Genomic DNA, 230,686 nt, shown 5'->3' on the forward strand with positions numbered 1-230,686 from the left:
GGCACCGTGGGACCCGGCGGTGCGGGTCGAGGTGGGCGCCAAGTTCGCGAGCATGCCCAATAGGACATCGGTTCACACGCGCACTGTCAACTCGATACCCGGTATGTGGGACATTGTTTCACCTCATCCGGTTCATCTGTCAGGTGAAAGGTTTGTTCACTGGGATGCCGGGACACATGGGGCACATCCGAGCGCGCGAGCCCCACGGAACGCGATCGAACACGGGGGCGTCTTTCTCCGTACAGAGATCTGTACGGGGTCCGGCCGCCCCCAGGGGCCCCGTTTGCGTGTCAAGGTTTATGGCGATTTAAACACTTTCCGCACGGCCTTGGTTCCGCAGAGTGAATAACGGGCCCAATAGCAGATCTCGGCTTGACTCGCCCGGAGCAGCACACTTGTAATTTCACTCGTGTCGTTCAGCCGGCATCCGTAACGGCTACGCACGGGGACGCGAAAGACAGACGAGGGGCGCACATGACCGAGCTGGTGCAGCAACTGCTGGTCGACGACGCGGACGAGGAACTCGGCTGGCAGGAGCGCGCGCTGTGCGCCCAGACCGACCCCGAGTCCTTCTTCCCTGAGAAGGGCGGCTCCACCAGAGAGGCGAAGAAGGTCTGCCTCGCCTGCGAGGTCCGCTCCGAGTGCCTCGAGTACGCCCTCGCCAACGACGAGCGCTTCGGCATCTGGGGCGGTCTGTCCGAGCGCGAACGCCGCAGGCTCAAGAAGGCCGCCATCTGAACGGACGGCAGCCCGCGCCCACGCACCAAAACGTCACGAACGGCCCGTCGCCGGTGGGTTATCCACAGGCGGCGGGCCGTCGTCGTGGGCAGCCGATAGTGTGGTCGCTCGTCCGAGACGCCGCGCTGTCCCCTCCCCGACCGAGGAGGCACGGGCGTCCACCGCAGTCCATCGAACCGGGGCCCGTACCTCGATGTCCGTGCACAGCCACACGGCAGCCCAACGCGACGCTGCCACTGCCGGGTTTGACCCGTCCCGCCCGCCCGAGTTCCCGCGTCACGTGGTGACCGCGGTCCTCGTCTCCCACGACGGTGCCCGCTGGCTGCCCGACGCGCTCGCCGGGCTGCTCGGCCAGGAGCGCCCCGTCCAGTACGCGGTGGCCGCCGACACCGGCAGCGCGGACGACTCCGCCCCGCTGCTCACCGAGGCACTCGGCGACGGCAACGTCCTGCACCTCGCCCGCCGCACCGGCTTCGGCCAGGCCGTGGAGGAGGCGAGCCGCACCGCCCCGCTGCTCACCCCGGACGAGCTGCCGTACCTCAAGCGCCCCAGCGGCTGGGACCCCGTCACGCGCAGCTGGCGCGACGACGCCTACGACCTGCCCGAACTGCCGTACGGCGAGCCCGTCCAATGGCTGTGGCTGCTGCACGACGACTGCGCCCCCGAACCCGACGCCCTGGCCCAGATGCTCCGGGTCGTCGACAACGAACTCGAACTCGGCCGCGACGACGTCGCCGTCGTCGGCCCCAAGCTGCGCGGCTGGTACGACCGACGGCAGCTGCTGGAGGTCGGCGTCTCCATCGCCGACTCCGGCCGCCGCTGGACCGGCCTGGACCGCCGCGAACAGGACCAGGGCCAGCACGACCACGTCCGGACCGTGCTGTCCGTCTCCACCGCCGGCATGCTCGTCCGCCGCGACGTCTTCGAGCAGCTCGGCGGCTTCGACCGCCGGCTGCCCCTGATGCGCGACGACGTCGATCTGTGCTGGCGCGCCCACACGGCCGGCCACCGCGTCCTGGTCGCCCCCGACGCCGTCGTCCGGCACGCCGAGGCCGCCTCCCGCGAGCGCCGTACGGTCGACTGTGCGGGCCGCACCACCGCCTCACCGCACAAGGTCGACAAGGCGGGCGCCGTCTACACCCTGCTCGCCAACACCCGCACGGCCGCCCTGCCCTGGGTGCTGCTGCGGCTCGTCCTCGGCACCCTCGTCCGGACCGTCGCCTACCTCGTCGGCAAGGTCCCCGGCCAGGCCGTCGACGAGATCCGCGGTCTGTTGAGCGCCCTGCTGCGGCCCGAACGGATCATCGCCGCGCGGCGCCGCCGCGGCCCCTCGCAGATCGACAAGACCGAACTGCGCCGGCTCTTCCCACCGCCCGGCGCCACCGTCCGGGCCACCGTGGAACAGATCGCGGGCAACTTCAGCAGCGGCTCCGACACCGACACCTCCGCCGGCCGGCACGGCGGCGCCGTGGAGTCCGGGCCCGGCGGCGACGACGCCGAGTTCCTGGAGATCGAGCAGTTCGCCCGGCTCAAGCGGATCGCCCGCAAGCCGGGACCGGTCCTCTTCCTCGCCCTGCTGCTGGTCTCCCTGGTCGCCTGCCGCGGCCTGCTCGGCGGCGGCGCGCTCGCGGGCGGCGCCCTGCTGCCCGCCCCCGCCGACGCCGGCGACCTGTGGTCCCGCTTCCTGGACGCCTGGCACCCGGTCGGCGCCGGCGGCACCCCCTCCGCGCCGCCCTACCTGGCGATCGTGGCGTCCCTCGCCTCCCTCCTCCTCGGCTCCACCGGGCTCGCGGTCACCGTGCTGCTGGTCGGCTCGGTGCCGCTCGCCGGGTTCACCGCCTACTTCGCCTCCCGGCCCCTCGTCACCTCCCGGCTGCTGCGCGCCTGGGTGGCCATCGCCTACGCCTTCCTGCCCGCCACCACCGGCGCTCTCGCCGGCGGCCGGATCGGCACCGCCGTACTCGCCGTCCTGCTCCCGCTGATCGCGCGCGCGGGCGTCGCCGCGAGCGGCCTCGCGAGCCGCACCGGCGCCCGCGGCAGCTGGCGCGCCACCTGGGCGTACGCACTGCTGCTGACCATCGCCACCGCCTTCACGCCGATCGTCTGGCCCCTCGCGCTGATCCTCGGCCTCGGCGTGCTGGTGCTGCGCCGCGGCGACCTCGTCGCCCACGGCCTGCGCTTCCTGGCCCAGCTCGGCACGCCGCTGCTGGTCCTCGCCCCGTGGTCGCTGACCCTGCTGCCCACCGGGTTCTTCCAGGAAGCGGGCCTGGAGTACGGCCCCTCGGCCGCCTCCGCGTCCGACCTGCTCGGCTCCAGCCCCGGCGGCCCCGGCACCGTGCACGGCCTGATGCTCATCGGCATCGTGTGCGCCGCCCTGGCCGCCCTGCTGCGCTCCGAACGGCAGCGGGCCGTCCGCACCGCCTGGGCCGTCGCCCTGCTCGGCCTGGTCCTGGCCGTCCTGTCCAACCACTCCACGTGGGCCGGACCGGCCACGCTCGTCTACGGCATCGCCCTGCTGGCGGCCGCCGCCCTCGGCGCCGACGGCGCACGCGCCCGCGTGGCCGAGCAGAACTTCGGCTGGCGCCAGCCCGTCGCCGCCCTGATCGCCTTCGCCTCCGCCGCCGGACCGCTGCTCGTCGCCGCGGGCTGGATGATCCGCGGAGCCGACGGCCCCCTGGAGCGCCGCGACCCGGCCCAGGTGCCCGCGTTCGTCGCCGAGGACTCCAGCGGCGGCGACCAGGCCCGCACCCTCGTCCTGGACAGCGACTCCACCGCGCGCGTGCGCTACACGCTGGTCCGCGGCTCCGGCGCCCGCCTGGGCGACGCCGAACTGGCGGCCGGTGGCGGCGAGAACGCCCGCCTGGACAAGGTCGTCGCCAACCTGGTCGCCGGCTCCGGCGCCGACCAGACCGACGAACTCGGCGGCTTCGCCGTGCGCTACGTCCTCGTCCACAAGGGCGCGCCCCGCGAGATCACCCGCGTCCTCGACGCCACCCCCGGCCTGGGCCGGCTCAGCCAGCAGGACGGCAGCGCCCTGTGGCGGGTGGACCAGGAGGTCTCCCGCGCCACCATCGCGCCCGCCGGCGGCTCGGGCAAGGCCCAGCCGGTCACCGCGGGACCGGTGGAGATCCACGCGACGATCCCGTCCGGTTCGGACGGCCGCGTTCTGCGCCTCGCCGACACCGCCTCCGACGGCTGGACCGCGACCCTCGACGGCAAGCCGCTCACCCGCACCACCGTCGACGGCTGGGCCCAGGGCTTCCGGCTGCCCGCCGCGGGCGGCAGGCTGGACGTCGTCCACGACGACCCGGTCGGCCACACCGCCTGGCTGTGGGCGCAGGGCGCCCTCGCCGTCGTCCTGATCGTCCTCGCCCTGCCCGGCCGCCGCCGCGACGTCGACGACGACCTCCCCGAGGAGCAGCCCCTGCCCGCCCAGGCGACCGCCGGTGAGGGCCGCCGCGCCCGCCGTCTGCGCGCCCAGGCCGAGGAAGCGGCCACCGAGGAGCAGCCGGACACCCCGCCGCCGCCCGCGCAGCCCCCGGCCGCCGTACCGCACCAGCAGTCGTACGACATGGGGGCGGCCCCGGACGAGCCGGGCCAGGACTGGCAGAACGACCCGTCCACCTACCAGAACGCCGGCTACGGCGGCTACGGGAGCGACCCGTACCAGGACGCCGGGCAGTACCAGTCCGCCGGCTACGACCAGCAGGGCTACCCGGCCGACCCGTACCAGGCGGCGCCGTACGACCCCTACGCCTACGGCGGCCCCGCCGACGGGACGCCCTACGACCCGACGGCCTACCAGCAGGGCTACGACCCGGCGTACGACCCCGCCCAGCAGGGCTACGACCCGGCCCAGCACCCCCACGGCACCGGCAACGAGCGCCCCGACGGGAGCCAGCAGTGAACCGCACGACCCTGTCCCTGATCGCCGGTACCACCGCGCTGGCCGCCGTCACCGCGTTCGCCGCGTTCGACAGCCCGTCCGCGTCCGGCGCGTCCGCCCCCGGGGCGGCCGCCCAACTGCCCGTCGAACGCACCAGCCTGCTGTGCCCCGCGCCGAGCAACTCGGAGATCGCGGAGACGTCGTACACGTCGTTCACGCCCGTGACCCGGGGGACCGCGAGCGGCGGCAGGGCCGAACTCGCGGTGGCCACCGCACAGTCGGCGGACGGCTCCGCGAAGGGCGGCAAGGGCGACGCCGGCAAGAAGAAGGCGGACAAGCCGGTGCTCACGCCGAAGGCGCCCGGCACGCCGGTCACCGCGGACGTCTCCGGCTCCGACGCGCCCGCGCTGATCGGCACGGCCGAGGGAAAGTTCGCGCCCGGCTGGACCGTCCAGGAGACCACCGAGGTCGCCGCCGGCACCGGCCGCGGCCTCCAGGGGGTCAACTGCACCGCCCCGGACACCGAGTTCTGGTTCCCGGGCGCCGCCACGGCCACCGGCCGCACCGACTATGTGCACCTGACCAACCCCGACGACTCGGCGGCCGTGGTCGACATCGAGCTGTACGGCAAGGACGGCGCGCTCAAGTCGCCGCTGGGGGAGAACCTCACCGTCAAGCCGCACACCAGCGAGCCGTTCCTGCTCTCCACGCTCACCGACGAGCGGCAGAGCGACCTGACCGTCCACGTCAGCGTGCGCAGCGGACGGGTCGGCGCCGCCGTGCAGGCACTGGACGACAAGGCGGGCGGCGACTGGCTGGCCGCGGCCGCCGACCCGGCCGGCAGCCTGGTCCTGCCCGGCATCCCCAAGGACGCCACCGACGTCCGGCTGATCGCCTTCACCCCCGGTGACGACGACGCCGACCTCAAGATCCGCCTGGCCTCGCCCGAGGGCCTGATCACCCCGGCCGGGCACGAGACGGTACACGTCAAGTCCGGCATGACCACCGGCGTCGACCTCGGCGACATCACCCGCGGCGAAGCCGGCTCCCTGGTCCTCACCCCCTCCGACCGGACGGTCCCGGTCGTCGCGGCCCTCCGGGTCGTACGCGGCAAGGCCGGCCGGCAGGAGACGGCCTACATCCCGGCCACGGCACCCGTCGGCACGCGCGCGACGTCCGCCGACAACAGCGCCAAGGGCACCACACTCGCCCTGACCGCACCCACCGCCGCCGCCAGGGTGAAGGTCACGGCCTCGGCGGGCAGCGAGGGCGGCAGCGCGGCGACGAAGACCTACACGGTCAAGGCCGGCACCACCCAGGACATCGACGCGCCGGCGTCCGGCCCGAAGGGCACCTACGCCCTGACGGTGGAGACCGTCTCCGGCGGCCCGGTCTACGCCGCGCGCACCCTGGCGGCCAGGGAAGGGGGCGTCCCGGCCTTCACCGTGCAGACCCTCCCGAACGACCGGGGAATGGTGGCGGTGCCGCACACCGACGAGGACCTGTCGGTCCTCCAGAGGTGACGGCGGCACGCAGCTCCGAGAGCGCACGCACCCCAAGCAGCCACGCACCCCGAACAGGCGACCGGAGACGGCGGCGGACCTAGTCCTCCCCGTACCGCGGGTCCACCGTCTCCGGCGTGAGCCCCAGCAGCTCCGCCACCTGCTCCACGACCACCTCGTGCACCAGCGCGGCCCGCTCGTCCCGCCCCTTGGTCCGGATCTCCACCGGCCGCCGGTACACGACCACCCGCGCCCGCCGCCCGTCACGCGCGGGGATGATTCCGCCGAGCGGCACGGCCTCGTCGCTCCACTCGGCCTGATCGCCCTTGCCGTCCAGCCGGGGCACCTCCAGCACGAGGAAATCGATGTCCCCCAGCTGCGGCCACCGCCGCTCCAGCCGCTCCACGGAGTCCTGCACCAGATCCGCGAACACCTCGGCACGGCTCGCCGCCAGCGGCACCTGCGGAGGTGCGATCGGCCCTCGCATGCCCCGCCCGTGGCGGTCACGGCGACGAGGCCCGGGGCCTGCGGCACGGGGCGGTACACGGTTGTCCATCACCGGTGAAGCCTAGTCCCCGTGCGCTGCGGCCGCCCGGCCCCACGCGGCAACCGTCCACCGGCGACCCCCTGTCGCAGGATGACCGTTCAGGCCAAGGTCTGGCTCGTTTCCGTAACCCTCCAAGACCGCCGAACTCAAGGCAATTGACGTTGTTTATGCCGACTCGTGACCGGATGCAGTAGCGCCCCGGGCCCGCCGCACCCTTGTCCGCGCAGGTCAGCGACGTCCGCCTAACACGGCGTGTGGGGTGTTTCACAGCACGACACGGTGGAGTGACCTGGGGGAGAGTCGTCGCGGCCCGCTCAAGAGTGCGGTACCGTCCAACGTCGTGAGCCCTGTACGTCGCTGTTCGCGCACCGCCTGCGGCCGACCCGCCGTCGCGACGCTGACGTACGTCTACGCCGACTCGACCGCGGTCCTCGGCCCGCTCGCCACCTACGCCGAACCCCACTGCTACGACCTGTGCGCCGAGCACTCCGAGCGCCTCACCGCCCCGCGCGGCTGGGAGGTCGTCCGCCTCCTCGACGGCTCCGCTCCCGCCCGGCCCAGCGGCGACGACCTCGAAGCACTCGCCAACGCGGTGCGCGAGGCGGCCCGCCCCCAGGAGCGCGCGGCCGAGGCCGGCGGCGGAGCCCGCACGGCGGACCCCATGGAGGTCGCCCGCCGAGGTCACCTGCGGGTCCTGCGCTCCCCGGACAACTGAGCCGACACCCCGCCTGCGGCCCGTCCCGGGGCCGCCACCGCGCCACTTCTCGCCCCGCCGTCCGTCACGGCGAGGGAACCACCTGGTGTCCGCACGGTGTCCGCACACCTCGCTCCCACCCCGGCCGGGTAGTTTGTGGGCACCCATAGGACTTTCAGGAGGGTTGGCCGTGACTGCTGATCTGTCGCAGATCGTGAAGGCGTACGACGTGCGCGGAGTGGTCCCGGACCAGTGGGACGAGTCACTGGCCCGGCTCTTCGGCGCCGCCTTCGCGGAGGTGACGGGTGCGGCGGCGATCGTCGTCGGCCACGACATGCGGCCCTCGTCCCCCGGCCTGTCCCGCGCGTTCGCCCACGGCGCCGCCGACCGCGGAGTGGACGTCACCGAGATCGGCCTGTGCTCCACGGACCAGCTGTACTACGCCTCCGGCGCGCTGAACCTGCCCGGCGCGATGTTCACCGCCTCGCACAACCCGGCCCAGTACAACGGGATCAAGCTGTGCCGCGCGGGCGCCGCCCCGGTCGGCCAGGACACCGGCCTCGCCCAGATCCGCGAACTGGTCGAGGGCTGGCTGGAGTCGGGCGCACCGCGGCCCGCCGCCGAGCGGGGAGCCCTCACCGCCCGCGAGACGCTGGACGACTACGCGGCGTACCTGCGCTCCCTCGTCGACCTGACCTCCATCCGTCCCCTGAAGGTCGTCGTGGACGCGGGCAACGGCATGGGCGGCCACACGGTCCCCAACGTCTTCGCCGGCCTTCCCCTGAGCCTCGTCCCGATGTACTTCGAACTGGACGGCACCTTCCCCAACCACGAGGCCAACCCGCTCGACCCGGCCAACCTCGTGGACCTGCAGAAGCGGGTCCCGGCGGAGGGCGCCGACCTCGGCATCGCCTTCGACGGCGACGCCGACCGCTGCTTCGTCGTGGACGAGAACGGCGACCCGGTCTCCCCGTCCGCGATCACCGCGCTGGTCGCCGCCCGCGAACTGGCCCGCAACGGCGGCACGGGCACCGTCATCCACAACCTGATCACCTCCCGCACCGTCCCCGAGGTGGTGCGGGAGAACGGCGGCACACCGGAACGCACCCGTGTCGGCCACTCCTTCATCAAGGCCGAGATGGCCCGCACCGGCGCGATCTTCGGCGGCGAGCACTCCGCCCACTACTACTTCAAGGACTTCTGGAACGCCGACACGGGCATGCTGGCCGCCCTGCACGTCCTCGCCGCCCTCGGCGGGCAGCGGGACCCGCTGTCCTCCCTCGTCGCCCAGTACGACCGCTACACCGGCTCCGGCGAGATCAACTCCACGGTCGCCGACCAGAACGCCCGTCTCGCCGCCGTCCGCGCCGCCTACGAGGGCCGCCCCGACGTCACCCTCGACGACCTCGACGGCCTCACGGTCGCCGCGCCCGGCTGGTGGTTCAACGTCCGCCCCTCGAACACCGAGCCGCTGCTCCGCCTGAACGCGGAAGCCGAGGACGAGGCGACGATGACCCGGATCCGGGACGAGGTCCTGTCCCTCATCAGGGCCTGACCCTCGGCCGCAGGCCGCCGCCGGAAGTCGCCCGGACCCTCCGGCGCGGCCCCTTCGGCGGTACGCTGACCAGCACATCCACAGAGCCGTACCCGCCTCAGAAGGGACACCCCATGCCGCTCGAAGCCGGCCTCCTGGAGATCCTCGCCTGCCCCGCGTGCCACGCCCCCCTGAAGGAGCAGGACACCGAGCTGATCTGCACGAGCCAGGACTGCGGCCTCGCCTACCCCGTCCGTGACGGCATCCCGGTCCTGCTCGTGGACGAGGCCCGCCGCCCCGCGTGACGACACCCTTCACCTCGTAAGCGACGAGGGGCCCGCGCACGGGTGAGGCACCGTCCCCGCGCCGGTGACCGTCCGCCCGCGGCCGACGCGGCCCCTCGCGCCCACCTCCCGCACAGGACCCCGGCGATCGGAAGAGGCTGCCGCCCATGCTGGACGAATCGCTGCTCGACACCCCGGAGGGCCTCGCCGAGGCCGACCGCCTAGGCCTGCTGCGCGGCGCGGCGGAGGCCGGCGCCCGCGTCCGCACCGCCGCCCGGCACGCCGCGGAGGCCGGCATCGGAGACCTCAAGCCCGACGGCCGCCCCCGCGCGGTCCTGATCGCCGGCCCCGGAGCCGCCGCCACCCACACCGCCGACCTCCTCGGCACCCTCGCCGGCGCCGGCAGCCCCGTCGTCCGCCTCGCCCCCACCGGTGTCGCCCCGGCCGCGGGCGCCCTGCGCTGGGAACTCCCGGGCTGGGCCGGGTCGGTGGACCTGCTGCTGATCGCCACCCCCGACGGCACCGAACCGAGCCTCTCCCTCCTGACCGACCAGGCCTACCGCCGCGGCTGCTCGGTCGTCGCCGTCGCCCCCGCGGGCACCCCGCTCGCCGAGGCGGTCGCCGGCGCCCACGGCATGTTCCTGCCGATGGCGACGGCACCGTACGACCACGAGGAACCGATCGCCGCGTCCTCCCCGGGCGTCTTCTGGGCCCTGCTGACCCCGCTCCTGGCGCTCCTGGACCGCATCGGCCTGCTCGGCGCCCCGCAGGACGCCCTGGAGAAGATCGCCGACCGCCTGGACGACATCGCGGAGCGCTGCGGGCCGGCCATCGCCACCTACAGCAACCCCGCGAAGACCCTCGCCGCGGAACTCGCCGACTCGCTGCCCGTGGTGTGGACGGAAGGCAACTCGGCGGGCCCGGCCGGCCGCCGGTTCGCCGCCGCCCTGGCCGACCTCGCCGGCCGCCCCGCGGTCGTCGCCGAACTGCCCGAGGCCCTCGCCGCGCACAACGCCCTGCTGGCCGGCCCGCTCGCCGCGAGCGCCGACCCGGAGGACTTCTTCCGCGACCGCGTCGAAGAACCCCCCGCGCTGCACGCGCGCGTGGTGCTGCTGCGCGACCGCCCGATCGGCGGTCTCACCGCCGCCCCCGGCGCCCGCGACATCGCTCTGAGCCACGACACCCCGATCAGCGAACTCGAACCGGACGAGGGCGACGAACTGGAGACCCTCGCGGAACTGATCGCCGTCACGGATTTCGCCGCCGTTTACCTGGCGCTCGCTTCCAGGGCCTGATCTTGTCGCGGGCCGGACGACTCGCGCCCACCGCCGGCCGACGGTCCTGCGCGCAGCCCGGCACGACGACCGGCGCAGCGACCGGGACCGGCACCGACACCGGCCGAGCAGCGTAAGCACGGAGACAGAGAAGACACATGGACCGCCTCGACAACACCGTCCGCCCCTACGCCTGGGGTTCCGCCACCGCCATCCCGCACCTCCTCGGCGTCGAACCGACCGGGGAGCCGCAGGCGGAGATGTGGATGGGCGCGCACCCGGGCGCGCCCTCGCGCACCGGGCGCGGCACCCTCGTCGAGGTCATCGACGCCGACCCCGAACAGGAGCTCGGCGCGGCGGCGGTCGCGAAGTTCGGGCCGACACTGCCGTTCCTGCTGAAAATCCTCGCCGCCGGCGCGCCCCTCTCCCTCCAGGTCCACCCCGACCTGCGGCAGGCCGAGGAGGGGTACGCCGACGAGGAGCGCCGCGGCATCCCGATCGACGCCCCGCACCGCAACTACAAGGACGCCAACCACAAGCCCGAACTCATCTGCGCGCTCACCGAGTTCGACGGCCTCTGCGGCTTCCGCGACCCCCTCGCGACCGCGGACCTGCTCGACGGCCTCGGCGTCGACTCCCTCAAGCCGTACGTCGACCTGCTGCACGCCCACCCCGCGGAAGCGGCCCTGCGCGAGGTCCTCACCGCCGTCCTCAGCGCCGACCCGGCGGAGATGGCCCACACCGTCGCCGAGGCCACCGCCGCCTGCACCCGCCTCGGCGGCGACTACGCCCCCTACGCCGACATCGCCCACCACTACCCGGGCGACCCCGGCGTCATCGCGGCCATGCTCCTCAATCACGTCCGCCTGCAGCCCGGCGAGGCCCTGTTCCTCGGCGCCGGCATCCCGCACGCCTACCTGAACGGGCTCGGCGTCGAGATCATGGCCAACTCCGACAACGTCCTGCGCTGCGGCCTGACCCCCAAGCACGTCGACGTCCCCGAACTCCTGCGCATCGTCCGCTTCGAGCCCAGCGACGCCGGTGTCCTGCGCCCCGAGGCCTCCCCGGACGACGAGGAGGTGTACGAGACGCCGATCGACGAGTTCCGGCTCTCCCGCTTCGTCCTGCCCGAGGGCGGCACCACCCACGACGTCACCCGCGACACCCCGCAGATCCTGCTCTGCACGGCCGGCTCCGTCCGGGCCGGGGAACACGAGCTGACCCCCGGCCGGTCGGTGTTCGTACCGGCCGGCGAGAAGGCGGAGCTCTCGGGTGCGGGCACCGTGTTCCGCGCCACCGTGATCGTATGACCGGGGTCGTGGACACCTGAGGAACCGGTGCCCGGCCGGGCTGCAAGAATGGCCCACCGGCAAAGGCCGGGCAAAGCCGGGTACACGCCGGGACGGCGTGGACGTACGAGGGCCACACAGGCGAAGGGACAACGCGGACACATGAGCGCGTCAGGCGGAACCAGGGCGATCGTGGCGGCACTCGGCGCCAACCTCGCCATCGCGGCATCGAAGTTCGTGGCGTTCGCGTTCAGCGGCTCCTCCTCGATGCTCGCCGAGGGCGTCCACTCGCTCGCCGACTCCGGGAACCAGTTCCTGCTGCTCCTCGGCGGCAAGCGCGCCCAGCGCGAGGCCACCCCGCAGCACCCGTTCGGGTTCGGCCGCGAGCGCTACATCTACGCGTTCCTCGTGTCGATCGTGCTCTTCTCCATCGGCGGCATGTTCGCCATCTACGAGGGCTACGAGAAGGTCGTCCACCCGCACGAGCTGGAGAACTGGTACTGGCCGGTGGGCGTCCTGGTCTTCGCGATCATCGCCGAGGGCTTCTCCTTCCGCACGGCCATCAAGGAGTCCAACGAGCTGCGCGGCAAGCTCTCCTGGGCCCAGTTCATCCGCCGGGCGAAGGCCCCCGAGCTGCCCGTCGTCCTCCTGGAGGACTTCGGCGCGCTCATCGGCCTGGTCCTCGCCCTCGGCGGCGTCGGCCTCGCCCTGCTCACCGGCGACGGCGTCTGGGACGGCATCGGCACCGTCTGCATCGGTGTCCTGCTCGTCTCCATCGCCCTCGTCCTGGCCGCCGAGACCAAGTCACTGCTGCTCGGCGAGGCCGCCGGCCTCGAGGACGTCCAGAAGATCGAGGCCGCGATCGTCGACGGTGACACCGTCACCCGCGTCATCCACATGCGCACCCTGCACCTGGGCCCCGAGGAACTGCTGATCGCCGCCAAGATCGCCGTGCAGCACGACGACACGGCCGACAAGGTCGCCGAGGCCATCGACGCCGCCGAGGCCCGCATCCGCGCCGCCGTCCCCATCGCCCGTGTCATCTACCTGGAGCCGGACATCTACAGCGAGGCCGAGGCCGCCAAGGGCCCGGACCCGAAGGCGACCCCGGGCGGCCCGAACCCGCACGCGGCCGGCCACTGAGGCCGGACGGTACGCCCCTCAGCCCTGCGCCGGTCCCACCGGCCAGGGCACCGGCGGCACCGGCGACGACTTCCGCCGCCGTACGACCAGGGCACCGATCCCCAGGCCGATACCGGTGAGGACCAGCACCACACCGACGAGCAGGGCCGTCCCCACCAGGGCCAGGCCCGCCCGGTCCCCGGTCAGCCGCCCCTGCACGGCACCCACCGGAAGAGTGCCGTCGTGTTCCGCGACGAAGAAACGCGAGTCCATCGAGTTCGACCGGTGGTCGCCCAGCAGGAACAACCGGCCCCGTGGCACCTTCACGTCGTACGGGTGGTGCACACCGTCGGCCTCGCCCTGAAACAGATACGGCTCCTCGACCGGCTTCCCGTTCAGGGTGACCCGCTCCCTGCCGCCCACGAGCGTGCAGCACGCCACCCGGTCGCCGCCCACCCCGATCACCCGCTGGACGTGAACCCCGACACCCGGATAGCGGTCCGGCGCCGAGAACGCCACGACATCACCGCGCCGCACCTCGTCGCCGTCCACCCGCTCCCACACGATCCGGTCACCCGGCTCGTACGTCGGCGTCATGTTCCCGCTCCGCACGGTCCCCAGGCCGTACGCGCCGCGCCCGTAGGTGAACGAGCCAATTCCCAGCAGCAGCCCCAGCAGCCCTGTCACCAGCGCCGCGACCGTCAGACCCCGTCCCCGCCCCGTGCCCGCCATGTCCCGTCCTCCCTACGCGGACCATCCGCGGCGCGGAGGATATCGGCCGGCTGCGAACACTCCGTGCGGACCCGGTGCGAAGCCTGCGAGAGGCCCCGCCGGGGCCCCGCCCCGGCTGGAAACAGCCCCCCGTACGACCCGAACCGTGCGCAGACGGACTGGGGGCGACCGGGTTCAGCGGTGTAGCTTGGGACGGAGCCAGACGTCGCTGCTGATGGCGGTCGGGCGGTCCCTCCGCGGACCGGCCGAGGGAGAGAGGGCCTCCGACGGACTGCGCTGCGCGCACGCGGGCATGCCTGTGTCCTCTTCTCGGGCACTCCTGTGTCCGCCGCCGCGCAGACCAGCCCTACCCACCTCGCCCCAACCCCGAGGAGCAGCTCGCAATGACGACTGTCGACAACCGACAGGACTTCAAGGTCGCCGATCTCTCGCTGGCCGAGTTCGGCCGCAAGGAGATCACCCTCGCCGAGCACGAGATGCCCGGTCTGATGTCGATCCGCAAGGAGTACGCCGAGGCGCAGCCGCTGGCCGGTGCCCGGATCACCGGTTCGCTGCACATGACGGTGCAGACCGCGGTACTCATCGAGACGCTGGCCGCGCTGGGCGCCCAGGTCCGCTGGGCCTCCTGCAACATCTTCTCCACCCAGGACCACGCGGCCGCCGCCATCGCCGTCGGCCCGAACGGCACGCCCGACAACCCCCAGGGCATCCCGGTCTTCGCATGGAAGGGCGAGACGCTGGAGGAGTACTGGTGGTGCACCGAGCAGGCGCTGACCTGGCCGGACAGCCCCACCGGCGGCCCGAACATGATCCTGGACGACGGTGGTGACGCCACCCTCCTCGTCCACAAGGGCGTCGAGTACGAGAAGGACGGCAAGGTCCCCTCCGTCGACACCGCCGAGTCCGACGAGCACCGCGTCATCCTCGAGCTCCTGCACCGCACCATCACCGACGGCTCGCAGAAGTGGACTCAGCTCGCCTCGGAGATCCGCGGTGTCACCGAGGAGACCACCACCGGTGTCCACCGTCTGTACGAGATGCACCGTGACGGCACCCTGCTGTTCCCGGCGATCAACGTGAACGACGCGGTGACGAAGTCGAAGTTCGACAACAAGTACGGCTGCCGGCACTCGCTGGTGGACGGCATCAACCGCGCCACCGACGTCCTCATCGGCGGCAAGACCGCCGTCGTCTGCGGCTACGGCGACGTCGGCAAGGGCTGCGCCGAGTCCCTGCGCGGCCAGGGCGCCCGGGTGATCATCACCGAGATCGACCCGATCTGCGCGCTGCAGGCGGCGATGGACGGCTACCAGGTCACGACCCTCGACGAGGTCGTCGACAAGGCCGACATCTTCGTCACCACGACCGGCAACAAGGACATCATCATGGCCGCCGACATGGTCAAGATGAAGCACCAGGCCATCGTGGGCAACATCGGTCACTTCGACAACGAGATCGACATGGCCGGCCTGGCGAAGATCCCCGGCATCGTCAAGGACGAGGTCAAGCCGCAGGTCCACACGTGGACGTTCCCCGACGGCAAGGTGATCATCGTGCTGTCGGAGGGGCGCCTGCTGAACCTGGGCAACGCCACCGGCCACCCGTCGTTCGTGATGTCCAACTCCTTCGCGGACCAGACCCTGGCCCAGATCGAGCTGTTCACCAAGCCCGACGAGTACCCGACCGACGTGTACGTGCTGCCCAAGCACCTCGACGAGAAGGTCGCCCGTCTCCACCTGGACGCGCTCGGCGTGAAGCTCACGACGCTGCGTCCGGAGCAGGCGGCGTACATCGGCGTCGAGGTCGACGGCCCGTACAAGTCCGACCACTACCGCTACTGAGCAACCCGGCGCGGCCCGTGGCGAGCGCGTCACCGCGCTGACGCGCTCCTCCGCGGCAGTACCTCCGAGGCAGGCCCCCGCACCCCCGTGCCGGGGGCCTGCCCCGTTGGCCGCCGCGGTCTCACAACTCCGCCCGCCGCGGTCACGCCGGCCGGCCCGTCACGACCCAGGACCCCCATGCCCCGCGGCCGCTATTCGCTCCACGATCCGCACGATCACACCCCCCTCGCGGAAGAACACTTCCAGTGCGCCCCCGGCCCCTCCGGTTGGCGCTACGTCTCCCGGCTGACGACCCCCGCCGGCGACCACCTCGGCTCGGTCGACCTCGCCCTCGACGAACTCGGCCGCCCCATCCGCCTCGAACTCCACGCGGGAGGCTGGCAGGTGCGCGGTGCGGCCCTCGACGGCGTCACCTGGGTCCGGACCGACCCCACCGGCGCCCATGCCACCGAAGGCAATGTGCGCGCCCACGCCTTCACCGGCACGTCCCCCGCGTTCCTCGTCGCCACCGCCCGTCTCCTGCGTCTCACCCCCTCCTCCGCCGCGACCCGCGTACGCCTGGTCGCCTTCACGGATCCGGTCCTCGCCCCCCGCACCGTGGACCAGTCCTGGGCCTTGGTGAAGAGCGAAACACACGCCACTGACAACGGCCCACTGACGGTGGACGAATACCAGGTCACAGCCCTGGACACCGGTGAACAGCACGCGATCCACATCGCCGGGGACGTCGTTCTGGCGGCACCCGGGATCGAGCTGGAGGACCTCCAGTCACCACCGTCGCGGTTCGACTGAGCTCCAGGGACAGCACGGCTGCCCCGGGACGCCGCCCCTAGGCCGGAGGCGCGAACCCGGTCGCCGGCCGCTCGGCCGGCGACTCGTCCCGTGGCGGCACCGGTGTCGAGGAGAGCGGTGAACGCGGGGGCGTCGCAGGAGCCAGGGGCAGGGAGGACGTCTGCGGCTCCCCGGCCCACGGCTGCGCCTGCACGGGCCTACCCGCCCCCGCCTCCACCGGAGTCCGATGAGCGGCCGGCGGGGCGAAGCGTGCGGCGGCGAACGCCTGCCGGGCCTCCCGCGACTGCCGCTCGTGCACCACGGCCGCGAGGAACGCGGCCGGCGGGATCCCCTGCGGCGCCGGAGAACCGGTGCGCGCCGCGAGATCGTCCGCGAGCCGCCGCGCCATGTGCAGGGACACCTGCGGATCGAGCTGCTGCATACGGGACAGGTACTGCCGGACGGCCAGCCACAGCCCGTCCGGAACCGCCGACAGATCCAGCCCGCCGAACCGGCCGGCCAGCCACGGAGGGGGAGGCGGAACGAAGCCGCCACGTCCGGCGGGTATCCGCTCACGCACCACGAGGGTGCCCGCGAACACGTCCCCGAGCCGCCGCCCGCGCGCCGACACCAGCGAGGCGATGCAGGCCACCACCCCGAACGTCAGCAGAATCTCGACGACACCGATGGCACCCCGCACGAGGGCGTGCCGGAAGCGGATCGGCCCGCCGTCGTCCCGCACCACGCGCAGCCCGAACGCGAGCTTCCCCAGCGAACGCCCGTGCGTGAGCGTCTCCACCGCGATGGGGCCGCCGATCAGTACCAGCAGGAACGTCGCGATCGCCAGCGCCGTCTGCGCCGCCTCGTCCAAGGAAGCCGTCGTCGCCACCACCAGTACGGTCACGAGGATGTACGCGATCATGGCCGCCACCAGATCGAGCAGCACCGCCAACGCCCTGCTCGGCAGCTTCGCAGGGCGTAGCTCCAGGGCCACCGCCTCGCCCGTCACCAGCTCAGTCACGCCCGCCGTCCTTCCCTGGTCCACCGCGTGAACCGCAAGTCTGCCAAGCTGTGGGCGCATCGCGCCCCAGTACGACAAGCTGACAGCAATCGATAGCCTCCACGACGATCAGTCGCTGAGCAGCCGAGGAGCAGGCAGACCCGATGGACCTGGACGTCTTCGTCTCCGTACACCGTGCCGAATGGGACCGCCTCGACGCCCTCCTCCGCCGCCGGCGCCGTCTCGACGGAGCCGAAGCCGACGAACTCGTCTCTCTCTACCAGCGCGCAGCGACCCATCTGTCTCTCCTCCAGTCAAGCGCTCCCGACCCACAGCTGACGGGACGGCTGAGCCAGCTCGTCGCCCGCGCGCGCAGCGCGGTCACCGGAACGCGCCGCGCCTCCTGGAGAGACGTCACGCGTTTCCTCGGTCAGGGCTTCCCCGCCGCCGTCTACCGCGCGCGCCACTGGTGGGTGCCCACGGCGCTCGTCTCCACCGCCGTCGCGATCCTCCTGGGCTGGTGGATCGGCACCCACCCCGACGTGCAGTCCTCCATAGCCGCGCCCAGCCAGCTGCGTGAGCTGACCCGGCCGGGCGGCGAGTACGAGACCTACTACTCCAGCCACCCCGCGACCTCGTTCGCCGCCCAGGTGTGGACGAACAACGCCCAGGCAGCCGCGATGTGTCTGGTCCTGGGTGTCTTCCTGGGGTTGCCGGTGCTCTTCATCCTGTTCGAGAACATGCTCAACCTGGCCGTGGGCTTCGGCCTCATGTCCTCGGCCGGCCGTCTCGACACGTTCCTGGGCCTGGTCCTCCCTCACGGTCTGCTGGAACTCACCGCGGTCTTCGTCGCCGCCGGTACGGGCCTGCGCCTGGGCTGGACGCTGATCGACCCCGGTCCGCGCACCCGCCGCACGGCTCTCGCGGAGGAGGGGCGGTCGGCGATCGCGATGGCCATCGGCCTCGCCCTGGTCCTGTTCGTCTCCGGCGCCATCGAAGGCTTCGTCACCCCGTCCGGACTGCCCACCTGGGCGCGCATCGGCATCGGAGTCCTGGCCGAGCTGGCATTCCTCGCGTACGTCTACGTCGTCGGCGGTCGAGCCGCCCGGGCCGGCGAGACGGGTGATCTCGAAGCAGCGGAGCGGAGCGCGGCCGTGCCGACCGCCGCCTGATGTGCATCCGGCCCCTGTGAGCTGCTAGTCTCCTCTTCGCCCCGCAAAAGCTGTTGACACGGCAGGCGCGGGGAGGTAGATTCAAACAGTTGCCTAGAACTGGACAAGTCCGGTGGCGGCCGTTAGGCTCTATCTCGCTTCTGAGAAGTCGCTACCGACATACGAAGAAGCATTCTCCCGATTCTCAGAAATGAGCGGCTGGTCAAACCGGCCAAGAACTTCTGATAAAGTCGGAACCGCCGGAAAGGGAAACGCGAAAGCGGGAACCTGGAAAGCACCGAGGAAATCGGATCGGAAAGATCTGATAGAGTCGGAAACACCGAAGGGAAGCCCGGAGGAAAGCCCGAGAGGGTGAGTACAAAGGAAGCGACCGTTCCTTGAGAACTCAACAGCGTGCCAAAAATCAACGCCAGATTAGTTGATACCCCGTCTCCGGTCATCACGATCGGGACGAGGTTCCTTTGAAAAAACACAGCGAGGACGCTGTGAACCATCGGACTATTCCTCCGGTGGTTCCGCTCTCGTGATGTGTGCACCGGATTACCGGTAAACATTCACGGAGAGTTTGATCCTGGCTCAGGACGAACGCTGGCGGCGTGCTTAACACATGCAAGTCGAACGATGAACCACTTCGGTGGGGATTAGTGGCGAACGGGTGAGTAACACGTGGGCAATCTGCCCTTCACTCTGGGACAAGCCCTGGAAACGGGGTCTAATACCGGATATCACTCCTGCAGGCATCTGCGGGGGTCGAAAGCTCCGGCGGTGAAGGATGAGCCCGCGGCCTATCAGCTTGTTGGTGAGGTAGTGGCTCACCAAGGCGACGACGGGTAGCCGGCCTGAGAGGGCGACCGGCCACACTGGGACTGAGACACGGCCCAGACTCCTACGGGAGGCAGCAGTGGGGAATATTGCACAATGGGCGAAAGCCTGATGCAGCGACGCCGCGTGAGGGATGACGGCCTTCGGGTTGTAAACCTCTTTCAGCAGGGAAGAAGCGAAAGTGACGGTACCTGCAGAAGAAGCGCCGGCTAACTACGTGCCAGCAGCCGCGGTAATACGTAGGGCGCAAGCGTTGTCCGGAATTATTGGGCGTAAAGAGCTCGTAGGCGGCTTGTCACGTCGGGTGTGAAAGCCCGGGGCTTAACCCCGGGTCTGCATTCGATACGGGCAGGCTAGAGTGTGGTAGGGGAGATCGGAATTCCTGGTGTAGCGGTGAAATGCGCAGATATCAGGAGGAACACCGGTGGCGAAGGCGGATCTCTGGGCCATTACTGACGCTGAGGAGCGAAAGCGTGGGGAGCGAACAGGATTAGATACCCTGGTAGTCCACGCCGTAAACGGTGGGAACTAGGTGTTGGCGACATTCCACGTCGTCGGTGCCGCAGCTAACGCATTAAGTTCCCCGCCTGGGGAGTACGGCCGCAAGGCTAAAACTCAAAGGAATTGACGGGGGCCCGCACAAGCAGCGGAGCATGTGGCTTAATTCGACGCAACGCGAAGAACCTTACCAAGGCTTGACATACACCGGAAACGTCTGGAGACAGGCGCCCCCTTGTGGTCGGTGTACAGGTGGTGCATGGCTGTCGTCAGCTCGTGTCGTGAGATGTTGGGTTAAGTCCCGCAACGAGCGCAACCCTTGTCCTGTGTTGCCAGCATGCCCTTCGGGGTGATGGGGACTCACAGGAGACCGCCGGGGTCAACTCGGAGGAAGGTGGGGACGACGTCAAGTCATCATGCCCCTTATGTCTTGGGCTGCACACGTGCTACAATGGCCGGTACAATGAGCTGCGATACCGTGAGGTGGAGCGAATCTCAAAAAGCCGGTCTCAGTTCGGATTGGGGTCTGCAACTCGACCCCATGAAGTCGGAGTTGCTAGTAATCGCAGATCAGCATTGCTGCGGTGAATACGTTCCCGGGCCTTGTACACACCGCCCGTCACGTCACGAAAGTTGGTAACACCCGAAGCCGGTGGCCCAACCCCTTGTGGGAGGGAGCTGTCGAAGGTGGGACTAGCGATTGGGACGAAGTCGTAACAAGGTAGCCGTACCGGAAGGTGCGGCTGGATCACCTCCTTTCTAAGGAGCACTTCTTACCGGGCTTGCCCGGTCAGAGGCCAGTACATCGGCGAATGTCCGGTGCTGGTTGCTCATGGGTGGAACGTTGATTATTCGGCCGGATGTCACGGGTCGGAGGCTGCAAGTACTGCTCGCAAGAGCGTGGAAAGCATGATCTTCGGACGGGATCGGGTCGGGCACGCTGTTGGGTGTCTGAGGGAATGTTCTTCCTTCAGTCGCCGGCCCCAGTGAACTCGAGCCTGTTGGTTCGGGGTGATGGGTGGCTGGTCGTTGTTTGAGAACTGCACAGTGAACGCGAGCATCTGTGGCCAAGTTTTTAAGGGCGCACGGTGGATGCCTTGGCACCAGGAACCGATGAAGGACGTGGGAGGCCACGATAGTCCCCGGGGAGTCGTCAACCAGGCTTTGATCCGGGGGTTTCCGAATGGGGAAACCCGGCAGTCGTCATGGGCTGTCACCCGCTGCTGAACACATAGGCAGTGTGGAGGGAACGAGGGGAAGTGAAACATCTCAGTACCCTCAGGAAGAGAAAACAACCGTGATTCCGGGAGTAGTGGCGAGCGAAACCGGATGAGGCCAAACCGTATGCGTGTGAGACCCGGCAGGGGTTGCGCATGCGGGGTTGTGGGATCTCTCTTCTGCGGTCTGCCGGCCGTAGGACGAGTCAGAAACCGTTGATGTAGGCGAAGGACATGCGAAAGGTCCGGCGTAGAGGGTAAGACCCCCGTAGTCGAAACGTCAACGGCTCGTTTGAGAGACACCCAAGTAGCACGGGGCCCGAGAAATCCCGTGTGAATCTGGCGGGACCACCCGCTAAGCCTAAATATTCCCTGGTGACCGATAGCGGATAGTACCGTGAGGGAATGGTGAAAAGTACCGCGGGAGCGGAGTGAAATAGTACCTGAAACCGTGTGCCTACAAGCCGTGGGAGCGTCGGATGCAGCTTGCTGTATCTCGTGACTGCGTGCCTTTTGAAGAATGAGCCTGCGAGTTTGCGGTGTGTTGCGAGGTTAACCCGGGTGGGGAAGCCGTAGCGAAAGCGAGTCCGAACAGGGCGATTCAGTAGCACGCTCAAGACCCGAAGCGGAGTGATCTAGCCATGGGCAGGTTGAAGCGGAGGTAAGACTTCGTGGAGGACCGAACCCACCAGGGTTGAAAACCTGGGGGATGACCTGTGGTTAGGGGTGAAAGGCCAATCAAACTCCGTGATAGCTGGTTCTCCCCGAAATGCATTTAGGTGCAGCGTCGTGTGTTTCTTGCCGGAGGTAGAGCACTGGATAGGCGATGGGCCCTACCGGGTTACTGACCTTAGCCAAACTCCGAATGCCGGTAAGTGAGAGCGCGGCAGTGAGACTGTGGGGGATAAGCTCCATGGTCGAGAGGGAAACAGCCCAGAGCATCGACTAAGGCCCCTAAGCGTACGCTAAGTGGGAAAGGATGTGGAGTCGCACAGACAACCAGGAGGTTGGCTTAGAAGCAGCCACCCTTGAAAGAGTGCGTAATAGCTCACTGGTCTAGTGATTCCGCGCCGACAATGTAGCGGGGCTCAAGCGTACCGCCGAAGTCGTGTCATTGCAGCAATAAGCCCCAACGGGTGCTGTGATGGGTAGGGGAGCGTCGTCTGCCGGGTGAAGCAGCACCGGAAGGTAGTTGTGGACGGTTGACGAGTGAGAATGCAGGCATGAGTAGCGATACAAACGTGAGAAACGTTTGCGCCGATTGACTAAGGGTTCCTGGGTCAAGCTGATCTGCCCAGGGTAAGTCGGGACCTAAGGCGAGGCCGACAGGCGTAGTCGATGGATAACCGGTTGATATTCCGGTACCCGCTGTGAAGCGTCAAACATCGAGCATCGTGATGCTAAGGCCGTGAAGCCGCCCTGATCTCTTCGGAGTTGAGGGGAGTGGTGGAGCCGCCGAACCAAGCGGTTAGTAGGTGAGTGATGGGGTGACGCAGGAAGGTAGTCCATCCCGGGCGGTGGTTGTCCCGGGGTAAGGGTGTAGGACGCAAGGTAGGCAAATCCGCCTTGCACATAGTCTGAGACCTGATGCCGAGCCGATTGTGGTGAAGTGGATGATCCTATGCTGTCGAGAAAAGCCTCTAGCGAGTTTCATGGCGGCCCGTACCCTAAACCGACTCAGGTGGTCAGGTAGAGAATACCGAGGCGTTCGGGTGAACTATGGTTAAGGAACTCGGCAAAATGCCCCCGTAACTTCGGGAGAAGGGGGGCCACGCTCGGTGATCCGATTTACTCGGTGAGCTGGGGGTGGCCGCAGAGACCAGCGAGAAGCGACTGTTTACTAAAAACACAGGTCCGTGCGAAGCCGTAAGGCGATGTATACGGACTGACGCCTGCCCGGTGCTGGAACGTTAAGGGGACCGGTTAGCTCCATTTCGGTGGGGCGAAGCTGAGAACTTAAGCGCCAGTAAACGGCGGTGGTAACTATAACCATCCTAAGGTAGCGAAATTCCTTGTCGGGTAAGTTCCGACCTGCACGAATGGCGTAACGACTTCTCGACTGTCTCAACCATAGGCCCGGTGAAATTGCACTACGAGTAAAGATGCTCGTTTCGCGCAGCAGGACGGAAAGACCCCGGGACCTTTACTACAGTTTGATATTGGTGTTCGGTTCGGCTTGTGTAGGATAGCTGGGAGACTTTGAAGCAGCCACGCCAGTGGTTGTGGAGTCGTCGTTGAAATACCAGTCTGGTCGTGCTGGATGTCTAACCTGGGTCCGTGATCCGGATCAGGGACAGTGTCTGATGGGTAGTTTAACTGGGGCGGTTGCCTCCCAAAGGGTAACGGAGGCGCCCAAAGGTTCCCTCAGCCTGGTTGGCAATCAGGTGTTGAGTGTAAGTGCACAAGGGAGCTTGACTGTGAGACCGACGGGTCGAGCAGGGACGAAAGTCGGGACTAGTGATCCGGCGGTGGCTTGTGGAAGCGCCGTCGCTCAACGGATAAAAGGTACCCCGGGGATAACAGGCTGATCTTCCCCAAGAGTCCATATCGACGGGATGGTTTGGCACCTCGATGTCGGCTCGTCGCATCCTGGGGCTGGAGTCGGTCCCAAGGGTTGGGCTGTTCGCCCATTAAAGCGGTACGCGAGCTGGGTTTAGAACGTCGTGAGACAGTTCGGTCCCTATCCGCTGTGCGCGTAGGAATATTGAGAAGGGCTGTCCCTAGTACGAGAGGACCGGGACGGACGAACCTCTGGTGTGCCAGTTGTCCTGCCAAGGGCATGGCTGGTTGGCTACGTTCGGGAGGGATAACCGCTGAAAGCATCTAAGCGGGAAGCCTGCTTCGAGATGAGTATTCCCACCTCCTTGAGAGGGTAAGGCTCCCAGTAGACGACTGGGTTGATAGGCCAGATATGGAAGCCGGGCAACCGGTGGAGTTGACTGGTACTAATAGGCCGAGGGCTTGTCCATTGATGCTCGCGTTCACTGTGTTGGTTCTGAAACCACGACCAGGTCGCCCCCGTGTGTGGGCGTTTCGGTTGAGAGTTTCATAGTGTTTCGGTGGTCATAGCGTGAGGGAAACGCCCGGTTACATTCCGAACCCGGAAGCTAAGCCTCACAGCGCCGATGGTACTGCAGGGGGGACCCTGTGGGAGAGTAGGACGCCGCCGAACAATCTTTGGGAAAACCCCCGCATCCACGGATGCGGGGGTTTTCTGCGTTCAGGACCCTTTGAGGAAATGCCGGCCCTCGAAAGGGCCGTGCCGGGAACGACTCAAAGCCGGCCCGCCGCCTTGAGGGCCAGGTAGGCGTCCGCCAGTGCCGGCGCCAAGGTCTCCGGAGTCGCGTCCACCACCGTCACGCCGTGCCGAAGGAGTTGTTCCGCCGTGCGCTGACGCTCGCTCTGTGCCTGGGCCGCCGCCGCGGCCTCGTACACCGCCTCCGCGTCGCCCCTTGCCTTCGCCATGGTCGCGATGTGCGGGTCGGCCACCGCGGCGACCAGAACGGTGTGCCGCTGCGTGAGTTGCGGGAGGACAGGGAGCAGACCCTGCTCGACCGGTGCCGCGTCGAGCGTCGTGAGCAGCACGATCAGCGAGCGGCGCGGTGCCGTGCGCAGGGCCATGGCGGTCAGGCCGCGGGCATCGGTCTCGACGAGTTCCGGTTCGACCGTGGCCATCGCGTTGACCAGGGAAGGAAGCATGTCACCCGCCGAGCGGCCCTGTACCAGGGCCCGTACCCGGCGGTCGTAGGCCAGCAGATCCACGCGGTCGCCGGCGCGCGAGGCGAGCGCGGCGAGGAGCAGGGCCGCGTCCATGGACGCGTCCAGGCGCGGGGCGTCGCCCACGCGGCCGGCCGAGGTGCGGCCGGTGTCCAGGACCAGCAGGATGTGGCGGTCCCGTTCCGGACGCCAGGTGCGGACGGCCACGGAGGACTGCCGTGCCGTGGCCCGCCAGTCGATCGAGCGGGTGTCGTCCCCGGGGACGTACTCGCGGAGGCTGTCGAACTCCGTTCCCTCACCGCGCGTCAGCACGCTGGTGCGGCCGTCGAGTTCGCGCAGCCGCGCGAGCTTCGACGGGAGATGCTTGCGGCTGGTGAACGGCGGCAGGACACGCACCGTCCAGGGCACCTGGTGGGATCCCTGGCGGGAGAAGAGCCCGAGAGGGCCGTAGGAGCGGACGGTCACGCGGTCGGCCTGGCGGTCGCCGCGACGCGTGGGACGCAGTCGGGTCGTCACACGGCGGCGTTCCCCCGGGGGCACCGTCAGGCGGTGGCGGGAGGACTCGACCTCGGTGCCGGGCTGCCAGCTGCTGGGCGGCCAGGCGTCCCGCAGATGGGCCCGCAGGGGGCGGCGGGACGGGTTGGTGATCGTGAGGGTGACGTCGGCCGTCTCACCGAGACGCGCGGAAGTGTCGCCGGAGCGGCTCAGGCGCAGCCGGCGCACGGGCGCGGCGAGCGCGTAGTCGCACGCGCAGGCCAGGGCCAGGGACCCGTTGACCGCGAGGATCCCCGTCCAGCCGGGCTCCAGGACGCCGACCGGGATCGAGCCGAGGGCCGCGAGGAGCGCGGCGCGTCCGGTGAGGGCCATCAGCGCGGGACCGGGACGTGGGCCAGGATGGCGTTGATGACCGAGTCGGCCGTCACACCTTCCATCTCGGCCTCGGGGCGGAGCTGCACACGGTGGCGCAGGGTGGGCAGGGCGAGGGCCTTCACGTCGTCGGGGATGACGTAGTCACGGCCCGTCAGCCAGGCCCAGGCGCGCGAGGTGGCGAGGAGAGCGGTGGCACCGCGCGGGGAGACGCCCAGGGTGAGGGACGGCGACTCGCGGGTGGCGCGGCAGATGTCCACGACGTAGGCGGTGATCTCGGGGGAGACCGTCGTCTTGGCGACAGCCGCGCGGGCCGCTTCCAGGTCGGCGGCGCCGGCGACCGGGCGTACGCCGGCGGCGCGCAGGTCGCGCGGGTTGAAACCGGAGGCATGGCGGGTGAGGACGTCGATCTCGTCCTGCCGGGACGGCAGAGGGACCGTCAGCTTCACCAGGAAACGGTCCAGTTGTGCCTCGGGCAGCGGGTAGGTGCCCTCGTACTCGACCGGGTTCTGGGTCGCGGCGACCAGGAACGGCTCCGGCAGCGGACGTGGCGTGCCGTCGACCGTGACCTGGCGTTCCTCCATGGCCTCCAGCAGGGAGGACTGGGTCTTGGGCGGGGTCCGGTTGATCTCGTCCGCGAGGAGGAGGTTGGTGAAGACGGGGCCGGGCTGGAAGGAGAACTCGGCGGTCCGGGTGTCGTAGACGAGGGAGCCCGTGACGTCGCTCGGCATCAGGTCGGGAGTGAACTGGACCCGCTTGGTGTCGAGTTCGAGTGCGGCCGCGAGTGTGCGGACGAGCAACGTTTTGGCGACCCCGGGGACTCCTTCCAGTAGAACGTGTCCACGGCAGAGGAGGGCGACGACGAGACCGGTCACGGCGGGGTCCTGGCCGACCACGGCTTTCGCGATCTCGGCGCGCAGGGCCTCCAGGGAGGCACGGGCATCGCCCGCGTCCCCGGTGCGCCCGGCGTTGTCAGTGGTCGGGTCCGTCATGAACGGCGTACCTCTCTTTCGAGGGCGTCGAGTTGGTCGGTCAGTGCGACGAGCGCCGCGTCGTCACCGGGCGGCGGCCCGAAGAGGAGCGGGTGCAGGGTCTGTCCGTCGCCGGAGAGGCGGGCGGACAGAGCGGGGAGCAGGGCCTCGGGCGCGTGCGCCTGGGTGACGGGGACGCCGACCAGGGGGGCGAGGCGGGTGCGGGTGGTGGAGCGAAGAGCGGCGGACGCGCGGCCGCGGGCGTTGGCTTTGCGGTAGAGGCGGGCGCGGCCTTCGGCGGTCTCGGAGGCGCGGATCGCCACGGGGAGCCGTTCGGGCACGAGCCGGCCGAAGCGGCGTCCGCGCCAGAACGCCGCGAGGACCGCTGCGACGAAGAGCTGCAGGGTGCCCCAGAGCCAGCCGGACGGGAGCAGGTCGAGGAAGCTCTTCTGCTCGTCGCCGCCGGTGGCGGCGGAGTCGGAGAGCGAGGGGAGGTACCAGACGAGATGGGGTCGGGAGCCGAGGAGTTGCAGGGCGAGGGAGGCGTTGCCCTGCTCGTCGAGGCGGTCGTTGTAGAGGATGTCGGGTGCGCCGAGGACGACGGTGTCGCCGTGCCCGGAGGCCGCCGGGACCCGCAGCAGGGTGGCGAGTCGCTCGCTGGGGTAGCAGGAGTCGGCGTCGAGATGGGTGGTGGTGTAGCGGATGCCTCCGGTGTCGGCGCTGCCCGCGCGCCGGGCCTCGGGCAGGCTGCAGTCGGGGGCGAGGGTGGTGTGGGAGCTGTTCAGGGGGTCCGCGGTGACGCCGGGGGCGAGTCGTTCCACGGACGGGCTGCCCGCCGCGACGAGTACGGTGCGTCCGCCGGAGCTCGCGGTCGCCTCGTGCAGCCGGGTCTGCTGACGGCTGGTCAGCAGGTCCGGTACGGCGACGAGGACGGTGGTGTCGGGGCCGGCGGCCGTGCGTGCCTCGCCGAGCGTGGTGACCACGCGCGTGGACACGCCGCGGTCGGCGAGGAGTTGGGCGACGGCGCGGCTGCCGTAGGGGTCGGCGGAGCGCGGGTCCAGGGAGCCGTGCCGGTCGGTGGAGCGTACGGCGGCCATGGCCACGGCCGCGACGAGCAGCAGGACGGCGGCGAGGGTGATGCCCCGCGCGCGGGTCCACACCTGGCGGGTGGTGGGCGCGGTGGAGGTGGTCGGCAGGGTGGCCTCGCTGGTCACTCGGCGGCTCCCGGGCGGTTGCCGGCGGTGGTGCTGTCGGCGAGGGCGGGCCTGGTGCGTTCCAGGTCGCGGTCGAGTTCGGCGAGGCGGTGGTACGCCTGCTCGCCGGCCCTGCGTCCGCCGTATGTGACGTCGTCGAACTGCCGGGCGGCGGCACGCAGGCGGTCCGTGTGCGCGGGGAGGGAACGGCCGGCCTCGGCGGCCGCCTCGTCGGCGGTGCGTCCGGGCCGGACGTCGAGCAGGGCCCGTTCCTCCAGGGAGCGGACGATGGCCCGCATGCGTTCCTGCACGGCCTGGTTCCAGTGGCCCTGGGCGGCGTGTGCCTCGCTGGCGGCGCGGTGCTCGGCGGCGCTGCGGGGGCTGTCGTCGAACAGGACGGCGGCGGAGGCGGTTCGGCGGCGGGGGGTGCCCAGGCGCCACCACAGGGCGCCCAGCACGGCGACGACGAACAGGACGACGACGAACAGGCCGACACCGCCGCCGGGAGTCGCCGAGGCGGCCGTGCCGAACAACTTGCCGAGCCAGTCCCAGAAGGCGTCCAGGGCGCGCTGGATCAGGCCGGGGTCGTTCTCGTGGTACATCCGCTTGGACAGCTCGCGTCGGGCCGCCTCCCGCGCGGAGTCGCGCGAGATGGTCACGGGCGGCTCGTCCCCCGAGCCGCCGGCGGCCAGGACCACCGTGTCGGCCGCGCGCAGCAGGCCGCGCACGGCCGTACTCACGGCGCCGGGCGGGGCCGCCGCCGTGAGTGCTCCCCCCGTGAGGCTCACCGCATCAGCTCCCCGGGACGCGGCGGGCGGCGTCGCCGGGGACACCGGCGGCGCGGGCCAGTTCGATGTCGAGGGCCTCGCGGCGGATGCGCTGGTCGATGTAGAGGAGCACGGTGACGCCCGCGCTGATCGGGAGGGTGAGCGTGGTGCCGATCAGCGAGCCGATCCCGCGGATGATCAGGAACGTCCAGCCGACGTGTCCGCCGCCGGTGCCGAACAGGTCGCCCAGGCTGTCACCGCTCACGGCGGCCCCGAGGATCGCGAAGGGGATCGCGACGAGCGAGGCGACGATGTTGGTGATGAGCCCGGTGAGCAGCACGATGCCGAAGACACGCCACCAGGAGCCGCGCACCAGCTTCGTCGAGCGGCTCAAGGCCTTGGTGATGCCCTGCCGCTCCAGCATCAGGGCGGGGGTCGCCAGGTAGAAGCGGATCATCAGCCAGCCGGCGACGACGAAGGCCGCGAGGACGCCGATGGCCAGCAGTGCCGCACCGGCGCCGCTGCCGCCGTCGGCGAGCAGGACGAGGAACCCGGGCAGCATGCCGGCGGCGAAGACGCCGATGAAGATCAGGCCGAGCAGCAGGAGCAGGCCGAACAGCCGGGGGATCTGCGGGCGGGCCTCGCGCCAGGCTTCGCCGGTGCTGACCGGCCGGCCGAGGACGGCACGGCTGGTGATGGTCGTCAGCAGGGCGGTCGCGACGATGATGGCGATCGTGGAGATCACGGCGACGATGCCGGTGCCGATCATCGTCTCGCGCAGGGCGCGCAGGACGTCGTCAGGCGTGGCGGTCCCGTTGTCGAGCGAGGTCTGTGCGGTGCTGCCGTTCATGACGAAGCCCTGGACGGCGACGAGCGTGGTGTCGACGAGCAGAGCGACCGCCAGCGAGATGCCGAGCACCGTGCGCCAGTAGGTGCGCATGGTGGAGACGGCGCCGTCGAGGATCTCGCCGATACCGAGCGGGCGAAGCGGGATGACACCGGGCTTGGCCGCGGGCGGGGGGCCGCCCCAGCCGCCGCCCCAGGCCGGGTAGCCGCCGGGGCCCGGGGGAGGGCCGCCGTAGCCGCCTTGGCCCGGGCCGCCGGGCTGGTGGCCACCCCAGCCCTGGGCGGGCGGCGGGGGCGGCGGAGGCGGGGCCTGGTTCGGGTCGGGGGCACCGGTGGGCGCGGACCACAGGCCGGCCGGCGGCTGCTCCTTGGACCACTTCACGCCGGGGCCCTGCGGGTCCGCGCCGGGCTGCGGTGCGGTGCCCTCGGGGCCGGGGCGGTCGGAGGGTTCGGCGGGGCCGGACGCACCGGGTTCCCGCCCCTCGGACGACGGGGCGGTTCCGGGCGAGGCCCAGCCCGGAGTGTCTGTCATCGAAGCTCCTTCTCGGTGCCCTTCCGCGGTCGCGGCGGCGAGTTGGCAGCCATCGTGCCATGTCATGGTCAACAGGGGACCGGTCGCGGTAGGGGCCGGCCACCTTCAATTGTCCGCCGGTTCCGGGGCAGACTGACCGCATGGCTGATCAGCAGGCGCAAACCGGCGGGGAGAAGCGGCCGAGCGACATACCGGCGATCCGATGGGAGGAACCACCCGAGGGTCCCGTACTGGTCCTTCTCGATCAGACGAGAGTTCCGGCAGAAGAGGTCGAGTTGGTGTGCACGGACGCGTCGGCGCTGGTGGAGGCGATCTGTTCGCTCGCCGTGCGCGGGGCGCCGTTGCTCGGGATCGCGGGGGCGTACGGGGTGGCGCTGGCCGCCGCGCGCGGCTTCGACGTGGTCGAGGCCGCGCGGGCGCTGGAGAGTGCCCGGCCGACCGCGGTGAACCTGTCCGTGGGGGTGCGCCGGGCCGAGGCGGCGCACGGGGCCGCGCTGGCCAGGACCGGCGACCCGACGGCGGCGGCCGAGGCTGCACTGGCCGCGGCGCGGGCACTGCACCAGGAGGACGCGGAGGCCAGTGCGCGGATGGCGGTGCACGGGCTGGCTCTGCTGGACGAGTTGCTGCCGGGCGGCGGGCACCGGATCCTCACCCACTGCAACACCGGGGCACTGGTGTCGGGCGGCGAGGGCACGGCGTTCGCGGTGGCGCTCGCCGCGCACCGCGAAGGACGGCTGCGGCGGCTGTGGGTGGACGAGACCCGCCCGCTGCTGCAGGGCGCCCGTCTGACGGCGTACGAAGCGGCCCGCAGCGGTATGGCCTACACCTTGCTCACCGACAACGCGGCGGGGTCCCTGTTCGCGGCGGGCGAGGTCGACGCCGTGCTGATCGGGGCGGACCGGATCGCGGCCGACGGGTCGGTGGCGAACAAGGTGGGGAGCTATCCGCTCGCCGTGCTCGCGCGCTACCACCATGTGCCGTTCATCGTGGTGGCGCCGCTGACCACCCTCGATCCGGACACTCCCGACGGCGCGTCCATCGAGGTCGAGCAGCGCCCGGGCTTCGAGGTGACGGAGATCAGCGCCCCGCAGGTGCCGGTGGCGGGACCCGGGGGCGGGGTGCAGGTGGCACCGCTGGGCACCCAGGCGTACAACCCGGCGTTCGACGTGACCCCGCCCGAGCTGGTGACGGCCCTCGTCACCGAGGAGGGTGCCGTGTCCCCGGTGACGGCCGCGGCGCTCGCCGAGCTGTGCGCGAGGGCCCGCCGGGTGCCGGTGGACGGCTGACCGGTCGACGGGAACGGCCCCTTCGCCCCGCGACGGGCGGGCGGAGGGGCCGTGGCGTGCGCGGCGGCACCGAGATCATCTTGCAGGGGCAGACAGTGACGGCTCGGTACGACTATCGTCACGGGCCAGTGACCTCCCTCACCTGCACCTCTGCCGTCGTTACGAGAATGGGATGATGTCGTTTATGAAGGGACGAGTCCTTGTCGTCGACGACGACACCGCACTGGCCGAGATGCTCGGCATTGTGCTGCGTGGTGAAGGTTTTGAGCCGTCTTTCGTAGCAGACGGCGACAAGGCGCTTGCCGCTTTCCGTGAGGCCAAGCCCGATCTGGTGCTGCTCGACCTGATGCTTCCCGGCCGGGACGGCATCGAGGTGTGCCGCCTGATCCGGGCGGAGTCGGGCGTGCCGATCGTGATGCTCACGGCGAAGAGCGACACCGTCGATGTCGTCGTGGGCCTGGAGTCCGGCGCCGACGACTACATCGTGAAGCCGTTCAAGCCCAAGGAGCTGGTGGCCCGCATCCGTGCGCGGCTGCGCAGGTCCGAGGAGCCGGCGCCGGAGCAGCTGACCATCGGTGACCTGGTCATCGACGTGGCCGGACACTCGGTGAAGCGGGAGGGGCAGTCCATCGCGCTGACCCCCCTGGAGTTCGACCTGCTGGTCGCGCTCGCCCGCAAGCCGTGGCAGGTGTTCACGCGCGAGGTGCTCCTCGAGCAGGTGTGGGGTTATCGCCACGCCGCCGACACCCGCCTCGTCAACGTGCACGTCCAGCGGCTGCGCTCCAAGGTCGAGAAGGACCCGGAGCGGCCGGAGATCGTGGTGACCGTCCGTGGTGTCGGTTACAAGGCAGGACCGAGCTGACATGCCCGGGGACAGCGCCGCTTCGGCTCCCGGCGGGTCCGGGGCACGCCCGGGGCGGCCTGTCGGCCGGGCGGGAGTGAACACGCGTTTCAGACGCCTCTTCGAGGGCGGGCTGCTGCGGGGCGGCGTCCAGGGCAGCCCGGTCCTCAGGCTGTTCCTGCGCTGGGTGCGCCGGCCTCTGCTGCCGGTCATGCGGCTGTGGCGGCGCAACATCCAGCTCAGGGTCGTCGCCACGACCCTGCTGATGTCGCTGGGCGTCGTCCTGCTGCTCGGCTTCGTCGTGATCGGTCAGGTGCGCAACGGCCTGCTCGACGCCAAGGTGAGGGCGTCGCAGAGCCAGGCCACGGGCGGTTTCGCGGTCGCCAAGCAGAAGGCGGACGACACGATGGCGAGCGGGACCGGTGCGGGCACCGGTGCCGGCACGGCCGACGGAGGCGCGAGCCCGGACGGGCGGCAGTCGCAGAACGTCATCCAGTGGATGAGCGACCTCGTGGACTCGCTGGCCAGCGGCGGAGCGGGTGCCTTCGACGTGGCGACGCTGCCCGTGGGCGACGACAGCGGCGGCGGGCGCAGCCCGCGCGGCTCCGGGAACGTCAACCCGACCTTGAGCGTCCCCGCTGATCTGCGTGAGCGCGTCAACAGCGGTACGACGGCGGCGCAGAGCTACACGAAGATCGTCTACTCCGGGGACAAGGAGTCGCAGCCGGCGCTGGTCATCGGCAAGCAGGTCAACGACCCGAACGGGCGCCCGTACGAGCTGTACTACCTCTTCCCGCTGACGCAGGAGGAGAAGTCGCTGAGCCTGGTCAAGGGCACTCTGGCGACCGCCGGGCTGTTCGTCGTCGTCCTGCTCGGCGCCATCGCCTGGCTGGTGGTGCGGCAGGTCGTCACACCGGTCCGGATGGCGGCCGGAATCGCGGAGCGGTTGTCCGCCGGGCGGCTGCAGGAGCGGATGAAGGTCACCGGCGAGGACGACATCGCGCGCCTCGGCGAGGCGTTCAACAAGATGGCGCAGAACCTCCAGCTGAAGATCCAGCAGCTGGAGGACCTGTCGCGGATGCAGCGCCGGTTCGTGTCGGACGTCTCGCACGAGCTGCGCACCCCGCTGACGACCGTCCGTATGGCGGCGGACGTCATCCACGAGGCGCGCGAGGACTTCGACCCGGTGACCGCGCGGTCGGCGGAGCTGCTCGCCGATCAGCTGGACCGGTTCGAGTCGCTGCTGGCGGACCTGCTGGAGATCAGCCGCTTCGACGCCGGCGCGGCGGCCCTGGAGGCCGAGCCGATAGACCTCAGGGAGGTCGTCCGGCGCGTGGTCAGCGGCGCCGAGCCGCTCGCCGAGCGCAAGGGCACGCACATACGCGTGGTCGGCGACCAGCAGCCCGTCGTCGCCGAGGCCGACGCCCGCCGTCTGGAGCGTGTGCTGCGCAATCTGGTCGTCAACGCGGTGGAGCACGGCGAGGGCAAGGACGTCGTCGTCAAGCTCGCCTCGGCCGGCGGTGCGGTCGCCGTCGCGGTGCGCGACTACGGCGTCGGACTCAAGCCGGGTGAGGCGACCAGGGTCTTCAGCCGCTTCTGGCGGGCGGACCCGGCACGCGCGCGTACCACCGGCGGTACGGGCCTCGGGCTGTCGATCGCCCTGGAGGACGCACGACTGCACGGCGGCTGGCTGCAGGCCTGGGGCGAGCCGGGCGGCGGCTCGCAGTTCCGGCTGACGCTGCCCAGGACCGCCGACGAGCCGCTGCGGGGCTCGCCGATACCGCTGGAGCCGAAGGACTCGCGCCGCAATCGGGGTCTCGACGACGCCGGTCTGCCCCGCGGGGGCGAGGAGAAGCGGGCGACCGTACCGGTGCAGCAGGGTGGCGGGCAGGCGCCCGCGTTCCCGCCGCGCGGCTCGATCACGCCCCGCCTGGCCACGGTCACGCCCGCGGCCGACCCGACCGCGATGCCCGGCAAAGGCAACGGCGCGCGCGTGGTGCCCAGGCCCTCGGGCGGCGCACGGCGTGCGGACGACGGCGGCGCCGAGCCTCCGGCGCCCGGCGCGAGCCCGGCCCGCCCGGACGCGGTCGAACAGGGGGACCCCACCGAGCACACCGAGCCAGGGGAGGCATTTCGTGGGCGCTGACCGCAGGGGGGGCGCCCACGGGCGTCCGGGTCGCGCGGTGGCGTACGCCGCAGTGGGGGTCGTTCTGCTGACCGGGTGCGCCTCGATGCCCGACAGCGGGGACCTGCGCAACGTGGAGTCCACGCCACGGCAGGAGACGGGGGTGCGGGTGTTCCCCGTGCCGCCGGCCGACGGCGCCGGTCCGGGCGAGATCATGCAGGGCTTCCTCGAGGCGCTCACCAGCGACGACCCGGAGTACGACACCGCTCGCAAGTACCTGACGGCCGACGCGGCGCGTGCCTGGCGGCCCGAGCACTCGACCACGGTGCTCACGAACGGGCCGAGCATGGAGACCGACTGCCAGGTGAGCGGACGGGAGGAGGCGGGCAGCGTCACCTGCGTCCTGGCCGGCAGTCAGGTCGCCACGGTCGACGCGCAGCAGGCGTACAAGCCCGCCGACGGGCCGTACCGCAAGAAACTGCACCTCAGCAAGGACGGCAAGAGCGGGCAGTGGCGCATCGACGGGCTGCCCGACGGTGTCGTCATGGGCAAGTCGGACTTCCAGCGGAACTACACCTCCGTCGACAAGTACTACTTCGCCTCCAACACGGCGGTCGGGACGACCGGAGAGCCGGTGTCGGTGGCCGACCCGGTGTTCGTGCGCAGCAAGGTGGACACGATGACCGAGATGGTCCGCTCGCTGCTGCGCGGGCCCACCAGATGGCTGGGGCCGGTGGTCAGGTCCAGCTTCCCCACGGGCACGGCGCTGCGGAAGGACGTGTCCGGGCTGACACCGGACGACCAGAACAAGCTGACCGTGCCGTTGAACCTCAAGGCGTCGCAGGTCGCGGCGAGCAAGTGCTCCGAGATGGCGACCCAGGTGCTGTTCACCCTGCGGAACCTCGCCCCGACGCTGGAGTCCGTCGAGCTGACGGGACTCGGGGGCGGGCCGCTGTGCGAGCTGGACGAGGAGCACGCCGAGTCCACCGCCTGGCACGGGTCGGACCGGCGCCCGGAGTTCCTGTACTACCTCGACGGCAAGCACAGGCTGGTGCGGATGTCGACCGGCAGCCCCGGCGCGGGGGGCGTCCCGGTGCCGGGTCCGCTGGGTGAGGGCAACAAGGGACTGCAGTCGGTGGCGGTCTCGCGGGACGAGCACAACGCGGCCGGGGTGGGTGACAACGGCAGGTCGCTGTACGTGGTGCCGCTGTCGGCGTCCGGCTCGCTCGGGGACCCGCTGGTGACCAGCAACGGCCCGAGCCCCGAGGACCGGCTCACCACGCCCAGCTGGGACGCGCGCGGGGATCTGTGGGTCGCCGACCGCGACCCGGACCACACGCGGCTGAAGGTCCTGCAGCAGGGCGTCGCGGAACCGGAGGACGTCGCCGTCCCCGGCCTGCCCGGCAAGATCAAGGACGTGCGGGTGGCCGCCGACGGTACCCGGATCGCGCTGGTCGTGGAGAAGAAGGGCGGCAAGCAGTCGCTGCTCATCGGCCGGATCCAGCGTGACAACGGCACCGGGCAGGGCATCCTGGTGGACGACCTCAGGTCCGCGGCCCCCGATCTGGAGCAGGTCAGCGCCATCTCCTGGGCCGGGGACAGCAGGCTGCTCGCGGTCGGCCGGGAGCAGGGCGGTGTGCAGCAGATGCGGTACGTCGAGGTCGACGGCTCCACGCTGAACACCCCGGCGCCCGGCGCGCTGCCGGGTGTGAAGGCCGTCGCGGCGTCCGAGGACGAGCAGGTACCCCTGGTGGCCTATTCGGACGACGGGATCGTCCGGCTGCCGTCCGGTGCGCAGTGGCAGAAGGTGGACAAGGACGGAACGGCGCCGGTGTACCCGGGCTGAGCGGGCTCGTTCAGGGCCCGTGCGCGGTGCGGGCCCGGCCGTGGCGTGATGTCCGGCTGTGACGTGGTGCGGCGCTCGTCCGTGGCGAGGCGCCCGTCCGTGTGCGGCTCCCGTCCGTGATGAGGCGCCACGGGCCGCGCGCTGTCCGGGGCGTCGGGGTCCGCCCGTGGGGCGCTGTCGCCGGTGCGCGTCTCGCCTTCGCGGGTTGTCCACAGGGTGTTGTCCACAGGGGTGGCCGGTCCGCTCCGGCGTTGGCACAGTGGTGGCCATGCGCGGGTGGTGGCGGGACCTCACCGACCTGGTGCTTCCGGCCGAGTGCGCGGGCTGCGGGGCGCCTCGTACCGCGCTCTGCCCGGGGTGCCGGGCAGCGCTGGGCGCAGGCCGTCCTCGGCGGGTCCGGCCGGTGCCGGAGCCGGACGGGCTGCCGGTGGTGCATGCCGCGGCTCCCTACGCGGACCGGGTACGGGCACTGCTCCTGGCCCACAAGGAGCGGGGCGCGCTGACCCTCGCCGGGGCACTGGGCGCCGCACTGGCAGGAGTCGTGCGAGAGGGGCTCGCGGGGAGCGACGCGGGGGCCGGTTCCGGTGGTGGGCCGGTGGTGCTGGTGCCTGTGCCGTCCGCCCGGTGGGCCGTGCGGGCGCGCGGACACGATCCGGTACGGCGGATGGCGCTCGCGGCGGCCGGTGAGCTGCGGCGCACCGGGACACCGGCCCGGGTGGCGGCCGTACTGCGGCAGCGGCGGGCCGTGGCGGACCAGGCCGGGCTGGACGCGCGCCGGCGCCGGGTGAACCTCGCGGGCGCACTGGAGGTGACGCCGGGCGGCGGCCGGCTGCTCGGCGCGGGGCGGCTCGTGCTCGTCGACGACCTCGTCACCACGGGCGCCAGCCTCACGGAGGCCGCGCGTGCCCTGCGGGACTCGGCCGGATGGCAGGGCGGGATTCCGAACGGAGGGGGAAGCGGAGTGAGCAGAGTCGTGTACTCGGCCGTAAGTCGGGAAGGTAGGGAGGAACGACGAAGAGCAGCGTGGCAGGAGAGGGGGAAGTGGGTGCATGGTGCACCGGAAAAGGCGATGGTGAACGTCCTCGGACCGACTCTCCGGGCAGCGGTGATCGCCGCTCCTCGGGATTCTTTGGAAATAAACAGGAACTGAGACCCGACTTGCATCGTTGCAGGTAGCGGGAGGGGTAATTCACCTGAACGGAGGTACGCCGCAGTAGAGGGTGACGACATCCGTCCGGGCGAGATATGTTCAGTTGTGAGGAAAGGCGCGGGCCGTCCCTCGCCATATCCGAATGCCTTGCCGTGGGTTTTGCGCAATCACCCGCGGCGGTGGGGTGGAGATCTCGCCCACGGGGGAGGAGGAGGTGGAAGTCACCGAGTCCGAGGCCCTGGTGACCACCGGGCCTGGTGCAAAAGGGAGATGCTCCGCCCATGCAGCGGAGCGATCCGGGAACGGAGTTCTGCGTGGACATCGTCGTCAAAGGCCGCAAGACCGAGGTGCCCGAGCGGTTCCGCAAGCACGTGGCCGAGAAGCTGAAGCTGGAGAAGATCCAGCGGCTCGATGCCAAGGTGATCAGCCTCGACGTCGAGGTGTCCAAGGAGCCGAACCCCCGACAGGCCGACCGCTGTGACCGAGTGGAGATCACCCTCCGCTCCCGCGGTCCGGTGATCCGGGCGGAGGCAGCGGCCAGCGACCCGTACGCGGCACTCGACCTGGCGGCGGAGAAACTGGATGCCCGACTGCGCAAGCAGCATGACAAGCGGTTCTCGCGCCGGGGAGCGCGCCGGATCTCTGCGGCAGAGGTCCCCGACCACGTCCCGGGCGCAGCCACGCTCAACGGCAACGGCCTCCCCGTCCACGAGGAGGAGACGGACGGAGTGCCGACCAAGAAGATCGGTTCGCTGGAGGTCAAGGGTGAAGGTCCCCTCATCGTCCGCGAGAAGACCCACGTCGCCTCCCCGATGACGCTCGACCAGGCCCTCTACGAGATGGAACTGGTCGGCCACGACTTCTACTTGTTCGTCGACTCCGAGACGAAGGAGCCGAGTGTCGTCTACCGGCGACACGCCTACGACTACGGCGTGATCCACCTCAGCACGGACCCGATGGTCGCAGAGGGGCAGCCTCCCGCGGCCGGTGGCACGCTGGGCGGCTGACGTACCCGGCAGAAGCTGAGCAGGTGCCCCTGGAGCGCGTGTGCGCCCCCAGGGGCACCTGTGTGCGACCACTTCGCGCCCCGCAGGTCACCTCTGTGACGCCCGGACATGGAATCATGGCCGCACAGGCCCAACCGGTGGGCCGCTGCCTTGGGTTGGCGATGGCACAGGACCGCAGGCCACAGCCTTCAGGGGGAGGAACGATGGCGGACACCTTCGGACCGATGCGGAACGAGGATGCCGACGACGATGTCATCGGCATGAACCCGGACACGGGCTCTTCACGCGCGGAGCCGATCAGAGTCCTGGTCGTCGACGACCACGCCCTGTTCCGGCGCGGCCTGGAGATCGTGCTCGCGGCCGAGGAGGACATCCAGGTCGTCGGTGAGGCGGGCGACGGCGCCGAGGCGGTCGACAAGGCCGCCGACCTGCTGCCCGACATCGTGCTGATGGACGTCCGCATGCCCAAGCGCGGCGGGATCGAGGCCTGTACCTCCATCAAGGAGGTGGCCCCCAGCGCGAAGATCATCATGCTGACGATCAGCGACGAGGAGGCCGACCTCTACGAGGCGATCAAGGCCGGTGCGACCGGATACCTCCTCAAGGAGATCTCCACGGACGAGGTGGCCACCGCCATCCGCGCTGTGGCGGACGGGCAGTCGCAGATCAGCCCGTCCATGGCCTCGAAGCTCCTGACCGAGTTCAAGTCGATGATCCAGCGCACCGACGAGCGCCGGCTGGTGCCGGCGCCGCGGCTCACCGACCGCGAACTGGAAGTCCTCAAGCTCGTCGCCACGGGCATGAACAACAGGGACATCGCCAAGGAGTTGTTCATCTCCGAGAACACCGTGAAGAACCACGTCCGCAACATCCTGGAGAAGCTGCAGCTGCACTCCAGGATGGAGGCCGTGGTCTACGCGATGCGGGAGAAGATCCTGGAGATCCGCTAGCGGATCCGGCGGCGTCAGGCGAGGACGCGCGCGAGCTCCCTCACCAGGGGCTCGCGCAGGCCGGGCGCCTCCACCCGCTCCACGCGGACGTCCGTGCAGTTCACCCAGGTCGCCGCCTCGATCAGGGCCTGGGCGACGGCCGGGACCGCCTTCGCGTCGTCCAGGGTGACCTGCTTGGCCACCAGCGTGGCGCCCTCGCGGGCCGGATCGACACGCCCGACCAGCCGGCCACCCGCGAGCACCGGCATCGCGAAGTAGCCGTACACCCGTTTGGGCTTGGGGACGTAGGCCTCCAGGCGGTGGGTGAAGCCGAAGATCCGCTCCGTGCGCGCCCGCTCCCAGATCAGCGAGTCGAACGGCGACAGCAGCGTGGTGCGGTGCCGGCCGCGGGGCGGTGTCGCCAGGGCCACGGGATCGGCCCAGGCGGGCTTGCCCCAGCCCTCGACCTCGACCGGGACCAGGCCCGAGTCGGCGATCACCGCGTCGACCTGCTCGCCCTTGAGCCGGTGGTAGTCGGCGATGTCCGCGCGCGTGCCGACACCGAGGGACTCACCGGCCAGCCGGACCAGCCGGCGCAGGCACTCGGCGTCGTCCAGCTCGTCGTGCAGCAGCGCCTGCGGGACCGCGCGCTCGGCCAGGTCGTACAACCGCTTCCAGCCGCGCCGCTCGACGCAGACCACCTCGCCGTACATCAGCGCCCGCTCCACGGCGACCTTGGTGCCCGACCAGTCCCACCAGTCGCTGGTCTTCTTCGCGCCGCCCAGCTCCGTGGCGGTCAGCGGGCCCTCCGCGCGCAACTGCTTGACGACCTGGTCGTAGGCGCCGTCGGGCAGTTCGTGGTTCCAGTGCGGGCGGTTGCGGTAGGCGCGGCGGCGGAAGGCGAAGTGCGGCCACTCCTCGATGGGCAGGATGCACGCCGCGTGGGACCAGTACTCGAAGGCGTGCGCGTCCTTCCAGTACGCGGACTCGACCGTCTTGCGGGCGACCGCGCCGAGCCGGGCGTACGGCACCAGTTCGTGGGACCGGGCGAGCACCGAGATCGTGTCGAGCTGGACCGCGCCGAGGTGGCGCAGCACCCCGCGGACACCCGCCCGCCGGTCGGGGGCGCCGAGGAAACCCTGGGCGCGCAGGACGATACGTCGGGCGTCGTCCGCGGTGAGGCTGGTGGTGGGGCGCGGCAGGGTCGTCATGCCTCGGACGATAGAGGCTGCCTCTGACAGTCCGCGGTGAGCTGGGCTTTCACCCGGCGCCGGCCCGCGGTCGGGGATGGGCGGGCAGGTACGGAGCCGTCGACGGCAGGCCCAGGTCCGAGGGGAGCAGGGAGCCGACCCAGCAGTCGCGGCGTACCCCTTTGTTGTTGATGCCGGAGCGCAGGGTGCCCTCGACGGTGAAGCCCGAGCGTTCGGCCACCGCGCGGGAGGCGTGGTTGCCGACCTCGGCGCGCCACTCGACGCGGTCGACGCCGACCGCGGTGAAGATCCAGCGGCAGGCGGCGAGGGTGGCCTCGGTGACATAGCCGCGGCCGCGGTGTTCGCGGGCCGCCCAGAAACCGAGCTCGGCCGTGCCCAGCGAGTGCATCGTGAGGCCGAGCATGCCGGCCAGTTCTCCGCCGGGCAGGAAGACGCCGAAGGTGAGGGCCGAGCCCTGCGACCAGCCGTCGGGGACCAACTGCTCGGTGAAACTCCGGGCGTGCTCCCGCAGATAGGGCGAGGGGATCGTCGTCCAGCGCTGGATGTCGGGGTCCTGCGCGGCCCGGTGCACCGCCTCGGTGTCGTCCGGTCCGACGGTGCGCAGCAGGAGGCGGTCGGTGGTGAGGATGACGGGTTCCATCGGCCGATTCTGCGCGGGGTGCCCACGCGGGACCATCGGTTTTCGCGATCCGTGAGGGGGCGGTCACAGTTCGTGCAATTCCTCGGGCGGATGCGGCACTATCCGCCGCGCCCGCCCGTTGTCCTGGGTGAAGCAGCCGTCGGGCCGCCAGGCCTCCCGACGCAGCCGGGTCCTCGCATACGATGGCGGTTGCTCAGTACGTCAAGGAAAACCGACCGTCCCAGGCCCGACCGGCAAGGAGACCAGCCCCCGTGTCCGTCCTCTCGAAGATCATGCGTGCAGGCGAAGGCAAGATCCTGCGCAAGCTGCACCGCATCGCGGACCAGGTCAACTCCATCGAAGAGGACTTCGTAGGCCTCTCCGACGCCGAGCTGCGAGCCCTCACCGAGGAGTACAAGCAGCGCTACGCCGACGGCGAGACCCTGGACGACCTGCTCCCCGAGGCGTTCGCCACCGTCCGCGAGGCCGCCAAGCGCGTCCTCGGCCAGCGTCACTACGACGTGCAGCTGATGGGCGGCGCCGCGCTCCACCTCGGATACGTCGCGGAGATGAAGACCGGTGAGGGCAAGACCCTCGTCGGCACGCTGCCCGCTTACCTGAACGCCCTGTCCGGAGACGGCGTCCACCTCATCACGGTCAACGACTACCTGGCCGAGCGCGACTCCGAGATGATGGGCCGGGTCCACAAGTTCCTGGGCCTCGACGTCGGCTGCATCCTCGCCAACATGACGCCGGCTCAGCGCCGCGAGCAGTACGCGTGCGACATCACGTACGGCACGAACAACGAGTTCGGCTTCGACTACCTGCGCGACAACATGGCGTGGTCGCAGGACGAGCTGGTGCAGCGCGGCCACAACTTCGCCATCGTCGACGAGGTCGACTCCATCCTCATCGACGAGGCGCGTACGCCGCTCATCATCTCCGGCCCCGCCGACCAGGCCACCAAGTGGTACGGCGACTTCGCCAAGCTGGTCGTCCGCCTCAAGCGCGGCGAGGCGGGCAACCCGCTCAAGGGCCTCGAGGAGACCGGCGACTACGACGTCGACGAGAAGAAGCGCACGGTCGCCATCCACGAGTCCGGTGTCGGCAAGGTCGAGGACTGGCTGGGCATCGACAACCTCTACGAGTCGGTGAACACCCCGCTCGTGGGTTACCTGAACAACGCCATCAAGGCCAAGGAACTCTTCAAGAAGGACAAGGACTACGTCGTCATCGACGGCGAGGTCATGATCGTCGACGAGCACACCGGCCGTATCCTCGCCGGCCGCCGCTACAACGAGGGCATGCACCAGGCGATCGAGGCGAAGGAAGGGGTGGACATCAAGGATGAGAACCAGACGCTCGCCACGATCACCCTGCAGAACTTCTTCCGCCTCTACTCGAAGCTCTCCGGCATGACCGGTACGGCGATGACCGAGGCCGCCGAGTTCCACCAGATCTACAAGCTCGGTGTGGTCCCGATCCCGACGAACAAGCCGATGGTCCGCAAGGACCAGTCGGACCTGATCTACCGCACCGAGGTGGCCAAGTTCGAGGCGGTCGTCGACGACATCGCCGAGAAGCACGAGAAGGGCCAGCCGATCCTGGTCGGCACGACCTCCGTCGAGAAGTCGGAGTACCTCTCGCAGCAGCTCAGCAAGCGCGGCATCCAGCACGAGGTGCTCAACGCCAAGCAGCACGAGCGCGAGGCCTCGATCGTCGCCCAGGCCGGCCGCAAGGGCGCCGTGACCGTCGCCACCAACATGGCCGGCCGCGGTACGGACATCAAGCTCGGCGGCAACCCCGAGGACCTCGCCGAGGCGGAGCTGCGCCAGCGCGGCCTCGACCCCGAGGAGCACATCGAGGAGTGGGCCGCGGCGCTGCCCGCCGCGATGGACAAGGCCGAGCAGGCGGTCAAGGCCGAGAAGGACGAGGTCGAGGACCTCGGCGGGCTCTACGTGCTGGGCACCGAGCGGCACGAGTCGCGGCGCATCGACAACCAGCTGCGCGGTCGTTCGGGCCGTCAGGGCGACCCGGGCGAGTCCCGCTTCTACCTCTCCCTCGGTGACGACCTGATGCGTCTGTTCAAGGCGCAGATGGTCGAGCGCGTGATGTCGATGGCGAACGTGCCGGACGACGTGCCGATCGAGAACAAGATGGTCACCCGCGCGATCGCGTCCGCGCAGTCGCAGGTCGAGACGCAGAACTTCGAGACCCGCAAGAACGTCCTGAAGTACGACGAGGTCCTCAACCGCCAGCGTGAGGTCATCTACGGCGAGCGCCGCCGCGTCCTGGAGGGCGAGGACCTGCAGGAGCAGATCCATCACTTCATGGACGACACGATCGACGCGTACATCGACGCGGAGACCGCCGAGGGCTTCTCCGAGGACTGGGACCTGGACCGGCTGTGGGGCGCCTTCAGGCAGCTGTACCCGGTGAAGGTCACCATCGAGGAGCTGGAGGAGGCGGCCGGTGACCGTGCCGGCCTGACCGCCGAGTTCATCTCCGAGTCCATCAAGGAAGACATCCACGAGCAGTACGAGGCCCGTGAGGGTCAGCTCGGCTCCGAGATCATGCGTGAGCTGGAGCGCCGGGTCGTGCTGTCGGTCCTGGACCGCAAGTGGCGTGAGCACCTCTACGAGATGGACTACCTCCAGGAGGGCATCGGCCTGCGCGCGATGGCGCAGAAGGACCCGCTGGTCGAGTACCAGCGCGAGGGCTTCGACATGTTCACCGCCATGATGGACGGCATCAAGGAGGAGTCCGTCGGCTACCTGTTCAACCTGGAGGTCCAGGTCGAGCAGCAGGTCGAGGAGGTCCCGGTCGAGGAGGCCGAGGCGGTCGGCGAGGGCCTTCAGGACGCGGTGCCGGCGCAGGCGGGCGCGCGTCCCGAGATCCGGGCCAAGGGGCTGGACGTGCCGCAGCGGCGCGACCTGCACTTCTCGGCGCCGACGGTGGACGGCGAGGGTGGCATCGTCGAGCGTGACCTGGAGGACGACGAGCCGGTGCGGTCCGAGTCGGACGGGCTCACGCGCGCGGAGCGCCGTCGCCAGGCCAAGGGCGGCCGCCGCCGCAAGAAGTAGGGGCCGGGGAAGCAGCGGCAGCCCGCGGCGTTTCAGCCATTGAGCAGGGCCGGGTCTCCTTCGGGGGCCCGGCCCTGCTGCTCGTCCGCTCCGCCGCCGGGGGCGACCGCCCGCGGCTAGGCGGGCCTCGGGCCCGTCTCCACCGCCGTGCAGCGCCAGCGGAGGTCCTTGCCCTGTTCCAGGCGGAAGGCCAGGGCGCGCAGACGCCCGCCGGCGGCGATACGGGCGAAGGCCTCGATGGCGCCGGTGCGCGGGACGAAGTAGCCGATGTCGTGGACGACGGGCCGCCCGCCGCGGGTGCGCAGCGGGCCGAGCGCGGCGAGGCGGGCCAGGTCGTCGTAGGCGTGGCCCGCGGTGTGCCGGAGCATCCAGTGGACGGGGCGCTGACCGCTCAGGACGGCCAGCAGGCGCTCCGCGAAGAGGTCCGTGGGACGTGGCTGCCGTACGGCGGCCGCGGGCGGCGTGGGAGCCGTGTCCGGACGCGCGGCCGTACGCGTCGTGCTCCTGGCGGGCGAGCGGGGCGGGGAGCCGGCGGGACGGCGGGTGTCGTGCCGGGTCGGCGGGCGGTGACGCGGGCGGGGCCGGGCGGCGGTGCGGCTCATGACCTTGTTCATGGGGGTCCCCGTTCGGCGGGCCCGGTCCATACCGGGCGGTAACAAGCTGTCGGGGGATCTTGTACGGGGGTGGGGGAGTGGTCGGCAAAAAAGTCTGTGCGGGGCGCGGGAGCCTGGAAGGTTCACCTATCCGAGTGGCCGGGCGGCCCGGCGGGCCCGTGTCCTGGCGGCGGCACCGGGTGAAGGGGGAGGCATGGGGTGGACGCCGTCCGGAGGGTGGGGACGGGCTCGAAAGGGGACGGACGCACGTATCCTGAAGGCCCTCCGGGAGGCGTGCCAGCCGGGTCCCCGGGGCCTCAGCGAAGCCTTCAGGAAAGAGCTGCCAGCCATGCGCGTCTACGTCCCCCTGACCCTCCCCGGTCTCGCCGAGGCGCACAGGACGGGTGAGCTGGGGAGCGGCCCCTTCGCCGCGTACGCCGTCACCCCCGCGCTGCGCGAGTGGTACTCCTCCGAGGACACCGAGGAACTGGAGTACGCGGCGCTCGGCAGGGCGGCGCTGGCCTCGCTGCGGCTGCTCGCGGCCGAGCCGGGCGCGGTGCGACGCCGGGTCGTGGTCGCGGTGGACGTGCCCGACGGCGCCGTCACCGCCGGCCCGGACCGCAGTGCCGATCCGGCCGCGCTCGGCGAGGTCACCGTGACGCCGACGGTGCCACTCGCCAAGGCGGCCGCGGTGCACGTGGACGCGGACGACGCGGAGACGGACGTCGCCGCGGCGGCGGAGGCGCTGGAGGCGGCCGAGGGCGGCGACGACGACGCGCAGCCCGCTGTGGACGGCGCGGACGACCACGAGCTGCTCTGGTACGCCACGCAGGAGATCCCCAGCCTGGTCCGACCGGCCTGACCTGGGAGGCCGCACCGCCTGTCGGTGCCGGCGGGTACGGTCTTGGACATGGGGATGCAGGCAAGCGCGCACATCGTCTGGGACTGGAACGGCACCCTGTTCCACGACAACGACGCGATCATCGGCGCGACCAACGCGGCCTTTGCGGAGCTGGGGCTCCCGCCGATCACGCTGGAGCAGTACCGCTCGCTGTACTGCGTGCCGGTGCCGAAGTTCTACGAGCGGTTGCTCGGCCGGCTGCCGACCGACGCCGAGTGGGAGCTGATGGACGGCGTGTTCCACCGGTACTACGCCGAGCACCGGGTGCGCTGCGGGCTCACGGCGGGGGCGGCCGAGCTGCTCGCGGGGTGGCGGTCGTCGGGGCGCAGCCAGTCGCTGCTGAGCATGTACGGTCACGCCGAGTTGGTGCCGCTGGTGCGGGGCTTCGGGATCGAGGCGCATTTCCTGCGGGTCGACGGGCGGACGGGGCCGTCGGGCGGGAGCAAGTCCGAGCACATGGTGCGGCATCTCGAGGCGCTGACCGGTGTGGCGGACCCGGCGCGCACGGTGGTGATCGGGGACGCGGCGGACGACGCCGTCGCGGCGAGGCACGTGGGGGCGCGGGCGGTGCTGTACACCGGGGGGTCGCACAGCCGGGCGAGCCTGGAGTCGGTCGGCGTGCCGGTCGTGGACACGCTGGAGGAAGCGGTGGCGGAGGCTCAGCGGATCGCGTAGGCCTGCCGGCGGGTGCGGGAGGTCCGTACACGGCCTGTGCCGCTCGGCGGGATGGTTGCTGCGCCTGAGCCCGTCGTGGCGGGGCTGCTCGGTGCCCGGTGCCTGTCCCCGGGCGGGTGACGGTTCGCCTGCGCTGTGGCTGGGCGAGGGACGGTTCGCTTGCCCGCGCTCGCGGGGTGCCGCTGCGCCCACCCGTGCCGCCCCGAGCGGCACGACTGCCCGCAGCGGCGGCACGCCGGCCGCCGGGTGGGCGCCGGCCCAGCGGCACGACTGCCCGCGGCCAGGTCAGGCGGAGGCCTGCGGGTGGGCGCCGAGCCCAGGGGTGCGACGGCCCGCCCCGCCGGTCGCCGCCCGCTCAGTTCGCCGGGGCCTTGGCGCGGAGTACTGTCAGGAACTCTCGCATCCAGGCCGGGTGGTCCGGCCAGGCACGGGCGGAGACGAGGGTGCCGTCGACGACCGCCTCGGCGTCCTGGAAGCCCGCGCCGGCCGCCTGCATGTCGAGTTCCAGGGCGGGGTAGGCCGTGACCCGGCGCCCGCGCAGGCTGTCGATCGCGGCGGTGAGCAGCGGCCCGTGGCAGATCTGGGCGACCGGCTTGTCGGAGTCGAAGAACGCCTTGAGGATCTTGCGCAGTTCGGGGTCGTTGCGGAGGTACTCGGGAGCCCGGCCGCCCGGGATGACGAGGGCCGCGTACTCGCCGGGGTCGACCTCGGAGAAGGCGAGGTCGGCGGGCCAGGTGTAGCCGGGTTTCTCGGTGTAGGTGTCGAAACCGGGCTCGAAGTCGTGCACGACGAAGCGGAGGGTCTTGCGGGTGGGGGCCGCGATGTGGACCTCGTAGCCCTCCTCGCGCAGGCGCTGGTAGGGGTAGAGGACTTCCAGGGACTCCGCTGCGTCTCCGGTGACGATGAGGATCTTCGCGGGCATGTCGGCTCCTCCGAGGCAGACTCCGGGACGGCCGCACCGTCCGCGCCGCCCTGGGCAACGTGCCTCCGCCGGGCTTGCTTGCCAAGGGGGCCCGTCGTTTTCAGGGTGCGGCTGTGGATAGCGGAACGCGACCGGTCGGGCGACTCCGGCCGACCGGATACGCCAAGGGTCCCCGTCCCGGCGCTGTGCAGAACGTCAAAGTTCCCCCCTCGGTTTTGTACACATACGGCTCATGACGGGTCCGGGGTGAGGAGCGATAGCCTTATGGCGTGATCAGCGCGATATCTCGCGGGGACCTCCGTGTCCCTGCCCTGCGCCCGGGTTGCACGGAACACCTCCGTGACCGGGCGGCGGTCGCTGGTCTTCGCGGGCGGGACGGAGGCATGGACGCCTCCCGGAAGCCGAGGACACCCCTGGACACGGCGGCGCCACGACAGGCGTCTCAGCCGTCGGATCTGTCGAGAATGGCCGAATACCCCCCGCTCCTCTCACCTCGCGGCATAGCGTCGGAACCGACCGGACACCCCGGGACGTGGCGTCGTGTCGCAGGGAAAGAGACCGTACTTCCTTCTACGTCACGCAACGGCGCGCGACAGGAGTCAGAGGACAATGCAGACCAAGCTGGACGAAGCCAAGGCCGAGCTGCTCGAGAGGGCCGCCCGGGTAGCTGAGAACAGCCCGGTCGGGGGGCACCTACCGACCGGGACGACGAACGAGGGCGCTCCCGGCACCCCGGACAGCGAATCCGTGCTCACGTTCCTCCAGCGCTACTACCTGCACACCGCGCCGGAAGACCTCGCCGACCGCGACCCGGTCGACGCCTTCGGCGCAGCGCTCTCGCACTACCGGCTCGCCGAGAACCGCCCGCAGGGCACCGCGAACGTCCGGGTGCACACCCCGACCGTCGAGGAGAACGGGTGGACCTGCAGCCACACCGTGGTGGAGGTCGTCACCGACGACATGCCCTTCCTCGTCGACTCGGTCACCAATGAGCTGACCCGGCAGGGGCGCGGCATCCACGTCGTGATCCACCCGCAGTTCGTCGTCCGGCGCGACGTCACCGGCAAGTTGATCGAGGTCCTGCCGACCCCGGCCACCGGTGACCTCCCGCACGACGCGCACGTCGAGTCCTGGATCCACGTCGAGATCGACCGGGAGACCGACCGCGCCGACCTGAAGCAGATCTCCCTCGACCTGCTGCGCGTCCTGTCCGACGTCCGTGAGGCCGTCGAGGACTGGGAGAAGATGCGGGACACGGCGATCCGGATCGCCGACGGCCTGGAGGGCGAGCCCGCCCCCGGCGACCTGGCGAAGCCCGAGATCGAAGAAGCCCGCGAGCTGCTGCGCTGGCTGTCCGACGACCACTTCACGTTCCTCGGCTACCGCGAGTACCAGCTGCGCGAGGACGACACGCTCGCCGCCGTGGCCGGCACCGGTCTCGGCATACTGCGTTCGGACCCGCACCACGCCGAGGACGAGCAGCACCCGGTCAGCCCCTCCTTCGAGCGGCTGCCCGCCGACGCCCGGGCCAAGGCCCGCGAGCACAAACTGCTGGTGCTGACCAAGGCCAACAGCCGCGCCACCGTGCACCGGCCGTCGTACCTGGACTACATCGGCGTCAAGAAGTTCGACGCGGACGGCAACGTCGTCGGCGAGCGCCGCTTCCTCGGCCTGTTCTCCTCCGCCGCGTACACCGAGTCCGTGCGCCGGGTCCCGGTGATCCGCCGCAAGGTCGACGAGGTGCTGGCGCGCGCCGGGTTCTCGCCCCACAGCCACGACGGCCGCGACCTGCTCCAGATCCTGGAGACCTACCCGCGCGACGAGCTGTTCCAGACTCCGGCCGCGGAGCTCCAGGCCATCGCGACGAGCGTCCTCTACCTCCAGGAGCGCCGCCGGCTGCGGCTGTACCTGCGCCAGGACGAGTACGGCCGCTACTACTCGGCCCTCGTCTACCTGCCGCGCGACCGCTACACCACGGGTGTCCGCCTGCGGATCATCGACATCCTGAAGGAGGAGCTCGGCGGCATCAGCGTCGACTTCACGGCCTGGAACACCGAGTCGATCCTGTCCCGGCTGCACTTCGTCGTCCGCGTCCCGCAGGGCACCGAGCTGCCCCAGCTGTCCGACGCCGACAAGGAGCGCATCGAGACCCGCCTGGTGGAGGCGGCCCGCTCCTGGACCGACGCGTTCGCCGAGGCGCTGACCGCCGAGTGCGGCGAGGAGCACGCGGCCGAGGTGCTGCGCCGCTACAACCACTCCTTCCCCGAGGGGTACAAGGCCGACCACTCGCCGCGCGCCGCGGTGGCCGACCTCGTCCACCTGGAGCAGCTGAGCGAGGACAAGACCTTCTCGCTGAGCCTGTACGAGCCGGTGGGTGCCGCGCCCGACGAGCGCCGTTTCAAGATCTACCAGAAGGGCGGCACGGTCTCCCTCTCCAAGGTCCTGCCGGTGCTCAGCATGCTGGGTGTCGAGGTGACCGACGAGCGGCCGTACGAGCTGCGCTGCGCGGACCGCACCACCGCCTGGATCTACGACTTCGGTCTGCGCATGCCGAAGTCGCTCGGCGGCGGCAACGGCGACTACCTCGGCGACGACGGCCGTGAGCGGTTCCAGGAGGCGTTCGCCGCGACCTGGACCGGCAAGGCGGAGAACGACGGCTTCAACGCCCTGGTGCTGAGCGCCGGTCTGACCTGGCGGCAGGCGATGGTGCTGCGTGCCTACGCCAAGTACCTGCGGCAGGCCGGTTCGACGTTCTCGCAGGACTACATGGAGGACACCCTCCGCGACAACGTCCACACCACACGGCTCCTCGTCTCCCTGTTCGAGGCGCGGATGTCCCCGGAGCGGCAGAAGGCCGGCCTGGAGCTGATCGACGCCCTCCTCGAAGAGGTCGACGCGGCCCTGGACCAGGTGGCGAGCCTGGACGAGGACCGCATCCTGCGGTCCTTCCTGACCGTCATCAAGGCGACCCTGCGCACGAACTTCTTCCAGGAGACGCTCGGCGCCAAGCCGCACGACTACGTCTCCATGAAGTTCGACCCGCAGGCCATCCCGGACCTGCCGGCCCCGCGCCCGGCGTACGAGATCTGGGTGTACTCGCCGCGCGTCGAAGGCGTGCACCTGCGCTTCGGCAAGGTCGCCCGAGGCGGTCTGCGCTGGTCCGACCGGCGCGAGGACTTCCGCACGGAGATCCTCGGCCTGGTCAAGGCGCAGATGGTGAAGAACACGGTCATCGTGCCGGTCGGCGCCAAGGGCGGCTTCGTCGCCAAGCAGCTGCCGGACCCGGCCGTGGACCGCGACGCCTGGCTGGCCGAGGGCATCGCCAGCTACAAGACGTTCATCTCGGCGCTGCTCGACATCACCGACAACATGGTGGCCGGCGAGGTCGTGCCGCCGCAGGACGTGGTCCGGCACGACGGCGACGACACCTACCTGGTGGTCGCCGCCGACAAGGGCACCGCGACCTTCTCGGACATCGCCAACGGCGTCGCCGAGAAGTACAACTTCTGGCTCGGTGACGCCTTCGCCTCCGGCGGCTCGGCCGGTTACGACCACAAGGGCATGGGCATCACCGCGCGCGGCGCCTGGGAGTCCGTGAAGCGGCACTTCCGCGAGCTGGGCGTGGACACGCAGAGCGAGGACTTCACGGTCGTCGGCATCGGCGACATGTCCGGTGACGTGTTCGGCAACGGCATGCTGCTCTCGGAGCACATCCGCCTGGTCGCCGCCTTCGACCACCGGCACATCTTCATCGACCCGAACCCGGACGCGGCCACCTCCTACGCCGAGCGTCGCCGCCTGTTCGAGCTGCCCCGCTCCAGCTGGGCCGACTACGACACGGCGCTGCTGTCGGCGGGCGGCGGGATCTTCCCGCGCAGTGCCAAGGCGATCACGCTGAACGCGCACATCCGGGATGCTCTGGGCATCGAGGAGAAGATCTCCAAGATGACCCCGGCCGACCTGATGAAGGCGATCCTCGAGGCGCCGGTCGACCTCCTGTGGAACGGCGGCATCGGCACGTACGTGAAGTCCTCGACGGAGTCGAACGCGGACGTCGGCGACAAGGCCAACGACGCCATCCGCGTCGACGGCGCCGACCTGCGCGTCAAGGTCGTCGGCGAGGGCGGCAACCTGGGCCTGACCCAGCTCGGCCGCATCGAGTTCGCGACGCACGGCGGGAAGATCAACACCGACGCCATCGACAACAGCGCCGGCGTGGACACCTCCGACCACGAGGTGAACATCAAGATCCTGCTGAACGGCCTCGTCGCCGAGGGCGACATGACCGTGAAGCAGCGCAACAAGCTGCTCGCCGAGATGACCGACGAGGTCGGCGCGCTGGTCCTGCGCAACAACTACGCGCAGAACACCGCCCTCGCCAACGCGCTCCTGCAGGCCAAGGACATGCTCCACGCCCAGCAGCGGTTCATCCGCCACCTGGTGCGCGAGGGCCACCTGGACCGGGCGCTGGAGTTCCTGCCGAGCGACCGGCAGATCCGCGAGCGCCTCGGCCAGGGCCACGGCCTGACCGGCCCCGAGACGGCCGTCGTGCTGGCGTACACGAAGATCACGGTCGCCGAGGAACTGCTGCACACCTCCCTGCCGGACGACCCGTACCTGCGCACCCTGCTGCACGCGTACTTCCCGACCGCGCTGCGCGAGCGGTTCGCCGAGGCCATCGACAACCACCCGCTGCGCCGTGAGATCACCACGACCGTGCTGGTCAACGACACGGTCAACACGGGCGGTACGACATACCTGCACCGTCTGCGCGAGGAGACAGGCGCCTCGCTGGAGGAGATCGTCCGCGCCCAGACCGTGGCCCGCACGATCTTCTGCTCCGCACCGGTGTGGGACGCGGTGGAGGCTCTGGACAACACGGTCGACGCGGCCGTCCAGACCCGCATCCGGCTGCACTCGCGCCGGCTGGTCGAGCGCGGCACCCGCTGGCTGCTCAACAACCGGCCGCAGCCGCTGCAGCTCGCCGAGACGGTCGAGTTCTTCGCGGAGCGGGTCCAGCAGGTCTGGCAGCAGCTGCCGAAGCTGCTGAAGGGCGCGGACCTGGAGTGGTACCAGCACGTGTACGACGAGCTGTCCGCGGCCGGCGTGCCGGACGAGGTGGCCACCCGGGTGGCCGGGTTCTCCTCCGCCTTCCCGGCGCTCGACATCGTCTCGGTGGCCGACCGCATGGGCAAGGAGCCGCTCGACGTCGCGGAGATCTACTACGACCTCGCCGACCGGCTGCACATCACCCAGCTGATGGACCGCATCATCGAGCTGCCCCGTGCCGACCGCTGGCAGTCCATGGCCCGCGCCTCCATCCGTGAGGACCTGTACGCGGCCCACGCGGCGCTCACTGCGGACGTCTTCGCCGTCGGCAACGGCGCCTCGTCGCCCGAGCAGCGGTTCACGGCGTGGGAGCAGAAGAACACGGCCATCCTGGGCCGGGCGCGCACGACCCTGGACGAGATCCGCGGTTCGGACTCGTTCGACCTCGCCAACCTGTCGGTGGCGATGCGCACGATGCGGACGCTGCTGCGCACGCACTCGTAGCCGTACGGCACGCAGGCGCCCCGGGCACATCGCGGCCCGGGGCGCCTTCTTTCTTGCCCGCTCCTCGCCGGCTCCTTGCCGGGGACGGGCGGTGAATTTACCGTTTCCTGCTGGTGGGTCCGATTCGGATAGGGTCTGCGGTGTGACACCGAACCCCGTCGAGACATGCCCGCAGGATGCGTCCCGCGCCGTCTGACCTGGAGCCGGTGAGCCGGACAGCGCCCGCGAACGGCACCGCGCGGGCCGGCCGGTCACTGCCTCAGGTCGCCGCCGCGCTCGTCCTGGTGCTGCTGCTCCTGGTGATCGTCCGCCTGCCGTGGGCGGGCGACCTCGGCATGCACGCGGCCACGGTCCAGCGGCTGCGGCACAGTCTCCTGGACCCCGGCAACCCGCTGGTCGACGCCGACACACCGAGTCCGTACTACTCGCCGTGGATGCTGGTGCTCGGCGCTCTGGCCAGGCTCACGGGTCTGTCGGTGTTCGTCGTGCTGCGCATCGGCGCGCTCGTCGGACTCGGGCTGCTGGTCACGGGTGTCCTGCGGTACGTCCGCACCCTGAGTTCCCACCGGGCCGCGCCCCCGCTGGCGTTGCTGAGCCTGCTCCTCCTGTGGGGCCCGCTGCTGTTCGAATGGAGCGGCTTCCTCGGCCTGAACTCCCTGGCGCTGACGGTGTCGTACCCGAGTGTCCTCGCGCTGGGGCTCGGGTTCCACTTCTGGGCGTGGCTGACGCGCGCGGTGCGCGGGACGGCGGCGTGGGGGACCTGGGTGGCGCTCGGTGTGCTGTGGGCCCTGATCCTGCTGTGCCACCAGTTCACCGGCGTCGTGGCGTCGCTGGGCGCGGCGGCCGTGGTGCTCGCGGCGCGGCCCGCGCGGGCGGTGCTGCCGGGCCTGGGAGCCGCGCTCGCCTCGGGGCTGGTCGTGCTGTGGCTGTGGCCCTGTTACGACTTCTTCGCCCTGTTCTCCGCCGGGGCGGACCTGGAGGCGATCCACCGGCCGCTGTACCAGCACCTGGCCGCGCGGTTCGGGCTGGTGCTGCTCGGCGTGGTGGCCCTGGCGTGCCGCGCGCGCCGCGACCGCCGGGATCCCCTGGTGCTGTTCTTCGCGCTCGGTGTGCTGGTGTTCGCCGCGGGCGGGCTGACCGGCCACTACTCGTGGGGCCGTGCCCTGCCCGCGGCACTGATCCCGGCCCAGCTGGCGGCCGCGCTGGAGACGGTGTCGGCCGGGCGGCGGGCGGTGCGGGCCGGGTGGGCGTGCGTGCTGGGCGCGGCGCTGGCGGTCGGGGCGTGGACGCAGGCCGGGACGCTCGGGTACGTCGTCCCGCGGGACCGGCTGCCCGCCGCGGTCGCCGCGAAGTACCGGACGCCGTGGGCCGGTTACCAGTGGATCATGCGGGCGGGCGTGCGGTACGGGGACGTGGTGATGGCGCGCACGTTCCCGGCGCGGCAGATCCCCGCGTACGGGCCGTACACGGTGGCGCCCGGCTATCCGGACGTGTTCCTCGCGGACGCGGACCGGAGGGCGGCGGCGGTCTCCCGGTACTTCGGCGGGTCCCCCGCGGAACGGCGCGGGATCGCACGGGAGTACGGGGTGCGGTGGGTGGTGGGACCGGAGAGCCTCGCCGGGCCCGGCCTGCGGAAGGTCACCGCGGGCCCGGGCGGCCAGGTCCTGTACCGCGTGGTGCCCTGAGCGGTCCGCGAACGCGGGGGTGTCCGCTCACCGGCACCGGGCTCGCCGCCGCGGGACCGGGCCCCTCACCGCAGCAGGCTGGACAGCAGCTTCGCCGCCTTGCGTACCTTCGGGCGGGCCAGGCGGCGGACCACCGGGCGGACCACGTGGGCCGTCACTCCCACCGGCCGCCAGCGCAGTTGCAGCCGGCCGGGGCTGCGGCCCTCCGGTTCGGCCGTGACCTCGTGCGGGATCGTGCCGGAGCGGTAGTCGACGCGGGCGGTGCGCGCGGGGAAGTCGAGGGGGGCCAGCAGCAGACCCGTGTGGGACAGCCCCTGCTGTTGCAGGCGGACCATCGGGTGGCGCACGCCCTCGAAGCCCTGCAGGGGGATCGGGGCGGCGGCGAGGTCCAGGCGGACGGTGCCCTCGAAGACTCCGGGACGCACCGGGTCCAGCCGGAAGGGGACCGTCATCCGGCGCCCGCCGGGAGCCAGCAGCAGGCCGGCACGCTGCGGGCCGACGGGCAGACGGAGCCCGGGGTCGTACGTACGGACGGCGAGGGTGAGGGACGCGCCCGTGCCCGGGGTCAGCTCGGTGATCTCGTGCCGGAACTGCGCGCTGGGGAACGGGCGGGTGTCCAGCTCCAGGTCGGACAGGTCCAGTTCACGCCGCGCCTCGGCCGAGTCGGGCACCCGGTCGCCCCAGTACGGGACACCGGAGTCGTCGGAGGTGGTGTGGCGGGGCGCCACCCCGTGCCCGAGGCCCCGGGCCGCGAGCCGGGCGTCGTCGGTGCGGCCGTCCCGCAGCAGTCGCAGCACCACCCGTTCCGGGCGGGGCAGCCGGGCGTACGCGCCGGGGGCCAGGGTGTCCAGGTAGGGGTTCATGATCCCGGTGAAGGAGTCCAGCCACTCATCGTCCCGGAAGGGCAGGTCGCCCGCGTACATCCGGAAGTCGTGCTTGAGGAACTTGTAGTCCTTGTCCTCCCGCAGCCCCGCGTGCCCGCTGCCGACGAGGAAGTCGTCGATCAGGCGCTGGACGTGGACGCGGTCGCGGACGTTGGAGATCTTGTGCCGCTGGTTGGAGATGGACGCGGAGTCCGCCGCCGCGAACGGCTCGATGTACCAGGTGTACACCGGGTCCGGGATGATCGTGAACGCTTCGGCCAGACAGTACGCCTGCGCCGAGAACAGCTGGTCCTCGTAGTGGATGCCCTCGGGGAAGCGCAGCTCGTGGCGGTCCAGGAAGGCCCGGGCGTACATCTTGCTCGTGGACAGGTGCTCGAAGAAGAGCCGCGGGTCGGCGTCGATGCCCTCCACGGTGCGGCGCTCGGCGACCACGTGCGGCATCCACGTGGAGCGGCGCCCGTTGTCCACCCGGACCCGCCGCACCGCGCCCATGGTGAAGTCCACCTCGCGCTCGCGGTGCGCGGCCAGCAGCAACTCGATCGCGCGGGGCGGGAGTTCGTCGTCGCTGTCGAGGAACATCAAGTACGGAGCCCGGGCGATCTCGATGGCCCGGTTGCGCGGGGCGCTGCAGCCGCCGCTGTTCTCCGGCAGGCGCAGGTAGCGGATGCGGTGGTCCTGCGCCGCCAGCTCCCGTGCCACGGCGGGCGTGTCGTCGGTGGAGTGGTCGTCGCTGATGACGATCTCGATGTCGGTGTGCGTCTGCGCCCGCAGGGAGGCGACCGCGCGGGGGAGGCGGGCCGCGTCGTTGTAGACGATGACCGTGACGGTGACGTCGGGGCTCGTCATGCCGTGGCCTCCTCGGGGGTCGGGGCGGGCGTTCGTTCCTCCAGCGGGAGCACCGGGGGCAGCGCCTCCTCGGGTTCGCCGAGGAACACCCGCCGTACGACCCGCTCGGCGGCGCGGCCGTCGTCGTACTCGCAGAACCGGCGCCGGAACGTCGCCCGTGCCTTCGCCGCGCTCTCGTCGCGCCAGGCGCCGGAGGCGAAGATCTCCGTCAGTTCCTCCTGGCTGCGGGCCACCTGGCCGGGGTGTTCGGCCATCAGGTCGAAGTAGACGCCGCGGGTGGTGCGGTAGGTCTCCCAGTCGTCGGCGTGGATGACGATCGGGCGGTCCAGGTTGGCGTAGTCGAACATGATCGACGAGTAGTCCGTGACCAGCGCGTCGGCGGCCAGGCACAGTTCCTCGACCGGGTCGTAGGAGGAGACGTCGATGATCCGGCCGGACCGGCGCAGTCCGGTCAGCGGGGAGGCCGCGCCGCCGTAGAAGTAGTGGGCGCGGACGAGGAGGACGGTGTTCTCGCCGAGGCGGTCCGCGAGGGCGGCGAGGTCGAGGCGCGGGGTGAACCCGGCCTCGTAGTCGCGGTGGGTGGGCGCGTAGAGGACGGCCGTCCTGCCCGGGGCGATGCCGAGGCGGGCGCGGGCGGCGCGGACGTCGGCGGCCGTGGCCGTGTAGAAGACGTCGTTGCGCGGGTAGCCGTGGTCGAGGGAGGTGTACCGGGCCGGGTAGGCGCGCTCCCACATCCGGGTCGAGTGGCTGTTGGCGCTGACGCTGTAGTCCCACTTGTCGATGCGGCCGAGCAGGGCCGCGAAGTCCAGGCCCTTGGCGGCGGCCGGGTGGTCCATCTGGTCCAGGCCCATGCGCTTGAGCGGGGTGCCGTGGTGGGTCTGGAGGTGGATCGCGTCGGGGCGTTTGACCACCGCGCCCGGGAAGTTGACGTTGTTCGTCAGGTACTTGGCGCTCGCCATGGTCTCCCAGTAGCGCCGGGTGCCCGGGACGACGTGGTCCGTGCCGGGCGGCAGCAGGGCCGCGTTGTCCTTGCTCACCACCCACACCCGGCGGATGTGCGGCGCCAGTTCGGCGAGCTCGGCGGCGATCGCGGCCGGGTTGCAGGCCACCCCGCGGTCCCAGTAGGCGGCGAACACGGCCAGTTCGGGGTCGACGGGCCGGCTCAGGGCGCGGCGGTACCGGTGGTCGCGGACCTTGGTGCCCACCCGGCGCTTGCGGGAGCGGACGGCCGTGCGGGCGGCGCGGCGGGCGCGGTTGCCGGCCTGGAACGCGCGGTACCTGGTGTAGGCGCCCTCCTCCAGCAGGGCGTGCCGCACGCCTTCGAGGCCCGGTGGGCGCTGGTGGCCCTCGGGGCGCCAGCGGACCGCGGCCAGGGAGGCGCGGCGGAAGAACTCCCGGGCCACCGGCTCGGGCAGGTCCTCGCGGGCGAAGGTGCGCACCAGGTCCCGCACCATCAGGTCGTACAGCACCGCGTGGACGGTACGGCGGTTTCTGGCGAGCGGCAGCAGGGACTCGTAGCGGTCGATGAGCGCGAGCCGGTGCGCGGGGGCGCGCGGCGGCAGGCTCTCGGGGCGCAGCACGCGGTTCTCGTACGCCACCTGGTTCAGGCAGGCGATCCGGTCGGCGAGCAGCAGGACCGTGTGGGCGGCGAGCGGTTCGTCGTCGGTGGTGAACCGCGCTTCGTTCGCCCGCCAGAAGTCGGCGCGCAGAACGCGGTTGCCGAGCAGCGGGGCGAGGCGCATCAGGTCGGCGCGTCCGTCCAGGGTGCGGCTCTCGCGGCCGACGGCGGCGAGGTGGCGGCCGTCGCGGGAGGGCGTGGCGGCGGTCTGCCAGGTGGTGGTGACGTGGTCGAAGAGGAGCACGTCGACCGGGGCGGCGGGGGCGTCAGCGGTCCCGGACGTCTCGGGGCCCGCCGCGGCGTCGAGTTCGGCGGCCCGCTCGGCGATCAGACGGGGCGCGCCGGCCGGCAGGCCGTCCTTGGCGTGCACGAAGTGCAGCCAGCGGCCGGACGCGCGGGCCGCGCCGGCCGCCCGGGCCGCCGCGTCGCCGGTGCCCTCCGGCAGCGGCACGACGAGCGTCTCGGGGGCGTGGCGTCCGGCCGTCTCCTGCGCCCAGTCGCCGACCGCGGCGACGATCACCTCGGCGTCGGGGAGCGGGTGGGCCTCCAGTGAGTCGAGCAGTTCGGTCAGATGCCCCTGTGCGTTCGGTCCGTAGACGATCACGCTGAGACGGGGCATCACTGGGGCTCCTTCGGCTCGTCGGCTCCGGACTCCCTTCACAACATACCGTCATTAAGCGTATGAAAGGGAAAACAAGGCCCCAAGTGTGGGCCGTGCGTGTGAACCGGACTCAGGAAGGAAGAGAGACTTTCGGCGCGCCCGGTTGCGGGACCCCCGTCTCGGCGGTGTCCGCCTTCGGCGCGGGCTTCTTGGCGGCCGGCTTCTTCGGGGCGGGCTTCTTGTCGCCGGTGAAGGCCTCGTACTCCTTCATGACGTCCTCCGTCGGCCCGTCCATGCGCAGCTCGCCGCGCTCCAGCCACAGGACCCGCTCGCAGGTGTCACGGATCGACTTGTTGTTGTGGCTGACCAGGAAGACCGTGCCCGCGTGCCGGCGCAGTTCGCGGATCCGCGCCTCGGAGCGCTTCTGGAAGGACCGGTCGCCGGTGGCGAGGGCCTCGTCGATCAGCAGGACGTCGTGGTCCTTGGCGGCGGCGATGGAGAACCGCAGCCGGGCCGCCATGCCGGAGGAGTAGGTGCGCATCGGCAGGGTGATGAAGTCGCCCTTCTCATTGATCCCGGAGAAGTCGACGATGTCCTGGTAGCGCTCCTTGATCTGCTCCCGGGACATGCCCATCGCGAGACCGCCGAGGTGGACGTTGCGCTCGCCCGTGAGGTCGTTCATCAGGGCGGCGTTGACGCCGAGCAGGGAGGGCTGGCCGTCGGTGTAGATGTGGCCGTTCTCCACCGGGAGCAGTCCGGCGACCGCCTTGAGCAGGGTGGACTTGCCGGAACCGTTGGTGCCGATGAGCCCGACGGCCTCGCCCTTGTAGGCGGCGAACGACACCTTCTTCACCGCGTGCACCCGGCGGACGCCGGACGCCTTCTCGGTCTGCTTGCGGCGCAGCATGCGGTTGAGGGCGGCGGTGGCGGTGCCGCGGCCCGCGCCGGTGCCGTTGACCCGGTAGACGATGTCGACGTCGTGGGCGACGACGGTGGGGATCTTCTCGGTGTGCTCAGCCACGGCCGTACGTCTCCTCAGCCTTCCAGAAGTAGATGAAGCCGCCGACGCCCGCGAGCAGGGACCAGCCCGTGGCCGCCGCCCACACGTGCGGGGGCAGCTGGTGGGCGTGGAAGCTGTCGATCAGGGCGAACCGCATCAGGTCGATGTAGACGGCGGCCGGGTTGAGCTGGAGCAGGATGGTGACCACGTGGGGCAGCTCGTCGCCCTTGGTGATCTTGTCGATGCTCCACATCACCCCGGACACGTACATCCAGGTGCGCAGCACGAAGGGCATCAGCTGGGCGATGTCCGGGGTCCTGGCGCCCATGCGCGCCATGATCATGGACACGCCGGCGTTGAACGTGAACTGCAGGACGAGCACCGGGAGCGCCAGCACCCAGGAGGCGGCGACCGGCACGCCGAAGCAGAGCAGGATGACGACCAGTGCCGCCATCGAGAACAGCAGCTGCTGGAGCTGCTGGAGCGCGAAGGAGATCGGCAGCGCTGCGCGCGGGAAGTGCAGGGCGCGGACCAGGCCGAGGTTGCCGGCGATCGCGCGGGTGCCCGCCATGATCGAGCTCTGCGTGAACGTCCAGATGAACACGCCGGTGACCAGGAACGGCACGTAGTCCGGCACGTTGTGCTTGGTGTTGAGCAGCACGCCGAAGATGAAGTAGTAGACCGCCGCGTTCAGCAGCGGGGTCATGACCTGCCAGACCTGGCCGAGCTTGGCCTGGCTGTACTGCGCGGTGAGCTTGGCGGTGGAGAACGCGGCGATGAAGTGGCGCCGGGCCCACAGCTGGCGGACGTACTCCGGCAGGGTCGGGCGGGCGCCGCTGACCGACAGTCCATGCCGGAGCGCGAGCGCCGTGAGGTCGTCGTCGGCGGGGGCCCGGGTGGGGGGCGGTGTGTGGAGTACCTGGCTCACATCCGCTGCTTTCGCTCGGGGGAGGGGGTGCTGCGCCCGGCCGTCTCCGGGGCTGCCGTGTCCGTGCCCGTCGTCCGGCGTTTCCTTACGGTTCTCTTCATGTTCTCTTACGTCGGGACGGGACCGTATCGTCGTGACGCGAGCGTAGGCCCAATGAACGTCGGAACGCAACCGTTTCGTCGTAACGCCCTATGCTGTTCGGTATGACGACGAACGCCGACGAGCCGCCGACGCGTCCACGCCGCCGGGCGCCCGCCGGGGCCGCCGTGCTCCGGGAGGACGTGACCGAGGCCATCCGGGCCGCGGTCTTCGAGGAACTCGCGGCCGTCGGCTACGCGCGCATGTCCATCGAGGGCATCGCCCGCCGGGCGGGCGTGGGCAAGACGGCGGTGTACCGGCGCTGGCGTTCGAAGCTGCATCTGGTGCTGGACGTCGTCTCGGCGATGGCGGTCCTCGGCTTCCCGGTCCCCGACACGGGCTCCCTGGAAGGCGATCTGCGCCTGCTCTACGAGGTCACGTCCCGCGCCCTGCGCCATCCCGTGGCCTCGCAGATCATCCCCGACCTCCAGGCCGAGGCGGCCCGCAACCCCGAGATCGCCGAGGCCTTCCAGAAGGCCCTGAGGGACGGCCAGGAGGGCGTGGCCAGCAAGATCGTGGCGGCGGCGGTGGAGCGGGGCGAGGTCCGCGAGGGCATCGACGCCGACCTGACGCTGGACCTGATCTCCGGCCCCCTGTACTGGCGCTCGGTGGTGACCCGCGCCCCGAAACTCCCCAAGGGGTACCTGGAGCGGCTGGCCCGCGCCACGGCGGGCGCGCTCAAGGCGCTGTGACGGTCGCGGCGCCGGGCCGGCGCCGCCGAGCAGCGCGGTCCCCCGGCGCCCGGCCCGTCGCCCCGGAGCGGTCCTAGGAGCGCGCTCCTACGAGCGCGCCGCCTCCGGGTGGTGCCGCACCCAGCCCTCCCAGGCCGACGCGATCATGTCCTGGACGTCGTACTTGGCCTGCCAGCCCAGTTCCGTCGCGATCCGGTCGGCGGAGGCGACGACGCGGGCGGGGTCGCCGGGGCGGCGCGGGGTGACGGTCGGGGGACGGTCGTAGCCGGTGACCGCGTTGATGCGGTCGATCATCTCCCGCACGGAGACGCCCTCCCCGCGGCCGATGTTCAGGGTCAGGCCGGTGCCGGGGGCGGACCCCAGCGCACGGGCGACGGCGACATGAGCCTCCGCCAGGTCCACCACATGGATGTAGTCGCGCACGCAGGTGCCGTCCGGCGTCGGGTAGTCGTCGCCGAAGATCCGCGGCGGCGCGCCCTCGGTGAGCTTCTCGAAGACCATCGGGATCAGGTTGAACACGCCGGTGTCGGCGAGGTCGGGGGCCGCCGCGCCCGCCACGTTGAAGTAGCGCAGCGACGCGGTGGCCAGGCCCGTAGCCCGGCCCGTGGCGCGGACCAGCCATTCGCCGGCCAGCTTCGTCTCGCCGTAGGGCGACATCGGGTGGCAGGGGGTCTCCTCCGTCACCAGGTCCACGTCCGGCATGCCGTAGACGGCCGCCGAGGAGGAGAAGAGGAAGGACGGCACCTCCGCCGCCGTCACCGCCTCCAGCAGCACCCGCAGGCCCTCGACGTTCTCGCGGTAGTAGTGCAGCGGAAGGTCCACCGACTCGCCGACCTGCTTCTTCGCCGCCAGGTGGACCACCCCGGTGATCCGGTGCTCGGCGAGCGTGCGGGCCACGAGCCCCGCGTCCAGGGTCGAACCCTCGACCAGGGGCACCTCGGCCGGTACGCGCGCGGCTACGCCCGTGGACAGGTCGTCGTACACGACCGTGCGCTCACCCGCCTCGGCCATCGCCCGAACGACGTGCGCCCCGATGTAGCCGGCGCCGCCGGTGATCAGCCAGGTCATTGCGGCCGTCCCCTCGTCCTGGTCCCGGTCGTCCCGGTCCCGGTCGTCTCGGTCCCCGGTGTCGGACAGGCAGCCGGGGTCTCTCAGTGAAGCAGGCGGCGCAGCCGGCCGCGGACCACCTCGGCGACTCCGCGCGGTCCCGCGGCCACGCGCAGGGACAGCGCGCCGGAGTGGGTCGCGTACGGCTGCACCAGGAGCACCCCGTGCCGGGCGTTCGGGACGGCGCGCCGGCGCAGCCGGCCGGCGCCCGCGAGAGCGTGCGCCGTGACCTCCCGCCGCCCGCCGTCCGCGAACCGGAGGGTCAGCCGCAGGTCCCAGACGCCCGCGCCGAGCCCGGCCAGGTCGACCGGCACCACCGCCGACCAGGTGCCGGCGCCGGCCGGCGCGAGAGCCGCCGTCGTCCGCCCGGCCGTCCGGTCGTCCTCCCGGGACTGCCAGCGCACGTCCACCTCCCGCGGGCCCGCCCCGGCCACCCTCCCGTACAGCTCGTGCAGCCGCAGACGCAGGAGCGAGGCACGTGCACGAGGGCGCAGTTCCGCGTCCACCGCCAGCGGCAGCAGACGAACCGGACGGGTGAGCAGGGGGGTCAGGGTGACCTCGGAGAGGTCCGCGGACCAGACGGGGATGCCGTCGGCGTCGCGGGCGCAGGGCGGGAGCAGCCGCGCCGGACGGGCGGCGAGTTCGCGCAGCCGGGCCAGGTCGCGCGGCTCGGGCGACGCCAGGACGACCCGGGCCAGCAGCGGGCCGGGAGCGGCGGGGTTCCGCTCCCAGTCGTCGGCGTCGTAGCGCGCGAGGTACTCACGGGTGTGCGTCCACCACGCGCGCCGGTAGTCCGCGTCGCGCAACCCCAGTTCGCGCACGTACATGCGCACGTCGTGGTCGAGGAACTTGGCCCGCGCCGCCCGCGCCAGCTCCTTCTGCCCGGCGCCCAGCAGGACGTCGTACGCCAGCGCGCAGGCCTCGACGCGCGCCTTCCAGTTGTCGATGTGCTCCCGGTCCAGGGAGAGCGACAGCCGCTCGGCCGACCGGCGCACGTGCCACACGTACACCGGGTCCGGTACGAGCGCGACGCGTGGGCCGGCGGCCAGGACGCGCGCGGTGAAGACGAAGTCCTCGTACAGGAAACGGCCCTCGGGGAAGCGGATGCCGTGCCCGCGCAGGAAGTCGGTGCGGTACAGCTTGTTGACGCACAGCGTGTCGTGGACCAGGCGCGGGCGCTGGGAGGGGCGCGCGAGGACGGCGGGCGCCGTGTAGAGCGACGGCTGCCACGGCTGTTCGCGGCCCGACGGCAGCTCCCGGCGCACGCACAGGCCGCTCGCCACCTCGGCCTTCGCCGCGGCCGCCGCGGCCAGCAGCGCGCCCACCGCGCCCGGCGGCAGGACGTCGTCGCTGTCCAGGAACATGACGTACGGCGCCGTCACCGCGTCGATCCCGGTGTTGCGGGGGCTGCCGCAGCCGCCGCTGTTCACCTCCCGGCGCACCACCCGCACCCGGGGCTCGCCGGCGGCCAGCCGGCCGAGCAGCTCGGCGCTGCCGTCGGTGGAGCGGTCGTCCACGGCGATCACCTCGGCGACCGCGCTGCCCTGGTCGAGGGCCGAACGCACCGCATCGCCCACGTGGGCACGGTCGTTGTAGCCGATGACGACGACGGCGACCTGCGGCGCCGGGTGCTGGTCTGACGAGTTTGAATGCATGAGGTCCACGGGCCGGGAGCGTAGAAATGTTCAGTAATACCCGGTTAAGAGACAGTTAGTGCTCGGTCCGGAAGACGGTCGGAACCGGGCCGGGGTTCCATCAGCGGCAGGTTCTTCACGGCCGGCGGTCTCGCGGCACGCCACAGCCGCACGAAGGACAGCACCGCTGCGGCCGCCAGCAGCACGTTGCGGGCCAGCATCAGCAGACAACCGGTCCAGGTGCCGTCGACCACGTCCTGGTAGCACATCGGGAACGCCACCGTGCTCAGCGCCGACGCCGCGAGGATCAGCACCGCCGCCGGGCGCTGGCTGGTGTGCCGCGAGGTCAGGCACACGGCCGCGAGCCCGAGCAGCCAGATCATGTACTGCGGGCTGATGACCCGGCTGGTGACGGTGAACAGCAGCACCGCGCTCAGCGCGGCGTCGAACGGTGTCGCCTCGGTCCAGCGGCGCGCCCGCACCCGCCACAGCACCAGCAGCCCGAAGGCGGCCGCCGTGAGCGCGAGGGAGGCGGCCGCGACGGCGGCCACGTGCGGGCCGATCAGCTCGACCGCGCCGTACTGGTAGCGGTGCCGGCCGGGCCAGCCGGCGTGCCGCGCGAGGTTGAGCGCGGTCCCGCCGAGCGACTCGATCTGCACCCCGCGGCCGCCCTGCTCCCGCACGAAGGAGAACGGGTCGTTGAACGACAGGGCCAGCAGTCCGAGGGCGGCGGTCCCGGCCGTCGCCGCCCACGTCCACGCCGTGCGGGTCACCCGTCCGGGGGGCGTGCCGAGCAGCGCGAGCGCCGGCCACACCTTCACCAGCCCGCCCAGCGCCCCGAACACCCCGCCCGCGCGCGGGGAGCGCGCGACCGTCAGCAGGCAGAGCACGGCGAGGGCGGTGACCTCGATGTCGTACCGGGCGAGCGGGACGTGCAGCAGCAGCGGCAGACCGCCCGCCCACAGGGCGGCGCCGCGCAGGCTGCGCCCGGGCCGGGTGCCCGCGCGGAGCAGGGCCGCCGCGATCAGCGCGTCCGCGGCCAGGGTCAGCGTCACGAAGGCCTGGAAGTACGTCAGCCCTGGGAGCAGGCCCGGCGCCAGCAGGACCGGTCCGGCGCCCGGCGGGTACTGCCACAGCGTGTCGTGCGCCGGGAAGGAACCGTGCGCGAGGACGCCGTACCAGTGGAAGTACAGCCGCCGCACCTCGCGGGCCACCGAACCGCCGCCGAGCAGCGGGGAGCTGTCGTGGACGAGCAGCCACAGCATCAGCGCGCGGCCGGCGAGCCAGAGGGAGGTGAGGGCGAGGACCGGGCCGGGGGTGACACGGAGACGGTTCATCACATGGGAGCCTAAGCGGTACGGATGGTGTATCCATGCCGATACGCCGTCAATGCGCGGCAAAGGTTGGCTAATCGCAAAAGATCGGGCCGTGGTGAACCTCGGGCTTCCTGTGAAACAGCAGTCACGCCGGGCGGCTGGAGCGACGGCTGCCGCCCTTATGGGTGCAACGACGCAGCCGCCGATCGGTACTCCGGACCCGGCCTCGGCGTACGTGTCGTGCCGGGTGCCCGGCGCGCGGGCCCGCCGCGCGCTGTCCGTGGGTGTGCCCGCGCTGGTGATACTGGCGATCGGGCTGTGGGGGCTCGACCGGGGCGGCATGTGGCGCGACGAGGCGGTCACCTTCCAGGTCGGGCGCCGGACGGTGCCGCAGATCTGGCGGCTGCTGCACGACGTGGACGCGGTGCACGGCCTGTACTACCTCGTGATGCACGCCGTCCTCGCCGTCCATCCCGGCGAGGTCGTGCTGCGGCTCCCGTCGGTGTGCGCGGCGGCGGTGACGGCCGCTCTGGTGTCCGCGCTCGGCACCCGGCTGGTCCGGCCGCGCGTCGGACTGTGGGCCGGACTGCTCTACGCCGTCGCCCCGATGGCCGGTCACTACGCGCAGGAGGGCCGCTCGTACGCCCTGGTCGCGGCCGGCGCCACCGGGGCGACCCTGCTCTTCGTCCGGGCCGCCCGCGCGGGCTCGTGGTGCGCGTACGGCACCGTCCTCGGCGTCACCTGCTGGCTGCACGAGTTCGCGGTGCTGCTGCTGCTCGCCCACGCGGTGTCGCTGGCGCTCGCCCGGGCCGGGAGGGACGTGTGGCGGGGCTGGGGGCGGGCGGCGGTCGCGGTCGCCTTGTCGCTGCTGCCGATGGTCCTCGTGTCCCGCGGGCAGGCGGCACAGGTCGCCTGGCTGCGCAGGCCGACGGCGGACACGGCGGAGGGGCTGCTGCGGTTGTTCCTGGGACCGGCGGACGGGGTGTACCGGGTGTGCCTGGGGCTGGCCCTGCTCGGGCTCGCGGGGCTGGTGCGGCGGCGGGGCGAGATCACCTGTGCGGGGGTGGCGCTGCCGTTGGCGGTGGTGCCGCCGGGGGTGCTGATGCTGCTGTCCCAGATCTCCCCGCTGTACGTCGACCGCTACGTGCTGTACGCCCTCGGCGGCGCCCCCCTGCTGGTGGCGTGCGGAGCGGAGCGGGTGGCCGGGGCCGCGGGACGGCTGTGGGCCGAGCGGCGCCCGACGCCGCCGTTCGTCCCGGGGGATCGGCCCGGCCTGGTGTCGCTTCCCGGTTCGGTGCCCTCGACCGGCTCGGCGGCGCGGTTCGACCTGGTGCCCCCGCCGGACCCGGCGCCGCACAGTGACCTGGTGCCGGTGCCGGCTGCCTCGCGGGGGCGGGCCCCGGTGGGGGCCGTCGCCGGGGTGGTGGCGGTCGCCGTCGTGCTGCTCCAGCAGCTCCCTCTTCTCCAGGCCGACCGCAGTCCCGGCCGGCGTCCGGACGACCTCGCGGCCGTCTCCCGGGCGGCCGCCCGGGCGGTGGGGCCCGGGGATCCGGTGCTGTTCCTGCCGGTGCAGACGCGCAACGTGGCCCTCACCTACCCGGGGGCGTTCCGCGGCATGCGGGACGTGGCCCTGGTGGAGGGCGCCGCCGCGTCCGGGACCCTGTACGGCCGTGAGGCCGGACCCGATGAGCTGCGCCGCAGGCTGTCCCGGCTGGACCGGGTCCGGGTCGTCGCCGACCAGGCGCTGCTCGCCGGCGGCTGGACCCCGCGCAACCCCGCCGAACGCGTCAAACTCGCCGTTCTGCGGACGGAGTTCGTGCCCGGCGAGGAGACCGTCCGGGACGGGGTGACCGTACGGCTCTACGTCCGCCGCGCTAGCGGGCCTCCGCCGCTTCCGCCGACGCCGCCGCGTCGAGCGCGAGGGTGAGCCGGTCGAGGCGTTCGCGCAGCTCGCCGATCTCCGCCAGGTCGAAGCCGGTCGCCGCCGCGATCCGCCGCGGCACCTCCAGGGCCCGCTCGCGCAGCGCCCCGCCCTCCTCGGTGAGACGCACCTGCACGGACCGCTCGTCCCGCGCGCTGCGCTCGCGGCGTACGAGACCGGCCCCCTCCAGCCGCTTGACCAGCGGGGACAGCGTGCCGGAGTCGAGCCGCAGATGTTCACCGAGCTTCTTCACGGGCAGGTCGCCGTGTTCCCAGAGGACCAGCATCACGAGGTACTGGGGGTAGGTGAGGCCGAGGTCCTTGAGGATCACGCGGTAGACGCCGTTGAAGGCGCGGGAGGCGGCGTGCAGGGAGAAACAGATCTGGCGGTCCAGGCGGAGCCAGTCGCTGCCGGCGGCGGCGGGGGTCTGCGGGGTGGGCGAGGCGGTCATGCCTCCAGGGTAGCTCTTGCGACCTATTTAGTTGTGCGCAACTTAATTGTGTGCTCTACTCGTACTCGCGACGGACCGCCAACGGCTCGACGCACTTCACACCGAGAGGGATGGTCTTCCATGGACGCGCTCTACACCGCTGTCGCCACCGCCACCCACGGCCGCGAGGGCCGTGCCGTCTCCTCCGACGGCAAGATCGACCTCAAGCTGGCCCCGCCGGCGGAGCTGGGCGGCAACGGCGAGGGCACCAACCCGGAGCAGCTCTTCGCCGCCGGCTACGCCGCCTGCTTCGGCAGCGCCCTCGGTCTCGTCGGCCGCCAGGCGAAGGTGGACGTCAGCGACGCCGCGGTGACCGCCGAGGTCGGCATCGGCAAGCAGGGCGAGGGCTTCGGACTGAAGGTGACCCTGCGCATCGAGCTGCCCGAATCCGTGGACGAGGCGACCGGCCGCAAGCTGGTCGAGACCGCCCACCAGGTCTGCCCCTACTCCAACGCCACCCGCGGCAACATCGAGGTCGACCTCGTCATCGAGTAGGACCGCACGCTCGACCCTCGCACGGCCACGGCCGGCCGGCGCTCCCGCCGGCCGGCCCGTCGGGGCTCGCCCTCCCCGCTCACGCCGAGGTCAGGGCGTCCCGGCCGGTGGCCTGGCCCGGCAGCCGGAGCGAGGTCTCCGGCACGCTCTCGCCCAGCAGCAGGGTCCGTACCACCCGCTCGGCGGCCCGGCCGTCGTCGTACTCGCAGAACCGGGTCCGGAACTCCGTCCGCAGCCGCGTCGACTCCTCGTCGCGCCACGCGCCGGAGGCGAACAGCCAGACCAGCTCCCTGAAGGAGCCCGAGACATGGCCGGGCGCCTCGGCGGTGATGTCGAAGTACGCGCCCCGGCTCGCACGGTAGGCGGGCCAGTCGTCGGCGTGCACCACGATCGGCCGGTCCAGGTGCGCGTAGTCGAACATCACGGCCGAGTAGTCGGTGACCAGCACGTCCGCCGCCGACATGACGTCCTCGACCCGGGGCTCGTCGGTCGCGTCGATCAGAATCCCGCGCCGGGCCGGCTCCGACAGCCCCATGCCCCGCGCCGGACCGCTCGCCAGCGACGGGTGCAGCCGGACCACGAGGGTGTACCCGTCGCCGAGTTCGGCCGCGAACCCGGCCGGGTCGAACCGGTCCACATGCCCGCCGCGCTGGTAGTCCCGGCGGGTCGGCGCGTACAGCACGACCGTGTGGTCCGCCGGAATGCCGTGCCGCTGCCGGAAGTCACCGCTCCCCCCGTTCACCAGCACGTCGTTGCGCGGGCTGCCGGTGCGCACGGAGGTGAAGTGGCAGGGGTAGGCGCGCTCCCAGACCAGCTCGGAGTGGCGGTTGGCGACCAGGCTGTAGTCCCAGCGGTCGGCCCGCCGCAGCATCTGCGGCACGTCGAAGCCCAGCCGCGCGCCCGGCTTGTCCAGCAGGTCGGCGCCCATGTACTTGAGCGGGGTGCCCTGGTGGGTGTGGATGTGCACGCTGCCGGGCCGCTTGCCCAGGGTGCCGGGCCAGTTGACATCGTTGACGAAGAACTTCGCCCGCGCGGTGACCTCCAGATAGCGCCGGGAGCCCACGATCACGTGCTCCACACCGGGCGGCAGCTGTGCGGCGGCGTCCGCGTCCCGCACCACCCACACCCCGCGCAGCTGCGGGGCGATCTCCCGGGCCTTGTCGTAGACGGCCGCGGGGTCGCCGAGCACGCCCCGGTGCGAGGACGCCGAGTAGACCACCAGGTTCTCGTCCAGCGGGCGGCGCGCGTGCAGTGACGCCCAGCCCGTGCGGGCCCGCGCGGCGGCCGCCCGGCGGACCGGAGCCGCCCGCCGTGCCGTCTCCCGCCCGGCCCGCGACGCCTGCCGCCGGAGCCGGTACGCCGTCCAGGAGCCCTCCAGGACGGCCACCTCGCCGTTCACCCGGGCGCCCTCGGGCCGGTGGGCGTGGAACATCCGCGCCGTGCGCCGGAAGAATTCGGCCTTGTCGGCGGGCGGCAGCCGGTCCGGCTTGGCCAGGATGTCCAGGCAGTGCTCGCCCATCTTGCGGTGCAGGTACGGCAGCCAGCGCGCCAGCTCCGGGTGGTCGGCGACGAAGGCGAAGACCCGCTCGTACTGGTCGTGGATGTCGAAGTGCTTGCGGCTGGTGGTGGACAGGATGTTGCCCTGCCGGCGCTGCCGGTAGTTCACGCAGATCCGGTCCAGCGCGGCGATCCGCCCGGCGCTGAGCATCACCGGGAAGGTCCAGGGGGTGTCCTCGTAGTAGCCCGGCGGGAACGCGAAGCCGTTCCGTTCGACGAACTCCCGCCGGTAGACCTTGTTCCACACCACCATCAGCAGGTCGAGGATCTGCGGGTACCGCGCCACGTCGAACGTGTCCGCGCCCGCCTCGGTGAGGACGTGCGCGAGCACGTTGCGCCGGGTGCCGCCCCACCAGTAGGTGCGCGCGTAGTCGAAGACGAGCACGTCCGGATCGGCGGCCTCCGCCAGCCGGTCGGCGGCGGCTCGCAGCGCGCCCGGGGTGAGGGTGTCGTCGCTGTCGAGGAAGAACAGGTAGTCACCGGTGGCGTGGGGCATCCCGGCGTTGCGGGCCCGGCCGAGGCCCACGTTCTCCGGCAGGTGCAGCACCTTCACGCGCGGGTCCCGCCCGGCGTACTCGTCGAGGATCGCGCCGCAGCCGTCGGGGGAGCAGTCGTCCACGGCGATCAGCTCGAAGTCGCCGAAGGACTGCGTCAGCACCGAGTCCAGGCACTCGCGCAGGAAGCCCTGCACCTTGAAACAGGGCACGATCAGACTGAAGCGGGGCACGGGGGTCAGCTCCTCACGAGGGTCGCGGCGGCGGGCGCGGGGACGCGTTCCGCGAGCGGGATCACGGCGGGGAGCGCCTCGGGCGGCTCGCCGAGCAGCACCCGCCTGACGACCCGCTCCGCGGCGCGCCCGTCGTCGAACTCGCAGAACCGCTCCCGGAACGCGGCCCGCAGAGCCGTGGACTCCGGGCCCGCGTACGCACCGTCACGGAAGACGGCGGCCAGCTCCCCGGGTGTGCGGGCGACCGGTCCCGGCGGCTCGGCCATCAGGTCGAAGTAGACGCCCCGGGTCTCCCGGTAGACGTCCCAGTCCTCGGCGTACACGACGATCGGCCGGTCCAGGTTGGCGTAGTCGAACATGATCGACGAGTAGTCGGTGACCAGCGCGTCGGCGGCCAGGCACACGTCCTCCGAGGAGCGGTGCGCGGTGACGTCGATGATCCGGTCCGAGTTCCGGGGGCGGCCGCCGTCGTAGAAGTAGTGGGCGCGCAGCAGCACCACCACGTCCTCGCCGGCCGCCTCGCAGAACGCCTCCAGGTCCAGCCCGGTCTCGAAACCGGTGTGGTGGTCGCGGTGGGTCGGCGCGTACAGCACCGCCGTCCTGCCCTCCGGGATCCCCAGTTCCTTCCGGATCCGGATCACGTCCTCGGCGGTCGCCGTGCAGTACACGTCGTTGCGCGGGTAGCCGTACTCCAGCTGCTCGTAGCCGCCGGGGAAGGCGCGCTCCCACATCCGGGTGGAGTGCCGGTTGGACGACAGGTTGAAGTCCCAGCGGTCGACCCGGCCGAGCAGCTTGGTGAAACTGCCGGACTGCGCGGCCACCACCGGGTATGTCGACTGGTCCACGCCCATCTTCTTCAGCGGGGTGCCGTGCTGCGTCTGCAGATGCACGCTGCCGGGCCGCTTGACGACCCCCTCGGCGAAGTTGGCGTTGTTGACCAAGTACTTCGCCCGGGCCAGCACCTCCCAGGAGCGGTGGGAGCCGATCACCGCATACTCGACGTCCTTCGGTACGGCGTGCTCCTGACCCGCCTCGACCAGGAACACCGAGCGGATGTGCGGGGCGAGTTCGCGGGCCTTGGCGTGGATGGCGGCCGGATTGCAGGCGTAGCCGCGGCCCCAGTAGGCGCAGTACACGGCGAGGCAGGGGTCCAGCGGGCGGCGCAGCTCGCGGGCGTAGCGCAGCCGGGTGCGCAGCATGCGCGGGCGGGGCAGGCGTTCGGCCGAGCGGGCGGCCGTCCGGTTGGCGCCGCGCAGGGCGCTGAAGGCGGTGTAGGCGCCCGTCGCCAGCAGCCGGTGCTGGACGCCCAGGCTGCCGCCCGGCGCGCGGTAACCGGCCGGCCGGTGCCGCCGGTAGAGGCGGCCCGCCCGGCGGAAGAACGCCCGGTGCCCGGAGGTCAGCCGCTCCGGACGGGACGCCGTCTTCAGCACCACCGCGAACAGCTGCTCGAACAGCGGCCCGGTCCGCTCGGCGGGCAGGGCGCGTTCGGCCGCCCGCGTCAGCACCAGGTCCACCTGGTCGAGCAGGGCGTGCTGGTGCGGTCCGGGCAGATTGAGCCGGCTGCCCTGCCGGCGCAGCCGGTGCCGTACGACGACCCGGCGCAGCACCGCGATCCGTCCGGCGGCGACCGTGGTCAGGCCGCCCCAGCCGAGATCGGTGAAGTGACTCTCGGGGAAGACGAGTTCGTGCGCGGTGAGGAAGCCGCGACGGTGGACGGCGCTCCACGCCGGCAGCTGGACGCCGGTCAGCCCGGGCAGCTCGGCGGGGGCGAAGGCGCCCTTCGGGGCCTTCGCGAGCAGCGGGGCGGCCGGGTTCGTCGGTTCGCCCTCCCACCACGGGGTCCGCTCGTGCTCGACGTACAGCACGTCCACCCCGCCGGCCTCGGTCAGACGCGCGTCGACGGCCTCCAGCGCGCCCGGCAGCAGCAGGTCGTCACCGTCGAGGAACAGCACGTAGGCGCCGGTGGCCGCACGCATCCCCGCGTTGCGCGCCCCGCTCAGGCCGGCGGACGGCGGCGAGTGCACCAGGGTCACCCGGGAGTCCCGGCCGGCGTACTCGGCGGCCACCTCCGCGGCGGGGGCGTCGGGCGCGTCGCAGACCGGGATCAGCTGGAGGTCGCCGAAGGACTGGCCGAGAACCGAGTCCAGCGCCTCGGACAGCCGGCCGGCGACCCCGTGGGACGGGACGATGATGCTGAAGCGGGGCATTCTGTTCTTTCTGTCGTCTTGCGGACGCGGCCGGGCCGTCCCGCCGGACGCCAGCTGGACGGCCGGCTCGGCCGGGGCCGTGTCGAGCCGAGGGGCATGGGAACTCCCGGAAGGACCAACGGTGTTCAGTGGCTCTCGGTGACGGGAACGGGAGCGGAAGGTTGCGGCACGGTGGCCAGGGGGCTGCGTGCGCAGGCCGACGGCGCCGGCTTCCGCTCCGCGAGCGGAATCACCGGTGGCAGCTCCGTCTCGCCCAGCACCACCCGCCGGACGACCCGCTCGGCGGCGCGTCCGTCGTCGTACGGGCAGAAGCGCTCCCGGAACGCCGCCCGCAGCTGGGCCGAGCGCGAACCGCGCCAGTGGCCGGTCGCGAAGATGTCGATCAGCTCGTCCTCGGTGCGCGCCACCGCGCCGGGCGGGCACGCGTGCAGGTCGAAGTAGGTGCCGCGGACGGCCTCGTACGCCTCCAGGTCCGCGGTGTGCACCACGATCGGCCGGTCCAGGTTGGCGTAGTCGAACATGATCGACGAGTAGTCGGTCAGCAGCGCGTCCGAGGCGAGGCACAGGGACGCCACGTCCGGGTGGCCGCCGACGTCGATGATCCGGCTGCCCGTGCCGAGGGAGCCGCCGTGCGCCGGATGGGGGCGGGCGAGGACCACGAAGCGCGGGCCCAGTCGGCGCAGGATCCGCTCCAGGTCCAGGGGCGGGCGCTGGGTGCGGTGGTGGTCGCGGAACGTCGGCGCGTACAGGATCGCGACCGCCCCCTCGGGGATGCCGAGCGACTCGCGCAGCCGGGTCACGTCCGCCGTCGTGGCCCGCTGAAGGACGTCGTTGCGCGGGGCGCCGTGCTCCAGGGTGGTGTAGCGGCCCGGGAAGACCCGCTCCCAGGTCAGGGTGGAGTGCCGGTTGCCGGACAGGACGTGGTCCCACCGGTCGACCTCCCGCAGCAGGTCCCGGAAGTCGGTGTCGCGGGCCGCCGCCGGGCGCTCCCGCAGGTCCAGGCCCATGTGCTTGAGGGGGGTGCCTCGCCGGGTCTGGACGACGACCTGGCCGCGGCGCTTGCGCAGCCCGCGGTCGAGACCGGTGTCGTGCACCAGGTACTTGGAGCGGGCCAGCGCCGTCCAGCAGGCCGCCGAGCCCGGGCGCAGCCGGCGCGGCCCCGGCGGCACCGCCTGCTGCTGCTCCGGATGGCCGATCCACGCCGTGCGGACGTGCGGCGCGTACGTCCGGAACGCCTCCTCCAGCGCACCGGGGTCACCGAGCCCGAAGGCCGCGGTGAACACCGCCCGGTCGGCGCGCAGCGGCAGCCGCAGCTGGACGCGGTAGTGCAGCCGCAGCGCGCGGCCCCGCAGGGCGCGGGCCTGTTTCACGGCCGCCTTCCCCGCACGGCGGCGGACCGCCGCGGCCAGCCGGAGCACACGGAACGTGCGGTGCAGGCCATGGCGGACGAGGGTGTGCCGCAGCCCGCCCCGCGGGCCCGGCACCCGGTAGCGGAGGTAGTGGGCGCGGGCCCGGCGCAGGAAGTCGCCGTGGCTGCCACGCGGCAGCCTGCCCCGCTTGGTGAACACCACGGCGTAGTGGTCGACCATCCGGCGGAACAACTCGGGCCGCCAGCGGGCGAGCTCGGGACGCTCGGCGACGAACGCGAACACCCGGTCGTACTGCTCGAAGAGGTCGAAGTGCTTGCGGCTGGTGGTGCCGAGGATGTTGCCCTGTCTGCGCTGCCGGTAGTGCACGCACACCCGGTCCAGGGTGGCGATCGACTCCGCCGTCATCAGCACCGGGAAGGTCCAGGGGGTGTCCTCGTAGTAGCCCGGCGGGAACGCGAAGCCGTGCGCCTCGACGAACTCCCGCCGGTAGGCCTTGTTCCAGGCCACCATCAGCACCCGGAGCAGCCCCGGCCGGTCCTCCAGGCGGAACGGCGCCGGGCCCTCCTCGGTGAGCTGCGCGGACAGCTGGTTGCGGACCGTCCGGCCGTCCCAGTACGTGCGCGCGTAGTCGTAGACCAGGAGGTCCGGCTCCCCGGTCTCCTTGATCCGGTCGGCCACCGCCCGCAGCGCGTCCGGAGTGAGCGTGTCGTCGCTGTCCAGGAAGACCAGGTAGTCGCCGCTCGCCTCGGCCATGCCCGCGTTCCGGGCGCGGCCGAGGCCCTGGTTCTCGGCGAGGTGCACCGGCTTCACCCGCGTGTCCCGGGCCGCGTACTCGTCGATGATCGCGCCGCAGGCGTCGGGCGAGCAGTCGTCCACGGCGATCACTTCGAGATCCGGATACGACTGCGAGAGCACCGAGTCCAGGCACTCGGACAGGTACGCCTGGACCTTGTACGCGGGGACGATGACACTGAACCTGGGCACTGGACATCCATGGGTCGGTCGGCGCGGGCGTTCTGCCCGGGAACGGCCGATGGAGTGAATTGGTTACGGCCCGTACGGCATGTGGGCTACATCAGGTGAACGCGAAGGGGCGGGCGCCCGAAGTCCCGCCCCTCGCCGGACGGCCGTTGCGTGACCCCTCGGGCGGCCCCGGCGCGGCTACTTGACCGCGCCCGCCATCACGCCCGACACGAACTGCCGCTGGAACGCGAAGAACACGGCCAGCGGGATGACCATCGAGATGAAGGCGCCGGGCGCCAGCACGTCGATGTTGTTGCCGAACTGCCGTACCTGCGTCTGCAGGGCGACCGTGATCGGCTGTGTGCCCGACTTGGTGAACACCAGCGCGACCAGCATGTCGTTCCACACCCACAGGAACTGGAAGATGCCGAGACTCGCGATCGCCGGCCCGCCCAGCGGCATCACCACCCTTGCGAACAGCCGCAGTTCACCGGCGCCGTCCAGCCGGGCCGCCTCCAGCAGCTCCCGCGGGATCTCCGCGAAGAAGTTCCGCAGCAGGAACACCGCGAACGGCAGACCGAAGCCGACGTGGAACAGGATCACCCCGAGGATCGTCCCGAACAGGCCGATCTTCCCGAACAGTTCGGCGATCGGGATCAACGCCACCTGCACGGGCACCACCAGCAGGCTGACCACGCCGAGGAACCACCAGTCCCGGCCCGGGAACTCCATCCACGCGAACGCGTAGCCCGCGAGGGAGCCGATCACGACGACCAGGACGGTCGCCGGCACGGTGATCAGCACGGTGTTGACCAGGGAGCCGGTGATGTCGCCGTTCTCCAGCAGCTTCTGGTAGCTGTCCACGGTGAGCTGGGACGGCTCGGAGAACACCTTCCACCAGCCGCTCGCGCTCATGTCCTCCGGTGAGCGCAGCGAGGAGACCAGCAGACCGATGGTCGGCACCAGCCAGAACAGGCCCACGAGGATCAGGAACACCCGGACGACCCCGCCGCTCAGCCTCCCGGCGATCCGCGCCCCGAGCGACTGCCTGCCCTTCACCGCCGTGTCCGCCCGCGACACCTTTCCCACGCTCCCGGCGGTCGCCGTCATCGCCTGACCTCCCGCCGCAGCCGACGAATGTTGCTGTGCCGTCCCGGGGGACGACCCCCGGACCCCCGGCCGCCCTGGGGCGCGCGCCGGTTCATCGCCTGACCTCCCGCCGCAGCCGACGGATGTTGAACAGCATCACCGGGATCACCAGCAGCAGCAGGAACACCGCGATCGCGCTCGCGATGCCCGGCTGGCCCTCCGCGAAGCCCTTGCGGTACAGCTCCAGGGCCAGCACGTTCGCGTCGTCCTGGGAGGAGCCCGGCGCGATGATGTAGACGAGGTCGAACACCTTGAGCACGTTGATCATCAGCGTGACGACCACCACCGCCAGGACCGGTGCGAGCAGCGGCACGGTGACCTTGCGGAACACCTGCCACTCGTTGGCGCCGTCCACGCGCGCGGCCTCCAGCAACTCCCGGGGCACACCCGCGAGCCCGGCCGCGATCAGCACCATCGCGAAGCCCGCCCACATCCACACGTACGACCCGATGACGGCCGGGGTGACCAGGGCCGGGCCGAGCCAGTCGACACCGTTGTACGGCTCCCTGAAGTTGCTCGCCGGGAGCCTCAGCAGCGCCCCGTCGGCCTTCGCGGGCAGCGTGAACGTGCCGTCGTCGGCCGCTTCGGCGGTGGCCACGACCTCGCCGTCCTTCACGGCCTCGATCCGCATGCCGGCGTAGCCCAGCTCGGACGGGTCGGGGGCGCCCGGCTTCCCCACGCCCTTGCCGCGCGTGAAGTCCTGCCAGGTGGTCCCGGTGATCCTCGCCGGATCGGGCCGGGCGGCCACCGCCTTCTTCGCGTCGTCGGGCATCTGGTCGGGGGCGACGCCGACCAGCGGAAGCGTGACCGGCCGGCCCGTGTGCACGGGGGCCGTGGTGACGAAGCCGCCCTGGTCGGGCTTCAGCGGCGACTCGCGGCCCGGGTGCGCCCTGGGGAACGCCGACGACTGGGCGAAGGTGTCGTGGACCCCCACCCACACCGCGTTCGCGACCCCCTTGTCCGGGTCCTGGTCGTACACCAGCCGGAAGATGATCCCGGCCGCCAGCATGGAGATCGCCATCGGCATGAAGACGACCAGCTTGAACGCCGTTCCCCAGCGCACCCGTTCGGTCAGCACCGCGAAGACCAGACCGAGCGCGGTGGAGACGGCAGGCGCGAACACCACCCAGATGATGTTGTTCTTCAGCGCCGTACGGATGCCGTCGTCCGTGAACAGCGCCTTGTAGTTGTCGACCCCGGCGAAGCCGTCGCCCGAGGCGTTGTAGAAGCTGCGGACGACCGAGTACCCGATCGGGTAGACCACGAGCGCGCCGAGCAGCACCAGGGCCGGCAGCAGGAAGAGGGCTGCCACCGTCCTGCGGGTGCCGGTCACGCTCTTGCGGCTCTTGGGTGCGGCGGGGCCCGGTGGGGCCCCGGCCGCCGCTGCCGACGTCATCGGCGGGTCAGCTCCCGTTCCCGTAGGCCGCCGCCGCGTCCTTCTCCAGCTTCGCCTGCGTGCCCGCCACGTCCTTCGGGTTCTTCAGGAAGTCCTGCAGGTCCTTCCACTCGCCCTTGCCCGGGGTGCCGCCGAACGCCTGCGGAGCCTGGTCGGACATGTCGAAGCGGAAGTCGTCACCGGACGCGATCAGCGCCTTGGCGATCGTCTGCTGCACCGGGTTCGGGTACGCCGAGTCCGGCACGTTCTTGTTCGGCGAGAGGTAGCCGCCCAGCTTGGCCTGGATGGTCGCCGCGTCCGGGGAGGCCAGGAAGGTGGCCAGTGCCTGCGCCGCCTTGGAGTCCTTCAGGATCACCGCCGCGTCACCGCCGGAGACCACCGGCGCGGACGAGCCCACCGCCGGGAACGGGAACACCTTCGCGTCCGTGCCCACCTTCGCCTTGGTGTCACCGATGTTGACCTGCGCGAAGTCGCCCTCGTAGACCATCGCGGCCTTCGGCTGGTCGCCGCCGGTGAAGGTCTGCGTCACGGACGCCGGGAACTCGGTCTGCAGCGCGCCGTCGGCACCGCCCGCCACGAAGTCCTTCTTGCCCCAGATCTGGGCGAGCGTGGTCAGGGCCTGCTTCACCGAGGGATCGGTCCACTTGATCTTGTGCTGGGCGAGCTGGTCGTACTTCTCCGGCCCGGCCTGGGAGAGGTAGACGTTCTCGAACCAGTCCGTCAGCGTCCAGCCGTCGGCACCGCCCACCGAGAACGGGGTGACACCGGAGTCGTACACCGCCTGCGCGGCCGTCAGCAGGTCCTGCCAGGTCTTCGGCTCCTTGGCGCCCGCGTTGTCGAAGGCCTTGGCGTTGTACCAGATCAGCGACTTGTTCGCGGCCTTGAAGTAGACGCCGTACTGCTTGCCGTCGACCTTGCCGATGTCCTGCCAGCCCTGTGAGTAGTTCTTCTGCAACTCCTTGAGCGCGTCCGCCCCGAGGGGCTTGGCCCATTTCTTCTCCACGGCCTGCTTGATCGCGCCGGGCTGCGGGAGCATCGCCACGTCCGGCGGCTGACCGCCCGCGATCTTCGAACCGAGGAAGTTGATGATCGGGTCCTGCGCGGGCACGAACGTGACCTTCGCGCCGGTGCGTTTCTCGAACTCCGCGAGGACCTTCTTGAAGTTCGCCTGTTCGGTACCGGTCCAGACGGCGGCGACCTCCAGGTTCGCGCCGTCCAGCTTCGGCAGGGTGACGGTGGAGCCGGTGGCCCCGCCGCTCTCGCCGCCGTCGTCCTTCTTCTTGTCGTCACCGCCGGAGCAGGCGGTGAGCGCCAGCGCTCCCGCGAGCAGAGCGGCGAGCGCGGTGGCGGCCCGGTGTGTCCGGATGGAGCTGCTCTTGCTGTGCATCACTTCCCCGTTCGTCGTTCTCCGTTGAACGTCGTTCGAAGTCGCTGAACATCAGAACTCTGTCCCGTGCGCTCCGGTGTACGCCGCGCCGCTGAAGGCGGGCAAGAGCGCCTGCGGTGTCGAGCACGGCATCGTGACCGGCTCGTGACCGGGGGTGTATGCGTGCCCCCGTACCGGCCGTCCATGCGTGCCGGTTTCCGGCCGGCATCGGCCGCCGCGGGGGAGGGGGCTACAGCAGCGAGGGCATCTCCACCGCCAAGACCTCCCGGGCCGCGCGCTCCACCGCGCTCGCCAGCAGGGCCAGGTCGGTAGGGCCGTTGCCCAGCTCCCGCACGGGCCGGCGGGTCGGCGGGTCCCCCATGCGCTGCCAGTCCAGCGGGACGACCGTGGGCCGCTGGGTCGCCGTACGCGGGATACGGCCCGTCACCCGGCCACCCTGGAAGTCGGTGGACCGCCCGTCCGGGTACGCCAGTCGGCCACGTCCCGGCGCCGGCTCGTCCGGCCCCGGTTTCACCGCGGCCAGCGTGACCCGCAGCGTGGCCCGGCGGGCCGGATCCGTCTCGGCCGTGCGGCCGCCGGTCGCGGTCGCCGCGACCAGGTGCACCCCGAGCCGCTCGCCCTCGCGGGCCACCGCCTCCAGCGCCCGCATCACCGAACCGGCGGCGGGCCGGCCCGGCGAGCCGAGCGGCGGGGTGACCAGCGCGTCCAGATCGTCGACGACGACCACGAGCCGGGGCAACGGCGGTGCGGCCTCCGCGCGTTGCCGTGCCGCCGCGCCCGGGCGCAGCCGCAGGGTGGAACTGGGCGGGCTTTCTATGTCACCGCCGGCGGACGTGCGCTGGGCGACGATCCGGCCCGACACCTCGCGCCCGGCGTGCCACTCCGCGAAGCCGGTCCGGCCGAGCAGTTCGGACCGCCGCTTCAGCTCGGCGCTCAGCGACTGCGCGAACTCCCGCATCCGTACCGGGTCGTTGGCGGCGAGGTGGGTGGTGACGTGCGGTATGTCGGTGCAGATCCGCAGTCCTTCGTCGCGCCCGGTGCCCGAGCCGACGCCGTCCCGGCCGTCGATCAGCACCACGCCCAGCCGGTCGGGCCGTTCGGCGGCGGCCAGCGAGGCGACCACGGTCCGCAGCAGCTCGGTACGGCCGCTGCCGGCCGGCCCCTCGATCAGCAGATGCGGTCCGTCGGCCACCAGGTCCGCGGTGAGCGGGCCGCGCGGACCGGCGCCGAGCACCGCCCGGGCCCGTCCGCCCAGCGCCTCGGTGTCGTCCGCCGCGTCCGCCCAGCGGGCCATCAGCGAGGCCGGGGTGGCCCGGGCCAGCCCGAGTTCGTCCAGCAGCCGCGCGGACCGCGGCAGCGGCGTGGCCACGCGCGCGTGGTGCTCGCCGGCCGGGCCGTCGGGGCGCAGCGGTGCGAGCGCCCGGGCGAACCGCTCCGCCCAGGCGGCGGAGACGGCATCCACGGCGCCTGTCGTGCCTGCGCCCACGGGGCCGCTCGGCGCCACCCGCATCAGATGCAGCGCGGACGCGACGTCCCCGCTGAGCAGTGCCACGGCACCGCAGTGCCGGAACGTCGGTGTCACCGCGCACGCGGCCTCGTACGTGCTCGTCACGGGGGAGGCGGGTGAGGCCGGGGCGGTCTCGGCGAGGCACACCACGTGGATCCCGGCCCGTGGTCCGGCCACGGCCAGCCGCGCGAGATCGTCCCGCAGCGCGGAGCCGCCGGGATCGCCGTCCACGACGACGACCGTGTACGGCCCCGGGAAGCCGGCACCGCCGGCGCCGGCCTCGGCGTCGTCCCTGGCCCAGGAGGGCCGCCGCCCGGCCCCGGCGGCGGGCCGCGCCGCCCGGTGCGCGAAGTCCTGTGCCCCGCCGCCGGGGAGGGGCGTGGACGGGCCGTCCGTCGAGGCGCCGGGTGCCGAGGGGACGGTGCCGGGCGCCGGGCTCGCGGACGCCGCCGCGCCGGTACGCGCAGGCAGCGTGCCGGTCCCGTCAGTACCGGCGGGGGACCCGGACGCACGGTCACCGGGGTCGCCCGCGTACGTGCCGTGCGGGAAGGAACCGGGCCCGCCGAGCGCCGGGTGGGCGGGCAGGGTCCCGGCCGGGGCCTCGCCCGCGTCCGGCCGGGCCGGGCCGGGCCGGGCCGCGCTTCGGCCCGTCGCCGCGTGGTCGTCGACGCGGCGCAGCAGTTCCTCCGTGCGGGCCGCCGCCTGCTCGCGGTCGTAGGCCAGCAGCAGGCGGCAGTCCTGGCCGTGGTTCGGCCGGACGTGCGGGAGCCAGCCCAGCCAGGACCACTCGGCCGTGCGCTCCTCCACAGGACGTGAGCGGTCCGCGCTGATCAGCACGATCTCCAGCAGGTCCGGGGAGTGCAGCGTGGCGATCTGGGCCAGCGCCGCGCGGGCCAGCCCGGACAGCCGGGGGCGCGGACCGGCCAGGCCCAGTGCGCCCGCCTCGCGCAGCGCCGCCGTCACCGGCACGGCGGGCAGCAGGCCCGAACCGTCCGGGGCGTTCCGGTCGGCCGTCCCGAGCCGTACGGTCAGCGTCTCCGGATGACCCGCTCCCCGTTCCCACAGCCGGGGCCCCGGGCCCAGCGCGGTCAGCAGCAGGGCGGCCGGGTCGGGCCAGGTCTCCGGCTGCGGCGGCCCACCGGCCGCCGGTTCGTCCACGGCCGGGACCGCCGGACGGCCGTCCGCCTCCGGGGCCGCCTGCTGCTCCGCCCGCCCGCCGGCGAGCCGCCGCGCCCACGCGCCGAGCCCGCGCCGCCGCGCTCCGTCGCCGTTTCCGGGAGGGGGCACGGCCGGCCCGGGGACGCCGAAACGCCCCGCATGCGTGTCCCCACCGGAACCCGTGACGGGGGTGCGCCGCTCGATGCTCGGCGCGCCGGCCTGCCCCGGCACCACCGGGGGCTCCCCGCGCCGATGCTCCCGGGCTCCCGCACCGGCACCGGAGGCGTCGCGGCCCACGGAACCGCGGGCGTGCCCGCCGGCGACGCCACCCGCGCCCGCCGCGGGGTCCCGCGAGGGCGGCGAGCCGGCGGACCCGGCCGGAAGCCGGCCTCCCGCGGACGCCCCCGCACCGGTGGGCGCACCCGGACCCGCATCGGTGCCGCCCGCCGGGGTGACCCGTACGCACCCGTCGCCGTCGGCCACCGTGCCGACCCGCGCCCCCGGCCCCCCGGACGGAGTGACCCGCAGCGCGGACTCACCGATCTTCAGCAGCGCTCCGGCGGGGAAAGGAACCGGCCGGCCGGTCACGCGGGTGCCGTCCAGGACCGTGCCGTTCGTGGAGTCCAGGTCGGCCACCGACACGCGGCCGTCGGCGCCGACGGTGACCGCGCAGTGCAGCCGGGAGACGTCGGGATCGTCGAGCGGGACGTCGGCCTCGGCGGAGCGGCCGACGGTGATCCGGCCGCCGTGCAGCAGATGGACCCCGCCCGCGTCCGGGCCGGCGACCACGTGCAGCTGGGTCGGCGCGTCGTCGAGCTCGGGGTGCGGCTCGGCCGCCGCGGGTCCGCCGAGGGCCAGCACGGCGCCGTCGACCAGCGGAGGCTCGCCGAGGGTGCAGCGGCGCGGGTCGAGGCGCTCGGTGCCGGCGTAGAGGACGACGGGGGAGCCGGAGGTGTCACGGCCGGTGCCGCCCTCGCCGGTGACCGCCGCGGCCAGTGCCGACGCGACCGCGGCCAGGTCCGTGCCCGTGGGCGCCGTGACCAGCACGTCGCGGCTCGCGGCGCGGCCCCGCTGCGGGGTGGGGCCCAGCGGGTCTACGACGGTCAGCCGGATCTGCATCGGCGTCAGCGGTCCCTTCTGCGCGGGTCTGCGCGGGCGCGGACTTCCCCCCACCCCACACGAGCACGTCGGCCAGTACTGGGAGGCATCCTCGCACCTGCCACCGACAACGCGCCCGGCACCCGGTGACAAGTGATCTTGATTGGTCGGCTCTGCCCCCAAAAGTGCCTGACCAGTGACGCACGCGCGATCAGTTGAGATCGGTCACGTTCACCACCCGGCAACCAGGAGACCAGGAGGAGCGTCTTTCCTTCGAACATGCTCGGGAACGCATACGTAGTGCCCTGAGGTGCGGCACTACAGTGGGTCGGAACACCGGAATGCAGGAAAGCAAGCATCAGCAAGCAGCAGGGAGCGCGTGACGTGCGGCCAGTCGGCAGCAAGTACCTGCTTGAGGAGCCGCTCGGACGCGGCGCCACAGGCACCGTCTGGCGTGCCCGCCAGCGCGAGACCGCGGGCGCCGAGGCGGCCGTGGCGGGCCAGCCCGGGGAAACGGTCGCGATCAAGGTCCTCAAGGAGGAGCTGGCGAGCGACCCGGACATCGTGATGCGCTTCCTGCGTGAGCGCTCCGTCCTGCTCCGCCTCACCCACCCGAACATCGTCCGGGTCCGTGACCTGGTCGTCGAGGGTGATCTGCTGGCGCTGGTCATGGACCTCGTCGACGGCCCCGACCTGCACCGCTACCTGCGCGAGAACGGCCCCTTCACGCCGGTCGCCGCCGCGCTGATGACCGCCCAGATCGCCGACGCGCTCGCCGCGAGCCATGCCGACGGCGTGGTCCACCGCGACCTGAAGCCGGCCAACGTGCTGCTCCAGCAGGTGCAGGGCCAGATGCACCCGATGCTGACCGACTTCGGCATCGCCCGCCTCGCCGACTCCCCGGGCCTGACCCGCACCCACGAGTTCGTCGGCACGCCCGCGTACGTCGCCCCGGAGTCCGCCGAGGGCCGCCCGCAGACCTCCGCCGTCGACGTCTACGGCGCCGGCATCCTGCTGTACGAGCTGGTCACCGGCCGTCCGCCGTTCTCCGGCGGCAGCGCGCTCGAAGTCCTGCACCAGCACCTGAGCGCCGAGCCGCGCCGTCCGTCCACCGTCCCGGACCCGCTGTGGACGGTCATAGAGCGCTGCCTGCGCAAGAGCCCCGAGGAGCGGCCGAGCGCCGAGAACCTCGCGCGCGGTCTGCGGGTCGTCGCCGAGGGCATCGGCGTGCACGCCAACGCCGCCCAGATCGCCGCCGCAGAGGGCGTCGGCGCCCTGCTCGCCCCCGACCCGTCCCCGGCCGCCGTCCCCGGGGTGCCCGGTGCCGCCGACCCCACCCAGGTGCTGCCCACCAACGCACCGCAGGGGGCGTACGACCCCAACGGCGCGACCAGCGTCCTGCCGCACACCGGCGGCCCGGCCGGCGCCGCCGACCCCACCGCCGTCCTGCCGAACACCGGCGCGGCGGACCCGACGGCCGTCCTGCCGCCCATGCCGCAGGGCGCGCCCGGCGGGCAGCCGGACCAGCCGCACCCGTGGCAGACCCAGCTGCGTGCCGCCCGCGACCGCAACGAGCAGACCCAGATCCAGTACCTCGACCCGAACGAGGACCCGCTGCGCCGCCGCCCCCAGCGGCAGGTCGCGCGGCCCCAGCAGCAGCCCCGGCAGGCCCCGCAGGGCCGCCCGCAGCAGCCCCAGCCGCGCGGCCGGCAGCAGCCGCACGCCGGGTACGGCTACCCCCAGCAGCCCCAGCAGTACGCCCCGCCGCAGCAGCCGCAGCGGTACGCGCCGCCCGCCCCGGAGCCGCAGCGGCCCGCGCGCGAGCCGCGGGCACCCCGGCAGCGCAGCGCCAACCCGACGAAGATCCCCGGGCTCGGCTGTCTCAAGGGATGCCTGTTCACGATCGTCATCCTGATCGTGGCGAGCTGGCTGGTCTGGGAGCTGACCCCGCTTCAGGACTGGATCGGCACCGGCAAGGGCTACTGGGACCAGCTGAGCGACTGGGCCGGCAAGGTGGGCCACTGGGCCAAGGAGCTGGGCAAGTCCGTCGGCGGCGGAAACTGACCGGGCGAAGCACCGGAAAACGATCGCTGGTTTAGGGATTTGTCGACATCTGGCGGGTGATTTCCGTCTCCGCGGTGAAGGTTGGCTCGTCCGACGCGTAGTTTTATCGGCAACACGCGTCGGTAGGAGCAGTCTTGGCACGGAAGATCGGCAGCCGGTACACCGCGAACCAGATCCTGGGGCGGGGCAGCGCCGGCACGGTGTGGCTGGGCGAGGGGCCGGAGGGTCCCGTCGCGGTCAAGCTGCTGCGTGAGGACCTCGCCTCCGACCAGGAGCTCGTCGGACGCTTCGTACAGGAACGCACCGCGCTGCTCGGTCTCGAGCACCCGCACATCGTCACCGTGCGGGACCTGGTGGTCGACGGCAACGATCTGGCGCTCGTCATGGACCTGGTCCGGGGCACCGACCTGCGCACCCGTCTCGAACGCGAGCGGCGCCTCGCCCCCGAGGCGGCCGTGGCGATCGTCGCCGACGTCGCCGACGCGCTGGCGGCCGCCCACGCGGCCGGCGTCGTCCACCGGGACGTCAAGCCGGAGAACGTGCTGCTGGACATGCAGGGCCCGCTCGGCCCCGGCGGCGCCCACCCGGCACTGCTCACCGACTTCGGTGTCGCCAAGCTGATCGACTCGCCGAAGCGGACGCGGGCCACGAAGATCATCGGCACCCCGGACTACCTGGCCCCGGAGATCGTCGAGGGCCTGCCGCCGCGGGCCGCCGTGGACATCTACGCGCTGGCCACCGTCCTGTACGAGCTGCTGGCCGGCTTCACGCCCTTCGGCGGCGGTCACCCCGGAGCGGTCCTGCGCCGGCACGTCACCGAGACCGTCGTACCGCTGCCCGGCATCCCCGAGGAGCTGTGGCAGCTGCTCGTGCAGTGCCTGGCCAAGGCGCCCGCCTCCCGGCTGCGCGCCTCGGAGCTGGCGGCGCGGCTGCGGGAGCAGCTGCCGATACTGGCCGGGATGCCGCCGCTGGACGTCGACGAGCCCGACCTGTCGGAGGACCCGGAGGAGGAGCCCGCGCCGGCGTCGCCCGCCGGGGAGGCGCCGGTACGGCGGCGGGGCGCGGTGTCGCTCGTGCCCGGGGCCAGGCCGGACTCCAACCGGGACACGCACACGTCGATGCGGGTGCCCGCCCCGGACGAGCTGGCGGGGGGCGCCCACGGCACCGCCCGCGCTCCGCGGGCCGCCGGTGCGCCCCGGCCGGGCTCGGCCCGGCACAAGGCCGCGGTACGGCGGCGCCGGATCACCCTGGGCGTGGCCGGAGCGGTCCTGGCGGCCGCCGTGGGCGTGGGCGCGTGGTGGGCCTCCGCCGACGGGGACGACGGGGCACCGCGGCCCGCCCACAGCACCTCGGCGCCCTGAGCCGCCAAGGGCTCCGGGCCCGCGGACCGCGCCCGCGGGCGGCCGTCCGCCCCGGTTGTGCCGAGCGGCGGGCCGGGACGCTTGCCGCAGCCGTTACGCTGGAGGCGTGGCAGTCGTCGATGTATCCGAAGAGCTGAAGTCCCTCTCCTCGACCATGGAGTCGATCGAGGCCGTCCTGGACCTCGACCGGCTGAGGGCAGACATCGCCGTGCTCGAGGAGCAGGCGGCCGCGCCGTCCCTGTGGGACAACCCGGAGGAGGCGCAGAAGGTCACCAGCAAGCTCTCCCACCTCCAGGCCGAGGTCAGGAAGGCGGAGACGCTGCGCGGCCGGATCGACGACCTCTCGGTCCTCTTCGAGATGGCCGAGGAGGAGGACGACCCGGACACCCGCGCCGAGGCCGAGTCCGAGCTGGTGTCGGTGCGCAGGGCGCTGGACGAGATGGAGGTCCGGACGCTGCTGAGCGGTGAGTACGACTCCCGCGAGGCACTCGTCAACATCCGCGCCGAGGCCGGTGGCGTCGACGCCGCCGACTTCGCCGAGAAGCTCCAGCGCATGTACCTGCGCTGGGCCGAGCAGCGCGGCTACAAGACCGAGCTCATCGAGACGTCGTACGCGGAAGAGGCCGGCATCAAGTCGACCACCTTCTCCGTGCAGGCTCCGTACGCCTACGGCACCCTCTCCGTCGAGCAGGGCACGCACCGTCTCGTGCGCATCTCGCCCTTCGACAACCAGGGCCGCCGCCAGACCTCGTTCGCGGGTGTGGAAGTGCTTCCCGTCGTCGAGCAGTCCGACCACGTCGAGATCGACGAGTCCGACCTGCGCATCGACGTCTACCGGTCCTCCGGTCCGGGCGGCCAGGGCGTCAACACGACCGACTCCGCGGTCCGCATCACGCACCTCCCGACCGGCATCGTGGTCTCCTGCCAGAACGAGCGGTCGCAGATCCAGAACAAGGCCACCGCGATGAACGTCCTCCAGGCCAAGCTGCTGGAGCGGCGCCGGCAGGAGGAGCAGGCCAAGATGGACGCCCTCAAGGGCGACGGCGGCAACTCCTGGGGCAACCAGATGCGTTCGTACGTGCTGCACCCCTACCAGATGGTCAAGGACCTGCGCACCGAGCACGAGGTGGGCAACCCGGAGGCCGTCTTCAACGGCGAGATCGACGGGTTCCTGGAGGCCGGCATTCGCTGGCGCAAGCAGCAGGAGAAGTAACTTTATCGACAAGACAACTGCCGCCCCAGGGGCGGCAGTTGTCTTATGTCTGGGTTTTACATCACACTCACAGGCTTCAACTCCCGGCAAACGCCCTCCCACTGGACATTGCGCGCGCAACGGCCTTGACGTTGCTTTGAAAAATCGGAAGGGTGAAGCGCGGCATGCGTACTTGAGGGGCGCATGTGAACCGGGGGATCGAGTTGACGCGCACGTCGTCACCCAGCTGCCTCCGTCGATCACGGCAAGCCCCACACGCCGCCTCATTGACGATCAGCTACTGGGGGTAGCAACCATATGACGAAGAAGACGCGGATCCGGGTCGCGCGGATAGCCGCCGGCGCCGTGATCGCGGCCGGTGCGTCGCTCACTGCGGCGGGCGCGGCTTCCGCCCTGGACCTCGATGTCCAGGCGGGCCCCATCCAGATCGGTGTGAGCACCGAAGGCGATGCCGACGGTGGAACGAGCGACGGCGGCACCACCGACGGTGGCACGACCGACGGTGGCAGCATCGTCGGCGTGACCGAGGGTGGCGTCGGCGGCAGCACCACCACCGACGGTGGCACGACCGACGGTGGCACCACGACGGACGGCGGCACGACCACCGACGGTGGCACGACGACCGACGGCGGCACCACGACGGACGGTGGCACCACGACGGACGGTGGTACCACCACCGACGGCGGCACCACGACGGACGGTGGCACCACGACGGACGGTGGCACCACGACGGACGGTGGTACCACCACCGACGGCGGCACCACCACCGACGGCGGCACCACGACCGGTGGTGACGACGGCGGCAACGGCAACTCCGGTGGCAACGGCAACTCGGGCGGCAACGGCAACTCCGGCGGGACCACCGGCTCCACCGGCGGTGGCGACACCACCGGCGGCGAGGAGCCCCAGGGCGGCGGCAACGACAGCGTGCCGCAGGAGGAGGGTTCCTCGACCCTCACCGACACCGGTTCCGACACCACGGCCCAGGGCGGCGACAAGCAGCTCGCCGAGACCGGTGCCGGTCAGACCGCGTTCCTGCTCATCGGCGCCGCGACGATGATCGCCGGGGGCATCGGCTTCCGCTTCCTGCCGCGACTGGCCGGCGGCCGGGGCGGCGCTGCGGCCTGACCGTAGCCGTACGGTCACGCACCGCACGCACACAGCAGAAGGAAGGGCCCGGAGCGCGACGCTCCGGGCCCTTCCGCCGTCTGCGGCTCTCGCGCTACACGGTCTGGTGCGCCAGCAGCGCCACCGCGGCGATCAGCACCGCCAGCAGCGCGATCAGCGCCATCGGGTTCAGACCCGAGGAGAAGCCCTCGTGCTGCAGTCGCTCGCGGTTGGCACGGCACACCGGGCACCGGCCCTCGCTCACGGGCGCCGCGCAATTCGCGCACACCAACCGGTCGTACGTCATGCGCTCGCCCTCCTTGCACCGGCCATCACACACAGAACGTCCACGGGAACGAGAACGTTCCCCCTCCACTGTGCCAGGTTCCCGCGGAGCTCGCGCGGGTCGCCCGCAGAGGAAGCGGTCACACTCGCGGCGCCCGGTACAAAAAGTACAAGTCTTGCCCAACCTCGGCCCGCGACTGCACTTGCACACCTGGTTCGCGTATGGTCACGCTCATCTACCCCCGGCGACCCGTGGTGCATCCGTGATCCGATTCGACAACGTCTCCAAGGTCTACCCCAAGCAGACCCGCCCAGCCCTCCGGGATGTCTCCCTCGAGGTGGAGAAGGGCGAGTTCGTCTTTCTCGTGGGCTCCTCCGGCTCCGGAAAGTCCACCTTCCTGCGGCTCGTCCTCCGCGAGGAGCGGTGCAGCCACGGCCAGGTGCACGTGCTGGGCAAGGACCTCGCGCGGCTGTCCAACTGGAAGGTGCCGCAGATGCGCCGCCAGCTGGGCACGGTCTTCCAGGACTTCCGCCTCCTGCCGAACAAGACGGTCGCCGAGAACGTGGCCTTCGCGCAGGAGGTGATCGGCAAGTCCCGCGGCGAGATCCGCAAGTCCGTGCCGCAGGTGCTCGACCTCGTCGGGCTCGGCGGCAAGGAGGACCGGATGCCGGGCGAGCTGTCCGGTGGTGAGCAGCAGCGCGTGGCGATCGCGCGCGCCTTCGTCAACCGGCCCAAGCTGCTCATCGCCGACGAGCCCACCGGCAACCTCGACCCCCAGACCTCCGTCGGCATCATGAAGCTGCTCGACCGGATCAACCGGACGGGCACCACCGTCATCATGGCGACGCACGACCAGAACATCGTGGACCAGATGCGCAAACGCGTCATCGAGCTGGAGAAGGGCCGCCTCGTCCGTGACCAGGCCCGCGGCGTCTACGGCTACCAGCACTAAGCAAGTTCACGACGGAAAGGCTTGACCAGACGCCATGCGCGCCCAGTTCGTCCTGTCGGAGATCGGTGTGGGTCTCCGCCGCAACCTGACGATGACCTTCGCCGTCATCGTCTCCGTAGCCCTCTCCCTGGCGCTCTTCGGCGGCTCGCTGCTGATGAGCGATCAGGTCAGCACCATGAAGGGCTACTGGTACGACAAGGTCAACGTCTCGATCTTCCTGTGCAACAAGCACGACGCGGAGTCGGACGTCAACTGTGCCAAGGGTGCGGTCACCGCGGACCAGAAGAAGCAGATCCTCGCCGACCTGGACAAGATGCCGGTCGTCGACAAGGTCAACTACGAGTCCCAGGACCAGGCTTACAAGCACTACAAGGAGCAGTTCGGGAACTCCCCGCTGGCCGGCACGCTCACGCCGGACCAGATGCAGGAGTCGTACCGGATCAAGCTCAAGGACCCGCAGAAGTACCAGGTGATCGCGTCCGCGTTCAACGGGCGTGACGGCGTGCAGTCGGTGCAGGACCAGAAGGGCATCCTGGACAACCTCTTCCAGCTGCTGAACCTGATGAACCGGGCGGCGCTCGGCGTGATGGCGCTGATGCTGCTCGTCGCGTTGCTGCTGATCGTCAACACCGTGCGCGTCTCGGCGTTCAGCCGCCGGCGTGAGACCGGGATCATGCGCCTGGTCGGCGCCTCGGGCTTCTACATCCAGGCGCCGTTCATCGCCGAGGCGGCCGTCGCCGGTCTCATCGGCGGCAGCCTCGCCTGCGTCTTCCTGGTGGCCGGCCGGTACTTCACGATCGACCACGGCATGGCCCTGTCCACCAAGCTCACCCTCATCAACTTCGTGGGCTGGGACTCGGTGTTGACCAAGCTGCCGCTGATCCTCGCCACGAGTGTGCTGATGCCGTCGCTGGCGGCGTTCTTCGCGCTGCGCAAGTACCTCAAGGTGTGACGCATCCCAAGAGGGCCGTACGCGCATCGGCGCGTACGGCCCTTCGCGTTGTCCTAGACTCACCGCCATGTCAGGTCGTGACCTGTTCTGTCAGCCCCGTCGCACCCGCCGCGGGGCCGCCCTGACATTGGTCTTCGCCGGCGTGCTGGTCGCCGGCGCCGCCACCGGCTCCTTCCCGGAGTCCGGGCACCCCGCGCCCAAGGCCGCCCCGGGCCCGGTGGGGGACGCCACCCGGCACGAGACCGTGCGGCGGGCCGCCGCCGAGGCGATGGCCGACGGAAAGTCCCCGACGGAGGCCGCCGAGCGGGCCGTCAGCCGCAGCGGGGACCGGTGGGGCGCGGTCTATTCCGAGGGCGAGTACCAGGAGTTCCAGGAGGCCCTCGACGGCCGGTACACCGGCGTCGGCCTGTGGGCCCGGCGCGAGCGGGACGGCCGGATCGAGGTGACGAGGGTGCAGCCCGGCTCGCCCGCGGCCGCCGCCGGCGTCCGCGGGGGCGACCGGCTGCGCAGCGTCGACGGCCGCCGGGTCGACGGCCGGCCGGTCACCGAGGTGCTCTCCTTACTCCGCGGCGACGCGAAGGACGCCGCGGCCGGCACGGCGGTCACCCTCGGTCTGGCGCGCGGCACGCGCGCGTGGACCGAGACGCTGCACCGGGCACGGCTGTCCACCGACTCCGTGACCGAGCGCAGACTGCCCGGCGGGGTCACCGTGGTCCGGATCGCCGCCTTCACCAAGGGAGCCGCCGGGGCCGTCCGCGCGGCCCTGCGCGACGCCCCGGCGGACGCGGGCGTCGTCCTCGACCTGCGCGGCAACTCCGGCGGCCTGGTCACCGAGGCCGTGCACACCGCCTCCGCCTTCCTCGACGGCGGCCTGGTGGCCACCTACGACGTCGACGGCGCCCAGCGCGCCCTGCACGCCGACGCCGGCGGCGACACCGACCGGCCCCTGGTCGCCCTCGTGGACGGCGGCACCATGAGCGCGGCCGAACTGCTCACCGGCGCCCTCCAGGACCGGGGCCGCGCGGTGGTGATCGGCTCCCGCACCTTCGGCAAGGGCTCGGTCCAGATGCCGACGACCCTCCCCGACGGCTCGGTGGCCGAGCTGACCGTCGGCCACTACCGCACCCCGTCCGGGCGCTCGGTCGACGGCCGGGGCATCACCCCCGACCTGGAGGCGGGCCCCGAGGCGCTGCGGCGGGCCGAGACGGTCCTCACCGGCCTGGGCGATCCCTCGTAGCCGCCGTTAATGCACTTCCCCCGCACCCCCTCCGTGGTGCGAAAATGGGCCGCACTATGAGCAAGGGAATGTACGTACCCAAGGAGTCCCAGCCCAAGCAGGGCGGAGGGGCCGCGAAGGCGGCCAAGGACGGCAAGCGCAAGATCGTCGCGCAGAACAAGAAGGCCCGGCACGACTACGCGATCATCGACACGTACGAGGCCGGGATCGTGCTGACCGGTACCGAGGTGAAGTCGCTGCGCCAGGGACGCGCCTCGCTGACCGACGGCTTCGTGCAGATCGACGGGAACGAGGCATGGCTGCACAACGCCCACATCCCGGAGTACAGCCAGGGCACCTGGACCAACCACTCCGTGCGCCGCAAGCGCAAGCTGCTCCTGCACCGCGAGGAGATCGACAAGCTGGAGACCAAGTCCCAGGAGACGGGTCACACGATCGTGCCCCTCGCCCTGTACTTCAAGGACGGCCGGGCCAAGGCCGAGATCGCCCTCGCCCGGGGCAAGAAGGAGTACGACAAGCGCCAGACCCTGCGGGAGAAGCAGGACCGGCGGGAGTCGGACCGCGCGATCGCGGCGGCCAAGCGCAAGCAGCGGGGCGTCTGACCCGCCCGCCGGGAATGGGCTGGCACCCGCGTGCGTTGGTCACGTACGATGGGAGTGCACTCCACAGAGGGTGCGCACCCCCTCTCCGGAGGGGATTGAAAAAACAACATGGGGATGATCGGTTTCGACAGCGGCTGTCGAAGCAGGGGAAGCGTGTCGAGGAAGCGGCCATGATCTCGTAAACCACAGGCCGAAACAAATAATCGCCAACACCAAGCGCGATTCCTTCGCCCTCGCTGCCTAAGTAGCGACTTGCGAAGTGTCAGCCCGGGGCTGTTCCCGACCCGGATCCTGGCATCAGCTAGGGGACTAAACCTTGATCCCGGTCACGGGGTGAAGAGGGAAATCAAACAGTGACTGAGCCCGTCGGCGACTTGTTCGCGTGATCGCCGGGGCTGAGAAAAGCACAGCGAACTGCGCACGGAGAAGCCCTGTTTCTGCACCGGTGGACGCGGGTTCGATTCCCGCCATCTCCACGATCGGGGAGGCTCGCGAGCCTCCTCAACCCATGTGGGCAATGGCCCCGTCGCCTCCGGGCGGCGGGGCCTTTGTCATGGGCGGTGCCGGGCGCCGGAAAAGGCTGCCCCATCTCTTCATGTTCATGGCATGATCCGCGTGCATGTCTCCCTCCTTCCGCCCTTCCTTCCGCACGTAGGGGCCCTGTCATGTTCCTGCTCCGTCTCCTGCCGCCGCTGCCGCGCGAGATCAGCCTCGCGGCCGTCGGGCTGGTCTTCGGGCTGTTCCTCGCCGTCATGGGCTCCCTGCACGGGTTCCGCGAGGTCACCGGCATGGCCGGCACCGTCCGCATCACGAGTTGCGAGCGGGCCACCGGCGACTGGGGCGACCTGTGGGACGACGGCTGGGCGTGCGCCGGCCGCTTCGAGTCCGACGACCACAGTGTGCGCATCGAGGACGTCGCCCTCGACGGCATCCTCGACAAGCTCCCCGACACCACCGTGGCCGCCCTCGTCGACGGCCCGAACGCCCGCACCGCTCTCCCGGACTCCTCCGGCGGCTGGAAGTGGCCCGCCCTCACCGGCGTCGTCATCCTCGCCTTCACCGCGTGGCGCATCCGCACCGTCCGCCACATGCTGAAGCTGCGCCGGATCACCGCCCGCATCGCCGCGGCCCCGGCGGCCTGACCCGCGGCACCAGGGGCCCCGTCCGCGGCCGGGGACCGGCCTCAGGGGGTCCGGCGCAGTGAACGTGCGCCGCGGGCCGCCGAGTCGATGAGCAGGGCGAGGCAGGCCGCGGCGGCCGGGACCAGGAACGTGGCCGCGGGGGAGAGGTGTTCGGCCGCCCAGCCGCCCAGCGCCGAACCACCGGCCACCCCGGCGAGCAGCCCGGTCACCACCAGGCTCATGCCCTCGTTGAGCCGGTCCGGCGGAGTACGCCCCTGCACCAGCGTCATCGCCGTCACCATGGTCGGCGCGGTCGCCATCCCCGCCACCAGCAGCGACCCCGCCAGCACCGGCAGGGAACCGGCCAGCGTCGCGGACAGCCACGGCAGGGTCATCAGCACGGCCATCGCCGCCAGACACCGGGTCAGGCCGAGCCCGGCCGGCTTCAACGCCCCGTACACCAGGCCCGCCGCGCACGAGCCCGCCGCCTGGAGGGCGAGCACCGCGCCCGCCGCGGCCCGGTGCCCCTGCGCGTCGGCGTAGGCGATCGTGACGACCTCCATCGAGCCGAACACCGCGCCCGTGGCCGTGAAGCAGGCCAGCAGCGGCGGGATGCCGGGGCTGCGCAGCGGTGACGGCGCCTTCGAACGGGCCAGGGGCGGCGGCTCGGTCGCCCGCTGCGCGGTGAAGAGCCCCATGCCGGTCAGCAGCAGCACCGCACCGGCGAGCGTGCCCGCCTCCGGGAAGAACGTGCCGGTCAGAAAGGACGCGAGAACCGGCCCCAGCATGAAGCACAGTTCGTCGGCGGCCTGCTCGAAGGAGTTCGCGGTGTGCAGCGCGGCCGGGTCGTCCCGGAGCAGGTGCGCCCACCGGGCGCGGGACAGACCACCGGTGTTGGGGGTCGCCGCCGTGGCCGCGTAAGCGGCGAACAGCGTCCAGTCGGGAGCGCCGTAGCGCACGCACAGCAGCAGCGCCATGCTGCCGAGCACGGCGACGAGCGTGGCCGGCACGGCCACCCGCGCCTGCCCGTGCCGGTCGACGAGCCGGGCCGTCCAGGGGCCGGCCAGCGCGGTCGCGGCGAGCCCGGTGGCGGTGACGGCACCGGCGAGGGCGTACGAGCCCCGGGACCCGGCGATCATCACGACGGCGCTCACGGAGAACATGCCCATCGGAAGCCGGGCGAGGAGGTTGCCGGTGGTGAAGGCGCGGGCGCCCGGAAGGGAGAACAGACGGCGGTAGCCGACTCTCGGGGGTGCTGCGGCCGGTGTCCGCCCGGCCTCGGTGGTCTGTTGCGGCATGGCTCCACGGTCACCCGCGGTGGATCACCCGGTCCAACACCTTCTCGGCGCCGATTGACGCACCTGTGTTGTAAGTTCGCCGCCATGTCCGCGCCCGCTCACATAGACCCCCGCCTGCTGCGCGCCTTCGTCGCCGTCGCAGAGGAACTCCACTTCACCCGGGCCGCCGCCCGCCTCTACATCGCCCAGCAGGCGCTCAGCCGGGACGTACGGCGGCTGGAGCAGGAGCTGGGCGTGGAGCTGTTCGTGCGGACCACCCGGCAGGTGACCCCGACCGCCGACGGCGAGCGACTGCTGCCGCACGCGCGGCGGGTGCTCGCCGCCCAGGACGACCTGCTCGCCGCGTTCGGACAGGCCCGCCCGCTGCTCGTGGACCTCAACTCACCGGGTCTGGCCACCGGCCGCCGCGTGCTGCACCGGGCGCGGGAACTCGCCCCGGACTGCGAGCTGATGGCCCGTTACGAGAGCGGCCTCACCGGAGCGGCCGCCGAACTGCTGGCGGGCCGGCTGGACGCCTCCTTCGGTCGTTGGGCCGGCCTGGAACCGGCCCTGCGGTCCGGTCTGGAGCAGCAGCCGGTGCGCTACGAGCCGATGGCCGTCGTCCTGCCCGAGGAGCATCCGCTCGCGGGCCTGCCCCGGGTGCCGGTCGCCGCGCTCGCCGGGGAGCAGGTGTACGCCGGTGCCGGGAACCCGCGCACCCGCGAGTGGACCGATCTGGCCCGTCGCCTCTTCGAGGGACACGGCATCCGGCTCGCCTCACCCCTTCCGCTGGCCGTCGGGGACGAGGAGTTCGTGCGGATCATGGCCAAGACCCGTAACCCGGTCCTGGCCGTGGTGGACTTTCCGGCCATGCCCGGAACGGTTCGCCGGCCCCTCGTCGATCCGGTGCCGCTCTCGCCCGTCTCCCTGGTCTGGCGGAAGGGGCTGGTCCACCCGGGACTGGACGCGCTGCGCAGGGCGGCGGCCGAGCTCGCGGAGGCGGAACAGTGGCTGCGACGGCCCGAGGACGGATGGATTCCGGCCATTGATGATGGTGTGATGAGCGTCCAAAGGTGACACGTGGCGAACACGACTCCCCCGCGTGCGCTACATTCATGGCCCGGGCACATTGTGGTAAAGGGGGCGCTCGGGCCGGGTGGGGGCCTGGTTCGGTCGACGGGTGCGCGGGTCATGAGCGCTTCCGGAACAGTCCCGTGGGGGGATGTGCGCACGTGAAAGAGTGGCGAGAAGACGCCCAACCGGAACGGCTCGAAGTCGCATCAGCGATGCGGGACCTGCCGGTGACGGGGGGTGACACCCATGCCTCGTCGGAGAGCGGAACGTTTCCGGCGAACGGGACCCTCCCGGAGTCCGGGGCCTTCCCCGGTGAGGGGCGCTTTCAGGACAGAGAGACGTTCAACGGCATACGCCGGGGCGGTCGCACCGCCCTGACCGATGCCGGCGAGACGGTCGCGCTCCCGCGGCCGCCCGCGCAGCGGACCGCTCCCCGCGGTGTCCCGAGACCGGCCGACTTCCGCCGGGCACCGGCACGCGACGAGGAACGGACCACCGTCCTGCCTCCGGTCGCCGAAGCCGAGCGGACCGCCGTGCTGCCCGCGGCCACCGGCCGCGGGCACTCTCCGGCACCGCACCCGGCGGCCGCCGGGCGGACCCCCGCCCCCGCGGGCGCCCGCGGCCCGTGGACGTCCACCGGCACCCTCCGCGATCCCTGGGACGAGTCCGCGACGACCGCGTCCGACTCGATGTCCGCGCCGGCGGCCGGCGCCACCGCCGCGCGGACCGGCGACGCCACGCACGACCCGCACGAGGTGACGGTCCAGCTCGACGCCGTCCAGCTCGGCGACGTACAGCTGAGCCCGGCCGCCGGGGCCGCGCGCGGTGCCGACGCCGACGGGCCGGTCTTCGTCGACGAGTCGGGCCGCCGCAGCCGCCGCTTCCGCCGTATCGGCATGCTGGTGGCCGTCGCCTGCGCGGTCTACGCCGTCGTCATCGTCGCCACCCTGATGTCCGGCAGCTCCGACGCGCCGTGGCTGCCGGTGCCCGGCCAGAACGAGCAGGCTCCGGCCGGCCGGGTCGGCATCTCACCGGCGCCCGCCGACTCGGCCCGGCCCTCCGCCACCGGCACCGGCACCGGAACCGGCAGCGCCGCACCCGACGACACGGTGGCGCCGAGCGACGGCTCCACCGCCGTGCCCGGCGCCACCGCCCAGGTGCCCGACAGCGGCGAGGACGTCGACGTGGTCGACCAGGGCGGCTCGCCCGACGCGCGCCCGTCGGCCGACCAGACCACCAAGGGCACGGGCGGCAAGGACAGTTCGTCCCCCCGCTCCACCCCCTCCACCCCGGAGAACAGCACCGAGACCGCCCCGAGCGGCCCGGCCACCGAAACCGCCGACCCCTCCGAGCCCGCGGCCTCCGGCGGCGGCCTCGGCGGCGCACTCACCCACCGGCCGGTCGCCGAGGGCCCGCAGGCCCCGGCACCCGTCGCGGCGGAGCCGGTGTCCGCCGGCTCCTCGAACCTCCCGTCCCCGGAGCACAACCTCTGATGGCATCCCGTATCCGCCGTCACGGTCCCGCATCAGGAGCCCGTGACGGCTCCCGGCGCCGACGCCTGCCCATGCGCCTGCTGCTGCCGCTGCTCGTCCTCGTCGCGCTCGTGGCGATGCTGATGCTGCGCGGCTACGTCCACAGCGAGATCCTGGCCGACCACCGCATCCAGCCCGAGGCCGCCACCGACAAGGTGCCGGCGAAGATCCTCGAGGGCGGACCGATCATCGACACCCGCAGCGGCCGTACCACCAGCCTGGGCGTCCCCGACCACCGTCTCGTCCTCACCTTCGACGACGGTCCCGACCCCGAGTGGACCCCGAAGGTCCTCGACGTGCTGAAGAAGCACCACGCGCACGCCGTCTTCTTCGTGACCGGCACCATGACCTCCCGCTACCCGGAGCTGGTCAAGCGGATGGTGGACGAGGGCCACGAGGTCGGTCTGCACACCTTCAACCACCCCGACCTGTCCTTCCAGAGCAAGAAGCGCATCGACTGGGAGCTGTCCACCAACCAGCTCGCCATCACCGGCGCCGCCGGCGTGCGCACCTCGCTGTTCCGGCCGCCGTACTCCTCCTTCGCCGACGCCATGGACGACAAGTCCTGGCCGGTCACCGAGTACATCGGCACCCGCGGCTACATCACCGTCGTCAACAACACCGACAGCGAGGACTGGAAGAAGCCCGGCGTCGACGAGATCATCCGCCGGGCCACCCCGCACGGCGGCAAGGGCGCGATCGTCCTGATGCACGACTCCGGCGGCGACCGGCACCAGACCGTGCAGGCGCTGGACACGTTCCTGCCCACGCTCCAGCAGCAGGGCTACCGGTTCGACAACCTCACCGAGGCACTGGGCGCCAACAGCGCCCTCACCCAGGTGTCCGGGCTCGACCTGTGGAAGGGCAAGGCCTGGATCTTCCTGGTCTCCGCCGCGGACGGCATCACGTCCGTGATGGTCGTCGGCCTCGCCGTGATCGGCTTCCTGGTCATCTCCCGGTTCGTGCTGATGCTGCTGCTCTCCGCCGCCCACGCCCGCCGGGTGCGCCGCAAGGGCTTCCGCTGGGGGCCGGCGGTGACCGAACCGGTGTCGGTGCTGGTGCCCGCGTACAACGAGGCCAAGTGCATCGAGAACACGGTGCGTTCCCTCATGGCGAGCGAGCATCCGATCGAGGTCGTCGTCGTCGACGACGGATCCACGGACGGCACCGCGCGGATCGTCGAGGCGATGGGCCTGCCCAACGTGCGGGTCGTGCGCCAGCTGAACGCGGGCAAGCCCGCCGCCCTCAACCGGGGCCTGGCGAACGCCCGGCACGACCTGATCGTGATGATGGACGGCGACACCGTCTTCGAGCCGTCCACGGTCCGCGAACTCGTCCAGCCCTTCGGCGACCCGCGCGTCGGCGCCGTCGCCGGCAACGCCAAGGTGGGCAACCGCGACTCGCTCATCGGCGCCTGGCAGCACATCGAGTACGTGATGGGCTTCAACCTGGACCGCCGGATGTACGACGTCCTGCGCTGCATGCCGACGATCCCGGGCGCGGTCGGGGCGTTCCGCAGGTCCGCCCTCCAGCGCGTGGGCGGCATGAGCGACGACACGCTCGCCGAGGACACCGACATCACGATGGCCCTCCACCGCGACGGCTGGCGGGTCGTCTACGCCGAGAACGCGCGCGCGTGGACCGAGGCCCCCGAGTCCGTGCAGCAGCTGTGGTCCCAGCGCTACCGCTGGTCGTACGGCACCATGCAGGCGATCTGGAAGCACCGCCGGGCCCTGGTGGACCGGGGTCCGTCGGGCCGCTTCGGCCGGGTGGGCCTGCCGCTGGTCTCCCTGTTCATGGTGCTGGCCCCGCTCCTGGCGCCGCTGATCGACGTGTTCCTGCTCTACGGCGTGGTCTTCGGCCCGACCCAGAAGACGATCGTCGCCTGGCTGGGCGTCCTCGCCATCCAGGCGTTCTGCGCGGCCTACGCGTTCCGCCTGGACAAGGAGCGCATGACCCACCTGATCTCGCTGCCCCTGCAGCAGATCCTCTACCGCCAGCTCATGTACGTCGTGCTGCTCCAGTCCTGGATCACGGCGCTCACCGGCGGCCGGCTGCGCTGGCAGAAGCTCCGGCGCACGGGTGTCGTCGAGGCCCCCGGCGGGCCGGTGCCGACCCAGCGCAGACGCCAGAGCAGCAGTGATCGGAGGCCCGTGGCATGACCCACGGATACACGACCGGAACGCCCGAGTCGACGCCGTCGTACGGCTTCCCGCAGCAGCGGACCGCGGAGCCCGCTCCGGCTGCCCAGGGCGCCCCGGCCGCGCAGGGCGCTCCGGCGCCCGCTCCGGCGCCCGCGCCGAAGAAGCCGGGCCGTGACCGCTACCTGGACCTGTTGCGCTCGATCGCGCTGGTCCGCGTGGTCGTCTACCACCTGTTCGGCTGGGCCTGGCTGACGGTCCTGTTCCCCTCCATGGGCGTGATGTTCGCGCTCGCGGGCTCGCTGATGGCGCGTTCCCTGAACCGCCCCGCGGCCGGTGTGATCAAGAGCAGGGTGCGCAGGCTGCTGCCGCCCCTGTGGGCGTTCAGCGTCGTCGCGCTGACCCTGATGTTGGCGGGCGGCTGGAACCCGGTGAAGGACCCGGACAACGGCGGCACCTGGGGCCTGATCAAGCTCGTCGACTACGTGATCCCGTTCGGCGCACCGCCGTTCCCCTGGCACATCGGCTCCAAGTCGGGTCTGCTGGAGGACACCTGGGCGGTGCAGGCGGCCGGCCCGCTCTGGTACCTGCGCGCCTACCTCGTGTTCGTGGTGGCCTCGCCCCTGCTGCTCCGGGCGTTCCGCCGCTTCCCCTGGCCGACCGTGTTCGCCCCGCTGGTGCTGACGGCGATCGTCGGCACGGGCATCGTCACGATCCCCGGCGAGACCGGCAACGCGGTCACGGACTTCGCCGTCTACGGCGGCTGCTGGGTCCTGGGCTTCGCCCACCACGACGGTCTGCTGGCGAAGATCCCCCGCTATGTCGCGGTCTCCGTCTCGGCGCTGCTGATGGCCTTCGGACTGTGGTGGGCCTCCGGCCACCTGGGCCCCGACGGCTGGGACCTCAACGACATCCCGCTCGCCCAGGCCCTGTGGTCGTTCGGGTTCGTGGTGATCCTCCTGCAGTACTCCCCGTCCTGGCAGGAACTGCCCGGCCGGCTGGCCCGCTGGGACAAGCTGGTCACGCTCTCCAACAACCGTGCCGTCACGATCTACCTGTGGCACAACATGCTGATCATGGCCACGGTGCCGATCATCGACCAGGCCTACAACCTGCCGTTCATGCAGAGCGACCGGGCGGTGGCGGCCCTCGACACCACCTACATGATCTGGATGTTCTTCCTGGTCTGGCCGCTGATCGGCCTGACCGTCCTGGCCTTCGGCTGGATCGAGGACATCGCGGCCAAGCGCGGCCCGCGCCTGTGGCCGAACGGGGCGAAGCGGGGCGGGGGCCGGCGCAAGGCGGCCTGACCGGCAATCCCACGGCGCGAGCGCGGTCCTCACCGGCCGCGCTCCGCCCGCGTGAGAGCAACGTTCCCGTCCCTTCACCCGTCGCCACAGGCAGGAAACGCGCCTTCCCTACCTTCGGGACCAGCCAGTCACCGGCATCCGGCCCCGAAGCACCGTGGAGGCGTCATGACAGCCCCGAGCACAGCCCCCGTCGCGAGCAGGAGGGGCCGCTGGATCGAGCACTGGGATCCGGAGGACGAGGCCTTCTGGAAGGAGCGGGGCGAGAGGACCGCCCGGCGGAACCTGTTCTTCTCCGTCCTCTGCGAGCACATCGGGTTCTCGGTCTGGACGATGTGGTCCGTGCTGGTGCTGTTCATGGGCCCGGAGTACGGGCTGAGCCCGGCCGACAAGTTCCTGCTGACCTCGGTGGTCACCCTGGTCGGTGCCGTCGTCCGGGTGCCGTACACCTTCGCCGTGGCGCTCTTCGGCGGCCGGAACTGGACCGTCGTCTCGGCGGCCCTGCTGCTCGTGCCCACCGTCGCCGCGTTCGCGGTGATGGAACCGGGGACCTCCTTCACCACGTTTCTGCTCGTGGGGCTGCTGGCCGGCATCGGCGGCGGCAACTTCGCCTCCTCCATGACCAACATCAACGCCTTCTTCCCGCTGCGGAAGAAAGGGTGGGCGCTCGGTCTCAACGCGGGCGGCGGCAACATCGGCGTGCCCGTCGTCCAGCTCGTCGCGCTCGCCGTCATCGGCGCGAGCGGCGGCCCGCGTGTCCTGCTCGGGATCTACATCCCGCTGATCGTCGTCGCGGCCGTCCTCGCCGCGCTGTTCATGGACAACCTGGCATCCGTGCGCAACGACACCGGCGCGGCCCGGGACGCCGCACGGGACGCCCACACGTGGATCATGGCCTTCCTCTACGTCGGGACGTTCGGGTCCTTCATCGGGTACAGCTTCGCCTTCGGGCAGGTGCTGACGAACCAGTTCGGGCGCACCCCGCTGCAGGCCGCCTACCTCACCTTCATCGGCCCGCTGCTCGGCTCCCTCGTCCGGCCCGTGGGCGGCCGGCTCGCCGACCGGTTCGGCGGTGCCCGGATCACCCTGTGGAACTATGTCGGCATGGCCGCCGCCACCGCCGTCCTCCTCGTCGCCGGCATGCAGAAGTCGCTGGCGGTGTTCGTGCCCGTCTTCGTCGTCCTGTTCGTGCTCAGCGGGCTCGGCAACGGGTCGACGTACAAGATGATCCCCGGCATCTTCCAGGCCAAGGCCCTCGCCCGGGGGCTGACGGGCGAGGAGGCCGCCGGTCATGCGCGACGGCTGTCGGGTGCCGCGATGGGGCTCATCGGGGCGGTGGGCGCGCTGGGCGGCGTCGGCATCAACCTCGCCTTCCGGCAGTCCTTCCTGTCCTACGGCTCCGGCACCGGCGCGTTCGCCGCGTTCCTCGCCTTCTACGGCGCCTGCTTCGCGGTCACCTGGGCCGTATACCTTCGCCGCCCGGCCGGGCGGGTTCCGGCCACGCCGGCCGCATCGGAGACGAAGGACCAGCTCAGCTATGCCGAGGTGTGACGTAACACCGGTGACATCGAGTCGAACCGAGCCTGTCACGAGCTGTTGACAGGCTCGCTCGGCGTGCCGGTCAGCTAGGAGAACCATGGACGACGAAGAGCAGCAGCACGGTCCCCTCGCGGGATTCAGCGTGGGGGTCACCGCGGCACGCCGGGCCGACGAACTGGGCGCCCTGCTCCAGCGGCGCGGTGCCGTCGTGCTGCACGCGCCCGCCCTGCGGATCGTGCCGCTCGCCGACGACGGTGAACTCCTCGCCGCCACCAAGGACATCCTCGACCAGGTGCCGGACGTCGTCGTGGCCACCACCGCGATCGGCTTCCGCGGCTGGGTCGAGGCCGCCGACGGCTGGGGGCTCGGCGAGGAGCTGCTCGGCCGGCTGCGGGGGGCCGAGCTGCTGGCCCGCGGCCCCAAGGTCAAGGGGGCGATCCGGGCGGCCGGGCTGACGGAGGAGTGGTCGCCGTCGTCGGAGTCCATGGCCGAGGTGCTCGACCGGCTCCTGGACGAGGGTGTCGACGGGCGCCGCGTCGCCGTGCAGCTGCACGGCGAGCCGCTGCCCGGGTTCGTGGAGGCGCTCCGGGCCGGGGGAGCGGAGGTCGTGCCGGTGCCGGTGTACCGCTGGCTGCCGCCGGAGGACGTCGGCCCGCTCGACCGGCTGCTGGACGCGGCCGTCTCCCGCGGACTCGACGCCCTCACCTTCACCAGCGCGCCGGCCGCGGTCTCCCTGCTCACGCGGGCGGAGGAGCGGGGCCTGACCGGTGAACTGCTCGCGGCCCTCGGCCACGACGTGCTGGCGGCCTGCGTCGGCCCGGTCACGGCCGTGCCCCTCCAGGCGCGCGGGGTGGACACCGTACAGCCGGAGCGGTTCCGGCTCGGGCCGCTCGTGCAGCTGCTGTGCCAGGAACTGCCGGCCCGGGCGCGGGCGTTGCCGGTCGCCGGGCACCGGGTGGAGATCCGGGGGCACGCGGTGCTGGTGGACGCGGAGCTGAAGCCGGTGCCGCCGGCCGGGATGTCCCTGCTGCGGACGCTGGCCCGGCGGCCGGGCTGGGTGGTGCCACGGGCGGAGCTGCTGCGGGCGCTGCCCGGCGCCGGGCGCGACGAGCACGCGGTGGAGACCGCCATGGCCCGGCTCCGTGGCGCCCTGGGGACGCCGAAGCTGATCCAGACCGTGGTCAAGCGCGGGTACCGGCTGGCGCTGGACCCGGCCGCGGACGCGAAGTACGCGGACGACTAGCGCGGAGCACGCGGACGACCAGGGGGATTCGCTCGGATCCGGCCGGAACGGGCCGCGGTGTCCGGTGCGGGGCGCCGGCCGGGGGAGTGCCGTGCCCGGCGCCGCGGACCGGGGCCGATCCGAACGACAGGCCCTAGCGGGCCGCCCGCGGCCCGTCGGCCGGGGCGGCCGCGCCCGTCCGCAGCAGCGCCCGGGCCAGGCAGCCCAGCGCCACCGTCGACAGCACCGCCCGGACGACGTTCCACGCCACCCACGGGCCCTCGAAGTGCTCCCTGAGCGGGGCCGGGGTGCCCCCGCCCGCCAGCGCGTCGTTCAGCGGGATGCTGAACGCCACGGTGACGAGGAACGCCAGCGTGTACGCCACCAGGGCCGCCCCCGCCCAGCGGCCGCCCGCCGAGCCGCGCAGCTGCCACGCCGAGACCGCCGTCAGCACCAGCGCCCCCATGAAGCTCAGGAAGAACACCGGGTTCTGGATCACGTCGTTGATGTCGCGCATGACCGCGACGTACGTCCGGTCGTCCGCGCGGGCCAGCGCGGGCATCACCGCGCAGGCGAAGGCGTAGAAGACCCCGGCGATCAGCCCCATGGCGACGGTGGCGGCGCCCAGGACGGTCCGGCCGGCCCGTGCCGGCCGCGGTGTTTCCCTCGGATGCGTCATGTCCTCCAGCCAACCCGCACGGCCCCGCCGGGGACATGGCCGAGGCGCGCACCCGCATACGCGGGCGTCCAGCCACGCCGGCGCCCGTCCGCCGTACCGGCGGCGGTACGAGGGGTTCCTCAGACGTGCCCGGGCGGGCACTGTGAGAGGTGCGACGGAACGGTTCCCCCTGTCCTAGGCGGTGACAGGCACATGGCACTGGGTACGGCCACGCCCCCGAACGAGCCGCGGTTCGACGCCGGGCGGATCTGTCTGGATCTCCTCGCGACCGCGCACCCGGCCGAACGGCTGGACGCCGTCGGTCCGTTGCGCGCCTGGATCACCGGCGCCGCACTGGTGCCGCCGGGCACACCGCTGGGCCACGCCGACGCCTCCTGGCTGGTGGGCTTCAGGGAACTGCGCGGACAGGTCGGGCAGTTGGTGCGCACCCCGCAGACGGCCGACCCGCGGACGTACGAACGCGCGCTCGCCCGGGTCAACGAGACCGCCCGCGCCGCGCCGCCCGCCCCGCGCGCGGTGCGCGGCGCCGACGGCACGCTGGTCCGGGAGCTGGCCGGTCCGCCGGAGTGCGCGGCCCTGCTCGCGGTGGTCGCCCGGGACGCGGTCGAGCTGCTCACCGACCCCGTCGCGCGGGCCGCCGTGCGCGAGTGCGAGGGCGACAACTGCCCGCTCGTGTACCTGGACACCTCCCGCGGGCGGCGCCGGCGCTGGTGCTCCAGCGAGGTCTGCGGCAACCGCGAGCGGGTCGCCCGGCACCGGCGCCGGGCGGCGCTCGCCCGCGCCTGAGGGGCCCCGCGGGGCCCATATCGCAAGTGATTTCGGTTACACCGCGTTTTTGTTGGTGTCTACACGGGTAGTTCGCAGGGCCTCCGGCGATGTGTCGGAAATGTAAAGATCACGCGGTGGGAATGTGCACCCATGTCCCCCTCGTCACGTCACCGCAGAGAAATCTGTCACTCCGGTTTGAACGCCTGGCCCCTTCCTTCCGTACGGGTGGGCGAGCGACCGACTGGGGGAACCCCCGGACACCGGAGGTGGGCGTGCGCAAGGATGCGGCCGTGGCCAATGAACGTGGATCGAGGGCCCGACATCGCATGTCCTCAATGCCCTCGGAACCTGACGAGGAGCTGATGCGTGCCCTGTACCGGGAGCACGCCGGACCTCTGCTCGCGTATGTCCTCCGGCTGGTCGCCGGTGATCGGCAGCGCGCCGAGGACGTCGTACAGGAAACGCTCATCCGTGCCTGGAAGAACGCCGGTCAGCTCAATCGGGCGACCGGATCGGTACGCCCCTGGCTGGTGACGGTCGCGCGCCGCATCGTCATCGACGGCCACCGCAGCCGGCAGGCCCGGCCGCAGGAGGTCGATCCGTCGCCGCTGGAGGTCATCCCCGCGGAGGACGAGATCGACAAGGCGCTGTGGCTGATGACGCTGTCGGACGCGCTCGACGACCTGACCCCGGCCCACCGGGAGGTCCTCGTCGAGACGTACTTCAAGGGGCGTACCGTCAACGAGGCGGCCGAGACGCTGGGCATTCCGAGTGGCACCGTCCGCTCCCGGGTGTTCTACGCCCTGCGGTCGATGAAGCTGGCACTGGAGGAGCGGGGGGTGACGGCGTGATGAGCAGCGGATACGGGGGAATGCAAGGATTCGGACCGGGTGGTCCGGGTATTTCTGGACCCATGAACCCCGGCCAGGGATCTTCGGTGCCGAGCGAGCACGAGACCGTCGGTGCCTACGCCCTCGGGATTCTCGACGACGCCGAGGCAACCGCTTTCGAGACCCATCTCGCCGGCTGCGAGTGGTGCGCCCAGCAGCTGGACGAACTGGCGGGGATGGAGCCGATGCTGGCCGCGCTCGCGGACCTGCCGGGCTCCGGCAGCACCCCGGCGATCGGCGAGTCGCTGTCGGCGAAGCCCAGCCCCCGGCTGGTGGAGAAGCTGGTCGACGAGGTCTCCGAGCACCGCGCCCAGAAGCGCCGGCGCAGCTTCTACATGATCGCGGCGGCGGCCGCGCTGATCATCGCCGGCCCGCTCGCCGCGGTGGCGGTGAACAGCGGCTCGGACAGCGGTGGGCAGGTCACCGCCTCCCCGGCCCAGGACCAGTTCCGGACCATGACCGACAAGGCGTCGGGCACCGACCCGTCGACCCACGTCAGCGCCACCGTCGGCATGGCGCAGAAGGCCTGGGGCACCCAGGCGGTCCTGGAGCTGAAGAACGTCAAGGGCCCGCTCAAGTGCTCCCTGGTCCTGGTCGCGAAGAACGGCCAGCGCGTCACCATGTCGTCGTGGTCCGTGCCGAACTGGGGCTACGGCATCCAGGACGGCAAGACACCGGAGTCCAAGAAGCCCCTCTACATCGGCGGAGCCGCGGCCTTCCAGCCGAACGAGATCGACCACTTCGAGGTCGTCACCTTCGAGGGCAAGAAGCTCGTCCAGGTGGACGCGTAGACGGCGTAGCTTTGTCGGGTCCCCTTCGCGTACGGTTGACGGCTGCCCAGCACGTCAGAAGGGGGCCCGGTGGCCGCTCAGGTTCAGCAGTCCGCGGTCGACCCGGTACACGGCGAAGACTCCGTCCGTGACCGGGAGATCAGCGTCGAACAGGAACACCTGGACCGGGTGTACCAGCGGCTCGAGGAGAAGATCCACGAAGCCGAGTTCCTGATGCACGACGCGGCCAAGCGGGGCCAGGTGGGCACCCCGGGCGCGCTGGCCGAGCGGGACGCGCAGGTCTTCCGGGCCGGCATCCACCTGAACCGGCTCAACAACGAGTTCGAGGACTTCCTCTTCGGCCGTATCGACCTGCTGCTCGGCAAGGACGGCAAGAAGGGCCCCGACGGCGCGTACACGGCGGTGGAGCCGGCCGAGGGCGCCGTGCGGCCGGACAACACCGCCGACATCGCCGAGACCCTGCACATCGGCCGCATCGGCGTCCTCGACCAGGACTACTCCCCGCTGGTCATCGACTGGCGGGCGCCCGCGGCCGCACCCTTCTACCGGGCCACGCCCGTCGACCCCGGCCGGGTCGTCAGGCGCCGGGTCATCCGCTCCAAGGGCCGCCGGGTCCTCGGCGTCGAGGACGACCTGATGCGCCCCGAGCTGACCGCCAGCCTCGACGGCCGCATCCTGCCCGCGATCGGCGACGGCGCCCTCATGGCCGCCCTCGGACAGGCCCGCAGCCACACCATGCGGGACATCGTCTCGTCCATCCAGGCGGAGCAGGACCTGGTCATCCGCGCCCCCGCCGCCTCCGTCACCTACGTGGAGGGCGGCCCCGGCACCGGCAAGACCGCAGTCGCCCTGCACCGCGCGGCCTACCTGCTCTACCAGGACCGCAGACGCTACGCGGGGGGCATCCTGATCGTCTCCCCGACCCCGCTGCTCGTCGCCTACACCGAGGGCGTGCTGCCCTCGCTCGGCGAGGAGGGCCAGGTCGCGATCCGCGCGATCGGCTCCCTGGTCGACGGCGCGGAGGCCACCCTCTACGACTCCCCGTCCGTGGCCCGCGCCAAGGGCTCGTACCGGATGCTGAAGGTGCTGCGGAAGGCGGCCCGCGGCGCCCTGGAACTGGGCCCCGGCGGTGGCGCGCCCGCCGGGCAGCTCGCCCTCGACGACGACATCGAGGCCGACGCCGCGCCCGCGAGCGGCCCGCCGGCCCGGCTGCGGGTGGTCGCCTTCAACCGCCGCCTCGAACTGGAGGCCGGTGAGCTGGAACGCATCCGCCGCAACGCCCTCGGCGGCACCGCGCCGGTCAACCTGCTCCGCCCGCGCGCCCGCAAGCTGCTGCTGGACGCCCTGTGGGCGAGATCCGGCGCCGCGGGCCGGCACACCGACCCGGAGCTCGCCGCCGAACTGCGCTCCTCCTTCGACGAGGACGTCGCGAGCGAGGACCCCTTCATCGCGTTCCTCGACGCCTGGTGGCCCGAGCTGACCCCCAAGGCGGTGCTCGCCGCCATGGCGGACGAGAAGCGCCTCGGCCGCTGGGCCCGCCGCATCCTCAACCCCGGCGAGGTCCGCAAGGTCGCCCGCGCCCTGAAGCGGGACGGTCACTCGGTGCACGACATCGCCATGCTGGACGAGTTGCAGGCGATCCTCGGCGCCCCGGCCCGCCCCCGCAAGAAGCGCGAATTCGACCCGTTGGACCAGCTCACCGGCCTGGAGGAGCTGATGCCGGTGCGCGAGGAGTCGCAGCGGGAGCGCGCCGAGCGCCTCGCGCAGGAGCGCACCGAGTACGCGCACGTCATCGTGGACGAGGCGCAGGACCTCACCCCGATGCAGTGGCGCATGGTCGGCCGCCGCGGGCGGCACGCCACCTGGACGGTCGTCGGCGACCCGGCCCAGTCCTCCTGGTCCGACCCGGACGAGGCGGCCGAGGCCCGCGACGAGGCCCTCGGCACCCGCCCCCGGCGCCGCTTCCAGCTCACTGTGAACTACCGCAACCCCGCCGAGATCGCCGAGCTGGCCGCGAGGGTCCTCGCGCTCGCCATGCCCGGCTCCGAGGCGCCGTCGGCCGTACGGTCCACCGGGGTCGAGCCGCGCTTCACCGTCGTGCGGGACTCCCTTCCGCGGACCGTGCGGGCCGAGGCCGAGCGGCTCCTCGCGGCCGTGGACGGCACGATCGGCGTGGTCGTCGCGATGAACCGGCGCGAGGAGGCCCGCCGCTGGCTGGCCGGGCTCGGCGACCGGGTCGTGGCGCTCGGCAGCCTGGAGGCCAAGGGCCTGGAGTACGACGCCACCGTCGTCGTCTCGCCCGCGGAGATCGCCGACGAGTCCCCGGCCGGGCTGCGCGTGCTGTACGTGGCGCTGACCCGGGCCACCCAGCAGCTGACGGTGGTGTCGGCGGAGCGGGACGAGCCGGACGAGGCCGGGGTGCCCGACCTGCTCAGGGACTGATTCCTGTGAACTCGGCGCAGAAGGAATGGCCCCGGGCATCCGTTTGTTAGCCTTGACGTGGCACCGGCCCGATCCAAGCCCCCGGGCCCAACCTTCGTCCCTCAGAGGGACCACTTGCCGCGAGGCGAGCATGGCGGGTCGGTGTCATTGAGCGTTCGAGAGGCCCACGTCCGATGTGACGTGGGCCTCTCCCTTTGTGTCCCGACCCCCTGGCACGGACTGATCGATTCTCGTATGGTGGAAGTCGTTTTCCGAAACCGGCCACCCCGTCGGAAGCCCTGTGTGAACAAAACGTCCGCAACCCAGGGCGACTACCGCGTACTGAGCGGTAGGTGCGACGATCGGACGGCACAATTCGCGACACGGTGAAAGCAGAGGAAGTCGGCCATGGCAACGGCGCCCAGCGTCTCCTACTCGATGACCATCCGGCTGGAGGTGCCCGCGAGCGGAACCGCCGTCTCGCAGCTCACCACCGCCGTGGAGTCCTCCGGAGGCTCGGTGACCGGCCTCGACGTCACCGCGTCCGGCCACGAGAAGCTCCGCATCGACGTCACCATCGCGGCCTCCTCGACCGCACACGCCGACGAGATCGTCGAGAAGCTCCGCGGCATCGAGGGCGTCACCCTGGGCAAGGTCTCCGACCGTACGTTCCTCATGCACCTCGGCGGCAAGATCGAGATGGCGTCGAAGCACCCCATCCGCAACCGTGACGACCTGTCCATGGTCTACACGCCGGGTGTCGCGCGCGTCTGCATGGCCATCGCCCAGAACCCCGAGGACGCCCGCCGCCTCACCATCAAGCGCAACTCCGTTGCGGTCGTGACGGACGGCTCCGCCGTGCTCGGCCTCGGCAACATCGGTCCCAAGGCCGCGCTGCCCGTCATGGAGGGCAAGGCGGCCCTCTTCAAGCGGTTCGCCGGCATCGACGCCTGGCCGATCTGCCTGGACACCCAGGACACCGACGCGATCGTGGAGATCGTCAAGGCGATCGCCCCCGGGTTCGCCGGCATCAACCTCGAGGACATCTCCGCCCCGCGCTGCTTCGAGATCGAGGCCCGGCTGCGCGAGGCCCTCGACATCCCCGTCTTCCACGACGACCAGCACGGCACGGCCATCGTCGTCCTCGCCGCCCTGACCAACGCCCTGCGGGTGACGGAGAAGGCCATCGAGAACATCCGGGTCGTGATGTCCGGTGCCGGCGCCGCCGGTACCGCCATCCTGAAGCTGCTCCTCGCGGCGGGCGTGAAGAACGCCGTCGTCGCCGACATCCACGGTGTGGTCCACGCCGACCGCGCCGACCTGGTGGACGCCCCGGCCGACTCGCCGCTGCGCTGGATCGCCGACAACACCAACCCCGAGGGCCTCACCGGCACCCTGAAGGAGGCCGTGCGCGGCGCCGACGTCTTCATCGGCGTCTCCGCCCCGAACGTCCTCGACGGCGACGACGTGGCCGCCATGGCCGACGGCGCCATCGTGTTCGCGCTCGCGAACCCCGACCCGGAGGTGGAACCCGCGATCGCCCGCCAGACGGCGGCCGTCGTGGCCACCGGCCGCTCCGACTTCCCGAACCAGATCAACAACGTGCTGGTCTTCCCGGGTGTCTTCCGCGGCCTGCTGGACGCCCAGTCCCGCACCGTCAACACGGAGATGATGCTCGCCGCCGCCAAGGCCCTCGCCGACGTGGTCACCGAGGACGAGCTGAACCCCAACTACATCGTCCCGAGCGTCTTCAACGACAAGGTCGCGGGCGCCGTGGCCGGTGCGGTCCGCGAGGCCGCGAAGGCGGCCGGAGCGACGGTCTGACCACGTCGTGCCGTACTGTGCAGGGGCTGTGAGGATCACCACGGCGGCCCCCGCACCGGCGCGTCGTGGAACCTCTCGATGCCGGGCGCACTCTAGGGTGACGGCCGAGCAGGCGCTTTTCGTGTGACTCCCCAGGGTGTTCTCACGACTCCTACGGGTGCCGGATTGGCTTTCGCGCCGCTGGTAGGGGCAGGATGCGTCCCTGGGCGCGAGCGCATCGGCATCGCAGTGCCTCGGGCGGCTCCGCCGCGTGGCACACCCCAACGGCAAGAAAACACGGGAGTAACAACATGAACCGCAGTGAGCTGGTGGCCGCGCTGGCCGACCGTGCCGAGGTGACCCGCAAGGACGCCGACGCCGTGCTGGCCGCGTTCGCCGAGACCGTCGGCGAGATCGTCGCCAAGGGCGACGAGAAGGTCACCATCCCCGGCTTCCTGACCTTCGAGCGCACCCATCGTGCCGCTCGTACCGCGCGCAACCCGCAGACCGGCGAGCCCATCAACATCCCCGCCGGCTACAGCGTCAAGGTCACCGCGGGCTCCAAGCTCAAGGAAGCCGCCAAGGGCAAGTAAGCGCAAGCGTTCCGCTGTGGCCGCGGTCCCGGCCGAGCGCCGCGGGGCGGCTGCGGACCGGCTGAGGCCGGTCGCGCAGTTCCCCGCGCCCCCACGGGCGCACCACAGCCGAAGACGCCGAAAAGGGCGGCCCCTCCCGTCGAGGAGGGGCCGCCCTTTGCCGTTGCGCGGTGCGAACGCCTAGCCGAGCGCCTTGCCCGGCAGTTCCACCTTCGCGCCGAGCTCCATGAGCTTCTCCATGAAGTTCTCGTAGCCCCGGTTGATCAGCTCGATGCCGTGGACGCGCGAGGTGCCCTCGGCCGCGAGGGCCGCGATGAGGTACGAGAAGCCGCCGCGCAGGTCGGGGATGACCAGGTCGGAGCCCTGGAGCCGGGTCGGTCCGGAGACGACCGCGGAGTGCAGGAAGTTGCGCTGGCCGAAGCGGCAGTCGGAGCCGCCGAGGCACTCGCGGTACAGCTGGATGTGGGCGCCCATCTGGTTCAGGGCGGAGGTGAAGCCCAGCCGGGACTCGTACACCGTCTCGTGGATGATGGACAGGCCCGTGGCCTGCGTCAGGGCCACCACCAGCGGCTGCTGCCAGTCGGTCTGGAAGCCGGGGTGCACGTCCGTCTCCAGCGCGATGGACTTCAGCTGGCCGCCCGGGTGCCAGAAGCGGATGCCCTCGTCGTCGATCTCGAAGGCACCGCCCACCTTCCGGTAGGTGTTCAGGAACGTCATCATCGAGCGCTGCTGGGCGCCGCGGACGTAGATGTTGCCGTTGGTCGCGAGAGCCGCCGACGCCCAGGACGCGGCCTCCAGCCGGTCCGACAGGGCGCGGTGGGTGTAGCCGCCGAGCTTGTCCACACCGGTGATGCGGATCGTGCGGTCGGTGTCCATCGCGATGATCGCGCCCATCTTCTGCAGTACGCAGATGAGGTCCTCGATCTCCGGCTCGACGGCCGCGTTGGACAGCTCGGTCACGCCCTCGGCCAGGACGGCCGTCAGCAGCACCTGCTCGGTCGCGCCGACGGACGGGTAGGGCAGCCGGATCTTCGTGCCGCGCAGCCGCTGCGGGGCCTCCAGGTACTGGCCGTCCGCCCGCTTCTCGATCGTCGCGCCGAACTGGCGCAGCACGTCGAAGTGGAAGTCGATGGGCCGGCCGCCGATGTCGCAGCCGCCGAGGCCGGGGATGAAGGCGTGGCCGAGGCGGTGCAGCAGCGGGCCGCAGAACAGGATCGGGATCCGGCTGGAACCCGCGTGGGCATCGATGTCAGCCACGTTGGCGCTCTCGACGTGCGTCGGGTCGAGCACCAGCTCGCCGGGTTCCTCGCCCGGACGGACCGTCACGCCGTGCAGCTGGAGCAGGCCGCGCACGACCCGCACGTCACGGATGTCGGGAACGTTGCGCAGCCGGCTCGGCTCGCTGCCCAGCAGGGCGGCGACCATGGCCTTCGGTACGAGGTTCTTCGCACCGCGGACACGGATCTCGCCCTCCAGCGGGGTTCCGCCGTGGACAAGCAGGACATCGTCGTTGACGGTCATGAATCTCGCGTTCCGATGAGTTGGGCAGGGGCCGGCCGATCACTGTGCGCAGAGGCCGGGAAGACAGGGTAATCGCCGATTACCCCCCGTCCGTAAGCCCAAGGGCGGCCCAGTCGCGTCATAGCTGTGTCACAACACGAACCGTTCCCAAGCGGACACATGGGGTCACCGGCGCGTCGGCGTACGCCGGGACCGCGTCCGCACGCCCTGAGCTGCCTTCACTCCCACGACCCCGATTGGCTCCCCACGCCAGGGGAAGATGCGGGATCATGTCTGGCATGACCGAGGTGTCCTCGCTCACAGGGCGGCTGCTCGTGGCCACGCCGGCCCTGGCGGACCCGAACTTCGACCGCGCGGTCGTGCTGCTTCTCGACCACGACGAGGAGGGCTCCCTCGGTGTCGTCCTGAACCGTCCCACCCCGGTGGACGTCGGCGACATCCTGGAGGGCTGGGCGGACCTGGCGGGCGAGCCGGGAGTGGTCTTCCAGGGCGGCCCGGTCTCGCTGGACTCGGCGCTCGGTGTCGCGGTCATTCCGGGCGGCGCGGGCGGCGACCGCACGCCCCTCGGCTGGCGCCGGGTGTACGGCGCCATCGGCCTGGTCGACCTGGAGGCCCCGCCGGAGCTGCTCGCCTCGGCCCTGGGCTCCCTGCGGATCTTCGCCGGATACGCCGGCTGGGGGCCCGGTCAGCTGGAGGACGAACTGGTCGAGGGCGCCTGGTACGTGGTCGAGTCCGAGCCGGGCGACGTCTCCTCGCCGGCCCCCGAGAGGCTGTGGCGCGAGGTGCTGCGCCGCCAGCGCAACGAGCTGGCGATGGTGGCCACGTATCCGGACGACCCTTCGCTCAACTGATGCGTGCGAGCTTTCAGTACCCTGGGCGGTATGAGCACTCTTGAGCCCGAGCGCGGGACTGGTACGGGGACCCTCGTAGAACCGACGCCGCAGGTGTCCCACGGCGACGGCGACCACGAGCGCTTCGCCCACTACGTCCAGAAGGACAAGATCATGGCGAGCGCCCTCGACGGGACCCCCGTCGTGGCGCTCTGCGGCAAGGTCTGGGTACCGGGCCGCGACCCGAAGAAGTACCCCGTGTGCCCCATGTGCAAGGAGATCTACGAGTCCATGGGCAGTGGCGGCGACGACAAGGGCAAGGGCAAGGGCAAGGGCGGCGACAAGTAGTCCCGCCGCCCGCCCGAGGTCTCCGCGGGCCCCCGGGGCGCGTTCGCGCGCGCCCCGGGGGCCTTCGCGTTTTCCGGTCCCCAGTGGTGGAGACCTCTTGTCGGTGGGTTCCCGTAGTCCCTAGCCTCCAAGGTGTTGTGCACGGTGAAACATCCATTGCGCATGCTGCAACGGCACGTGGTCATGTGCCGGCCCGCGACGCCTGGTGCCGGGGCCGGACGGAGCGGTGAAGGACGGACATGGTGGATGCGATTCCCTACGAGCTCTTCCACGGCTTCGACGTGGGGCTCGTCCCGGCGCCCGGCCGCCTCTCCGCCTCGCTGCCCGGCGGCGGCCGGGGGTGTGTCATCGACGCGGGGACCGGGATCGAGGCGACCGCCGGCACCGAGCGGGTCGCGCGGTGGCTGCGCACGACCGTCGGCGCGGCGACCGGATGTCCGCTGGCTCCGCACGCCGGCGAGGGCACTCGCGTGCGGCTGCGGATCGCCCCCGCCCTGGCCGCGGAACTCGGCAGCCACGAGGCGTACCGGATGACGGTCGACGGCCACGGCGTCGCCATCGACGGAGCCGGTGAGGCGGGGGTGTTCTGGGGGTCCCAGACCTTCCGTCAACTGCTCGGCCCCGACGCCTTCCGCCGGGCGCCGGTCTCGGCGCGGGACGCCTGGGAGCTCCCTGCCGTCACCGTCGAGGACGCCCCCCGTTTCCGTTGGCGCGGGCTCCTCCTCGACGTGGCCCGGCACTTCATGCCCAAGGAAGGCGTGCTGCGCTACCTGGACCTGATGGCCGCCCACAAACTCAACGTCCTCCACTTCCATCTGACGGACGACCAGGGCTGGCGCATCGAGATCAAGCGCCGTCCTAAGCTCACCGAGACCGGCTCCTGGCGCGCGCGGACGAAATTCGGTCACCGCGCCTCACCCCTGTGGGAGGAGAAGCCGCACGGGGGTTACTACACCCAGGACGACATCCGGGAGATCGTCGCCTATGCCGCGGAGCGGCACATCACCGTCGTCCCGGAGATCGACGTACCGGGCCATTCGCAGGCCGCCATCGCCGCGTACCCGGAACTCGGCAACACCGACGTCGTCGACACCGCCGCCCTCACCGTCTGGGACGACTGGGGCATCTCCTCGAACGTCCTGGCCCCCGCCGACACCACACTGCGTTTCTACGAGGGGGTGTTCGAGGAGATCCTGGAAATGTTCCCGTCGGAGTTCGTCCATGTCGGCGGCGACGAGTGCCGCAAGGAGCAGTGGAGCGCCTCACCGGCCGCCAGGACCCGCATGGCGGAACTCGGCCTGGCCGACGAGGAGGAGCTCCAGTCCTGGTTCATCGGGCACTTCGACGCGTGGCTGTCCGCGCGCGGACGCCGCCTCATCGGCTGGGACGAGATCCTGGAAGGCGGCCTCGCGAAGAACGCGGCCGTGTCCTCCTGGCGGGGCTACGCGGGCGGTGTCGCCGCCGCCCGCGCCGGTCACGACGTCGTCATGTGCCCCGAGCAGTACGTGTACCTGGACTACCGTCAGGCCCCGGGCGAGGACGAGCCGGTGCCCATCGCCTACGTGCGCACCCTGGAGGACGTCTACCGGTTCGAACCCGTTCCCGCCGGGCTGACCGAGGAGGAGGCCGGACGCGTCCTCGGCACCCAGGCGAACGTCTGGACCGAGGTGATGGAGGACAGTGCGCGCGTGGACTACCAGACCTTCCCGCGCCTCGCGGCCTTCGCCGAGGTGGCCTGGCGGTCGCTGCCCGCCCCGGCGGAACGGGACTTCGCGGACTTCGAACGCCGGATGACCTCCCACTACCGGCGACTTGACGCCCTCGGGGTCGCCTACCGGCCGCCGACCGGGCCGCTGCCGTGGCAGCGGCGCCCCGGTGTGCTCGGCCGTCCCCTCGAGGGGCGGCCCCCGAACACGTAAGGGAAAAAGAGCTCAAGCGTCACCGAAGAGAGGCAATCCGCCCGCACCGGTGATGCCGTGCGAAAACGGACCATCTCCTCGATGAGGTGGGCGAATGCCTCCTAGCGGACCCCCGCGTTCGGGCCTCGCGAAGATGTGCCAGAGTTGCCACGTCCGCCCTGTGAGCACGTACCGTACGGCCACACAGGTGGGACCAGGTGGGGCATCGGGAAGGGGCAGCCGGTTTGACCACGCACGCACCGCAGGCGGCGCAGGCCGTCACGCTGCCCACGACGCTGGACGAGGCCGTGGCGGCCCTCACCGCCATGCCCGCCGCGGTCCCCGTCGCGGGCGGCACGGATCTGATGGCCGCCGTCAACTCCGGACAGCTCAGGCCCGCCGCCCTGGTGGGCCTCGGCCGGATCAGCGAGATCCGCGGCTGGCAGTACCAGGACGGCCACGCGCTGCTCGGCGCGGGACTCACGCACGCGCGCATGGGCCGCCCCGACTTCGCGGCCCTGATCCCGGCGCTCGCCGCCGCCGCGCGCGCCGCCGGCCCGCCGCACATCCGCAACGCGGGCACCCTGGGCGGCAACATCGCCTCGGCCGCCCCCACCGGGGACGCGCTGCCCGTGCTGGCCGCCCTGGAGGCGACGCTGATCATCGCGGGCCCGGGCGGAGCCCGCCGGGAGATCCCGGTGTCGCACCTGCTGGCCGGCGTGGAGATGCTGCAGGGCGGCGAACTCATCGGCTACGTGCGCGTGCCGCTGCTGCACGCCCCGCAGGTCTTCCTGAAGGCGACCGGCCGCACCGGACCGGGCCGCGCGGTCGCCTCCGTGGCCGTCGTCCTCGACCCCGCCCGGCGCGGTGTGCGCTGCGCGGTCGGGGCCATAGCGCCGATGCCGCTCAGGCCGCTGGAGGCCGAGGAGTGGGTCGCGCGCCTCATCGACTGGGACAACGACCGCGCGCTCGTCCCCGAGGCGCTGAACGCCTTCGGGGAGTACGTCGCCGCGGCCTGCATCCCCGACCCGGCCCCCGAGCCCGACGGCTCGGTGGCACCGCTTCCGCCCGCCGTACTGCACCTGCGGCGCACCGTCGCCGCGCTGGCCCGACGAGCACTGGGGAGGGCACTGTCGTGACCGACGACCAGCACGGAGAGGGCACGTCCCAGGGCGGCGGACGCTGGAACCCGCTGCCCCAGGGCGACTACGACGACGGCGCCACCGCCTTCGTCAAGCTCCCCGAGGGCGGCATCGAGGCCCTGCTGTCCGGCGACAGCCCGCTGGCGGCACCCGGTCACGGCTATGTGCCGCCGCAGATAACGGTCGCCCCCGGGACCGGCGATCCCGCCGCCACCGGCGCCTGGGCGACGCCCGACGGCGGCGACCGGTGGCCCGACCCGAACGCCGCGGACCCGGCACAGGCCCCGGACCAGGACGACCGGTTCACCTACCGGCCGGCCGCCACCCAGCACTGGACCTTCGAGGAGCCCGCCCCGGCCGGCCCCGGGCACGACGTCACCGGACAGTGGTCCATCCCCGTCGCCGGCGGCGACATCCCGGACGAGTCCGGCGAGTTCACCACGTCCTCCCTGGTCGAGCAGTGGGGCGGCGGCGCGCCGGCCACCCTGCCCGGCGGCGCGCCCGCGCCCTGGGCGACGGACGGCGCGGGCACCGCCTGGGCGCAGCCCGGCCCGCAGGCCCCGGCCGAGCCCGACCACACCGGCGCCCACCCGGCGGGCCCCGCGCCCGCGACCGACGGATACGTCCCCGAGGTCCCGGCGGAGCGGTACGGCCTCGACCCGGCCGCCCGGCACCCCGGTCACCCCGGCACGGGCCGGGACGACCTGCCCGCCCAGGCCGCGCCTTCCGCCGGCCCGGGAGCGGACGCCCACGACACCGCGGAAGGCCCTGAACGCCCCGCTGACGGCCCGACAGGTCACGAGGGCCCCGGAGCCCCGGCCGATGCGCCGCAGGCCGCCACGGCGGCGGATGCGGCCGACGCCGTGGACGCCGACGCCGCGGACGTCCCCGACGCCCCTGAGGGGCTGGCCGATACGCCCGCCCCGGCCGAGGACGCGGACGGCACCGACTCTCCCGCGTCCCCCGGGGACGCCGCCGAGGACGCGGCCGCCGAGTCGCTCCCGCCGCACGACGACCACCCCCTCGCCTCCTACGTCCTGCGCGTCAACGGCGCCGACCGGCCCGTCACCGACGCCTGGATCGGCGAGTCCCTGCTGTACGTCCTGCGGGAACGGCTCGGCCTCGCGGGCGCCAAGGACGGCTGCTCGCAGGGCGAGTGCGGCGCCTGCAACGTGCAGGTCGACGGGCGCCTGGTGGCCTCCTGCCTGGTCCCGGCGGTCACCGCGGCCGGCAGCGAGGTGCGCACGGTCGAGGGCCTGGCCGCCGACGGCGGGCCCTCCGACGTGCAGCGCGCGCTCGCCCGGTGCGGTGCCGTGCAGTGCGGCTTCTGCGTGCCCGGCATGGCGATGACCGTGCACGACCTGCTGGAGGGCAACCCGGTGCCCACCGAGCTGGAGACCCGGCAGGCCCTGTGCGGCAACCTGTGCCGCTGCTCCGGCTACCGGGGCGTCCTGGACGCCGTCAAGGAGGTCGTCGCCGAACGCGAGGCCACGTACGCCGGCGCCGGGGCGGACCCCGACGAGGCGCGCATCCCGCACCAGGCGGGCCCCGGCTCCGGAGGCGTCCACCCGTCGGCGTTCGAGGCACCGGGCGCGTTCGACACCCCGCACACGGCCCCCGGCGGCTACGGCGACACCCAGGGCGGCTACGGCGACGGCCCGGACGGCTACGGCGACAGGCCGGACCCGTACGACGCGCCGGACCCGTACGACGCGCCGGACCCGTACGGCACGCAGGGCCCGCACGACCAGCACTACGGCCAGGACGGAGGCCAGGCGTGAGCAACGAAGCCGGCATCGCGACCACCGCTGCGGAACCCGCCCCCGCGCCCGATCCGTTGCCGCACGGCATCGGCGCCTCCCTGCCGCACGCCGACGCCCGCGCCAAGACCGAGGGCACCTTCCCCTACGCGGCCGACCTGTGGGCCGAGGGCCTGCTGTGGGCGGCCGTGCTGCGCTCCCCGCACGCGCACGCGCGCATCGTGTCCATCGACACCTCCCACGCGCGCGAGATGCCCGGCGTACGCGCCGTCGTCACCCACGAGGACGTGCCCGGCACCCCCCGCCACGGCCGGGGCGTCCCCGACCGGCCGGTGTTCGCCTCCGAGGTCGTACGGCACCACGGCGAGCCCATCGCGGCCGTCGCCGCCGACCACCCGGACACCGCGCGCATGGCAGCCGCGGCCGTCATCGTCGAGTACGAGGTGCTCGATCCGGTCACCGACCCCGAGCAGGCCTTCGAGGCCGAGCCGCTGCACCCCGACGGCAACCTGATCCGGCACATCCCGCTGCACCACGGCGACCCGGAGGCGATCGGCGAGGTCGTCGTCGAGGGCCTGTACCGCATCGGCCGCCAGGACCCCGCCCCCATCGGCGCCGAGGCCGGCCTCGCCGTGCCCCGCCCCGACGGCGGTGTCGAGCTGTACCTGGCCTCCACCGACCCGCACGCCGACCGCAACACGGCGGCCGCCTGCTACGGCCTGTCCCCCGATCAGGTGAAGATCGTCGTCACCGGCGTTCCCGGCGCCACCGCGGACCGCGAGGACCAGGGCTTCCAGCTCCCCCTCGGACTGCTCGCGCTCAGGACCGGCTGCCCGGTGAAGCTCACGGCGACCCGCGAGGAGTCCTTCCTCGGCCACGCCCACCGCCACCCCACCCTGCTCCGCTACCGCCACCACGCCGACGCCGAGGGCAGACTGGTCAAGGTCGAGGCGCAGATCCTGCTCGACGCGGGCGCGTACGCCGACACCTCCGCCGAGTCCCTGGCCGCCGCCGTCTCCTTCGCGTGCGGCCCGTACGTCGTCCCCAACGCCTTCATCGAGGGCTGGGCGGTCCGCACCAACAACCCGCCCTCCGGCCACGTCCGCGGCGAGGGCGCCATGCAGGTGTGCGCCGCCTACGAGGCCCAGATGGACAAGCTGGCGAAGAAGCTGGGCCTGGACCCGGCCGAACTGCGCCTGCAGAACGTCCTTGCCACCGGCGACGTGCTGCCGATCGGGCAGACCGTGAGCTGCCCGGCGCCGGTCGCCGAACTCCTCCAGGCGGTACGCGATTTCCCGCTGCCCGCCCTGCCGAAGGACACGCCCGAGGACGAGTGGCTGCTGCCCGGCGGGCCCGAGGGCGCGGGCGAGCCGGGCGCGGTGCGCCGGGGTGTCGGCTACGGCCTCGGCATGGTGCACATGCTCGGCGCGGAGGGCGCCGACGAGGTGTCCACGGCGACGGTCAAGGTGCACGACGGGATCGCGACCGTGCTCTGCGCGGCCGTGGAGACGGGCCAGGGCTTCACCACCCTCGCCCGGCAGATCGTCCAGGAGACCCTCGGCATCGAGGAAGTCCACGTGGCCCCGGTCGACACCGACCAGCCGCCGGCCGGCGCGGGCTGCCGGGGCCGCCACACCTGGGTGTCGGGCGGTGCGGTGGAGCGCGCGGCGAAGATGGTCCGCACCCAGCTCCTGCAGCCGCTGGCACACAAGTTCGGCATGTCGACGGAGCTGCTGCAGATCACGGACGGCAAGATCACGTCGTACGACGGGGTGCTGTCGACCACCGTGACGGAGGCGATGGAGGGCAAGGAGCTGTGGGCCACCGCCCAGTGCCGCCCGCACCCCACCGAGCCGCTGAACGCAGCCGGGCAGGGTGACGCCTTCGTGGGCCTCGCGTTCTGCGCGATCCGCGCGGTGGTGGACGTCGACATCGAGCTGGGCTCGGTACGGGTGGTGGAGCTGGCGGTCGCCCAGGACGTGGGCCGGGTCCTCAACCCGGCGCAGCTGGCGGCCCGGATCGAGGCGGGCGTGACACAGGGCGTGGGCATCGCCCTCACCGAGAACCTGCGCACCCCGCGCGGTCTGGTCCGCCACCCCGACCTCACCGGGTACGCCCTGCCGACCGCTCTCGACGCACCGGACATCCGGATCGTGAAACTGGTCGAGGAGCGGGACGTGGTCGCCCCCTTCGGCGCCAAGTCGGTCAGCGCGGTCCCGGTGGTCACGGCGCCGGCGGCCATCGCCTCCGCCGTCCGCGCGGCCACCGGCCGGCCGGTCAACCGCCTTCCCATCCGCCCCCAGGCCGCGGTCGTGACGGCGCAGTGAGTGCCGAGGACGGCGAGCCGCGCTACGAGCCCCCGCCCGGCGTGGGCAAGTTGGTGCTGCTGATCCTGCTGTTCACCCTGGCGGCGCTGGCCGTCGTGCTCGGCGGCATCTACTTCACCTGAGCCCGGCGCGGCCGGTGGACACCGTGCGAGGGGAACGTCGCCGGGCCGTCCCGCGTCTCCCACTCCATGAGGGCCGTTGTCAGTGGGGCGGCGTAGTGTGCCGAGCAGTGGGGACACCCGCCGGGCATGGCCGTCGACGGCGCCGTGACCGACGCCGTCTCCCCGCGGGCACGGACGCACAGGCACCGAGGGCGCAGATCGCGGGGGAGCGATGGGCACGACCGACGCCGGGACGACGGCGATCACGCTGAGCGAGGCGGAGCTGGACCGTTACGTCACGCATGCGCCGACGCGCGGCCTGCTCGCGGGTCCCGGCCTGCCCGCCCGCACGGACGTACTGACCTTCTCGCCGCTGCGCACGCACGGCCTGCGCACGCTCGCCGACGCCGCCGGCGGTCCCTTCCACCTGGCGGAGGAGCTGCGCGGCCGCCTGGTGATCGGCGAACTCCTCGACCCGGCCGGCACGGCGCGCGAGTCGATCCTGCTCGACGGCGTCACGGGCGAGGTCACGACGGCCCGCCTTCCCGACCCGTCCGGCTCCCGGCCGTTCGCCCCCTCGCTGGACACGCTCCTGCGGTTCGCCGCCGTCATCGAGGAACTGGCGGGCCTGCGCGGCCGGTTCGCCTCCCTGGCGGGCCGGTACGGCCCCCGGGCGGTGGCCGAGGCCTCCCGCCGGCTCCTCGCGCTCTTCGAGGAGGGCACGGACGGCAGGGTCCCGCCGTACTGGAAGGCGGCGGCGCTGATCCGCCCCCTCGCGCTGGTCGCGGGCCCCGGCACGGTGTCCGGCCTCACCCTGGAGATGCCGGGCCGCGTCCTGGAGCAGGAGTTCGGCCACGGCCGGGTGGTCCGGTTCGAGGAGGTCGACCTCCCGGTGACGCTCACGCACGAGCCGACCCGCCGCTTCCTGCGCGAGACGGGCCTGCCGGAGCAGGCGGTCCTCTTCCACGCCGACACGGACGGCCCGCTGCCGACCCTGCGCGAGTACGTCACCGGGGAACACGGCGATCGCCCGGGCGAGTTGTGCGAACTCCCGGCCCACAGCGACCACTTGATCCGCCTGGGGCGTCTGGCCGAGGAGAACAGCCTGGTACTGGACGGCAGGACCGGCGCGGTCCTGACCTTCAGCGAGCCGGAGGCGTCGCTCAACCCCCTCAACACCGACGTCTCGACCCTCGCCTTCACCCTGTGGCTGCTGCACCACGAGCGCACCATCGACGGGCACCTGGGCCACGAGCTGACGACGGCCGCCTACGACCAGCTGGCCGCGGCCATGGTCCACACCCTGGCGGCGGTGGACCCCACGGGCACCCTCCAGGACTCGACCTGGCACTACTGGACCGACCTCTTCCGCGACGAACCCGGTGGAGTGCTCTGAAGCGCCCACGCACCGCACATCGCCTGAGTCACGCACGCCTACCAGTAGGACAAATTGGTACACAAGTGGCACAAGGGGAGAGCAGTCACTCCCTGTGACGTCGAAGGGATGCGGGTCATGAACGACCCGCCGACGAGCCGCCCCTCGGAGCAGCCACCCGCGCGGACGCCGCACCCCGCGGTCGCGGGCGATCCCGCCCCGCTGGGCCTGGCGGGCTTCGCCCTGACCACGCCGCTGCTGTCCGTGATCAACACGAACCTGCTCAAGGAATCCGCCGCGGTCATCCCGGTGCTGGCCCTCGCCCTGTTCTACGGTGGCCTAACCCAGTTCGCCGCCGGTCTGTTCGAGTTCCGCCGCGGGAACACCCGCCACGGGACTCGTCGCCTGGTACGCGTCGGCGGCCACGGTCATCAACGACGCCCATGGCCGCCCGGTACTGCCCGTCGGCCCACGAGGGCCGAACCGCACGTCAGAGGCCGTGGCGGGATTCGAACCCACGTAACTCGCTTTGCAGGCGAGTCCCTGAACCACTCGGGCACACGGCCGTGTCGGGCATCTCTCGTGCCGGACTCGGTGGAATGACCGTACGGGCCCGGCAGGTGGGGGCTCAAGGGGAAACCGCGGGCTGCAACAGGGCCGCCATGCCGCGTTCATGAAGCGGGGGTGTACGACCAAGGTCGCAGGCGTGGTCGGACCACCGACAGGGGTCAAACCCTGCTGCGGGCCTTACGCTGACGGCCATGAGTGCCCTTGAATCCCGTGACGCCGCCGTCGTGGACCAGGCCGTCGAGCAGCGTGCCGGCGTGCTGAGCCGGTCCTACCGGGCGCTCAGTGTCGGCATCGTCTCCGTCGTGCTGCTGATCGCCTTCGAGGCGACCGCCGTCGGCACCGCGATGCCCGTCGCCGCCCGCGAGCTGGACGGCGTGGCGCTGTACGCCTTCGCCTTCTCGGGATACTTCACGACCAGCCTGTTCGGGATGGTCGCCGCCGGTCAGTGGTCCGACCGCAAGGGCCCGCTCGGAGCGCTGACCACGGGCATCGGCGCCTTCGCCGCGGGACTCGTCGTCGCCGGGACCGCACAGGTCATGTGGGTGTTCATCCTCGGACGGGCGGTCCAGGGCCTCGGCGGCGGGCTGGTCATCGTCGCCCTGTACGTCGTCGTCGGCCGGGCCTACCCGGAACACCTGCGCCCGGCGATCATGGCCGCCTTCGCCGCCGGCTGGGTCGTACCGTCCATCGTCGGCCCCCTCGCCTCCGGCGCCGTCACCGAGCACCTGGGCTGGCGCTGGGTCTTCCTCGGCATCCCGGCCCTCGTCGTGTTCCCGCTCGCCCTCGCGCTGCCGCAGATACGGCGGCGGGCGTCCGGACCGGTCGACGCGTCGGCCGGCGCCGTCCCCCTCGACCGGCGGCGCATCCGGCTCGCCCTCGCCATCTCCCTCGGCGCCGGGCTCCTCCAGTACGCCGCCCAGGACCTGCGCCCCCTCTCCCTCCTCCCCGGCCTGGCGGGCGCTGCCCTCCTCGTGCCCGCTGTCCTCGGACTCCTCCCGCGCGGCACCTGCCGTGCCGCCCGCGGCCTGCCCTCCGTCGTGCTGCTGCGCGGGCTGTCCGCAGGTTCCTTCATCGCCGCCGAGTCCTTCGTCCCGCTGATGCTGGTCACCCAGCGCGGGCTGTCCCCGACGCTCGCCGGGTTCTCGCTGGCGGCGGGCGGCGTCACCTGGGCGCTCGGCTCCTGGGTGCAGTCCCGGCCACGCGTGACGCCGTACCGGGAGCGGCTGATGACCGGCGGGATGGTGCTGGTCGCGGCGGCGATCGTGGCCGCGCCGAGTGTGCTGCTGCCCGCCGTGCCGGTCTGGACCGTCGCCGTCGCCTGGGCCTTCGGCTGCTTCGGCATGGGCCTGGTCATCTCCTCCACCAGCGTGCTCCTGCTGCGGCTGTCGGCCCCCGAGGAGGCCGGTGCCAACTCGGCCGCGCTCCAGATCTCCGACGCCCTCTCCAACGTCGTGCTCCTGGCGGCGACCGGCGCGGCCTTCGCGGCCCTGGGCGGCGGCAGCACGGCGGCCGCGGCGGCCCACGCCACCCGCCCCGCCGCCTTCGCGGCCGTCTTCCTGCCGACGGCGGCCGTGGCGCTCGTGGGCGCGTGGGTGACCCGGCGGCTGCGGGAGCGGTGAGCGCAGGACGGACCTCCCTCGGCCGTCGGGGCGGCCCCCCTCCTCCGCCGTCTGAGGGGGCCGTCCTCCGCCGCCGACGGGCCGGCGCCGGTGCGGCCGACCGGGCCGGCGCGTACTGCCTGGTCGTCGACGGGGGCTCCGGCGACCCGGTGAGGTACCGCGGATCACGGAGCGTCCGCGGCGGTTGTGACGTGGGTCCCACCCGCGGGCGACCCGGCCTCGTCCGGGCGTCGACGGGGGTGGGGCGCCGGTAGGGTGGCCCGGTTGTCATACGTAGCCGAGCCGCCCTACCCCCTCCACGGAGACCGTGACTACCACCGCCGCCACCTCCTCCCACCACCTTTCCCCCGCCTTCCCGGGCCGGGCCCCCTGGGGTACCGCCAGCAAGCTGCGCGCCTGGCAGCAGGGTGCGATGGAGAAGTACCTCCAGGAGCAGCCGCGTGACTTCCTCGCGGTCGCCACGCCCGGCGCCGGCAAGACGACCTTCGCGCTGACGCTCGCCTCCTGGCTGCTGCACCACCACGTGGTGCAGCAGGTGACCGTGGTCGCGCCGACCGAGCACCTGAAGAAGCAGTGGGCGGAGGCGGCCGCGCGGATAGGGATCAAGCTCGATCCCGAGTACAGCGCCGGGCCGCTCAGCAGGGAGTACGACGGGGTCGCGGTCACGTACGCCGGCGTCGGCGTGCGCCCGATGCTGCACCGCAACCGGGTGGAGCAGCGCAAGACCCTCGTCATCCTCGACGAGATCCACCACGCCGGTGACTCGAAGTCGTGGGGCGAGGCCTGCCTGGAGGCGTTCGAACCGGCGACCCGGCGGCTCGCGCTCACCGGTACGCCGTTCCGGTCCGACACCAACCCCATCCCCTTCGTCACGTACGAGGAGGGGAACGACGGGATCCGGCGGTCCGCCGCCGACTACACGTACGGCTACGGCAACGCCCTCGCCGACCACGTCGTCCGGCCGGTCATCTTCCTCTCCTACAGCGGCAACATGCGGTGGCGCACGAAGGCCGGCGACGAGATCGCCGCGCGGCTCGGCGAGCCGATGACCAAGGACGCCGTCAGCCAGGCCTGGCGGACCGCGCTCGACGCACGCGGCGAGTGGATGCCCAGCGTGCTGCGCGCCGCCGACCAGCGGCTGACCGAGGTCAGGAAGGCCATCCCGGACGCCGGTGCCCTCGTCATCGCCTCCGACCAGGAATCCGCGCGCGCCTACGCCAAGCTGATCCGCGAGATCACCGGCACCAAGGCCACCCTCGTGCTGTCCGACGACACCGGTGCCTCGAAGCGGATCGACGACTTCAGCGCGGGCAACGACCGGTGGATGGTCGCCGTGCGCATGGTGTCCGAGGGCGTCGACGTACCGCGGCTCGCGGTCGGTGTGTACGCGACGACGATCTCCACACCGCTGTTCTTCGCGCAGGCCGTCGGGCGTTTCGTGCGGTCCCGGCGGCGCGGCGAGACCGCGTCGGTGTTCCTGCCGACCGTGCCCGACCTGCTGACCTTCGCCAACGAGATGGAGAAGGAACGGGACCACGCCCTCGACAAGCCGAAGAAGGAGGGCGAGGAGGACCCGTACGCCGAATCCGAGAAGGAGATGGAGGAGGCGAACAAGGAGCAGGACGAGGACACCGGCGAGCAGGACATGCTGCCCTTCGAGGCGCTGGAGTCCGACGCCGTCTTCGACCGGGTCCTCTACGACGGCGCCGAGTTCGGCATGCAGGCCCACCCGGGCAGCGAGGAGGAGCAGGACTACCTCGGCATTCCGGGACTGCTGGAGCCGGATCAGGTGCAGATGCTGCTCCAGAAGCGGCAGGCACGGCAGATCGCGCACAGCCGGAAGAAGCCGGACACCGAGGCGGACCTGCTGGAGCTGCCCGCCGAGCGGCGGCCGGTGGTCTCGCACAAGGAGCTGATGGAGCTGCGCAAGCAGCTGAACACGCTGGTCGGCGCCTATGTGCACCAGAGCGGCAAGCCGCACGGCGTCATCCACACCGAGCTGCGGCGGGTGTGCGGGGGACCGCCGAGCGCGGAGGCCACGGCGGGACAGCTGCGACAGCGGATCGACAAGGTGCGGGAGTGGGCCACCCGGATGCGGTGAACCGCCCGGCACCGGCATCCCGGTTCCGACGGTCTGCCCGCATACCGGTCACCCTGGTTCCGGTGGCCCGACGGTCCCGGTGAGGCGACCGCCCGACGGCCCTCGATGACCCACCCGCGATCCTGTGGATCCCGGTGAGCGGCGTGAGCGTATCCGGACGAATGGAGGCAGGCCGGATCTCGCCTTGCCCGGATTCTGGACGAAGCCTTCCGCTCAGCGAACCGGCTTCGCTACTGTCCCGCTACGCATACGCCCCGTGGCAGCGCCGCCGCGGAGCGCAGCCGTGAAGCGACAAGGTCCGGAGCCGCCGGGCCGTCCTGCCGATCGGCGGCCTCTGAAGCGCGTCGCCGACGGGACTCGACGACGCATCCGCCGTTTCAGTGGTCCGCCGACCTCACCGCCGAAGGAGTGGGCGTCGTGACCGCGGAGACCTCTCAGACGCTCGACCGGGGACTGCGTGTCCTCAAGCTGCTGGCCGACACGGACCACGGGCTGACCGTCACCGAGTTGTCCACGAAACTGGGCGTCAACCGCACCGTGGTGTACCGGTTGCTCGCCACACTGGAACAGCACGCGCTCGTACGGCGTGACCTGGGCGGGCGAGCCCGGGTCGGGCTCGGCGTGCTGCGCCTCGGCCGCCAGGTGCATCCGCTGGTACGCGAGGCCGCGCTGCCCGCGCTGCGGGCGCTGGCCGAGGACATAGGCGCGACGGCGCATCTGACCCTGGTCGACGGCACCGAGGCGCTGGCCGTCGCCGTGGTCGAGCCGACCTGGACGGATTACCACGTGGCGTACCGGGCCGGTTTCCGGCACCCGCTGGACCGGGGCGCGGCCGGGCGGGCGATCCTCGCCGCACGGCAGGCGCCGTCCGTCGATCCCGGCTACACCCTCACGCACGGCGAGCTGGAGGCCGGCGCGAGTGGCGCGGCGGCCGCGCTGGTCGGTGTCACGGGGGTCGAGGGCAGCGTGGGCGTCGTCATGCTGTCGGACGCCGTTCCGGAGCGGGTGGGCCAGCGCGTGATGGAGGCCGCGCGGGAGGTCGCGGACGCCCTGCGCTGACCGGCCCGCCCGCGGCCACCTCGCCGGGCGGCCTTGCGCGGCCGCTCCGTCGACGCCGTCCGTCCGCCGACCGCGCCGACCGCGTCCCCGTGTCTTCGGCCGGATCGCGGACGCCGTGGAGGCGGCCCTGCGTGCCCTGCCCCGACCCGGACACCGTCCCGGGCGCCGGGAGCCTTCCCTCCCGGCCCGTCGGCGGCCGGGTTCCGGGGCTCGTCGCCCGCGACAGGGGTGGGGTGGCCGTCGCGCCGCGTCTCGCTCGCGGTCACCTCTCCGCCCCGGCAGGGCCTGTACGGGGGGTGAGGGGCAGGGGGCCGGGAGGAGCCGCCGGGTTAGATTGACTCCGTGCTCTCACGTCTCACACGTTCCCAGGCCGTGGCCCTGTGCGCCCTGCCCGTCGTGGCCCTGATCGCCACGGCGGCGTTCGCTCCGCTGCCGTTCTCGGTGGCGCAGCCCGGCATGACGGCGAACGTGCTCGGGGAGAACAAGGGCACCCCGGTCATCACCGTGTCCGGCGCGGCGACCCGCGCCACCGGCGGACAGCTGCGGATGACCACGATCGAGGCGACCGGGCCCGACGCCCGGGTGTCCTTCGGCGACGTGCTCGACAACTGGTTCCGCACCGACCGCGCCGTCATGCCGCGCGGCTCGGTCTACCCGAGCGGCGACACCGTCAAGGAGATCGAGAAGCACAACGAGGCCCAGATGCGACAGTCCCAGGACGCGGCGGCCCAGGCGGCGCTGAAGTACCTGGGCCTGAAGCCGGACAAGGTCAGGGTCACGCTGAAACTCGCCGACGTGGGCGGTCCCAGTGCCGGTCTGCTGTTCACGCTGGGGATCATCGACAAGCTCGACGGGGACGGCAGCGGCGGCGACCTCACGGGCGGCCGCACCATCGCCGGTACCGGCACGATCGACGCCGACGGCAAGGTCGGCGCGGTCGGCGGGGTGGCCCTGAAGACGCGGGCCGCCCGGCGGGACGGGGCCACCGTCTTCCTGGTGCCGAAGGCGGAGTGCGCCGATGCCGCCTCGGAGCTGCCGAAGGGGCTGCGACTGGTCCCGGTGACCACCCTGAAGAGCGCGGTCGACTCCCTCGTCGCGCTGGAGAAGGGCAAGGGCGCGGTCCCGAGCTGCTGAGCGACGGCCAGCGCGGGGCGGTGAGCCCCTACTGCACGAATCCCTCCGCCTTCATCCAGTCCAGCGCCACCTGGTGCGGGTCCTCCCCGTCGACGTCCACCTTCGCGTTCAGCGTCTGCGCCACCGTGTTGTCCAGCTTCCGGGTGACCGGATCGATGACGCTCGCGATGGTCGGCCACTTCTTCAGCACCGCGGTGTTGACCACCGGCGTCGCGTTGTAGTTGGGGAAGAACTGCTTGTCGTCCTCCATCACCACCAGGTTCATCGACTTGATGCGGCCGTCGGTGGTGAACACCTCCCCGTAGGTGCACGCCCCCTTCGCCACCTGGGTGTAGATGATCCCGGTGTCCATCTGTGTGACGTTCCCGGCCGGCACGCTCATGCCGTACGCCTTCTCCATGCCGGGCAGTCCGTCGGCCCGGTTGGCGAACTCGCCCTCCACGCACAGGGTGACGGCGCCCGGGTCCTTCTTGGACAGCGCGGCCACCTCGGACAGCGTCGTCGTGCGGTACTTCTGGAAGTTCGCCTGGTTCATGGCCAGTGCGTAGGTGTTGTCCAGCCGGGAGGGCGGCAGCCAGGTCAGCCCGTTCTTCAGGTCGGCCGCCCGGACCGCCTCCCACTGCTTCTGCGGATCGGGGATCGGCTTCGAGTTGCCCAGGTAGGTGATCCAGCCGGTGCCCGTGTACTCGAACTGGGCGTCGGCGTCCCCGTTCTTGACCGCCTCCCGCGACCCGATGGAGCCCTGGATGCCCGTCCGGTCGAGGACGTCGGCGCCCGCCGCCTGGAAGGCGATCCCCATGATCGCGCCGAGGATGAGCTGCTCGGTGAACTCCTTGGAGGTGACGGTGAGACGGGCGCCCTTGAGCGGCTCCCCGCGTCCGATGCTGCCCGGCTTCACGTCGTCGGTCATGGGGGAGCCGCTGGTCAGTCCGCAGCCGGCCGTGAGCACCAGGAGTGCGGCGGGCGGCACGACCGTACGGTGCCACGCGCGGGCCGGCCGGGGCCGGCGGGTCCGCGGCCGCGTCATGTCCCGGCCTCCAGTCCGCGCGGCCGGAGCAGGACCTCCGCCAGCGAGGCCAGCCAGTCCACCAGCAGGGCGAGCGCCACGGTGAGGACGGAGCCCAGCACCAGGACCGGCATGCGCTGGGTGGTGATGCCGGTGGTGATCAGGCTGCCCAGGCCGCCGCCCCCGCCGAAGGTCGCGAGGGTCGCCGTACCCACGTTGAGGACCAGCGCCGTACGGACGCCCGCGAGGATCAGCGGGACGGCGAGGGGGAGTTCCACCCGGCCGAGCACGCCCAGCGGCGACATGCCGATACCGCGCGCGGCCTCGAGCAGGTTCGGGTCGTTGGCCCGCAGACCCGCGATGGTGTTGGCGAGGACCGGCAGTACGGCGTAGACGACGATGCCGATCAGGGCCGCCTTCGTGCCGGTGCCGAGCCAGATCACCAGCAGGGCCAGCAGACCGATCGCCGGGGTGGCCTGGCCCATGTTGGCGATCGTCATGGCCAGCGGGGTGGCCCGGCCGAACGCCGGGCGGGTCAGCAGGATGCCCAGCGGGATCGCGATGACCAGCACCAGCACGGTCGAGATAGCCGTCAGCTTCACGTGCTGCCACAGCGCCTTGGAGACCTGCCCGTTGGACAGCGCGTTCTCGGAGATCGTGTCCAGGCCCGCCTGGTCGAACCACAGCCACGTGGCCAGCAGCAGCAGGACCAGGAAGGCCGGCAGGACGGTCAGCCGGGGCCAGGTCAGGCGGCGCGTGCGCGGTTGCCGCGGGGGCGGCGGCGCCTCCTGTTCGGCCTCCCCCTCGTCGCGGAAGGCGAGCCCCTTCACCTCGTGCTCGCCCTCGGCCCGCCGGCCGGTGCTCATGCCTTCCGCTCCCCGCCGTGGCCCTCCTGCTCGAAGCGGGTCTGCTGGGCGCGGGCCACCTCCAGGTCGGCCTGCGCCTCCATGGCCTCCAGCCGGTCGGCCTCCAGCAGTTCGTGCACCGAGTTCATGAGCGTCTCCATGTCGACGACGCCGATGTACTCCCCGCGCCGCCCGGTGACGGCCACCCGGCCGGCGTTGTCGGTGAGCACCGCCTCCAGCGCGTCCCGCAGGGTGGCGTCCCGGGTGACCGTGTCGTGGACGAGCGTGCCCGCCCGCGCCAGTGAGCCGCGGGCCCGCATCAGGTCCCCGCGGCGCAGCCACTTGTAGGGCCGGCGGCGCCGGTCGAGCAGCAGGATCTCGTTGGTGCCGCTGCCCCGCAGCAGGCCGAAGATCTCCTGCAGCGGGGTGTCCACGGTCACCGTCGGGTAGCCCCGCATCTCCACGTCCCGCACCCGGGTCAGGTTCAGCCGCTTCAGGGCCGCGCCCGCGCCGACGAAGCCGGACACGAAGTCGTCGGCGGGATTGGTGAGGATCGCCTCCGGGGTGTCGAACTGGGCGATGTGCGAACGCTCGCGGAGGACCGCGATCCGGTCACCGATCTTGATCGCCTCGTCGAAGTCGTGGGTGACGAACACGATCGTCTTGTGCAGCTCGCGCTGGAGCCGGATCAGCTCGTCCTGGAGGTGGTCGCGGGTGATCGGGTCGACCGCGCCGAACGGCTCGTCCATCAGCAGCACCGGCGGGTCGGCGGCGAGCGCCCGCGCCACCCCCACCCGCTGCTGCTGGCCGCCGGACAGTTGGCGCGGATAGCGGCCGTGGAACTCGCCCGGGTCGAGACCGACGAGGTCCAGCAGCTCCTCCACGCGGGCCCGGGTCCGCGCCTTGGACCAGCCGACCATCCGCGGCACCAGGGCGATGTTCTGGGCGACGGTCATGTGCGGGAACAGACCGGCGGACTGAATGGCGTACCCGACCTTGCGGCGCAGCTTCACCGGGTCCATGTCGGTGACGTCCTCGTCGTCGATGCGGATGCGCCCGCCGGTCGGCTCGATCAGCCGGTTGATCATCTTCAGGGTGGTGGACTTCCCGCAGCCCGACGGTCCGACGAAGACCACCGTCTCGCCGGCCCTGATGTCCATGCTGACGTTGTCCACGGCCGGCTGCGGATTGCCCGGGTACCGCTTGGTCAGGTTCTCCAGCTCGATGGCCGCCCCCGCCACGGATGTCTCAGGCACGGATCCCCCTGGGAATGGTCAGCCGTCCCAGCAGGACGTAGGCGACGTCGAAGAGGAGGGCGAGGACGACGATGCCGAGCGTGCCCGCGAGCACCTGGTTCAGGGCGTTCTTGCTGCCCAGCGAGGCGAGTCCGCGGAAGATCTCGTTGCCGAGGCCCGGCCCCGACGCGTAGGCGGCGATGGCGCCGATGCCCATCAGCATCTGCGTGGCGACCCGGATGCCGGTCAGGATCGGCGGCCAGGCCAGCGGCATTTCGATCCGCAGCAGCCGCATCGGACGGGACATGCCGATGCCGCGGGCCGCCTCCACCAGGTCGGCGTCGACGCCGCGCAGCCCCACGATGGCGTTCCGCACGATCGGCAGCAGCCCGTACAGGGTCAGCGCGATCACCGTCGGCGCGACACCGAGCCCCACGACGGGGATCAGCAGGCCGATCAGCGCCAGGGACGGGATGGTGAGCACGGTGGACGTCGTGAGCGTGGCGAGGTGGCCGGCCCACTCGCTGCGGTAGGTGACGATCGCCAGGAGCACGCCGAGGACGGTCGCCAGGACCATGCACTGGAACACCGCGCTGGCGTGCTGGTAGGCGTCCGTGAGCAGTTGCTGGTGGCGGCTGCCCAGGTACTCCCAGAAGTTCACCGGCGCTCACCCCCGGGTCGGCTGTGTCCCTTCGCTGTCCGCGGACGCCTGTTCCACCAGCGGGATGACCCGCAGCGGAACGGGGTTCTCCATGACGATCGCCGTGGAGGCCCGGACGATGCCATCAAAACCGACAACCCGGTCGATCACCCGCTGGAGATCGGCGTTGGAGCGGGCCACCAGGCGGCACAGCATGTCCCCGCTGCCGGTCGTGGTCAGCAGTTCCAGCACCTCCGGAACGGTCGTCAAGTACGCCCGCACATCGGCGCCTTGGCCCTGCCGGATCTGCAGGGTGGCGAACGCGGTCACCGGGTAGCCGAGGGCCGCCGGGTCCACCTGCGGGCCGAATCCGCGGATGACTCCGTTCGACTGAAGCCGGTCGAGCCGCGCCTGCACCGTGCCCCGGGCGACCCCGAGCCGCCTGGACATCTCCAGCACACCGATGCGCGGCTCCTCGGCCAGCAGCACGATGATCCGCCCGTCCAGCCGGTCGATCGCCATCCGGGCCCTCCCGTGGTGGTCATCCTGTACAGAAAGGCCGCCGAGGCGGCCATACGACTGAGCAGATTGCGCAGTGGTAGCGGAAACTATTGCGCACCTTGCAGGGCGGGGCCACCCTTCCGCTTATGACGCAGACCACTCATCACACTCCCGACACCGCACGGCAGGCCGACCCCTTCCCGGTCAAGGGAATGGACGCGGTCGTCTTCGCCGTGGGCAACGCCAAGCAGGCCGCGCACTACTACTCCAGCGCGTTCGGCATGCGGCTGGTCGCGTACTCCGGACCGGAGAACGGCAGCCGCGAGACCGCCTCCTACGTGCTGGAGAACGGCTCCGCCCGCTTCGTGTTCACCTCGGTGATCAAGCCGAGCAGCACCTGGGGCCACTTCCTCGCCCAGCACGTGGCCGAGCACGGCGACGGCGTCGTCGACCTGGCCATCGAGGTCCCCGACGCCCGTGCAGCCCACGAGTACGCCGTCGAGCACGGCGCCCGCTCGGTCACCGAGCCGTACGAGGTGAAGGACGAGCACGGCACCGTCGTCCTCGCCGCGATCGCCACCTACGGCGAGACCCGCCACACCCTCGTCGAGCGCACCGGCTACGACGGCCCCTACCTCCCCGGCTACGCCGCCGCGAAGCCGATCGTCGAGCCGCCCGCCCAGCGCACCTTCCAGGCCGTCGACCACTGCGTGGGCAACGTCGAACTCGGCCGGATGAACGAGTGGGTCGGGTTCTACAACAAGGTCATGGGCTTCACGAACATGAAGGAGTTCGTGGGCGACGACATCGCCACCGAGTACAGCGCGCTGATGTCCAAGGTCGTCGCGGACGGCACCCTCAAGGTGAAGTTCCCGATCAACGAGCCCGCGATCGCCAAGAAGAAGTCCCAGATCGACGAGTACCTGGAGTTCTACGGCGGCGCCGGCGTCCAGCACATCGCGCTGAACACCAACGACATCGTGCAGACCGTCCGCACCATGCGCGCGGCGGGCGTCGAGTTCCTCGACACCCCCGACTCGTACTACGACACCCTCGGCGAGTGGGTCGGCGACACCCGCGTCCCGATCGACACCCTGCGCGAGCTGAAGATCCTCGCGGACCGGGACGAGGACGGCTACCTGCTGCAGATCTTCACCAAGCCCGTGCAGGACCGGCCGACGGTGTTCTTCGAGCTCATCGAGCGGCACGGCTCCATGGGCTTCGGCAAGGGCAACTTCAAGGCCCTGTTCGAGGCGATCGAGCGCGAGCAGGAGAAGCGCGGCAACCTGTAGCCGCGGCGTCCCCCGCCGGGCCCCGCTACGGGGCCTCGGCGGGGAGCGGCTCCTCCGGCACGTCACCGAGCGCGGCCAGCGCCCTGCGGGCCTCGGGAGCGCCCAGCGGCGAGAAGTGCGGGTTGATCCGCAGGGCCTCCTGCAGGTGCCGCCGCGCCGGGCCGTACCGCTCCAGCTCGCCCTCGATCATGCCCAGGTGGAAGGCGTACGGCGCACTGCGCACCCCGCCCCCCTTGGCCTTGTCCGTCGCGATGGTGGCGTACGTCAGCGCCTCCTGGTCCTCGCCGGCGCGGTGCAGCGCCCAGCCGAGGGCGTCGGCCACCTCGATCCCCGGCTGCCGCCGCCACTCCTCATGCAACCGCTCCACGGCGTCCCACGGGTCCCCGTGGTCCGCCTCGAACCGCCCGATCAGCAGGTCCTCGTCGACCCCGCCCGCCACCGCCCTCCGCACCCGCGTCCGCAACTGCGCGTACTGGGCGTCCGCGTCGGCCTCCTGCCCCAGCGACTCGTACAACTCGCCCAGTTCCAGAACGTCCTGCGGGTTCGCCTCCCCGGTCAGGGCCGCCCGGTACGCGGCCACCGCCTCGCGCGGGCGGCCCAGCGCGGCCAGCGTCCGCCCCCGGCCGGCCTGCGCCGCCCGCTGGTCGCGGTCCAGCCGCAGCGCCGCCTCGAAGTGCCGCAGCGCGTCCTCGAGGTCACCCCGCTCCCAGGCGAGCCGGCCGAGCCCGGCCAGATAGGCGGCCTGCTCGGCGGGGGCCTGGGCCGCGGCCGCCGCGTCGGTCAGCTGGGCCACCGCGTCCTCGCGCCAGCCCCGGTCCCGGTAGACCGCCGACGCCCGCGCCATCACGGCGGGCCGCGCGGCCGTGCCGGTGCGCAGCCCCAGCAGCTTGTCCAGGCTCTTGCGGGCCGCCTCGTAGTCGCCGAGCCCGTTGTAGGCGTCGATCAGCGGGGGATACGCCGACCACCGCTTCGGCGCCGCCTTCAGCGCCTGCTCGGCGTACCGTTTCGCCGCCGGGAAGTCCCGCCGCGCGAGCGCCAGCGCGGCCATCCCGTCCAGCGCCTCGGTGTTCCGCTCCCCGCGCACCTGGAGCGAGGTCCGCAACGCCTGCTCCGCCCGCGGATAGTCGGCCGCGTCGGCCGTCCGGCTTCCCCGCTGCACGTACGCGGACCCCAGCACCGCCCACGCCTTCGCGTCCCGGGGACGCGCCCGCACCCGCTCCTCCTGCTGCCCGATGAGCGACGTCAGCTGGGGCAGCGCGGCCGGCACCCCGGAGGTCACCGCCGTCAGCGCCTGTGCCCGCGCCCGCGCCTCGGTCCGTGCCTGCGCCTGCGGTCCGGCGGCGGGCAGGCCGCCCGCCCGCCCGCTCTCCGGCTGCCGCTCCCCGGGCAGCAGCGTCAGCACCGCCCCCGCGACGACACCGCCCGCCAGCGCGGTGACGAGAACCCGCCGCAGCCATCGCGAGGATCGGCGCCGCCCCGGCGGCGGCTCCGCGCTCAGGGACGTACCCGGCACGCTCAGTCGGTTGTCCATGGCGCTCACTGTGCGTCAATACGACGAGCGCACCCGGGCGGCCCAAGGACGGCACGGGTGGGGTTCACACCGATGGCCGCGAGTGCGAACCTTTGATCATGAGCCGCATCGAAGCGCCTCGTGACGAGGCAACCAGCAACCTCACCGACCGGCTCCTGGCCGGCCTGCCGCCCGAGGCCGTGCTCACCGACCCCGATGTCACCGCCTCCTACACCCACGACATGGCGAGCTTCTGCCCGGCCGGTGCCCCGGCCGTCGTCGTACTGCCGCGCACCGTCGAGCAGGTGCAGCACGTCATGCGCACCGCGAGCGAACTGCGCGTCCCCGTCGTCCCGCAGGGCGCCCGGACCGGTCTGTCCGGCGCCGCCAACGCCACCGAGGGCTGCATCGCGCTGTCCCTCACCAAGATGGACCGCATCCTGGAGATCAGCCCCGTCGACCGGATCGCCGTGGTCGAACCGGGCGTGATCAACGCGACCCTGTCCCGCGCCGTCGAGGAACACGGCCTGTGCTACCCGCCGGATCCGTCCAGCTGGGAGATGTGCACCATCGGCGGCAACATCGGCACCGCCTCCGGCGGTCTGTGCTGCGTGAAGTACGGCGTGACCGCCGAGTACGTGCTCGGCCTGGACGTCGTCCTCGCCGACGGCCGGCTGATGTCCACCGGTCGCCGCACCGCCAAGGGCGTCGCCGGCTACGACCTCACCCGGCTGTTCGTCGGCTCCGAGGGCTCCCTCGGCATCGTCGTCCGGGCGGTCCTGGCGCTGAAGCCCAAGCCGCCCCAGCAGCTGGTGCTGGCCGCCGAGTTCCCGTCCGCGGCGGCGGCCTGCGAGGCCGTCTGCCGGATCATGGAGGGCGGTCACGTCCCGTCCCTCCTCGAACTGATGGACCGCACGACCGTCAAGGCCGTCAACGCGCTCGCCCACATGGGACTGCCCGAGACCACCGAGGCCCTGCTGCTGGCCGCCTTCGACACCCCCGCCCCGGCCGCCGACCTCGCCGCCGTCGGCGCCCTGTGCGAGGCGGCCGGCGCCACCCAGGTCGTCCCGGCCGACGACGCCGCCGAGTCCGAGCTGCTCCTGCAGGCCCGGCGGCTCTCGCTGACCGCGCTGGAGGCGGTCAAGGGCACGACGATGATCGACGACGTGTGCGTGCCCCGCTCGAAGCTCGGCGCCATGCTGGAGGGCGTCGAGCGGATCGCCGAGAAGTACGACCTGACCATCGGCGTCTGCGCGCACGCCGGCGACGGCAACACGCACCCCACCGTCTGCTTCGACGCCCAGGACCCCGACGAGTCCCGGCGGGCCCGCGAGTCCTTCGACGAGATCATGGCCCTCGGCCTGGAGCTGGGCGGCACCATCACCGGCGAGCACGGCGTCGGCGTGCTGAAGAAGGAGTGGCTGGCGCGGGAGATCGGCCCGGTCGGTCTGGAGATGCAGCGGGCGGTGAAACAGGTCTTCGACCCCCTGGACATCCTCAACCCCGGCAAGATCTTCTGAGCCCCCGCGCCCGGGCACCCCTCACCGGGCGAGCAGCTGGTCGAGCGCGTCGTCGAGGCCCAGCTGCCCGCCCTCCGTGCCCGGGGGCACCACCCGCAGCGTCCGCTCCAGCCAGGCCGAGACCTGCGGGACCGGCGCCTCCAGCAGAGCGTCCCCGTCCGGCGAACTCAGCGCCATGAGGACGACCCCGCGCCCGTCGACCTTCGTCGGCCACACCCGTACGTCCCCGCCGCCGCACGGCCGGAACACCCCCTCCACGAGGAGCTCGCGGGCGAACGTCCAGTTCACGGGGTGTTCGGAGTGGATGTGGAAGGCGATGTGGACGGCGTACGGGTCGTCGGAGCGGTAGCTGAGCCGGGCCGGGACCGGGATGCCGCGCTCCGGCGACAGGACGAGCCTCAACTCCAGCTCGCGCTCCACCACGGTGTGCTGCATGACCTGCGTCTCCTCTGTCGTCTGCGTTCCCCACGGCCGCCCGGTGGGCGCCCGCACCGGGGAGAGGGGGGCAGGGGCCCGGCCATTACGCGGGTTCGGGGAGATTCTTTTCGCGGCCCGGCGGAAGTCCGGTGCGGCGTTGCCCGGAAAGGGGTGGGTACGGCCGGACTGGCCATGGGGCATGCCCGCGTCTGATAGATGTGGAGGCTCCCATCCCACCCCCGAGCAGATACGGGACGACGGACATGAGCGCCCCAACCCCGGCCCCAGGTGACGACAGGCCCCGCGAGGGCTATTACCCGGACCCGTCCATCCCCGGCTACGTCCGGTACTGGAACGGCGCCTCCTGGGTGCCCGGCACCAGCCGGCCGGCGCCGAAGGACGGCGAGCCGCTCACCCCGCCGCCCGGCGTCCGCCCGGCGGCCCCTGCCGTGGAGGAAACGGGCCCCCACTTCTTCGACGAGGACCCCCAGCCGCGCTCCGCCGCGGGCGACGCCGGCGGCCGGCACACCGATCCGCGGGTCCCGGCGGGCGGTCCGGCGCAGCCGGCCGGCCACGCCGCGCGCACCGACGGCACAGCCTCGATCCCGCCCGCGGACGACGCCCCCGACCCCGGCGGCACCTTCATCTTCCGCCGACCGGTCCCGGGTCCCGCGGCCGTCCATGACGACGGCGCGGCGGCGTTCCGTCCGGTGCCCGGCCAGGGCGGGGGCGGTCAGAACCGCACGCCCGGCACCGGCCAGGGCCCGCAGGGCGCGGGCTTCGGCGGCCAGGGGGCCGGGACGGGGGCGTCCGGCTCGAGCCGGGCCGGCCAGGGCGGGGGCTTCGGCGGGCAGGGTCCGGCCGGCGCGCCCGCGCCGTCACCTTCCTCCTCGCCCTCCGTCGCCGCCCCGGCCCCTTCGCCGGCCTCCCCCGCGTCCGGTCCCGGTTTCGGCGCCGGCAAGGCCGCCGCGTCCCGCGCCGCCGCACAGGCCCCGCAGGCCGCGGCCCAGTCCGCCCAGGGAGCCCTCGGCCACCCGGCGCCCGCGGCCCAGCAGCCGCCGGCCGCGCCCGCCGCCGTGTCGCCCGCGGTGCCGCAGCAGGCCGGGCCCGCGCAGCCCGCCGCCACCCCGCTCGCCGCCGGTGCCGGCGGCGGGCAGTCCTCCTGGGCCCAGCAGGTGCACCGGCTGGCCGGAGGCGGGGACGAACAGCCCGTGGCGCCGTGGAAGCCGCCCGTGGACGACGTGTTCCAGGCGGCCGCGCGCCGGCAGGCCGCGGCCCGCCCCGCCGGACTCGGCAAGCGGTTCGCCGCCCGGCTGGTGGACAGCCTGGTCGTGGGCGCCGTGACCGCGGCGGCGGCCGTCCCCCTGGGCACGCGGGCCGCCGACCACATCCAGCAGAAGATCGACGCCGCCCGGCTGTCCGGCCGTACCGTCACCGTCTGGCTGGTCGACGGTACGACCGGCCTCAGCCTGGGCATCGTGCTCGCCGTCCTCCTCGTCTCCGGCGTGCTGTACGAGGTGCTGCCGACCGCCCGGTGGGGCCGCACCCTCGGCAAGAAGCTGTGCGGTCTGGAGGTGCGGGACATCGAGGCGCACGAGCCGCCGACGTTCGGCCGGGCGCTGCTCCGCTGGCTGGTCTACAGCGTGCCGGGGCTGCTCGGCATCGGAGTCGTGGGCGTGCTGTGGTGCCTGTTCGACCGGCCCTGGCACCAGTGCTGGCACGACAAGGCGGCGCACACGTTCGTCGCGGACTGACCGCGCCGCGCCTACTCCGTACGGCCGCCCGCCGGATGCGGAGCCGGGGTGTTCGGGTTCCACTCGGGCCATGAGCAGCCAACCGCCCCCCGGCTCCGGGGACCAGCCCCCCGAGGACGACCCGTTCAGGAAGCGGCCCCCGTCGGACCCGGGGGCGGGCTCTCCGTACGACACCCCGCACGGCGGCGGGCAGCCCCCGCCGCCGGGCGGGCAGCAGCCACCCTCCTGGGGCGAGCGGCAACCGCCCCCGGCCGGCGGCCAGGAGCCTCCGTACGGCGGACAGCAGCCCCCTTCGTACGGCGGCGGCCCCTACGACGCCGGCGCCGGCGGCGGGCACCCAGGTGACCCGCTGGCCGGCATGCCCCCGCTGGCCGACAGCGGCAAGCGGACGCTCGCGCGGATCATCGACATGATCCTCGTCGGTATCGTCGTCTGGCTGCTCACCTGGGTGTTCGGCGTGCGCGAGTACGACGTGAACAGCGACCGCATCGAGGTCGGCAGGTCGCTCGCGCAGTCCCTCATCGCGGCCGTCCTCTACGTCGCCTACGACACCTACCTGATCAGCAGGACCGGGCAGACCCTGGGCAAGAAGTGGCTCAACATGCGGGTCGCCAACCTGGACAACGGCGCGACGCCGTCCGGGCAGACCTCGCTGATCCGCGCCCTGGTGCTGTGGGTGCCCTTCGCCTTCTGCTGCGCCTGCATCTGGACGGCGATCTGCGGCGGTTGGAGCTTCTTCGACAAACCGTACAAACAGGGTCTGCACGACAAGGCGGCCAAGACGGTGGTGGTCAGCACGCGTTGAACCGGCGCGGTACGGCTGCGCGGACGTGGGCGGCGGGTCCGGGGTGTGCCGGGCCCGTCGTCCGCGTCCGCGCACCTGTCACAGGGTCGTCGGGACGCGCTCCTTCTCGGCGGTGGTCTCGGCGGGCGCCTCGGCGGGCCGGGGCGTGGGGACCGTCATGGCGACCAGGAGTCCCAGGGCGAGTGCCGCGAGGGCGATGACGGTGACCGCGAGACCCGAACTCGTCTGGGACAGCAGCAGCATGGCGAGTGTCGAGAGAACCACGGTGCAGGATCCGTAGGCGAGCTGTGCGACGGTCGGACGAGGCATGGCAATCGTGTCCTCGGAAGGCTTCAGGGGGACTTGGGGGGTGCCGTTCGACTCTCACCGCGTGCATGCCCGAGTCGAACCCCCGGTAAGCGTGACCTAACCCACGGTACCGGTGCACGGGGGGCGCACGGAGTCATGGCCCCGCCGAGCAGGCGGGTTCCTGCGCCCGCCGGGCGGATGCGCACTGTTCACGGGCGGGAGCCGGGGCGTTCGTAAAGCGAACGTCAGCTCCGCATAGTGCACTTGTCCTGCTCAAGTCAAGGTCTGTCTTTTCTCCTTAACCTCTAGTCAAATGTCGTCACTTGATTACACGCGTTGAACGTGCGCGCACGGATTCCTCCAAGACTCGGAACCCCCTGTCCGTGTGCGCGGCGCGGGGGAGGAACTCAAGTGACCAGTAGATCCTGGACGTTCAGAGCGGCCGCGATCGGTGTGACGCTCGCGGCGGCTTCCGCCACGTTCGCGACGTTCGCCGTCGCCGAGGCGAGCACCACGGCCCCGTCGGCCGCCGCGAACCGGCACGACCCGGCCCCGGTGAAGCAGCAGAAGCACGACCTCGACGGTCCGCTGAGCAAGACCCAGGACGCCCAGCGCGCAGAGGCCCTCAAGCAGCTCATAGCCGGCAAGGCCACCGCGCAGGACCGCAACGGCTCCAAGGTCGTCAAGCTCAAGAGCAGCAAGGGCCAGAGCAAGTACGTCGAGCTCAGCCGGGAGAAGACCGACAAGATCTTCACCATCCTGGTGGAGTTCGGCAACCAGACCGACCCCAAGTTCGGGGGCACGGCGGGCCCGCTGCACAACAAGATCGCCAAGCCGAACCGCAAGAAGGACAACTCGACGGCCTGGCAGAAGGACTACAACAAGAAGCACTTCCAGGACCTGTACTTCGGCACCGGCAAGAAGACCGAGTCGCTGAAGAAGTACTACGAGAAGCAGTCCTCGGGCCGCTACTCGGTCTCCGGTGAGGTCACCGACTGGGTCAAGGTCCCGTACAACGAGGCCCGTTACGGCAACAACGCGTGCGGCCAGACCAACTGCCCGAGCGTCTGGAACGTCGTCACCGACGGCCTGAACGCCTGGGTCGCCCAGCAGAAGAAGGCCGGCCGCACCGACGCGGACATCAAGAAGGACCTCGCCAAGTACGACCAGTGGGACCGCTACGACTACGACGGCGACGGCAACTTCAACGAGCCCGACGGCTACGTCGACCACTTCCAGATCGTGCACGCCGGTGAGGACGAGTCCGCGGGCGGCGGCGCCCAGGGCAAGGACGCGATCTGGGCCCACCGCTGGTACGCCTTCGGCACCGACGCCGGCGCCACCGGCCCGGTGAACAACAAGCTCGGCGGCACGCAGGTCGGCAGCACCGGTGTCTGGGTCGGCGACTACACCATCCAGCCGGAGAACGGCGGCCTCGGTGTCTACGCCCACGAGTACGGCCACGACCTCGGTCTGCCGGACGAGTACGACACCGCCGGCGGCGACAACTCCACCGGTTTCTGGACCCTGATGTCGTCCGGCTCCTGGCTCGGCACCGGCAAGGAGTCCATCGGCGACCTGCCCGGCGACATGAACGCCTGGGACAAGCTGCAGCTCGGCTGGCTGAACTACGACACCGCCAAGGCCGGCAAGCAGTCCACCCACAAGCTGGGCGTCGCCGAGTACAACACCTGGGACAAGCAGGCCCTCGTGGTCACCCTGCCCCAGAAGGCGGTCAAGACCACGGTCACGCAGCCGGCCGAGGGCGCGAACCAGTGGTGGAGCGGCAGCGGTGACAACCTCAAGAACACGCTGACCCGTTCCGTCGACCTCACCGGCAAGTCGTCGGCGAAGCTCGACCTGGACGGCTGGTGGGCCATCGAAGACGGCTACGACTACCTCTACACCGAGGTGTCGACCGACGGCGGCGCCAACTGGACCGCCCTGGACGGCACGGCGGACGGCCAGGCCATCCCGCGTGACGGCAGCGGCAAGCCGGCGCTGAGCGGCTTCTCGCAGACGCACAAGAAGCTGTCGTACTCGCTGGACGCCTACGCGGGCAAGAAGATCGACCTGCGCTTCCGCTACGCCACCGACGGCGGTGTCGCGGAGCTCGGCTTCGCGGCCGACCAGATCGCGGTGACGGCCGACGGCACCCCGGTGTTCTCGGACAACGCCGAGACGGCGGACGCCGCCTGGACCGCGGCCGGCTTCTCGCGCATCGGCACGTCCTTCACCAAGGACTACGCGCAGTACTACATCGCCGAGAACCGCCAGTACGTGTCGTACGACAAGACGCTGAAGTCCGGCCCGTACAACTTCGGCTTCGCGTCGCGTCCCGACTGGGTGGAGCACTACCCGTACCAGAACGGCCTGCTGATCTGGAAGTGGGACACCTCCCAGGCGGACAACAACACCAACTCCAGCAACGGCCACCCGGGTACCGGTCTGATCCTGCCGATCGACTCGCACCCGAAGGCGCTGAAGTGGTCCGACGGCACGCTGCTGCGCAACCGCATCCAGGCGTACGACTCGCCGTTCAGCCTCTACGGTACGGACGGCATCACCCTGCACAAGGCCGACGTCGCCCTGAAGATCAAGGCGTCGAAGGGTGTCTCGGTCTTCAACGACCACGCCAGCACCTACTACGACGCGTCGAACCCGACGGGTGGGGTGAAGGTCACTGACACCAACACCAAGGTAACGATCGTCAAGGAGGCCAAGGACGGCTCCACGATCGAGCTCAAGGTGGGCCCCGCAGTGAAGTAGTCCGCATCACCGCAGGTCAGAGACGTATCGGCGGCAACCCCTTGGCGGGTTGCCGCCGATCGTGTTTAGGTGCGTCCAGTGGGCCGCTTATTGACACCGACCGGAACGGGGATGTGACCGCATGGCCGCAGGAGGCTTCTGCAAGCTACCGAACGGCACCGTCGTGGTGGCGCTGAACCTGCCGAGCCCCGCCGGGGGCGCGGCCGGGGTACGGGTGCTCGTGCACGCCCAGAACCGGGCCCGTGCGCTGACCCGGCTGCGCAACCTGGGTTTGCGTGCGGTGTACCTGCGGGGGAACGCGGAGCCGCCCACGCCGGACGAGGTCACGGCAGTGCTGCACCACCCGGACGGCCTGATATGGCGCACGGCCCCCGACAACGGTGTCCTCGTCGAGCTCTGGCACCCGATCCGGGCGCTGCTGCGCAGACCTCCGGCGGTTCCGCAGGGGTGACGCGCGGCGCGGGGGAGGGGCCGGTCAGCCGCTGACCACCGGCTTGCCGGTCAGTTCCACGCCCGCCTCGCGGAGCTCCTCCAGCGCCCGCTCGGTGGTCCCCGGGGCCACTGCGGCCGTGAGGTCGAGCAGCACCTGGGTGCGGAAGCCCTCGCGCACCGCGTCCAGCGCCGTGGCCCGCACGCAGTGGTCCGTGGCGATGCCCACCACGTCCACCTCCGTGACCTCCCGCTCGCGGAGCCAGTCGGCCAGCGGCAGCCCGTTCTCGTCGGCCCCCTCGAAGCCGCTGTAGGCCGCCGAGTACGCCCCCTTGTCGAACACGGCGTCCACCGCGCCGGAGGCGACGGCGGGGGCGAAGTTCGGGTGGAAGCCCACGCCCTCCGTGCCCGCGACGCAGTGCGCGGGCCAGGAGCGGACGTAGTCGGGGTTGTCCGCGAAGTGGCCGCCGGGTGCGATGTGGTGGTCGCGGGTGGCGACCACGTGGCGGTATCCGGTGCCCCCCGCCTGGCCGATCAGCTCGGTGACGGCGGCGGCCACGTCCGCGCCGCCGGCGACCGCGAGGCTGCCCCCTTCGCAGAAGTCGTTCTGCACGTCTACGACGATCAAGGCGCGGCGCATGGTGGGTGTCCTTCGACTGAGAGTTAAGTAACTGAGCCTAGAGACTTCCGGCCCCGTGCGGGAGGGGGCGTTCCGGGGGGCGGACGGTCGGTCCCGCTCTAGCTACCCGAGCGCCCCTGGACGTACTCCGTCGGAATGACGGGTTCCCCCCGGGACAGCTGGATGGCCGACAGGGGCAGGTTCGCGCGTGCGGCGATGTGCCGGTCGCGCGGCACGTCCAGTGGCTCCCGGGCGACGACCTCGCCGTTCTCGACCAGCCGCACCAGGAGCTGCCGGTCGGCCAGCCCGTCGGGGACGGGTCCGGTGCCGACGACCTCGGCCTCGGCGAACCCCTCCTCGTCCAGCCGGCGTGCGGCCCACTTGCGGCCCCCGACGGAGGTCTTGCCGCCGCTGGACTTCTTCGCGACCGGGACCAGCGGTGCCCCGGGATCGGCGGTCTCGGCGCGCGCGACCAGCTTGTAGACCATGGACGCCGTGGGGTGTCCGGAGCCCGTCACCAGCTGGGTGCCCACGCCGTACGCGTCCACGGGGGCGGCGGCCAGGGAGGCGATGGCGTACTCGTCCAGGTCGGAGGTCACGACGATCTTCGTGTTCCGCGCGCCCAGCTCGTCCAGCTGGTGGCGGACGCGATGGGCGACCAGCAGCAGGTCTCCGGAGTCGATGCGGACCGCGCCCAGCTCGGGGCCGGCCACCTCCACCGCCGTACGGACGGCCTCGGTGACGTCGTAGGTGTCGACGAGCAGGGTCGTGCCCCGGCCGAGGGTGTCCACCTGGGCCTGGAAGGCGTCTCGTTCGCGGTCGTGCAGGAGGGTGAAGGCGTGGGCGGAGGTGCCGACGGTCGGGATGCCGTACCGGAAGCCGGCCGCCAGGTCGGAGGTGGTGGCGAAGCCGCCGACGTACGCGGCCCGCGCGGCGGCCACGGCGGCCAGCTCGTGGGTGCGGCGGGCGCCCATCTCGATCAGCGGGCGGTCGCCCGCGGCCGAGGACATGCGGGAGGCGGCCGCCGCGATCGCGGAGTCGTGGTTGAGGATGGAGAGGATCACGGTCTCCAGGAGCACGCACTCGGCGAAGGTGCCCTCGACCCGCATGATCGGCGAGCCCGGGAAGTACACCTCGCCCTCCGGGTAGCCCCAGACGTCGCCGCTGAAGCGGTAGCCGGCGAGCCACTCCAGGGTCTGGTCGTCGACGATCCCCCGCTCCCGCAGGAAGGCGAGGACGCCCTCGTCGAAGCGGAAGTTCTCCACCGCGTCCAGGACACGCCCGGTGCCGGCCACCACGCCGTAGCGGCGCCCGTCCGGCAGCCGCCGGGTGAAGACCTCGAACACGCTGCGTCGTTCGGCCGTTCCGGCCTTCAGCGCGGCCTGCAGCATCGTCAGCTCGTACTGGTCAGTGAAGAGCGCCGTCGAGGGAACGTCCACCGGCAGCCCAAGGTCCGCTGTGTTCATGGCAACGGATCGTACTCCCTTTTCGTCGGTGTGACGATTTGTGGGCGTCGTGGCAGCATGGGCTGTGTGACGTCACCCGCGCCCGTAGAGATCGAACGCACCGAGTCGGCGGAGGAGGTCTTCGCCGTACCCGAGCCCGACGTCCCCTGGGTCACGATCGTCCACAACGACCCGGTCAACCTCATGAGCTACGTGACGTACGTCTTCCAGTCGTACTTCGGCTACTCCAAGGACAAGGCCACCAAGCTCATGCTCGACGTCCACCACAAGGGCCGGGCCATCGTCTCCAGCGGTACCCGCGAGGAGATGGAGCGCGACGTGCAGGCGATGCACGGCTACGGTCTGTGGGCCACCCTCCAGCAGGACCGGAAGTAGCGACCGACTCACATGCCCGGACACTTCGAACCGCTCCCCGGCGGCGGCGCGGCCGTCGCCCTCGACGACGTCGAGATCTCCATCATCCGGTCGCTGGCCGTGCAGCTCCTGGAGCTCATCGGCCCCGGCCCCGGCGCCGACGCACCCGACGACCCGCTCGCCGAGCTGTTCGCCGAGGGGCCGAGCGAGCCGCCCGCCGATCCGGTGCTGCGCCGGCTCTTCCCGGACGCCTACGGCGACCCGGAGGAGGCCGCCGGCTCGCCGGACCTGGCCGAGGAGCGGCGCGCGCACTCCGCCGAGTTCCGCCGCTACACCGAGAACGACCTGCGGGCCGGCAAGCGGGAGAACGCGCTCGCGGTGGTCCGCACCCTCGACGCGCTCGCGCCGGTGGACGAGGGCGGGGCCGTGCTGAAGCTGTCCCCGGAGCAGTCGCGGCAGTGGCTCGGCGCCCTCAACGACCTGCGGCTCGCGATCGGGTCCCGGCTGGAGATCACCGACGAGGACGACACCGATCTGCTCTACCGGCTGCCGGACGAGGACCCGCGCAAACCGATGGTGATGGCCTACCTGTGGCTGGGCGGGCTCCAGGAGACCCTCGTCACCACACTCATGCCCTGAATGTGGTGATTTCGTGTTCGCTCAGCGGACGCTCAAATCCGGATAACGATCCCGTCACCCTTGCGGCCTGATTTGACGCTTTAGGGCGCTCTTTGTCCGGTTCTTCCTGTGTGATGCGCCACATCGCGCCTCTGTGATCAGTATGGCGGCCGTGATAAATCTTCACGACCGCCCGGCCGACACCACCCATGTCCGGCCGGGTGCGCCACCGAGTCGACGACCGTCGGCCAGGCAGACAGCTCCATCATCCGGGGGGATCGAAACCCGATCCGAGGCCGACGACAGGCCCGGGTCGGCATGGAGAAAGGCGCACCGCACATGACCTCTGAGAAGGTCACCACCGCCCCTGAGGAGGGGTACGAGCGAGGGCTCGGCAGCCGCCAGGTCCAGATGATCGCGATCGGCGGCGCCATCGGCGTCGGACTCTTCCTGGGAGCCGGGGCGAACATCGCCAAGGCCGGCCCCAGTCTGATCCTGATGTACGCCCTCGCGGGCGTGATCATCTTCTTCATCATGCGAGCCCTGGGCGAGCTGCTGCTCTACCGCCCGGTCTCCGGCTCGTTCGCCGAGTACTCGCGTGAATTCCTCGGCCCGTTCTTCGGTTACTTCACCGGCTGGACGTACTGGCTGATGTGGGTCGTGACCGGCATGGCCGAACTGACGGCCGCCGCGATCTACGTCAACTACTGGTTCCCGTCCGTCCCGCAGTGGGTGACGGCGCTGGTCTTCCTCGTGGTCCTGTTCGTGGCCAACCTGATCTCGGTGAAGCTGTTCGGCGAGATCGAGTTCTGGTTCTCCATGGTCAAGGTGACCGCGCTCATCGGCATGATCGTCATCGGCCTGGGCGTGCTGACCCTCGGCTTCAGCCAGGCCGGCGACACCGCCTCGGTCGCCAACCTCTGGCAGTTCGACGGCTTCTTCCCCAAGGGCATCGGCTCCTCCCTGATGACCCTCCAGGGCGTGATGTTCGCCTACCTCGCCGTCGAGCTGGTCGGCGTCACCGCGGGCGAGTCCGAGAACCCGGAGAAGACCCTCCCGAAGGCGATCAACACCCTGCCCTGGCGCATCGCCCTCTTCTACGTCGGTGCCCTCACGGTCATCCTGTGCGTGGTGAAGTGGACGCAGTTCGCCGAGGGGGTCAGCCCCTTCGTGAAGGCGTTCGCGGTCATCGGCATCCCGGCGGGCGCCGGCATCGTCAACTTCGTGGTGCTCACCGCGGCCCTGTCGTCCTGCAACTCGGGCATGTACTCCACGGGCCGCATGCTGCGCACCCTGGCGGACAACGGCGAGGCGCCGCGCGTCTTCTCCAGGCTGTCCTCCACGAAGACCCCGGCGCTCGGCATCACCGTCTCGGTGGCCTTCATGGGCATCGGCGTGATCCTGAACTACATCGTCCCGGAGAAGGCGTTCGGCTACGTCACCTCCGTCGCCACCGCGGCCGGCATCTGGACCTGGCTGATGATCCTGGTCAGCCACGTCCTCTATCGCCGCGCGGTCGACGCGGGCCGGCTGCCCGCCAGCTCCTTCCCGGCGCCGGGCGGCGCGAAGTGCTCGTACGTCGCGATCGTCTTCCTGCTGTTCGTCACCGGCCTGATCGCATACGATGCCGACTCCCGCGTCTGTCTGTACGTGATGGCGGTCTGGGCCGCCGCCCTCGGCGTCGGCTGGCTGGTCCTGAAGTCCCGTACCCCGGAGATCGCGAACCGTCGCGAGCCGGAGCTCGAGAACGTGGGCTGACCTCCCCCCGGACGTCCGGCCGCCGGGAGCACTCGTGGCGCTCCCGGAGGCCGCCGCTCAGGACGTCCAACATATGGGCCGTCCCGTACCACACCTCGGTACGGGACGGCCCGTCTGCTTATCCTGGCCACCATGCTGACCATCACCCAGGCACTCGTCGACCAGATCGTCGCGCACGCGCGCAAGGACCACCCCGACGAGGCGTGCGGGGTCGTCGCGGGCCCGGCCGGCTCGGACCGCCCCGAGCGCTTCGTCCCGATGCTGAACGCGGCCATGTCCCCCACGTTCTACGAGTTCGACTCGGGCGATCTGCTCAAGCTCTACCGCGAGATGGACGACCGCGACGAGGAGCCGGTGGTCATCTACCACTCCCACACGGCGACCGAGGCGTACCCGTCCCGCACGGACATCTCCTACGCGAACGAGCCCGGCGCCCACTACGTCCTGGTCTCCACCGCCGACACCGACGGCCTCGGCGACTTCCAGTTCCGCTCGTTCCGGATCCTGGAGGGCGAGGTCACCGAGGAAGAGGTCAGGATCGTGGAGGCCCACTGATCCGGGCCGCCGTGCCGCCCGCCGGTCCGGCGGGAGGCGGATCCCATGGTGTGGACGAATTCCGTCCACCATACGGAATCACACTCCGGGATCCGGACCAGGAATCGATACGATGAGCCCATGGTTCTGAACGACGTGAGCGACAAGACGCCGGGCATGCTGCTCGTGGCGCGGCTGCACGTCGACCTGTGCCGGCTGAACAGCGCCATCTGTTGACGTTCCCCGCGGCCGCACGGCCGCTGCTGCCGCGGCGCTCCCTCAGTGCGTGAAGCCTGGGGGGACCCCCGGGCGCGCGCACACCAAGACGACGAACCCTTTTTCCGACAGGAGCCCGCCACCATGGCCATCGAGGTCCGCATCCCCACCATCCTCCGCACGTACACGGACGGCCAGAAGGCGGTGGAGGGCAGCGGGAACACCCTCGCCGACCTGTTCGCCGACCTCGAGACCCGGCACGCGGGCGTCCAGGCCCGCATCGTGGACGACGGTAAGCTGCGCCGCTTCGTCAACGTGTACCTGAACGACGAGGACGTCCGCTTCATCGACGGCATCGACACCAAGCTGTCCGACGGCGACACCGTGACGATCCTGCCGGCCGTGGCCGGCGGCATGGCCTGATCGGCCGCTGAGCAGCGATGCGCTACGACTCCCCGCTGGCCGCGGTGGGCAACACCCCTCTGGTGCGCCTGCCGCGGCTCTCGCCGTCCGCCGACGTCCGCATCTGGGCCAAGCTGGAGGACCGCAATCCCACCGGCTCGGTCAAGGACCGGCCCGCGCTGCACATGATCGAGCAGGCGGAGAAGGACGGCCGGCTGACCCCGGGCTGCACCATCCTGGAGCCCACCTCCGGCAACACCGGCATCTCCCTCGCCATGGCGGCCAAGCTCAAGGGCTACCGCATGGTGTGCGTGATGCCGGAGAACACCTCGCAGGAGCGCCGGGACCTGCTCGGCATGTGGGGCGCGGAGATCATCTCCTCCCCGGCCGCGGGCGGGTCCAACACCGCGGTGCGGGTGGCCAAGGAGCTGTCCGCGGAGCATCCGGACTGGGTGATGCTCTACCAGTACGGCAATCCGGACAACGCGGGTGCCCACTACGCCACCACGGGCCCGGAGATCCTCGCCGACCTGCCGTCCGTCACGCACTTCGTCGCCGGCCTCGGCACCACGGGCACCCTCATGGGCGTCGGCCGCTTCCTGCGCGAGCACAAGCCCGACGTGAAGATCGTCGCCGCCGAGCCCCGCTACGACGACCTGGTGTACGGGCTGCGGAACCTCGACGAGGGGTTCGTGCCCGAGCTCTACGACGCCTCCGTCCTCACCACCCGCTTCTCGGTCGGTTCGGCGGACGCGGTCACCCGCACCCGGGAACTCCTCCAGCAGGAGGGCATCTTCGCGGGCGTCTCCACCGGCGCCGCCCTGCATGCCGCGATCGGCGTCGGCCGGAAGGCCGTCAAGGCGGGCGAGAGCGCCGACATCGTCTTCGTCGTGGCCGACGGCGGCTGGAAGTACCTCTCCACCGGCGTCTACACGGCGGCCACCACCGAGGAGGCCATCGAGACGCTGCAGGGCCAGCTCTGGGCGTAAGGGACTCCCCGCGTCCGGGCGCGGGCCCTGCTCAAGCGCTCGCCAGCCCCCTCCTATGAGGGGGCCAACCTCATTCTATGGAGGGGCAAAGAAATCCCTCCGGTACTGCCGGTGCCCCTGGGGCCGGGTCTACGTTCCTCGCGCACCCTGTCATGTCACGCTCAGCGCGGCATGCGGGGTGTCCACGAGTGTCATGCTCATGACTCGCGGCCGCCGCCGCTACGCGCGTCACGGGCCTGCCCACCCAGTGCATCCCCACGTCAACCGGAGGCAGTTCCCCATGCGTGAGTCACGCCCGAGCAGGCGGAGACGGAGTCTGCGAAGACTCCTCGCCGTCGCCCTCCCCGCCCTCGCTCTCACCGTCGCCGGACTCGTAGCGGCACCGACCGCCGGGGCGCAGGCCGCCGCGGCCCACCCCCACACCGGCAGGTCCGCGCAGAACGCCAGGGCCCTGACCGATCCGAAGCGGCAGACCTTCCACGCCACCGGCAAGGCCGGCCAGAAGGTGCCGACCCGGCACCTGTGCGCCACCGCCGCACCCGGTCACGCGTCCTGCTTCGCCCAGCGCCGCACCGACATCAAGCAGCGGCTGGCCGCCACGGTCGCCGCCGCGCCCTCCGGCCTCTCCCCGGCCAACCTGCACAGCGCGTACAACCTGCCCAGCACGGGCGGTTCCGGCCTGACCGTCGCCGTCGTCGACGCGTACAACGACCCCAACGCAGAGTCGGACCTGGCCACCTACCGCTCCACCTACGGCCTGTCCGCCTGCACCAAGGCGAGCGGCTGCTTCAAGCAGGTCGGCCAGACCGGCTCGACCACCTCGCTGCCCGCCGACGACACCGGCTGGGCCGGTGAAGAGGCCCTCGACCTCGACATGGTCAGCGCGGTCTGCCCGAACTGCAACATCGTCCTGGTCGAGGCGGACTCCGCCAACGACACCGACCTCGGCATCGCGGAGAACGAGGCCGTCGCGCTCGGCGCCAAGTTCGTCTCCAACAGCTGGGGCGGCGACGAGGCGGCCAACCAGACCACCGAGGACACCCAGTACTTCAAGCACCCGGGCGTCGCCATCACGGTCTCCGCGGGCGACTCCGCCTACGGCGCCGAGTACCCGGCCACCTCCCAGTACGTGACCGCCGTCGGCGGCACCGCGCTCACCACCGCGGCCAACTCCCGCGGCTGGAGCGAGTCGGTGTGGCACACCAACTCCACCGAGGGCACCGGCTCGGGCTGCTCCGCCTACGACCCCAAGCCGACCTGGCAGACCGACACCGGCTGCACCAAGCGCATGGAGGCCGACGTCTCCGCCGTCGCCGACCCGGCCACCGGCGTCGCGGTCTACGACACCTACGGCGGCTCCGGCTGGGCCGTCTACGGCGGCACCAGCGCCTCCGCCCCGATCATCGCCGGCGTCTACGCCCTCGCGGGCACCCCGGCCGGCGCCGACTACCCGGCGAAGTACCCGTACGCCCACACCGCCAACCTGTACGACGTGACCAGCGGCAACAACGGCAGCTGCACCACCTCGTACTTCTGCACCGCCCGCACCGGCTACGACGGCCCGACCGGCTGGGGCACCCCGAACGGCACCACGGCCTTCACCTCCGGCGGCGGGGGCACCGGCAACACGGTGAGCGTCACCGACCCCGGCAGCCAGTCCACCGCCGTCGGCGGCTCGGCCGGCCTGCAGATCCAGGCCACCGACAGCGCGGGAGCGGCCCTCACCTACAGCGCCACCGGCCTGCCGGCCGGCCTGTCCATGGGCGGTTCCACCGGCCTGATCTCCGGTACGGCCACCACCGCCGGCACCTACCAGGTCACGGTCACCGCGACCGATTCCACCGGCGCCTCCGGCTCGGCCTCCTTCACCTGGACGGTCGGTTCCGGCGGCGGCACCTGCTCCTCGGCCCAGCTGCTCGGCAACCCGGGCTTCGAGTCCGGGAACACCACCTGGACCGCGTCCAGCGGCGTCATCACCAGCGACACCGGTGAGGCGGCCCACGGCGGGTCCTACAAGGCCTGGCTCGACGGGTACGGCTCCACACACACCGACACGCTGTCCCAGTCGGTGACCATCCCGTCCGGCTGCAGGGCCACCCTCACCTTCTACCTTCACATCGACACCGCCGAGTCCGGCAGCACCGCCTACGACAAGCTGACGGTCACCGCCGGTTCGACGACCCTGGCGACGTACTCGAACGCCAACGCCTCCCCCGGGTACGCGCAGAAGACCTTCGACCTGTCCTCGCTGGCGGGCCGCACGGTGACCCTGAAGTTCAGCGGGGCGGAGGACTCCTCCCTGCAGACCGGCTTCGTCGTCGACGACACCGCGCTGACGACCGGCTGAGCCGCACTCCCCGTGATCCCGCACGCGCCGACGCGGCGCGTGCGGGATCCGTTTGCGATCGTGGTACGTCTCATCCGCACCAGGCGGCCGGTCGGCCGGCCACGCCAACGGACGCAGAAAGGCGGACCCCCCATGCGCCGTACGACGCCCCTCGCCCTCGCGGCGGCAGCACTGCTCCTCGCCGGCTGCGGCTCCCAGAGCGACGGGGACACCGGCAGCAACGGCAAGGTGTCACCCGCCCCCTCCAGCCACGCGCCCGGTACGGACGGCGGCGCGTGCGCGAGCCAGGCGGAACTGAAGGCCGGGGACGACGGGCACACCGTCTGCGTGACCAAGGGCGGCGAGGTCCGGGTCACCCTGGACGGCACCAAGGAGCGCCCGTGGAAGCCCGTCTCCGCGAGCGGCACCGCCCTGAAGGGCATCAACGCGGGCTTCGTCATCCAGCCGGGCGACGCCACGGCCGCGTATCAGGCGGTGTCCGCGGGCACCGTGCGGCTCACGTCCTCCCGCCCCCTGTGCGCCGAGCCCACCGCCCCCGGGCAGGTCTCCTGCAAGGGCATCCAGGAGTGGTCGGTCACCGTGCGGGTACGTTAACCGGCGAGATGACGTACCTGGTCCCACAGGACCGGGTCGACCACGCCGACCCGGCGCCGGAAGTCGCCCACCGGGACCTCGCGCAGCTCGTCGGTCTCCAGGAAGCTCGGGCGTCCCCGGGCGTCTCCGACCGCACCGGGCGGCAGCGGGATCACTCCGGCGCGCTCGTCGTGGTACTTGCTGGTGATCTTCGCGACGGTGGCCCGGTCGCCGCGCACGGCCAGCACCAGACAGGGCCGGTCCTTCGCCTCGAGGCGGTCCTCGTACGGGACGTCGGCCCACCAGATGTCCCCCGGGGCGGGGCGCCCGGCCCGGGCCGGGCGCGTACCCGGCCGGCCCGGCGGCCGCAGCCGCCGTCCGCCCGGCCGGCGGCCGCGGCCCCAGCCGTCGACGAGCGTGGCGACGAGCGCCAGCAGTACGACCGCCGCGAGCGCCAGCCACCAGGACGTGTCCATACGACGACGTTACCGGCGCGCGCCGCGCCGCGCGCGCCCTCTCACGATCCCTATGCGCCGCGGTTCCAGCCGAACCGGTGACAGCGCAGGTGAGTTCGCCCACAACGGCCCCTGGCGGAGGAGCGACCCGTGGTTTCGCGCCTTACGCTCGACAAACCGCACGACCCCCGTCCGCCCCCGGTTCTCCGGCTCCACAACCCGCCCGCCGGTGTCCCGTCCACCGGCTTTCCGCCAACGGAGGTTTCTGGTTCATGAAGCTCACCGTCGTCGGCTGCTCGGGGTCGTTCCCGTCCGCGGAATCGGCCTGCTCGAGCTACCTCGTCGAGGCCGACGGCTTCCGGTTGCTTCTCGACATGGGCAACGGCGCCCTCGGCGAGCTGCAGCGCCACTGCGGTCTCTACGACCTCGACGCGATCTTCCTGAGCCATCTGCACGCCGACCACTGCATCGACATGCTCGGCTACTTCGTCGCGCGCTACTACCGGCACGACGGCGGCCGCTGCGATCCGATCCCGGTCCACGGACCCGAAGGCACGGAGCACCGGCTGACCACCGCCTACGCGGACACCCCCTCCGCCTCCTCCATGAGCGAGGTCTTCGACTTTCACACGGTGAAGCCGTCCACGTTCGAGATCGGCCCGTTCACCGTGCACACCGAGCGCGTCCGGCATCCCGTGGAGGCGTACGGCATCCGCGTCGAGCACGGCGGGAAGGTCCTGACGTACTCCGGCGACACGGGTGTCACCGAGGCGCTGGACGAGCTGGCCCGGGACGCCGACCTGTTCCTGTGCGAGGCCGCCTTCACGCACGGCAAGGAGAGCATCCCCGACCTGCACCTGAACGGGCGTGAGGCGGGTGAGACCGCGGCCCGCGCGGGAGCCCGCCGCCTGGTCCTCACCCACATCCCGCCGTGGACCGACCCGCAGGTCAACCTCCGTGACGCGGGCGAGGTCTTCACGGGCCCGGTGGAGCTGGCCGCTCCGCGGCGCGTGTACGACATCTGACGACGGAGCGGCGCACGACGAGGCCCCCGGAGCAGCGGCTCCGGGGGCCTGACTCATGCCGTGCCGGCGGGTCTCACGCCTTGGTGAGGTCCTCGACCTCCTCCTCGGGCTCGCGGCCCGGGGTGGGGAGGTTGAACTTGGTGATCGCGAACCGGAACACGACGTAGTAGACCGCCGCGAAGACCAGGCCGATGGGGATGATCATCCAGGGCTTCGTGGCGAGGCCCCAGTTGAGGAAGTAGTCGATCGCGCCGGCCGAGAAGCTGAAGCCGTGGTGGACGCCCAGCGCCCAGGTGATGGCCATCGACAGGGCGGTGAGGACCGCGTGGATCGCGTACAGCAGCGGGGCGATGAACATGAACGCGAACTCGATCGGCTCGGTGATGCCGGTGACGAACGAGGTCAGCGCGAGCGAGAGCATCATGCCGCCGACGGCCTTGCGGCGCTCCGGGCGGGCGCAGTGGGTGATCGCCAGCGCGGCGGCCGGGAGGGCGAACATCATGATCGGGAAGAAGCCGGTCATGAACTGGCCGGCGGTCGGGTCGCCGTGGAAGAAGCGCGGCAGGTCACCGTGCCAGACGGTGCCGGCGGAGTCCTTGTAGCTGCCGATCTCCTGCCAGGCCACGGTGTTGACGAACTGGTGCATGCCGACCGGGAGCAGTCCGCGGTTGATGGCGCCGAAGATGGCGGCACCGACGGCGCCGAGGCCCGTCATCCACTCGCCGAAGTTGGTGATGACCTTGCCGACGGGCTCCCAGATCAGACCGAAGACCACACCGACGCCGGTGCCGATGAACGCCATGAGGATCGGGACCAGGCGGCGGCCGTTGAAGAAGCCCAGCCAGTCGGGCAGCTTGGTGCGGTGGTAGCGCTGCCAGACCACGGCGGCGATCAGACCCATCACGATGCCGCCGAGCACCTTCGGGTCGTTGTAGGTCGCGGCGACGTCCGCGCCCTTGGTTATCTTCGCCTCGGTGATCGGGAACGCGGTCAGCACGTTCTTGTACACGAGGAAACCGACCAGCGCCGCCAGCGCCGTGGAGCCGTCGGACTTCTTGGCGAAGCCGATGGCGATGCCCACACAGAACAACAGGGGAAGATTGCTGAAGACCGCGTCACCGGCGGTGGCGAAGACGGCGGCGACCTTGTTCCAGCCGAGGCCGTCCTTGCCGAACACATCGTCCTGGCCGAGGCGCAGCAGGATGCCGGCCGCCGGCAGGACGGCGATCGGGAGCTGGAGGCTGCGGCCGACTTTCTGCAGGCCCTGAAGCAGCCCGGATCCCCGCTTCTTCGCGGGAGCCGCCGTTGCGGTGGCGGTGCTCATGGTTCCTCCATCGGGTGGTGGTCTACACCACTCAGTGGTGTAGACCTGTTGTAGCACGATGAAGGGCGTATAAGGAACCACGAAATCCGCTACCGCGGCACTACGCAAAGTGCCGGGTCAGCGGGGGTTCGCGGGGGCCGTGGACGCCGTGCCGTCAGACCTTCGTGACGTCCTCGACCTCCTCCGCCGGTTCGCGTCCCGGTGTCCTGAGGTCGAACCTGCTGATCGCGAACCGGAAGACCACGTAGTACACCGCCGCGAAGCACAGGCCGATCGGGATGATCGCCCACGGTTTCGTCGCCAGGTGCCAGTAGATGAGGTAGTCGATGAGCCCCGCGGAGAACCCGAAGCCGTCGTGCACCCCGAGCGCCCAGGTCACCGCCATCGACACCCCCGTGAGCACCGCGTGGATCGCGTACAGGAACGGGGCGATGAACAGGAAGGAGTACTCGATCGGTTCGGTGATGCCGGTGACGAAGGACGTCAGCCCGACCGAGAGCATCAGCCCGCCGACCTCCTTGCGCCGCTCCGGACGCGCGCAGTGCGTGATCGCCAGGGCCGCCGCCGGCAGCGCGAACATCATGATCGGGAAGAAGCCCGAGGTGAACTGGCCCGCGTTCGGGTCGCCGGCCAGGAACATGTTGATGTCGCCGTGCACCACCTTGCCGCCGGGCGTGGTGTAGGTGCCGAACTGGAACCAGATGGGCACGTTCAGGAACTGGTGCAGCCCGACGACGAGCAGTGCCCGGTTGGCCACGCCGTAGATGCCGGCCCCCCACGAGCCCGTGTCCCGCAGCCAGTGGCTGAAGGTCTCCAGCGCGTCCCCGATGGGCGGCCAGATCCACAGGCACAGGGCCGCGAAGAGGATGCCGACGAACGCCATGATGATGGGGACGAGCCGGCGGCCGTTGAAGAAGCCCAGCCAGTCCACCAGCCTGGTGCGGTGGAAGCGGGCCCAGAGGGACGCGGCCAGCAGCCCCATCACGATGCCGCCGAAAACGCCGGGGTTCTGATAGGTGAAGGCCGTCACCGACCCGTCGCTCACCTGGCAGCCGACGTTCGCCACCGCGGTGGAGCCGCCCGGGCAGTCCTCCGGGAACTGACGCAGCACCCCGTAGTACACGAGGAAGCCCGCCACCGCCGCGAGCGCCGTGGAGCCGTCCGCCTTCTTCGCCATGCCGATCGCGACACCGACGCAGAACAGCAGCGGCAGCCCGAGGGAACCGTCGAGCAGGCTGCCGCCCGCGCCCAGCATCACCTTCGAGACGGTCGTCCAGCCGAGGCCACCCTCCCCGACCACGCCCGGCTGGGCCAGTCCGATCAGCAGGCCCGCCGCCGGCAGCACGGCGATCGGCAGCTGGAGGCTGCGGCCCATCTTCTGCAGACCCTGGAACACACGGTTCCAGCGTGCCCGCGCCGGACCGGCCGTACCGTCGGGGCGTGCGCTCTCGGCGCTCATGGGCGTCCTCCGGCCACTCGACTCGGACGCGGTTTGGCGACCGTCCCCACGGTGGTGTAGACCAGTTGGCGGACGGTTCCGCTGTCGTGATCGCCATCATTCGGCACGGACGGCATGACCGCTCGCGAAGATGGGCCAACTGTGGGTTACTGCGACAAAGCGGTTCGGATCAGGGAGAAGCAACATGGCCAGCAAGGCTGAGAAGATCGTCGCCGGACTCGGCGGGATCGACAACATCGAGGAGATCGAGGGCTGCATCACCCGGCTGCGCACCGAGGTGTCCGACCCCTCGCTGGTCGACGAAGCCGCCCTGAAGGCCGCCGGCGCCCACGGCGTCGTGAAGATGGGCGCCGCCATCCAGGTCGTCATCGGCACCGACGCCGACCCGATCGCCGCGGAGATCGAAGACATGATGTGAACCCCACGGTTCACCCTCAAGGGGCTCTTCCCGACGCGGGAGGAGCCCCTTCCGTCCGTACGGCTAGGCTCGTCGCCATGTCTCGCATCGACGGCCGTACCCCCGAACAGCTCCGCCCGGTCACCATCGAACGCGGTTGGAGCAAGCACGCCGAGGGCTCCGTCCTCGTCTCCTTCGGCGACACCAAGGTGTTCTGCACCGCCTCCGTCACCGAGGGCGTCCCGCGCTGGCGCAAGGGCAGCGGCGAGGGCTGGGTCACCGCCGAGTACGCCATGCTGCCCCGCTCCACCAACACCCGCGGCGACCGCGAGTCCGTCAAGGGCAGGATCGGCGGCCGTACGCACGAGATCTCCCGGCTCATCGGCCGCTCCCTGCGCGCCGTCATCGACTACAAGGCGCTCGGCGAGAACACCATCGTCCTCGACTGCGACGTCCTCCAGGCCGACGGCGGCACCCGCACCGCCGCCATCACCGGCGCCTACGTCGCCCTCGCCGACGCCGTCGCCTGGGCCCAGGGCAAGAAGCTGATCAGGGCCGGCCGGCAGCCGCTGACCGGCACCGTCAGCGCCGTCTCCGTCGGCATCGTCGGCGGCGTGCCCCTGCTCGACCTCTGCTACGAGGAAGACGTGCGCGCCGAGACCGACATGAACGTCGTCTGCACCGGCGACGGCCGCTTCGTCGAGGTCCAGGGCACCGCCGAGGCCCAGCCCTTCGACCGCACCGAACTCAACGCCCTGCTCGACCTCGCCGTCGCCGGCTGCACCGAGCTCACCGCCCTCCAGCGTGCAGCCCTGGAAACCACCCTCGGCGCGTAGCGGCCACCCCGCCCCCGAGTAAAGGGACGGCCAAGACTGCCCGTACTCACGGGCAACCAGGCGCCCCTTCCCGGCGTCCTACGGGTACGGGTGCACGGCCCACCACCGTGCGCCCGGCCAGCCGTACCAGGGGAGGGACCCATCACCATGGCCGCCAGCCGCCGTCGACGCCGTGGCGTCACCACCATCGCCGCCACCGTGGCCGCCGCCGCGCTCACCGCCGGCCTCACCACCGGCTGCGACGCCGTGAACAAGGCCCTGGACTGCGTGCAGACCGCCGACTCCATCGCGGACAGCGTCACCGACCTCCAGCAGGCCGTGGAGAACGCCTCCGACGACCCCACACAGCTCGACGCCTCCCTCGCCGCCATCGACAAGAACCTCGACAAGATCGGCGACAAGACCGACAACGCCGACGTCAACAAGGCCGTCGACGACCTGAACAAGGCCGTCGCGAACGTCCGCGCGTCGATCAGGAACGGCGACAACACCCCCGACGTCAGCCCCGTCACGGACGCGGCCGGCGAACTCACCAAGGTCTGCACCTCGTAGCGGGCTCCGCGCCCCGACGGGGCGCGGAGAACCACGCGACCGGCCGCGAACCGGCCCGCGGCCGCTCGGCGAACCGTCAGTACCGGTCGTCCCGGCGCCGCTCCCGCTCCTCGTACCGCTCCTCGCGGCGCGTCCGGTGCAGCTCGTGCCGGGACTCCCTGCGCTCCAGCCGCTCCTGACGGCGCTGCTCCTTCAGCCGCTGCCGCTCGGCCCGGGTGACCTTCCGCTCCACCCCGACCCCGCCCCAGAACGCCAAACCGCCGATGACGACCCGAGGCGCGCCCGGCTCGGGCGGCCCGTCGTCACGGGGATGCTCGAACGCCCCCATCACCCCGACGCCGCGCACCACGACCTCGACGCCCGGCGGCACGACGACCTGCACCCCGCCCATGACGGCCACGACGTTGATCTCGACCTCGCGGTCCGCGAAGTCCGCCTCCCGGAGGTCGATCTCGCCGCCGCCCATGAGGACGAAGGCGTTGAACCGCTTGGGCATCGTCCAGCGGCCCTTGCGCTCGAACCCCGACATGACCGCGAACCCGCCCGTCGAGGTGCCCCCGCCCCCGACGATCCGACCCGCCCAACCGCCCTGCTCCGCCGGTGCCTTGGTGAACGAGACGGGAGCGGACACCGCCGCGCCGGCGGCGGGCAGATCACGGGTCAGCGGCGTCAGCTCGCCGTACGTACGCGCCTTGTACGCCGCCTCCAGCCGCTCCTCGAACTCCTCCATGTCGAGCCGGCCCTCGGCCAGAGCGTCCCGCAGGACCTCGGTGACCCGCTCACGGTCGGCGTCGGACGCCCGGAGATCCGGGACTGCGTCGTCGGTCATGGCAGCAGCCTACGAGACCGCCTTCTCCGCGTACATCTTCGCGATGACGGCCTCGATGTCCGGCTCCCGCACCGAGAGGTCCACCAGCGGATACCGGGCCGCCAGCTCCGCCACGAGCGGCGCCGCCGACTGCCCCGCCGGGAACGCCAGCCACTGCCGCGGCCCCTCCACCCGCACCACCCGCGCCGACGCCACCTCCACCGGCGGCAGTTCCCGCTCCAGGTCCACCACCAGCGTCCGCTCGCTCTCCCCGGCCTCGTGCAGCCCCGCCAGCGGACCGTCGTACATCAGCCGCCCGTGGTCGATCACCATCACCCGTGAACACAACTGCTCGATGTCCTGCAGATCGTGCGTGGTCAGCAGCACCGTCGTACCGCGTTCGGTGTTCAACTCCCGCAGGAACCCCCGCACCTTCGCCTTCGACACCACGTCCAGGCCGATCGTCGGCTCGTCCAGGTACAGCACCTCCGGATCGTGCAGCAGCGCCGCCGCGATGTCCCCGCGCATCCGCTGCCCCAGCGACAGCTGCCGCACCGGAACGTCCAACAGCGCCCCCAGCTCCAGCAGTTCCACCAGCCGGTCCAGGTTCTCCCGGTAACGGGCGTCCGGGATGCGGTACATGCGATGCGCCAGCCGGTACGAGTCGATCAGCGGCAGGTCCCACCACAGGGTCGTCCGCTGCCCGAACACCACCCCGATCCGGTGCGCCAGCCGCCTGCGGTCCCGCGACGGATCGATCCCCGCCACCCGCAGCCGCCCCCCGCTCGGCGTCAGGATCCCGGTCAGCATCTTGATCGTCGTCGACTTCCCGGCACCGTTCGGCCCGATGTAGCCGACCATCTCCCCACGCCCCACCGTGAACGAGAGCGAGTCCACCGCCCGCACCTCGCGCCGCTCCCGCCGGAGGAACCCGGCCTTCCTGCGCACCTCGAAGACCTTCTCCACGCCCTCCAGCGCGATGAAACCGTCCCCGGACCCGGCGAGGCCCCGCCCCGCTCCCGTGAAGTCGCCGTCCGTCATCCGTTAACTCCCCGCGCTCCGATACGAACGAAGTCCCGCCCGCCAGGCCAGCCCCGCCAGCGCGCAGGCCCCCACCGCCACCAGCGGCGAGACGAACGCCACCCACCGCGGCAGCCCCAGCGGATACGGCCGCCCCAGCACATAGGCCGCGGGCAGCCAGTTGACGAAGGCCAGCGGCAGCAGGAACGTCACCCCGCGCACCAGCTCCTTCGCGAACACCGACGGCGGATACTGCAACAGCGTCGTACCGCCGTACGTGAAGGCGTTCTGCACCTCCGAGGCGTCCTGCGCGAGGAACTGGAAGGCCGCCCCCGCCACGAACACCGCGCAGAAGATCCCGCAGCCGCTCGCCACGATCACCGGCATCAGCAGCAGCTTCGGCAGGGTCCACACCACGTCCAGCCCGGACACCGCCCAGCCCAGCACCAGCAGCCCCTGCGTCACCCGGCCGAGGCGCCGCAGCGCGAACTGGTCCGCCGCCACCTGCGCCAGCACCGGCACAGGCCGCACCAGCAGCGCGTCCAGCGTCCCGTCGCGCACCCGCCGCCCCAGCCGCTCCATCGACCCGATCAGCAGGTCCGCCAGCCCGAACGCGGTCGCCGACAGCCCGTACAGGAACGCCACCTCCGGCAGCGACCAGCCGCCCAGCGCGTCCACCCGCGAGAACATCAGCATGATCGCGACGAAGTCGAAGAAGGTCGCCGCGAAGTTCCCGAACGTGGTCATCGCGAAGGAGAGGCGGTAGGCCATCGTGGACCGCACCCACATCGCCGCGATCAGCCGATACGCCCGCGCCCCCTCCAGCACCCGGCCGCGCTCACCCACCCTGCACCACCACCCGGCGCGTCGCCGCCGACTGCACCAGCCGCCCGGCGCCCAGCAGCACCACCGCCCACGCCCCCTGGAACAGATAGGTCCCCAGCGGATCCGCGTGCCCCAGCAGCACGTCCGCCGGCGCCTGCAGCAGCGACGACCAGGGCAGCACCCGCACGACATCCCCGAGCGCGCCCGGGAACACGTTGAGCGGCAGCAGCATCCCCGAGCAGAAATACCCCGCGAGCCACGCCATCTGCCCCACCCCCGTGCCGTCCAGCAGCCAGAACGCGCTCAGCGCCACCAGATACCGGATGCCGAAACCGACCAGCATCGCCAGCAGCACCGCCACGAGGAAGGCCAGCCAGGTACCGGCGTCCGACGGCAGGTACACCGGGAAGCACAGCGCCCCGAACAAGAACGGCACCGCCCCCCGCCCCAGCAGCTGGAAGAACGACCGCCCGAGATCGGCGGCCAGCCACCACAGCTGCAGATCGGCGGGCCGGTACAGGTCGATCGCCACGTCCCCCGTACGGATGCGGTCCATCAGCTCGCTCTCCACACCGCCGCCGCCGATCGCGAGGGTCGACAGCAACGCCTGCCCCAGCCACACGTAGGTCACGGCCTGCGCCTGGTCGTACCCGCCGAGGTGCGGACGCTCGTCCCAGAGCGCGCGATAGGTGTAGACGAGGATCAGCCCGAAGACCGTGTTCGTGAACACCCCTGCCGCGGTGGCCGCCCGATAGGTCGCGTACCGTCTGAATCCCCCCGCCGCGACGGCCCCGTACAACCGTCCCGCGCCCACGTCAGTCGACCTCCCTGGACAGCTCGACACCGAAGCGCAGGAGCCTAGCCCGGAGGCCCGACGCCCGGCCACGCATTTCCGTGGCCGAAGCGTGCCGGAATTCGGGAACGGAACGCCAGGTGCGAGAGTCTTCAAACAGGGGGCGCAGAAGGCGTACGAGGCGTACGGGAAACGTACGACGCGAAACAGGAGTCCGTGCACGAGATGAGCGACGAGCCGCAGCCGCAGCAGCCGAACGAAGGCGTGGCGCCGGAAAAGCCGCTGCCGGCTGAAGGGCCCGGAAGCCCGGGGGGCCGCGAGGAGAAGGCCGCCGAGGGGGAGAAGGGGACGAGCCGGGCCGCTACCCGCGGGGGTGACGCCGAGCGCACCCGTCCGGGTGACGGCCCGCGCTCCGGCACGGCCCAGGACCGGACGACCTCCATCGCCCGAGCCCGCGAGGCATCCCGGGAGGGTTCGAACGGCGCGGCGGCCTCCGGCGGCTCCACGGCACCCGGTGACGCACCGACGCCCGGCGGCCAGGCGGCTCCGGGTTCGGGGGCGTCCGGTGGGAGTGCCGCTTCCGGTGGTGCGTCGGCGTCCCGTGGCGGCTCGGGCAAGGGCTCGGCGTCCGGTGGTTCCCCGGCACCCGGTGACGCGCCGACGTCCGGTGGGAGTGCCGCTTCCGGTGGTGCGTCGGCGTCCCGTGGCGGCTCGGGCAAGGGCTCGGCGTCCGGTGGTTCCCCGGCACCCGGTGACGCGCCGACGTCCGGTGGGAGTGCCGCTTCCGGTGGTGCGTCGGCGTCCCGTGGCGGCTCGGCGACGGGCAAGGGCTCGGCGTCCGGTGAGCCTTCGGCTGACCAGGGCGGGTCCGCGACCGGCGGAGCCACCGGTGGGCAGGGCGCCGGCGCCGCCCCGAAGCGGCCCGCCGTCGGCAAGCAGCAGGGGCCGGTCGACGCGGAGGCGTCCCGGCCGGCCGACAGCACACAGGTGCTCCGCCGTGTCACGCCGCCCCGCCGGCCCCAGACGTCGTCCTCGCCGTCCGGCCCCACGCAGTCGGCGCCGAGCGGCACGGCGGGCGGGGCAGCCTCGGGCGGCGGCGAGGACCGGGCGCCCGAGAGCACCCAGATCCTCCGACGCGTCAACGCACCGCGCGCGGGCGAGCCGGACGCTCCCGCCAAGGGGGCCGCCGACGCGCAGAACAGCCCCGGCCGCACGCCCCGGCCGCCCGCGCCCCGTCAGGGCGGCACGAACCGCGCCGCCCAGGCCGCGGGCGCTGCCGGTGCCGGCGCCCTGGGCGCGGCCGGTCTCAGCAAGGCCGCCGGTGCCGCAGGCGAGGCCGCGGCCGCCGGAACCGCGGCCGCCGGAACCGCGGCCGCCGGAACCGCGGCCGCCGGCGGCGTGGGCGCCGCCCGCGCCGCTCGTGCCGCCCGCGCCGCCGGTACGGCCCAGGGCTCCCCGGCAGGCGCCGTCGGCGCGGCCGGACGCGGCGGCCCGGAGACCACGGCGGCCCACCCGGCCACGCAGGCCGACGACCCGCGGCAGACCGCCGCCGGCGCCGCCACGCCGGACGGCCCCGCCCCCGCGGGCAAGGGCAAGAAGGGCAAGCGCCCCAAGCGCACCGGCTGGCGGCGGCTCCTGCCCACCTGGCGCATGGTGCTGGGCACCTTCGTGATCGGCGTCCTCCTGATCATCGGCCTGTTCTTCCTCGGCTACTCCCTCGTCAAGATCCCGCCGGCCAACGCCATCGCGACCAAGCAGAGCAACGTCTTCCTCTACTCGGACGGCTCCCAGCTCGCCCGCGACGGCGACGTCAACCGCGAGAACGTCAACCTCGCCCAGATCTCCAAGCCCGCCCAGCACGCCGTCCTGGCCGCCGAGGACCGCGACTTCTACACCGAGTCCGCCGTCGACCTCAAGGCGATGCTCCGCGCCGGCTGGAACACCGCGACCGGCAAGGGCAAGCAGTCCGGCTCCACGATCACCCAGCAGTACGTGAAGAACTACTACCTGGCCCAGGAACAGACGGTCACCCGTAAGGCCAAGGAGTTCTTCATCTCGATCAAGCTGGACCGCCAGAAGTCCAAGGACGAGATCCTCGAGGGCTACCTGAACACCAGCTTCTTCGGCCGCAACGCCTACGGCATCCAGGCCGCCGCCCAGGCCTACTACGGCATGGACGCCCAGGACCTCGACCCGGCCCGCGCCGCCTACCTCGCCGCGCTCGTCAACGCGCCCAGCGAGTACGACGTCGTCGCCCACCCCGAGAACAAGAGGGCGGCCGTCGCCCGCTGGAACTACGTCCTCGACGGCATGGTCAAGAAGGGCTGGCTCAAGGAGTCCGAGCGCGTCGGCCTGAAGTTCCCCATGCCCAAGGAGCAGACCGTCTCCACCGGCCTGTCCGGCCAGCGCGGCTACCTCGTCGACGCGATCAAGCACTACCTGGTCAAGAACGACATCATCGACGCCGACCAGCTCGAGGCCGGCGGCTACCGCATCACCACGACCATCCAGAAGAAAAAGCAGAACGCCTTCGTCAAGGCGGTCGACGACCAGCTGATGTCCAAGCTGGACAAGAAGAACCGCAAGGTCGACAGCTACGTCCGGGCAGGCGGCGCCTCCATCGACCCCAGGACCGGCAAGATCGTCGCGATGTACGGCGGCATCGACTACGTGAAGCAGTACACCAACGGCGCGACCCGCGGTGACTTCCAGGTCGGCTCCACCTTCAAGCCGTTCGTGTTCACCTCCGCGGTGGAGAACGGCTCCACCACCCAGGACGGCCGCACGATCACCCCCAACACCGTCTACGACGGCACCAGCCGGCGCCCCGTCGAGGGCTGGACCGGCGGCGGCTACGCCCCGTCCAACGAGGACGAGAAGTCGTACGGCGACATCACCGTCCGCAAGGCCACCGACCTGTCGGTGAACTCCGTGTACGCGCAGATGGCCGTCGACGTCGGCCCCGCCAAGGTCAAGCAGACCGCGGTCGACCTCGGCATCCCCGCCGGCACCCCGGACCTCCAGCCGTACCCGTCCATCGCCCTCGGCACCGCCAACGCCAGCGTCCTGGACATGACGGAGGCGTACGCGACGCTCGCCAACCACGGCAAGCACGGCACGTACACCATGATCGAGAAGATCACCAAGGACGGCAGCGACGTCGTCAAGCTGCCCGAGGAGCCCGTCGAGCAGGCCGTGAGCCGCGAGGCCGCCGACACCACCACCTCCATCCTGCAGAGCGTGGTCGACAGCGGCACCGCCACCGCCGCCCAGGCCGCGGGCCGCCCGGCGGCCGGCAAGACCGGTACCGCGGAGGAGGACACCGCCGCCTGGTTCGCCGGCTACACCCCGGACCTCGCCACGGTCGTCTCCGTCATGGGCCAGGACCCGGTGACCGCCAAGCACCGGCCGCTGTACGGCGCCCTCGGCCAGGCCCGCATGAACGGCGGCGGCCCGCCCACCCAGATCTGGGCCCAGTACACGGGCGAGGCGCTGAAGGGCAAGCCGACCGCCGAGTTCGACCTCCGGCTGGAACCGGGAGCCGACAGGACCGAGGAGCCCAGCGCCACCGGCTCCGCCACGCCCGGCACGGGCGGCCAGGACGACGGCGGCACCACCGACGGCGGCCAGGTCGACGGCGGCGCGACCGCCACCCCGACCGACGGCGGTACCACCGGCACCCCCACCGACGGCGGCACGACCACCGACGGAGGCACCACCGACGGCGGCACGACCACCGACGGAGGCACCACCACGGGCGGCGACACCACCGGCGGGGACACGGCGACCGGCGGCACCACCACGGGCGGCGACACCACCGGCGGAGGCACCACGACCGGCGGCGGCACCCCCGGCGGCGGAACCGACGGGGGCGGGACCACCGGCGGCGGCACCACCACCGGCACGGGCGGCCAGCCACTGACCGCCCGGCGGCCGTGAGCCCCCATGGGCCGCGGCTGAGACGTCAGTGACCGCCGGTCGCCTTCAGCCCCACCACGGCGACCAGCAGCAGACACACGAAGAACACCCGGGCGGCGGTGACCGGCTCACCCAGCAACACCATGCCGAGCACCGCCGCCCCGGCCGCCCCGATGCCCACCCACACGCCGTAGGCGGTACCGATGGGCAGCGACTTCGCGGCGTACGACAGCAGCACCATGCTCGCGACGATCCCCGCACCGGTGAGCACACTGGGCAGCGGCCGGGTGAATCCGTCGGTGTACTTCATCCCGATCGACCAGCCGACTTCCAGCAGACCGGCGACGACAAGCAGAACCCAGGCCATGACAGGCACCTCCGAGACGGGCGACGACTCTTCCTCCGGTGCGTCGTCTTTGCCTTCGACCCGGTACGGCGCGTCTCGTCGGGCTCGCTTTCGAACATAGCAAAAGAACGGCGGAGGGGGCCGGTGACCGCGGTCACCGGCCCCCTCCGCCATCGAATCAGAGGTGGGACAGGGAGGATCGAGGATCGAGGGGGCTCAGAGATACAGCCCCGTGGAGTCCTCCGACCCCTCGAAACGGTCCGCGGCCACGGCGTGCAGATCACGCTCCCGCATGAGCACGTACGCCACGCCCCGCACCTCCACCTCGGCCCGGTCCTCCGGGTCGAACAGGACCCGGTCGCCCGGCTCCACGGTGCGCACGTTCTGGCCGACCGCGACGACCTCGGCCCACGCCAGCCGCCGCCCGACCGCCGCGGTCGCGGGAATCAGAATGCCCCCGCCCGACCGCCGCTCGCCCTCACCGGTCTCCTGCTTGACCAGGACCCGGTCGTGCAGCATCCGGATCGGCAGCTTGTCGTGGTGGGGGGTGCTCTGCTGGTTTCTGTTGGCGCTCACGCCTCGAACCTACCTGCCTTCGACACGTCCGTACCGGGCCGGGTCAGCCCTTGCGCCGCCGGGCGCCCAGAGCGAGCAGCCCCACGACCCCGACGGCGAGCAGCGCCACCGGCACGACCCGCTCCAGTCTGGTTGCCCCGTCCTCGTCGACGAACTGCGCCCTGACCTCGCTCACCACCCGATTGACCTGCACATAGGCCCGCCCGACCGTGTGATCGATGTTGGCGACGACCTTGGCCCTGGCATCCCCGACGATCGTCTTCGGATGCACCCGCATCCCGATCTCGTCGAGCGTCTCGGCCAGCACTTCGCGGCGGCGCCTGATGTCCGCCTCGATCTGCGCCGGTGTTCTCGTGTCCGACGTGTCCGCCACCGTACGGCCTCCGAAGTCTTCTGATGCTGTTCCGAACAGTCTGTCAGCTCATCCCCGCGCCGCATCGCAAGGCCCCCCGGTTACGCTGGCCAGATGAGCGAGCGACTCCAGCCGGGGGACGTGGCCCCCGCCTTCACCCTCCCCGACGCCGACGGCAACGAGGTCTCCCTGTCGGACCACAAGGGCCGCAAGGTCATCGTCTACTTCTACCCCGCCGCCCTCACTCCCGGCTGCACCAAGCAGGCCTGCGACTTCACCGACAACCTCGACGTCCTCGCGGGCGCCGGCTACGACGTCATCGGTATCTCCCCGGATGCCCCGGAGAAGCTGGCGAAATTCCGCGAGAAGGAGTCCCTCCGGGTCACCCTCCTCGCCGATCCGGACAAGAAGGCCACCGAGGCCTACGGCGCCCACGGCGAGAAGAAGAACTACGGCAAGACGTACATGGGCGTGATCCGCTCCACGATCGTCGTCGATGAGCAGGGCAAGGTGGAACGCGCCCTCTACAACGTCCGCGCGACGGGCCACGTAGCCAAGATCATCAAGGACCTCGGCATCTGAGGCCGCGCTTCCCACCCACGGCCCGCCCCGGACCCCGGCGCGGGCCGTCTGCCGTCATTCCGGACGTGACTGTCCGATAACCGGTTCGTTACTCCGGACGGGCGGGGAACGCCTGCCCGTGATGGAGGCAACTCGATGGCGGCCGGTACGTATGCCAAGGACCGGCTGGAGGCAGCGGCTCGTGCATCACGAACACGGTCGGAGGCGCTGGAACGGCTGGGGGTGGACCCGGGAAGCCCGTCGCGGCGGTACGTGCTGGAGCGGATGAGGAAACTCGGCGTGGACGTCTCCCACTTCGAGCGGGAGGGGGCGCGGTGGACGCGCGAAGTTCTCGAGCCGGTGGTGGCGGTGTCCGTCGGCATCAATGAGGTGGTGCGTGAACTCGGCATCGAGGAGCGCTGCGCCGGCTGTGGCGCGACTGGTGCGACAACCGCATCGGCAACCTTCGGTTGCTCTGCCCCGACTGCCACTCGATACGGACAATCACCGCGGTCGGGCCAAGAGGCCCCGGGGTGGCGTCCGATGAGCGGTGGCGTGCGGTACACACGTGAACGGTTGGCCGAAGCCGCCGAGCGGTGTGCGAGCCTCGACGAGGTGCAGGCGTGCCCGCCCCGAACCCGACGAGTCGTGCAGGGCCGTCACCGAGTCGGTCTCCGTCGCCGAGGCGCTGCGCCGCCTCGGGCGCCCGGACGACGGCACCCAACGCGCCATGCTGCGCACATGGATCGCCGAGGACCGCCTTCCACCGCGCCCTTCCTCGGACAGGCCCACCACGGCAGGCGGCGCTCGGACCGGGTCAGGCGCGCGGAGGACATCCTGGTCCAGCACGCGGCCGACGTCGGACGCGCACCTGTCTGCTTAGCCGTGCACTCCACGGTCGACCACATCAACGGCGACTGGAGCGACGACAGTCGGAGCAACCTTCGCCTGCTGTGCCAACTGCCACGCGACGACAACCGCCTGGTGCCGAGACGACCCGCGACGGCATACTCTCGCCCAGTAAAGTAGGGGGCTACAGGCGCTCGTACTCCAATTGGCAGAGAGGCAGGCCTTAGAAGCCTGATGTTGTCGGTTCAAGTCCGACCGGGCGCACAGGCAGAGAGGGCCCGGTACCTTTGAATCAAAGGTGCCGGGCCCTCTCTGTGATCCTCAGTCCAGCAGTTCCCGGACCGCCGGTACCAGGGCGCGGAACGCCTTGCCGCGGTGGCTGATCGCGTTCTTCTCGGCGGGGCTCAGCTCGGCGCAGGTGCGGGTCTCGCCCTCCGGCTGGAGGACCGGGTCGTAGCCGAAGCCGTTCGTGCCGGCCGGAGCGTGCCGCAGGGAGCCCCGCAGCCGGCCTTCGACCACCCGTTCCGTGCCGTCCGGCAGGGCGAGCGCGGCGGCGCAGGCGAAGTGCGCGGCCCGGTGTTCCTCCGCGATGTCGGAGAGCTGGGCGAGGAGCAGGTCGAGGTTGGCCTTGTCGTCGCCGTGCCGGCCGGCCCAGCGGGCGGAGAAGATGCCGGGGGCGCCGCCCAGAACGTCCACGCAGAGGCCGGAGTCGTCGGCGACGGCGGGAAGACCGGTCGCCCGGGCCAGGGCGTGGGCCTTCAGCAGGGCGTTCTCGGCGAAGGTGACGCCGGTCTCCTTGACGTCGGGGATCTCGGGGAAGGCGTCGGCGCCGACCAGTTCGTGGGGGAGCCCGGCGTCGGCGAGGATCGCCCTCAGCTCGGTGATCTTTCCGGCGTTTCGGGTGGCGAGGATCAGGCGGGTCATGCGGCCAGTATTCCTGGCCGCCCGTGCCCGGTGCCGCCCGCCCCGCCCCCGTCGGCTACAGCTCCGCCTGGCCCGCGCCCCTGAGCGTGTACAGGTCGAACGTCTCGGCCATCTTGGCGAAGCCCAGGTCGCTGGGGTGCAGATGGTCACCGGAGTCGTACACGGGGAGCAGGCGGTGGGGGGCGTAGGGGTCGCGCAGGGCCTTGTCGAAGTCGACGACGGCGTCGTACACCCCGCCGGCCCGGATCTGCGCGTTGACCTGCTGCCGTACCGCCTCCCGGGCCGTGGTGAAGCCGCGGTGGCCCTCGAAGGGCATCAGGGTGGCGCCGACGACCTTGAGGCCGCGTGCGTGTGCCTGGCGGACGAGGGTGCGCAGCCCGGCGGTGATGCGGTCGGGGTCGGCGAGCCGGGGGTTGCGCAGGATGTCGTTGATGCCGAGGTCGATGACGACGACCTTGACGTTGGTGCGGGAGAGCGCGTCGCGGCCGAAGCGGCCCAGTCCGCTCTGGTTCTCCGCGGGCCGGCCGAAGCCGTCGGCGAGGACCTGGTTGCCGCTGATGCCCTCGTTGACGACGCTGTAGCGCGGGAGTTGGCGTCCGCCGCCGAGCGCGGTGCGCAGCCGTCCGGCGAGGACGTCGGGCCAGCGGCGGTTGGCGCCGATGGTCGAGGTGACGCCGTCGGTGATGGAGTCGCCGAAGACGACGACGGTGCCCTCGGCCTCGTTGCTGAGGACGTCCACGGCCGTCAGATAGCGCCAGTACGGCGTCTGTTGGGTGTACGGGGCTGCGGTGGTGTCCTCGGTGCGGTCACCGTCGGCCACGTAGGAGATCTGCCGGGCGTGCGGGTGGTAGGTGACCGGGCCGGACGCGGTGGGGGAGTAGGTGGTGACCAGGAGGTCGCCGCCGTGCGGAACGGCGAGGCGCACGGCGTCGCTGACGATCTGTCCGCCGGCGGGTATGACGACACCGGCGCTGCCGTTGAAGGTCAGGCGGCGCATCGTTTCCGCGGCGGCCGCGGCGGTTCCGTCGCCGGCCGCGAGGGCGAGCGAGGCGTGGCTGATGGTCAGCGGGGACTGTCCGTAGAGATTGGACAGGGTGATCCGGGCACCCGTACCGCCGGCGTCGGCGTGCACGACGTTGCGGACGGAACGGCCCGCCAGGCCGGTGCCCTCGGTGCCGGGTTCGCCGCCCACGGGTGCGGCGGCCCAGGAGCCGACCCAGGTGCCGGTGGAGGCGGGGGCGGCGGCGGAGTCGCGGTGGGTGCGGTTGCCGGCAAGGGCGCTGCCGGGGGTGCCGTCGTCGGCGGCGACGGTGAGGTAGATGACGGTGGACAGTGCGACGACGAGGGCGACGAGCGCGCCCAGGATCACACCGTGTCGGGCGGGGACGGCGGCTTCCGGCTGCTCCGCGGCGGGCCCCGCACCCCCCTCATGACGCTTGGTCACGCTTGCGTTGTTCTCCTTGATAGATGGGAGCCCGAGGCTCCGATCCGATGAATCCATGATGCGTCATGGGCCGGGCCGGTCTGACAGGGCCCTGCCCAAAATCCCCTTCCCGAGAGACGCCGGGAACTCCTGTTTCGTTCCGGGAGTCGGTCAGGAAGGGACAATTGTGTGCGGGATCACCGAGCGGGTGGAGCTGATGGAACCTACGGAGACGGGAACACGGGGAGTGCGGGCACCGGAGCGTGCGCCTGCCGCGCCGGGGCGCGCGGCGTCGTACCGGACCATGACGGCGTTCACCCCCGCGGACGAGGAGCGCCGGGCCGGTGTGCGGCGCATGAAACTCACGGCGACCGGGATGCTGCTGTTCGTGGCGCTGGTCTACGTCCTCGCGAAGCTGGCCGAGCACGAGGGCGCCGGGGCGTGGGCGGGCTATGTGGCCGCTGCCGCCGAGGCGGGCATGGTGGGTGCGCTGGCGGACTGGTTCGCGGTCACGGCGCTGTTCCGGCATCCGCTGGGCCTGCCCATCCCGCACACCGCGATCATCCCCACGAAGAAGGACCAGCTGGGCGTCTCGCTGGGTGAGTTCGTGGGGGAGAACTTCCTGTCGGAGGCCGTCGTGCGGCAGCGGCTGCGCGCGGTCGGCATCGGCAGCCGGCTGGGCGCGTGGCTGGCGGAGCCGGAGCACGCGGACCGGGTGACGGCCGAGCTGGCGACGGCCCTGCGGGGCGCGCTGGCGGTGCTGCGGGACTCCGATGTGCAGGCGGTCGTCGGGGAGGCGATCACCCGGCGGGCGAACGCGCAGGAGATCGCGCCGGGCATCGGGAAGATGCTGGAGAAGGTCGTCGCCGACGGTGGTCACAAACGGGTGGTGGACCTGGTGGTGGCCCGCGCCCACGACTGGCTGGTGCTGCACCGCGGTGACGTGATGGTCGCGGTGGAGGGCGGCGCGCCCGGCTGGACCCCGCGGTTCGTCGACAAGAAGGTCGGCGAGCGGGTCTACAAGGAGCTGCTGCGGTTCGTGACCGAGATGCGGGACATGCCGTCGCATCCGGCGCGGGGCGCGCTGGACCGGTTCCTCACCGACTTCGCCTCCGACCTGCAGTCCGACACGGACACCCGGGCGCGGGTGGAGCGGCTGAAGGGGGAGGTGCTGGGCCGCGGCGAGGTGCAGGACCTGATCGCGTCGGCGTGGACGGCCGTGCGGTCGATGATCGTGGCGGCGGCCGACGACGAGCGCAGCGAGCTGCGGCTGCGGGTGCGGGCCGCGCTGCTGTCGCTGGGCCGGCGGATGGCGACCGAGCCGAAGGTGCAGGGGAAGGTCGACAGCTGGGTGGAGGGTGCGGCGGTGCACGTCGTGACGACGTACCGCAAGGAGATCACCTCGCTGATCACGGACACGGTGGCGGGCTGGGACGCGGAGCACACCACCCGCAAGATCGAGGCCCACATCGGCCGCGACCTCCAGTTCATCCGCATCAACGGCACGGTGGTGGGATCGCTGGCGGGCTTGCTGATCTACGTGGTGTCACGGGCGCTGGGAGCGTGAGCCCTGCCGGGGGCTCGGCGGGGTGGTGAGCTCGGCTCCGGGGGCGCACTTGGAGGGGGTACCGCCCCGTGGCTTGCCGCGCCTGTGGCTTGCGGCTCGCTCCGGCCGCTCGGCTGCCTGACCCACTGGCCTGCTGGACCCGTCCGTCCGAGTGGCCCGCCGACCGCGCCGGCCTCTCGGCCGGAGTGAGCCCCTCTGCAGTGCCGCCGTGCCGCCGGCGGCCGCCGCGCTGGGCGGCCTATATCGGCAGGGGCCGGGCACCCGGTATCCGTCCTTCGAGGAGGAAGGGAGCCCATGAGCACAGCTGAGGCCGAGTCCGGCCGGAGCATCACCACCGACATTCCCGCCCGGCTCGACCGCCTGCCCTGGTCCCGCTGGCACTGGACGATCGTGATCGGCCTGGGCACCGTATGGATCCTGGACGGCCTGGAAGTCACGGTCGTCGGCAACATCGCGAGCCGGCTGGCCGAGCCGGGCAGCGGTCTGGCGATCTCCTCCGGGCAGATCACCGGTGTCGCCGCGGCGCTCTACGTGGCGGGTGCCTGCGTGGGCGCCCTGTTCTGGGGCCGTCTGACCGACCGCTTCGGCCGCAAGAAGCTCTTCATGATCACCCTGGCGGTGTATCTGGCGGCGACCGCCCTGACGGCCGTGTCCTGGGAAGCCTGGTGGTTCTTCCTGTTCCGCTTCCTGACAGGTTTCGGCATCGGCGGCGAGTACGCGGCGATCAACTCCGCGATCGACGAGCTGATCCCCGCGAACTACCGCGGCCGGGTCGACCTGATCATCAACGGCAGCTTCTGGCTGGGCGCGGTCGGCGGCTCCCTGCTCTCGATCGTCGCGCTCAACACCGGCCTGCTGCCGGCGAACGTCGGCTGGCGCCTGACCTTCGCCCTCGGCGCGGTCCTGGCCCTGGTCATCCTGCTCGTACGACGGCACGTCCCCGAGAGTCCGCGCTGGCTGCTCATCCACGGCCGGGACCGGGAGGCGGAGGAGATCGTCTCCGGCATCGAACGGCAGGTGCGGGAGGAGAAGGGCGCGGCGCTGCCCGAGCCGCAGGGTGAGCTGGAGATCCGCCAGCGCAAGAACGTGACCTTCCTGGAGATCGCCCGCACGGTGTTCGGCCAGTACCGCAAGCGCGCGGTGCTCGGCTTCTCCCTCTTCATCGGCCAGGCGTTCCTGTACAACGCGATCACCTTCGGCTTCGGCGCGATCCTGACCAAGTTCTTCGACGTGCCGTCCGACCACACCGGCTACTACTTCGCGGTGATCGCGGTCGGCAACTTCTGCGGTCCGCTGCTGCTGGGCAAGCTGTTCGACACGGTCGGCCGCCGGGTGATGATCTCCGGCACGTACCTGCTCTCCGGTCTGCTGCTGTTCGGGACGGCCTGGCTGTTCGACCGCGGCTCGCTGAGCGCGGGCACGCTGACGGCCTGCTGGTGCGCGGTGCTGTTCTTCGCGTCGGCGGGTGCGTCCAGCGCATACCTGACGGTGTCGGAGATCTTCCCGATGGAGACGCGGGCGATGTCGATCGCCTTCTTCTACGCCCTCGGTACGGCGGCCGGCGGTATCAGCGGCCCGCTGCTGTTCGCCGACCTCACGAGCACGGGCAAGGTCGGTGACACCGTCCTCGCCTTCTCGATCGGTGCGACCCTGATGTGCCTGGCCGGTCTGGTCGCGGCGTTCCTCGCGGTGAAGGCCGAGCGCCGCTCCCTCGAGGACATCGCCCGCCCGCTGACGGCCGTGGCGGGCCGGGCCAGGGAGGCGACGAAGAACGCCCGGCCGTCCCGGCGTTCACCGGGCACGCAGGGCCCGACGACCCCACCGGCGGCGAGCCGGCCGTAACGTCCGGTGCCGGTTCCGGCGCTTGGAATCGGTGTGACCGGTTCCAGGTACCGGCACCGGTGCCGGTGCGAGAACGGCGTGGCCGGCCCCGCGATCCCAGGGCCCCGGTCCTCGGGCAGTGACACCCGAGGGTCGGGGCCCGATCCGTGCCCGGTCCCCGTCCGGCCCGTGCCCCGTCCGTGCCCGGCCGTCACGCGCCGGTCGTGGAGCCCGGCCGGACGATCATCAGGATCGTCACGGTGGCCCACAGCACGTTGAACACCCCGGTGTACATGGCGAGTCGCGCGGTGTGCCGGACCGTACCACCGCCCTCGACGAGCGCGGTCTGGGCGGGAAGCACGAGCGCGGCGAGGACCACGGCCGCGAGGGCGGTCAGCGCGATCGAGGTGATCAGCCAGGCGTCGCCGAGCACACCCATCCGGCTCGCGGTGGCGAACCCGAAGACGGGTACGACGACCCCGACGACGGCGTACACCCGGCAGATCCGGTACAGCAGCCGAAGTGTCCCGGCGGGATCACCGGCGGCACCGGCGTCGTCCGCGAGGGCGGCGGCACCGGAGTCGTCGTCCGCGGGGGCGGTGGTCCCGGAGCCGCCGGGCGGCGCGGCGAGGACCCGGCGGGCGGCGGGCGGGAACATGCTCGCGGCGACGGTCACGGGGCCGACGGCGACGATCGCGGCGAGGACGTGCACGGCGAGGAGGAACTTGGTCACGGCGGTGACGCTAGGGCCCGGGACGATCTTCGAGAAGTGGCGGAAGTGCCAGGCTTCGACGGATTCCCGCCAGTCACCCGACCAGGACTCCGCTGTCGCACCCCGGAGGGCGCTGTTGGCGACAATCCGTCGCAAGCCTACGATCCCGCCATGCACACCGTGGCCGTACTGGCGCTGGACGGGGTCATCCCGTTCGACCTCTCCGCTCCCATCGACACCTTCGGCTGGGCGCGGCTGCCCGACGGCAGGGCGCCGTACCGGGTGCGGGTCTGCTCGGTGCGGGAGGAGGTGAGCGCGGGCGCCTTCACGGTCCGGGCGCCGTACGGCGTCGAGGCGCTCGCCGACGCCGACACGATCGTCCTGCCCGGGGTCGCCGAACCGCCCGGGACGCTGCCGCCCGGCGTCGCGGAGGCGCTCCGCGCGGCGGCGGCCCGCGGCACCCGTATCGCCTCGATCTGCGTGGGCGTTCCTCTTCGCGGCGACGGGTCTGCTGGACGGCCTGCGCGCCACAACCCACTGGGTCGCCCCCCCGGACCTGGCCGAGCGCCACCCGGCGGTGACCGTCGACCCGAACGTCCTCTACGTCGACAACGGCCAGTTCCTCACTTCGGCGGGCGCCGCGGCGGCGATGGACATGTGCCTGCACATGATCCGCCGGGACTTCGGCTCCGCGGTCGCCGCGCACGCGGCCCGCATGTCGGTGATGCCGCTGGAGCGGGAGGGCGGGCAGGCCCAGTTCATCGTGCACGACCTGCCCCCGGCCCCGGCCGGCGCGACCCTGGAGCCCCTGCTGCACTGGCTGGAGGACCACTGCGACCGCGATCTGACGCTGGACGAGATCGCGGCGCAGGCGGGCATGAGCAGCCGTACCCTCAACCGCCGCTTCCGGGAGCAGACCGGCACGACACCGCTGCAGTGGCTGCACCGGGCGCGGGTACGACGGGCCCAGTATCTGCTGGAGACGACCCCGTACTCGGTGGAACGCATCGCAGGGCAGGCGGGTTTCGGCTCCCCGACGGCGTTCCGGGAACGGTTCCGGAGGGTGGTGGGGACGAGCCCGCAGGCGTACCGGAGGGCGTTCCGGGCGGGGGAGAGGGTGCCGTAGGCGCCGGAGGCAGGTGGCCCGGCGTTCAGGCCTTGCGGTCGGCGACGGCCCAGGAGGCCAGGGCCACGGCGCCGGCGACACCGAGGACGGACGGCCAGGCCCCGACCTTCTTGGCCAGCGGATGGGAACCGGCGAACCCGGCGACGTACGCGGCGGTCAGCGCGCCCGCCGCCTTCCCGCCGGCTCGCGCGCGCCACTGCTGGGCGGCGGTGGCGCCGGCGACGGCCAGGACGACCCCGCCCAGCTGCCGCTTCTTCGTCCAGCGGGCGACGCCGTAACCGCCGACGAGCCCGGTCGCGGCGACGACCGCACTGGGAACCCTGGCCATGACTGCCTCCTGTGTCCCTGAATCATCCCCGAGGTCTGCCCCGAGGCTAACGCGCGGACACCGGACCGGCCGGACCCGGGTCCAGGTCCCTCGAGTGTGCCGTTTTTCGCCACACAGGCCGCATCGCGCCACATGCCGCGCATTGGCCGAACACCCGCCCATGACCACCGCCTTACGGGGTACCGGGCTTGCGGTGTCCCGACGTGCCCCGAGGAGGAGCCACCACGATGACCGTGACGACCCCGCAGCCGAGAGCGACCATTCCCGCCCCGTCCGCGTCCCTGCGCCCCGCGGCCCACGAGACGCCCGAGGGCGCCGGCTGGGTGATGCTGGCGGATGCGGTGCGCGAGGCGGGCCAGTACCCGACGAGAGCGGAGGCCGAACGCGTCACCCGCATCGTCCTCCGCGCCCTGGGCGCCCACGTCACCGGTGACGAGCGGGTGGCGCTGGCGCAGGCTCTGCCGCCTGAGGCGGCCCAGGTGATGGTGTCCCAGATCCCGGCCGCGCACGCCGTGTCGGCCCGCGAGTTCGTCGAGTCGGTGGCGGCGCGGCTCGAGGGCTCGACCCCGGCGACGGCCCGCTGGGACGCCGGTTCGGTCCTGAGCGTGCTGGCGGACCGGATCGGCGAGCCCCTGACGACTCGCGTCCTGGCCCAACTCCCGCCGGGCTTCGCCCTCCTGTTCGGCCGGGCGGACCTCGCGGCGACGGCGTAGCGCTCGCGGCTCAGGCCTTCTCCCCGGGGCGCACAGGCCGACGGCGTACCGGTCGGGAGGATGACCGGTACGCCGTCGGGTCAGGGGAAGAGATGTGCCGGTTCAGTGATCACCGGCGCGTCGAGCGGTGAGGCTCAGCGGTGGCCGCCGTGCCGACGGCCGTCGTGGCCCGGACCCCGGCGGTCGCCGTCGCGGTGGTCACGGTTGTCGCCGCGGTGGTCGCGGTTGTCGTGGCCCCAGCGGTCGTGGTCGCGGTTGTCGTGACCCCAGCGGTCGTCGCCCCGGTGCCCGCGGTTGTCGTGGCCCCAGCGGTCGTCGCCCCGGTGGCCGCGGTCGTCGTGGCCCCAGGAGACGGAGTCGACGTACCGCCCGCGGTCGTTGCGCAGGGTGGCGGTGCCGCTGCGGTCGTCCAGGACGTCCCGACGGCGGTCCTGGTAAAGGTCGTTGCCGCTGTCCCGGCCGATGCCGGTGTGGACGCGGACGGTCGAGCGGCCGTCCAGACGGTAGTCGCGGAAGGTGTAGACCCGGCCGTTCTCGGTCGACAGGGTCCAGCCGTCGAGGTTCACGGCGCGGCGGTCCTGGTTGGTGAGCTGCACCCACTCGCGGTTCAGGACGCGGTTGGAGCGGTCGTCGCGGCCCGGGGAGCGGTACTGCACGTCACTGATGACCACGTGCTCGCCGAACGAGCGGCCGTGGTCGTGGTCGGCGGCCGACGCCGGCAGCGCCGCCGCGCCCACGAGGGCGGCCGCCGCGGCAGCGGCGGCGGCGACACGGCGCGCGATCACAGAAACAGAAACGGACACGAGGTCCCCCTTTGCAGGGTCGTGCACACCCCGCCGGCCACGGCCCAGAACCGTGACCAGGGGTGCGGTGTACGGGTGGCGGCCGGTCGGCCGCACAGCCACACCCTGGGTCCGGGACGCGCCGGGCGCCGGGCGCCACGCGGCGCCTGTTACATTCCTTGGACAAATTCACAACTCTCGCCTGTATGGCACATTCATCCCGTAAACGGACGAATGGTGACGCGTCGTCATTCGTGGAGAGCGCGTGAACAAGGGGAACGAGTGAGCCCGACGCCCCATGGCCTGGCCGCCGCTGCGACGCCTCTCACCCGAAAGTGAGTAACAGCCGCGGCCGTCGGACAGGGCGGCGATCCCGGACGGCGAGGGGCGTCCCGTTCGCTGTGAAGTCGGCCACAGCCGCGTCGGCACAGGCCGCGGCGCGTACCAGCTGATTAGGCGGCGAGTATCAGGCAGGCGTCGGCTTGAGCTCCTCGCGGGTCCATGCGCTGCAAGCCTCGGCGATGTCGTACGCGCATTCGAAATTGTCATGCTGCTGATGACCGCGGTGAGGCAGGGGATGCCGCACACTGGTGTATGCCGCCGTGTCCAGTCTCAATGTCAGTGGGTCGTGTCACCCTCTGTGATGGCTGCCGTATAGGCGTCACTGGAATTCGTGCAAGAGGAGGGGCCATGACCGGGACTGACCGGGGCTACACGTCGATCGAGATCTGTGCCGGCGCGGGCGGACAGGCGATCGGACTGCACTTGGCCGGTTTCAGACACCTTGCCCTCGTTGAGATCGACAAGTACGCAGCGGCGACCCTGCGTGAAAACATCGAAGTGCACCCGAAGTGGGACTGGGAGCGCGACAACTGCGACGTTCTCTGCAAGGACGTGCTTGAGTTCGATCCCGAGCGTGACCTGGAGAAGAGCGCTGGCCTGTACCGGCGGGGCGAGGTTGATCTGCTCGCGGGCGGTGTCCCGTGCCCGCCCTTCTCCCACGCTGGGAAGCAGCTCGGCGAAGACGATGAGCGTGATCTCTTCCCGCGCATCCTTCAACTGGCTGAGATCATCCGTCCGCGCGCCGTAATGATCGAGAACGTACGCGGTCTCATGGACGCCAAGTTCGACGACTACAGGTCGCGGATCCAGGCCATCCTTGAGGAGATGGAGCCTGACGACGACGGGCTGCCGGGCTACGAGGTAGTGAGCTGGAAGGTTTACGAGGCCGAGAAGTTCGGCGTGCCGCAGCTTCGGCCGCGCTCCATCCTCGTCGCCTTCCGCAAGGACGTCCTCAAGGACCTGAAGTACGAAGCCCCGACGCCCAGTGCCGAAAGGGTCACGGTCTTCGATGCGCTCGAGGAGACGATGAACGAGCGCTTCAAGCTGTTCGAGGACGGGCCTCGGGCCGCCCAGGCGCAAAGGGTGTTCGAGGACTGGAAGAGGGACGCCCGCAAGGACGTCGCCCCCACGCTGGTTGGCGGCTCGAAGAAGCACGGAGGCGCTGACCTCGGTCCCAGCCGGGCCAAGAAGGCCTGGCGCTCTCTGGGGGTTTCGGGCATGGGTGTGGCCAACGCGCCAGTGGACGGTGAGCCGACCGGTTCTGAGGACCGGGATCTGTTCGGTGCCGATGGTCCGATGCTCACGGTCCGGCAGGCCGCGATCATTCAAGGGTTCCCGCTGGAGTGGGACTTCGCAGGACGCAAGACCGCCCAGTACCGGCAGGTAGGGAACGCGTTTCCGCCGCCCGTCGCGCAGGCCATCGGCGAATCGATCATCGAGGTGCTCAAAGCGGACCGCAGGCGCGGTGCCAGTCGGTGACTGAGGGCGGTTGAGGAGCGGCGAACGTAAGGGGTCCGCGGCTCAGCCGCCCGTCAGGGGAGTCGGCTGTCCAGGTGTGCGAGGAGGGCATGGATGTCATCGGCATCCATGCCGAGGCCCGTGGTCTCCTCCTCCTGGAGATCGCCGAGTTGCCGCACCGCAGGGTCATCGAGCACGCTGCCCAGGAAGTGCAGCTTCTTTTCGAGACGCACGGCGACGATTTCATCGATCGTTCCCCGGGCCGCCAGCACGGTTACGCGCGTATCGGTGCCTGGAGGCAGCCCAAGCCGGTGAATACGGTCGAGGCTCTGGAGGAAGCGGCCGGCCATGAAGTCGCGGTCCACGTAAACGGCATCGTGACAGACCTGATGAAGGCTAATCCCCTCACCCAGAGTCGCGGGGTTGGAGATCAGGACCATGCATGACGGATCCTCGCGGAAGCGGGTGAGCTCAGTTTCCCGCTCCTGGGCCGAGGTGGACCCATGGATGGAAGCGGGGGCATGCGGCGCCAGTAGCTCCTCCAAAGTCTTCTGGCTTCGGACGAACCCTGTCCAGACCAGTGTTTTGCGGCCAGCTCGCGCGTTCTTCGCGACGATACGAATTGTTTCCTCGTATTTGGGCGACAACTCATGCCGCGGAAGCCTCTGAAGCAGCGTATGCAGCGAGTCCCCATCGGAGACGTCAAGCGCCGGCAGCTGATAGGCGAGCGCTTCATAGGGGGTGTCGCTGGGAGCTAGCAGGGCGGGGCTGATCGCGGCCATCAGCGTGCGCATCGCTGCCTTGCCGAGTGAGGTCAGGTCACCTCTGCGTGCGGACGGCTCCCCCTTGAGCGCGTCGTACAACTCGCGGTGCACGGGCGGTAGGTCGACATAGCGGACCACGGGCTCAAAGGGAGGGAGGCCCAGCTCCTTCTTCGTCGTCCGCGTGAACAGCGGGCGCAGGGCCTGACTGGCATAGGCGAGATCGCCGCCGCTGACCGCTTCGACGACGAGTTGTTTCCCCCGTCCTGGCCAGACGAACGAGAGCAGGCTTTCCAGGTCCCGGGCGCCATTGGGAGCCGGTGTCCCGGTGAGGATGAGGCGCCGCCGGGCCAGAGGGCCGAGCGAGAGACAGGCGGAACCATAAGCGCCGCGGGCTCCGAGCTTCATACGGTGCGCTTCATCAAGCACGAACATCGCCGGGGCCGTGCGCAACCACTCTGACAGGTGGCTGACGGAGCCGGCCAGCCGCTCGTAGTTGACCAGGACGACATCGGCTCTCGGGTCCGGAAATCCGCTGTCCATGACGGAGATCAGCACGGGCTCCTTGAAGCAGACCTCCCCTTCGAATTGCCACGCCTCATAGGCTGGCTTGGGGCATACGACGAGAAGGCGCCGGACCTCTCCCCGCTCACGCAAGGCGCTGAAGACCGCCAGCGCCGTGCGGGTCTTGCCAGCACCAGGAACGCTGAAGTTCGCTCCGTGTCCCAGAGACAGCAGCTCTGCGATATCCCGCAGCTGGAACGAAGTGAGGTCCGCCTGCCAGCCTGCGCCCAGCAACGCGTGGACATCATCTGGTGCGAGCGGTGCCTGAGAGCTGAAGGCCGGGGAGCTGAGCCGGGCCTGCACGGTCTCGGCGTCATCAAGGACGCCGGTGACCAGGCTGGCCAGCTCAGGCTCCCACTCGACATCAGAGTGGGGCCAGCCGGCCAGCTCGCCGATGGAGAACAGAAAGCTGTCCAGATCAGCGTCCGAGGTCAGCGGGCCGCGCTGGCCACCCGGAGTCACGCGGGTGGCCAGCATCCCGAAGTCCCCTTCCAGGCCAGGCCGCGCACGCAGCACTGCCCGCGTCCTGGTGATGTCGAAGGTGATCCGGAGAGACGGGAGATCAGAGTCGGTCATCGCTGGTCTGCCACGGCTTCACGCAGCCACGCCAGGCCTTCTCCGGGAAGCTGGATGCTCCGTGACGCTTCAGCTGACAGCTTGGCCAGCGCTTGCCTGAGCACGATCAGCGTGTCATCGAAAGCACCCTCGTCCAGGCTATTGTTGCCCCGCGCCAGTGCCAGGTCGGTGACGCACTGCTGGAGATCATCGACTGCGGCGATGATGCGGTCGGGAGCGACAAGCCGTTTCTTCTGCTTACGGATGGCGTCCTGAGCGGCTTGGATCGACTCGTCGAATGCCTTCTCCAGCAGGGAGACGGAGCGGTTGGCCTCAGTCATCTCTTCGGGAGTCGCGCTGGTCCCGGACTTCTGCGTGGCCTTGGCCCTGAGGAGCGAGTCCGTGAGGGCGCGGGCCTTGGCTGTCTCGGAACTCGGCCCCGGCACCGTGCGGTTGAGGCCGGGGATGGAGACCGCCTTCGGTGGCTCCGGCGCCGTCTCCCGGGATCCCTCAGGCAGGCGATGAGCCAGATAGTTCTCCCGGAAGTCCGTGCGGATGAAGCGGATGTCGGTCTTGGCCACATCAAGGACGATCGCTGCCAGCCGGTACTCGAGAAGGGTGTCTGCCTTCTCCTTGTCCCTGGCCTTCTCCTTGACGTAGGCCCGGTACAGCTCGGCGAAGCGCTCCTGTGCGTCTTCGAAGTCCATCAGGCGCAGCTTGGTCTGGCCGTGCTCGCTGCGCTTCACCAAGTCACGCAACTGGCCGAGAACCCACGTGTCCCGCTCAAGTGCTGGCGTCGAAGTGTGGAACAGCTTGGCGATCGCAGCGAGGGGAAGGCCCTGCTGAATCTGCTCTTCAACGGCCATCAGCCGGTTGATGTAGGAGTACTCGCGCCGGCGGTCGGGCCTGAGCTGCAATGACAATTCGACAGAGCGGATGTCGTCCCACGTGCAGCTGGCGGGCAGCACACCCACGCGGATGGACTGGATGCCCAGTTCCCTGAGAGCGGCTCGCCGGGTGTTTCCGTTGACGAGAACTCCATCACGGGAGATGAGCCCCGGCTCGTTCTGCCGGTGCTCCTGGAGGCTTTGCTTCAGTTTTTCGAAGTCAGGGTCGCGCTGGTGCGGGTCAGACGGCTTCGCCATCAGCAGCTCGTGCAGATAGCCCTGGCCGGCCTCGGACCAGTGATCCTTCGTCAGTGCCTCCTCCCGGGCGGGGTCGTAGGCACGCTGTGCACTGACTCTGTGAGTTGCGGGGTTGTAGTAGAGCCGGTCGACCGGCATGTCGATGACTTCGACGTGGATCGGGCGGCCCCGGAACTCCACGCGGAGTGTTTCGGGCACGGAGACTCCCGAGCGCGCATCCTGCAGCCGCTGCTCCACCTGGGCGCGGATCTCGTCCGCTGTCGGCGGGACGCCGAAGTCCGTCGGCATGACTACCTCTCGTAGCTGGAGTGACGTGTGGGTGGTGAGATGGAACTGACAGGGGCGGTCGCCGCCGGCTGGCCCGCCCCCGCGGGCGTTCAGGCCAGGCCGTCGCGAAAGGCTTCGCGTGCTTCGGCCGGCAGCGCCCGGTACTTCGCCCAGACGTTCTCAATGGAACTGAACGTCCTGATGTCCTGCTTGATCCAGGACTTCAGGATGTCGAGTTCGAGCGAGGGCAGCGAGGCGGCCTCGGAGAGCAGTGCCGGTACGTCGTACGTGGAACCGATGCCGCCGACCCGGCAGCGGTTGCACTCGACGACGTACTGGAGAGCCTTAGTGCCGTTCGGCAGCAGGACTTCACGCTTGGCCACGTCGAGCTGAGCTGTGACCTCCGAGTCGGCATACGTGTCTCCCGGGGTGGCACCACACGAACTGCACTTGTGGTTGTAGGCGGCCAGCAGCTCCCGGCGTTGGTTCACCGTGATCGCACTTTTCGGCCGGGTGCCGCGGCCAGGCTCCCAGACGGGCTCGCCGCGCTGTGCATAGCGCTGTTCGTTGGCGTCGAGGTCGACGTCCTCGCGCTTGGTGTCGATCTTCCACCCGAAATCACGGAGATCCCGCATGCGTCGGTCGATCTGTGCCACATCCGGAAAGGCTTCACGGAGCTCTGCCTTGGTGAAGACGTTCCCTTCACCGACCACCTGGACGAGCCAGAGTGCGGCGCGCTTCATCGTGCCCAGTTTGCTGTCCTGCCATGAAGGCAAGGCCGTGCTCATCCGCCACCTCGCAGAGCCTGAGCGGGCCAGCCCGACTGCATGTCAGGGCGGTTGATGCCTGACAGTGGCCCGCTGGGCGTAACAGAACTCCAAGTCGACCAGGAAAGAAAGTGGTTGCGTGTTCAGATGGGGATCCGGACATAGGTGAGACGCCAGGCAGGGAAGGGTGGCGGCACACTGTTGTCGAAAGCCGGTGTTTCGCCGTGGGGTGAGGAAAGAAGGAGCTGGCGTGCCGCGACCGGGCCACTTCCGAGAACTGGATGCAGAAATTCCGGATGAGAGAAAGGCCCTCGCCAGGGCCTTGCGCGGCCTGATGCGGGTGGTCGGACGGTCGCTGAGGCAGACACATGAGGAGCTGGCGAGGCGCAATCGAGGCTGCGATACGTCAGCGAGCGCTCTCTCTGATCTGCTGAACGCACGCATACAAAGGCCCAGGCGAGAGGTGGTCCGGGCGCTCTACGACCTGGCGGAGACCGCCGCGCGGACGAGCCGCGCCCCGATGCCGGTCACCTGGGCAGAACTTGAGGCGCTCCGGCTGAAGGCGTGTGAACCGCCGGCGCTCCTGTGTACGAGCTGCCAGGCGTCCGTGTTGCCGGTCCCCCGAGTGCGGGGGGACCGGCAACACGGGACAGGGGAGTGGCCCACGGCGTCGACCCTGCTGGACATGAAACGGACGAGGCGAGCCGAGGACGTAGCCGGCATCCTGCGGCACGTCGGTACCACTGGCGAGCCGGCAGAGGTGGCTCATGCGGTGGCCGCGTGCAGGGCGCGCGGGCTGCACGCGGAGGCGGACCTGATCCTTCGGTATGCGCAGACCGGACGCGACGGGCGCCAGCTCGCCGAGATCGCCTACGAGTTCATGAGGATCGAGGACAACGCCATGGCCCGGCGAGTACTCAGGATGTCCCTGGCTCAGTAGAGACGTCCGGCCCGCTGGCGGGGGAGGCGGGACGCCTGGATATCACCGCTTGGCAGATCGCCTCACTGCACTCCTCCGCTGACTGGTGCTCCCAGAAACGCAAGACAAGCCAGCCAGCTGCCCGCAATCGCTCGTTAGTGTCGCGGTCGCGGGCCATGTTCCGGGCCACTTTGTCGGACCAGTAGCCAGGATTGGTCTTCGGGGAAACGTAATGCTCAGGGCAGCCGTGCCAATAGCAGCCGTCGATGAAGACGGCTACTTTCGCGGGCCGGAAAACCATATCGGCGGTGCGGCGAAGAGCGGACTCCGGGCGAGCCGCCACTCGGTATCGCAGTCCTTTGGCATGCACCAGCCGACGGATCAGCCGCTCCGGAGTGGTGTCCCGGCTCCGGATCGCCTGCATGTTGCGGCGGCGCGCGGCAGAAGACGCCCACGAGCCCTCGGGGGGCACCCAGGTGGTCTGGGGATCTGGTTCTGAAGGGGAAGCAGTCATCGGTAGTGAGTTACCAGCCGGACAGAGTTGGCGGCACCGTCCCGCTGAGCAGAGCGTCGTAGGTGGTCTGACCTGACAGTCCACTTGCAGGATACCGCGGCGTCCCGATATGGACAGGCGCGCACCGTCAGTCCTGTCTGGTGTGTGACGGCAAAGCCGGGGCGGCCTCGACGGGGTCATCTGGCTGGGCGATGACCCATTGCTTCCCGTCCAGGGAGACTCGCGGGGCGTCCTTGTGATGAGGTCCTGCGGCGACCACCCGGGCGCTGACAAATTCGCCTTCGTCGGGGAGAGGGAGCCCTAGCTGGCCGGCGATATCCCGGTGGCTGGCGTAGTCCCCCATGATGAGGATGCCCTCCGCCCGCAGCGCGGACCGGCTGCCGCCGTTGCCGCGGACCCGCTTCATGTAGTCCTTCTGCTGGGCCACCGTGCGCACCACGTTACGGCCGATACGTCGGTTCTGGACGCGCCGGAAGAGTTCGTTCAGGCGGCGCTGCCCCGAGTTCGCCGTGAACACCGCGTCCCGGTCCGCGGCGTCCATGTGGAGCAGCACGTTCTCCGGGAGGTCCTCGTCGTGCCAGATCCACCGGATCTTGTCCCGGTGGGCCGCCTTGATCGTGAGTTTGAGGTCACGGTTGTTCCCCGTGTTCAGCCACTCGTTGTGTATCCGGACGAGACCGACGCTCCAGAGGGACTTGTAGTCGTCCGCCCAAGCGAGCAGGCAGAGGTGGCCCACCGCCTCAGGCGGAATCATCCAGCCTCCGAACTGCTGGGAGTACTTGCAGTCCACATCGACGCCGGCGATCTGGTAGTCCATGGCTTTGCCGTCCGCGAACCGGAACTCCCGCTGCAGATTGATCTCCACCAGAGTCCCCGCGTGAGTCTTCTCGGTCTTGAAGAGCGTCTTCCAGTCGTAGCGTCCGGTCACCTCGCCATTGAGCAGCTGATCGATGGTGTCACGAAGGACCCTGCCGAACCGCCGGCCGGCGGGGTCCAGCGCCTTGACGTGCTCGTAGACCCTCTCGAGTTCAGGGTCTTCTGCCGCCCCCGCGTATTGCATGGCGACCGACGCGGCGGCCCTGATATCGGCTTCTTCGAAAGGAAGCACGTTCTCCCCGTCAGTTAGTCATCCGTGACGTGTACTGCCGCAGCACCTCAGAGCGCATCGACGTACACCGCGTCCGGACGAGTGGAGTCCTTTGTCCTGAAGCGCACGAGCCGCTGTTTCGTGTCGATGGCCGTCTTCGGCGGAATCACGGTGAACGCCATGATGACCCGGTCGGACGCCGCGGTGCCGGTCGCGGCGACTGCTTTCACCTCATCGTCATGGGCGGCCTCGACGACGGGATACAGGAGGATTACACCGCGAGTCGCACCGAGCACAGGGAAGCCGTCTGTGGCTGCGGCTGGCTCTGGCCGCTCGATCAACTGTTGGGCGTACAAACGGTGTTCCAGACCCGAAATACGGCCGAAGGACAGCTTTCCGGACTGGCGGCTGCGGCGGAAGAGAGAGAAGGGACCCTGGCCCAGAACGGTGGCTTCGATCCGGCTGCGCTGTGTGCGCTGCGGGGCGATGACCAGCCAGTCGTCGACCTTGGCCAGGCGGCCGTCGAGCTGGGACAGGTAGGTCAGGTGCGGAGCGAACACATTGCCGTCCTCCCACTCCAGGGAGCTGAGGACGGACAGAAGCTGGGCGTGCGAGATCACCGTGGAAGCGGCCTGGAAGCTGCGGGACAGCGGTGAAGTGTCGTCGGGAAGAAGCCGGCACGTGGCTGGAGCCCCGCTGACTGCCGCTAGGACGGGCTTCCAGCGCTCCGTGTTCCGTGCCGTCATCTTGGCGTCCTGCGGGTACGCAGCCGGTTCGATCGGCGTACCCGGCGACCGAACCTCCACCAACTCCGCGTTGAACATCTTGTTGCGGGCCGACGGCTTCACCCAAGGCAGGTGCTGGGCGACCAGGGGCGGGATCTGGGCGGGAGTGACCTGGGGGCGGCCGTCCACCAGGTCCGCGTAGCGGGCCAGCTCGGCGCGGAAGAGTTCCTCGTCACGGCAGATCGCCTCGAAGGCCTCGTACAGGTCGACCGTCTTGGCGTTCCGGCCGCGGCCGAGGGACTCCTCACGGCCGATGTAGAGACGTACGAGATCGCGGTAGCCGGGGCGGAAGCCGAACCAGCGACCCATCTGCATCAGGGTGTCGGCCTGCTGCGTAGTGCGGCGGTAGTACGTGATCGTCAAGCCTTCGACCGTGAAGCCGCGGGACAGCTTGGTGCCGCCGACGAGGATCTTCCAGACGTTGGGGGTGCGGTCGAAGTCCAGGTCGGGCTGTGCGTAGTCGCGCTCGCTCTCGCCGTTGACGACGATGACTGGGCTGCCGCCCTGTTTGATCAGCTGGCAGGAGCGGGAGACGAACGGCTTGAGGTCCGCGTATGACCCGGGAGTGGGCAGGGAGCCGTCCGCGTAGGTGTGGAAGTCCCTGTCGAAGAGAGACGCCAGGCGGCTGTGGCCTTCCGGGCCGGTGTACGCGGCGTTGTGCCACATGGTGTTGATGCGCAGGGCCAGAGCCGCGTGCTCGGCCATGCGGACCGATTCGTGCACGAGCATCGTGTGGTGCCGGAACGGGCCGGAAGGAACGCCGTGTTCGGCACGGTAGAGCTTCAGGGCGCCCGTGAGGACGAACGCGTCCAGAGCCTCCTGGAGACGGTCGCCGGTGGAGTCGTAGATGCCCCGGACATGCGTCTCCTCGGCGTCCCCCGTCTCGTCGTCGACGGTGTCGAGGTCGTGGAAGTCCTGTACGCCCATGTATCCGGTGGGACGGGGGAGAGAGATCAGGAAGTCGCGCGGGAAGATGTCCTCCTCGTCGCCCGGGTCGACGAACACGTTGGCGAACGGGGTCGCGGTGTAGCCGACGTACTGGGCGCGGGGCAGCAGTCCGAGGAGCTTGCTGATCTGGCCGTTGATCGCGGTCCGGGTGACCGTGCCGGCCTCCCACTTCTTCGGGTCCGTCGTGTTCACCGAGGCCTGGTCCGACTCGTCGTCGATGATCAGAGCGGGTATCTCGCCGAGGATCGGACCGATCTTCTTGAGGTCCTTGACCAGCTTCTCCAGCACCGACTTGTTCTTCTTCACGACCATGACGCGGGCGCGCGCGGCGTGCAGGTTCGCCGGGTCGTGCAGCGGGCGGGAGCGGTCCGGCTTCTCGAACTCCAGGGCGCTGATGCCGCGTTCCAGGGACATGTAGTCGCGGTCGCGCGAGGTGAGACGCTCGATGTCGAAGGCGCCGAGGTCGGACGGACGGGCGCCGAACGAGACGAACTTCGCCGGCCAGTCCTCGTCGTCCTGGTAGTCGATGCCGACCAGGGCGTCCGGGTCGTCCCGGTCGGCGGCTCCCAGGATGTTCTCCTGGCCGATCAGCTCCATGTCGAGCCGGCGCTGGGTCTGGCCGCGCAGCAGGTTCAGGGTGCCGCCCAGAACGATGACCAGGCGGTAGCCCGCGTCGATGGCCTTGGCGGTGACACCGGTGAAGTTGGCGGTCTTGCCGGACTGCACATAGCCGACGACGAGTCCGCGTGCGCCGTAAGGAGTCTCGCGCGTGGGGTCGGCCAGCCGCTCGACGACTGCGTGGGCCGCCTCGTCCAGGCTGGACACCGCCGCGTCGCTCCAGCCCTTTCGGCGCAGCAGCCGCTCGTACGACGTCCAGTAGAAGGAGCGGTTCGCGGCCTGCTCGCGGGTGTACCAGGGCTGGAACTCGCGGCTGATGGTGACCGGACCCGCTTCTTCGTGCACGGGCACCGCAGCATTGAGCGCCTTGCGCAGATCCGCGCCGAACACGAGCTTCTCGTAGACCTCGGCGCGGCGCTCCGAGGTGCGGGGCGCGGTGTCGGCCGACCACGTGGGGGACTGTTCGAAGTCCCATGCCGTGAGCCTGCGGCGCCACAGGGCGAGCAGCTCGTCGCCGGGATCCGCGGCCAGCAGACGGTCGTGGAAACGGCCCATGTCCGCGTCCGCCGGATCGTCGGCGTCGGAGAGCGCGAAGGCGAGCTTGGCGAAGTGTCTCGGCCCACGTCGGCTCATCGCGTCGAGAACCTCGCCGTGCAGGTCGGTGAGGTGGTCGGGGGTGGGCGGGTGCTCGGCGGTCACGGCGGCTGGGCGGCCTTTCTGGAGGTACGGGAGGACGTGGGCGAGGGTGCGGTCAGTCCTCTGCGCGGGCGAGTTCGGCACGCACCGCGGTGACGAGAACGCTGTTCCACAGCGCGACCTTGTCGGTCTGGTTGGCCCAGACGCGTTCCTTCTGGAAGATCTCGTTGAGCATCAGATAGAGAAGGCTCTTGAGGACCGGCGCGTCGTTGGAGCCACCGCGCCGTCCGCCGTTGAACGCGTGCCGGTAGTCCTTGTTGAGAACGACCAGGCGCTCCTTGTGGTCGATCGTGAAGAGCAGGTCGGCGGAGTCGGCGCCGGCAGGCACGTCGAGCTTGGCCCAGGTGAAGGCGATGGGGTCGTCCCCGTCCAGCTGCGGCAGTTCGTCCCGCAGTGTCCGCTTGAGCTTCGGGTCGATGCCTTTGCCGGGCGGGATGACGGTCGCGCGCTTGACCTCCGTACGCCGCTTGGCGGCTTCGCGGTAGGTCACCTCCGCCTCGTGGACGTACTCGGTGAACGTGTGGCCGGTGGTGGTCGCGGCCTTCTCCAGTCCTCGGGCGAATGCCGGGGTGACCTGGACGCCGTCCTTCTTGACGGTGAGGGCGAACACGTCGTTGGGTTCGGTCGGCAGATCGACGGCGATGCGGGCGAGGGCGAGGTGGCCCTCCGGGCTCCGGGTGTCGTTCCAGCCGCCGGCCTGGACGAGCCGGTCGTTGCGGTAGAGGTAGAAGCCCTGGCGTTCGGCGAGCGGCCCGATGCCGCGGTAGGCGACAAGTGGTGACTTGGGCGGCCATATGTGAGCGGTGAGCGGGACGTCGCCCACACCCTCCACGGGCGCGACGTACGTACGGGGAAAACCGGGGCGGCCCGGGAGCCGGTAGCCGAACGGGTCGATGGGTTCCACGCCCCGGTGGTCCAGCTCCTCCCGGGTGTGGACGTCCTCGACGACGATGTCGATGTGGAAGCCGTCTCGGGCGAGGAAGCGGTGGAGGTGAAGTCCGAGGTGCGTTTCGAGCCGTTCGATCGCGTCGTCGAGGTAGCGGTCGGTCTGACCGGCGGTGATGGTCTCGAACGTGCGGACCTGGTCCCAGCGGACGATCGTGCCGTGCCAGCCGATGATCCCGTCGTAGCGGTCGACCAGGCTCTGGCAGTACGTCGCGTCGACGATGTCGCAGCTGAAGTCGGCCTGTGCGCGGGCGGTGAGCCAGCGCCGGCCCGCCGACGGGCTTCGCTTCGTCCGGCTGATCACGGTCAGCGCATCGGCGTGGGAGAGCGAGGCTGCCTTCAGCCCGGCACCGAAGTGCCCGAGGGCACCCTCCGCGTAGCTCTCGCGGCCACCGACGGTCATCGCCGTGTCCAGGCCCGCCTCGTCCATGCCCTCGCCGTCGTCGATGACGAGCAGCCCGACCAGACGGTCCCGTCCCCCGCGTTCACCGGTGTCCCGCAGGAAGCTCACGACCACGCTGCGGGCGCCCGCGTCGATGGAGTTGTCGATCAGGTCCGCGATGGCCGCCTCGAAGCCGTATCCCTGGTGGGCCAGCGACTCGAACGACCTCGCCGCCGGAGGGAGCCGCTTGCTTCCGGTGGTAGGTACATCGAACTGCCAGTCGGACGACGGCTGTTGGGGCGGCATACGGGTTTTCCTCGCGGGCCGGGACATGCCCGGTCGGCGCGCGGGCATGCCAGCTTGGGCTGGGCACATGTGACGTTAGCGTGCGTCAGCCGTGAAGGAATAACGGAATCGGAACAAAAGCTCTCTGTGCTCTTGAATGCCCTCGGGGCGGCAGTTGAGGCCGAGCAGCAGCGGTCTCAGGCTTCCGGGCCCCCGTGGCACCCCTCATACCCCTCCGCCGACCCGCACCAGCACTCCGTGCCCCTCTGTGGGGGCCAGGAGACCGCCCGCCCCCGGGCCGCGAGCGTCGTCGCGTACTGCGGGAGGAGCGTGGGGTCCGTCGGGGAGGAGCTTTCCGATGCCGCGAACGCCTCGTACGACGGGACTGTGCCCGTCACGATGCCCAGGTTGCCCGTGCCCGAGGAGGACAGCTCGCGCAGCGACGACTCTATGGTCGACAGGTGCTCCTCGTGGGAGGGGTACTCCGTGGCGAGGGTCGGGTACGCCGACAGGAGTTCCGCCAGTTCCGCCGCCGGCCAGTGCAGCATCGCCACCGGGAACGGGCGGGACAGTGCCTGCCGGTAGGCGCCCAGTTCGGCGCGGAGGCGGGTGATCTCCGCCGCCAGTTCCGCCGGGTTCTCCGAGCCCAGCGACCAGACGCGCTTCGGGTCGTGGAGTTCGTCCAGGGACACCGGGGCCGAGTGGAGGGTGTCCGCCAGCGTGTCCCAGTCGTCGTGCTCCAGGCCCTGCATGCGGCGGACGCGGTGGCGGCCGTAGAGGAGGGGGTGGGTCGCGGCCGGGGGTTCCGCCACGTCCGCCAGCAGCAGCCGCGCTCCCTCCGTGAACGTCTCCGCCGCCGCCTCCAGCTCGTCGTGCGACTCCAGGGCCTCGGCGACGATCACCCAGGGGGCCGGGTCGCGCGGGGCGGTCAGCCGGATGCCGTCGATGATCGCCCTCGCCTCCGCCTCGTGGCCGTACTCCCACAGGTTGGCGGCCTTCAGGGCGCGGACCAGGGCGGGGTCGGCCAGGGCGTCGGAGGACGACAGCAGGCGGTCGTAGAGCGCGGTGGCCGCGGGGCGGTCGCCGGACAGCTCCAGATGGGCCGCTGCCCGCAGGAGCAGGGCCTCCGCGTCCTCGGGGTACAGTCCGGCGGTCCGCTCCAGGCGTGCCGCCTCGGCGGTGTGGTCGACGTTCTCGGCAGGCGTGTCGGGGCGCATGGGGGACACCGTACTGCCGAGCGGTGACAGGAGGGAGTACACCCCTCGTCGGCTCGCTCCGGCCGTCCACCGGGGCCTTGCTCCCGGGCCCTTCTCGCGTCCGCCCGTCCGCGTCCCCTCGTCCCTCTGGCCAGTTCGGCGCGGTGCGCCTATCGTGCGGGCGGCTCCGGTGGAGGTGGCGCTGATGCGGGGTTCGCCGCGCGTACGGGTCGTAGGGCACGGCGACCGGCGCAGGCGTGCCCGGCGCAGACGGGCCCTGTGGAGCGGGGGCGAGGTGCTGGTCACCGTCGGGGTGCTGCTCCTGCTGCTGGTCGTCCACCAGCTGTGGTGGACCAACCGGGAGGCGCGACGCGGTGCCGAGCGGAAGGTGGAGGCGCTGGAGCGGGAGTGGCGGCACGGCCCCGGTGACGCGAGCGCCGGCGCGGGAGCGGACGGCGGCACCGTTTCCGGCCCGGGCCCCGGCTCCGCTACGGCCTCCCCGTCCGCGTCCGCCTCCGGGGCGCCCGCGCGGCAGCGGCCGTTCACTCCCGTCGTCCTGCCCCGGCGGTCCCAGGCCTACGCCGTCCTCACCGTCCCGCGGCTGGGCCTGCGCGTCCCCGTCGCCGAGGGCGTCGGCAAGGCGGACGTCCTGAACAAGGGGTACGTCGGCCACTACCCCGGCACCCAACAGCCGGGGCAGGCCGGGAACTTCGCGGTCGCGGGGCACCGGAACACCCATGGTGAGCCGTTCCGCTACCTGTCCCGGCTGCGGCGCGGGGACGTCGTGGAGGTGGAGACGCGGTCGGCGACGTACACGTACGACGTCGACCAGGTGCTGCCGCAGACCACGGCGCGGGATTCGGGGGTCGTCCGGCCCGTGCCGCGCTCCCTCGTGCGGCCCGGCCGCGGGTACCACGAGCCGGGCCACTACATCACCCTGACCACCTGCACCCCCGAGTTCACCTCGCGGTACCGGATGGTGGTGTGGGGGAAGCTCGTGTCCATGCGGCCGAGATGAGCACCGGCCCGCGGCGAGACGAGCACCGGCCCGCTCCCGCGGCGTCTACTCCGCCCGCTCCCGCTCCCGCAGCACCAGCACCGCCCCCGCACCCACCGCCGCCAGGACCGCCGACACCAGCAGGGCGGTGTTCGTGCCGTGGGCCAGGCTGCCGGACGACGTGGCGAGGGCGATGGTCAGGGCCACGCCCGCGCAGGAGCCGATGTAGCGGAAGGTCTGCTGGGCGCCCGAGCCCATCGCGGCCCGCTCGCGCGGCACCGATTCGACGGCGAGCAGCGGCAGCGCGCCGTTGAGCAGGCCGCTGCCCACTCCGCCGAGGATCAGGCCGGGCAGCAGACGGGTCCAGGAGCCGGAGCCGATCGCGCCGAGCATCGTGATCACGGCGATCGTGTGCAGGGCGAAGCCGAGGGCCAGTTGGGTGCGCGGGGAGACGCGGCCGGCCAGGTGCTTGACCTGGAGTGCCACCGCGAAGCTCAGTCCGGACCACAGCAGGAACAGCCAGGCCGTGGCGAGCGGTGACAGTCGCAGCGTCTGCTGGAGCAGGGCCGGCAGGAAGCTGAACATGCCGATCACCGCGAGGCCCGTGAACAGGCCGCCCGCCGAGGAGGCCAGGAAGCGGGGCCGGCGCAGCAGGCCGAGGTCGATCATCGGGGTGCCGGCCCGGCGCTCGATGGCGATGAACGCGGCCACCAGCACCACGGCCGCCGCGAGCAGCAGGCCCACCGACGCGCGCAGCCAGCCGTCCCGGCCCAGGGTCAGGGCCGCGATGAGGGACACCAGCGCCAGCCCGAAGGTCAGTGCGCCGAGTATGTCGGGGCGGCCGCCGCGGGCGGCGCGGGACTCCGCGAGCGCACGGGTGCCGAGCGCGGCCACCGCGAGGGCGGCGGCGCCCAGGACGGCGTACGCCACCCGCCAGTTCGGCAGTGCGCCGGCGACCAGGGGGCCGACCGCGATGCCGCCGCTGACGAAGGCGCCCCAGACCCCGGTCGCGTGCAGCCGGCCGCGGGGGCTCGGGAAGGCGTGGACGATCAGGCCGAGGCTGCTCGCGAGGATCGCCGCGCTCGCCGCGCCCTGCGCGATACGGGCGAGGGTGAACTGCCAGGTCGTCGTGGTGAACGCGCCGAGGGCGGTGGTGAGGCCGAGCGCCAGGGTGCCGGCGAGGAAGATCCGGCGGCGGCCGTAGTCGTCGGCGAGGCTGCCGGCCACTAGGAGCAGGGCGGCCAGGCCCAGCGGGGTGCCGTTCAGCAGCCAGGCCTGCGCGGAGAGCGGGGTGTGCAGGGCGGCCGCGGTGTCCGGCAGCGTGACCATCGGGGCCGTGTAGGTCATCAGGGTCACGGCGGTCGCGGCGCTGGTCAGGGCGAGGGTGGCGCGGGGGCGCAGCGGAGCGTCCCGGGCCGCGCCGGTCGTCGTGACGGCGGATGCGGTGAGGGAGCGGAGCCCGGTCATGGCCTGTCCTGTCCTTCCGGGGCCGGCGGGCACGCGGTCCGGTCGTGGGACCGGCCTGTCCGGCCGCCGTGATGTCTTGGTCGTCTCAGGTTCGTTCATTGAACCTAGCTGCTCCGGCCACCGTAGCACCGTCGGTTCGGTCACTGAACCCACGGGGGAGAGTGGTTACAGTGGACGGCATGGCACTGGGCAAGGACTACGCGACACAGGAGTGCTCGATCGCCCGCGCGCTCGAGATCGTCGGCGAGCGCTGGACGCTGCTCGTCGTCCGGGACGCGCTGTACGGCGTGCGGCGGTACAACGACTTCCTGGTCCACCTCGGCATTCCGCGCGCGGTCCTGGCCGCCAGGCTCCAGGCCCTCACCGCGGAGGGCATCCTGGAGAAGCGCCGCTACCAGCAGTCGCCGCCGCGTGACGAGTACGTCCCCACCGGGCGAGGCCTCGCCCTGTGGCCCACCCTGCGTGCCCTCGGTCTGTGGGGGCGCGAGCACTTCGACGAGCCCCGGCTGCGCTGGTTCCGGCACGCGGACTGCGGCACGGAGCTCGGGCCGTACGGCGAATGCCCCGCCTGCGGGGTCGTCGTACCCGTCGCGGACGTCCTCATGGAGCCGGCACCCGGGCTCGACCCCGACCCGGCGGACCCGGTCAGCCGGGCGTTGCTCAGGCCGAAGCGGCTGCTGGAGCCGCTGGACGTGGAACCGGCGTGATCGTCCCGGCGGCAGCCGTGCGCGCCTCCGTGTCCGCCGCCGCGCCCGCCCGGGCCGGCGCCGAGAGCCTCATCCGGGTGAGCCGCCGCCCCTGAGTGCGTCGATGCCGGCCCGGTCCGTCCGCTCCGGGTCGCCGCCCAGCCGGTGGACGACCGCCCATCCGCCGTCCGCCGTGGCCCCGGCGAACACGGAGGCGTGCCGGGTCGCGCCGTTGTGCCAGAACAGCGGCCCGGACCGCTGCCAGGACGGGGCGGGCGGGCCCAGCCGGCGCTCGACGACGAGCCGGACGACCAGGTCGGCGACCGCGCGCGGGGTCGCCCACAGGCCGCCCGCCGGAAGGATCGCCCCGGTCATGGTCCAGGGCCTGCGGGGGCGGCCGAAGAGCCCGGGCGCGAGCAGCCGGTCCGCCGCCGCCGGGCGCGCGCTCACCTCACGGACGTCCAGCGGGCGCAGGACGTGCGTGGCGAGCAGCTCCTCGTACGAGGTGCCGGCCGCCCGGGACAGTGCCTCGCCGAGCACGGCGTAGCCGAGGTTCGAGTACTCCTCCTCGCGCCCCGGCGGGCGTACCCGTACCCCGTCCAGGCCGCCGAGCAGCCGGTGCAGGGCCGCGCGGTCGAACGCCGCGTACGGATCCCGGCCGGTGGTGCCGGGCGGCAGGCGCGGCAGGCCGGACGTGTGCTCGGCCAGGTGCCGCAGGGTGATGCCGGTGCCGGGAGCCGCGGGCAGCCAGCGCTCGACGGGGTCGTCGGCGTCGAGGACTCCCGCGGCGGCCAGGCGCATGAGCGCGGTGCCGGTGAGCACCTTGGTGAACGAGCCGATCTCGACGAAGCGGTCCACCGCGTGCCCGTCCACGAGCCGGGGCGCGGCCGCGTCGCTCAGCACACAGGTCGGTACGCGGTGCATGGGGAGGCCCTTCGGCGGAACGGGACGGATGGCGGCGGGGCAGGGGGCGGGCGAGGGGCCGGTGGACCGGCGGGCGCCTGCCGGGTGTACATTCTCGCAGGTCAGGTATAAATGGGTAAGCACACATGGGTAGTTGAGAGGAGGGGGCCGGTGATCCGCAGACTCGCGAGCTCCCGTCGCCTCGCTCCGCTGCTGCTCCTGCTGCTGCCGCTCTTCCTGCTCGACACCGGCAGCCTCGTCACGACCGTGGCGCTCGCCGCGACCGCCGCGGCCGGGTCCGCGCTCGTCGTCTGCGCCCTGCTCGCCGCACGCTCCGCGCCCGCTGTGCCGCCCACCCGGGTGCGTACGGCCCTGCGCGACCGGGCCCGGCGTACGGCCTTCCTGCCCCAGCGCGACCCCGACGCGTCCGGCCGCCGACGGCCCAGGGCACCCGGGCACGCCCTCCCGGCGACCGCCGCGTAGGGCACGTACCACCACACGCGTGACCCCGCGCGGGTCGTCATGCCGAACTTCCCCGTCTCCGGCACGACGAGACCCCCCGGAGGGCTCACCCATGTCCGTCTTCTCCGTCTTCGCGCACCTGGTCGAGCGGCTCGCCGACCTGCTCGCCCCGCTCTTCCACGGCTCCGCGACCGCCGCCGCCATCGTGGTGTTCACCGCGCTCGTACGACTCCTGGTCCACCCCCTGTCCCGGGCGGCGGCGCGCGGCCAACGGGCCCGTGCGGCACTCCAGCCCAAGATCGCCGCGCTGCGCGAGAAGCACGGCGAGGACCCGCAGCGGCTGCGGCGGGCGGTGCTCGAACTGCACACTGAGGAACAGGTGTCGCCGCTGTCCGGCCTCCTGCCCGGACTGCTCCAGCTCCCTGCCTTCTTCCTGCTCTACCGCCTCTTCTCCGGCGGTGGCGCGAGCGACGGTCTGCTCTCGCACCGGCTGCTCGCGGCACCGCTCGGCGGCCGGTGGGCCGACGCGCTCGGCGACGGCGGGGTGTTCGGGCCGGCCGGGCTCGTCTACCTGGGGCTCTTCGCCCTCGTCGCGGCCGTCGCCGCCGTGAACTTCCGGCGGACGAAGCGGATGACGGCCACCGGCCCGGCCGCCATCGGGGACGAGCAGCTGCCGGGGCTGGGCGCCGTCAACCGCGTCATGCCCTTCCTGTCGTTCCTCACCCTCGTCACCGTCGCGGTCGTCCCCCTCGCGGCGGCGCTGTACGTCGTCACCAGCACGACGTGGAGCGCGCTGGAACGGGCCGCCCTCTACCGGTAAGGGGCGACGGTTACGGTCCAGTACGTGAACAGGGTCTTGCCGAATGGACGGTGGGATTGGAGGATCTGCCAAGTCCTCCGATGGCTGCACCCATCGGCCGGGCGCCCCGCGATCGAGGGAGATGGTGACCATGAAGCTGCTGCGAGTCGGCACGGCAGGGGCGGAGCGGCCCGCGCTGCTCGACGCCGAGGGGACCCTGCGCGACCTGTCGGGCCTCGTGGACGACGTCGACGGCGCGCTCCTCGCCGACGACGTGGCGCTCGGCCGGGTACGCGCGGCGGCCGAAGCCGGTGCGCTGCCCGTGCTGGACGCGGCGGAGCTGCGGATCGGTCCGCCGGTCGGCCGTATCGGCAAGATCGTGTGCATCGGGCTCAACTACCACGACCACGCCCGGGAGACGGGCGCCGAGCCCCCCTCCGAGCCGGTCGTCTTCTTCAAGGCGCCGGACACGGTCGTCGGGCCGAACGACACCGTGCTGGTGCCGCGCGGTTCGGTGAAGACCGACTGGGAGGTCGAACTCGCCGTCGTCATCGGGCGTACGGCCCGCTATCTGGCGTCGGCCGAGGAGGGGCTCGCGCATGTCGCCGGGTACACCGTCGCGCACGACGTCTCCGAGCGGGAGTTCCAGATCGAGCGGGGCGGCACCTGGGACAAGGGCAAGAACTGCGAGACGTTCAACCCGCTCGGCCCGTGGCTGGTGACCGCGGACGAGGTGCCGGACCCGCAGCGGCTGCCGCTCAAGCTGTGGGTCAACGGCGAACTCAAGCAGGACGGGACGACCGCCGAGCAGATCTTCCCGGTGGGCGAAGTCGTGCGGTACGTCAGCCGGTTCATGACCCTGTACCCCGGCGACGTCATCAACACGGGGACGCCGGCCGGTGTGGCCATGGGGCAGCCCGAGCCGAAGCCGTACCTGCGCTCCGGCGACGTGGTCGAGCTGGAGATCGAGGGCCTCGGCCGCCAGCGCCAGGAACTGAAGGACGCCTGACAGGAGTACGGGGGCGCCCGCGGGGAGATGCGGGCGCCGGTCCGTCGCGGTCCGCCGCCCGCCCCGCCCCGCGTTCCGCGGGTGGCCCCGGGTGTCACTCCAGGAGATCGGCCAGGCGGCGCCATTCCGCTCGGGGCAGGGAGTCCCGGGGGCTGTCGGAGACGATCTGGAGGGCCAGGTGGTCGGCGCCGGCCGACCGGAAGGTGTCGATGCGGTCGCGGACGCGGTTCTCGTCACCCCAGGCGAAGACCGCGTCGACCAGACGGTCGCTGCCGCCGCCGGCGATGTCCTCCTCGGTGAAGCCGAGGCGCAGGAAGTTGTTGGTGTAGTTCGGCATGTCGAGGTACGTCGCCAGGGCCTCGCGGGCGAGGGCACGGGCGCGTGCCGGGTCGGTCTCCAGGACGACCATCAACTCCGGGGCGAGCAGCGCGTCGTCGCCGAGAATCCCGCGGGCCTGGGCGGTGTGCTCGGCGGTGACCAGGTACGGCACCGCACCCGCCGCCCGGTCCCGGGACAGCTCCAGGGTCTTCGGGCCGAGCGCGGCCAGGACCCGGCGCTCGGCGGGCACCCCGGCCTCGTCCAGCGCGTCCAGGTAGGCGACCAGCGCCGAGTACGGGCGGCGGTACTGGTCGGCGAGCTTGGCGTGGCTCACGCCGAGACCCAGCAGGAAGCGGCCGGGGTGAGCCGCCTCGACCTCCGCGAAGGCCGCCGCGCTCTCCCCGGCCTCGTACTGCCAGATGCTCTGGATGCTGGTGCCCACGACGAGCGAGCTGGTCGCCCCGAGCAGCGGAACGGCGTGCCGGGCCGCGCTGCTGCCGCCCAGCCACGCGGCTCCGTACCCGAGTTCCTGGAGCTCGGCCGCCGCCTCCGCCAGCTCACCGTGCCGGGCGGGGTCCTCCGCGCGCAGGCCGACGCTCCAGACGCCGTAGCGGCCGATCCTGTCCTTCAAGCTGCTCATGGGGCGATCCCTCCGGATGGGGCCGTGATCATCATGTCCACAGCCTTTCCCAACCTTCGAAGTGCCCGGCGTAATCCCGGTGAACTCCCCCGATCGCACCGGTGTGTGTCACCCCGTCAGGAACCGCTCCAGCGCCTCCACGACGAGCCTGTGGTCCTCCAGTTGCGGCAGGCCCGAGACCGTCACCGCTCCGACGACACCCACGTTCTCGACATGGACGGGGAACGACCCGCCGTGGGCCGCGTAGGTGTCCGGGTCGAGCCGGGAGGAGTCCTCGAAGGTCGTGCCCTTGGCGCGGAAGCGGGCGCCGACCAGATAGGAGGCGGCGCCGTAGCGCTCCACCACCCGGCGCTTGCGGGCGATCCACGCGTCGTTGTCCGGGGTGGAGCCCGGCAGCGCCGCGTGGAAGAGCTGCTGGCCGGCGCGGTGGATGTCGACGGCGACCGGTGCCCTGCGCTCCCGGGCCAGTTCCACCAGCAGGGAACCGAGGGCCCACGCGTCGTCGTGCGTGAACCGCCGGAAGACCAGACGGCGTTCCTGCTCCTGGAGTTCCTCGACCGACGGGACCGGCTCGGGCGTGGGCGTGGGGCTGCTCTGGGACATCAGAGGGTCACCGTCACCTTGTCTCGGGCGGACCTGCGGGCCGCTTCCAGTACGTCGAGGGCGGCGGCCGCCTCCAGGGCGGTCACCGGGTTGGGGCCGGCGCCGGTCAGGGCACGGGCGACGGCCGTGTAGTAGGCGGGGTAGTCGCCCGGGAGGGTCGGCACGGGCGTGCCGCCGCCGGTGAGCGGGGACTCGCCGGAGCCGATCCGGCCCCACAGGGACTGGTCCTCCGCACCCCATTCGGCGCCGGTACCGGGGCGGCTGCCCTCGCGCAGGGCCGCCTCCTGCGGGTCCAGGCCGTACTTCACATAGCCCGCGCGCGATCCCAGCACCCGGAATCGCGGGCCGAGCTGGGCGGTCGTCGCGCAGACGTAGAGGTGGGAGCGGACGCCGTTCGCGTGGGTGAGCGCGATGAAGGTGTCGTCGTCCGCCTCGGCGCCGGGCCGGCGGACGTCCGTCTCCGCGTACACCTCGGTGACCGGGCCGAACAGGGCCAGCGCCTGGTCGACGACATGGCTGCCGAGGTCGTAGAGCAGACCCCCGATCTCCGCCGGGTCGCCGGACTCGCGCCAGCCGCCCTTCGGCTGCGGGCGCCAGCGCTCGAAGCGGGACTCGAAGCGCCACACGTCGCCCAGGCGGCCGTCCGCGAGGAGTCCGCGCAGGGTCAGGAAGTCGTTGTCCCAGCGGCGGTTCTGGAAGACCGACAGCAGCAGGCCGCGCTTCTCGGCGAGGTCGGCGAGGCCGCGTGCCTCGGCCGCCGTGCCGGCGACCGGCTTGTCCACGACCACCGGCAGGCCCGACTCGAGGGCGGCCGTCGCCAGCGGGACGTGCGTCCTGTTCGGGGAGGCGATCACCACCAGGTCCAGCTCGTCCGCGCGCGCGAACAGCTCCTCGGGGGTGGCGGCGACCCGCACGTCAGGGAACTCGGCGCGGGCCTGCCCCTGCCGGTCGGGGTTGGAGGTCACCACCGTGTCCAGGGCGAGGCCCTCGGTGGCCGCGATCAGCGGGGCGTGGAAGACGGATCCTGCGAGGCCGTAGCCGATCAGGCCGACGCGGAGGGGGGTAGCAGTCATGCGTCCTACTTTCGCAACGCTGTTGCCAAAGTGCAAGCGGCGGGGACAATGGGTGGCGTGAACAGGACGAGGACGACCAGCGGCGGGCCGGCGGGGGCGAATCTGGGCGTGGTGCGCAGCCACAACACCGCGCTCGTGCTGGGGCTGCTCCGGGCGGCCGGCGCGGAGGGGATCAGCCGTCTCGAACTGGCCGAGCGCACCGGGCTGACCCCGCAGGCCGTCAGCAAGATCACCGCGCGGCTGCGGGAGTCGGGGCTCGCGGCGGAGGCCGGGCGGCGGGCGTCGACCGGCGGGAAACCGCGGACCGTGCTGCGGCTGGTGCCGGAGGCGGGGCACGCGGTGGGCGTGCACCTGGACCGGGACGAGCTGCGGGTGGTCCTGGTCGACCTGGACGGCACCGTGGTGGGGGAGCGGCGCGGGGAACTGGACCTGGGCGCGGGGGCGGAGGCCGTGCTCGGGGCGGTGGGGGACGTGGTCGAAGGGCTGGTGACGGCGGTACTCGGGAGCGCCGGGGACGAGCCGTCCGCCGCTGCCGGGGGTGACGCGGACGCGCGCGGTCTCACCCGGATTCCGTCGATGCTGGGCGTGGGGGTCGCGCTTCCGGGGCCGCTGGACCATGCGCGGGGGGTGCTGCACCGGGTCACCGGTTTTCCCGAGTGGGACGGGTTCCCGCTGCGGGACGCGCTCGCCGGGCGGCTGGGCGTGCCGGTCGTGGTGGACAAGGACACGAACGCCGCCGCTCTCGGGCTGTCGGTCGCCGGTGCCGAGGGCGGGGCGGGCGGGTCCTTCGCGTATCTGCACCTCGGCACCGGTCTCGGCGCCGGGCTGGTGCTCGGCGGCGGTGTCCATCGGGGGGCGCGGACCGGGGCGGGGGAGTTCGGGCACCAGGTGCTCCAGCTGGACGGACCCCGGTGCGAGTGCGGGAACCGGGGGTGCGTGGAGGTGCTGTGCCTGGCGGCCGTGGCGGACGGGGAGACGGCGGAGGCCGCGCGGGTCCTCGGGGTGGCCGCCGGGAACCTGGTCGGGCTGCTGGACATCGACGTGGTGCTGCTCGGCGGCCGGACGGTGGCCGGCGCGCCCGAGGCGTACGCGCGCGGGGTCGGCGAGGTGCTGGACGCGCGGGCCCGGCGGGAGGGGACGGCCGGGGGGCAGGTGCCGGTGCGGGTCGCCGAGCGGGGCGAGCGGGTCGTCGCGGAGGGCGCGGCCCAGTTGCTGCTGGCGCCGTTGTTCGGGCGGGCGGACGGGTGATTGCCGCACGGGTCGCGTGCGGGGCGGACGGCGCACGGGTACGGCGTCTTCGCACCAGGTGCCGCCGTCCGTGAGGAGCGCAGCCGTGTACGCAGTCGTCAGACGGTACGAAGGAGTGACCGACCCGGCCGAGGCGGGCCGGCGGGTGAACGAGGGGTTCGTGCCGCTCATCCGGGAGATTCCGGGGCTGCGGGCCTACTACTGGGTCGATGCCGGCAACGGGGTGATGATCTCCACGAGCGTCTTCGACGACGAGGCGGGAGCGGGGGAGTCGGTCAGACGGGCGGCGGTGTTCGTGCGGGACCATCTCGCGTCGCTGCTGCCCAAGCCTCCGCAGGTGATGTCCGGCCAGGTCGTGGCTTCTCTGTAGGGACCCTGGGGGACGGGGCCAGGGCGGGGCCGGGGGCGCGGTTCGTGCGGCGGACCGGCCCGTCGCCCTGGGGGGGCTCGTACGGCTGATCGAGCGGACTTCCCGCCGCCACGGGAGTGGCGTGCCCCGTCCGCGCCCCCGGACCGGCATAGTCATGTGTTCATGCGACTGTGCCTGTCCACGTCCCTCTGCGTCGCCGCAGCCGCCGCTCTCGCGCCCGTGTCGCCGGCCGCCGCCCACGCGGCCGCGAGTCCCTCCTGCGCGGCGCCCGGCGACCGCGCCTTTCCGCTGACCACCCGCATCCACGGCGGGCCGGGCTCCTACGAGGCGGGCGGAGACTTCGGCACCTGGTACCTCGACCTCACCAACACCACCGGCCGGACCTGCACCGACATTCACCCCGTGGTCGTCCTCACCGACCGGGAGCGCCGTCTGAAGCCGTCCCAGCCCCGGCTGGAGTTCTACGACGGCGGCCGCGCCCTGCCCGTCAGGTTCGAGAGCACCGACGAGCAGGAGCTGGTCGGGGTGATGGACGCGGCCGGGTTCAAGGGGTTCACCGTGGCGCCGGGCCGGACCGTGACCGTGAAGGTGAGACTCTCGCTCGCCTCCGACGCCGTACCCGACCAGGTCACCGCCAACGCGGCCGTGATCCAGCGCCGGGGTGCGGACGGCGACTGGGTGGGGCAGTCCAACGACTACCGCTTCGGCATCGACGAGGGCACCGAGGAGCCGGGGCAGGGGGAGGACGAGGACGGCACCCGTGAGGAAGGGGGCGGGCACGACGGGAGCGCCGAGCCCTCGCCCGCCGCGCCGTCCGGCACCGCGCGGGCGACACCGTCCGGCACGGCGGTACCGGGCACCTCCCTGCCCGTCGCCGTCGAGGCCGAGGAGGCCGGCGAGCGGGCCCGCGAGCTCGCCCGCACCGGCCCCGGGCTCGCCCACGGACTGCTCGCGGCCGTCACCGCGCTCCTCGCCGTCACCGGCGGCGCCTTCCTCCTGGCGCGCCGCCGCCGCTGACCCGAGCCCCCGCCCCGGGCTCCGCCCGGGGCGCACCGGCACCAGCGGCCGCACCCCGCCTCTTCCGGGCCCCGGCCGCAGTCCGTCGCCGTCACCGGCGGCGCCTTCCTCCTGGCGCGCCGCCGCCGCTGACCCGAGCCCCCGCCCCGCGTGCACCCCGGGGCGCACCGGCCCCTGCGGGCCGACTCGCACCCCGGCCCGCTCGCCCGCACCGGCAGCAGCGCCCGCCCTCCGCCGCCGTCCGTCGCTCTCCACGGATCCCGCGCCCGTCTCCGCACGGACCCGCTCCCGTCCGCTTGCGAGGACGCGGCTCCGCGCCTCCCGGCCCGCGGCCCGCGCCCCCGGGCGCGGGTCGCCGGCCGGTCGCCGGAGGCACCCCGTGCCGTGTCCCGGCGCCCGTCTGCGACGATCCCTGCGTGGACTACCCGAACGAGCAGGCACCCGGTGCGCCCGTCCGGTCCGGCATTCCGGAGCACGGGCGCATTCCCAAGTACTACGCCGTCAAGGCCCGGATCGCGGCCCTGCTGGAGGAGCTGGGGGAGGGCAGCGTCATCCCCACCGAGCGGGATCTCGCCGAGCGCTACGACGTCGCCCGCGAGACCGTGCGGCAGGCCGTGCGGGAGCTGGTGCTGGAGGGGCGGCTCAGGCGCAAGGGCCGCGGGACCGTCGTGGCCGGGCCCAAGCTGGCCCAGCCGCTGTCCCTCGCCAGCTACACCGAGGGCGTGCGCCGGCAGGGCCGTACGCCCGGCCGGACGCTCGTCACCCTGGACCGGTTCCCGTGCCCGGAGCCCCTCGCCGCCGAGACGGGGCTCACCCGGGGCGAACCGGTCTGGCACCTGGAGCGCGTGCTGCTCGCCGACGACGAGCGCGTCGGCCTGGAGAGCACCTACGTCGCCGTCGAGCGGGTGCCGGGCCTGGCCGCCGACTTCGATCCCGACTCCTCCTTCTACGCCTATCTGGAGGCGCAGGGCATCACCTTCGGCGACGCGGACGAGCGCATCGAGACCGTGCTCGCCACCCCCCGTGAGGCCCTGCTCATCGGCACCCCGCCCGCCCTGCCGATGCTGCTGATCCACCGCGTGTCCCGGGACACCGAGGGGCGGCCGCTGGAGCGGGTCCGGTCCCTGTACCGGGGCGACCGGTTCTCCTTCACCGCCCACCTCGGAGGCTGAGAGCGACCCCCTCCGCAACCTCGACGGAGTATCACGAAAAGATAACGGGTCTAGTCCAAACGTGACGGGTCGTTCACGCTCTCGTTGTGAGCCGGATGTCTCCGGTTACCTGTTCGAGAGGAGCGTCGCCGCCGTGAGAGTGACAGTCGTCGGAGCCGGCGTGGTGGGCACCATGCACGCCTGGCAGGCAGTGGACCGCGGCCACCAGGTCGTCCAGATCGAGCGCGAGACCGAGGCGCGCGGCGCCTCGCTGCGCAACTTCGGACAGATCTGGGTCAGCGGCCGCGCCGGTGGAGAAGAGCTGGAGGCCGCCCTGCGGGCGCGGGAACTGTGGGAGGAGATCGGGGCGCGCGTACCGGCGCTCGGCTTCCGGGCCACCGGGTCCCTGACCCCGGTCCGCGGCCCCCTGGAACTCGCCGTCGCCGAGGCCGCCGTGGCCCGCCCGGACGCCCCCGCCCGCGGCTACAAGCTGCTCACGCCGGGCGAGGCCCGCGCGATCAACCCCGCCCTGCGCGGCGAGTTCACCGCCGCGCTGTACTGCGAGCGGGACGCGGCCGTCGAGCCGCGCACCGCCCAGCTCGCCCTGCGCGAGGAACTGCTGAAGAACCCGGCCTACACCTTCCTGCCCGGCCGCGAGGTCCGGGAGGTCGTCGGCGCCGGGACCGTCCGGGACGACCACGGAGACGTGCACCACGCCGACGCGGTCGTCCTGTGCACCGGCGCCTGGCTGGGCGGCCTGGTCCGCGAGCTCGCCGGCCCCGACCTGCCCGTGCGCCGCGTCCGGCTCCAGATGATGCAGACCGACCCGCTCGGCGAGCCGCTGACCACCTCGGTCGCCGACGCCGACAGCTTCCGCTACTACCCCGCCTACGCCTCCCCCGCGCTGGACGAGCTCAACGCCCGGCAGCCGCAGGCCGAGACCGCCGCCGCCCACCGCATGCAGCTGCTCATGGTGCAGCGCGCCGACGGCGGACTGACCATCGGCGACACCCACGAGTACGCGCACCCCTTCGCCTTCGACACCGTCGAGGAGCCGTACGAGCACCTCACCGGCGTCGTCGAGTCCCTGCTCGGCCGGCCGCTGCCGCGCATCCGGCACCGCTGGGCCGGGGTGTACGCGCAGTGCACCGAACCCGGCCGGGTGGTGCACCGGCAGCAGGTGCGCGACGGGGTGTGGCTCGTCACCGGGCCCGGCGGGCGCGGCATGACCTGCTCCCCCGCGATAGCCGAGACCACCGCGAACGAACTGGGCTGGTGACGAAAATGACCACGGAAACCCGAGACATCCGGCTCGTCGTCCTCGACATGGCCGGCACGACCGTCGCCGACGGCGGCCTCGTCGAGCGGGCCTTCGCCGCGGCCGCCGCCGAACTGGGCGTCGAGCCCGGCTCGGCCGAGCACGCCGAGCACCTCTCCTACGTCCGCGCCACCATGGGCGAGTCCAAGATCTCCGTCTTCCGGCACCTGTTCGGCGCCGAGGACCGCGCCCAGCGGGCCAACGCCGCCTTCGAGAAGGCGTACGGCGAACTGGTCGACGACGGCCAGATCGCCTCCGTCCCCGGGGCCCGTGAGGCCATCGGGGAACTGGCGGGCAGCGGCCGAACCGTCGTCCTGACCACCGGGTTCGCCCGCGTCACCCAGGACGCCATCCTCGCCGCCCTGGGCTGGCAGGACCTCGTGCCGCTCACCTTGTGCCCGGCCGACGCCGGCGGGCGCGGGCGGCCCTACCCGGACATGGTGCTGGAGGCCTTCCTCCGGACGAAGGCGGCCGAGGACGTCACCCAGGTCGCCGTCGTCGGGGACACCTCCTACGACGTGCTCAGCGGCGTCCGGGCCGGCGCCGGCCTGGTGGCGGGCGTACGTACCGGGGCGCACGGCGACGACGCGTTCCGTGCCGCCGGCGCCACCCATGTCCTCGACTCCGTCGCCGCCCTGCCCGCGCTGCTCGCCGGAGACCGGTGAGATGGGCATCCGCTTCGACTCCGTCACCGTTGCCTACGACGGGAACGTCGTCCTCGACTCGCTCGACCTGACCGTCGAACCGGGCGAGGTCATGGCACTGCTCGGACCGTCCGGCTCCGGCAAGACCACCGCCCTGCGGGCGGTCGCCGGATTCGTACGGCCCGTGTCCGGGCGGGTGTTCCTCGGCGGCCGGGACGTGACGGACCTGCCGCCGTACCTGCGGGGCATCGGGATGGTCGTACAGAGCTACGCCCTCTTCCCGCACCTGCGCGTCGACGAGAACGTGGCCTTCGGCCTGAAGGCCCGCAAGGCCCCCGGGGCCGCCAGGCCGACCAGGGGCGAGATCCGCCGACGGGTCGCCGAGGCGCTGGAGATGACCGGCATGGCCGCCTACGCCCGCCGCCACCCGCGCGAGCTGTCCGGCGGCCAGCAGCAGCGCGTCGCCATCGCCCGCGCCCTGGCCGTCCGGCCCGGCGTCCTCCTCCTCGACGAGCCGCTGTCCGCGCTGGACGCCCGGCTGCGCTCCGGGATGCTGGCCGAACTGGCGCGGCTGCACCGCGACTTGCCGGACGTGTCGATGCTGTACGTCACCCACGACCAGGTCGAAGCGCTGACCCTGGCCGACCGGATCGCCGTGATGGACAGCGCGCGACTGCGGGCCTGCGGCACGCCGAGAGAGCTGTACCGGGCGCCGGCCGACGAGTTCACGGCCTCCTTCGTCGGCAACGCGAACCTGCTGCCGGTCGACACGCACACCGGGGGAGTCGCCTTCGCCGGCGTGGAGCTGGAGGTCGGCACCGCCGACGCGGTGCCGGGTGCCCGGGCCACGCTGTGCGTACGGCCGCACCTGGTCGGACTCGGCGAGGGCCCCAACCGGGTCACCGGCACGGTCACCGAGATCCAGTGGCGGGGCGCCACGCACCGGCTGTACGTCGAGGTCGGCGGGCACACCGTCATGGCGGACGTGCGCGAGCTGAGGGACCCGCCCCGGCACGGGGACTCCGTGCACCTGCACTTCGCCCCCGAGGACGCGGTGCTGCTCCCCGCGGGAGTGAGCCGTGGCTGAGTCCGTGACGAAGGCGCGGCCCGCCCCGAACCGCTCGCGCCCGCCGCGCGACGGCGGCCGTGGACCCGCCCCGCACTCCGCCAGAGCGCTGCTGTGGGCCCTCCCCCCGGTGGCGCTGCTCGCCCTCTTCTTCCTCTACCCCCTCGCCCTCGTCGTCCAGCAGTCGTTCCAGCCGGACGGCGGCGGCACCTCGCTCCAGCCGTACACCGACGTCTTCGCCTCCGCCGCCTTCCGCCACGCCCTGTGGACGACCGTCTGGATCGCGCTGGCCTCCACCGCCGGGTGCCTGGTCCTCGGGTTCCTGCTCGCGCTGGTCATCGCCTTCGTGCCGTTTCCCGGCGTGAAGGCGGTGGCCCGGTTCGTGGACGTGTACCTGTCCTTCCCGTCCTTCCTGATCACGCTGGCACTGCTGTTCATCTACGGCACGACCGGCATCACCGGGTCCTTCCAGTTCCTGACCACGCCCTGGGGAGTGCTGCTGGCGGAGGTCACCTACTTCACGCCGTTCGTGATGCGGCCCCTGCTCGCCGCGTTCTCGCAGCTCGACACCGCGCAATTGGAGGCGGCGAGTTCCCTCGGGGCCCGCGCGCCGCGGATCGTGCGGCAGGTGATCCTGCCGGAGGCGCTGCCCGCGCTCGCGGCCGGCGGGAGCCTCGTCCTCGTGCTCTGCCTCAACGAGTTCGGGATCGTGCTGTTCACCGGCGCGAAAGGGGTCACCACCCTGCCGATGCTCGTCTACAGCAAGGCGATCCTGGAGTCCGACTACCCGGGCGCGTGCGTGGTCGCCGTCGTCAACGTCCTGATCTCCGTGGGGCTCTACGGCCTCTACCGGGTGGTGAGCCGTCGTGCTGGTGCATAGCCGCAAGGCCAGGTGGGCCGTGTGGACGGTGTTCCTCGTCCTCTTCGTGCCGCTGTTCGCCCTGCCCCTCCTCGTCGTCCTCGGCGCGTCCTTCGCCACCCACTGGTCCGGCGCCCTGCCCTCGGACCCGACCCTGGCCAACTACCGTGCCGCCACCCGCGGCGAGGCCCTCCAGGCTCTCACCACCAGCCTGGTCACGGCCGTCGCCGCCAGCCTGCTGGCCCTGGCCGCCGGCACCTGGGCCGCGCTGGCCGGGGCGGCACTGGGCAAGCGGTACCGCAGGGTGCTGGACGCCCTGTTCGTCCTGCCGGTCGCCGTGCCGTCGGTCGTGGTCGGACTGTCCGTCCTGGTGGCGTTCTCCCAGCCGCCGATGCTGCTCAACGGCACCCGGTGGATCGTGATCCTCGCCCACACCGTCCTGGTCACCGCCTTCGCCCACCAGTCCGTGTCGGCCGCCATCACCCGCCTCGACCCGGCCTACGAACAGGCCGCCGCCTCTCTCGGCGCCCGGCCCTCCTACGTGCTGTGGCGGGTACGGCTGCCCCTGCTGCTGCCCTCGCTCACCGCGGCCGCCGGCCTCTGCTTCGCCCTCTCCATGGGCGAGCTCAGCGCCACGATGATGCTCTATCCGCCCGACTGGACCCCGCTGCCCGTCCTGATCCACGCGGCCACCGACCGCGGCGCGCTCTTCACCGGCTCCGCCGTCGCCATGGTGCTCATGGCCGCCACCCTGCTCGTGCTGTTCGCCTTCTCCCGGATCCGCACCCGCGCCTCGTACCGCTGAGCCTCCCCACGCCCCTCCGCAACGCAAGGAGTTCATGCCGTCATGCCCAGAAACCGCGTCACGCTCGCCGTAGCCCTCGCCCTGCTCGCCACCCCGCTGCTGTCCGCCTGCGGAGGTTCCTCCGCCGCCGACGCCAAGGTCGTCACCGTCTACAGCGCCGACGGCCTGAAGGGCGAGAACGGCGACGGCTGGTACGACCAGGTCTTCAAGGACTTCGAGAAGCGGACCGGCATCAAGGTCAAGTACGTCGAGGGCGGTTCGGGCGAGATGGTGCAGCGCGCCGCCCGCGAGAAGTCCAACCCGCAGGCCGACGTGCTCGTCACGCTGCCGCCCTTCATCCAGCAGGCCGACGGCAAGGGCCTGCTGCAGAAGTACACCCCCGAGGGGGCCGCCCGGGTCGGCGGCGCGAACAAGGCCGCGGACGGCACCTGGACCGCCGTCGTCAACAACTACTTCGGCTTCGTCTACAACAAGAAGGAGCTGAAGCAGGCCCCACGGACCTGGGACGAACTGCTCGACGGCGCCTACAGGAACAAGCTCCAGTACTCCACCCCGGGCGTCGCCGGTGACGGCACCGCCGTGCTCATCAAGGCCATCCACGACTTCGGCGGCAAAGACCGGGCGCTCGCCTACCTGAAGAAGCTCCAGGCCAACAACGTCGGCCCGTCCGCCTCCACCGGCAAGCTCGCCCCCAAGGTCGACAAGGGCGAACTGCTCGTCGCCAACGGTGATGTGCAGATGAACCACGCCCAGTCCAAGGACATGCCGAACCTCGGCATCTGGTTCCCGGCCGGCAAGGACGGCAAGGCCACCACCTTCGCCCTGCCCTACGCGGCCGGCCTGGTCACCAGGGCCCCGCACGGCGAGAACGGCCGGAAGCTGCTCGACTTCATGCTCTCCCGGCGGGCCCAGCAGCAGGTCAGCTCCGTCGGCGGTGGCTTCTCCGCCCGCCAGGACGTCAAGGCCACCGACGCCGATGCCACCGCCCTGGCGAAGCTGATGGACGGCGTGGACGTCTTCGAGCCGGACTGGACCGACATCGACAAAAACCTGACGACGTACGTGGACGACTGGAAGTCGGCGACCGGCAGCTGATCCCTCCGGGGGTTCGGCCGCGGGTTCCGGCCCGCCGTGGAAATTCGTCCCGCCGTCGTGGCCGGTCGCGCAGTTCCCCGCGCCCCTGAGGGAGTTGTTCGTGCCGTGTCGCTCAATGGGTTTCCGCCCGACGTGGGAACCCGCCCCGCCGTCGTGGCCGGTCGCGCAGTTCCCCGCGCCCTTTGGGGAGTTGTCCGTGGCGTCGGCTGTGTCGTACCGGCCGACGGGGTCCGTCATGCCGTCGCCGCCCCTGGTTCCGCCGGGGGCGGTGCCGTGTCCGTCTGCACGTCCGTTCCTCTTTCTCGGAGGTCTCCGTGCTTCACCACTCCCGTCGTTCCTTCCTCGCCACCGCCGTTGCCGTGGCCGCTTCCGCCGGGCCGCTCGCCGGCGGCGCCCGCGCGGCCGTCCGCAAACCCAAGGTGCTGGTCATCGGCCTGGACGGGGCCCTGCTCAGCCGTATCAAGGACGCCGACGCCCCGAACCTGGACGCCCTGACGGCCGCCGGCCTCACCGCGCCCAGCAGCCTCTACGCCGACCCGCTCGCGCCCACCCTGTCCGGCCCCGGATGGTCCACGATCGTCACCGGCGTCTGGCCCGACAAGCACAACGTCAAGGACAACGCCTTCGCCGGCAACAGGTTCACGCAGTACCCCGACTTCCTCACCCGCGCCGAGACCGCGAACCCGGACCGGCGGCCGCCCGGCGACCCTGACGTACACCACCTACTACCGGCAGGAGGCCCCGCAGAAGGGCGAGGTCCTCGTCTCCTACGACGGCGGCACCCCGGTGAGCGTGCGGACGTACACCGCCGACGTGCCCTCCCGCACCGAGACCGTCACCCTCCAGGTCCCGCCGGGCGCGACCGGTGTCCGCGTCCGCTTCCGGTACACCGGCGGCAACAACTGGTACTGGGTGATCGACGGGGTACGAATCACGCAGGCCTGATTAGGCTGGGGGCGTCGGTACGCCGTGGTTCCGGCGCCCCCGCTTCTCGCCCGTACGTACGCCAGGAGACGCACAACATGGCAGACCGCAAGCCCATCGAGTCATGGCTCACCGACATGGACGGCGTGCTGATCCACGAAGGGGTGCCGATCCCCGGCGCCGAGGCCTTCCTGAAGAAGCTGCGCGACTCCGGCCGGCCCTTCCTGGTGCTCACCAACAACTCCATCTACACCGCCCGCGACCTGCACGCCAGGCTGCGCCGGATGGGTCTGGACGTACCGGTCGACAACATCTGGACGTCCGCACTGGCCACCGCCCAGTTCCTGGACGACCAACGGCCCGGCGGCAGCGCCTACGTCATCGGCGAGGCGGGCCTGACCACCGCACTGCACGACATCGGCTACATCCTCACCGACCACGAGCCCGACTTCGTGATCCTCGGCGAGACCCGCACGTACTCCTTCGAGGCCCTGACCAAGGCCGTGCGGCTGATCAACGACGGCGCCCGGTTCATCGCCACCAACCCCGACAACGTCGGCCCGTCGACCGAGGGCGACCTGCCCGCCACCGGCTCCGTCGCCGCCCTGATCACCGCGGCGACCGGCAAGAAGCCGTACTTCGTCGGCAAGCCGAACCCGCTGATGATGCGGGCCGGCCTCAACGCGATCGGCGCCCACTCCGAGACCTCCGCGATGATCGGCGACCGCATGGACACCGACGTCCTCGCGGGCCTGGAAGCCGGCATGCGCACCTTCCTCGTGCTCAGCGGCGTGACCCAGCCCAAGGACGTCGACCGCTACCCCTTCCGCCCCTCCCAGGTCGCCGACTCCATCGCGGACCTCGTCGACCTCGTCTGACCCGACGGCCGGGCCCCACCGGCCCGAAACCCCGTGTCACCCGTTCGGAGCAGCGGCGGCGCCCCCGAGGATGCGGGAGCGCCCCCGCCGGGAGAACCTCCTCGTACTGGAGGTTCACGATGGGCTCACTACGCTTCACTCTCTGTACAGCCGTCCTGGCCATGGCCGCGCTCACCCCGGCGGCGCACGCGGCGGACGCCGCCGGCGCGGTCAGCCTGACCCCCGCCGTCCCGACGCCCGGCTCCGACGTCACCCTGCGGGTCAGCGGCTGCACGAGCACGCAGGGCACCGCCTCCTCGTCGGCCTTCGTCGCGGACGCCGCCCTGACCGGCGCCGAGGGCGGCCTGACGGGCGAGACCCGCGTCCGGTCGTCCGTCCAGCCGGGCGTCTACGAGGTGCGGGTCACCTGCGGCGGCTCCTCGATCACCGGCCGGGTCACGGTCGCCCAGCAGGGGGCCGGCGGTCTGGGTGCCGGGGGCCTCGAGCAGCTCCTGCGGCCGCCCTCCGACTCCGCCACGCCCGTCGCCCCGGTCCAGGCGGGCGGCGGCGGCACCGCGCACTTCGCCACCGTGGCCACCAGCGGGTCCGGTCCCGGCAGCCTCCAGGCGGTGACCGGCCTGCTGCTCGCGGGACTCGCCGCGGCCGGCCTCGGGCTCCGCGCCCGCCGGAGCCGGGGCACGCGCTGACGCCTCCATGACCGACGACCGCGAGCGCGCCGCCGGCACGGGGCGGCTCATCACCGCCCTCGCCTGGACCGTGCTGCTGCTCGGACTGTGGCTCTGGGGACGCGGCGTGAGCGGGGTACCGCAGGGCACGGGCACCGACCGCGGCGACGTGTTCGCCATCGGGAGTCCCGCCGACCCGGCGTCGCTGCCCCGCCCGGCGAAACCGCTGGGCGACGCGCGGCCGCAGCGCGTCGACATCCCCCAACTCGGCGTCCAGGCGCCCGTGGTGTCCCGTGGCCTGGACTCCCGGGGAGCCATCGACCCGCCACCCTTCGACCAGCCGGGCGTGGTCGGCTGGTACGGCTCCGGCACCGCGCCCGGCGCGCGGGGGGCGGCCCTGATGGTCGGCCACGTCGACACCGCGACCCGGCCCGCCGTGTTCTACAGGCTCAGCACCCTGGAGCCCGGCGAGACGGTCCGGGTGGTCCGTTCCGACGGCAAGGTGGCCGAGTTCACCATCGACGACGTCCGGGTCCTGCCCCGCGAAGACTTCGACGCCCGGCAGGCCTACGGCCCCCACGAACCGGGCCGCGCCGAACTCCGGCTGATCACCTGCGGCGGCACCTTCGACCACGCCACCGGCAGGTACACGGCCAACGTCGTCGTCTCCGCGTACCTCACCGGCAGCGGCCCCTGACCGCACGGCGCGACCTCGTGACGCCACGACGGGATATGCCAGGATTGGCACCCGGACCAATGCGCGCCCAGGGGGGAATCGCATGTACGACAGCAGCAGCGCCCGGACTCCGGCACGGGCACGGGCGGCGACCGCGGTGCTGCTGGGGGCGGCACTGCTGGCCGCGGGCTGCTCGTCCGGCGACGGGGACGGGGACCAGGACCCGGCGGCCCGGATCACCCAGCAGCCCAAGTCCGCCGACCCGTTCTGGGTCAACCCGGACGGCAGCGCGGCCCGGCAGGTCGCCGCCTACGTGAAGGACGGCCGGAAGCCCGAGGCCGAGCAGATACGGAAGATCGCCGAGCAGCCGACGGGGGAGTGGATCGGCCCGGAGAACCCGGAGCAGGAGGCCCGCGGCTTCACCGAGGCCGCCGAGAAGTCCGACCGCACCGCCCTGCTCGTCCTCTACAACATCCCGCACCGCGACTGCGGCCAGTACTCCCAGGGCGGCGCCGCCGACGGCAACGCCTACCGCAGCTGGATAGACGGGGTGGCCCGGGGCATCGGCGACCGCCCCGCCACGGTCGTCCTCGAACCCGACGCCGTGCTCCACCTCGTGGACGGCTGCACCCCGGACGAGTTCCACGAGGAGCGCTACGACCTCCTCAAGAACGCGACGGCCAAGCTCAAGTCCCTGAAGAACACCAAGGTCTACCTGGACGCCGGGAACGCCGGCTGGGGCCACCCCGACCAGATCTTCGAGCCCCTGAAGTGGGCGGGGGTCGCGCAGGCGGACGGCTTCTCCGTCAACGTGTCCAACTTCTACTCCACCAAGGACTCCATCGCCTACGGCAGGCAGCTGTCGGCGAAGGTGGGCGGCAAGCACTTCGTCCTCGACACCAGCCGGAACGGCAACGGCCCCTACGCACAGGGCGATCCGGCCGAGCGGTGGTGCAACCCGCCGGGCCGGGCGCTCGGCGAGACCCCGACGACGAAGACGGCGGACCCCCTGGTCGACGCCTACCTGTGGGTCAAGCGCCCCGGGGAGTCCGACGGCACCTGCAAGGGCGGCCCCAAGGCGGGCCAGTGGTGGCCGGCCTACGCCCTGAAGCTGGCGAAGGCGTCCGACTCCTAGGCGCGCGGGCGCGGCCGGCCGCCGGGCCGCCGCGCCCTTCGCCGGGGGAGCGCTACGGCACCTTCACCCACTGCGCCTTGCTCGGGGTGCCCCGGCCGTCGTCGACGAACAGCATGTACCACCCCGACTGCACCAGGTTCCGGCTCTTCGGCACCGTCACGGTGACCTTGTTCCCGGACGTCCTGAAGTCCAGCGCGATGGACCGCTGGTCCACGTCCGTCACATGCGTCGACGCGCTCGGCCGGATGAGCCGCGCCTTCTTGATGGCCGCCGCGTCCCGTGAGGTGAACGTCCCCGAGGCGCCGCGGGCGATCGTCCGCGGTCCGCCGCTGAGCGTCGGCCGGGAGTCCCGGTACAGATAGGGCGGGGTGTACATCTCGATCCGCTGCTCGAACTTCCCCGGCTTGGTGTTCGCCGCGTCCGCGTACAGGGAGTCGGACCCGAAGAACATCACCCGCCCGTCGGGCAGCAGCAGCGACCCGGAGTGGTAGTTGCGGCCCACCAGCGGATCGGCGACCTGCGTGAAGCTGTTGCTGTCCGGGTGGTACAGCCGCGCCTGGTGGATGTTGGAGTCGCCGCGTCCCCGGTAGTCCTCCGAACCGCCGGACACCAGGACGGTGTCGTCGGGCAGGATCGAGGACTGCGGGTACCGGGTGCCCTTCTCCAGTTCGGGCCCGTCGGTGAAGCGCGGGTTCTTCGCCTTGAGGTCGATCAGGCGCGTCTTCCTGCTCGACAGCTTCGACTCGCCGACCCCGCCGCCGCCGATCACCATGAACTTCTCGTTCTGGGCCGGCGGCAGCAGCACCGTGCCGGACGTCTCCAGCAGACCGGGGTCGGAGAGCCCCGGCAGCTTGGTGAACTTGTTGGTGCCGACGTCCCAGACACCGGGCTTGCGGCCCACGTCGTCGGGGCCGTAGCCCGCGTTGGAGCCCGAGTAGAAGACCTTTCCGTTCTGCATCAGGAACAGCGCCGGGTACGTCGGGAACTGCCGGAGCTTCGAGGTGTACGACCACTTCTTGGTCTTGGGGTCGAAGATCTCGTTCTTGCCCGGCACCAGCTGCCCGATGTCGTCGAGCCCCGAGACGCTGAGCACCTTGCCGTCCGACAGGGTCGTCAGCGTCGGGTACCAGCGGGCCTCGTTCATCGGGTCGACCTTGATGTACCGCTCGGCGACCGGATCGAACTCATAGGCGTCGCGGATGCCCTGGAAGTCCTTCTTGTCGAGGGCGAGCTTCTGCGCGATGCCGTAGGTGTTGCGGGCGTCGACGCCGGTCAGGCCCTGGATCCGGTAGTTGTCCTGGGTGCCGGTCTCGTATTTGGAGCCGCTCGACTGGGCCTCGACGTAGATCCGGCCGAGGCCCGGGTCGTTGCGCTGGAAGACGCCGGTGTTCGGGTCGAACACCTTCTTCGCGCGGGGCACCAGCACGGGGTCCTTGGAGACGAACGTCTTGCCGTTGGTCTTGCCGCTGAACTTGGTGCCCGCGGGCAGCGTGATCGGCTTGTCCGGGTTCTCGTTGTGGACGATCATCAGGCCGCCGGCCTTGGTGACGTCACCCTTGAGCTTCTCGTACCGCCGGGTGCCGCCCGCGATGAGCAGGTTGCCGTTCGCCAGCTGGGTGTGCCCGGTGCAGAACAGGTCGGCGGGCGTGGGGATCTTCTTGATCGTGCCCTTGACCGGGTCCCAGATCCGGGTGTCGAACTTCTTCCGGTCGAAGTTGTCCTGGTTGTTGCCGGAACCCGCGACCAGCAGCACCTTGCCGGTGTGCAGGAGCGCCGCGTGGATGGTGTCCTGGCGGTACTCCTCGGGGAACTCGACGATGTCCCAGTGGCCGTTCTCGGCCTTGTACTCGGGCTTGTTGATCTTGTACTGGTGGTAGCGCTCGGTGCCGAAGCGGTAGAGCCACGGCCCGTTCATCCCGGCCAGCGCGATGACCACCGCCGTGCCTATCGCGAGTCGACGGGCGCGGCGGCGGCCGGCCTGGTCCTTCATTCCTTACGTCCCCCAAGTCCACCAAGGGCGGTCTGCATGTTCTCGTCGTACTCCCCGTTCGGGCCGGCGCCCGGAGCCCCGTGCGGGGCGGCCCAGCCGGGGCGCCGCTGCGGCGCGTGCGGGGCACGGGGCGAGCCCTGCGCGGGCACCGTGTCCTGCGGTCCCGTGCCGGCCCCCGCGGGCGCGTCCGCGACGGCCCGGGGCCTCTTCTTCGCCTGCCGCAGCTCGTGGCGCCAGACGAAGACCGGGAAGCTGGTGATGAGCATGGCGAACGCGGCCCAGGTCACCATCGCCGGGTGGGAGTGCCCGAGGACGAAACCGGCGACGACGGACGCGGCGAAGATCCCGATGAAGTACCAGTGGTACCGGAAGGTGCCGAACCAGGTGTCCGGGCTCGCCGAGTCGCCCTTCGGGGTGACCACGAACTTGCTCTTGCGCCGCAGCAGGGAGTCGATCAGCGCCTTCGCGTAGAGCGGCGCGGACAGGGCCGACATCACCATGCCGGCCACACCGCCGGAGCCCTCCGGCTCGTGCGGGGAGACGTTGTGCCGGCGGTTCCAGATGTACAGGCCGATCTGGAGCGCGGAGGCGTTGCCGTACAGCATCAGCCACACGGTCGGGTCGATGTTCACACCCGAGGCGCCCAGCCCCAGGAACAGGGCGCAGCTCAGGGCCGCGAGGATCCAGTTCAGGGCGGACATCGGGTAGAAGATGATCATCATCGTGTAGTTGAAGAGCTTGCCCGGCGGCAGCGAGAACCAGCCCTTCCAGTACTGCTTCAGGATCGTCTCGTACGTACCCCGCGACCAGCGCATCTGCTGGGTGAAGAAGTCCGTCCAGGCGGCGGGTCCCTCACCGACAGCGAGCACGTCGGGGGTGTACACCGACTTCCACTTGCGGCCGGTGACCGGGTTCTTCGCCCGGTGGATCTCGAAGCCGGTCGCCATGTCCTCGGTGATCGAGTCGTACAGACCGCCGATCTGCTTGAGCGTCCTGATCCGCACCGCGTTCGACGTGCCGACGAACATCGGGGCGCCGTAGCGGTTGCCGGCGCGCTGGATCAGGGCGTGGAAGAGGAACTGCTGCGACTCGGCGGCCTTGGTGACGAAGTTGTCGTAGTTGCCGTACACCTGCGGGCCGATGACGAAGCCGACATCGGGGTCGCGGAAGAAACCGAGCATCCGCTCCAGGTAGTTGGGCAGCGGGACATGGTCGGTGTCGACCGAGGCGAAGAAGTCGTAGTCGTCGCCGTGCGCCGCCAGCCAGGCGTTGTAGTTGCCGTGCTTGGTCTTGGCGCGGTGCGGGCCCTTGGGCTGGTTCCACCGGGCGACGCCCTTGCGGGAGAAGTGGTGCACGCCGAGCCGGGCGCACACCTCCTTCACGGCCGGGTCGTCGCCCTCGTCCAGCAGCCACACGTGCATCAGGCCCCGGTGCCGCAGCTTCACGGCCGCCTCCAGGGTCTTCGTCACCATCTCCAGCGGCTCCTTGCCGGGCACGAAGGAGGTGAGGAAGGCGACGCGGGTGCCGGTCTCGGGCACCACCGGGACCGGGTCCCGGGCGACGAGTGTGGCGTGCGCGTTGGACAGCACGTTCATGCAGCGGAAGAACTCGATCAGGCCGATCGCGACGAGCATGACGATGTCGAGGGCCGGCAGGAAGTCGTAGGCCGGATAGTCGCGTTCGGTCCAGTGCTCCGGCTGGAGCAGCCAGAACAGCAGCACCAGCGAGAGCACCGGCGCGGCGCCCAGCATGAGCGCGGCGCGTATCCGGTGCGGCTCCTGCGAGAGCAGCGAGCGGTACTGCACCGTGTACGGCTTCGTCGGATCGGGCTGGGTGAGGGGCCCCGAGAGCCGGCTGTAGTGCTCGTAGTCGTATCTGGGCAGGGTCTTCTTTATTCGGCGGAGCTGCCCCGTCCGATGGCTGACCGCCCTCAGCTGTGTGGTCTGTGACGGGTCGTCGTGAGTGTGGCTCTGTCCGGCGCCCGTCGGCGTCGACGTCATGAGTCATTCCCCCCACACGCAGGTCACCGCGTGTTTCGTCGGTCCTTACCGCCCGCCCGGGTCCCCTCGGTCCGTGCGTGCGGAGTCAGTGATGGGTCGTATCACCACGTCCTGCCCACCCTATAGACATGGGACGGCGACCCTCCGGTTGCATGATGCCCCCCTCGGCACCGATTCGTGAACGGGGCCCCCTCCCCCGCCGGTGCGCGACCGCCGCTCCCCGCCAACTGCCGTCGGCCGGAGCGGCCTCGGGCAACAGGGTTCTACGGTGGTCAGCAGATCGCAAGACGCGAAACGCCGTGTTTACCCCTCAAACCCGTTCATTGCGTCGTGCGTGGGGCTCGGGAGGCTCGGATGCGCCGGTGGTGGACAGACGGGTACGGATGTTGCCGAAGTGGTCCCTTATGGCCTCCTCCGCCCGCAGCGAATCACCGGACCGGACCGCGTCCAGGATCTCCCGGTGCTGACGGCAGGTGACGCGCGGATCCTGCGGCACGTCCACCAGGTCCCGCTGCACCCGGTGGAAGGCGTCCCAGAACGCCTCCAGCACCTCGCTCAGCAGCACGTTGTCCAGCCCCCGGTAGAGGGTGGCGTGAAAGGCACGGTCGGTCTCGGCGAGGCCGGTCCCTTCCGCGGCCTCTTGTTCCATACGGTCCACGAGCGCGTTCAGTTCAACGAGGTCCGCCTCCGGCAGCCGTCCGGCCAGCCGGGACACCAGTCCGGTCTCCACGGCCTCGCGCAGCTCCAGCAGCTGGAGCAGGGAGTCCTCGCCCCGGTAGTGCCCGGCGACGGTGCGGAAGGCCAGGCCCTCGATCATCGGTGCGAACGACATCGAGCCCACGTAGGTGCCGAAGCCGTGCCGGATCTCCACGATCCCCATGGCCTGGAGCGCCTTCAGGGCCTCGCGCACCGAGTTCCGGCTGGCCCCGAGGTACTCCATCAGCTCGGGCTCGGTCGGCAGCGGGGCGCCCGAGGGCAGCCGCCGGTCGACGATCAGCTTCTTGATCCGCTCCTGAAGGTCCCGGGCTGCCATGGCCAGAGGGTATCCGGCCAATCGGGGGGAGGGCCCTCTTCCGGCTGGCCGATACCGGGGCCTGCGGCAGGGGGGTGTGGGTGGCGAAGCCCCCACCGCGCACGGCGGAGCCGCGCGGAAACAGAGATGGCGACCCAGGTCCGCGCTTTCCGCGGACGTGGATCGCCATCGTCATCGTGCGCCGCCAGGGACTCGAACCCCGGACCCGCTGATTAAGAGTCAGCTGCTCTAACCAACTGAGCTAGCGGCGCCTGCTGACGAGGAAAACTTTACATGACCTCCACGGGTGCTCCTGACCGCCCGGCGGTGGCCCGGAGGGCCGCGTACATCATTCGGACCGTCAACATGCGCGCCCCGGGGACAGTTGTGAAACTGATCAACGTGCACACTCGCGGACAAATCCACCCCGAATGTGAGGCAGATCGCATGACCGTTCCGGTGTTCGAGGAAGTCGACCCCGCGAGCGACTGCGACTGCCCCGGCTGTGTCCACTGGCGGCAGCTGAGTCCCCGCCTGTCCCCCGGCCGCCTCGGCGGCCACCCGGCGGCCCGCGGGGTCGTCGTCATGGCCGCCGCGTCCGCCGTCCTCGGCGCGGTCCACCCGGCCGCGGCCCTCGCCCCCGGCCACTCCCCGCACCGCGAAGCCGTCCCCGGCGACGGCGAGCCCGCCACCCCGCAGGGCGCCAAGGCCCCGCTGCACGGCCCGGCGGGCAAGCCCGTCGACCCCGCCACGGCCCCCCTGCCCACCACCACCCGGACCGAGATCATCAACCGGGCCAAGATCTGGGTGGCGGCGCAGGTTCCGTACAGCATGACCTCCTACTGGTCCGACGGGTACCGGCAGGACTGCTCGGGCTACGTCTCCATGGCCTGGGGGCTGCCGAACAACGAGTGGACGGGCAGCCTCGGCTCGTTCGGGGTGAAGATCAAGAAGGAGGAGCTGCAGCCCGGCGACATGCTCCTCTACCACAACCCCGACAACCCCGAGAGCGGCTCCCACGTGGTGCTCTTCGGCGGCTGGACCGACTTCACGCACACCTACTACACGGTCTACGAGCAGACGCCCCCGCACACCCGCCGGCAGACCACCCCGTACCCCTACTGGAGCCACGCCGACAAATACGTCCCCTACCGCTACAAGGGGGTGACCGCCGGCACCGCGGGCTCGGAACCGGCCGGCGGCAGGACGGTGACGGCCTACCCGGGCGCCGCCTACTTCGGTCCCGGGGCCGACAACAAGTACGTCACCCAGCTCGGCGAGATGCTCATCGCCCGGGGCGCCGGCTCCTTCTACGCCCAGGGCGCGGGGCCGGTGTGGGGCGAGGCGGACCGTCGGGCGACCCAGGCGTTCCAGCAGGCCCAGGGCTGGACGGGCGCGGACGCCGACGGGCTGCCCGGCCCGCGCACCTGGGACCTGCTCGTCACCGGCAAGGGCAAGGACATCGCGCCGGGCGCGGCCGGTCCGGGGCGGCCCGGCTCGCACGGCGTGCCCGGCTATCCCGGCCGCAACTTCTTCCGGCCGGGGGCGAACAACGACTACGTCACCCGGCTGGGCGTCCAGCTGGTGAAGAAGGGCTTCGGCAGGTTCTACGCCCTCGGTCCGGGTCCGCACTGGGGCGAGGCGGACCGGCGCGCCGTGGACGCCTTCCAGCGCGCCCAGGGCTGGCGGGGCGGCGCGGCGGACGGCTACCCGGGCCCGGAGACCTGGCGCCGGCTGTTCGCCTAGCCGGCGCCGGCCGCCCGGGCGGCCCTCGTCCATTTCCTACTCCTGTTCATGACGCATCTGGCGCGGAGGCTGGAGGCACGCATGAGTACGACCACGTCACACACCCCACCCGAGTCCGAGGGACCGCCGGAGAAGGCCGCGGGCGCGGGCACCCGCCCGGTCCGGCTGATCCACAACGAGGCGACCACCGAGATCCCCGTCCACCTGCTGTTCCGGGACGATCCCGACCCGGTGAAGGTGCCCCTCAAGCCGGCCGTGGTGGGCCGCCGGCAGGGCACCGGCGAGCAGCCGCGGCTCCGGCGGCCGGTCGCGGTGCGCAGACGGCCCGTGGTGGAGGCCGACCCGGAGCTGGTGGAGCGCCCGGCGCGGGTCCTGCCGGGGACGGCCGGGGTCCTCGCCGGGACCTGCGGGCTCACCGGCTGCCTCGCCACCTCCTGGTGGGCGGGACTGCTGCCGTCCTCCGTGGCGGAGGCCCTGCGGCTGCCCGTGCAGGCCGGGGCGGGTCTGGGGCCGGCGCAGTGGGCGGCGTACGCCGGGGCCGGCGCGCTCGGGCTGCTCGGCTTCGGTGGGCTGGCCCGGGGGAAGACCGGTCGGGCCTGGGTGCTCGGCCTGTTCGGCAGCTACCGCGGCACCGTCCGGCGCACCGGGCTGCTGTGGGTGAACCCGCTGGTGCTGCGCCGCAGGGTGGACGTGCGGCTGCGGCACTGGCGCAGCGAGGCGATGCCCGCGACGGACCCCGACGGCCTGGCGCTGCGGGTGGTCGTGCTGGTGGTGTGGCGGGTGCGGGACACCGCGCGGGCCGTGCTCGGCATCGAGGACCACGAGACGTATCTGCGCGAGTGCGTGGAGGCGGCCCTGGCCCGGGTGCCGGTGGAACCGGCGGGCGGCACCCGGGGCGGGGTGACGGCGGCCGGGGACGCGCTGACGCGCCTGGTGGCGACGGAGACCGCCGGGGTCGGCGTGGAGGTGTTCGCGGTGCAGCCGGTGCGGGTGGAGTACGCACCCGAGGTCGCCCCGGTGATGCACCGGCGCCGGATCGCCGCGCTGGACGCCCGCCAGCGGGCCAGCATGCTCACCTCGGTCGTCGACTCGGTGGAGGACACGGTGACCCGGCTGACCATGCGGGGACTGGTGGAACTGGACGACTACGAGCGCAAGGTGCTGGTCCGCGACCTGACGGTGGCGTTCTGCTCGGGACGCTCGGAGCCGGTGTAGTCGGCTCTGCGATTGGTATGGACATGTTCAACTACCGGTAATAGCCTGAGACTTGGTCTAGACCTACCCTCTGCACAGCTCACTGAACTCCCCACGTTCTCCAGGAGCGGCAGCATGCGCACCAAGACCAAGTTGTCCGCAGTCGTGCTGGGTGCGGTGACCGCCGGAGCCTTCGCGCTCTCCACCGGCGGTGCCAGCGGGCACGGCTACACCGACCTCCCCATCAGCAGGCAGAAGCTCTGCCAGAACGGCACCGTGACGAACTGCGGCTCCATCCAGTGGGAGCCGCAGAGCGTCGAGGGCCCCAAGGGCTTCCCGGCCGCCGGTCCCGCCGACGGCCAGCTCTGCAACGGCGGACTCAGTCAGTTCGCCCAGCTCAGCGCACCGAGGACCCCGAACGGCGCGGCCTGGCCCACCACCAGGGTGACAGGAGGTCAGTCGTACACGTTCCGGTGGCAGTTCACCGCCATGCACGCCACGACGGACTTCAAGTACTACGTCACCAAGCCGGGCTGGAACCAGAACCACAACCTCGCCCGCTCGGACCTCAACCTCACCCCGTTCCTGACGGTGCCGTACAACGGGCAGCGTCCGCCGGCCACGCTCAGCCACAGCGGCACCCTGCCGAGCGGGCTGAGCGGGCACCACGTCATCCTCGCGGTGTGGACGATCGCCGACACGGGCAACGCGTTCTACGCCTGCTCGGACGTCGCCTTCTGACCGACGGACCGTCACAGCACGGAAACTGAGGTTCCCTTGAGCACCCCCGTGCGCCCTGCCGGATAGGTTCCCGCCACGCCGGTCTTCCGGAGCGGCGAACCGACCTCGGGGGAACCTCATGTTCGAACTGTTCTTCTACCTCGTGCCCACCCTCATGATCGCGGGTGCCGGATGGGGCGCGTACCTGCTGATCCGCCGCGCCCGGCGGATCGGCAGGACGTGGGAGCACGGGCTGACGGCCGAGGCGCGCTGCCTGCGCATGTACACCACGACCAGCGGGGGCGGCGGGGACACGTCCGTGAGCACGACCCTGCACCACGTCTACGAGTACGCCACCCGGGACGGCCGCCGGGTCCGGTTCGAGGAGCGGGGCGGTCCCGCGACCGTCCTGGAGGGCGACGTCGTCACCGTGCACTACCTCCCGGAGCGGCCTGATCTGGCCACCGCGCTCCCGCCGTCGCGCGGCAGGCTCGCCGCCGAGTCCGGCTGCCTGCTGGCCTTCCTCGGTCTGATCATCGTCTTCTGCCTGGGCTTCATGGCCGTGGCGCACGCGATGTTCGAGGAGGCCGGCGGCCTGATGCCGTGACCCTCCACTTCTGACGTCGCGTCAGCTACCGTGCCCGGCCATGGAGTCCACGACGGGTACGGTCGCCGAGCTGGTGGCGGCGCGGTGGGGGGACCACCGGCCGGGGCTGTGGTGCGAGGACCGGGCGCTGACGCACCACGAGACGGCCGCGGGGGCGGCCGCCCGGGCCGCGCTGCTGGGCGACCTGCTGCCCTCCGGCGCCGTACCGCATCTCGGGGTGCTGCTCGACAACCGTGAGGAGTTCCCGCTGTGGCTCGCCGCCGCGGCCCTCGCCGGGGCGGCCGTCGCCGGGATCAACCCCACCCGACGGGGCGCCGAGCTGGCCCGGGACATCCTGCACACCGAGTGCCCGGTCCTGGTCACCGAGCGGGCCCGGCTGCCGCTGCTGGCGGACCTGGAGCTGCCGGGCGTACGGATCCTCGTGACGGACGACGAGGAGTACGCCACCCTCCTCGCCCCCTACGCCGGAGCCGTGCCGGACCCGTCCCGGGCCGCACCCGCCGACCGGCTGCTGCTCTACTTCACCTCCGGTTCGACCGGCGCACCCAAGGCCGCGATCTGCTCCCAGGGGCGGCTCGCGGCGGCGGGGCGGGCCCTGGTCCGGCAGTTCGGGGTCCGCGCCGACGACGTGCACTACGTCTGCATGCCGATGTTCCACGGCAACGCGGTGATCGCCGACTGGGCGCCCGCGCTGGCCGCCGGCGCCGGGGTGGCGCTGCGCCCCCGGTTCTCGGCCTCCGGGTTCCTGGCCGACGTGCGCCGCCACGGCGCCACCTACTTCACCTACGTCGGCCGGGCGATCCAGTACGTCCTGGCCACCGAGCCCCGGCCGGACGACCGGGACAACCCGCTGCGGCTGGGCTTCGGCACCGAGGCCGGCGCGGTGGACGCGGCGGCCTTCGAGCGGCGGTTCGGCGTACGGCTGGTGGAGGGGTACGGCTCCTCCGAGGGCGGGGCGGCGATCCAGTGGGCCCCGGGCACCCCGGCCGGTGCGGTGGGACCGGCCGGGCCGGGCCTGGTGGTGCTCGACCGGGCCACGGGCGAGGAGTGCCCGCCGGCCGTCTTCGACTCCGCCGGGCTGCTCCTCAACGGGGACGAGGCGATGGGCGAACTCGTCAACCGGGCGCCGAACCCCTTCGAGGGCTACTGGCGCAACCCGGCCGCCGAGGCCGAACGCCGCCGGGGAGGGGCGTACTGGACCGGTGACCTCTTCTACCGGGACGCCGAAGGCTACCTCTACTTCGCCGGCCGCACCGACGACCGGATCAGGGTCGACGGGGAGAACCTCGCCGCCGCGACGATCGAGAACATCGTCGCCCGCTACGAGGGCGCCGAGGCCGTCGCCGTGTACGGGGTGCCGGACCCGGTGACCGGCGACCAGGTGATGGCGACCGTCGCCGGGACCTTCGACCCGGCGGGGTTCGCGGAGTTCCTGCGGGCCCAGCCGGACCTCGGGACGAAGATGGCGCCCCGGTTCGTGCGGGTGGTGGAGCGGATGCCGGTGACGGCGACGAACAAGATCCAGCGGGCACGCTTGCGAGGGGAGGGCCTGCGGTGCGCCGACCCGGTGTGGTGGCGGCCGCCGGGGGAGGAGTCGTACCGGCCGCTGACCGCGGAGGACGCCGAAGGGCCCCTCGCTTGCGCGAGGGGCCCTTCATCTGTGCGCCGCCAGGGACTCGAACCCCGGACCCGCTGATTAAGAGTCAGCTGCTCTAACCAACTGAGCTAGCGGCGCATGACTCCCGCCTTCCGCGGATTTCTGCTCCCGCGGCCGGCGACGAAGAAAATACTACCTGGTCCGGAGGGGTGCTCATGACCACCCCGGAACGGACTAGATCGTCAGGGACAGCAGCACCGGCGCCGCGCTGCGGTTGAGCGCGTCCGCGGCCTCCTTCAGGCGGTGCGCGTGCTCCACCGGGAGCGAGAGCGCGAGGCAGCCCACCGCGGCGCCCGCCGTGATCGGGACGGCCGCGCAGACCGTGCCGACGGCGTACTCCTGGAGGTCGAGGACCGGCACCGTCGGCGGCTGGGACTCCAGCCGGGACAGCAGCAGCTTGTCGCTGGTGATGGTCCGCGAGGTGAGGCGGGCCATCTTGTGCCGGGAGAGGTGGTCCCGGCGTGCGTTGTGGTCCAGCTGGGTCAGCAGGCTCTTGCCGACCGCGGTGGCGTGGGCGGAGTAGCGGAAGTCGACCCACTCGTTGACCGCCGGGGTGGTCGGCCCCGCCGCGTACTGGGTGACCTTCACCTCGCCGTCGACGTACCGGCTGATGTAGACGGCCGCGCCGACCGAGTCCCGCAGCTCGTCCAGGGTGCGCTGGAGCTTCTCGCGCAGGGCCCGCTCGCGGTCGTGCGCCGAGGTGAGGCGGCGCAGGGTGTCGCCGGTGACGTACGCGCCGTCGGTGATCTGCTCCACGTAGCCCTCGCGGCGCAGCATGCGCAGCAGGGCGGTGAGCCGCTCGGCACCCAGGCCGGTGCCGTGGGCCAGCTCGGTCTCGGTGACGCCGGCGGAGTGGCCCGCCACGATCTCCAGCACGCGCAGGGCGTCCTGGGCGGAGTGGTACGGGGCGGTCGGCTCGATCCTCATGACAGTCCCCCTCGCCTCGAAGTCCTGGGGTCGAGCAGGTGCGGCCGGGAGGCCGGGGGCCGGCCCCCGGCCAGGCACGGTGGCGCCACGACGGGTCCCCCCTGCGCTCGCACTCCGGGCCTGAAGCCACGGATCCGGTCGGCGGATCGTCTCCACGATAGCCGCCAAAGGCCCGTCGAGGAGAGGGGGTTGGCGAGATTGTGTCTCGCGCACCCTCCCGCTCAACTGCGCCGCAGGCCCTCTGGCATATGCCAAAGTCATGACCCAGCGGCCGGACCTCGGGGGTTCCGTCCTTCACACCTCGTAGTCAGAGGACCGCGCTGAGGAATTCCCGGGTGCGTTCCTGTTCCGGATCACCGAAGATCTGCTCCGGCGGACCCGCCTCGATCACCCGACCGGAGTCGAACATCAGCACCTGGTCGGAGATGTCGCGGGCGAAACCCATCTCGTGGGTCACGCACAGCATGGTGATGTCGGTGCTGCGGGCGATGTCCCTGAGCAGATCGAGGACCCCCGCGACCAGCTCCGGGTCCAGCGCCGAGGTCACCTCGTCCAGCAGCAGGACCCGGGGCCGCATCGCCAGCGCCCGGGCGATCGCCACCCGCTGCTGCTGGCCGCCGGAGAGCCGGGTGGGCCGGGCGTCGCACTTGTCGGCGAGCCCCACCAGGTCCAGCAGCTCCCGGGCCCGTGCCTCGGCCTCGTCCTTGGACATGCCGAGCACCCGGACCGGTGCCTCGGTGATGTTCCGCAGCACCGACATGTTCGGGAACAGGTTGAACTGCTGGAACACCATCCCGATCTTCTTGCGCACCTCCCGGATCTGCTTCTCCGGCGCGGGGAACAGACGCTCCCCGTCGACGGTGATGACGCCCTCGTCCGGTTTCGTGAGGGTCATCAGCAGCCGGAGGATCGTGGTCTTTCCGGAACCGGACGGACCGATCAGGGTCACGTGCTTGCCGGGCTCGACGGCGAAGTTCAGGTCGTCGAGGACGGTGTTGGTCCCGAAGCGCTTGGTGACGCCCTCCAGCCGGACCAGCTCACCGCCGGCGAGGACCGTGCCGGCGCTCGCGGCGGATTCTTTCGTCAAAGGCGTGTCAGCGGACAAGGCGTCGCTCCAGGGCTCGCATCAGAAGGGAGGCCAGATAGGAGATGAGGATGAAGGCCACCCCGATCACGGTCAGGGGCTCGGTGAACTGGAAGTGCTCCTGGGAGAAGAGCCGGGCGTGCCCGAGCATCTCCAGCACGGTGATCACCATCAGCAGGGGCGTGTCCTTCAGCATGGAGATCACGTAGTTGCCCAGCGCGGGCACCACCCTGCGGATCGCCTGCGGCAGGATCACCGCGGTCCAGGTCCGCGCCCGGGGCAGGTTCAGCGCCGTGGCCGCCTCCCACTGGCCGGCCGGCACCGCCTCGATGCCGGCCCGGTAGACCTGCATCGTGTACGTCGAGTAGTGCAGGCCGATCGCGAACACGCCGGTGGCCAGCGCCGAGAAGGTCAGACCCCACTCGGGCAGCACGTAGAAGAGGAAGAACAGCTGGACCAGCAGCGGGGTGTTGCGCACGAACTCGGTGACCACCCCGACCGGCCAGCGCACCCACCGGGTCGGCGTCCGCATCAGCAGCGTCCACACCAGACCGAGGGAGAAGGACAGCAGCGACCCGAGGGCCACGGCCTGAAGGGTGACCAGCAGCCCCTTCCAGAAGTCCGGCATGAAGTCGCTCACGGCGTTCCAGTCCCACTTCATGCGACCCGTCCCCCCACTCCGGTCGTCTGCGCCCGCTTCAGCTCACGCGAAGCCGAGAACGTCCCGGCGTCCTTGCCGACCCCGGCCTTCAGCCGCTTCTCCAGGGAGCGCATCAGCCGGGTCAGCACGAAGGCGATGGCGAAGTAGATCAGCAGGACGTACGTGTAGATCTCCGCGCTCTGCTGCAACGCGAGCCGCACCAGGTTGGCGCTGAAGGTCAGATCGCCCATGCCCATGACCGACACCAGAGCGGTGCCCTTGAGCAGTTCGACGAGCAGGTTGCAGAAGGAGGGGATCATCTCCGGCACCGCCTGCGGCAGCACGATCAGCCGCATCCGCTCCCAGGGCGTGAAGCTGAGCGCGATCCCGCCCTCCTTCTGCGCCGGTTCGACCGCGTTCAGCGCGCCGCGCACGATCTCCGAGCCGTACGCGCCGTACGTCAGCCCGAGCGCCAGCGTGGCCGCCCACATCGGCACCAGCTGCCAGCCGAAGGCGACGGGCAGCACGAAGAAGATGAAG

The 230,686-nt window shown here is 71.6% G+C and carries 187 protein-coding genes, 4 tRNA genes, 3 rRNA genes, 1 other RNA gene, 4 pseudogenes and 1 riboswitch (1 of these 200 cut by a window edge); of the genes and pseudogenes, 120 read left to right on the forward strand and 79 right to left on the reverse strand.

Annotation, left to right across the window (positions count from 1 at the left end):
* Positions 1–474: 474 nt before the first annotated feature.
* The 3 genes from BLW57_RS23370 to BLW57_RS23380 all read left to right on the forward strand — a co-directional run bounded on the left by BLW57_RS23370 (position 475) and on the right by BLW57_RS23380 (position 6,147).
* Complete coding sequence (locus BLW57_RS23370) at positions 475–738, forward strand: WhiB family transcriptional regulator (protein WP_010986447.1); 264 nt, start codon at positions 475–477, stop codon at positions 736–738.
* A 193-nt stretch (positions 739–931) separates the two neighbouring features.
* Positions 932–4,645, forward strand: a complete 3,714-nt coding sequence (locus tag BLW57_RS23375; protein ID WP_093477147.1) for a glycosyltransferase — start codon at positions 932–934, stop codon at positions 4,643–4,645.
* Complete coding sequence (locus tag BLW57_RS23380; protein ID WP_093477149.1) at positions 4,642–6,147, forward strand: DUF5719 family protein; 1,506 nt, start codon at positions 4,642–4,644, stop codon at positions 6,145–6,147. The genes BLW57_RS23375 and BLW57_RS23380 overlap by 4 nt, the downstream gene beginning before the upstream one ends.
* A gap of 79 nt (positions 6,148–6,226) precedes the next feature.
* Here BLW57_RS23380 and BLW57_RS23385 read toward each other — a convergent pair whose 3' ends face one another.
* Complete coding sequence (locus BLW57_RS23385) at positions 6,227–6,613, reverse strand: metallopeptidase family protein (RefSeq protein ID WP_093477152.1); 387 nt, start codon at positions 6,611–6,613, stop codon at positions 6,227–6,229.
* Between the two features lie 400 nt (positions 6,614–7,013).
* On the opposite strand from BLW57_RS23385, the gene BLW57_RS23390 reads away from it, so the two are divergent.
* From BLW57_RS23390 to BLW57_RS23415, 6 genes are all read left to right on the forward strand, one after another.
* Complete coding sequence (locus tag BLW57_RS23390) at positions 7,014–7,388, forward strand: DUF3499 domain-containing protein (protein ID WP_037660842.1); 375 nt, start codon at positions 7,014–7,016, stop codon at positions 7,386–7,388.
* A gap of 169 nt (positions 7,389–7,557) precedes the next feature.
* Positions 7,558–8,922: a phosphomannomutase/phosphoglucomutase gene (locus BLW57_RS23395; RefSeq protein WP_093477154.1), complete on the forward strand. Its 1,365-nt coding sequence runs from the start codon at positions 7,558–7,560 to the stop codon at positions 8,920–8,922.
* Positions 8,923–9,035: 113 nt separating this feature from the next.
* The gene (locus BLW57_RS23400; RefSeq protein WP_079060162.1) at positions 9,036–9,206 is read left to right on the forward strand and encodes a Trm112 family protein; all 171 of its coding nucleotides are present in this window, start codon (positions 9,036–9,038) and stop codon (positions 9,204–9,206) included.
* 146 nt (positions 9,207–9,352) lie between these two features.
* A complete protein-coding gene (locus BLW57_RS23405) occupies positions 9,353–10,480 on the forward strand; it encodes an SIS domain-containing protein (protein WP_093477156.1) in 1,128 nt (375 codons plus the stop codon).
* Between the two features lie 137 nt (positions 10,481–10,617).
* Positions 10,618–11,769, forward strand: a complete 1,152-nt coding sequence (gene manA / locus BLW57_RS23410; RefSeq protein ID WP_093477158.1) for a mannose-6-phosphate isomerase, class I — start codon at positions 10,618–10,620, stop codon at positions 11,767–11,769.
* 141 nt (positions 11,770–11,910) lie between these two features.
* Complete coding sequence (locus tag BLW57_RS23415) at positions 11,911–12,891, forward strand: cation diffusion facilitator family transporter (protein WP_093477161.1); 981 nt, start codon at positions 11,911–11,913, stop codon at positions 12,889–12,891.
* An 18-nt stretch (positions 12,892–12,909) separates the two neighbouring features.
* Here the strand turns inward: BLW57_RS23415 and lepB are convergent, their stop codons facing one another.
* On the reverse strand, positions 12,910–13,602 hold the full coding sequence (lepB, locus tag BLW57_RS23420; RefSeq protein WP_093477163.1) for a signal peptidase I: 693 nt from the start codon (positions 13,600–13,602) through the stop codon (positions 12,910–12,912).
* 383 nt (positions 13,603–13,985) lie between these two features.
* Between lepB and ahcY the strand changes: the two genes are divergently transcribed.
* Positions 13,986–15,443: an adenosylhomocysteinase gene (gene ahcY, locus BLW57_RS23425; protein ID WP_093477166.1), complete on the forward strand. Its 1,458-nt coding sequence runs from the start codon at positions 13,986–13,988 to the stop codon at positions 15,441–15,443.
* Positions 15,444–15,620: 177 nt separating this feature from the next.
* On the forward strand, positions 15,621–16,235 hold the full coding sequence (locus BLW57_RS23430; RefSeq protein ID WP_093477169.1) for a hypothetical protein: 615 nt from the start codon (positions 15,621–15,623) through the stop codon (positions 16,233–16,235).
* A 37-nt stretch (positions 16,236–16,272) separates the two neighbouring features.
* Here BLW57_RS23430 and BLW57_RS23435 read toward each other — a convergent pair whose 3' ends face one another.
* Positions 16,273–17,235 (reverse strand): RDD family protein, encoded by a 963-nt coding sequence (locus tag BLW57_RS23435; protein WP_093477171.1) that lies wholly within the window; start codon positions 17,233–17,235, stop codon positions 16,273–16,275.
* 143 nt (positions 17,236–17,378) lie between these two features.
* Here BLW57_RS23435 and BLW57_RS23440 point away from each other — a divergent pair, with 143 nt between their 5' ends.
* The 4 genes from BLW57_RS23440 to rrf all read left to right on the forward strand — a co-directional run bounded on the left by BLW57_RS23440 (position 17,379) and on the right by rrf (position 24,095).
* Entirely contained in the window at positions 17,379–18,386 is a 1,008-nt protein-coding gene (locus tag BLW57_RS23440) for a stage II sporulation protein M (RefSeq protein WP_093477173.1), read from the forward strand.
* Between the two features lie 553 nt (positions 18,387–18,939).
* Positions 18,940–20,465, forward strand: a 16S ribosomal RNA gene (locus BLW57_RS23450).
* Between the two features lie 306 nt (positions 20,466–20,771).
* Positions 20,772–23,892, forward strand: a 23S ribosomal RNA gene (locus tag BLW57_RS23455).
* A gap of 86 nt (positions 23,893–23,978) precedes the next feature.
* Positions 23,979–24,095: ribosomal RNA gene (gene rrf / locus BLW57_RS23460) — 5S ribosomal RNA — on the forward strand.
* The 16S, 23S and 5S rRNA genes sit together here, the layout of an rRNA operon.
* Before the next feature lie 101 nt (positions 24,096–24,196).
* Here rrf and BLW57_RS23465 read toward each other — a convergent pair.
* Genes BLW57_RS23465 through BLW57_RS23485 form a run of 5 tightly spaced genes read right to left on the reverse strand, consistent with a single transcriptional unit; the run spans position 24,197 to position 29,816 of the window.
* Positions 24,197–25,507, reverse strand: a complete 1,311-nt coding sequence (locus BLW57_RS23465; RefSeq protein WP_093477175.1) for a DUF58 domain-containing protein — start codon at positions 25,505–25,507, stop codon at positions 24,197–24,199.
* A complete protein-coding gene (locus BLW57_RS23470; RefSeq protein ID WP_093477177.1) occupies positions 25,507–26,499 on the reverse strand; it encodes an AAA family ATPase in 993 nt (330 codons plus the stop codon). Before BLW57_RS23470 ends, BLW57_RS23465 begins: the two co-directional genes overlap by 1 nt.
* Entirely contained in the window at positions 26,496–27,692 is a 1,197-nt protein-coding gene (locus BLW57_RS23475) for a DUF4350 domain-containing protein (RefSeq protein WP_093477179.1), read from the reverse strand. Before BLW57_RS23475 ends, BLW57_RS23470 begins: the two co-directional genes overlap by 4 nt.
* Positions 27,689–28,459, reverse strand: coding sequence for a DUF4129 domain-containing protein (locus BLW57_RS23480; protein ID WP_176985694.1), 771 nt, complete (start codon positions 28,457–28,459; stop codon positions 27,689–27,691). Before BLW57_RS23480 ends, BLW57_RS23475 begins: the two co-directional genes overlap by 4 nt.
* A gap of 4 nt (positions 28,460–28,463) precedes the next feature.
* On the reverse strand, positions 28,464–29,816 hold the full coding sequence (locus BLW57_RS23485; protein WP_093477181.1) for a proline-rich domain-containing protein: 1,353 nt from the start codon (positions 29,814–29,816) through the stop codon (positions 28,464–28,466).
* Positions 29,817–29,956: 140 nt separating this feature from the next.
* On the opposite strand from BLW57_RS23485, the gene mtnA reads away from it, so the two are divergent.
* From mtnA to BLW57_RS23520, 7 genes are all read left to right on the forward strand, one after another.
* Positions 29,957–31,102 carry an S-methyl-5-thioribose-1-phosphate isomerase gene (gene mtnA, locus BLW57_RS23490; protein ID WP_093477184.1) on the forward strand — a complete coding sequence of 382 codons (1,146 nt, stop codon included), beginning with the start codon at positions 29,957–29,959 and terminating at the stop codon, positions 31,100–31,102.
* Between the two features lie 172 nt (positions 31,103–31,274).
* Positions 31,275–31,964 carry a two-component system response regulator MtrA gene (mtrA, locus tag BLW57_RS23495; RefSeq protein ID WP_187282414.1) on the forward strand — a complete coding sequence of 230 codons (690 nt, stop codon included), beginning with the start codon at positions 31,275–31,277 and terminating at the stop codon, positions 31,962–31,964.
* 1 nt (position 31,965) lies between these two features.
* A complete protein-coding gene (gene mtrB / locus BLW57_RS23500) occupies positions 31,966–34,089 on the forward strand; it encodes an MtrAB system histidine kinase MtrB (RefSeq protein ID WP_176985695.1) in 2,124 nt (707 codons plus the stop codon).
* Positions 34,079–35,914 (forward strand): LpqB family beta-propeller domain-containing protein, encoded by a 1,836-nt coding sequence (locus BLW57_RS23505; RefSeq protein WP_371127807.1) that lies wholly within the window; start codon positions 34,079–34,081, stop codon positions 35,912–35,914. Before mtrB ends, BLW57_RS23505 begins: the two co-directional genes overlap by 11 nt.
* A gap of 268 nt (positions 35,915–36,182) precedes the next feature.
* Positions 36,183–37,064, forward strand: a complete 882-nt coding sequence (locus tag BLW57_RS23510; RefSeq protein WP_093477192.1) for a ComF family protein — start codon at positions 36,183–36,185, stop codon at positions 37,062–37,064.
* Positions 37,065–37,378: 314 nt separating this feature from the next.
* Positions 37,379–38,071 (forward strand): ribosome hibernation-promoting factor, HPF/YfiA family, encoded by a 693-nt coding sequence (hpf, locus tag BLW57_RS23515; protein WP_107423840.1) that lies wholly within the window; start codon positions 37,379–37,381, stop codon positions 38,069–38,071.
* 203 nt (positions 38,072–38,274) lie between these two features.
* Entirely contained in the window at positions 38,275–39,021 is a 747-nt protein-coding gene (locus tag BLW57_RS23520) for a response regulator (protein ID WP_093477195.1), read from the forward strand.
* Between the two features lie 14 nt (positions 39,022–39,035).
* Here the strand turns inward: BLW57_RS23520 and BLW57_RS23525 are convergent, their stop codons facing one another.
* Both BLW57_RS23525 and BLW57_RS23530 read right to left on the reverse strand, forming a co-directional pair.
* On the reverse strand, positions 39,036–40,211 hold the full coding sequence (locus BLW57_RS23525) for a winged helix-turn-helix domain-containing protein (RefSeq protein ID WP_093477197.1): 1,176 nt from the start codon (positions 40,209–40,211) through the stop codon (positions 39,036–39,038).
* Between the two features lie 49 nt (positions 40,212–40,260).
* On the reverse strand, positions 40,261–40,851 hold the full coding sequence (locus BLW57_RS23530) for a GNAT family N-acetyltransferase (RefSeq protein ID WP_093477198.1): 591 nt from the start codon (positions 40,849–40,851) through the stop codon (positions 40,261–40,263).
* 251 nt (positions 40,852–41,102) lie between these two features.
* On the opposite strand from BLW57_RS23530, the gene secA reads away from it, so the two are divergent.
* Positions 41,103–43,913, forward strand: coding sequence for a preprotein translocase subunit SecA (gene secA, locus BLW57_RS23535; RefSeq protein ID WP_093477200.1), 2,811 nt, complete (start codon positions 41,103–41,105; stop codon positions 43,911–43,913).
* 116 nt (positions 43,914–44,029) lie between these two features.
* Here the strand turns inward: secA and BLW57_RS23540 are convergent, their stop codons facing one another.
* On the reverse strand, positions 44,030–44,527 hold the full coding sequence (locus BLW57_RS23540) for an Rv3235 family protein (RefSeq protein WP_093477202.1): 498 nt from the start codon (positions 44,525–44,527) through the stop codon (positions 44,030–44,032).
* 328 nt (positions 44,528–44,855) lie between these two features.
* On the opposite strand from BLW57_RS23540, the gene BLW57_RS23545 reads away from it, so the two are divergent.
* Both BLW57_RS23545 and BLW57_RS23550 read left to right on the forward strand, forming a co-directional pair.
* Entirely contained in the window at positions 44,856–45,368 is a 513-nt protein-coding gene (locus tag BLW57_RS23545; protein WP_093477205.1) for a DUF6912 family protein, read from the forward strand.
* Positions 45,369–45,416: 48 nt separating this feature from the next.
* Entirely contained in the window at positions 45,417–46,082 is a 666-nt protein-coding gene (locus BLW57_RS23550; RefSeq protein WP_093477207.1) for an HAD family hydrolase, read from the forward strand.
* A 355-nt stretch (positions 46,083–46,437) separates the two neighbouring features.
* Here BLW57_RS23550 and BLW57_RS23555 read toward each other — a convergent pair whose 3' ends face one another.
* Positions 46,438–47,004: a DJ-1/PfpI family protein gene (locus BLW57_RS23555; protein ID WP_093477210.1), complete on the reverse strand. Its 567-nt coding sequence runs from the start codon at positions 47,002–47,004 to the stop codon at positions 46,438–46,440.
* A gap of 609 nt (positions 47,005–47,613) precedes the next feature.
* On the opposite strand from BLW57_RS23555, the gene BLW57_RS23560 reads away from it, so the two are divergent.
* Positions 47,614–52,557 (forward strand): NAD-glutamate dehydrogenase, encoded by a 4,944-nt coding sequence (locus BLW57_RS23560; RefSeq protein WP_093477212.1) that lies wholly within the window; start codon positions 47,614–47,616, stop codon positions 52,555–52,557.
* A 176-nt stretch (positions 52,558–52,733) separates the two neighbouring features.
* Positions 52,734–54,242 (forward strand): hypothetical protein, encoded by a 1,509-nt coding sequence (locus tag BLW57_RS23565; protein ID WP_256339562.1) that lies wholly within the window; start codon positions 52,734–52,736, stop codon positions 54,240–54,242.
* Between the two features lie 65 nt (positions 54,243–54,307).
* Here BLW57_RS23565 and BLW57_RS23570 read toward each other — a convergent pair whose 3' ends face one another.
* The 4 genes from BLW57_RS23570 to BLW57_RS23585 all read right to left on the reverse strand — a co-directional run bounded on the left by BLW57_RS23570 (position 54,308) and on the right by BLW57_RS23585 (position 60,119).
* On the reverse strand, positions 54,308–55,972 hold the full coding sequence (locus tag BLW57_RS23570) for a glycosyltransferase family 2 protein (RefSeq protein ID WP_093477216.1): 1,665 nt from the start codon (positions 55,970–55,972) through the stop codon (positions 54,308–54,310).
* A complete protein-coding gene (locus BLW57_RS23575; protein WP_093477219.1) occupies positions 55,969–58,209 on the reverse strand; it encodes a CDP-glycerol glycerophosphotransferase family protein in 2,241 nt (746 codons plus the stop codon). Before BLW57_RS23575 ends, BLW57_RS23570 begins: the two co-directional genes overlap by 4 nt.
* A 112-nt stretch (positions 58,210–58,321) precedes the next feature.
* A complete protein-coding gene (locus BLW57_RS23580) occupies positions 58,322–59,212 on the reverse strand; it encodes an ABC transporter ATP-binding protein (protein ID WP_093477222.1) in 891 nt (296 codons plus the stop codon).
* Positions 59,205–60,119: an ABC transporter permease gene (locus BLW57_RS23585; RefSeq protein ID WP_093477225.1), complete on the reverse strand. Its 915-nt coding sequence runs from the start codon at positions 60,117–60,119 to the stop codon at positions 59,205–59,207. The genes BLW57_RS23580 and BLW57_RS23585 overlap by 8 nt, the downstream gene beginning before the upstream one ends.
* A 203-nt stretch (positions 60,120–60,322) precedes the next feature.
* On the opposite strand from BLW57_RS23585, the gene BLW57_RS23590 reads away from it, so the two are divergent.
* Positions 60,323–60,949, forward strand: coding sequence for a TetR/AcrR family transcriptional regulator (locus tag BLW57_RS23590; protein WP_093480839.1), 627 nt, complete (start codon positions 60,323–60,325; stop codon positions 60,947–60,949).
* Between the two features lie 87 nt (positions 60,950–61,036).
* Here BLW57_RS23590 and galE read toward each other — a convergent pair whose 3' ends face one another.
* The 3 genes from galE to BLW57_RS23605 form a co-directional block, all read right to left on the reverse strand.
* Positions 61,037–62,017, reverse strand: coding sequence for a UDP-glucose 4-epimerase GalE (galE, locus tag BLW57_RS23595; protein WP_093477228.1), 981 nt, complete (start codon positions 62,015–62,017; stop codon positions 61,037–61,039).
* An 83-nt stretch (positions 62,018–62,100) separates the two neighbouring features.
* Positions 62,101–63,711 carry a glycosyltransferase family 2 protein gene (locus BLW57_RS23600; RefSeq protein WP_093480840.1) on the reverse strand — a complete coding sequence of 537 codons (1,611 nt, stop codon included), beginning with the start codon at positions 63,709–63,711 and terminating at the stop codon, positions 62,101–62,103.
* 44 nt (positions 63,712–63,755) lie between these two features.
* Entirely contained in the window at positions 63,756–65,027 is a 1,272-nt protein-coding gene (locus BLW57_RS23605; RefSeq protein WP_176985696.1) for a glycosyltransferase 87 family protein, read from the reverse strand.
* 160 nt (positions 65,028–65,187) lie between these two features.
* On the opposite strand from BLW57_RS23605, the gene BLW57_RS42460 reads away from it, so the two are divergent.
* Positions 65,188–66,933: a glycosyltransferase family 39 protein gene (locus tag BLW57_RS42460; protein ID WP_256339563.1), complete on the forward strand. Its 1,746-nt coding sequence runs from the start codon at positions 65,188–65,190 to the stop codon at positions 66,931–66,933.
* On the opposite strand, the gene BLW57_RS23615 is transcribed toward BLW57_RS42460, so the two are convergent.
* A complete protein-coding gene (locus BLW57_RS23615) occupies positions 66,881–67,378 on the reverse strand; it encodes a MarR family winged helix-turn-helix transcriptional regulator (RefSeq protein ID WP_093477233.1) in 498 nt (165 codons plus the stop codon). The two genes, BLW57_RS42460 and BLW57_RS23615, sit on opposite strands and share 53 nt — an antisense overlap.
* A 120-nt stretch (positions 67,379–67,498) precedes the next feature.
* On the opposite strand from BLW57_RS23615, the gene BLW57_RS23620 reads away from it, so the two are divergent.
* Positions 67,499–67,912, forward strand: a complete 414-nt coding sequence (locus tag BLW57_RS23620; protein WP_093477236.1) for an organic hydroperoxide resistance protein — start codon at positions 67,499–67,501, stop codon at positions 67,910–67,912.
* A 79-nt stretch (positions 67,913–67,991) separates the two neighbouring features.
* Here BLW57_RS23620 and BLW57_RS23625 read toward each other — a convergent pair whose 3' ends face one another.
* From BLW57_RS23625 to BLW57_RS23655, 7 genes are all read right to left on the reverse strand, one after another.
* Positions 67,992–70,196 (reverse strand): bifunctional glycosyltransferase/CDP-glycerol:glycerophosphate glycerophosphotransferase, encoded by a 2,205-nt coding sequence (locus BLW57_RS23625; protein ID WP_093477239.1) that lies wholly within the window; start codon positions 70,194–70,196, stop codon positions 67,992–67,994.
* A gap of 5 nt (positions 70,197–70,201) precedes the next feature.
* A complete protein-coding gene (locus tag BLW57_RS23630) occupies positions 70,202–72,403 on the reverse strand; it encodes a bifunctional glycosyltransferase/CDP-glycerol:glycerophosphate glycerophosphotransferase (protein WP_093477242.1) in 2,202 nt (733 codons plus the stop codon).
* A 125-nt stretch (positions 72,404–72,528) separates the two neighbouring features.
* The gene (locus BLW57_RS23635) at positions 72,529–74,757 is read right to left on the reverse strand and encodes a bifunctional glycosyltransferase/CDP-glycerol:glycerophosphate glycerophosphotransferase (RefSeq protein ID WP_093477245.1); all 2,229 of its coding nucleotides are present in this window, start codon (positions 74,755–74,757) and stop codon (positions 72,529–72,531) included.
* A gap of 177 nt (positions 74,758–74,934) precedes the next feature.
* Positions 74,935–75,846 carry a carbohydrate ABC transporter permease gene (locus BLW57_RS23640; RefSeq protein WP_093477247.1) on the reverse strand — a complete coding sequence of 304 codons (912 nt, stop codon included), beginning with the start codon at positions 75,844–75,846 and terminating at the stop codon, positions 74,935–74,937.
* A gap of 91 nt (positions 75,847–75,937) precedes the next feature.
* On the reverse strand, positions 75,938–77,281 hold the full coding sequence (locus BLW57_RS23645; protein ID WP_093477250.1) for a carbohydrate ABC transporter permease: 1,344 nt from the start codon (positions 77,279–77,281) through the stop codon (positions 75,938–75,940).
* A gap of 7 nt (positions 77,282–77,288) precedes the next feature.
* Positions 77,289–78,668 carry an ABC transporter substrate-binding protein gene (locus BLW57_RS23650; protein WP_093477252.1) on the reverse strand — a complete coding sequence of 460 codons (1,380 nt, stop codon included), beginning with the start codon at positions 78,666–78,668 and terminating at the stop codon, positions 77,289–77,291.
* 229 nt (positions 78,669–78,897) lie between these two features.
* Positions 78,898–82,452, reverse strand: coding sequence for an FtsK/SpoIIIE domain-containing protein (locus BLW57_RS23655; RefSeq protein ID WP_093477255.1), 3,555 nt, complete (start codon positions 82,450–82,452; stop codon positions 78,898–78,900).
* Positions 82,453–82,815: 363 nt separating this feature from the next.
* Between BLW57_RS23655 and BLW57_RS23660 the strand changes: the two genes are divergently transcribed.
* From BLW57_RS23660 to BLW57_RS23675, 4 genes are all read left to right on the forward strand, one after another.
* The gene (locus tag BLW57_RS23660) at positions 82,816–84,495 is read left to right on the forward strand and encodes a serine/threonine-protein kinase (protein WP_093477258.1); all 1,680 of its coding nucleotides are present in this window, start codon (positions 82,816–82,818) and stop codon (positions 84,493–84,495) included.
* A gap of 134 nt (positions 84,496–84,629) precedes the next feature.
* The gene (locus BLW57_RS23665) at positions 84,630–85,856 is read left to right on the forward strand and encodes a serine/threonine-protein kinase (protein ID WP_093477261.1); all 1,227 of its coding nucleotides are present in this window, start codon (positions 84,630–84,632) and stop codon (positions 85,854–85,856) included.
* Between the two features lie 106 nt (positions 85,857–85,962).
* Positions 85,963–87,069 carry a peptide chain release factor 2 gene (gene prfB, locus BLW57_RS23670; protein ID WP_073900164.1) on the forward strand — a complete coding sequence of 369 codons (1,107 nt, stop codon included), beginning with the start codon at positions 85,963–85,965 and terminating at the stop codon, positions 87,067–87,069.
* A gap of 297 nt (positions 87,070–87,366) precedes the next feature.
* On the forward strand, positions 87,367–88,197 hold the full coding sequence (locus BLW57_RS23675) for a hypothetical protein (protein WP_093477262.1): 831 nt from the start codon (positions 87,367–87,369) through the stop codon (positions 88,195–88,197).
* Between the two features lie 94 nt (positions 88,198–88,291).
* On the opposite strand, the gene BLW57_RS23680 is transcribed toward BLW57_RS23675, so the two are convergent.
* Entirely contained in the window at positions 88,292–88,483 is a 192-nt protein-coding gene (locus BLW57_RS23680) for a hypothetical protein (RefSeq protein ID WP_093477264.1), read from the reverse strand.
* A gap of 241 nt (positions 88,484–88,724) precedes the next feature.
* Here BLW57_RS23680 and ftsE point away from each other — a divergent pair, with 241 nt between their 5' ends.
* The 6 genes from ftsE (at position 88,725) to BLW57_RS23710 (ending at position 93,347) form a co-directional block, all read left to right on the forward strand.
* Positions 88,725–89,414: a cell division ATP-binding protein FtsE gene (gene ftsE, locus BLW57_RS23685; RefSeq protein ID WP_031159396.1), complete on the forward strand. Its 690-nt coding sequence runs from the start codon at positions 88,725–88,727 to the stop codon at positions 89,412–89,414.
* Between the two features lie 34 nt (positions 89,415–89,448).
* Positions 89,449–90,366 (forward strand): permease-like cell division protein FtsX, encoded by a 918-nt coding sequence (ftsX, locus tag BLW57_RS23690; protein WP_093477265.1) that lies wholly within the window; start codon positions 89,449–89,451, stop codon positions 90,364–90,366.
* 67 nt (positions 90,367–90,433) lie between these two features.
* Positions 90,434–91,603: a S41 family peptidase gene (locus tag BLW57_RS23695; protein WP_176985697.1), complete on the forward strand. Its 1,170-nt coding sequence runs from the start codon at positions 90,434–90,436 to the stop codon at positions 91,601–91,603.
* Positions 91,604–91,659: 56 nt separating this feature from the next.
* Positions 91,660–92,205, forward strand: a complete 546-nt coding sequence (smpB, locus tag BLW57_RS23700; RefSeq protein WP_093477271.1) for an SsrA-binding protein SmpB — start codon at positions 91,660–91,662, stop codon at positions 92,203–92,205.
* Positions 92,206–92,315: 110 nt separating this feature from the next.
* Positions 92,316–92,684, forward strand: a transfer-messenger RNA (tmRNA) gene (gene ssrA / locus BLW57_RS23705).
* A 186-nt stretch (positions 92,685–92,870) separates the two neighbouring features.
* The gene (locus BLW57_RS23710; protein WP_093477273.1) at positions 92,871–93,347 is read left to right on the forward strand and encodes a hypothetical protein; all 477 of its coding nucleotides are present in this window, start codon (positions 92,871–92,873) and stop codon (positions 93,345–93,347) included.
* A 41-nt stretch (positions 93,348–93,388) separates the two neighbouring features.
* Here the strand turns inward: BLW57_RS23710 and BLW57_RS23715 are convergent, their stop codons facing one another.
* Entirely contained in the window at positions 93,389–94,624 is a 1,236-nt protein-coding gene (locus BLW57_RS23715; RefSeq protein WP_256339564.1) for an MFS transporter, read from the reverse strand.
* Positions 94,625–94,708: 84 nt separating this feature from the next.
* Here BLW57_RS23715 and BLW57_RS23720 point away from each other — a divergent pair, with 84 nt between their 5' ends.
* The 6 genes from BLW57_RS23720 (at position 94,709) to BLW57_RS23745 (ending at position 103,439) form a co-directional block, all read left to right on the forward strand.
* Positions 94,709–95,680 carry a LysR family transcriptional regulator gene (locus tag BLW57_RS23720; protein ID WP_093477275.1) on the forward strand — a complete coding sequence of 324 codons (972 nt, stop codon included), beginning with the start codon at positions 94,709–94,711 and terminating at the stop codon, positions 95,678–95,680.
* Between the two features lie 224 nt (positions 95,681–95,904).
* Positions 95,905–97,170 (forward strand): hypothetical protein, encoded by a 1,266-nt coding sequence (locus tag BLW57_RS41490; RefSeq protein WP_176985698.1) that lies wholly within the window; start codon positions 95,905–95,907, stop codon positions 97,168–97,170.
* Entirely contained in the window at positions 97,170–99,371 is a 2,202-nt protein-coding gene (locus BLW57_RS23730; protein WP_093477277.1) for a bifunctional polysaccharide deacetylase/glycosyltransferase family 2 protein, read from the forward strand. Before BLW57_RS41490 ends, BLW57_RS23730 begins: the two co-directional genes overlap by 1 nt.
* Complete coding sequence (locus BLW57_RS23735; protein ID WP_093477280.1) at positions 99,368–100,660, forward strand: acyltransferase family protein; 1,293 nt, start codon at positions 99,368–99,370, stop codon at positions 100,658–100,660. The genes BLW57_RS23730 and BLW57_RS23735 overlap by 4 nt, the downstream gene beginning before the upstream one ends.
* 165 nt (positions 100,661–100,825) lie before the next feature.
* A complete protein-coding gene (locus BLW57_RS23740) occupies positions 100,826–102,208 on the forward strand; it encodes a nitrate/nitrite transporter (RefSeq protein ID WP_093477282.1) in 1,383 nt (460 codons plus the stop codon).
* Between the two features lie 85 nt (positions 102,209–102,293).
* Positions 102,294–103,439, forward strand: a complete 1,146-nt coding sequence (locus BLW57_RS23745) for a uroporphyrinogen-III synthase (protein ID WP_093477284.1) — start codon at positions 102,294–102,296, stop codon at positions 103,437–103,439.
* Between the two features lie 133 nt (positions 103,440–103,572).
* Here BLW57_RS23745 and BLW57_RS23750 read toward each other — a convergent pair whose 3' ends face one another.
* Complete coding sequence (locus BLW57_RS23750) at positions 103,573–104,097, reverse strand: anthrone oxygenase family protein (RefSeq protein WP_256339565.1); 525 nt, start codon at positions 104,095–104,097, stop codon at positions 103,573–103,575.
* Positions 104,098–104,289: 192 nt separating this feature from the next.
* On the opposite strand from BLW57_RS23750, the gene BLW57_RS23755 reads away from it, so the two are divergent.
* From BLW57_RS23755 to BLW57_RS23780, 6 genes are all read left to right on the forward strand, one after another.
* Positions 104,290–104,883: a CGNR zinc finger domain-containing protein gene (locus tag BLW57_RS23755; protein ID WP_093477287.1), complete on the forward strand. Its 594-nt coding sequence runs from the start codon at positions 104,290–104,292 to the stop codon at positions 104,881–104,883.
* Between the two features lie 248 nt (positions 104,884–105,131).
* Entirely contained in the window at positions 105,132–105,716 is a 585-nt protein-coding gene (locus tag BLW57_RS23760; RefSeq protein WP_073900196.1) for a sigma-70 family RNA polymerase sigma factor, read from the forward strand.
* A gap of 86 nt (positions 105,717–105,802) precedes the next feature.
* Positions 105,803–106,546: an anti-sigma factor family protein gene (locus BLW57_RS23765; protein ID WP_093480843.1), complete on the forward strand. Its 744-nt coding sequence runs from the start codon at positions 105,803–105,805 to the stop codon at positions 106,544–106,546.
* A gap of 69 nt (positions 106,547–106,615) precedes the next feature.
* Positions 106,616–108,988: a HelD family protein gene (locus tag BLW57_RS23770; RefSeq protein ID WP_093477289.1), complete on the forward strand. Its 2,373-nt coding sequence runs from the start codon at positions 106,616–106,618 to the stop codon at positions 108,986–108,988.
* A 387-nt stretch (positions 108,989–109,375) separates the two neighbouring features.
* Positions 109,376–110,791, forward strand: coding sequence for an NAD-dependent malic enzyme (locus BLW57_RS23775; protein WP_093477292.1), 1,416 nt, complete (start codon positions 109,376–109,378; stop codon positions 110,789–110,791).
* 290 nt (positions 110,792–111,081) lie between these two features.
* Positions 111,082–111,363, forward strand: coding sequence for an HU family DNA-binding protein (locus BLW57_RS23780; protein WP_023550134.1), 282 nt, complete (start codon positions 111,082–111,084; stop codon positions 111,361–111,363).
* A 180-nt stretch (positions 111,364–111,543) separates the two neighbouring features.
* On the opposite strand, the gene murA is transcribed toward BLW57_RS23780, so the two are convergent.
* Complete coding sequence (gene murA / locus BLW57_RS23785; RefSeq protein ID WP_093477295.1) at positions 111,544–112,884, reverse strand: UDP-N-acetylglucosamine 1-carboxyvinyltransferase; 1,341 nt, start codon at positions 112,882–112,884, stop codon at positions 111,544–111,546.
* A 278-nt stretch (positions 112,885–113,162) separates the two neighbouring features.
* On the opposite strand from murA, the gene BLW57_RS23790 reads away from it, so the two are divergent.
* The 9 genes and pseudogenes from BLW57_RS23790 to BLW57_RS41820 form a co-directional block, all read left to right on the forward strand.
* On the forward strand, positions 113,163–113,735 hold the full coding sequence (locus BLW57_RS23790) for a YqgE/AlgH family protein (RefSeq protein WP_073900204.1): 573 nt from the start codon (positions 113,163–113,165) through the stop codon (positions 113,733–113,735).
* A gap of 30 nt (positions 113,736–113,765) precedes the next feature.
* A complete protein-coding gene (locus BLW57_RS23795) occupies positions 113,766–114,062 on the forward strand; it encodes a DUF3039 domain-containing protein (protein ID WP_093477299.1) in 297 nt (98 codons plus the stop codon).
* Between the two features lie 239 nt (positions 114,063–114,301).
* A complete protein-coding gene (locus BLW57_RS23800; protein ID WP_093477301.1) occupies positions 114,302–115,981 on the forward strand; it encodes a beta-N-acetylhexosaminidase in 1,680 nt (559 codons plus the stop codon).
* Between the two features lie 224 nt (positions 115,982–116,205).
* Positions 116,206–117,099, forward strand: a complete 894-nt coding sequence (locus tag BLW57_RS23805) for an FAD binding domain-containing protein (RefSeq protein WP_093477304.1) — start codon at positions 116,206–116,208, stop codon at positions 117,097–117,099.
* The gene (locus BLW57_RS23810; RefSeq protein WP_093477307.1) at positions 117,096–118,883 is read left to right on the forward strand and encodes a 2Fe-2S iron-sulfur cluster-binding protein; all 1,788 of its coding nucleotides are present in this window, start codon (positions 117,096–117,098) and stop codon (positions 118,881–118,883) included. The genes BLW57_RS23805 and BLW57_RS23810 overlap by 4 nt, the downstream gene beginning before the upstream one ends.
* Positions 118,880–121,189 carry a xanthine dehydrogenase family protein molybdopterin-binding subunit gene (locus BLW57_RS23815; protein WP_093477309.1) on the forward strand — a complete coding sequence of 770 codons (2,310 nt, stop codon included), beginning with the start codon at positions 118,880–118,882 and terminating at the stop codon, positions 121,187–121,189. Before BLW57_RS23810 ends, BLW57_RS23815 begins: the two co-directional genes overlap by 4 nt.
* On the forward strand, positions 121,186–121,311 hold the full coding sequence (locus tag BLW57_RS42465) for a hypothetical protein (RefSeq protein ID WP_256339566.1): 126 nt from the start codon (positions 121,186–121,188) through the stop codon (positions 121,309–121,311). The genes BLW57_RS23815 and BLW57_RS42465 overlap by 4 nt, the downstream gene beginning before the upstream one ends.
* Before the next feature lie 211 nt (positions 121,312–121,522).
* Positions 121,523–122,686: an SUKH-4 family immunity protein gene (locus tag BLW57_RS23820; protein WP_093477316.1), complete on the forward strand. Its 1,164-nt coding sequence runs from the start codon at positions 121,523–121,525 to the stop codon at positions 122,684–122,686.
* A 117-nt stretch (positions 122,687–122,803) separates the two neighbouring features.
* A pseudogene (locus tag BLW57_RS41820) lies at positions 122,804–123,043 on the forward strand (GPR1/FUN34/YaaH family transporter); the annotation flags it as partial.
* Positions 123,044–123,159: 116 nt separating this feature from the next.
* On the opposite strand, the gene BLW57_RS23830 reads toward BLW57_RS41820, so the two are convergent.
* Positions 123,160–123,231: transfer RNA gene (locus tag BLW57_RS23830), tRNA-Cys, on the reverse strand.
* Between the two features lie 195 nt (positions 123,232–123,426).
* On the opposite strand from BLW57_RS23830, the gene BLW57_RS23835 reads away from it, so the two are divergent.
* The 4 genes from BLW57_RS23835 (at position 123,427) to BLW57_RS23850 (ending at position 129,148) form a co-directional block, all read left to right on the forward strand.
* Entirely contained in the window at positions 123,427–124,854 is a 1,428-nt protein-coding gene (locus BLW57_RS23835) for an MFS transporter (RefSeq protein ID WP_093477318.1), read from the forward strand.
* 307 nt (positions 124,855–125,161) lie between these two features.
* Positions 125,162–126,955 (forward strand): DEAD/DEAH box helicase, encoded by a 1,794-nt coding sequence (locus BLW57_RS23840; protein ID WP_093477324.1) that lies wholly within the window; start codon positions 125,162–125,164, stop codon positions 126,953–126,955.
* Positions 126,956–127,372: 417 nt separating this feature from the next.
* On the forward strand, positions 127,373–128,014 hold the full coding sequence (locus BLW57_RS23845) for an IclR family transcriptional regulator (RefSeq protein ID WP_073900230.1): 642 nt from the start codon (positions 127,373–127,375) through the stop codon (positions 128,012–128,014).
* 342 nt (positions 128,015–128,356) lie between these two features.
* Complete coding sequence (locus tag BLW57_RS23850) at positions 128,357–129,148, forward strand: S16 family serine protease (protein ID WP_093477325.1); 792 nt, start codon at positions 128,357–128,359, stop codon at positions 129,146–129,148.
* A 28-nt stretch (positions 129,149–129,176) separates the two neighbouring features.
* On the opposite strand, the gene BLW57_RS23855 is transcribed toward BLW57_RS23850, so the two are convergent.
* From BLW57_RS23855 to BLW57_RS23875, 5 genes are all read right to left on the reverse strand, one after another.
* Entirely contained in the window at positions 129,177–130,058 is an 882-nt protein-coding gene (locus BLW57_RS23855; RefSeq protein ID WP_256339840.1) for a glycine betaine ABC transporter substrate-binding protein, read from the reverse strand.
* Between the two features lie 113 nt (positions 130,059–130,171).
* Positions 130,172–131,020, reverse strand: a complete 849-nt coding sequence (locus tag BLW57_RS23860) for an ABC transporter permease (protein WP_093477327.1) — start codon at positions 131,018–131,020, stop codon at positions 130,172–130,174.
* A complete protein-coding gene (locus BLW57_RS23865; RefSeq protein ID WP_093477328.1) occupies positions 131,017–132,255 on the reverse strand; it encodes a betaine/proline/choline family ABC transporter ATP-binding protein in 1,239 nt (412 codons plus the stop codon). The genes BLW57_RS23860 and BLW57_RS23865 overlap by 4 nt, the downstream gene beginning before the upstream one ends.
* On the reverse strand, positions 132,248–132,895 hold the full coding sequence (locus BLW57_RS23870; RefSeq protein WP_093477329.1) for an ABC transporter permease: 648 nt from the start codon (positions 132,893–132,895) through the stop codon (positions 132,248–132,250). Before BLW57_RS23870 ends, BLW57_RS23865 begins: the two co-directional genes overlap by 8 nt.
* Before the next feature lie 6 nt (positions 132,896–132,901).
* Complete coding sequence (locus BLW57_RS23875) at positions 132,902–133,396, reverse strand: Lrp/AsnC family transcriptional regulator (protein ID WP_093477330.1); 495 nt, start codon at positions 133,394–133,396, stop codon at positions 132,902–132,904.
* Between the two features lie 125 nt (positions 133,397–133,521).
* On the opposite strand from BLW57_RS23875, the gene hppD reads away from it, so the two are divergent.
* Positions 133,522–134,667, forward strand: coding sequence for a 4-hydroxyphenylpyruvate dioxygenase (gene hppD, locus BLW57_RS23880; RefSeq protein ID WP_093477331.1), 1,146 nt, complete (start codon positions 133,522–133,524; stop codon positions 134,665–134,667).
* A 25-nt stretch (positions 134,668–134,692) separates the two neighbouring features.
* On the opposite strand, the gene BLW57_RS23885 is transcribed toward hppD, so the two are convergent.
* Positions 134,693–136,198 (reverse strand): tetratricopeptide repeat protein, encoded by a 1,506-nt coding sequence (locus BLW57_RS23885; RefSeq protein WP_093477334.1) that lies wholly within the window; start codon positions 136,196–136,198, stop codon positions 134,693–134,695.
* Between the two features lie 92 nt (positions 136,199–136,290).
* Here BLW57_RS23885 and BLW57_RS23890 point away from each other — a divergent pair, with 92 nt between their 5' ends.
* Positions 136,291–137,697, forward strand: a complete 1,407-nt coding sequence (locus BLW57_RS23890) for an FAD-binding oxidoreductase (protein ID WP_093477335.1) — start codon at positions 136,291–136,293, stop codon at positions 137,695–137,697.
* Between the two features lie 21 nt (positions 137,698–137,718).
* Here BLW57_RS23890 and BLW57_RS23895 read toward each other — a convergent pair whose 3' ends face one another.
* On the reverse strand, positions 137,719–138,132 hold the full coding sequence (locus BLW57_RS23895) for an SsgA family sporulation/cell division regulator (protein ID WP_093477336.1): 414 nt from the start codon (positions 138,130–138,132) through the stop codon (positions 137,719–137,721).
* A 245-nt stretch (positions 138,133–138,377) separates the two neighbouring features.
* On the opposite strand from BLW57_RS23895, the gene BLW57_RS23900 reads away from it, so the two are divergent.
* Together BLW57_RS23900 and BLW57_RS23905 are read left to right on the forward strand one after the other, a co-directional pair.
* Positions 138,378–139,868, forward strand: coding sequence for an RDD family protein (locus BLW57_RS23900; RefSeq protein WP_093477337.1), 1,491 nt, complete (start codon positions 138,378–138,380; stop codon positions 139,866–139,868).
* A 70-nt stretch (positions 139,869–139,938) separates the two neighbouring features.
* Positions 139,939–140,673 carry an RDD family protein gene (locus tag BLW57_RS23905; RefSeq protein ID WP_093477338.1) on the forward strand — a complete coding sequence of 245 codons (735 nt, stop codon included), beginning with the start codon at positions 139,939–139,941 and terminating at the stop codon, positions 140,671–140,673.
* A 78-nt stretch (positions 140,674–140,751) separates the two neighbouring features.
* Here the strand turns inward: BLW57_RS23905 and BLW57_RS23910 are convergent, their stop codons facing one another.
* Positions 140,752–140,982, reverse strand: coding sequence for a hypothetical protein (locus BLW57_RS23910; RefSeq protein ID WP_093477340.1), 231 nt, complete (start codon positions 140,980–140,982; stop codon positions 140,752–140,754).
* 390 nt (positions 140,983–141,372) lie between these two features.
* Here BLW57_RS23910 and BLW57_RS23915 point away from each other — a divergent pair, with 390 nt between their 5' ends.
* Positions 141,373–143,730 (forward strand): immune inhibitor A domain-containing protein, encoded by a 2,358-nt coding sequence (locus tag BLW57_RS23915; RefSeq protein ID WP_093477342.1) that lies wholly within the window; start codon positions 141,373–141,375, stop codon positions 143,728–143,730.
* 121 nt (positions 143,731–143,851) lie between these two features.
* A complete protein-coding gene (locus BLW57_RS23920; RefSeq protein ID WP_073900265.1) occupies positions 143,852–144,181 on the forward strand; it encodes a hypothetical protein in 330 nt (109 codons plus the stop codon).
* Positions 144,182–144,205: 24 nt separating this feature from the next.
* Here the strand turns inward: BLW57_RS23920 and BLW57_RS23925 are convergent, their stop codons facing one another.
* Both BLW57_RS23925 and BLW57_RS23930 read right to left on the reverse strand, forming a co-directional pair.
* Positions 144,206–144,799 carry an isochorismatase family protein gene (locus BLW57_RS23925; RefSeq protein WP_093477343.1) on the reverse strand — a complete coding sequence of 198 codons (594 nt, stop codon included), beginning with the start codon at positions 144,797–144,799 and terminating at the stop codon, positions 144,206–144,208.
* Between the two features lie 98 nt (positions 144,800–144,897).
* The gene (locus BLW57_RS23930) at positions 144,898–146,244 is read right to left on the reverse strand and encodes a nicotinate phosphoribosyltransferase (protein ID WP_093477345.1); all 1,347 of its coding nucleotides are present in this window, start codon (positions 146,242–146,244) and stop codon (positions 144,898–144,900) included.
* Positions 146,245–146,301: 57 nt separating this feature from the next.
* On the opposite strand from BLW57_RS23930, the gene clpS reads away from it, so the two are divergent.
* The 9 genes from clpS to BLW57_RS23975 all read left to right on the forward strand — a co-directional run bounded on the left by clpS (position 146,302) and on the right by BLW57_RS23975 (position 154,056).
* Positions 146,302–146,619: an ATP-dependent Clp protease adapter ClpS gene (gene clpS, locus BLW57_RS23935; protein WP_073900273.1), complete on the forward strand. Its 318-nt coding sequence runs from the start codon at positions 146,302–146,304 to the stop codon at positions 146,617–146,619.
* Positions 146,620–146,631: 12 nt separating this feature from the next.
* Positions 146,632–147,237 (forward strand): DUF2017 domain-containing protein, encoded by a 606-nt coding sequence (locus BLW57_RS23940; RefSeq protein ID WP_093477347.1) that lies wholly within the window; start codon positions 146,632–146,634, stop codon positions 147,235–147,237.
* Positions 147,238–147,555: 318 nt separating this feature from the next.
* On the forward strand, positions 147,556–148,974 hold the full coding sequence (locus BLW57_RS23945; RefSeq protein ID WP_093477349.1) for an amino acid permease: 1,419 nt from the start codon (positions 147,556–147,558) through the stop codon (positions 148,972–148,974).
* 132 nt (positions 148,975–149,106) lie between these two features.
* Complete coding sequence (locus tag BLW57_RS23950) at positions 149,107–149,529, forward strand: M67 family metallopeptidase (RefSeq protein WP_093477351.1); 423 nt, start codon at positions 149,107–149,109, stop codon at positions 149,527–149,529.
* Between the two features lie 120 nt (positions 149,530–149,649).
* On the forward strand, positions 149,650–149,745 hold the full coding sequence (locus tag BLW57_RS43135; protein ID WP_311318800.1) for a putative leader peptide: 96 nt from the start codon (positions 149,650–149,652) through the stop codon (positions 149,743–149,745).
* A 123-nt stretch (positions 149,746–149,868) separates the two neighbouring features.
* A complete protein-coding gene (locus tag BLW57_RS23960) occupies positions 149,869–150,147 on the forward strand; it encodes a MoaD/ThiS family protein (RefSeq protein ID WP_093477354.1) in 279 nt (92 codons plus the stop codon).
* 17 nt (positions 150,148–150,164) lie between these two features.
* Complete coding sequence (locus tag BLW57_RS23965) at positions 150,165–151,115, forward strand: PLP-dependent cysteine synthase family protein (RefSeq protein WP_073900287.1); 951 nt, start codon at positions 150,165–150,167, stop codon at positions 151,113–151,115.
* A 280-nt stretch (positions 151,116–151,395) separates the two neighbouring features.
* Positions 151,396–153,462, forward strand: coding sequence for a putative Ig domain-containing protein (locus BLW57_RS23970; protein ID WP_093477356.1), 2,067 nt, complete (start codon positions 151,396–151,398; stop codon positions 153,460–153,462).
* Between the two features lie 132 nt (positions 153,463–153,594).
* Positions 153,595–154,056 carry a hypothetical protein gene (locus tag BLW57_RS23975; RefSeq protein WP_093477357.1) on the forward strand — a complete coding sequence of 154 codons (462 nt, stop codon included), beginning with the start codon at positions 153,595–153,597 and terminating at the stop codon, positions 154,054–154,056.
* Here the strand turns inward: BLW57_RS23975 and BLW57_RS23980 are convergent.
* Positions 154,053–154,511, reverse strand: a complete 459-nt coding sequence (locus BLW57_RS23980) for a type II toxin-antitoxin system PemK/MazF family toxin (protein ID WP_093477358.1) — start codon at positions 154,509–154,511, stop codon at positions 154,053–154,055. The genes BLW57_RS23975 and BLW57_RS23980 overlap by 4 nt on opposite strands.
* 251 nt (positions 154,512–154,762) lie before the next feature.
* Between BLW57_RS23980 and BLW57_RS23985 the strand changes: the two genes are divergently transcribed.
* The gene (locus BLW57_RS23985) at positions 154,763–155,515 is read left to right on the forward strand and encodes an MBL fold metallo-hydrolase (RefSeq protein WP_093477359.1); all 753 of its coding nucleotides are present in this window, start codon (positions 154,763–154,765) and stop codon (positions 155,513–155,515) included.
* Between the two features lie 73 nt (positions 155,516–155,588).
* Here the strand turns inward: BLW57_RS23985 and BLW57_RS23990 are convergent, their stop codons facing one another.
* Both BLW57_RS23990 and BLW57_RS23995 read right to left on the reverse strand, forming a co-directional pair.
* Complete coding sequence (locus tag BLW57_RS23990; RefSeq protein WP_093477360.1) at positions 155,589–156,839, reverse strand: PTS transporter subunit EIIC; 1,251 nt, start codon at positions 156,837–156,839, stop codon at positions 155,589–155,591.
* 154 nt (positions 156,840–156,993) lie between these two features.
* Positions 156,994–158,298, reverse strand: coding sequence for a PTS transporter subunit EIIC (locus BLW57_RS23995; protein WP_093477361.1), 1,305 nt, complete (start codon positions 158,296–158,298; stop codon positions 156,994–156,996).
* A gap of 184 nt (positions 158,299–158,482) precedes the next feature.
* Here BLW57_RS23995 and BLW57_RS24000 point away from each other — a divergent pair, with 184 nt between their 5' ends.
* From BLW57_RS24000 to BLW57_RS24010, 3 genes are all read left to right on the forward strand, one after another.
* Positions 158,483–158,716: a PTS sugar transporter subunit IIB gene (locus tag BLW57_RS24000; protein WP_093477362.1), complete on the forward strand. Its 234-nt coding sequence runs from the start codon at positions 158,483–158,485 to the stop codon at positions 158,714–158,716.
* Positions 158,717–158,793: 77 nt separating this feature from the next.
* Complete coding sequence (gene rph, locus BLW57_RS24005; RefSeq protein ID WP_093477363.1) at positions 158,794–159,531, forward strand: ribonuclease PH; 738 nt, start codon at positions 158,794–158,796, stop codon at positions 159,529–159,531.
* A gap of 147 nt (positions 159,532–159,678) precedes the next feature.
* Positions 159,679–160,083 (forward strand): hypothetical protein, encoded by a 405-nt coding sequence (locus BLW57_RS24010; protein ID WP_093477364.1) that lies wholly within the window; start codon positions 159,679–159,681, stop codon positions 160,081–160,083.
* A 76-nt stretch (positions 160,084–160,159) separates the two neighbouring features.
* On the opposite strand, the gene BLW57_RS24015 is transcribed toward BLW57_RS24010, so the two are convergent.
* From BLW57_RS24015 to BLW57_RS24030, 4 genes are read right to left on the reverse strand one after another with little or no spacing between them, the layout of a single operon-like run.
* Positions 160,160–160,912 carry a DUF1707 SHOCT-like domain-containing protein gene (locus tag BLW57_RS24015; protein WP_093477365.1) on the reverse strand — a complete coding sequence of 251 codons (753 nt, stop codon included), beginning with the start codon at positions 160,910–160,912 and terminating at the stop codon, positions 160,160–160,162.
* A gap of 9 nt (positions 160,913–160,921) precedes the next feature.
* Entirely contained in the window at positions 160,922–161,932 is a 1,011-nt protein-coding gene (locus tag BLW57_RS24020) for an ABC transporter ATP-binding protein (protein WP_093477366.1), read from the reverse strand.
* Positions 161,933–161,935: 3 nt separating this feature from the next.
* On the reverse strand, positions 161,936–162,700 hold the full coding sequence (locus tag BLW57_RS24025; protein WP_093480844.1) for an ABC transporter permease: 765 nt from the start codon (positions 162,698–162,700) through the stop codon (positions 161,936–161,938).
* 49 nt (positions 162,701–162,749) lie between these two features.
* Positions 162,750–163,550, reverse strand: a complete 801-nt coding sequence (locus tag BLW57_RS24030) for an ABC transporter permease (RefSeq protein ID WP_093477367.1) — start codon at positions 163,548–163,550, stop codon at positions 162,750–162,752.
* A gap of 966 nt (positions 163,551–164,516) precedes the next feature.
* Here BLW57_RS24030 and BLW57_RS24035 point away from each other — a divergent pair.
* Positions 164,517–167,468 carry a transglycosylase domain-containing protein gene (locus tag BLW57_RS24035; RefSeq protein WP_093480845.1) on the forward strand — a complete coding sequence of 984 codons (2,952 nt, stop codon included), beginning with the start codon at positions 164,517–164,519 and terminating at the stop codon, positions 167,466–167,468.
* Between the two features lie 25 nt (positions 167,469–167,493).
* Here the strand turns inward: BLW57_RS24035 and BLW57_RS24040 are convergent, their stop codons facing one another.
* The 3 genes from BLW57_RS24040 to BLW57_RS24050 all read right to left on the reverse strand — a co-directional run bounded on the left by BLW57_RS24040 (position 167,494) and on the right by BLW57_RS24050 (position 168,742).
* Positions 167,494–167,814 carry a DMT family transporter gene (locus BLW57_RS24040; protein WP_093477369.1) on the reverse strand — a complete coding sequence of 107 codons (321 nt, stop codon included), beginning with the start codon at positions 167,812–167,814 and terminating at the stop codon, positions 167,494–167,496.
* A 37-nt stretch (positions 167,815–167,851) separates the two neighbouring features.
* A riboswitch (guanidine-III (ykkC-III) riboswitch) is annotated at positions 167,852–167,920 on the reverse strand.
* 89 nt (positions 167,921–168,009) lie between these two features.
* Complete coding sequence (locus BLW57_RS24045) at positions 168,010–168,312, reverse strand: GroES family chaperonin (RefSeq protein WP_143638545.1); 303 nt, start codon at positions 168,310–168,312, stop codon at positions 168,010–168,012.
* Between the two features lie 100 nt (positions 168,313–168,412).
* A complete protein-coding gene (locus tag BLW57_RS24050) occupies positions 168,413–168,742 on the reverse strand; it encodes a DUF3618 domain-containing protein (RefSeq protein ID WP_093477370.1) in 330 nt (109 codons plus the stop codon).
* A 93-nt stretch (positions 168,743–168,835) separates the two neighbouring features.
* Here BLW57_RS24050 and bcp point away from each other — a divergent pair, with 93 nt between their 5' ends.
* The 3 genes and pseudogenes from bcp (at position 168,836) to BLW57_RS24070 (ending at position 170,395) form a co-directional block, all read left to right on the forward strand.
* Positions 168,836–169,303, forward strand: coding sequence for a thioredoxin-dependent thiol peroxidase (gene bcp, locus BLW57_RS24055; RefSeq protein WP_093477372.1), 468 nt, complete (start codon positions 168,836–168,838; stop codon positions 169,301–169,303).
* A gap of 135 nt (positions 169,304–169,438) precedes the next feature.
* A pseudogene (locus tag BLW57_RS42470) lies at positions 169,439–169,829 on the forward strand (hypothetical protein).
* A gap of 492 nt (positions 169,830–170,321) precedes the next feature.
* A tRNA-Leu gene (locus BLW57_RS24070) sits at positions 170,322–170,395 on the forward strand.
* A gap of 57 nt (positions 170,396–170,452) precedes the next feature.
* Here BLW57_RS24070 and rdgB read toward each other — a convergent pair.
* Complete coding sequence (gene rdgB, locus BLW57_RS24075; RefSeq protein ID WP_093477374.1) at positions 170,453–171,055, reverse strand: RdgB/HAM1 family non-canonical purine NTP pyrophosphatase; 603 nt, start codon at positions 171,053–171,055, stop codon at positions 170,453–170,455.
* Between the two features lie 55 nt (positions 171,056–171,110).
* Positions 171,111–172,499 carry an SGNH/GDSL hydrolase family protein gene (locus tag BLW57_RS24080; protein ID WP_256339567.1) on the reverse strand — a complete coding sequence of 463 codons (1,389 nt, stop codon included), beginning with the start codon at positions 172,497–172,499 and terminating at the stop codon, positions 171,111–171,113.
* A 166-nt stretch (positions 172,500–172,665) separates the two neighbouring features.
* Between BLW57_RS24080 and BLW57_RS24085 the strand changes: the two genes are divergently transcribed.
* Together BLW57_RS24085 and BLW57_RS24090 are read left to right on the forward strand one after the other, a co-directional pair.
* The gene (locus BLW57_RS24085) at positions 172,666–174,045 is read left to right on the forward strand and encodes a DUF445 domain-containing protein (protein ID WP_093477377.1); all 1,380 of its coding nucleotides are present in this window, start codon (positions 172,666–172,668) and stop codon (positions 174,043–174,045) included.
* Positions 174,046–174,339: 294 nt separating this feature from the next.
* Complete coding sequence (locus BLW57_RS24090) at positions 174,340–175,887, forward strand: MFS transporter (protein WP_093477379.1); 1,548 nt, start codon at positions 174,340–174,342, stop codon at positions 175,885–175,887.
* Between the two features lie 190 nt (positions 175,888–176,077).
* On the opposite strand, the gene BLW57_RS24095 is transcribed toward BLW57_RS24090, so the two are convergent.
* The gene (locus BLW57_RS24095) at positions 176,078–176,599 is read right to left on the reverse strand and encodes a hypothetical protein (protein WP_093480846.1); all 522 of its coding nucleotides are present in this window, start codon (positions 176,597–176,599) and stop codon (positions 176,078–176,080) included.
* A gap of 150 nt (positions 176,600–176,749) precedes the next feature.
* Here BLW57_RS24095 and BLW57_RS24100 point away from each other — a divergent pair.
* A pseudogene (locus tag BLW57_RS24100) lies at positions 176,750–177,704 on the forward strand (GlxA family transcriptional regulator).
* A gap of 25 nt (positions 177,705–177,729) precedes the next feature.
* Here BLW57_RS24100 and BLW57_RS24105 read toward each other — a convergent pair.
* Entirely contained in the window at positions 177,730–178,032 is a 303-nt protein-coding gene (locus tag BLW57_RS24105) for a hypothetical protein (protein ID WP_093477380.1), read from the reverse strand.
* A gap of 227 nt (positions 178,033–178,259) precedes the next feature.
* Between BLW57_RS24105 and BLW57_RS24110 the strand changes: the two genes are divergently transcribed.
* Entirely contained in the window at positions 178,260–178,745 is a 486-nt protein-coding gene (locus BLW57_RS24110) for a DUF2267 domain-containing protein (protein WP_093477381.1), read from the forward strand.
* Positions 178,746–178,879: 134 nt separating this feature from the next.
* Here BLW57_RS24110 and BLW57_RS24115 read toward each other — a convergent pair whose 3' ends face one another.
* Complete coding sequence (locus tag BLW57_RS24115) at positions 178,880–179,548, reverse strand: lamin tail domain-containing protein (RefSeq protein ID WP_093480847.1); 669 nt, start codon at positions 179,546–179,548, stop codon at positions 178,880–178,882.
* A gap of 669 nt (positions 179,549–180,217) precedes the next feature.
* On the opposite strand from BLW57_RS24115, the gene BLW57_RS24120 reads away from it, so the two are divergent.
* Positions 180,218–181,348, forward strand: coding sequence for a DNA cytosine methyltransferase (locus BLW57_RS24120; protein WP_093477382.1), 1,131 nt, complete (start codon positions 180,218–180,220; stop codon positions 181,346–181,348).
* A 53-nt stretch (positions 181,349–181,401) separates the two neighbouring features.
* On the opposite strand, the gene BLW57_RS24125 is transcribed toward BLW57_RS24120, so the two are convergent.
* The 3 genes from BLW57_RS24125 to BLW57_RS24135 all read right to left on the reverse strand — a co-directional run bounded on the left by BLW57_RS24125 (position 181,402) and on the right by BLW57_RS24135 (position 185,407).
* Positions 181,402–183,228, reverse strand: a complete 1,827-nt coding sequence (locus tag BLW57_RS24125; RefSeq protein WP_093477383.1) for a DEAD/DEAH box helicase — start codon at positions 183,226–183,228, stop codon at positions 181,402–181,404.
* Positions 183,225–184,640, reverse strand: a complete 1,416-nt coding sequence (locus BLW57_RS24130) for a ParB N-terminal domain-containing protein (RefSeq protein WP_093477384.1) — start codon at positions 184,638–184,640, stop codon at positions 183,225–183,227. The genes BLW57_RS24125 and BLW57_RS24130 overlap by 4 nt, the downstream gene beginning before the upstream one ends.
* A gap of 89 nt (positions 184,641–184,729) precedes the next feature.
* Entirely contained in the window at positions 184,730–185,407 is a 678-nt protein-coding gene (locus tag BLW57_RS24135; RefSeq protein WP_176985700.1) for a hypothetical protein, read from the reverse strand.
* A 664-nt stretch (positions 185,408–186,071) separates the two neighbouring features.
* Between BLW57_RS24135 and BLW57_RS40965 the strand changes: the two genes are divergently transcribed.
* The gene (locus BLW57_RS40965) at positions 186,072–186,326 is read left to right on the forward strand and encodes a hypothetical protein (RefSeq protein WP_143051621.1); all 255 of its coding nucleotides are present in this window, start codon (positions 186,072–186,074) and stop codon (positions 186,324–186,326) included.
* Here the strand turns inward: BLW57_RS40965 and BLW57_RS24145 are convergent.
* The 5 genes from BLW57_RS24145 to BLW57_RS24165 form a co-directional block, all read right to left on the reverse strand.
* Positions 186,304–186,819, reverse strand: a complete 516-nt coding sequence (locus BLW57_RS24145) for a very short patch repair endonuclease (protein WP_093477387.1) — start codon at positions 186,817–186,819, stop codon at positions 186,304–186,306. The two genes, BLW57_RS40965 and BLW57_RS24145, sit on opposite strands and share 23 nt — an antisense overlap.
* A 127-nt stretch (positions 186,820–186,946) precedes the next feature.
* The gene (locus BLW57_RS24150; protein WP_093480848.1) at positions 186,947–187,879 is read right to left on the reverse strand and encodes a NaeI family type II restriction endonuclease; all 933 of its coding nucleotides are present in this window, start codon (positions 187,877–187,879) and stop codon (positions 186,947–186,949) included.
* A 95-nt stretch (positions 187,880–187,974) separates the two neighbouring features.
* The gene (locus BLW57_RS24155; protein ID WP_093480849.1) at positions 187,975–190,890 is read right to left on the reverse strand and encodes a Z1 domain-containing protein; all 2,916 of its coding nucleotides are present in this window, start codon (positions 190,888–190,890) and stop codon (positions 187,975–187,977) included.
* Positions 190,891–191,008: 118 nt separating this feature from the next.
* Positions 191,009–192,586: an ATP-binding protein gene (locus BLW57_RS24160; RefSeq protein ID WP_093477388.1), complete on the reverse strand. Its 1,578-nt coding sequence runs from the start codon at positions 192,584–192,586 to the stop codon at positions 191,009–191,011.
* 176 nt (positions 192,587–192,762) lie between these two features.
* On the reverse strand, positions 192,763–193,782 hold the full coding sequence (locus BLW57_RS24165; RefSeq protein ID WP_093480850.1) for a hypothetical protein: 1,020 nt from the start codon (positions 193,780–193,782) through the stop codon (positions 192,763–192,765).
* 184 nt (positions 193,783–193,966) lie between these two features.
* On the opposite strand from BLW57_RS24165, the gene BLW57_RS24170 reads away from it, so the two are divergent.
* Positions 193,967–194,779, forward strand: a complete 813-nt coding sequence (locus tag BLW57_RS24170) for a class E sortase (protein ID WP_093480851.1) — start codon at positions 193,967–193,969, stop codon at positions 194,777–194,779.
* A gap of 45 nt (positions 194,780–194,824) precedes the next feature.
* On the opposite strand, the gene BLW57_RS24175 is transcribed toward BLW57_RS24170, so the two are convergent.
* Positions 194,825–196,225 carry an MFS transporter gene (locus BLW57_RS24175; RefSeq protein ID WP_093477389.1) on the reverse strand — a complete coding sequence of 467 codons (1,401 nt, stop codon included), beginning with the start codon at positions 196,223–196,225 and terminating at the stop codon, positions 194,825–194,827.
* 179 nt (positions 196,226–196,404) lie between these two features.
* On the opposite strand from BLW57_RS24175, the gene BLW57_RS24180 reads away from it, so the two are divergent.
* Positions 196,405–196,932, forward strand: a complete 528-nt coding sequence (locus BLW57_RS24180; RefSeq protein ID WP_093480852.1) for a winged helix-turn-helix transcriptional regulator — start codon at positions 196,405–196,407, stop codon at positions 196,930–196,932.
* 69 nt (positions 196,933–197,001) lie between these two features.
* Here BLW57_RS24180 and BLW57_RS24185 read toward each other — a convergent pair whose 3' ends face one another.
* Positions 197,002–197,835 carry a serine hydrolase domain-containing protein gene (locus BLW57_RS24185; RefSeq protein ID WP_093477390.1) on the reverse strand — a complete coding sequence of 278 codons (834 nt, stop codon included), beginning with the start codon at positions 197,833–197,835 and terminating at the stop codon, positions 197,002–197,004.
* A 150-nt stretch (positions 197,836–197,985) separates the two neighbouring features.
* Between BLW57_RS24185 and BLW57_RS24190 the strand changes: the two genes are divergently transcribed.
* The 3 genes from BLW57_RS24190 (at position 197,986) to BLW57_RS24200 (ending at position 200,084) form a co-directional block, all read left to right on the forward strand.
* The gene (locus tag BLW57_RS24190; protein WP_093477391.1) at positions 197,986–198,297 is read left to right on the forward strand and encodes a DUF6412 domain-containing protein; all 312 of its coding nucleotides are present in this window, start codon (positions 197,986–197,988) and stop codon (positions 198,295–198,297) included.
* Positions 198,298–198,388: 91 nt separating this feature from the next.
* Positions 198,389–199,096 (forward strand): membrane protein insertase YidC, encoded by a 708-nt coding sequence (gene yidC, locus BLW57_RS24195; RefSeq protein ID WP_093477392.1) that lies wholly within the window; start codon positions 198,389–198,391, stop codon positions 199,094–199,096.
* Between the two features lie 130 nt (positions 199,097–199,226).
* Positions 199,227–200,084 carry a fumarylacetoacetate hydrolase family protein gene (locus tag BLW57_RS24200; protein ID WP_093480853.1) on the forward strand — a complete coding sequence of 286 codons (858 nt, stop codon included), beginning with the start codon at positions 199,227–199,229 and terminating at the stop codon, positions 200,082–200,084.
* A 94-nt stretch (positions 200,085–200,178) separates the two neighbouring features.
* Here the strand turns inward: BLW57_RS24200 and BLW57_RS24205 are convergent, their stop codons facing one another.
* From BLW57_RS24205 to BLW57_RS24215, 3 genes are all read right to left on the reverse strand, one after another.
* Complete coding sequence (locus BLW57_RS24205) at positions 200,179–201,042, reverse strand: LLM class F420-dependent oxidoreductase (protein ID WP_093477393.1); 864 nt, start codon at positions 201,040–201,042, stop codon at positions 200,179–200,181.
* A gap of 108 nt (positions 201,043–201,150) precedes the next feature.
* A complete protein-coding gene (locus BLW57_RS24210; protein WP_093477394.1) occupies positions 201,151–201,645 on the reverse strand; it encodes a heme-degrading domain-containing protein in 495 nt (164 codons plus the stop codon).
* A complete protein-coding gene (locus tag BLW57_RS24215; RefSeq protein ID WP_093477395.1) occupies positions 201,645–202,718 on the reverse strand; it encodes a Gfo/Idh/MocA family oxidoreductase in 1,074 nt (357 codons plus the stop codon). Before BLW57_RS24215 ends, BLW57_RS24210 begins: the two co-directional genes overlap by 1 nt.
* Positions 202,719–202,766: 48 nt before the next feature.
* On the opposite strand from BLW57_RS24215, the gene BLW57_RS24220 reads away from it, so the two are divergent.
* The 16 genes and pseudogenes from BLW57_RS24220 (at position 202,767) to BLW57_RS24290 (ending at position 216,569) form a co-directional block, all read left to right on the forward strand.
* On the forward strand, positions 202,767–203,966 hold the full coding sequence (locus tag BLW57_RS24220; RefSeq protein WP_093477396.1) for an ROK family transcriptional regulator: 1,200 nt from the start codon (positions 202,767–202,769) through the stop codon (positions 203,964–203,966).
* Positions 203,967–204,051: 85 nt separating this feature from the next.
* Positions 204,052–204,336 carry a hypothetical protein gene (locus tag BLW57_RS24225; RefSeq protein ID WP_073900379.1) on the forward strand — a complete coding sequence of 95 codons (285 nt, stop codon included), beginning with the start codon at positions 204,052–204,054 and terminating at the stop codon, positions 204,334–204,336.
* Positions 204,337–204,492: 156 nt separating this feature from the next.
* Positions 204,493–205,353: a hypothetical protein gene (locus BLW57_RS24230; RefSeq protein ID WP_093477397.1), complete on the forward strand. Its 861-nt coding sequence runs from the start codon at positions 204,493–204,495 to the stop codon at positions 205,351–205,353.
* Between the two features lie 416 nt (positions 205,354–205,769).
* On the forward strand, positions 205,770–206,525 hold the full coding sequence (locus tag BLW57_RS24235) for a GntR family transcriptional regulator (RefSeq protein ID WP_093477398.1): 756 nt from the start codon (positions 205,770–205,772) through the stop codon (positions 206,523–206,525).
* A gap of 133 nt (positions 206,526–206,658) precedes the next feature.
* A complete protein-coding gene (locus BLW57_RS24240) occupies positions 206,659–207,783 on the forward strand; it encodes a TIGR03364 family FAD-dependent oxidoreductase (protein ID WP_093477399.1) in 1,125 nt (374 codons plus the stop codon).
* Between the two features lie 5 nt (positions 207,784–207,788).
* Positions 207,789–208,487 (forward strand): phosphonatase-like hydrolase, encoded by a 699-nt coding sequence (locus tag BLW57_RS24245; RefSeq protein ID WP_093477400.1) that lies wholly within the window; start codon positions 207,789–207,791, stop codon positions 208,485–208,487.
* A 1-nt stretch (position 208,488) separates the two neighbouring features.
* Positions 208,489–209,553, forward strand: coding sequence for an ABC transporter ATP-binding protein (locus BLW57_RS24250; RefSeq protein WP_093477402.1), 1,065 nt, complete (start codon positions 208,489–208,491; stop codon positions 209,551–209,553).
* Positions 209,546–210,412 carry a 2-aminoethylphosphonate ABC transporter permease subunit gene (locus BLW57_RS24255; protein WP_371127808.1) on the forward strand — a complete coding sequence of 289 codons (867 nt, stop codon included), beginning with the start codon at positions 209,546–209,548 and terminating at the stop codon, positions 210,410–210,412. The genes BLW57_RS24250 and BLW57_RS24255 overlap by 8 nt, the downstream gene beginning before the upstream one ends.
* Positions 210,399–211,196 carry an ABC transporter permease gene (locus tag BLW57_RS24260; protein ID WP_176985701.1) on the forward strand — a complete coding sequence of 266 codons (798 nt, stop codon included), beginning with the start codon at positions 210,399–210,401 and terminating at the stop codon, positions 211,194–211,196. Before BLW57_RS24255 ends, BLW57_RS24260 begins: the two co-directional genes overlap by 14 nt.
* 42 nt (positions 211,197–211,238) lie before the next feature.
* A complete protein-coding gene (locus BLW57_RS24265) occupies positions 211,239–212,291 on the forward strand; it encodes a 2-aminoethylphosphonate ABC transporter substrate-binding protein (RefSeq protein WP_093477404.1) in 1,053 nt (350 codons plus the stop codon).
* Between the two features lie 419 nt (positions 212,292–212,710).
* Positions 212,711–212,881, forward strand: a pseudogene (locus BLW57_RS42480) (alkaline phosphatase family protein); the annotation flags it as partial.
* A 196-nt stretch (positions 212,882–213,077) separates the two neighbouring features.
* Complete coding sequence (locus tag BLW57_RS42485; protein ID WP_256339883.1) at positions 213,078–213,236, forward strand: hypothetical protein; 159 nt, start codon at positions 213,078–213,080, stop codon at positions 213,234–213,236.
* A 77-nt stretch (positions 213,237–213,313) separates the two neighbouring features.
* Positions 213,314–214,093, forward strand: a complete 780-nt coding sequence (locus BLW57_RS24275) for an HAD-IIA family hydrolase (RefSeq protein ID WP_093477405.1) — start codon at positions 213,314–213,316, stop codon at positions 214,091–214,093.
* A gap of 119 nt (positions 214,094–214,212) precedes the next feature.
* Entirely contained in the window at positions 214,213–214,779 is a 567-nt protein-coding gene (locus tag BLW57_RS24280) for a hypothetical protein (protein WP_176985702.1), read from the forward strand.
* 7 nt (positions 214,780–214,786) lie between these two features.
* Positions 214,787–215,455 carry a class F sortase gene (locus BLW57_RS24285; protein WP_093477407.1) on the forward strand — a complete coding sequence of 223 codons (669 nt, stop codon included), beginning with the start codon at positions 214,787–214,789 and terminating at the stop codon, positions 215,453–215,455.
* Positions 215,456–215,537: 82 nt separating this feature from the next.
* Positions 215,538–216,569 carry a glycoside hydrolase family 6 protein gene (locus tag BLW57_RS24290; protein ID WP_093477408.1) on the forward strand — a complete coding sequence of 344 codons (1,032 nt, stop codon included), beginning with the start codon at positions 215,538–215,540 and terminating at the stop codon, positions 216,567–216,569.
* A gap of 52 nt (positions 216,570–216,621) precedes the next feature.
* Here the strand turns inward: BLW57_RS24290 and BLW57_RS24295 are convergent, their stop codons facing one another.
* The 4 genes from BLW57_RS24295 to BLW57_RS24310 form a co-directional block, all read right to left on the reverse strand.
* Positions 216,622–218,559, reverse strand: coding sequence for a radical copper oxidase GlxA (locus BLW57_RS24295; protein WP_093477409.1), 1,938 nt, complete (start codon positions 218,557–218,559; stop codon positions 216,622–216,624).
* The gene (locus BLW57_RS24300) at positions 218,556–220,559 is read right to left on the reverse strand and encodes a glycosyltransferase family 2 protein (protein ID WP_093477410.1); all 2,004 of its coding nucleotides are present in this window, start codon (positions 220,557–220,559) and stop codon (positions 218,556–218,558) included. Before BLW57_RS24300 ends, BLW57_RS24295 begins: the two co-directional genes overlap by 4 nt.
* 310 nt (positions 220,560–220,869) lie before the next feature.
* Positions 220,870–221,592 carry a FadR/GntR family transcriptional regulator gene (locus BLW57_RS24305; RefSeq protein ID WP_073900401.1) on the reverse strand — a complete coding sequence of 241 codons (723 nt, stop codon included), beginning with the start codon at positions 221,590–221,592 and terminating at the stop codon, positions 220,870–220,872.
* Between the two features lie 177 nt (positions 221,593–221,769).
* Positions 221,770–221,843, reverse strand: a tRNA-Lys gene (locus tag BLW57_RS24310).
* Between the two features lie 175 nt (positions 221,844–222,018).
* On the opposite strand from BLW57_RS24310, the gene BLW57_RS24315 reads away from it, so the two are divergent.
* The 5 genes from BLW57_RS24315 to BLW57_RS24335 all read left to right on the forward strand — a co-directional run bounded on the left by BLW57_RS24315 (position 222,019) and on the right by BLW57_RS24335 (position 227,534).
* Positions 222,019–223,317: a peptidoglycan-binding protein gene (locus BLW57_RS24315; protein ID WP_093477411.1), complete on the forward strand. Its 1,299-nt coding sequence runs from the start codon at positions 222,019–222,021 to the stop codon at positions 223,315–223,317.
* Positions 223,318–223,398: 81 nt separating this feature from the next.
* Positions 223,399–224,532: an SPFH domain-containing protein gene (locus BLW57_RS24320; RefSeq protein ID WP_093477412.1), complete on the forward strand. Its 1,134-nt coding sequence runs from the start codon at positions 223,399–223,401 to the stop codon at positions 224,530–224,532.
* A 114-nt stretch (positions 224,533–224,646) separates the two neighbouring features.
* Positions 224,647–225,252, forward strand: a complete 606-nt coding sequence (locus BLW57_RS24325; protein WP_093477413.1) for a lytic polysaccharide monooxygenase auxiliary activity family 9 protein — start codon at positions 224,647–224,649, stop codon at positions 225,250–225,252.
* A gap of 118 nt (positions 225,253–225,370) precedes the next feature.
* Entirely contained in the window at positions 225,371–225,838 is a 468-nt protein-coding gene (locus tag BLW57_RS24330; protein WP_093477414.1) for a DUF3592 domain-containing protein, read from the forward strand.
* A gap of 40 nt (positions 225,839–225,878) precedes the next feature.
* A complete protein-coding gene (locus BLW57_RS24335; protein ID WP_093477415.1) occupies positions 225,879–227,534 on the forward strand; it encodes an AMP-binding protein in 1,656 nt (551 codons plus the stop codon).
* Here BLW57_RS24335 and BLW57_RS24340 read toward each other — a convergent pair.
* The 5 genes from BLW57_RS24340 to ehuC all read right to left on the reverse strand — a co-directional run.
* A tRNA-Lys gene (locus BLW57_RS24340) sits at positions 227,500–227,573 on the reverse strand. The genes BLW57_RS24335 and BLW57_RS24340 overlap by 35 nt on opposite strands.
* Before the next feature lie 96 nt (positions 227,574–227,669).
* Positions 227,670–228,422: an IclR family transcriptional regulator gene (locus BLW57_RS24345; protein WP_093477416.1), complete on the reverse strand. Its 753-nt coding sequence runs from the start codon at positions 228,420–228,422 to the stop codon at positions 227,670–227,672.
* Between the two features lie 307 nt (positions 228,423–228,729).
* The gene (gene ehuA, locus BLW57_RS24350; RefSeq protein ID WP_371127809.1) at positions 228,730–229,527 is read right to left on the reverse strand and encodes an ectoine/hydroxyectoine ABC transporter ATP-binding protein EhuA; all 798 of its coding nucleotides are present in this window, start codon (positions 229,525–229,527) and stop codon (positions 228,730–228,732) included.
* The gene (gene ehuD / locus BLW57_RS24355) at positions 229,517–230,167 is read right to left on the reverse strand and encodes an ectoine/hydroxyectoine ABC transporter permease subunit EhuD (RefSeq protein ID WP_093477418.1); all 651 of its coding nucleotides are present in this window, start codon (positions 230,165–230,167) and stop codon (positions 229,517–229,519) included. Before ehuD ends, ehuA begins: the two co-directional genes overlap by 11 nt.
* Positions 230,164–230,686 carry the 3' portion of an ectoine/hydroxyectoine ABC transporter permease subunit EhuC gene (gene ehuC, locus BLW57_RS24360; protein WP_093480855.1) on the reverse strand. 197 nt of this gene lie beyond the right edge of the window, so 523 of the gene's 720 nt are visible here — the last part of the coding sequence; its start codon lies beyond the right edge, outside the window; it ends in the stop codon at positions 230,164–230,166. The genes ehuD and ehuC overlap by 4 nt, the downstream gene beginning before the upstream one ends.

Source organism: Streptomyces sp. 1222.5 (assembly GCF_900105245.1).
Taxonomy (GTDB): Bacteria; Actinomycetota; Actinomycetes; order Streptomycetales; family Streptomycetaceae; genus Streptomyces; species Streptomyces albidocamelliae.

Bases quoted from the DNA above. Each gene is read 5' to 3' on its own strand.
- BLW57_RS23855 (WP_256339840.1), bottom strand. From the start codon at position 130,058: ATGACCGACGACGTGAAGCCGGGCAGCATCGGACGCGGGGAGCCGCTC.
- BLW57_RS24250 (WP_093477402.1), top strand. From the start codon at position 208,489: ATGGGCATCCGCTTCGACTCCGTCACCGTTGCCTACGACGGGAACGTC.
- BLW57_RS24105 (WP_093477380.1), bottom strand. From the start codon at position 178,032: ATGGCCAGGGTTCCCAGTGCGGTCGTCGCCGCGACCGGGCTCGTCGGC.
- BLW57_RS24165 (WP_093480850.1), bottom strand. From the start codon at position 193,782: ATGCGCCCCGACACGCCTGCCGAGAACGTCGACCACACCGCCGAGGCG.
- BLW57_RS24215 (WP_093477395.1), bottom strand. From the start codon at position 202,718: ATGACTGCTACCCCCCTCCGCGTCGGCCTGATCGGCTACGGCCTCGCA.
- BLW57_RS23780 (WP_023550134.1), top strand. From the start codon at position 111,082: ATGAACCGCAGTGAGCTGGTGGCCGCGCTGGCCGACCGTGCCGAGGTG.
- BLW57_RS23990 (WP_093477360.1), bottom strand. From the start codon at position 156,839: ATGAGCACCGCCACCGCAACGGCGGCTCCCGCGAAGAAGCGGGGATCC.
- BLW57_RS23970 (WP_093477356.1), top strand. From the start codon at position 151,396: ATGCGTGAGTCACGCCCGAGCAGGCGGAGACGGAGTCTGCGAAGACTC.
- murA (WP_093477295.1), bottom strand. From the start codon at position 112,884: ATGACCGTCAACGACGATGTCCTGCTTGTCCACGGCGGAACCCCGCTG.
- BLW57_RS24170 (WP_093480851.1), top strand. From the start codon at position 193,967: ATGCGGGGTTCGCCGCGCGTACGGGTCGTAGGGCACGGCGACCGGCGC.
- BLW57_RS24090 (WP_093477379.1), top strand. From the start codon at position 174,340: ATGAGCACAGCTGAGGCCGAGTCCGGCCGGAGCATCACCACCGACATT.
- BLW57_RS23695 (WP_176985697.1), top strand. From the start codon at position 90,434: ATGTCAGGTCGTGACCTGTTCTGTCAGCCCCGTCGCACCCGCCGCGGG.
- BLW57_RS24325 (WP_093477413.1), top strand. From the start codon at position 224,647: ATGCGCACCAAGACCAAGTTGTCCGCAGTCGTGCTGGGTGCGGTGACC.
- BLW57_RS24265 (WP_093477404.1), top strand. From the start codon at position 211,239: ATGCCCAGAAACCGCGTCACGCTCGCCGTAGCCCTCGCCCTGCTCGCC.
- ftsX (WP_093477265.1), top strand. From the start codon at position 89,449: ATGCGCGCCCAGTTCGTCCTGTCGGAGATCGGTGTGGGTCTCCGCCGC.
- BLW57_RS23605 (WP_176985696.1), bottom strand. From the start codon at position 65,027: ATGAACCGTCTCCGTGTCACCCCCGGCCCGGTCCTCGCCCTCACCTCC.
- BLW57_RS24280 (WP_176985702.1), top strand. From the start codon at position 214,213: ATGGGCTCACTACGCTTCACTCTCTGTACAGCCGTCCTGGCCATGGCC.
- BLW57_RS24120 (WP_093477382.1), top strand. From the start codon at position 180,218: ATGACCGGGACTGACCGGGGCTACACGTCGATCGAGATCTGTGCCGGC.
- yidC (WP_093477392.1), top strand. From the start codon at position 198,389: ATGTCCGTCTTCTCCGTCTTCGCGCACCTGGTCGAGCGGCTCGCCGAC.
- BLW57_RS23735 (WP_093477280.1), top strand. From the start codon at position 99,368: ATGACCCACGGATACACGACCGGAACGCCCGAGTCGACGCCGTCGTAC.
- rdgB (WP_093477374.1), bottom strand. From the start codon at position 171,055: ATGACCCGCCTGATCCTCGCCACCCGAAACGCCGGAAAGATCACCGAG.
- BLW57_RS23600 (WP_093480840.1), bottom strand. From the start codon at position 63,711: ATGCATTCAAACTCGTCAGACCAGCACCCGGCGCCGCAGGTCGCCGTC.
- BLW57_RS23615 (WP_093477233.1), bottom strand. From the start codon at position 67,378: ATGACCGCCTCGCCCACCCCGCAGACCCCCGCCGCCGCCGGCAGCGAC.
- BLW57_RS23525 (WP_093477197.1), bottom strand. From the start codon at position 40,211: ATGACGACCCTGCCGCGCCCCACCACCAGCCTCACCGCGGACGACGCC.
- BLW57_RS24335 (WP_093477415.1), top strand. From the start codon at position 225,879: ATGGAGTCCACGACGGGTACGGTCGCCGAGCTGGTGGCGGCGCGGTGG.
- BLW57_RS23800 (WP_093477301.1), top strand. From the start codon at position 114,302: ATGGTGGATGCGATTCCCTACGAGCTCTTCCACGGCTTCGACGTGGGG.
- BLW57_RS23470 (WP_093477177.1), bottom strand. From the start codon at position 26,499: ATGACGGACCCGACCACTGACAACGCCGGGCGCACCGGGGACGCGGGC.
- BLW57_RS24205 (WP_093477393.1), bottom strand. From the start codon at position 201,042: ATGAGCAGCTTGAAGGACAGGATCGGCCGCTACGGCGTCTGGAGCGTC.
- manA (WP_093477158.1), top strand. From the start codon at position 10,618: ATGGACCGCCTCGACAACACCGTCCGCCCCTACGCCTGGGGTTCCGCC.
- BLW57_RS23545 (WP_093477205.1), top strand. From the start codon at position 44,856: ATGCGCGTCTACGTCCCCCTGACCCTCCCCGGTCTCGCCGAGGCGCAC.
- BLW57_RS23910 (WP_093477340.1), bottom strand. From the start codon at position 140,982: ATGCCTCGTCCGACCGTCGCACAGCTCGCCTACGGATCCTGCACCGTG.
- BLW57_RS23775 (WP_093477292.1), top strand. From the start codon at position 109,376: ATGGCAACGGCGCCCAGCGTCTCCTACTCGATGACCATCCGGCTGGAG.
- BLW57_RS24025 (WP_093480844.1), bottom strand. From the start codon at position 162,700: ATGTGGGTGCGGTCCACGATGGCCTACCGCCTCTCCTTCGCGATGACC.
- BLW57_RS24220 (WP_093477396.1), top strand. From the start codon at position 202,767: ATGGGTGGCGTGAACAGGACGAGGACGACCAGCGGCGGGCCGGCGGGG.
- BLW57_RS23570 (WP_093477216.1), bottom strand. From the start codon at position 55,972: ATGACGAGCCCCGACGTCACCGTCACGGTCATCGTCTACAACGACGCG.
- BLW57_RS23560 (WP_093477212.1), top strand. From the start codon at position 47,614: ATGCAGACCAAGCTGGACGAAGCCAAGGCCGAGCTGCTCGAGAGGGCC.
- mtnA (WP_093477184.1), top strand. From the start codon at position 29,957: ATGGCTGATCAGCAGGCGCAAACCGGCGGGGAGAAGCGGCCGAGCGAC.
- BLW57_RS42460 (WP_256339563.1), top strand. From the start codon at position 65,188: ATGGGTGCAACGACGCAGCCGCCGATCGGTACTCCGGACCCGGCCTCG.
- BLW57_RS23640 (WP_093477247.1), bottom strand. From the start codon at position 75,846: ATGACGGCGACCGCCGGGAGCGTGGGAAAGGTGTCGCGGGCGGACACG.
- BLW57_RS24010 (WP_093477364.1), top strand. From the start codon at position 159,679: ATGGCCGCCAGCCGCCGTCGACGCCGTGGCGTCACCACCATCGCCGCC.
- BLW57_RS23720 (WP_093477275.1), top strand. From the start codon at position 94,709: ATGTCCGCGCCCGCTCACATAGACCCCCGCCTGCTGCGCGCCTTCGTC.
- BLW57_RS23655 (WP_093477255.1), bottom strand. From the start codon at position 82,452: ATGCAGATCCGGCTGACCGTCGTAGACCCGCTGGGCCCCACCCCGCAG.
- BLW57_RS23745 (WP_093477284.1), top strand. From the start codon at position 102,294: ATGGACGACGAAGAGCAGCAGCACGGTCCCCTCGCGGGATTCAGCGTG.
- BLW57_RS23730 (WP_093477277.1), top strand. From the start codon at position 97,170: ATGGCATCCCGTATCCGCCGTCACGGTCCCGCATCAGGAGCCCGTGAC.
- BLW57_RS23645 (WP_093477250.1), bottom strand. From the start codon at position 77,281: ATGACGTCGGCAGCGGCGGCCGGGGCCCCACCGGGCCCCGCCGCACCC.
- BLW57_RS24275 (WP_093477405.1), top strand. From the start codon at position 213,314: ATGGCAGACCGCAAGCCCATCGAGTCATGGCTCACCGACATGGACGGC.
- BLW57_RS23590 (WP_093480839.1), top strand. From the start codon at position 60,323: ATGACGACGAACGCCGACGAGCCGCCGACGCGTCCACGCCGCCGGGCG.
- BLW57_RS23415 (WP_093477161.1), top strand. From the start codon at position 11,911: ATGAGCGCGTCAGGCGGAACCAGGGCGATCGTGGCGGCACTCGGCGCC.
- ahcY (WP_093477166.1), top strand. From the start codon at position 13,986: ATGACGACTGTCGACAACCGACAGGACTTCAAGGTCGCCGATCTCTCG.
- BLW57_RS23920 (WP_073900265.1), top strand. From the start codon at position 143,852: ATGGCCGCAGGAGGCTTCTGCAAGCTACCGAACGGCACCGTCGTGGTG.
- BLW57_RS23875 (WP_093477330.1), bottom strand. From the start codon at position 133,396: ATGGCGATCGACCGGCTGGACGGGCGGATCATCGTGCTGCTGGCCGAG.
- BLW57_RS24000 (WP_093477362.1), top strand. From the start codon at position 158,483: ATGGCCAGCAAGGCTGAGAAGATCGTCGCCGGACTCGGCGGGATCGAC.
- BLW57_RS23650 (WP_093477252.1), bottom strand. From the start codon at position 78,668: ATGCACAGCAAGAGCAGCTCCATCCGGACACACCGGGCCGCCACCGCG.
- BLW57_RS24150 (WP_093480848.1), bottom strand. From the start codon at position 187,879: ATGCAATACGCGGGGGCGGCAGAAGACCCTGAACTCGAGAGGGTCTAC.
- BLW57_RS24175 (WP_093477389.1), bottom strand. From the start codon at position 196,225: ATGACCGGGCTCCGCTCCCTCACCGCATCCGCCGTCACGACGACCGGC.
- BLW57_RS23520 (WP_093477195.1), top strand. From the start codon at position 38,275: ATGGCGGACACCTTCGGACCGATGCGGAACGAGGATGCCGACGACGAT.
- BLW57_RS23575 (WP_093477219.1), bottom strand. From the start codon at position 58,209: ATGCCCCGTCTCAGCGTGATCGTCTACGGACCGAACGCACAGGGGCAT.
- BLW57_RS24160 (WP_093477388.1), bottom strand. From the start codon at position 192,586: ATGCCGCCCCAACAGCCGTCGTCCGACTGGCAGTTCGATGTACCTACC.
- hppD (WP_093477331.1), top strand. From the start codon at position 133,522: ATGACGCAGACCACTCATCACACTCCCGACACCGCACGGCAGGCCGAC.
- mtrA (WP_187282414.1), top strand. From the start codon at position 31,275: ATGATGTCGTTTATGAAGGGACGAGTCCTTGTCGTCGACGACGACACC.
- BLW57_RS24180 (WP_093480852.1), top strand. From the start codon at position 196,405: ATGGCACTGGGCAAGGACTACGCGACACAGGAGTGCTCGATCGCCCGC.
- BLW57_RS43135 (WP_311318800.1), top strand. From the start codon at position 149,650: ATGGTTCTGAACGACGTGAGCGACAAGACGCCGGGCATGCTGCTCGTG.
- BLW57_RS23430 (WP_093477169.1), top strand. From the start codon at position 15,621: ATGCCCCGCGGCCGCTATTCGCTCCACGATCCGCACGATCACACCCCC.
- BLW57_RS23510 (WP_093477192.1), top strand. From the start codon at position 36,183: ATGCGCGGGTGGTGGCGGGACCTCACCGACCTGGTGCTTCCGGCCGAG.
- BLW57_RS24125 (WP_093477383.1), bottom strand. From the start codon at position 183,228: ATGACCGACTCTGATCTCCCGTCTCTCCGGATCACCTTCGACATCACC.
- BLW57_RS24345 (WP_093477416.1), bottom strand. From the start codon at position 228,422: ATGAGGATCGAGCCGACCGCCCCGTACCACTCCGCCCAGGACGCCCTG.
- BLW57_RS23930 (WP_093477345.1), bottom strand. From the start codon at position 146,244: ATGAACACAGCGGACCTTGGGCTGCCGGTGGACGTTCCCTCGACGGCG.
- BLW57_RS23675 (WP_093477262.1), top strand. From the start codon at position 87,367: ATGACGAAGAAGACGCGGATCCGGGTCGCGCGGATAGCCGCCGGCGCC.
- BLW57_RS23555 (WP_093477210.1), bottom strand. From the start codon at position 47,004: ATGCCCGCGAAGATCCTCATCGTCACCGGAGACGCAGCGGAGTCCCTG.
- BLW57_RS23985 (WP_093477359.1), top strand. From the start codon at position 154,763: ATGAAGCTCACCGTCGTCGGCTGCTCGGGGTCGTTCCCGTCCGCGGAA.
- BLW57_RS24285 (WP_093477407.1), top strand. From the start codon at position 214,787: ATGACCGACGACCGCGAGCGCGCCGCCGGCACGGGGCGGCTCATCACC.
- BLW57_RS24185 (WP_093477390.1), bottom strand. From the start codon at position 197,835: ATGCACCGCGTACCGACCTGTGTGCTGAGCGACGCGGCCGCGCCCCGG.
- BLW57_RS24245 (WP_093477400.1), top strand. From the start codon at position 207,789: ATGACCACGGAAACCCGAGACATCCGGCTCGTCGTCCTCGACATGGCC.
- BLW57_RS24020 (WP_093477366.1), bottom strand. From the start codon at position 161,932: ATGACGGACGGCGACTTCACGGGAGCGGGGCGGGGCCTCGCCGGGTCC.
- BLW57_RS23980 (WP_093477358.1), bottom strand. From the start codon at position 154,511: ATGGACACGTCCTGGTGGCTGGCGCTCGCGGCGGTCGTACTGCTGGCG.
- BLW57_RS23835 (WP_093477318.1), top strand. From the start codon at position 123,427: ATGAGTGCCCTTGAATCCCGTGACGCCGCCGTCGTGGACCAGGCCGTC.
- BLW57_RS23370 (WP_010986447.1), top strand. From the start codon at position 475: ATGACCGAGCTGGTGCAGCAACTGCTGGTCGACGACGCGGACGAGGAA.
- BLW57_RS24040 (WP_093477369.1), bottom strand. From the start codon at position 167,814: ATGGCCTGGGTTCTGCTTGTCGTCGCCGGTCTGCTGGAAGTCGGCTGG.
- BLW57_RS24045 (WP_143638545.1), bottom strand. From the start codon at position 168,312: ATGCTGCACGACCGGGTCCTGGTCAAGCAGGAGACCGGTGAGGGCGAG.
- BLW57_RS23925 (WP_093477343.1), bottom strand. From the start codon at position 144,799: ATGCGCCGCGCCTTGATCGTCGTAGACGTGCAGAACGACTTCTGCGAA.
- mtrB (WP_176985695.1), top strand. From the start codon at position 31,966: ATGCCCGGGGACAGCGCCGCTTCGGCTCCCGGCGGGTCCGGGGCACGC.
- BLW57_RS23440 (WP_093477173.1), top strand. From the start codon at position 17,379: ATGGACCTGGACGTCTTCGTCTCCGTACACCGTGCCGAATGGGACCGC.
- BLW57_RS24300 (WP_093477410.1), bottom strand. From the start codon at position 220,559: ATGACGTCGACGCCGACGGGCGCCGGACAGAGCCACACTCACGACGAC.
- BLW57_RS24135 (WP_176985700.1), bottom strand. From the start codon at position 185,407: ATGAGCACGGCCTTGCCTTCATGGCAGGACAGCAAACTGGGCACGATG.
- BLW57_RS24110 (WP_093477381.1), top strand. From the start codon at position 178,260: ATGACCGTGACGACCCCGCAGCCGAGAGCGACCATTCCCGCCCCGTCC.
- BLW57_RS23565 (WP_256339562.1), top strand. From the start codon at position 52,734: ATGCGTCCCGCGCCGTCTGACCTGGAGCCGGTGAGCCGGACAGCGCCC.
- BLW57_RS23885 (WP_093477334.1), bottom strand. From the start codon at position 136,198: ATGGACAACCGACTGAGCGTGCCGGGTACGTCCCTGAGCGCGGAGCCG.
- BLW57_RS24145 (WP_093477387.1), bottom strand. From the start codon at position 186,819: ATGACTGCTTCCCCTTCAGAACCAGATCCCCAGACCACCTGGGTGCCC.
- BLW57_RS24200 (WP_093480853.1), top strand. From the start codon at position 199,227: ATGAAGCTGCTGCGAGTCGGCACGGCAGGGGCGGAGCGGCCCGCGCTG.
- BLW57_RS23710 (WP_093477273.1), top strand. From the start codon at position 92,871: ATGTTCCTGCTCCGTCTCCTGCCGCCGCTGCCGCGCGAGATCAGCCTC.
- BLW57_RS24015 (WP_093477365.1), bottom strand. From the start codon at position 160,912: ATGACCGACGACGCAGTCCCGGATCTCCGGGCGTCCGACGCCGACCGT.
- BLW57_RS23995 (WP_093477361.1), bottom strand. From the start codon at position 158,298: ATGAGCGCCGAGAGCGCACGCCCCGACGGTACGGCCGGTCCGGCGCGG.
- ehuD (WP_093477418.1), bottom strand. From the start codon at position 230,167: ATGAAGTGGGACTGGAACGCCGTGAGCGACTTCATGCCGGACTTCTGG.
- BLW57_RS24330 (WP_093477414.1), top strand. From the start codon at position 225,371: ATGTTCGAACTGTTCTTCTACCTCGTGCCCACCCTCATGATCGCGGGT.
- BLW57_RS24320 (WP_093477412.1), top strand. From the start codon at position 223,399: ATGAGTACGACCACGTCACACACCCCACCCGAGTCCGAGGGACCGCCG.
- smpB (WP_093477271.1), top strand. From the start codon at position 91,660: ATGAGCAAGGGAATGTACGTACCCAAGGAGTCCCAGCCCAAGCAGGGC.
- BLW57_RS23950 (WP_093477351.1), top strand. From the start codon at position 149,107: ATGCTGACCATCACCCAGGCACTCGTCGACCAGATCGTCGCGCACGCG.
- BLW57_RS23895 (WP_093477336.1), bottom strand. From the start codon at position 138,132: ATGCAGCACACCGTGGTGGAGCGCGAGCTGGAGTTGAGGCTCGTCCTG.
- BLW57_RS24290 (WP_093477408.1), top strand. From the start codon at position 215,538: ATGTACGACAGCAGCAGCGCCCGGACTCCGGCACGGGCACGGGCGGCG.
- BLW57_RS23795 (WP_093477299.1), top strand. From the start codon at position 113,766: ATGAGCACTCTTGAGCCCGAGCGCGGGACTGGTACGGGGACCCTCGTA.
- BLW57_RS23400 (WP_079060162.1), top strand. From the start codon at position 9,036: ATGCCGCTCGAAGCCGGCCTCCTGGAGATCCTCGCCTGCCCCGCGTGC.
- BLW57_RS23790 (WP_073900204.1), top strand. From the start codon at position 113,163: ATGACCGAGGTGTCCTCGCTCACAGGGCGGCTGCTCGTGGCCACGCCG.
- bcp (WP_093477372.1), top strand. From the start codon at position 168,836: ATGAGCGAGCGACTCCAGCCGGGGGACGTGGCCCCCGCCTTCACCCTC.
- BLW57_RS24130 (WP_093477384.1), bottom strand. From the start codon at position 184,640: ATGCCGACGGACTTCGGCGTCCCGCCGACAGCGGACGAGATCCGCGCC.
- BLW57_RS24210 (WP_093477394.1), bottom strand. From the start codon at position 201,645: ATGTCCCAGAGCAGCCCCACGCCCACGCCCGAGCCGGTCCCGTCGGTC.
- galE (WP_093477228.1), bottom strand. From the start codon at position 62,017: ATGACCTGGCTGATCACCGGCGGCGCCGGCTACATCGGGGCGCACGTC.
- BLW57_RS23485 (WP_093477181.1), bottom strand. From the start codon at position 29,816: ATGACAGACACTCCGGGCTGGGCCTCGCCCGGAACCGCCCCGTCGTCC.
- BLW57_RS23540 (WP_093477202.1), bottom strand. From the start codon at position 44,527: ATGAACAAGGTCATGAGCCGCACCGCCGCCCGGCCCCGCCCGCGTCAC.
- BLW57_RS23940 (WP_093477347.1), top strand. From the start codon at position 146,632: ATGCCCGGACACTTCGAACCGCTCCCCGGCGGCGGCGCGGCCGTCGCC.
- BLW57_RS23550 (WP_093477207.1), top strand. From the start codon at position 45,417: ATGGGGATGCAGGCAAGCGCGCACATCGTCTGGGACTGGAACGGCACC.
- clpS (WP_073900273.1), top strand. From the start codon at position 146,302: ATGGGCTGTGTGACGTCACCCGCGCCCGTAGAGATCGAACGCACCGAG.
- BLW57_RS23630 (WP_093477242.1), bottom strand. From the start codon at position 72,403: ATGCCCCGCTTCAGCATCATCGTCCCGTCCCACGGGGTCGCCGGCCGG.
- BLW57_RS23680 (WP_093477264.1), bottom strand. From the start codon at position 88,483: ATGACGTACGACCGGTTGGTGTGCGCGAATTGCGCGGCGCCCGTGAGC.
- BLW57_RS24155 (WP_093480849.1), bottom strand. From the start codon at position 190,890: ATGAGCCGACGTGGGCCGAGACACTTCGCCAAGCTCGCCTTCGCGCTC.
- BLW57_RS23740 (WP_093477282.1), top strand. From the start codon at position 100,826: ATGACAGCCCCGAGCACAGCCCCCGTCGCGAGCAGGAGGGGCCGCTGG.
- BLW57_RS23860 (WP_093477327.1), bottom strand. From the start codon at position 131,020: ATGAGCACCGGCCGGCGGGCCGAGGGCGAGCACGAGGTGAAGGGGCTC.
- BLW57_RS23620 (WP_093477236.1), top strand. From the start codon at position 67,499: ATGGACGCGCTCTACACCGCTGTCGCCACCGCCACCCACGGCCGCGAG.
- BLW57_RS23375 (WP_093477147.1), top strand. From the start codon at position 932: ATGTCCGTGCACAGCCACACGGCAGCCCAACGCGACGCTGCCACTGCC.
- BLW57_RS23755 (WP_093477287.1), top strand. From the start codon at position 104,290: ATGGCACTGGGTACGGCCACGCCCCCGAACGAGCCGCGGTTCGACGCC.
- BLW57_RS23945 (WP_093477349.1), top strand. From the start codon at position 147,556: ATGACCTCTGAGAAGGTCACCACCGCCCCTGAGGAGGGGTACGAGCGA.
- BLW57_RS23965 (WP_073900287.1), top strand. From the start codon at position 150,165: ATGCGCTACGACTCCCCGCTGGCCGCGGTGGGCAACACCCCTCTGGTG.
- BLW57_RS23820 (WP_093477316.1), top strand. From the start codon at position 121,523: ATGGGCACGACCGACGCCGGGACGACGGCGATCACGCTGAGCGAGGCG.
- BLW57_RS24305 (WP_073900401.1), bottom strand. From the start codon at position 221,592: ATGGCAGCCCGGGACCTTCAGGAGCGGATCAAGAAGCTGATCGTCGAC.
- BLW57_RS23465 (WP_093477175.1), bottom strand. From the start codon at position 25,507: ATGGCCCTCACCGGACGCGCCGCGCTCCTCGCGGCCCTCGGCTCGATC.
- BLW57_RS23750 (WP_256339565.1), bottom strand. From the start codon at position 104,097: ATGACGCATCCGAGGGAAACACCGCGGCCGGCACGGGCCGGCCGGACC.
- BLW57_RS24315 (WP_093477411.1), top strand. From the start codon at position 222,019: ATGACCGTTCCGGTGTTCGAGGAAGTCGACCCCGCGAGCGACTGCGAC.
- BLW57_RS40965 (WP_143051621.1), top strand. From the start codon at position 186,072: ATGAAACGGACGAGGCGAGCCGAGGACGTAGCCGGCATCCTGCGGCAC.
- BLW57_RS23385 (WP_093477152.1), bottom strand. From the start codon at position 6,613: ATGCGAGGGCCGATCGCACCTCCGCAGGTGCCGCTGGCGGCGAGCCGT.
- BLW57_RS23975 (WP_093477357.1), top strand. From the start codon at position 153,595: ATGCGCCGTACGACGCCCCTCGCCCTCGCGGCGGCAGCACTGCTCCTC.
- BLW57_RS23530 (WP_093477198.1), bottom strand. From the start codon at position 40,851: ATGGAACCCGTCATCCTCACCACCGACCGCCTCCTGCTGCGCACCGTC.
- BLW57_RS24295 (WP_093477409.1), bottom strand. From the start codon at position 218,559: ATGAAGGACCAGGCCGGCCGCCGCCGCGCCCGTCGACTCGCGATAGGC.
- BLW57_RS23960 (WP_093477354.1), top strand. From the start codon at position 149,869: ATGGCCATCGAGGTCCGCATCCCCACCATCCTCCGCACGTACACGGAC.
- BLW57_RS23900 (WP_093477337.1), top strand. From the start codon at position 138,378: ATGAGCGCCCCAACCCCGGCCCCAGGTGACGACAGGCCCCGCGAGGGC.
- rph (WP_093477363.1), top strand. From the start codon at position 158,794: ATGTCTCGCATCGACGGCCGTACCCCCGAACAGCTCCGCCCGGTCACC.
- BLW57_RS23905 (WP_093477338.1), top strand. From the start codon at position 139,939: ATGAGCAGCCAACCGCCCCCCGGCTCCGGGGACCAGCCCCCCGAGGAC.
- lepB (WP_093477163.1), bottom strand. From the start codon at position 13,602: ATGGCGGGCACGGGGCGGGGACGGGGTCTGACGGTCGCGGCGCTGGTG.
- BLW57_RS23715 (WP_256339564.1), bottom strand. From the start codon at position 94,624: ATGCCGCAACAGACCACCGAGGCCGGGCGGACACCGGCCGCAGCACCC.
- BLW57_RS23405 (WP_093477156.1), top strand. From the start codon at position 9,353: ATGCTGGACGAATCGCTGCTCGACACCCCGGAGGGCCTCGCCGAGGCC.